The sequence below is a fragment of the Ketobacter sp. genome (assembly GCF_003671495.1).
Classification (GTDB): Bacteria; Pseudomonadota; Gammaproteobacteria; order Pseudomonadales; family Ketobacteraceae; genus Ketobacter.
Genome location: NZ_RCHN01000015.1, coordinates 1 through 230686 on the forward strand (window position 1 = coordinate 1; position 230686 = coordinate 230686).

Below are 230686 nucleotides of genomic sequence, written 5' to 3' on the forward strand. Positions count from 1 at the left end.
ACGTCCAAGAAAATGAGTTTTACCGATTCATTCCTCTTTGAGCATGGGTTTTTTGATCTATTAAAAGACCTTGCAGCTAAAATTGAAAAAGGCATCATCTAGGGGAACAAAGGCATACGTTCAATTTTCCTTTCACACATCGGAAAACAATCTTATCTCGAATGATTCCAATATGAGCTACGTGCAGAACCATTCAGTGCTCCCCCCGCTTGAAAAGATTAATCGGCATGACCAATTACCAAACAATTGTCAGATCATAGCCCAACTACAAGAAAGCAACACTCAAGACGATGTGCTCATGATCCTAGCAAAAAGAGGAAACCACTTATCCATACTGGAAACATACACAACAGAATGGAAGAGCGGTCCAGTTTATTCTTGCGATCAATATGACTTTCCACTAAAAGTCGTTTCCTAGTTTCCAAAAGCTTTGGAAGAGTTCATAAAGCCACCCGCTAACGGCGGCCTGCATGCTGGCGCAATGACCAGTGGAGATCAGGAAACAGATGGCGAGATGCTTTCTATAGGGAGCACCACAACAGGCTACGAAATAACAAACTGGTCCAGAGACGCAAATGGTGTAGATGCAAATCCAGATTACTACGAACCAACCAGCCTAAGCCTTGACTATGAGCTATTGTACGATTATGGGTTGCTGGACCTGTGGAAAACGTTAGGAGAGAAATACGAACGAGGTGAAATCTAATAAAGAATCCAGCCCAGCGGATAGAGCAAACATTGGAATTATTCATGGAATTAATCGACACTCGAAACCTAAGCTCCGATTCTGAGCAGTTAGGAAAGACTCATTAACGGTCAACAATGACAGCCACCTTCGACCACTTCCTAAAACAATACAACTCTACTGGAAGTCAAAAAGCAGATGGATACAACGAATCGCATTTTGACAGCCTTAACGACGCTGAAAAAGCTAAAGCTTTCGATTTGCTCGAGCAAGAATTAATTGCTCCAGGTGTCACTGAATGGCTAATGTACCTTGACCAGACAAAAGCAATAGACGCGTTTAAACAATACATCAGCAGTGCAACACCTGGAACAAGCGCAGGAACCCATCGAGTATACAACGCGCTCTACAAAGCGACCGGAGACCAAGAGTATTTAGATAAAATGATAGAAAATTACAGCCATTATTTAGACTGGGAAAGAGAAGAAGCTCTGTGGCTAATACGTAATAATTCCCCAAAACCCAAAGCGGCAAACACCTTTTACAGAAATTTATTAGAAGCTGAATACGACCCAAAAGTAAAATCCCTTGCGGCAGACTTTTATCTTCGTAACAACGGTTACACATGCAACTCAAAGAATGAAAGCAAAGCGTTCTTTGAGTTGAAGAACAAATTAACGTCCCTTGGCATTGATGACAGGGATACTCTATTTAGTGATCTGGAATCATTTCAGGCATAAACACTACCTGGGATTTCACTTGCTTGTGAATTTAGTGATGGCAAATATGCATTCACATGTAACCGATTAGTATTTTAGCTAAAGATAGAAGACACGCAGATCAAACCCGCCGACAAATTGCGGCCGCCCTGCAGGAAATCGTCGCCGCCGAAGAGCAGGAAAAGGCAGCCATTGAAGCAGAGCTGAGAAAACAAGCATTTTAGTGGAAGCAGAGAGCTGGGCAGACCGACGGGATTCCGGAGCAGCCGAGGAAGACTAGCCAAGTCTCCGCCGACATACCACAAGACAAAATAGAAATCATGAGTATTTAATGAAACAGCCTTACCAAGGAAATTTATTCAAGTTCCAACAACGAGTTTGGAACTGTAGAAACCCTTAACTTTGAGCGCAACGAAATAAACCTCAAACAGCCACACAATGCCGGAGCAATCAACATCACAACAGGACTGACTCCACTATGGGCCATATAAAACCGCCATATGCCGTTTTGAAATCTCTTTCAGCAATCGAACGACACAACCAGCTTCCTGCTGGGACAATTAAGCTGGGTGAATGTCTCGATAACACTTCAGGCCGAGACAAGCTTTTCACTTTTGTTAAACATCGAGGTCATTTGGCTATACTGACATCCTATCACGCGGGTCCACACGATCAGTATTTTTGTGACCAGTACGACTATCCAGTCCGCGCTCTCAGCTGGTTTCCGAAAGCGTTAGATGAGTTCCGCAAGCCTCCCGCTGATGGCAGACTTCATGCTGGAGCCATGGTCAGCAACGACGAAAATGTCGATGGCGAAATGCAAGCTGTAGGCAGCACAACTGATGGTTACTGTTTTATTAATCGGTCCCGCAATGATCATTCGAATGATAATTATAACCCCGAAGAATACTACAGCTCTATTGAGATATCGCTGAACTACGACTTTCTGTACCGACTCGGCTTTCTAGATCTCTGGAAATCACTGGGTGATACGTATGAAGGCGGAGACATCTGAAGACCGTTAACCGAATATCCATGTTTAAAAATTCTCGCCCTGTCAATGGATTGCAATGAGCTACATACAAAATCACCCTCTTTTAGCTCCCTTGCCGGAGATCACACGCCATGATCAGTTACCGCCTGAATCAGAGTGCATTGCTGAGTTACGCAAAGGAAATAAAAAAAACAACCCCGCTTACATGTTCATCAAACGAGGCGACAGTCTTTCTATTCTAATCACATATACAACAGTGATCTCAGGACAGGAAAAATATATTTGCCGCCAAAAAGACTTTCCACTAAAAGTCCTTTCCTGGTTTCCAAAAGCTTTGGAAGAGTTCATAAAGTCACCCGCTAACGGTGGCCTGCATGCCGGGGCAATGACCAGTGGAGATCAGGACGTAGATGGAGAGATGCTCTCTGTAGGTAGCACAACAAAAGGCTATGAAATTACAAATTGGTCTAGAGACGCAAGCGGGGCAAACGCAGATCCTGATTATTACGAACCTACCAACCTCAACCTTGACTACGATCTCTTGTACGATTATGGGTTACTGGAACTCTGGAAAACGTTAGGAGAGAAATACGAGCGAGGCGAGATATAATAGGGCCTTTGACTGTTATATTCCTCAACCCGCAAATAGCAAAATTGACATACTCATAAAATCTTTAAGGGACCTGGATGATTAGGAGATCTCAGAAGAGATCGCGCATCTTCAACCAACTTTTAACCAGCGACCAGGAATCTGAAGCATGCATTATTTCAATGAAATAAACCCACTCACAATCAGCCAAAACCCTGACGTTATAGCCGCTCTAATTGATCCCTACAACCAAGAACGAACACTCTATATATTGATTGAGGGTAATTACTCCATTATTGCTTCAACAAAAAAACACACCTATCCCAAAACAGGTAAAAGCGAGTGGCTAACTCACCAAATAGAATTACCTAAATCTGGTATTAGTTGGACTGTAAACACAATCGAAAAAAAGTTTCTCAAACTCTCCCATGAAGGAGGATTACCAGCTGATGTTCGGCACTACGAAGGGATAGTAGATGGAGAGGAACTGGGCATCAGCAGGGCAATGGGTTTAGGCACCGATGACAACAGGGAATCCAGCTACACGATATACACTCACTCACGCAAAAGCGAATGGGACACGTCCAAGAAAATGAGTTTTACCGATTCATTCCTCTTTGAGCATGGGTTTTTTGATCTATTAAAAGACCTTGCAGCTAAAATTGAAAAAGGCATCATCTAGGGGAACAAAGGCATACCCTCAATCAGGTTTCCTTGCGGGAGCACAACCACATCGGATTTAGCTCGAACGTAATACGGCGTTCCAATCCCGCGAAAACCCCGCCGTTCCAATCTCATCGTCCACCCTTATCACCCATCCATCCTCTTGGGAGGTAAAGCCCTCCCTTTCTGCAAGTTGCCTTTCCATCACGGTCACATCCGCCTCCGATGGATCGTTTTTCTTCTGTTGCCGCAGGGCAAGGCGCTCCCGCAACAGGGCTGCGGGAACATCCAGAAACAGAATATGAAACGGGATATTCACCGACTGCGCCAACTGGTGGAATGGTTGCCTCGCCACGCGTTTAAGGAAGGTAGCATCCACTATAACGGGGTAATGAAGTCCGATGCTTTGCTGCGCCAACTGCTGCAGGCGTTGAAAGGTTCGCACAGTATAAAAATGTGCGTACAAGGCCTCTGGGTCGTCCGGATCAATGGCGGCACTGCTCTGCAATGGTTTGAGCCCTGCAATCTGCTTTCTGACCACATCGGATCTAAGATGAATTGCCCCGGTCTGAGCCGCCACCCGGCGGGCCAGTGTGCTTTTTCCTGATCCGGAAACGCCACAGGTGATGGCCAGATAAGCATTGCGCGGCTGAATCAGGGTTTCCGCATAATCCAGGTGACGACGGAACTGCTGCAGCAAATCCTCAGCCTGCTCTTGTGTTGCCTGTTCCATCCGCAACACTGCCACCTTGGCCCGCACCATGGCCCGGTATACCTGATAAAAGGTCAGAACGCTCAGCAAATCATAATCCGCAGAATAATCCAGATAACGGTTGAGAACCCAGTTTGCCTGCTCGGGATAACCGTGAATCTCCAGATCCATAAGGAGAAAGGCCAGGTCGCTGGCTACGTCAATCCAACGAAACCGCTCATTGAATTCTATGCAATCGAACAGGACCGGCTTCTGCTCAATCAAGGCGATATTGGCCAGGTGCAGATCCCCGTGGCACTCACGAATCCGGCCCTCTTGTTTACGCCGAGTGAACACAGCACTCAATGCCTTGCACTGCGCCTGGCTCCAGTCCTGTATCCGTTCTAAACGAGCCATGTCTTCCTGCTGCTGCAATCGGGGAAGAATCTGTCGAAAATTCTCTTCCACCGGAAAGAGGACAGATTCCGCATCTCCATATGCCTGCTCATCCGCACAGCACTGCGCTCCATCATGAAATGCCGCCAGGTCAAAGGCCAGCACCTGAAAAACATCATGGTTCTCTGCCAACTCCGGCAGAGCATTCAAAAGCAACGCATCGGGATCAAACTGCTTCATCTTAACGGCGTAATCGATCACCTCGCCTTTACCACAAAAATTGTACTCATCTCCTTCCTGGCAAAGTGGCACAACGGATTCGTACAAATGCGGCGCCGAGCGTCGGTTCAAGCGCAGCTCTTCTTCACAATAATGCTTGCGTTGCGCCAGGGTGGAGAAATCCAGAAACCCGAAATTCACCGGCTTCTTGATTTTATAAACCCACTGACCGGTCAACAGAATCTGGGAGATGTGGGTTTCGCGCCATTCCACCCGTGAAGCCTCATGGGGAAACTGCATTGCGCTGATCCAGGCCTTCTGCATTCCTCGCTCTCCTGTTATTTGCCTGCTACCTGTTACTGCCTGCTTGCTGTTTGATGCACGTCAACGCCCATCATCAAACGTTGGAGCATTATCTATCTGTCTATAGGAAGAGGTTACACAAGCACATGACCAATACAACCCAAACCCGTCAATCCATTTCCCTGAATCGGAACGGGCAGGATGCTCTGGCTGCCCGGGATGTCATGAGCACTTCGCTGTTAGCCGCCCAGGATAGCTGGTCAGTGGCTGAGCTGGCGCAGTTTCTGGTGAGCAACGGTATCACCGGTGCCCCGGTTCTGGATGAAGATGAACATCTTGTGGGTGTGGTTTCAGTGACCGATGTCGCACGCTTTGCCAGTCGGGGGGATGATCTGCGGGAGGAACGGGGTCGGCACGGATACTATACCGACAGTCTGGACAGCTGGTCGTCTCTGGATTATCTGGAAGATTCCGGGGACAACGATCTGGAGATCACCACGGTGAAAGACATTATGACTCCCAGCATTTTTGCCGTTGACACCCATGCCAGTGTCAACGAGGTTGCTCGGGAAATGGTTTCCAACGGGATTCACCGGGTGTTTGTTCGCCAACAGGAGCGCATCGTGGGCGTGGTCAGCGCGCTGGATATTTTGAAGCTCGCAACGCCCTGATCGACTTTGAGCGCCTTATCGGGCGCGCATCAGGGTCCGCACGAAATGGGTCCTGATGCAGCAACACATCCGCTGCGGGGAATGCCTCCCGGATCTCCCGCTCCACTTCATCACAAATATCGTGGGCCTGCCATAGTGGCATGTTGCCATCCAATTCCAGATGCAGCTGAATGATTTTGACCCGACCGGATTGGCGGGTACGCAGCTCATGCACCCCCAGCACCTCCACATGACTCAACGCAATATTCACAATTTTCTGCTGTTCGTCCTCAGGTAACTCCCGATCCAGCAAGTGCTGAATGGATTCGTTCCAGATCATAATGGCGGTATAGAATATATAGACGGAAATCGCGATCGCCAGCAGCGGATCAAACTGATTCCAACCCAACTGGCTCAGTATCAATGCCACAACAATTCCCAGGTTGGTCAGCAGGTCGGACACATAATGCAGTGAGTCCGCTTTGATGGCCACCGAATGGGTTTTGCTGACCACCCAACGCTGGTACAGCACCAGGCACAGGGTCGCCACAATGGAAAACCCCATGACGCCCACTGCCACATCCAATTGCTGCAACGGCTGTGGATGCAGCATACGATCTATCGCCTGAACCAGGAGGTAAATGGCAGAGCCCATGATCAGCAGCGATTGCCCCAACCCTGCCAGCGACTCTGCTTTGCCGTGTCCAAAGCGGTGTTCCGCATCTGCCGGTTGCAGCGCATACCGAACCGCCAGGAAGTTCACGCAGGAGGCCAGCGCGTCGATGGTGGAATCCGCTAACGAGGCCAACACACTGACAGATCCGGATACCCACCAGGCATAGGCTTTCACCACCAACAGGATCACCGCCGTGAGCACAGACGCGCTGGCTGCCAGTTTTAGCAGTCGCTGTTCAGAAGCCTGGGTGGAATACGCTGATGTCATAACGGCTCAGAGAGGTTGAAATTCGGGTTGCATCCCCCATTATAAAACAAGACGCAGTGGGCCTGAACCGATATGAAGGCAAAGATGATGACATCGATACGAAATCCAGCGGTTGCCGGGTTATTTTATCCAGGTAATGAAAAAGCGCTGGCGAACGCCATTGAGAAATATTTATCGAGCGCGACTGTAAACAAGAATGATTCCGCACTGCATTTAACGGCGCCGCAGCAAAAGACACCCAAAGCCATCATCGTCCCCCATGCGGGTTATCAGTACTCCGGCGCAACCGCTGCACAGGCTTTCCATGCATTGCTGTTACCCAACCAACACATTCGGCGGGTGGTTCTGCTGGGCCCATCACACAGGGTCGGTTTCAAAGGCATCGCGTTCTGCAGTTCAGATTATTTTCGCACGCCTCTAGGGGACGTACCGGTGGATCATTCCGCGTTGGTGGCCATTTCCGATCTGCCGGACGTGGGGTTGCTGGATCGCGCTCACGAACAGGAACACAGCCTGGAAGTTCAACTGCCGTTCCTGCAAAAGACCCTCGCTGATTTCAAGCTGGTGCCGTTGGTGGTGGGGGATGCCGATACCACGACCGTGGCACGGGTGATCGAACGCCTGTGGGGCGACGAGTCGACCCTGTTCGTGATCAGTTCTGACCTCAGTCACTATCATGATTACCAGACTGCACAACGGCTGGACACGGCTACCTGCGACGCGATTGAACGGCTGCTGCCGGACGCCATCGGGTTTGAACAAGCCTGCGGCCGCAATCCGGTCAAAGGGCTGTTGGAGGTTGCCGCTCAAAAAAGGTTGCAGGTGCACACCCTGGCCCTGTGCAATTCAGGCGACACCTCCGGCGACCATGAGCGGGTGGTGGGTTACGGCGCCTGGGGATTCTGGGAAAGCGAATGACGTTGTCAGCAGCAGACCGGCAAAGGCTCATCGAACTGGCCTGGGCTTCCGTCCGGCACGGTTTGGCACAGGGTGGACCGCTCACAATGCTTGAACCCCTGAGTCCGGCGCTGCGGGAGCCGGGGGCCAGTTTTGTCACGCTGGAACTGGACGGCGCGTTACGGGGTTGCATCGGCAGCCTGCAGGCGCATCGCCCCCTGGCAGAAGATGTGGCCCATAACGCCTATGCCGCCGCCTTCCACGACAGCCGATTTACCCCGCTCCAGCAACAGGAACTGACCGCCTTGGGCCTGCAGTTGTCCGTGCTGTCACCCGCGGAGGAGATTCAATGCAAGGATGAGGCGGATCTGTTGCGGCAGCTCAAACCCGGCGAAGACGGAATCATTCTGGAGGAAGGTGTTCACCGCGCCACGTTCCTGCCCCAGGTGTGGGATCAACTCCCCTCCCCCGCGGCGTTTCTGGCACACCTGAAAAACAAGGCCGGGCTGCCCCAGGACTATTGGAGCAACCGACTTCGAATCCAACGTTACCGGGTGGAAAAATTCGGCTGACCCACTGACAGTATTCTTTTCCCTTTATATACTGGCATTTTTCCCAAGAGCCAGTACATGTCCAACGATTTACGCAGGGGGGCCATCCTCCTGTTAACGGCCGAATTCATGCTTGCCGTGATGGCCGCCTTGATCAAGCTTATCTCCCCCGAGGTTTCCCATGGCATGCTGGTGTTCGCCCGCAATCTGTTTGGCCTGTTCTTCCTCCTGCCCATCATTACGCACCAGGGTTGGCACAACCTGAAAACCGATCAACTGGGCCTGCATGTGATCCGCTCCATTGTAGGGGTGGCCGCCATGTACGGTTATTTCTATGTGATCACTCATCTGCCCCTGGCAGAAGCGGCCCTGGTGAAGCTGTCGTCACCCTTCTTCCTGCCCATCATCACGCTAATCTGGTTAGGGGAGCGCATCAATCACAAGACCCTGTGGGCCATTGCCATTGGCTTTGTTGGCGTGGTGTTCGTGCTACGCCCGGGCAGCGACACCTTTCAGCCGGTAGCGCTGATCGGGGTGGCCGCAGCCGCCCTGGCCAGTGTGGCCAAAGTCGCCATTCGCAAAATGACCGTCACCGAACCCGGCTATCGGGTAGTGTTCTATTTTGGTTTGCTGGCGACCCTGGTGTCCGGCGTGCCATTGATCTGGGATTGGCAAACCCCGGCGTTATCCACCCTGCCCTGGCTGGCCGCCATCGGTCTTACCGGAACCGTGGGCCAGCTGCTGATGACTCGGGCGTACCAAGTGGCCAACCCCGGGCAGGTGGGACCTTTCACCTATTCCACGGTAATCTACGCCGCGGTATTTGGCTGGATGTTCTGGGATGAAGTGCTGGTGATCACCACTCTGATTGGCAGTGCCCTTATTATCGGTGCCGGTATTCTGAATATGAAATCACGCTGAACGCTGGCTTGCCAGGTTGCGCAGCTGCTCTGCGCGGGTGGCCCGCACTTTGGGGGCCCAGCTCCACACCGCCTCGCATTGAGCAGGGGCCAGTCCTTTGTCGTCGGTAAGCTGAACCACGACCACCACCTCACCCCGTTCCTGAGTCTGGATCTGATCGATCTGCGCCTGCGCCAGGCTGGCGGTGGCTTTAAGGTTGCCACTGACCCGTTTCAGGAAATCCAGATGTAGGGTTTTTAAGACCACCACCCGGGAATCGGGCACATGCATACCCACCACCAGGCCGCTGGCCGATTCCGCCAACAGCCCAACAGCCGCCGCATGGATGGTCCCCAGGTGGTTCTGCACCCGCTTGCGATTGCGCAAACTGAGAACCGCCCGGGAATGGGATAGAAACTCCACCTTGACCCCTGCCATACCGGCAAATCGCACCGCCCTGCCGTAAATCAGGGTGAGCGCCCGGGGTCGGACCTGCTCCGGGGAGCGGTTGATCCGACTGACCACTCGGCTGAGAAAACTGCGGTTTGCCATAACACGATCCGTTTAGGGGTAAGGCCAGGATTTTACATAAATTTCTTACAAATAATGAGTCGTGTTGCAGGAACGGCCATCAGACCGGGCTTCATCGCCAGATTGACTAAATTGCCCCTCAACCGCCGTTACAATGCCAATGCTTTACTACTCTGATATGAGCATCATCAGATCATTATCCATAACAATGACACACCCAGCAGGACATTAATGAGGAGAAGCCAATGAGTCGCGATCCAATCGGATTAGCCATGGCCACCATGAGTCGCATCGCCAGTTCATCCCTGGTGGAAAGGATGGGTCTGCGCCCCACCATCGAAAAACTAACGTATCAGGGCACCAAATCCGGTTTTCAGGCCTTGGGGGCCGCTTCGCGCCAGTTCAAGAGCGTGACCCAGTTGCTGCGCCCAGAGCGTCTGGAAGCACCCTCCCAACCCAAGAGCCAGTTCGATCTCACCATCAGCGAAGAACAGCAGATGATGCGCGACAGCGTACGTGCTTTTGCCACAGAAGTGCTGCGGCCGGCCGCCTCCCAAAGTGACGTGGATTGCAACCTCTCGCCGGAACTGCTGGCCCAGGCCAACGAGCTGGGTCTGGCGTATTTTGCGGTGCCTGAGAACCTGGGCGGAGCGGCCACGGAACGTTCCCCGGTCACCAGCATGCTGATCGCCGAGGATCTGGCCTACGGCGATATGGGCCTGGCCGTGGCGATTCTGTCCAGCATCGGTGTGGCCAATGCCCTCACCCAGTGGGGAACCGCAGCCCAGCAATCCCGATACCTACCCGCCTTCCTGGAAGAGAACACCCTGCAGGCCGCCATCGCCGTGAACGAGAAACGCCCCCTGTTCAATGCCAATGAGCTGGCCACCGTCGCCGTGGAACAAGCGGACGGCTACCAGTTGGATGGTGCCAAAACCATGGTGCCGCTGATCGACAAAGCGGAGTTGTTCCTGGTGGCAGCCAGCCTGAATGGCAAACCCCGACTGTTCCTGGTGGAAAGTGGCACGGAGGGCGTCAGCATCGCCCGCAAGCCCAATATGGGTGTCCGGGCTGCCGGCATGGGAGACCTGGCGCTGGCGCAGGTGCGCGTGGGCAAAGACGCCTTGCTGGGTGACGATGACTTCGACTACGAGGCGTTCATCAACATGGCCCGCCTGGGGTGGTGTTCCCTGGCCCTGGGCACCGCCCAGGCCGTGCTGGATTACGCCATTCCCTATTGCAACGAGCGGATAGCGTTCGGCGAGCCCATCAGCCACCGCCAATCCGTGGCCTTTATGATTGCCAACATCGGCATTGAACTGAATGCCATGCGCCTGATGACCCAGCGTGCCGTGGCCCTGGCGGAACGGGGCAAGCCCTTCGCCCGGGAAGCCTACCTGGCGCGGGTGATCTGCGCCGACAAGGCCATGGAGATCGGCACCAACGGGGTCCAGCTGCTGGGCGGGCACGGATTCACCAAAGAGCACCCGGTTGAACTCTGGTATCGCGACCTGCGCGCGATTGCCGTGATGAACGGCGGCCTCCACCTCTGACCGAACTGAACCTTGCCACAGACGATATCTGCCACAACAGATAAAGGGTGAACTGATTATGTATCTTGAATTACCGAAGAAACTGAAAGTCCTGGGTGACATGGCCACCAACCTGTCAGTGGAAATGCTGCGCCCGATTTCGCGTAAGTACGATCTGGCGGAACATGAGTATCCCAAGGAACTGGACCTGGTGGCGTCCATGCTGGACGGTATGAACGACGGCGAAGGCGGTGCCGGCGTGGGTGCCGACCAGTCCAAGCAGAAAAAGGATGAGAACGCCGGTGTGCGCAATGGGGCCAATATGGCCGCCTGTGTGGGCATTCAGGGATTCTGCTGGGGCGATGTGGGGCTGTTGCTGACCCTACCCCGCCAGGGCCTGGGCAACGCTGCCATCGGGGCAGTGGCCAACGCGGAACAATCGAAGCGTTTTCAGGGCAAGTGGGCCGCCATGGCCATCACTGAGCCGGGCACCGGGTCCGACTCCGCCAACATCAGTACCACCGCCAAACAGGACGGGGACTATTATGTGCTGAATGGGGAGAAGATCTACGTGACGGCCGGTTCCCGTGCCGACATCATCGTCGTGTGGGCCACTCTGGATAAAAGCATCGGCCGCGCAGCCATCAAATCCTTTGCAGTGGAACGGGGTACGCCCGGCATGGAGGTAACGCGCCTGGAACACAAGCTGGGCATCAAGGCATCCGACACGGCCGCCATCTCGTTTACGGATTGCCGCGTTCATAAAAGCAATCTGTTGGGCAATCCCGAGATCGACACCAAAAAAGGTTTCGGCGGTGTCATGCAGACCTTCGACAACACCCGGCCGCTGGTGGCTGCCATGGCGGTGGGTGTGGCCAAGGCTGCTCTGGATCGAACCAAGGAGCTGCTGCAGGAGCACACCCTGCTCGATTACTCTGCCCCCATTAATTCCGTTTCCTCCGCTGCAGCGGAAATCTATCGTATGGAAGCGGATTGGGAAGCGGCCCGCCTGTTGACCCTGCAAGCGGCCTGGATGGCGGATAACGGCAAGCCCAACTCCATGGAAGCCTCCATGGCCAAGGCCAAGGCCGGGCGAAGCTGCAACGCCATCACCCTGAAGTGCGTCGAGCTCTGTGCCGGTCTGGGGTATGGGGAAGATGAGTTGTTGGAAAAATGGTGCCGTGATTCCAAGATCCTGGACATCTTTGAAGGTACCCAACAAATTCAGCAACTGATCGTCGCCCGACGTCTGCTGAACCTTTCTTCCGCTGAACTGAAATAAGCCAGGCTGTCACAACACAGGTAGCGCTTAAATGCTACCTGTGTTCATTCAAGCGGACCGTTTCAGATCTTACGCATCTCTGGTAATGCCGTGTTTTCCCGGGCGAAGTAGATCACTCCGCCGTGAGGGAGTGCATCATGATGCACCCAGGCATCCAGCCCCACCAGATTTCCTATATTGGACAGGAAGGGTTCAATGTCTTGATAGTTTTTGATGTACTGGCCGTAATCCACCTGCAGCGCACATACACTTTCGCGGCAATCGGCATTCAACAGCGTCACCCCTTTCATTTGGGGGGCCAGAGTTTCCGAGAGCGTAAAGTATTGCAGCATCTCATCTTTCCATTCCGGGTTTTCATCCTCATCCCGCATCATGGCTTGAATCGTTTCAGCGCGCTCTTTGCGGGCCAGGGCGAAAAACTCCATGATTTTTTCCGGCTGGGCGTTGGCGATGTAACTCATCAGCTCCGGTGACATTTCCGGAATATCCTCTACCGCGGCCCCATTGGCCTCATCCACCTGCGGCTCTCTGGCGATGCCGCCATCCTGTTTCGATGCCGCAAAACTGTCACGCACCTGCTGCTTTTGCTCCTCGGTCAGGAACGTCATGTAAGGGTTGGATTCCAGCGCTGCCTGCGCCAGGGGCTGCTCGGCATCCGGCGATGGCATCAGGCTGTACAGTGCACCGAACGTAACCGCCGCGGCCGCACCCACCAGGGCGATGGACAATGACTTTTTCATCAGAATTCTCCTTTCTGCGTAGTTCCCTTCTGCGTACTTCCCTTGTTTGGTTCGGAGAGCACCTGGGCGCTCTCCGATATCAGGTTTTAGGGGCAATTTCGATAATCGACCCAGACATCATTGATGGCGTTGTGCCAGAGGAAGAACAAGGGGTTGGCCGGCGAATCAAATGTACCGAAGTGGCCACCGGTATTGACATGGCCTGAACTGTGCCAGCTGTTGGAGGCACTGGCCACCGCCGCTGTAGAGGCAAAGGCGCAGACGTTGCCGGGCAGCACCGAGTTGGGTTTCAGAGCATTGGGCGTGGAATCGGTGATGGGGTCTGAGCGCCAGCCATCACAGGTCCAGCTGTTGCAGCTGCCGTTGGGTGAGACTTCTGCGTTTTGGAACTGGGTCGGAATCCAGGTGCTGCCATTCCAGGCAGGAATTTTACCTTCCGGCATCCAGGGATAGTCATACACCATGACGTGACGTTCCATCCGGCGGATGTAGCGTTCATGTCCACCGAAAAAGCCCCCCAGCTCACAGGTACCATCAGAGCCGGGCTGCCGGCTGCAGGTGCCACTGGCGTCATTGGGCAAGGCATTTTTGGAGGCCGCGGTGGAGGTGTTGTGATTGATTTCGTAGTGCAGCAGGATGTTGTTTTCATCGATTTTTTCCCGCATGTGATTGCTGACGATGGTGCGGGCGCAGCTCGGAATCTGGTTCACCATGTAGTGTCCGTTGGTCTTGGCCAGGGCGGCAGCCGGTGCCGGGCAACTGGCCGGCCCTTCCCGGTAATTGCTGGTGTAAACGTACGCTTCACCACGATGGGAAAAGCAGTTGGAGGACATGTAAGAGGTGGTGTTGCCTTCGCCGTTGAAGTTCTCGGTGAAGCATTCAAACGCATCCTTGCGTGACACCAACGTGTTGATCCAACTGGAACCGTTCGTGGTCCACTGGGTGCGGATACGGGCAAAATAGCCACCGGTTCCGGCAGTCCAGTAAACTCCGGGAATGACGATATTACCCGCATTCCAGTTGTACAACTTGGTGCCGTCGGCTGTGGTCCAGGCGACGCTGGCGCTGATGCCGACATTGTTTTTGATCGTAACCCAGCTGCCGGTGGTGGGATGGCGTGCCTGAACACGCATTTTCGACGCTGAGGTCGGGGCCGATGTCACGTAGCCCCAGGGGTTGATGGTGGACGCGGTATTGCTGACGCGCAATCCGTCATAGACTCCGACTGAACAGCCGGATAAAAGTGCGAGCACAATTGAAAGAACAGCTAATTTTATCCTGAATAGGTATTTCATTTCGGTATCTCCATTACACGAAAGTGAAGCATGTGGCGAGCAATACTACTGAGCCTGAAACAGCCCCAAATGGCTCACCACAAATTGGAACCCGAAATGAAATTCTTCCCAATCAGATATGACACCCCCATTGCGTGACATTTTCTACTAAATAAAACGCTAAAATAGCCATCATGCGGGAACCGCCAAGGGAGAGTCAGCACTTGACGGCGCTGACACAGGCGTCTCTTCTGCCAACCAAAGATAGACCGAAGGCAGAATAAAGAGCGTGAACAACGTGCCCACTGCCATGCCCGCCACCAGAATTATACCAATGCTGTTGCGGGCTTCCGCTCCCGGCCCGGTCACCAACACCAGGGGAAAATGCCCCAGTACCGTGGCGGCGGTGGTCATCAGCACTGGCCTCAAACGCAGTGCGGCAGCGGCGGTAATCGCTTCCACCCTGGCCTGGCCCAGCCGTTGCTGTTCGTGGGCAAATTCGGTGATCAGAATGCCGTTCTTGGCGATCAGGCCCACCAGGGTGATAAAGCCTATCTGTGAATAGATATTGATGGTGGTAAAACTCAGAAAGGTGAACAGCATGGCGCCGGACAACGCCAGGGGCACCGACCCCACCATGACAACCAGGGGCAATCGAAAACTGTTGAACTGTATTGCCAGGGCCAGATACACCACGATGATGGCGATCACCAACACCGACACCATGCTGTTGCCTTCTTTTTTCAATTGACGGGAAATACCGGCATAGTCGATGGTGTAGTTGGCCGGCAGAACGTCTGCGGCAGCTTGCTCCAAGGTTGCCAGGGCCTGGCCGTTGGTGGTACCGGGCAATACCCCGCCATAAATCCGGAATGAGCGTTGCTGATTGAACTTGCCCAGGGAGCGGGGACCGGTAATGGATTCCAGTTCGGCAATGGTGCGCAGGGGCACCAGCTCCCCAGCAGGCGTGCGCACCGGCACATCCAGAATGGCATCCGGATTGTCCCGGGCCTGATGTTCCACCATGGGGATCACCCGATAGGCTTTGCCATCCGCATTGAAACGATTGGCATCCATTTCCGCCAGCAAGGAGGCCAGCTGGTTACTCACATACTGGATGTCCATGCCCAGGTCAGCGATCCGGTCATGATCGAAGCGCAGTCGCCCCTGCGGCAGATTCACGTTCAAGTCCGTGTCCACAAACATGAACTGACCGCTCTGGTACGCGGCCTGGATCAGCTGGCCGGCGTACTGTTCCATGGTTTGGTAGTCGTCAGGAGACTGCACCACCAATTCCACATCAAACTGACCCGCAGTGGGTAAACTGGGGAACAGAATAGGAAACACCTTCACCCCGGTGATGCCGTTCAACCGCTGGAATACCGTTGGCAACAGGGATTGCACGGATTGCTCCCGCTGAGCAAAATCGACGAATTCAATTCCACCAAAGCCGCCATCCGGCGAAATGATCTGCCATACCATTTTCAAACCCGGTGTGGTCTTTTGCACCAGATCGATCACATCATGCATGTAGTGGTCGGTGTATTCCAAGGAGGCATTGGGGGGCGATTCGATGATGATATTGATGCTGTTCTGATCTTCGATGGGTGCCAGTTCCTTGGCAGAAAACAGATAGAATGGCACCGCCAGCAAGGTAATAAACAGCGCGGTAAACAGTATCTGGTTGCGCCAGGCGAAACTGGCACTCAAGAGTGTGATATAGCGATCACGAAGCCGATCAAACCAGCCGTTCACCCGTTGCGTCATCCTGCTTTCCCGGCCATTATCCGCACACACCCAGGCGCTCATAATGGGCGACAGCGTGATGGCGACCACGCCGGAAATGATGACCGCCGTGGCCAGGGTGAACGCAAACTCTTTGAACAAGCTGCCGGTAAAGCCCGAGACAAAGCCGATCGGAGTGTACACCGCTGCCAGCGTGAAGGTCATGGCGATGATCGGCGACAGCAGCTCACGGGAACTCACCAAAGCGGCTTCCATCCGGGAACGCCCCTCCCGCAGGTGGCGGGCCACGTTTTCCACCACCACAATGGCGTCATCCACCACCAACCCCACCGACAACACCACCGCCAGAATGGTCAGCAGATTGAGAGCAAAGCCCATGCTGTAGATCACGGCAATACTGCCCAGGATGGAAATGGGAATGGTGACCAGCGGCACCAGGGCCGTGCGGAACGATCCCATCAGCACCAACACCACAATGCCCACCAGAATGATGGTTTCAAACAGGGTGGTGAAAATTTCCCGCAGGGATTCCCGCATGTAGATCGTGCCGTCGTAGCCGGTATTGATCACCAGACCCCGGGGCAAGGCGGCATTGATGGTGGCCAGCCGGGTGTAAACTTCATCGCCGATGGCAATTTCATTGGCACCCGGTAACGGCCAGATGGATATGTAGACCGTAGTTTTCTGATCGTAGCGGGCTTTGATGGTACCGCGGGTTTCACCCAGCTCCACTCGGGCAATATCCCCCAGGCGGATCATGGCGCCTTCCTGTTGACTCACCACCAACTGTTCAAAGTCGGCCACGGTTTGCAGGGTCGCATTGCTCAGCAAATGAATCTGGCGTTGATCGTTTTCGGTTTTCCCCATGGTGGCGATCACGTTATTGGCCCGGATGGCGCCCAGCACATCGTCTGCCCCCATGTTCAGAGCCGCGATTTTGAGGGGATCAATCCACACCCGCATGGCCGGGGAGCGCCCCCCTTCCAGCCCCACCCGTTGCACCCCATCGATGGCGGCAAACAGCGGATTCACCTCCCGCTCCAGATAATCCGTCAATTCCGAACGGGTCCACTGATCACCCTGCACATCCAGGTAGAACAAGGCCGCCGGGCGATCCGCCCGCACCACCGACACCGCCGGGTCCTCGGCTCCCTCCGGCAATTCGTAGCGTATTTGTGCCAGTCGGGCCGACAGCTCGGCCAGGGCACGGGTGCTGTCCTCATTCAACTCCAGCCAGGCGGTGACCTTGCTTTGCCCGGCGGTGGTGGTGGCATCCACATAATCCACACCGGGAATGGTCATGGCTGCCCGCTCGATGGGCTCGGTGATAAAACCCTGCACCACTTCTGCAGATGACCCAGGATAGGATGTATTGATTTCCAGGGATGAACTCTCGATCTGGGGAAACTGGATGACCGGAATCTGCAATGCAGCAAAACCACCGGCCAGCAACAACACCAGCGAGATGACCACGGCCAGCACCGGGCGACGCACGAAAATATCCATCACAATGCTTCCTGTTGCGGTGCACCGGTGGTGCCTTCGGCGGCCATGTTCTCCGCGTCTGTGGCCGCGGCGGGTTGAGGTTCAGGTACGAACACCAGAATGCCCTCATACAATTTGAACGCGCCGGCAGCGGCGATGCGGGCGCCGACGCTGAGGCTGTCCGCGGTGGAAGCAGGCTCCAGCAACGCGGCATCGCCAATGGTGGTTTTGACCCGGACCTGATGGCGATGGGCGCGAAAACCCTGCCCGTCTTCTGCTTTCTGCAGGCGAAACACATAAGCACCCAAAGCGTCATACTGAATGGAGACAGCCGGCACCTTCAACAAGGGCACGGCATCACCAATCGGCACCTGCACGCTGACCATGGTATTGGCCATGAACGCCTTGTTACCGGCTTGAATGGCGGCGCGATACAGGCGGCTGCGGTTGGCGGTTTGCACTACGGTATTCTCGGCAATGACGGTGCCGGTCACCGCACTGCTGCCCGCCTGTTGACCGATGGTTTCCACCGTCACCGCTGAGCCGGTAGACAGGGGGCGATAAAACTGCGGGACTTTGAAATCCACCCAGACTTCGTCACTGTCGCCGATCAAGGTGGTAACGAGGGTGTTCTCCGGCAGATACTGACCCACCTCGAATTGATGCAGGCCAGCGGTGGCGGCAAACGGTGCCCGCAGGGTTTTCTTGTCGATGGTGCGTTGCAGCACCTTGACCGCCGCCTGGGAGGCAGCAAGATCGGACTGGGCCTGATCCAACTGTTCCTTGCTGACCGCGTTGCGGCCAAACAGCTCCCGGGCCCGCTCATAGGTGGACTTCGCCAGATCAGCCCGGGCCAGGGCGGCACCGAGATTGGCCTGCTCAATGGCAACATCCAACTGCAGCAGAATCTGGCCCGCCTGCACGTGATCACCGGAGCGGAAATTCACCTGGACAATTTCCCCCGCCAACTCGTTATGCAAATCCAGGCGTTTGGCCGCCACCACCGTGCCCATGACCTTGATAGTCGGGGTGAATCCGGTCTCTTCAACCCGCGCCTCCTCCACCGTTTCCGAGTGTTCGGGAAACGATTCACCAAAAGCGATAGCGGCCCGGATCTCCATGACCTTGAACAGCGCCAGGGCGGCAAACACAGCGAAACAAATAACGACGGTCAGACTCCAGCGGCGGATGCTCATAACACTTACTCTCTCAACGTGACTGGGCTAAAAACGTTACCGGCGGCAATTTAACGTAGATGACGCTCTTCCAGCAGGGAGATCGCCTGCATAATGAGCTCGTCCGTCACCGGTGTTTTCCAGGGATAACTGTTTAAAACGGTTTTGACACTGCGAATAATGGGTGAATCACTCTGCAGGCGCGAGGGTGGCTGCACACCCCGCCCAATTACATTGCGGGCACTGCGCTGCATGATCACCTGTGTATGCCCAACGCACAGTGACCACAGGCCGATCACCATCTCATGGGCCATGGCCTCCTGGCCGTCGGCACTCACACTCAGCTCACCGGCATCGCAGGCATCGAAAATGGTGCGGCGAAACAGGGCTTCGATGGCGATGTGCTCTTCGATGAAGCGCTGTAACCACCGCTCCGAGGCCCGCTGCAGGATCGCCTCATTGGCCAGCAGCGTATCCAGGTGCTGGCTGAATGAATATAGAGCCACTTTCTCGTGACAAAACAACTGCACCGCGATCAGCCGCACCGCAACCGGTAACGGCAGCGCCAGCACTTCGCTGAACACATTCTTCAGGCGCACATTGGATCGATAACCCAAGGCCACCAGTACATCCTCCTTGCTTTGCATGTGCTTATAAATGGAGCCCATGGAAAGACCGGCGGATTTGGATATGGCGGACATGGTGAAATCCAGCAGGGAAGACTCCTCGATGCAGTGCACCGCGGATGCCAATATCCTGTCTTCCTGTTCCTGGGGTGAGTATCTTGGGGCTGGCGGCATAGCGATTCCTTGGATTTTTACGAACTCTATTCGAATATCATTCAAATAGCAATGGCGGCACCTCCCTCAGCGGCCGGTTGATCTGAGTTTCGTTTCAGTTCATCCTGTTCGGGCACTGCAGACTGTGCGGTCAGTGGAACAACACAACAACGAAAAGAAGGAACTTCCATGCGTGCGTTCATCAGTCTCGGCCTGGTTTTACTGGCCCTGATTGCGATCTGGTTTTTTCAATCCAACCTGCGCGATCCTGTTACTCCTCCACACACGGCCGATGGCCAACCCCCGGCAACCCCGGACCACATTTACGCTGAGGCCATCAGGCAGGCCACCGCCTCGGTCGACGGCGAGAGAATTCTGAACGCCGACAGCGAGCCCAATAATTGGCTGGCCCACGGTCGTACCTATGATGAATCCCGCTTCAGCCCGTTAGACCAGATCAACACCGACAACGTCCACCAGTTGGGACTGGCCTGGTCCTTTGATTTCAACAGCAACCGCGGCCTGGAAGCCACTCCCATTGTGGTGGACGGCATCATGTTCAGTACCGCCGCCTGGAGCAAGGTGTACGCCCACGATGCGCGCAATGGCACTCTGCTGTGGGAGTACGATCCCCAGGTGCCCAAAGCCTGGGGTGCCAAAGCCTGTTGCGACGCCGTGAACCGCGGCGCGGCCCTGTGGGAAGGCAAGGTGTATGTGGGCACGCTGGATGGCTATCTGGTGGCGTTGGAAGCGGCCACCGGCAAGGAACTCTGGAAAGTGAACACCATCGACCGCAGCAAGCCCTACACCATCACCGGTGCACCCAGGGTGGTGAAAGGCAAGGTCATCATCGGCAACGGGGGCGCCGAGTACGGCGTGCGGGGCTATGTCACCGCCTATGATGCCAGCACCGGCAAGCAGGCCTGGCGTTTTTATACGGTACCCGGCAATCCCGCCGACGGTTTTGAATCCGACGCCATGGCCCGGGCTGCCCAAACCTGGACCGGGGAATGGTGGCAATATGGCGGCGGTGGCACCGCCTGGGATTCCATGGCCTATGATCCGGAACTGGATCTGTTGTACGTGGGCACCGGCAACGGGTCCGTTTGGAATCGGTCTGTGCGCAGTCCAGAGGGCGGCGACAATCTGTACCTGTCCTCCATTGTGGCCCTGAAGCCCGACAGCGGCGAATACGTGTGGCATTACCAGACCACCCCCGGGGACAGTTGGGATTACACCGCCACTCAACATATGATCCTGGCGGATCTCAACATCAACGGCAGCCTGCGCAAAGTGATTATGCAGGCTCCCAAGAACGGCTTTTTCTATGTTTTGGATCGCCGCAACGGCCAGTTCATCTCCGCCAACAACTATGTGCCGGTGACCTGGGCCACCCACATTGATCCGGAAACCGGGCGCCCGGTGGAGACCGCCAATGCCCGCTACCAGGCCGTGAATCCACTGGCCACCTTGCCGCCGGATCAACTGGTGGCGGCGTTGAAACCCATGAGCCCCCAGGCTCTGGAGAGCGCCTTTCACAAGCCCTCGCCCTTTGGTGGCCACAACTGGCACCCCATGTCCTATAACCCCCAAACCGGTCTGGTGTACATTCCGGCACTGGACATACCCTATGCCTACGGTAATGAGCCGGCGTTTGAATATCAGGACGGCCGCTGGAACATCGCCATCAACTGGCAATTGAATGCCCCCACCGGCGACGCCGAACTGGATCAGATCATCGCCGGCACGGTGCGCGGGCATATTGCCGCGTGGGACCCGGTGGCACAGGAAGAAAAGTGGCGGGTACAACACGCCGGTTCCTGGAATGGGGGCATTCTGTCCACCGCCGGCAACCTGATTTTCCAGGGCACCAGTCACGGCCAGTTTGCCGCCTATAATGCCGAAACCGGTGCCCCCCTGTGGAGCAGCGAAGCCCAGACCGGTGTGGTGGCACCGCCCATCACCTACAGCATCGACGGTGAACAGTACGTCAGCGTCGTGGCCGGCTGGGGCGGTGTGTTTGCCCTGGCGGCCGGTGAAGCCGCCAGCGCCATGAACCAGCGGCATCGGGGTCGGATTCTGACCTACAAACTGGGTGGCACGGCCACATTACCGCCGCTGCTGGAAGACACCGCACCGCTGCCCGCGCTGCCTGCATCCAGCGCCGATGCCGAGCAGATACTGCAGGGCAAAGTCACCTATCACCGCTACTGCGGAGTGTGTCACGGGCCGGGCGTTCAGGGGGGTGGCGTGATACCGGATCTGCGCTTTATGGGTGAAGCCAAGCACAGCTTATTTAACGACATTGTTCTGGGCGGCATTCTGAAGGATGCCGGCATGGTGAGTTTCGCCGACGTCATCGACGCAGCCGACGCCGCCAACCTCCAGGCCTACATCATTGCGGAAGGCAAGCGCCTGCGAGAATCCCGCGCCAAAAACTAAGGCAGCCTCATGCAGACGATACCCGCAGAATCGTCTGCATGGGTTTATGCTTCAACAGGTCTGCCAGGGTGTATTCACTGAGGGCGTCATAGAAGGCTTTTTCGGCCCGCCCCAGCATGGCTTTGAGGGAACAGGCCGCGGTCAGAATACAGGGTTGCGTATCACAGTCGATCACCGGTGCCCGCGGCTCCGTCACTGCCACCAACTGGCCAATGTTGATCTCCGCCGGCGATTGCTTCAACACGAAACCACCATTCTTACCGCGGAAAGTTTCGATGATGTCCAGCTGCGCCAGCAGGTGTACCACCTTCCTGAGATGCTCCTTTGAAATTCCATAGCGCTCGGCAATCTCGGTCATAGTCACCCGTCGGCCCGGATTGGAGCCGAGAAACAAAAGGACTCGAAGGGAATAGTCAGTGTAGAGGCTGAGCTGCATGGAATTGGGTCCGGATGGGCATCAACCCATGATATTGGAGTTGCATTTCGAATACAATTCTATAAGATGTATTTGCGCTACATTTTTAAGATTGTATTACCACGACCTATCTGCAACCAACCTCTGGAGGGGGGGACTATGAGCCTGTATGAAGACCTGGGTGGCGCCAAAGCGCTGGACGCTGTAGTCGATGCGTTCTACCAAAAAGTACTTGCCGATGACCGCGTCAACGGCTTTTTTGACAGCACGGACATGGAACGCCAGGCCAAGAAGCAAAAGGCCTTTCTGGCCTTCGCCTTCGGCGGCCCCAACAACTACACCGGAAAAAAGATGAGCGATGCCCACGCCCACCTGGTGGCACGGGGGCTGAATGACTCCCACGTGGACGCCATCGTTGAAATCCTCGGGGCCACCCTGGTGGAGTTCGACGTGCCCGAGGCAAAAATCAAAGAAGTGGCTGCGGTGGCGGAAAGTGTACGGGATCAGGTCCTGGGGCGTGCCCAGTAATACCCACCGGACCCTGCTTTGATCGCCCTCCGGGCCGGCTGCGGTCGGCCCGGCTTCTGTATCACGGTTTCTGAGTGACACCTCGCCCGGTTACCCCCACCTTTTTCAGTATCCTCGTTTCTGTCTGGCTCTATTTGCTCAAACCTTGCCCTATTTCATTTCATCAACCTTAGCCCGCTAAGCCACAGCATGAGCGCTTATCCAGGAGCAGTGGTCACCACCGGGATTCAACTGGCATAATGCCCCACTCACAGCCATTACAACCATCACAACCAGCCAGCTCCATGACCAGCGAGGAATGCAATGCGTCCCCAAGTTAAACCCGCCAATCCGAATTTCTCTTCCGGCCCCTGCTCCAAACGCCCGGGGTACAATGTTGCTGCCCTGGAGCTCGACACCCTGGGCCGCTCCCACCGTTCCGCCCTGGGCAAAGCCGCCCTGCAGCGTTGCTGCGACGAAAGCGCGGAACTCCTGGGCTTGCCCGAGGGCTATCGCGTGGGCGTGGTGCCTGCCTCCGACACCGGTGCAGTGGAAATGGCCCTGTGGTCGCTGTTGGGGCCGCGGCCGGTGGATGTGCTGCATTGGGAATCCTTCGGTTCCGGTTGGCACACTGACATCGTGAAGCAATTGAAACTGGAATCCGTACGCTCCATGCAGGCGGATTACGGCACCCTGCCCCCCCTGGCCGAGGTCAATTTTGATCACGATGTGGTGTTCACCTGGAACGGCACCACTTCCGGCGTGCGCATTCCCAACGGTGACTGGATTCCGGAGCAACGCCAGGGGCTCACCATCTGCGACGCCACTTCCGCCGTATTTGCCATGGAGCTGCCCTGGGAGAAGCTGGACGTGGTCACCTATTCCTGGCAGAAAGTGCTGGGGGGAGAAGGCGCCCACGGCATGCTGATCCTGAGCCCACGAGCGGTGGCGCGACTGGAAAGCTACACACCACCCTGGCCCATGCCCAAGATTTTCCGCATGACCAAGGGCGGCAAATTGATTGAAGGCATCTTCCGCGGTGAAACCATCAACACGCCGTCCATGCTCTGTGTGGCGGATTATCTGGATGCCCTCAATTGGGTGCGGGAAATCGGCGGCGTGGCAGCGGCCATCGAGCGTTCCCAGGCCAATCTTGCTGTGCTGGAGAACTTCGTGGAACAGCATGACTGGATCGATTTTCTGGCACAGATTCCGGAGCAACGTTCCAACACCAGTATCTGTCTAACCCTGAAGGCCGACAAAGATCAGACCAAACAGTTCATCAAACTGCTGGAAGCCGAAGGGGTGGCCTATGATATCGGGGCTTATCGGGATGCTCCGGACGGCATTCGCATCTGGGGCGGCGCCACCGTGGAAACCGGTGATCTGGAAGCCCTGCTGCCCTGGCTGGAATGGGCTTACGCGCAAGTCGCACAATAAATACTAACGACTGAATTCAACTAGTGTTCGATAGAACACAGATTCGATTACAAAGGGAATAACCGATGTTCAAAGTCAGAACCTACAACCAGATCTCAGTGAAAGGCCTGGATCGCTTTCCCCGCGCCCATTACGAAGTGGGCAGTGACATCAGCCATCCGGACGGCATTCTGTTGCGCAGTCACAAACTGCACGATGAAGTGTTGCCCGAGAGCGTGGTCTGTGTGGCCCGGGCCGGAGCCGGCGTCAACAACATTCCCCTGCAAGACTACAGTCACCGGGGCATTGTGGTGTTCAACACCCCCGGCGCCAACGCCAACGCAGTGAAAGAACTGGTGCTCGCCGGGCTGTTGCTGGGCTCCCGCGGCGTGCTCACCGGCATTGAATATGTGCAAAGCCTCACCCACATGAACGACGCTGCCGCCATGAGCAAGTTGCTGGAAGCGGAGAAGAAACGCTTTGCCGGACGCGAACTGTACGGCAGCACACTGGGCGTGGTGGGACTGGGCGCCATCGGCTCCATGGTGGCGGAGATGGCCCTGGCACTGGGCATGAAGGTGGTGGGTTACGATCCTGCATTATCGGTGGAAGCGGCCTGGCGCCTGCCCAACCGGGTGGAACGGATGGAGAACCTGCATTCCCTGCTGGCCCGCGCCGATTACATCACCCTGCATGTACCGGCCCTGGAAGCCACCCGCGGCCTCATCAACCAGGATGTCCTCAAGTCGGTGAAGCCCGGCGCCCGTCTGTTGAACTTCGCCCGCGACGCCATTGTGGACTCCGCTGCCGTGGTGGAAAGCCTGGATGCGGACCAGGGCCTGGGCATGTACATTTGCGATTTCCCTGAACCCCGCTTACTGGAACGGGAAGACGTGATTGCCATGCCGCACATCGGTGCCAGCACGGCAGAAGCCGAAGAGAACTGTGCAGTGATGGCGGCGGATCAATTGATGGAATTCCTGCAGCACGGCAACATCAAAAACTCCGTCAACTTCCCCGCCGTGAATATGCCACGGGCAGAAGGTTGCTGCCGCATCACCTTCAGCAACGACAACGTCTCGGGTGTGTTGGGAAATGTGCTGTCCATCTTCACCGCCAACAACGTGAACGTCATCGACATGATGAACAAAAGCCGCGGTGATGTGGCTTACAACATTCTGGACGTGGAAACCCCGCCCAGCGACACCATCATCGATCAGTTACGTCAGGTCGAGCACGTGATCAATGTGCGGGTACTGGGCGCGGAGTAATAGCAGAACAAGAAACGTCAGGAAGCCACGGGAGAGCGCGTATGCAAACCGCATTCGCGGTCTCCCAGCACCTTGGTGGGATCGTAGTAGTCTTCTTCATTGGGCAGGCTGTGCTCGTACAGATACCCTTCCATATCCACTTCAGACCAATAAAACAGCGGTGCCACTTTCAACAGGCCGGTCTCATCCTGGGTCACAATATCCAGGTTCTGGCGAAACGCCGTCTGGTCTTTGCGAATGGCGGTTAACCAGACTTCCGGTTGAAACTGTTTCATGGCCCGGCTGAAAGGTTCCAGTTTCACCTGACGTGTGAATTCCTCGTGCAGGGGAGAATCGATATCGGGGATGCCGTCCATCAGCGCATCCCGCCGCGCTGCCGTCATCAGCGGATTGAACACATGCAGGTTCAACGCCAGCTGCTGAATGATTTTTTCAGCGCACAGATAAGTGGCTTTGGTGTTGTAGCCGGAATCAATCCACAACACATCCATGTGCGGGTCAGCCTGCTGGCACAGATGCAGAATCACGGCTTCGAACGGGCGAAAATTGGTAGTAACCACGGTTTTCTTGTTGAGGGCCACAGCCCATTTCACGATGTCGGCCGGATGTTGGTGGCGCAACTGCTGATTGATCGCGGCCAGGTCTAGGGCACCGGGATTGTCCATAGGAGTACTCTCTTTCCAAATCAGAATGAATGACACCGGCTACGGGGTTGCAGCCGGTTGTTTGAATTCAGTTGAACAGGTTTCTCAGAATGACTTCGGTCTCCGCCGCGGCGGCGATACGCTGCAGACGCCGGATGCTGACATTGGTGCAGGGCACGTCGTTGTCCAGATAGTCCACCCGAAGCTTGTCGGCTTCCAGTATGGCCCGCTGCGCAAGTCCCTTGAGGGCACTCACCGTTTTGTCAGTTTCGTAGCGGGTTGCCGGAATGAAACGGTTCGAATCCCCTGTAATGTACTTTTTCATAACCTGAGCCTTCTCCAGATTAACCATCTCCTGAGCGTACCTGAACGCTCCTGAACGTTCCGTATTTCCATCTGTGTATCAGTCAGGGGCCGTGCGATGGGAGTTCCACCCGATGGCCAACTGATCACAGATTTGAGAACAGTTTCCATAGAGTAATGATTATCATCCGCAATATCCAGTTTTGTTTTAAAGCCATGATGGCGCCGCAGAGTTGTATTTTTTCTGTACTACACCATATAATGCGAGTGATTATCATTTGCTGTTCAGCCGATCTGCCGTTTTGCAGGAGTGCATCGTGTCTGGTACCCCATCCGCCGAGTCTGTCGTTCTACATACGTGGTACAACAACCACCATTACTGGCTGCTGAATGTAATCCGTCGCCGTGTCGGCTGTGTCACCACCGCCGAGGACCTTGCCCACGACGTGTTCGTGCGCCTGATGGGGAAAACCCTGCCGGCCCCGCTGCTGGAGCCGCGGGCCTACCTGGCGCGGGTAGCCCATGGCCTGGTGGTGGACCGGCAACGGCGCCAGAGGGTGGAACAGGCCTGGTTGGCGTCCCTCTCGGTGCTGAGCGAACAAGAGGCGCCCTCCCCGGAATCCCAGGTAATCATTATCGACACCCTGACCCGCATCGACGCCCTGCTCCACCAGCTTGCCCCCCGACCCCGGCAGGTATTTCTGATGTCCCGCTTGGAGGGCATTGCCTATCAGGACATTGCCCAGACGCTGGATGTATCCCTCAGCACCGTACAGAAAGACATGGCTCAGGCTCTGCGCCATTGCTACCAAGTATTGATGGGGTGATGCAGTGAGCCTGAATGGAGAATCTTCACTGGCCAAGCCGCTGACGGCCGAGGACTTGCCGGAAGCCGTACTGGAGCAGGCGTTTCACTGGGCGGTGATCATGGGGGACACCCAGGTCACCAGCACTGACCGCAAGGGGTTCCAGGATTGGCTCCACGCGCACCCTCAACACCAGGCGGCCTGGCAACGTATCCAGGTGATTGAACAGGATTTCGCCCTGGTGCGACGTTCTGCCAAACGCAGCAGCGTCACGTTAAAGCGATTGAAACACCTGCGTCGAGAACGCCGCCGCCTGAAATTGGGGGCGACCCTGGCCCTTCTGCTGACCATCGGTCTGGGCAGCTGGCTTGGTGGCAAATCCTGGCGTCATGACTACGCGACAGGTGTTGCGGAACAGGCGCTGCTGCGGCTGCCCGGCGGCGCCCTGGTGCACCTGAACGCCAATACCACCCTGGATATCGATCTCACGGCACAGGGACCCCAGCTGTACCTGCACAACGGTGAGATTCTGGTGGAATCCGCCTCTGCAGCGCCTGCGGACAAACCCCGGGTGCATACACGAGAGGCGGTGTTCACACCGGTCGGCACCCGCTTTCTGGTGGATCATGCGCCCGGCAGCAGTGAGCTGGCCGTCACCGACGGTAAGGTGAACATCGAAGCCCAAGGCCACCGCCAGCTCAGCGTGGCCGGAGAACGCTGGCGCGTGGATGAGTCCGGAGTTCACCTGCAAACCGGTGCTGGACTGACCCCCGGAGCCTGGACCGACAACCTGATTGAAGCCAACGACGCCAGGTTGGCGGAAGTGCTGGAGGCATTGGGCCAACACCGGCACGGTTGGATTCACTATCACCAGGACGTGGCAGATCTGCGCATCACTGGCGTCTTTCGGGTGGATGACACGGATTCTGCCCTGGCGTCCCTGGAGCATACGTTACCGATACAGGTGCAGATGGTGACCGACTGGCTGGTGCTCATCCGGCAAAAATAAATTCAATTTTTTTACCGGTTTTCCGGTCTCGTTCGGCATAGAGATAAAACACACCGATTTTCTTTTCCTTGGGGATTCTCTATGCCGCAGTACACTCGTTCCGAACTGGCCCTGCTGGTGCTGGCTTCCGCCCTGACGTTGGGCGGCACCCAGTCCGCTTTGGCCGATACTTCCGCTTCCAGCTCATCCAATTCCAGGTCATCGAGTCCCAGTTCATCCAATCCTGGCCCCGGCCTGCAGGAGATCAATCTGCCGGCAGGGCCACTGGCCACTGCACTGAATACGCTGGCCCGTCAGTCCGGCCTGACGCTGGCGGCCGACCCCAGCCTGTTGGCAGGCCATTCCGTGGCGGCCCTGAGCGGCCATTTCAGTGTACAGCAGGCACTGAACACACTGCTGGCAGGGACCGGATTGCAGGCCCGACAAACTGCGGCCAACAGTTACTCCATTGTGCAGGGAGACCCCGACTCCCTGCCACCGGTGGAGGTCAGTGCCAGCTACATTCCCACTGACCAGTTGCCCGCACCCTATGCCGGTGGCCAGGTGGCCCGGGGCGGCCGTCTGGGTTTGCTGGGTGAAACCGATATCATGGACGCGCCGTTCAGCATCACCAGCTACACCGAACAAACCATCGAAGATCAACAAGCCCGCAGCATCGCGGACGTGCTGGCCAACGAGCCGTCGGTACGCGCCGCCAGCGCCCGCACCAACATCAACGAAGACTTCACCATACGCGGCTTGGCGGTGCCCAGCCAGGATGTGGCCCTGAACGGCATGTACGGGTTGATGCCGTACTTTCGCGTGCCCATTGAAATGGCGGAACGTATCGAAGTACTGAAAGGCCCCAGCGCCCTGCTCAACGGCATGCCCCCCAGCGGGAGTATTGGCGGCAGCGTGAATGTGGTGCCTAAACGGGCCACGGACACGCCGCTCACCCGGCTTACGTTGGAATACCTCTCTGACTCCATCGCTGGCGCCCATGTGGATGTAGGGCGACGCTTTGGCGACAACAATGCCTTCGGCGTGCGCTTCAATGGCATGCTGCGGGGAGGCGACTCCACCGTGGATTATCAGGAGGAGGATGACGAACTCTTCACCTTGGGCCTGGACTATCAGGGTGAACGGCTGCGGGCCAGCGCCGATTTTATCTACCAGCAGCAAGAGACCCAGGGCATGGTGCGACAATTCACCTTAGGCCCCGGTGTCACCGATTTGCCGGATGCCGCCGACGGCAACGTCAACTACCCGGGCAGCTGGACCGACCTGGAGATGGAAGACAGTTCAGGGGTACTGCGCATTGAATACGACATCAACGATAGGGTGACTGTGTATGCCGGTGGCGGCACCCGCAGCAGCAGCATGGATGCCCTGGCCGGTAACCCGATGCTGATTAATAATGACGGCGACTATATGTATGGTCCCGCCTGGCAAATCTTCAATGTGGATTCGGTCTCCTATGAAGCCGGCTTCAACATGGTGTTCAATACCGGCTCGATCAGCCATCAACTGAACCTGGGGGCAACCCGCGTGGACCAGGATGAGGAGATCTTCTTCGACTTCACCAGCTTTGCCCCCGGCACCGGCAACCTGTATGAATCCGATAACAGCCGCAGCGTCAGCACCGCTGGCATGCAAAGCAATACGGTGCCCTGGGAAGACACCACGCTCACCAGTTATGCCCTGGCCGACACGCTGGGCTTTTTTGAAGACCGCCTCAAAGTCACCCTGGGTCTGCGCCACCAACAAGTTGAGCTGCAGAATTACAGCTTTGTCACCGGCGACCCCACCACCGAGCCCTACGACGAATCCGAAGTCACCCCGGTGGTGGGCGTGGTCTACAAGCCCCAGGAAGAGATCTCCCTGTACGCCAATTACATCGAAGGGCTGAGCCCGGGCCCCAGAGCGCCAGTGGGCGTACCTACCGCCAACATTCCGCCATTTGAATCCAAGCAGACGGAAATCGGTGCCAAGGCGGATTGGGGACAGTTCGGCGGCTCCATCGCCCTGTACGAAATCAAGCAGCCCGGCGGAGAACTGGTCGGCACCCTGTTCGTCAGCAACGAGCAGCGCTTACGCGGTACCGAGCTGAGCGTGTTCGGCAATCCGGTGGACAACGTCCGTCTGCTTGGCGGGCTGTCGTGGATCGATTCCGAGTTGACCGAAACCAGCAACGCGGACAACCGTGGCAACCACGCCGTCGGCGTGCCGGAGCTGCAGCTGAATCTGGGCGGCGAATGGGACACGCCGTTCTTCAGCGGATTCACCCTGACAGCGCGGGCCATTTACACCGGCGAACAATATGTAGACCCGGCCAATAACCTGGAAGTGGACCCGTGGACCCGACTGGATCTGGGCGCACGCTATCGCACCCGAATGATGGACAAACCGCTGGTACTGCGCCTGAACCTGGAGAACGCGCTCAACGAAAACTATTGGGGCGTAGCCACCGCAGGTTACCTGCACACCGGCGACGCCCGTACCTTGCTGATGTCCGCCAGCGTGGATTTATGATCACCCAGACCGTAGGAGTTTGAGCATGAACGTCAAGCTGTGGTTTCTGGTCCATAAGTGGACCAGCATTATCTGTACTGCGTTTCTTCTGTTGCTCTGTATCACCGGCCTGCCGCTGATTTTCAGCGAGGAAATCGAGCATGAGCTGGGGGATCAGGTGACAGCCCCACCCATGCCCGAGGACACCCCGCACACCAGTCTGGATCGCGTGGCGGAGGCCGCCAGGGCACAACGCCCGGGGGAGCATATCCGCTTCATGTTCTGGGATAACGACCATCATCCCAATCAAGTGCTGGTGCTGATGGCGGAATCCATGGATGCGCCCCCGGACGCCAATTCCGGGGTGGTGGTGGACTCGCGCACCGCCCTGGTACTGGATGAACCCAAGCTGGATGAAGGCCTGATGTACATACTCTTCAAACTGCATGTGGACCTGTTCGCCGGTTTGCCGGGAATGCTATTTCTGGGCTTTATGGGGTTGTTGTTTGCGGTTGCCGTCATCTCCGGCGTGGTGCTTTATACCCCGTTCATGCGCAAACTGGACTTCGGCACCGTGCGCAAACATCGCAGCACACGGCTGAAGTGGCTGGATCTGCATAATCTGCTGGGCGTGGTGACGCTGGTGTGGGCGCTGGTGGTGGGCGTCACCGGCACCATCAATACCCTGAGCCAGATTGTGGTGGCGATCTGGCAGCAGGATCAGATGGCGGAAATGACCGCCGCCTATCAGGACCTGCCGCCGCCGCAACAGATCGGCTCTGTACAACGGGCCCGGGAAGCCGCCCTGGCTGCGGTACCGGACATGAACCTGAGCCTGATCGCCTGGCCCGGCTCACAGTTCTCCAGCCCCCATCATTACACCGTGTTCCTGCACGGCAACACCCCGGTCACCTCGCGCCTGCTGCAGCCCGCCCTGGTGGACGCCGTAACCGGTGAACTGACCGACACCCGGGAAATGCCCTGGTATGTCAAAACCCTGTTCCTGTCGCAACCGCTGCATTTCGGGGACTACGGCGGCATGCCGTTGAAAATCATCTGGGCCCTGCTCGATATCATCACCATCATTGTCCTCGGCAGTGGACTGTATCTCTGGTTGGGGCGAGGCAGTACCGTCTCCCGTCCCGTGGACGAAATTGAATCCGGTGGTCTGGCAGAAGGAAACATCACATGAACAATACCGTTGGCAGCTCGTCCCAGCGCCGCAGCCTGTGGCAGATTTTCCGCACGCCGTTCTGGGTGGGTGTACTCAGCGCCGTGGGACTGGTGTCGGCGCTCCTGGGAGACGGCTGGATGGACGCCGTCTCCTGGATTGGCCTGGCCATTCCGGTGGTGCTGTGTGCCCGCTATACCTGGGGCAGAACAGACAGCTGAGCTGCTGTCTGCCCCGCGTCCTCCTCTCCATCTGTAACCCCCATTCACCCGCTCGTCGCTCCGCCTAAAAATCGTAATGATTATCATTTGCACAAAGATCTTTAATTCTGTATTGTTGCTAATAATTCTCATTTGCATATAAATCTTCTCGCCTATGTGGACATTTCGACTCACGCTGCGCCCGGTGCGCGGCGCACTGCTGATGTTGTTAATCACCCCCGTTGCCCGGCTGCAGGGGGCAGAGCTGGACCTGATGCTGGATCGGGTCGTGGTGACCGGCACCCGCACTGAACAGATGATGGTGGATTCTCCGGTGCGCACGGAAGTGATCGACCGCCAGGACATTGAGCGTCAACACGCCCGCAATCTGCAGGAAGCCCTGCAGGTGTTGCCGGGGGCCCTGCTCAACAAAATCCACGGCAAAACCGGCTACGAAGTCTGGCTGCAGGGTATCGACAGCAACCGGGTACTGGTGCTGATAGACGGCGAGCCGGTCTCCGCCAGCACCGGTTCCTCGGTGGACCTGTCCCAGATCGGCAGCGTCAACATTGAACGCATTGAAGTGGTCAAGGGTGCCACCTCAGCCCTGTACGGCAGCAACGCCATGGGCGGTGTCATCAACATCATCACTCGCCAATCCGATCAGCCTCTGAGTTATGCCCTGCGCGGCGACCTGGGCAGCTACGGGGATCAGAACATCAACGGCGATCCCTCCAGCCATGCCCAGCGCAGCGCCGCCGGTTATCTGGCAGCCCGGCACGACCTGTGGTACGGCAACCTGAATTTCGACGGCGTGGACAGCGACGGCTTCCAGCCCTACCCCTCCAGCTGGGATCAGCTGGGCCCCACCAGTCAGAAAGGCACCGTTCGGGGCAAACTGGGATTCACCCCAAGCCAGGGCCAGGACCTGTTCCTCGCCGCCGAGCTGTACGACGAGGATACGGAATACCGCTATACCGAACCCAACCCCGGCAATCCGGATTACCGCACCAAGCGGGAACAGGCCACCCGCACCACCTACCGCGCGGGCGGCACCTGGCAGGGGCAGGCGTTCGGGGAGCTGAGTATCAAGCTGTTTTCGGAAACCTTCGAAGACACCACCGAGCAGGACAGCGCCGCCACTGCATTCCTGGAACAACAGCGCGAGGCGGAGCTGGAAACCAACAAGCTGATGTCCCAGTGGACGCTGAACTTAGGCCACAACCATCGCCTTACCAGCGGGCTCGACTATGCTGAAGAATCCCTCAGCCAGTCACGCCTGAAGCGCAGCAGCGCCACCGAGGTCGAGATTGATTCCGAACTGGCTGGCCAGCAACCGCAACGGGATAACCTGGAGCTGTTCCTGCAGGATGAAATCTTCATCGGTGAACGCCTGCGGGTATTGCCCGGCGTACGTTACCAGTCCGACAGCGACTTTGGTGACCACGTCACCCCCAAGATCAACGGCAGCTATGACCTGGGTGCCCTAAACTCGGATCACACCAACATGTTGCGGGTCGGCATCGGCCAGGGTTACCGGGTTCCCAATCTGAAAGAACGCTACTATCTGTTTGATCATTCCGAGCACGGTTATGTGGTCAACGGCAATCCGGAACTGCAGCCGGAATCCTCCGACAGTGTGCAACTGGGTTGGGTCTACGCCACGCCCAACCTGTTCCAGTTTGAGATCAATTTCTACTACAACAAACTCACCGACCTGATCGAAACCGGGTTGGTGGAGCCGGCGTCGGCGGACAATGACTGGATCACCCAATTTGCCTACGTGAATGTGGCGGAAGCGGAGACCCGGGGCGGCGAATTCAGTACCCGCATCACCCCCACGGCCAACACCCGCTTCAATCTGGCCTACACCTATCTGGAAGCCAAGGACCTCACCACCGGCAACGATCTTGGCAAGCGCCCCCGGCATCAGGTGAAGGGCGGCATCGACTACAACCCATGGTCACCCCTCACCCTGAGCCTGTTGGGCCAGTGGCAAAGCGATGCCTGGTATGACCTGGAGAACCAGCACAAATCTCCCGCCTGGAGTCGGTTCGATTTCAAGCTGAACTACCAAATCACCCGCCAGCTGAAACTGTATGGCGGCGTCGACAACCTCACCGACACCCAGCGGGATTTCACCAACAGCTTTGATCTGCGTCCGGATGAAGGGCGTTTTATGTATCTGGGCTTACAACTTGGCAATGACTGACAGGAGCCATCACATGCACAGCGTTTTGCAACCCATTACCCGATATTGTTCCATTCCCCTACTCTGTGCCGGGCTGCTTGGCCTGGGCGGTTGCGGCGGCAGTTCCAGCGGTTCTGACGATGGCGAAACCGAACGGGGCAGCAGCGACCCCGGGGCTCAATACGAAAGCGCCAGCCTGGACGCCAGCGTGGCAACCGCATACACCTATTTCAACCTGGACAGCGGCACCGTCATGGCGCTGACCGACTCCGAAGCAGCGGCCTCCACCGACTGGCACATCGCGTTCAGCCGTTACAACGTAATCCTGAACGGGGGTGACTCCGGCCCCGGCAACGTCAGCGGTGCACTGGCAGCGGCACAAGACGATTTCTACAGCTCAGCGACGGAGCCCAACGCCAGTGTGTTCCTGAATGCCACACCCGACAGCGAGCTGGAACATCTGCTGGCCAGCTATGATCTGGACGCGCTGAGTTTCGCCAGCGATGAAAAGGCCTCCGCCATTCAGGCCAGCGGCGCCCTGTCCGGCACCCAGCTGGATATGGGCTGGTACCTGTACGACTTCACCACTCACGTCATCAGCCTCAACGCGGACAACTGGTGGCTGCTGCGTTCCGCCGAAGGCAACAGTTATGGGCTGTTTCATGCCACCGCCCTCAGTTACGACAGCGTCAACGGTCTGGACGTCACTTTCGAGTTTGATGTGCAGCCCTCGGGCACCGTGCAATTCACCAGCGGCGCCAGCTTCAGCGCCCATATCCCCAGTGCCGGCGGTGAGGCCTGTTTCGATTTTGACAGCGACAGCAGCGTCGACTGTGCCACCGCCAACTGGGATCTGAAACTGGAAATCGCCGGCCGTAACTGGAACCTGTGGACCCACAGCGGCATCACCGCCAACGGCAATGGTGGTGCATTTGGCCCCTTGGCCACCGCCGACGCGGATCTTTACACCTCGGCCACCACCTCCCCGGACGGGCAGGACATCCGCTTCCTGTACAGTGTTGATCGCAGCGCCGGCGTGTTCACCGACAACAGCTGGTATGAGTACAACCTGTCCGGTGCGCACAAGTTGTGGCCCAACTACCGCGTGTACATGATCGACACCGACAACACCTCCGACACCGCCCCAGTCTACGCCCTGCAGATCACCAGCTATTACTCCAACGCGGGCGCCAGCGGTTTCCCCAATATCCGATATCGACAGCAATGAGGGAGCCAGCAATGACCAACACACCCACTACGGTTGCCCAGGCAACCTTGCTCAACCCCGAACAACGTCAACAGCTCAAGGCCCGCTGGGCTAACCTGAAAGCGGAAGCCCCGACCCTGCGCATTCGCAACGCAGCGGAACGTCTGCAGGTGAGCGAAGCGGAATTACTGTGCACGGATCTGGGCAGGAACGTGTTCCGACTGAACCAGAGCTTGCCTTCCCTGCTGGTGGAGTTGGAGGCCGTGGGCCCGGTGCTGGCCCTGTCCCGCAATGAATTGATGGTGCATGAGAAACACGGCCAGTACACGGATTTCAAAATCCGTGGCAACGGGGCCATGGGCATTTGCCTGGGTGCCATTGATCTGCGGGTGTTCCTGAACGAATGGCGTTACGGTTTTTCGGTCACCGAAGCCACCGATTCCGGCACCCGCCAGAGCCTGCAGTTCTTTGATCAGGAAGGCGCTGCCATCCACAAGATTTATAAGACCGCAGCCACCGACAGTGACGCCTGGGACCGGCTGATTGCACGCCACATCAGCAACAATCAGGACTACCAGGTCGCGCCGGAACCCTACCCCACACCGGTGTTTCCGAATTCAGGCAATACCACCACCCAACAGGTGTTGTCGAAGTGGGAAGCACTCAAGGATGTACACCAGTTCCACGGCATGCTGCAACAACTGGGTATCTCCCGCGTTGAAGCCTTACGCCTGGTGGGCCGCCATTACGCACAGCCGCTGCCAGTGGACAGCTTCGAGCAGGCGCTCTGTTACGGCGCTGAACATCAGGTTCCGCTGATGGTGTTCGTCAACAACCGGGGCATCGTGCAGATTCATACCGGTATTCTCAACAAACTGCTGCGCACCGGTCCCTGGTTCAACGTACTGGACCCGGATTTCAATCTGCACGCCAACACGGATGCCATCGACCAGGTGTGGTTGGTGCAGCGGCCCAGCGTGGACGGCATCATCACCTCTCTGGAAGTCTATGATCGCAACGCCCACCTGGTGCTGACCCTGTTTGGTGAACGCAAGCCCGGCCATGGGGAACGGGACGATTGGCGGGCACTGACGGAACAGCTGCGCGCAGCACACACGGGAGCAGCATGATGAAGGTGTGGATGCTGCCACTTTGCCTGTGGGCACTCAGTGTTTTGAGCACAGCGGGCTCAGTCTATGCAGGCGATGAGACCCGGGTCATCAGCATCGACGGTTCCATAACGGAAATTGTCTATGCACTGGGTGCAGCGGATCACCTGGTGGGTGTGGATACCACCAGCCGCTATCCCGCCGCGGCGCAAGCGTTGCCCAATGTGGGCTACATGCGCCAGTTGACGGCGGAAGGCATTCTTTCCCTGCAGCCCTCCCTGGTGATCACCACTGCCGAGGCGGGCCCGGTTGCCGTACTGGAACAACTGGACCAGGCCGGGCTCAGGGTTGAGACCATCACCACCGACAGCAGCATCGCGGGCGTCTATGCAAAGATCCGGCGGGTGGCCCAGTTGTTGGTAGTGCAAGAGCGAGGGGAAGAACTGATCGGTAGGTTGCAGAGCAACATTCAAACCCTGCAGGCGCAGCTGCACGACCGACGCGGGCAGGCACCGCCCAAGGTGATGTTCCTGTTGGCAGCGGGCAATCACGGCGTCATGCTGGCCGGCAAGAACACTCATGCTGACGCCATGATCCAGGTGATGGGCGGCGTCAACGTGGTCAGCGACTTCAACAGTTACAAGCCGCTGACACCGGAAGGCGGTCTGCAGACTTTGCCGGACATCATCGTGGTGGCGGACACCGGCAGCGGCGGCCAGGCTCCCGCCAGCGAGCGCGTGCTGGAGCAATTCCAGTTGCTGCAACACACACCGGCGGCCCGTCAGAAACGGGTGATCACCGCCGACAGCATGTTGTTGCTGGGCTTCGGCCCCCGCATCGACCAGGCCATCGAAGCTATGGCACCGGCGTTTTATGTATCGCGTTAATCCGATCGCCCTCTGGGGAATATTCGCCGTAGCACTGGTGGTGGCCTGTGCCTGGTCGCTGGTGACCGGCGCCCTGCACATTCCCAGCCGCGAGCTGGTTGCCGTGCTCAAGCAAGGGTTGGGATTCAGTGCCGCTGAACCGGTGCCCCTGCACCTGGAGATTACCCTGCTGCAGATCCGCCTGCCCCGCCTGGTGATGGCGCTGCTGGTGGGCGCGGCCCTGGCCCTCTCCGGGGCGGCTATTCAAGGCCTGTTCCGCAACCCACTGGCGGACCCGGGCCTGATCGGGGTGTCCAGTGGTGCGGCGTTGGGCGCCGTGTCCATCATAGTTCTGGGCGACACCTTGTTCAGCAGTTGGGTCTGGTTGAGCGGGCGCTGGGCGCTGCCGATCGCAGCTTTCGTCGCCAGCCTGATCACCACTCTGGTGATTTACCGCATCGCCACCCGCAGCGGTTACACCCAGGTCGCCACCCTGTTGCTGGCCGGCATAGCCATCAACGCCATCGCCGGTGCCGCCACCGGTTTGCTCACCTTCATCGCCGACGACAGCGAGCTGCGCAGCATCACGTTCTGGTCCATGGGCAGCCTGACCCAATCCAGCTGGCAGGACGTGGCTGCCATGCTGCCGTTCATCCTGATACCGCTGTTGTTATTGCCGCTGTTTGCACCGGCCCTGAATGGATTCCTGATGGGGGAAGCGGTGGCCGAACACCTGGGCTTTCCCATTCGCTGGGTGAAGCGCTGTATCATTTTGCTCACCGCCATGGCCGTGGGCGCCGCCGTTGCGTTCTCCGGCGTGATCGGTTTTCTGGGATTGGTGGTGCCCCATCTGCTGCGGCTGGTGATCGGCCCGGATCATCGTCTGCTGCTGCCGGCGTCTGCACTCTGTGGCGCCTTGCTGTTGACCGTGGCGGACATGTTTGCCCGCACCGTGGTGGCGCCGGCGGAACTGCCCATCGGTTTGATCATGGCCATCATTGGCGGTCCATTCTTTTTGGCCCTGTTGCTGAGCCCGGCACTGAAACCCGGAGGGGTCGCCTGATGCTGCGCACGGAAAACCTGCGAATTTCCCTCACCAACAAACGCATCACCGATAAACGAACCACCACGCCCCATCTGGTGGAGAACGTCAGCCTGGCATTCAACCCCGGTGAGCTCACGTTGATTCTGGGGGCCAATGGCGCGGGCAAAAGTACCTTACTGAACGCGCTGGCCGGCACCCGGGTGCGCCACCCCGCCTTGCAGCAACAGGGGCGCGTTACCCTGGATAACCAGGACCTGGCACAGTTCCCCGCCAAAGCGCTGGCCCGGCGACGGGCCGTCATGCCGCAACAGGTGCAACTGGATTTTCCCTTCAAGGTCCACGAGGTGATCGCCATGGGCCGTTCCCCTTACGGCATGGATAGCCAGAGCCAACGCATCACTGACCAGGCCATGGCGCTGCTGGAAGTCGACCACCTTCAGCACCGCGACTACCCCAGCCTGTCCGGCGGCGAACAACAACGGGTGCAACTGGCCCGGGTACTGGCGCAGATCTGGCCTCACGGGGACAAGCCACGACCGCAGGCGGATCATGAAGCCGGGCACACCAAACGCCATCGCGTGCTACTGCTGGACGAGTGTACCTCCGCGTTGGACCCGGCCCACCAGCACCAGGTGTTGGACATCATCAAGCAATTCACCACCCCCGATGTCATCAGTTGCGCGGTGTTGCACGATCTGCCCCTGGCGGCCCGTTACGGTGATCGTGTGATCCTGATGAAACAGGGCAGGGTCATTGCCGACGGTACGCCCCGTCAGGTCCTTACCGCTGACAATCTGGCCGCCACGTACGACCTGCGTACCCGGATACTGCAACACCAGGAGGTGGATCACCCGATCATCGTCGGGCTTGGGCGAGCAACCCATCGCGGGCTTCCGTAATCTCCACAAATCGTTGCTGACTGCCGCCCACATCCGGATGGGCCTTCTGCGCGAGCCGACGATACGCCAGCTTGATCTGGGTAATGGCCAGCTCCCCCTCCACTGGTAAGCCCAGCAACGCCCGGTGCTGTTTGTCGCGACTCAGTGACGAGTGCTTCTGTTGCGGCTGTCCCGTTTGCTGCTGATGGCCGCGGCGCGTGTTAAAACGGGCAAACGCCTCGGCGACCCGTTCCTGATATTCGTGGCGATTAATACGCGCCTGGCGCCGCAGCTCCGCCTGTTCCCGTTGCCAGCGTTGTAACGACATCACCACACAGGCCTCGAACCGGATACAGCCGCTGGCTTCCAGATCATCCAGGCTGAACGGTCCCACCATGTCATAGGGCTCCTCCAGCCAGGCCTGGCGACCGCAAGCGCGGGTCTCAACCTCACCGATGAACACAATATCGCGCAACCCCAGGGTCAGGTTCCAGATAACCCACGATGGTTCGGCAGCAGCCCGGTTGTCGTGCATGTCAAAACTCATATTGCAGTGGCAGATCATTACGTGGGAGCAAAATATATACCAGCCATCGAGTTCGACGACTGCTCGCCTGACCAGCCCATGGGCCGGCATCGAAGGAGCAGCACAGGAGCATTGAAACGACAACTCAGCAACCACACGGCGTCGAGGAAGGCACCGTTCTGTCGGGTTTCCGACAGGGTGTTGTCCCGGCGATAGACTTTGGTAGGGTGTCTCCACGCCGCGGATCAATGCTATTCTGCAACGGACTCCGGGTTTGAAAAAACACCATACAAAGCCCTTTAACGAATCCTTTTTTGACAGGTACACAGGCCACGCACTATGACCCAGGCGACCCCCACCTACCAGCAGGAATACCATGCATCCATTGACCAGCCGGAAGCCTTCTGGCGCAGCAAAGCCGCCCAGTTGAATTGGTTCAAAGCCCCGGAGTGTATACTGTCCACCGACGACAACGGCATTCAGCGCTGGTTTGCCGACGGTGAAATGAACACCGCCTTCATGGCCCTGGACCACCACCTGTCCCAGGGCCGCGGCCAGCAGACCGCGTTAATTTATGATTCCCCGGTTACCGGCAGCAAACGCACCTATACCTATCAACAACTCACCGACGCCGTGGCCCTGTTTGCCGGTGCACTGCAAAACCAAGGGGTGACCAAAGGTGACCGGGTGGTGATTTACATGCCCATGGTGCCGGAAGCCGCCATTGCCATGCTGGCCTGCGCCCGCCTGGGGGCCATTCATTCGGTGGTATTCGGTGGCTTTGCGCCTCACGAACTGGCCGTGCGCATTGACGATGCCACCCCCAAAGTGATTGTCAGCGCCTCCTGCGGCATTGAGGTGGGCAAAGTCATCGCATACAAACCCATGCTGGATGAAGCCATCCGCCAGGCCCAACACAAACCCGAGCGCTGCATCGTACTGCAACGGCCCCAGGCCCAGGCCCCGTTAAGCGCAGGTCGCGACCTGGACTGGCAGGAGGCGGTGTCGGCCGCCACCCGCGCCGACTGTGTGCCGGTAAAGGGCACCGACCCGCTCTACATCCTCTACACCTCGGGCACCACTGGCAAACCCAAAGGCGTGGTGCGGGACAACGGCGGCCACGCGGTGGCCCTCCACTATTCCATGAAAGCGGTGTACAACATGAACCCGGGCGACGTGTTCTGGGCGGCATCGGACGTGGGCTGGGTGGTGGGTCACTCTTATATTGTTTACGGCCCACTGCTGGCAGGCTGCACCACCATCATGTACGAAGGCAAACCGGTGAAAACGCCGGACGCCGGCGCCTTCTGGCGGGTGGCCAGTGAATACAAAGCCAAGGCCCTCTTTGCCGCGCCCACGGCATTCCGAGCCATCAAGAAAGAAGATCCGGATGCCCGCCTGCTGGGGGACTACGACCTGTCGTCCCTGGAAACCATCTTCATGGCCGGGGAACGGCTGGACCCACCCACCTACGACTGGACCCGCTCGAAAACCGGCAAACCGGTGATCGACCACTGGTGGCAAACGGAAACCGGCTGGGCCATCTGCGGCAACCTGATGGGGATCGAAGCCAAACCCACCAAACCGGGCTCGTCCACCCTGCCCTCCCCCGGCTTTGACGTGCAGATTCTGGACGATGCCGGCCATCCACTGCCGCCGGGACAACAGGGTGCCATCGCCATCAAATTGCCCCTGCCCCCCAGCTGCCTGCCTACCATCTGGAACAACTTTCCGCGCTTTCAGGCGGGCTACCTGAACAGCTTCCCCGGCTATTACTGCTCCGGCGACGGCGGCTACAAAGATGAGGACGGCTACGTGTTCATCATGGGCCGCACCGACGATGTGATCAATGTGGCCGGCCACCGCCTCTCCACCGGAGAGATGGAGGAAATCATCGCCGCCCACACCGCTGTAGCCGAGTGCGCGGTGATTGGCATCCAAGACGAATTAAAGGGCCAGGTGCCGGTGGGTCTGGTGCTGTTGAAAGACGGCGCCGACATCGACGAGGCCCAACTGCAAACGGAACTGGTGGCCATGGTGCGCCAGGAGATCGGCCCCATCGCCTGTTTCCAGAAAGCCATGATTGCCCAACGCTTGCCGAAAACCCGTTCCGGAAAAATCCTGCGCAAACTGCTGCGACAAATTGCCGATGGTGAGGAATATTCCATACCCTCCACCATTGATGATCCCGGCAGTGTGGAGGAGATGGTGGCGCTACTGCGGTAGTAGGCAGTTGGGTGACCAAGAGCCGGGTGACCACGAGTTGGGTAATCTAGGCAATCACCCGCAAACCGTCACCGGAATAACATATTCCCGCTTTAGGATTGGTGGCCAATTGACCAACCACTAGGCATCAATCCCATGAACAATACAAAAATGATTCTCGCCGGCGCCCTGCTGGCGTCCTGTTCCGCGGTTTCCAATGTTCAGGCTGATAACATCGTGCTCACCAACGATGACGGCCTCACCAGCAACATCAAAGCCCTCTACACGGCATTGAAAGCGGCCGGACATGACGTCATTGTCTCCGCCCCCTGTTCCGGTCAGAGCGGAATGGGCGCTGCAGTGAAATATCTGCGCCCAATCACACCACTCACGCAACCCTGCCTGAATAACGCCGCCGCCCCCGGTGCTCCCGGTGCCGGCCCCGTCACCAAAACCGAAGCGGATTTCGACTACAGCGATTTTTATTATGTAGAAGGCACCCCGGTAATGGCGCTGGCCTATGGACTGGATGTCCTGGCCCAGGAACGCTGGGGCAGCGCGCCGGATCTAGTGCTTTCCGGCCCTAACGAAGGCCAGAACGTGGGCAAAATCGTCAACGGCTCCGGCACCGTCAGCAACGCACAGTTCGCTGCAGGACGCGGCATTCCCGCCATCGCGCTCAGCGCCGGTTCCAATACCGCCGGAGCAGAGGACGAAGCAGGCAACCACAGTGATAACCCGCTGTCCGTCACCGTCGCCGAACTGTCGCTGCATCTGATCGAACAATTGCAGGCGAAGGCCGACCGCAAGTCATTGCTGCCCGAAGGTGTTGCCCTGAATGTGAATTTCCCGGACACCTTCAGTGCAGAGACCCGCTGGGAGTTTTCGCGCCATGGCAGCTACGACCGCTACGACGTGAAGTTTGTGGCCGACCTGTCCCAGGACCCGGTGGCACAAAGTTACGGCCTGGGCGGCGTACCCTATCCAGGCATCACCATTGGCTTCAATGCCGAAGAGCCCACCCGCAAGCAATTGAAAGACGAATCCGTGGTGATCAGTGATGGCAACATCGCCGTCACACCCATGCAAGTGGGATTCGACGCCAGCTTCATCGAGCGCGCCGTAACCCATCAACGGCTGCGGGGTCTGTTAAGCCGTTAGTCCGCCATTGCACCATTTGCCACTTCTCCGTCCGCTGCAGCATCCGTTGGCTGCAGCGGCAGGTTTCACACTCCATTAACCATTCTGCCATACGCCTGTTGCATTAATCGCCAATCCTAAAGCCCAACCCCATCACACACCAGACAACAATCGGGAGTTAACCATGACCTCTGCCATCAAAGCATGGGCGGTATGCGGGCTGTTAGCCGCTGCTGTGCCAGTGGCGGCCTCCGCCAAGCATGACCATGAACCGAAAGCGAAAGCGCGTCCCCTGACCGTGAACATCCTGCACATGAACGACCACCACTCCCATCTGGCGGCGGACGCGTTCTCTTACGATGCATCGGCCCTGCGCCTGCGCACCACCTTGAGCGACGGTACTGCGCTGAATGAAGTGGAGGTCACCTACGGCGGTTTCCCCATGCTGGTGGATACCTTTCAGCGGCTGGAAACCGTGCTCCGCAACCCCATTAAAATTCACGCGGGCGACGCCGTGACCGGCACCCTGTATTACAGCCTGTTCAAGGGTGAAGCCGACGCCGCGGTGATGAACGAAATCTGTTTCGACGCCTTTGCCCTGGGCAACCACGAGTTTGACGACGGCGATAGCGGCCTGGCGGGTTTTCTGGATCACCTGAACGCCGGTCCGTGCCAGACGCCGGTGCTGGCCGCCAACGTGGTGCCGGCTGCCACCTCCGCCGTGCGTGAAGGCTACCTTCAGCCCTATACGCTCATGCAGGTGGAAGGCCAGCCGGTGGGCATCATCGGCATCGACATCGCGGGCAAGACCAAACATTCCTCGCAGCCGGACGCGGGCACCGAATTCCTCGATGAGCTGACCACCGCCCAGTATTACATTGATGAGCTGACCGCCCAGGGCGTGAACAAGATCATTCTGGTGACCCATTACCAGTACCAGAACGACATTGCCCTGGCGCAAAAGCTGCGCGGGGTGGATGTGATCGTGGGTGGCGACTCCCACAGCCTGCTGGGGGACAACACTTTGGCAGACCTGGGCTTTCCGGTGGTGGGTGAGTACCCCACCCGGGTCACCGACCTGGATGGCAATCCGGTGTGCATCGTGCAAGCCTGGGAATACGCCCATGTCATGGGTCGCCTGCAGGTCAACTTCGATCGCAAGGGCAAGGTATCCAGCTGTCACGGCAACCCGCTAATGCCCATCAAGAACGAGTATGTGTACGCAGACAGCGATGGCAGCGAGAAGACCCTGGGCGGGTTCGACAAGTGGAAAGTGGCGCTGTCCCTGGCCCTGAATCCGGAAATCACCTTGAGCCGCGAAGACGCCAATACCCTGGCGCTGCTGGACGGCTTCAATGAGCAGGTGTCGGTACTGGAGCAAACCGAAATCGGTACGGTAACCGACGATCTGTGCCTGGTGCGCTGGCCCGGTGAAGCCCGCTCTGCCATTTGCTCCCCTGCGGACACCTACGCCAACGGCAGCGACATCTCCAACATCGTGGCCAAGGCTTTCCTCACGGTAACCCCCACTGCGGACTTCGCCATCCAGAACGCGGGCGGTGTGCGGGTGGATGTGGCTGCCGGCCCATACACCATCGCCGATGCCTTCACCCTGTTGCCGTTCTCCAACACCCTGGTGACCCTGGAGATGACCGGCCAGCAGATCAAGAGCGTGCTGGAAGACGCGCTGTCGAACACACTGGATGACGGCGGCTCCACCGGCTCCTACCCTTATGCCTCCGGCCTGCGTTATCACGTGGACGCCTCCCAGAGTGAAGGCAATCGCATCAGCAATGTGGAAATCAATGCCCGCCTGGCAGGCAGCTGGAGCGCCATTGATCCGGCCGCCACCTACACCGTGGTCACCAACGATTTCATCGCCTCCGGTCAGGATGGATACGACACCTTCGGCGTGATCTTCGATGCGGGCCTGTTTGAAGACACCTTCACCGAGTACGCCCAGGGCTTCATCAAGTATGCAGAAGCACTCACCGATGCCGGCGCCAGCATCAGCAAGTTGCCGTTGGAAGAATACAGCACCCAGAAGTACATCGGGCGCGACGGCTGTGATCACTCAGCCCAAACGGATTGCGTTGGCTTTTAAGCCGACAACACAGAGGAGAGCATCATGACCCAGCAACATGATCCCAAACGTCGGCAGTTTATTCGCCGCAGCTCCACCGGCATGGCGGCACTGGCCATCGGCAGCAGCCTGGTCAGCATGTCACGTCCGTTGCAGGCCCAGTCCCTGGCCCAACTGGGAGAGCTGCAATCCGCCAACAGTCTGGGCATTCGTCTGCCGGCCGGCTTTTCGGCGCGCATTGTCGCCAGTGCCGGCCAACGCCTGGCCAAAGACCGCTGGTGGCGCCGCACCCAGTATCGCTGGCACACCTATCCGGACGGCGGTGCCACCTTCGCCACACCGGACGGTGGCTGGATTTACGTTTCCAACAGCGAAACCATCAGCCTGCTGGGCGGTGGCACCTCCGCTGTGCGCTTTGATGCCAACGGTGTGGTGGTGGATGCCTACCGCATCCTGGGCGGCACCAACGTCAACTGCGCCGGTGGCCTCACTCACTGGAACACCTGGTTATCCTGCGAAGAGATCGACTTCGGCCGGGTCTTTGAGTGTGATCCCTATGGCCAGCACAGCGCGGTGGTGCGCCCTGCCCTGGGCTACTTCAAACACGAAGCGGTGGCGGTGGACCCCAATCTGGGATTCCTCTACCTGACCGAAGATGAAGGGGATGGTCGCCTGTATCGCTTTGTGCCGGACGGCCTGAACGCCCAAGGCAACCTGAATCTGGATGCGGGCACCTTGCAGGTGGCAGCGGTGGAAGACAACGGTATGCCCGGGGGCTATGTCAGCTGGATCGACCTGCCCAACCCCACCCCCAACCTGTTGCAAACGCCCACCCGCGAGCAGGTTCCGGAGAGTACCGCATTCCGTGGCGGCGAAGGCATCTGGTACAGCGACGGTGCCGTGTACTTCACCACCAAAGGCGACAACCGGGTCTGGAAACTGGATACCCACCTCAATCACCTGGAAGTGGTGTATGATGCCGCCACCGCCGCCAATCCGATCCTCACCGGGGTGGACAACATCACGGTCTCCTCCGGAGGCGACCTGCTGGTGGCCGAAGACGGGGGTGACATGCAGATCGTGGTGATCGACAGTGACGGCAATGTTGCACCGCTGATGCAGATCGAAGGCCAGGACGGCTCCGAAATCACCGGGCCGGCCTTCAGCCCGGACGGCAGCCGTTTGTATTTCAGTTCCCAGCGGGGTTGTGCCCTGTTCGGCGGCGGCAATGGGTTCGGCATCACCTACGAAATCAGCGGTCCATTTGGCGATTACATGTCGCTCTGATCTCGCTCACCGGGACCGCTCTGCCGCAATCCGCCTAACAACATGCTGCCTACCGGCACCCTAACCGGTAGGCAGCATGCCCGCCAACAGGGTGGCAATCCCCAGGAACGACATAAAGCCCGCAATATCGGTGACCGTGGTCAACACAATGGATGAGGACTGGGCCGGGTCCAGGCCGAACTTCTTCAGCACCATGGGCACCAGGGCGCCGGAGCCACAGGCAATGGTCAGGGACGAAATCATCGCCAGGGTCATCACCAGCGCCAACCCCATGGAGCCACTCCAGACCCAAACACCGATGGAACAGGTCACCGCAATGGCAATGCCGTTCAGAAATCCCACCATGCTTTCCTTGCGAAACACCTGCCACCAGTGGCGGGTGGTGATCTCCTTCAGGGTCAGCCCACGCATGGTCACCGCCAGCGCCTGCGCCCCGGCATTCCCGCTCTGACCGGCGGCCACCGGCAACAGGATCGCCAGGGCAGTGAACTGCGAAATAATACCCTCAAACGCGCCCACCACCGCCGCCGCGGCAAACGCGGTCAGCAGATTGATCTGCAGCCAGGGCATGCGCTTGCGCACGGCAAACCAGCTGCTGGACAGCGCCCGCTCATCCTTGCTGGCACCCACCATCACTGCCATGTCTGCCGCCAGTTCTTCCTTCGCCTGTTGATAGACGTCCTCATCCCGGATGATGCCCACCACCCGGTCATTGACATTCAGTACCGGCAACATGGTGACCTTTGCACCTTCAAATTTCTCGATGACGTCTTCCTTGGAATCCAGGGTATTCAGGTAATGGGCAATGGGACGCGCCAGTTTGGACACCTTGCTTTTCGGGTCCGCCAGAATCAGGTCCCCCAGGTCCAGGGTGCCCACCACCTGATCCTCATGATTGGCCAGGAACAGGGCATCCATTTTTTTGGGATGGCGGATCTTGATTTGATGCAGCACCTCTTCAACCGTCAGCGTGCTGTAGAACATGTGAATGCGAGGGTCCATCAGGCGCCCGGCGGAGCCATCCGGATACGCCAGCAAATCCTGAAATTCCTTGGCCAGGGATTTGTGTGCCTGCGCCATCGTTGCCAACAGTTGTTCCCGGGTGTCGGTATCCAGGCGGGACAACAGGGAAGTCGCCAGATGCACATCCAGTTTGGCCAGCAGATCCATAACCTTGTGGTCAGGCCAGTGTTCCAGTAACTGCTCACTGAGCCCGGCGGGAATGTGATTGAACAACGCCACCAGCACATGCAACGGCTGTTGAGCCAGCACCGTGGCGGCGTGCTGAATGGGTAACTTGGCGATCTCCCGGGCGGCCTTGGCCGGGTACTGAATCAGGTAAGCATTGGTGAGCCGTTGGGCGGTATCTTTTAAATGCTCGGTTGTTGCTGTCATGGTTTCACCACTGGTTCATTGTTCTTCGATCCGCGGCCGGCTTCAGCCAATGCCCTTGCCCACCACATCCAGCAGACCGCGCATGCTGTCACTGTAGGCCTGTATCAGATCCTGGGCGGCACCGGCAGCCGGAGCATGGGCGGGTTCCAGCAGCTGGGCATGGGTGGATAACAGGCGGCGGATGTCGCTATACCAGATCACACCGATCAGTTCCCGGCGCCGATTCACCACCGCCGCCACATCCTGCTGCTGCCAGACAGGAAGGCTGATGGCCGTGGATAAGGTCATTGCACCGTTGATCAGTTCCGGCTTGGGCCCGGCTATGCTTTCCAGGGTGATGGTTTTGGTGCTGCGCAACAGTACCGTAAAGGACAGGGTCGCCACTGGCCGCCGCTCATCATCCACCACCAGGATCACCCGATCCTCCGCAAAGGATTTGCGTTTCAGCCGTTTCAGCGCGTCCTCCACCGACATATCAACCGGGAACACCGGCACGTCGGTTTCCACCCAGGCCCCCAGCATGTCGTCTTTGTAGGTGAGCAGCAGTTGGCAGGCAGTGCGGCGCTTGAGAGGGAGCTGGTTCAGAAGTTCCTGCTGGCGGTTTTTGTCCAGATGGCGCAATACCGCGCACACATGGTTGTTGGACAGCTCAGCCAACCACAGAATGGTGGCGCTGATCTCGGCGTGCAACAGCACCGCGGCACAGGCCGAGGGCGCCATTTCCCGCAGCACCTCCTGGGCCAGCGGATGCGGGGCGTTGGACAGGAACTCTGCCACTTCAGCCGGCTCCATCTCCTCCAGCAACCGGGCCGCCGCCTTGGATTCCTGTTTGATAAAACTGAACGCCATTCGATAAATCTGATCAGTCATATATGAAGCCCTATTTGCCGCTGCCGGAGCTGGATTTAATGCAGCCGACGTTTTCCATGAACAGGTTGGCCGGCACCGTGACCCGCCCCTGATGGGATTCGATCACCAGCATGGTGCCGCTGATTTCCACCACCACACCGTCGATACCCGCGATACTGACCTCATCCCCCAGCTGCAGGAACTTGGCCGCCTGCTGGGCCCCAATGATGTTGGCCACCAGGGTTCTGGCCCCCAGGGCAAAGCTGAGGGAAAAGCCCCCCAGCAGAATCGCGGACATCACAATAAAGAACTGGGTGAAAAAGTGAATATTGATGCCAAATTGTTCGATACCGATGACAATGGCCGTGAAGAAGACCGCAAACTGCGTCACCTTGCCGATCCACTTGGCCTGCTTGGAGCCCGCGGATTCCACCGCCGACACCACCATCAACTCGACGATGTTGCTGATCAGATAGCCACCGATCATGATCAGCAGACCCACCGCCAGTTTGGGCAAATACAGCAACAGGTCTGACATCCATCTGGACACCATTTCCAGACCCAGGCTGTTGGCGGCGGCCGCCACAAATAACAGGAACACCAGCCAGAAAATCATCTTGCTGACGGCATTGATATTGATGGGCCTGAATTTGAGATCCGGTTTGACGAACAGCGACGGAAACAGGCGCACCAACAGGCGCTCAAAAAAATGCATGCCCGTACGCGTGGCCCTGGAGATCAGGAACGCCACCAGGCCGCCGATCACCAGCAACAGAAACGCTCCCAGCAATTTGGGTGCAAATACAATCAGTTGCTGTAACATTTGTTCATAGGTCAGCGCCAACACTTCCTGCCAACCCCGAGCCTGGTCGGGCGCCATATTTGCTTCCCCTTCTGCATCCGCTGTGGTGAACCTGATTCCTCCATATTGTGTATAAATACCCTATAAGTTACTACCGCATTCTGCGTCATGGTCCGGACGGTCTTGGGCGGCAGTGGGCAAAAAGCATTCGCGGGATGTGACTATTACCTTGATCCAGTGAGCCGCCCGCCCTTACTTTAGGCAGAGTGTGATTGAATCGGGCTGAGGTTTAGGGGGAATAGAATGTGGACAAGACACCGTCGAATCGACTTTTCTGATGTGGACTATCCGGGGACCCTGTTTCGCGCCGACGCGGCCAATTTCCGCATTCCACCCACGCCGCGCCAGATCAAATACATCATCATCCACATCACCGGCGGCCCGGCCCAGGATGAAGGCCCGGCCATCAACACGTTTCGCCATGGCCCGGCCAGTGCGCACTACATTGTGAATCGTCAGGGGCACGTCACGCAGTTTGTACGGGATGCCCACATCGCCAACCATGTGGACAACATCAACTCCGCCACCAACCGCGACAGCATCGGCATTGAGCATGTGAACCAGTGGAGCCACGGCATTCACATGCGCCCCACTCACCGTCAGTATGAGGCCTCGGCCCGTCTGGTGGCGTGGCTGTGCCAGCGTTACAACATTCCCATTGTGCACGATACCCGGCGCCATGCTCCGGGCATCCGCGGCCACATTGAGGAACAACCCCATTCCGGCCACACTGCCTGCCCCAACCCGGCCTGGGATTGGCACAGTTATATTTCGTTGGTGCAGAATATTCAGGTCCCGAACCTGGATGCGTTCATCGCCAGCCTGGCGCGGGACCCGTTTCCAATGGAGTGAGCAGCGTGAGCGCGGCCCCGGGCTCAGAACTCCGGGGTTGAAGCGGCGTTGGCCTTACGCTGGCGAATCACGTAGTCTGAATTGTACTGATTGATGGCGTTGAACGCGGTGCCCGAGGTCAAACGGAACACAGACATCACCGAAAGCCCCTTGTTGCAGGTGATCTCGAACAGCATTTGCGAGCCATCCCCGAGATTGTCTGTCTTGCCCACCAGGCGGGTGCCGGATGACTCGAACATCTTGTTCATCTTTTTAATGAAGTTCTTCTGTTTCTTTTCCACATTGCGGACCCCTTTCAGGTCCACCTTGGAGCCACCCCAGGTATAGCGCTTCGAACCGCTGGCAACGTCCAGGCGGGAATAGGGCTCATTGGAATATTTTTTAATGGCTTTTTTGGCCACGTCTTTACACACCATGTCTTCGCGCATCAGCACACTGAAATCCCACAGCGCAAACAGCTCTTTCCCCATCACATCACGCCCCTGCGTGCTCACGGTGTACTTGGGGTTATTGGCGAATTTCGCCAACTGAGGGGAACTCAAAGTGGCTTCAAGCTGGGGCTTGGTGTAGTACCCCAGATCAACGCCGAAGATGTCCAGTCCGGTGGCCAGATCCGGCAAGCCGGAAGGCGCCATGGAGGAATTGCCGCTGGTGCCGAACACCCGCTTGTTCACTTCACTTTCAAGCATGTCGGAGGCGTTTTCCATAGTGGCGGTCTGCTTCACAGTGGCTGAGGTTTGCTGCGCAGAGTCCACCGTTTCCTGGGCGGATGTGCTGGTTTCCGTGACCTTGCCCTGCATTTCATCCACTTTTTTATTAAGCTCCTCCAGCTGGTCAAAAAATCCTGCCTGCGCGGTAGCAGACAATCCCAACGACAACACGGCAGCAATGGTAAAACGGTTTTTCATCTGAAGCCCCCCAAAGGCGTTATGGTGACACCGCTGCGCCGATAACCCAGTCGATGTGCGGTCACAAAACAGAAATACAGTGGTTACATTGAATTCAACAAAGACAGCGGGCAACGCTGCTGCAACCGCCCCTGACTGCACCCCACACGGTGCAGAACCCCACAGAGGACAGTGGCGACAAACCCGATGCTTCAGGTCGGAAACACACTCTCAAACCTGAAAGTCATAGTGCGACAGCCAACCACCCCCGTCAAGACCATTGTCCATCTGCGGGCGCAGGGCCCCAGCCAGGGCTGTTGCGCCCCTGCCGAATGCCATTAACTGACTGAATATTGGGAATTTTTGATCTGGTCCGAGGAAACCGGGAAAAGCACTGCGCTTCTGCTACTGTTATAATCAACACTGTTTTCCACTGCAGGCCGCAGCGCTTGCCGGCATTATCCGTATAAAATCCAAGAGGTCGTAATGATTAAGCTGTTTCGGATCGTAAGCTGCGCGGAGGGTTTGTCCTACCTGATTATCCTCAGCGTCACCCTGGGCTTCATCAGCCGGGATTATGTATTTGTTCTGGGCATGACCCACGGTGTGTTGTTTATGGTGTATCTGGTGTTATCCCTGCTGGTGAGCAATCAGCGAGGCTGGTCCGTCATCAAATGGCTGGGGTTGTTCGTGGCCGCCGTGGTGCCCTTTGCGTTTATTCCGGTTGAATGGTGGATGCGCAAGGAAGCGACCAATGCCCAACCGCCTGCCCTGCAAACCAATCCTTCGTAATCAGCAAGGGCCGAATTCAGTTCAATCCTGCGACGAACCGGACTCGGCCTTCTCCACCGCATCCTCAATCACCGCCCGCGCTTCATCGCAATGATCTGCTGCTGCCGTGGCGCGATCCATGATTCCGGTATAGAGGAACGACATGCCCCCGGTGAGAACGGCGGCGCCCCCGCTGAGCAGAACGCCTTTTCGATTCAATCCGACGCTGGGCCGCCCCAAGGTGCCACCCAGTTTCACAAACGGCGTCACGAACATATCGGCGCTCACCCCCACGCCGGTGCGGGGCTTGGTATTGAATTCGATGTTGAGGGCTTCACTGTTGAGATCGATGCTGCCGCCACCCACCACCATCAATTGATCGCTTTGCAACAGAAAACCTTTGATCTCGCCAAACCCGGAGGTAAATCGCAGCGCAAACATGCTGCACTCCCAATGGGTAAATTTCTGCTTGTGCATGAACGGATTCAACGCCGTGATCAACTGCGACAGAATGTCGCCGGAGAAGCGGCGGACCAGATCATTGTTCACCTTGCCGGCTCCCTGATTCAGGGCAATACCGCCGTCCAGCTTGCCCGCCAGAGCGCGGATGGTGTTGCCGGAGCTCTGTACCAGAATGTTGAGGTTGGTAATGGGCACCTCCTCTTTCGGAACGCCGGGACCGGTCAGCATCCCCAAACGAATATCACGAACCTTGCTGTCCACAGCAATTTTGGCCTCACTGCCGCTGGCATCAAGCTCGACCGTGCTGGTGAAGCTCCCCCCTAAATAGCCGGAGAACTGATTGGTGAGACTCACTTTCCCGTGGCGGGCGTCTGCATTCAGTTTGAATTGCTCGAGTTCCGTATTACGTAGCATCAGCCGCTCGACATCCGCATCCAGTTTCAGGTTTAACGACCGCAACAGATCCATGGGCAGCGGCGTATCGTCGAACACAAAAGGCGAGATGGAAGCAGGCTTGGTTGCGGATTCTGATTCAGGTTCATCGTTCAACGGCATAAAGGGAGTCAGGTCCAACACCTTTGACCTGGCCTGAGCGTCAAACCGCAGCGGTTCCCCCAGGTTAATCTGCACCGAGCCCCGCACATCACTGTTCCCCAGCGTTGCCTGGTAAAGGCCCACCGAAATCCGGTCTTCGCCCAGCGTGATGTGGCCTTTCAATGCCACCGCCTGATCCGGCAGCCCCTCTACCTGCAACAAGCTGCCCAGCTTGGCCAGCGAGTTCACCGCCAGATCAACATCGAAACCCTGTGCCGGAAAATCAATCCGCGCCTTCAGTGCTACCGGTTCAGCGGGGTTCTGTGCTTCTGGCTCGGCCTCAATCCGGGCTTGAACGCTGTGCTGTGCTACCTCAGCGGTCACCTGCAGGGGCAGATCCCCATACCGCAGTTTGCCTTGCAGCCGGGTCGTTTGCTCCCCCGTCGCCGCAATGGATTCCAACACCATCACCTGATCCTGGCTTTGCGGTTGCCGATAGGTAATCCGCACGCCCTGAATGTCCGCGGCATGCACCACCACGGGTATACTCATCCCGCCAGTCTCTTGGTTTAATGGGGGCTCCGGATCGCTTTGCATAACCCCGTCGCTTTGCATAACCCCGTCGCTTTGCATAACCCCGTCGCTTTGCATAAAGGGGAACGACCAATTCATCTGCTGCTGGGGCCCGGTTTCCAGTAACAGCGTAGCCTGCTGCAGTTCGATGCGATTGATCACGATGGGATGCGCACGCCAGGCCAACAGCCCCATGCGCACATAGGCTCTGTCCGCCTGCAGCATAACGGGTTCAGACCCCCACTCCGCATTAGCAAGGCTGACGTTGGTAAGTTCCAGGGTCGGCACGGGGAGCAGATGTACCGACAATGCGCCATCGATTCGAAACTCGCGGCCGGTTAAATCACTGATCGTGGATTCAACCTTCGGCTTCAGAAAACCAAAATCCACGAACCAGAGCACCAACACCAACAGGACACACACCGACAGCAGGGTTGCAGCGGTGATTTTGAACATTCTGACTGCCAGCATTAGGCTACATCACCACATCAAGTCGTCCGGAATCTGGTAATCGGCGTAGGGATCATCCTCGGCCGGCTGGTCAGCAGGGGCCTGGTTCAACACCACCACACACCCCTCATCCCGCTGGGCAATCTTTGCCGCGACTTTGAGCGGCACCAATTCGTACTGTTCGTTCAGGGTTACAATCGCCAGTTGCCCTGCCACCAGACGCCGTTGCTGCTCATCGGTCACATAGATTTTCTTGATCTTCTTGTTATGGGCAAACTGGTAGGGCTGCTCCGCGCCTTCCCGCTTCAGGCGGGAGGTTTCCACCAATTGCCGGATCTGGGCCTGGATCGCCTTGCGCTCCGCCTCCTCCTGATTCTGCTGGTTGATCAGCCGATCCTTTTCCTGCTTCTCTGCCCGTGCCTTGGCAGCCAGGAGCTTGGCTTCATCCTGCTGCACCTGCCCCTTGGGGACCTGCCGCTGCTGTTTGTGTTTTTCCTTTTTGACCTTCTGATTTTTGGCTTTGTCGATGATGCCGGCTTTCAGCAACTGATCCTGTAGCGATGCCATGATGTGTGCTTCCTGAGTGAAAAATCAAACGGTGGAATTCTAACCCAGGAGTCCCGCTGGGCAAAAACAATCGCACCAGCCGGCAACCCTGCGCCCATAAGCGCTTGAATTAACGGAGCAATTCAACCTGACCCCGTGGCGGCAAAAGGCTGCCATCCCACCGTAAACTCACCCTTTGGGGTGAGTCTTCCCTATCGTCAGACCGGTAAACTGATAGAATCCCGATCCGGAGCCCCCCTTGAATCCACAGGAGACCGACGCAACATGGATGACCGCAGAACCCCTCCCCGCAAGTCCAACACCATCAAAACAGGACTGATCAGCCGCACCTTCACCACCGCCAAAATGTCCGCCCGCCTGGGCATGGGGGCCACCAAAAAGCTGTTGAACGTGAGTGCCGACAATCCTGAAAAGGCCATCGAAGTGGCCGCCAAACTGGTGAACGAGTTTGATGGTATGAAGGGGCTGATGATGAAGTTCGGCCAGATGGCCAGTTACCTGGGCACGCATCTGCCGGCGGAAGCGCGGGACATTCTGGCCACACTGCAGGCCAGCAGTACCGCCATGGCCTTCGAAGACGTACGCGAACTGATTGAAGCCGAACTGCACGCCCCCATCGAGTCCTGCTTTGATCAGTTCGAGGAAACCGCCTTCGCCGCAGCCTCCATTGGCCAGGTGCACAAGGCGGTGGTAAACGGCAAACCGGTGGCGGTAAAAGTGCAGTATCCGGAGATCGAGAAACTGCTGTCCATGGACCTGAAGCTGGTGGGTAACCTGTTCACGGTGTTCATGGCGGGGACCTCGCTGCCCGGGCGCGCCATGGCCCAGGAGCTAAAGGCCCGCCTGTTGGAAGAATGCGACTACGATCTGGAAGCCCGCAACCAGATGAAGATCCGGGCCCTGAGTGAAAACACGCCTGGCGAGCACGTCCCTGCCGTCATCGCCCGCCTTTCCAGCCGCCGTGTACTCACCACGGAATTCTGCAGTGGCATGAACTTTCAGGATTTTTGTAGCAGCGCATCACCGGAGCAGAAAAACCAGGCCGGCCTAACCATATTCACCCACACCATGAATGCCATCTTCCGCCATTGTTATTTCAATGGTGATCCGCACCCCGGCAACTATCTGTTTCAGCCGGACGGCCGGGTCACCTTCCTGGATTTCGGCTGTATCAAAAAGTTCGAACCGGCCTACATCAACAACTGGAAAGCCATGGCGAAATCCATTCTGGAGCAACGCAAATCAGACAACCTGAAGGCCACCGACGCCATGGGGCTGATCGGGCGAATGAAGGCGTTTGATCATGACCATCACTGGGAAATGATGAACCACGTCTACACCCCGTTCACCACCGAGACGCCTTTCACCTTCACCCATGAGTTCAATTCAAAAACCACGCGTCTGATGATCTGGGAAAACAAAAACAAATTCAGCGGCGCCATGCCCGCCGACTTTCTGTTTATCAATCGCCTGCAGTGGGGCCTGGCGGCCATTCTGGCGGACATGGGCGCTACCGCGGTGTTCGCAACCCCGTTTCGGGCGGCCGTATATGCCGATGCAGTACCCCTGTTTGAGCCCAATTGAGGAATGGGCTCACCCCCACACGGATGAAGCGGCGACGACGCCTGTGTGACACTTGCATGACACGCATCCGCCAATCATCGCCGCCTGGTCAGTCCACTTAAACAACCCCGTTTTAACAAAAGCGTCACCGGAATTATTTATGGTTCCGTAGCGCTATTTCACATGCTGAAGATTTCGGGACAACCGGGGGATCATAAAATGGACTTCAAGCCTTTCACCACCGCCGTGGTGTTCTCGACTATTGCTTTGGTATCCACTCCCGCCTTTGCCGCCGCACTGCAGAACGGTGCCGCGCCCACCGGTACGCTGTCCTCCCCATTGGACGTGGACAGTTGGACCTTCTCCGCCAACGCCGGGCAAAGCATTCATCTGCAGGTTGCCGAACTCAGTGGCACTGACCTGCAGCCGCTGTTGCGCTTGTACGACCCCGGCCACGTGGAGGTGACGTCGAACTGGGGCCAGGATTCCACCGACCTCAAATATGTGGCCAGCCAAACCGGAACCTATACCGTAGAGGTGCTGGACGCCACCTCCACCCCGGATGGCACCGGCACCTATCAAATGTTCCTTGCCCTTTCCAGCGGCAGCTTCCAGATCCCCGCCGGTGATGAAGGTGGCAGCCTGATCAGCGGCAACAAGCACAGCGGAACCATTTCACTGGCAGATCTGGATATCTGGACATTTTCCGTGGACGCCATGGAAACCGTGTTTCTGCAAATCGGCGAAACCGCCACAAGCTCCAGTGGCTTTCAGCCGGAGATCACCGTGTACGACCCCTTCGGCAGGGAAGTGGGCAGTAATTGGGGCAATACCTCCGCCGACCTGACGTTCCAAAGCCCTCTGGCCGGCCAATACACGGTGGTGGTGAAAGAGTCCACGGCGGATGTGGTCGACAGCGGCTCCTATGATTTGTACTTTACCAGCGCCGGGCAATCGTACATTACGCCCCCCGGTGATCACGGTGGTCCCCTGACCAATGGAGGTGTGCATTCCGGCTACATTGATCTGGCAGACATCGACGCCTGGAGTTTCAGCGCAGAAGCCAATGATACGGTCCTAATTCAGGTGGCGGACATCAACGGCAATGCCGGTTTTCAACCCCAGGTTTTCCTGTTTGATGCCTTTGGCAACGAAGTGCAAACCAACTGGGGCAACAGCGCCGCGGACCTGAAGGTGCAGTTAACCAAAGGCGGCCAATACACGGTGATCGTCAAAGAATCCACTGCCGACGTACCGGACACTGGTGCCTATCAACTGTATTTCACCAACACCAGTGAAAACCTGGTGGTCCCGGCGGGAGACCAGGGTGGTGTGGTCACCAATGGCGGCGTCTACGATGGGGAGATCGAGCTGGCCGATATAGATGCCTGGACCTTCACAGGGGAAAAGGGCAACACCGTGGTCATTCAGGTGGGGGAAGTGGCGGATCACACCAGCGGATTCCAGCCGGAAGTCAGCCTTTACGATCCCCTGGGTAACCAGCTGGATCTCAACTGGGGCAACACAGCCGCTGACCTGACCGTGGCACTCCCCATGGCGGGCGAGTACACCATTGTGGTGAAAGAATCCTCCGTCGACGTGCCCGATTCCGGCACCTATAGACTCTACTTCAACAGCGTTACCGAGGCGTCACTGATGGTACCCACCGGCGACGAAGGTGGCGTGCTTGACAACGGCAGTGTTCATGAAGGGGACATTGATCTGGGCGACGTGGACGCCTGGACCTTCATCGGCGAAGTCTACCAAACGGTACACCTGCAGATCGCCGAAGTCACCGATGACACCAGCGGTTTCCAACCGGAGATCCGCCTGTACGACCCCATGGGCAACCTGGTCACCAGCAACTGGGGTAACGTCTCCGCGGACATCAGCACCACCCTGGAGCGCAATGGCCAGTACACGGTGATCGTCCGTGAATCCAGTGCCGATGTACCAGACACCGGCAGCTATAAACTCTACTTCCAGCAACTCGCCGAAAGTTTCACTGTTGCCGGCAATGATGACGGGGGCACCCTCTTCAGCGGTACGCCCCAGGCGGGCACCATTGAGCGGGCCGATCTCGACGCCTGGACTTTCTATGTGGACGCAGAAGACCAGATCGACCTGACCCTGACGGAGCTGACCGATAACGGCGGCTTCTACCCGCAAATCACCCTCTATGATCCCCTGGGCCGACCGCTGGTCTCCGGCCAGGGCACTACGGGCGGCAGCATCAGCACACCGGCGATTCTGTCCGGCCTGTACACCGCCGTGGTGGCGGACGGTACTGGTGACGTCCCCAACAGCGGCACTTACGAGCTGGCCTATACCCGCACCAATGTGGCCTCTCCGGTACCCGCCGGTGCCAGCATCGCCACCATCGACAACGGTGAGTTGATCTCCGGTACCTTCAACGGCTCCACCGACATCGACAAATACCAACTCAACGTGGTGGCCGGCGAAACGGTTTACCTGCGCTTGGGGGACACCAGCAACAGTTACCTCAACCCGCGGTTGCGCGTGTTCAGCAGCAGCGGTGCCATTCTGTGGTCTTCGGTAAGCAGCACCTGGACCGAGGCAGAATTCAAAGCCCCCGCCAATGATACCCTGACGGTCGCGGTCTCCAACGACTACACCACCACCGCCAGCTATGACTACCGGCTCACGGCAGCACTGGCTTCACAACCCATCAACACGGTAGCGGGTGACATCGGCGGAGTGATCAGCAGCGGTCAACTGATCAGTGGCACCCTGGCCGGGGGGGACGCCGATGTGTTCAACCTGACGGTCAGTGCCGGTGAGGCGGTCTATGTGCGCCTGGGTGACACCAGCAATTCTTATGTCAGCCCAAAATTGAGGGTCTATCGCAGCAATGGGGACATCCTGTGGTCCTCCTCAGCGTCGCAATGGACTGACGCCCTGTTCCACGCCCCCGCCTCCGAAACCCTCACCATCGTGGTCTCCAACCATTACGCCATATCCAGTATTTATGACTACAAACTCAGTGCGGTGGTGGCGTCCCAAAGCGTCACCTCCAGCAGCGGGGATGAAGGTGGCCTGATCCACTCCGGTGAATTGATCAGTGGGTCCTTCGAAGGCGGCGATGCGGACGTGTTCAACCTGGCCGTCAGCGCCGGAGAAGCCGTCTACATTCGGGTGGGTGATACCAACAACTCATACGTCAGTCCCCAGCTTATGGTGTTGGGCGCCAATGGCAACCTGCTGTGGGCATCGAGCGCCTCCCACTGGACCGAAGCACTGTTTGAAGCGCCCCATACGGAAACCCTCACCATCGTGACGGCCAACGGTTACGCCATCTCATCGCCTTACGCCTACGAACTCACCGCAGTGGTGGCTTCACAAACTATTACCACCAGTGCGGGTGACGAGAGCGGCACCATCGTCAGCGGCGAAGAGGTTGCCGGGTTGTTTGCAGGTGGCGACGCAGATGTATTCAACCTGGCGGTGCAGGCCGGTGAGAGCGTATACGTGCGTGTGGGTGACACCAACAACAGCTATGCCAACCCGAGCCTGAGGATCTTCAGCAGCAGCGGACAACTGCTTTGGACCTCAAACCAGTCCCATTGGACAGAAGCGCTGCTGAAAGCACCTGCCACCGAAACCCTCACCATCGTGGCCTCAAACGGTTACGCTAACTCATCAGATGAGAGCTATCGTCTCACCGCCATGGCAGCCTCCCAGACCATCACCACCCTGGTGGGCGATGAGGGTGGCGACATCGACAGTGGGGCGCTGGTGAGTGGATATCTGTCCGGTGGCGATACTGACCTGTTCAGCCTGTCGGTGGTGGCCGGGGAACCGGTGTACCTGCGCTTCGGTGACACCAACAATTCCTACTTCAGTCCACAGCTGCGCATTTTCAGCAGCAGCGGCGCGGTGCTCTGGTCTTCCGCTAACAGCCATTGGACTGAAGCGCTGTTCCAGGCGCCGGCTACTGAGAACATCCGCGTACTGGTTTCCAACGGATATCCGATTTCCTCTGAATACGAATATGAACTTACTGGCGTCGTCGCATCGCAGGCCGTGACCACGCTCGCCGGGGACGAAGGCGGCACCCTCACCAACGGCATGACCCTCTCGGGAAGTTTCGCCGGTGGTGATGCCGACGTCTACAAAGTCATCGTGCAGAACGGCGTACCGGTGCAGATCCATCTAGATGACGGCGGCACCAGCTATACCACTCCGACCCTGTATATTATCAACAGCAACCGGGAACTGGTGGCCTATGGCAGCACCAACTCCTCCACCATTCTGGACTGGGTGCCTACCCACAACGAAGTCGTGACGATCATCGTCGCCAACGCCTACCCATCCTCTGCAAACTACGGCTACAACCTCACCGGCACCGGCATCAGCCCCTTCACTCCACCGCTTTCCAGCGGGCCCGGTGAAGACGTGCCACTGCCCCTGTGGGCGCTACTGATGCTGGGCGGTGTGGTCACCTGGCTGTCGAAGCGATATGGTTCACACAATGCGTAAACCACTCACCAAAGCCTGGCACCAACCGCCGTTTCCGGTGCTGTTCCTGCTGCTGGCGGTGGGGTTGATGGCAGGCTACTACGCCCTGCCCCAAACCCTGATCGATCAGGTGATCGTGCGCTATTTTGCGGTGGTGCCCGGCGCCCACATTCTGGACTGGCTAACGCCCTCTTACACGGTGACCAGTGAGAACACCCGCATTCTGTCACCCTTGGCCAACCTGAACGTACTGAAGGGTTGTGAAGGCACCGAGGTGCTGCTGATCCTGTACGCCGCGATGATCGCCATGCGCCGCCCCTGGCGTGCCACCCTGATCGGATTGCTGGTGGGCAGCGCCGTGGTGTTTGTGCTGAACCAGTTCCGCATTGTCGCCCTGTATTTTGTGGTGGCCTGGCAGCGTGACTGGTTTGAAGCCGTACACGGGTTTGCGGCCCCCATTCTGATTGTGGCGTTGTGCGGCATCGGATTCATGGGCTGGTTGCGGCTTACCGCGCCGACAACCGCGCCCGCACCCACGCCAGCGGAGGCGTAACATGCCCTGGCGCACGACCTTGCTTGGGCTGGGCTGGCTGTTGTCCGCTACCCTGTTGGGGGTTGTGCTGTTTCATTGGCGCACGGAGCTGGTGAGCCTGCTGACGCCCCTGCTGCACGGGGTGGCGGCCCTGGTGGAAACCCGCATGGACGTGGCGGGCATGAATGTGTTGCAACGGGGCAGCGAACAACTGCTGGAGCTGCGCCTGGTGAGCCAACAACCCATTCAACTGTATGGGCGGGAATTTCCGGGGATGGATGTCAGCGCCACCACACTGGTCACCCACGCCATGTTGCATTTTTTTATTTTCGGAATGGCGTTGATCAGCGGCCTGATGCTGGCGCTCCCCGACTGGAAACGCGGACTGGGCCTGCTGGGGCTGTTGGCCGGTGGGTTGCTATTGTCGTTAGTCCTGGATCTGCCCTTCACCTTGCTGGGCAGCATTGAAGGGTTGCTGCTGCAACACCTGGCTCCGGATCAATTGAACCACCACCCACTGGTGTTCTGGGAGCGTTTTATGACCCAGGGTGGACGAATGGTAACGGCATTGGCGCTAAGCCTGTTGTGCTTGAATCTGGCGGGTGTGCGTTGGCCCTGGCTGTCTCGGCCAACTGCATAAAGTATTGCCTCGGGGTTTCCAACCAGGGGCTGTCATCCTCCGGCAGCCAGGGTAAGCCGCAGAACGCCAGCGCCTCCGATGGGCGGCAAACGCCTTCCAGGCAACGGTGCAGACGCCAGGTATCCAGATCCACATGCTCGGGGTTAAAACCGATTTTATTGTTGGACTGAACAATGCACTCGCTGCCCAGCATTTTCCGCAACCGATGTACGCTGGTATAAAACTTGTTGAGGGCCGCATCCCCATCGTCTGCTTCCCACAGGGCATCACAGATTTTGTTGACCGGCACCTGAACCCCGCCCAGCGCCACCATCAACTTGATCATGGACAGCAAACGATGGGGCGGCTTTTTCGGAAACACCCGTTCGGCTTCCCCCAGAAAGATCCGCAGGCCGCCAAAGCTTCGAATAAAAACAGAGGGGTGCGTATTGCGGCGCTGCTGAATCGCAGCCAGGCAGTCGTACAACCGCTCCAGATCCACCGGCTTGCTGAGAAAATAACTGATGCCCAGCTGCGCCAACCGGAACGCCTCCTCGGCGCTGGTCTCTGCACTCATCACAATCACGTCAGACTGGTTCGGCAGCAGGGCTTTGAGCTCCGCCACCGTGCCGCCAGGAAAGCGGCATTCCGCTACAACGCTGTCCGGCACTATGTCACACAAGTAAGCCTGTACCGCCGTCAGGGAGGAACAGGTTTCCACCCGGGGCGACAGCTCCCGCAGAAACGTCGTGAGATGTCGGCGCTGGCAGGATTCCTCCGCCACCACCAGAATGTCCTGCATCCTTACTCTGTTCCGGGCATCCATGCTGTTCCTTATCCTGACTTGCCAAACCAACCCATACAGTCCAATACAAAGCCAATCCGTCCTGGACCAGCCCATACTAACAGCGCCCAACATTCAATTAAGTAAATTTCAGAGGTTGTACCTGTGTAAAAGTGCCCGCAGAAACGTGCATCCCACCCGCGTTATAACAAAGCTATTTGTAAGGCGCCTGCCGCTATAGTTCCCCTGCGCCTGCGATCATTCTGATCCGGGTGAATTAGCTTCACTACCCACAACACCCATTCGAGTGTGAAAAGGAGTTCAACATGTTCCAATTACTGAAAACCACCGTTCTGGCATCTGCCTGCGCTCTGGCCGCCGCCTCCGCCCTGGCAGCGGATGCCAAAAACTACCCCGGTTCCATGGGGGTCAAGTACAGCGGCGCCACCCCCAGCTATTCCTCATCCGCCATCGTGAATCCATCCTCCAGTTCCTGGATGTACGTGGATCTGCCGGCCATCAACGATGAAGACAATGACATTCTGATTTCCTATGTGCGGGTGCTGGATCGTCATTACTCATCGGACGTGCGCTGCAGCATCAACCAGGCTTACTGGAATAATTCAGCCGACACCATGTACGGCTGGTGGGGCACCAACGTGTACAGCACCGGCTCCTCCAGCAACTCCCAAACCCTGTCCACCGGCCCGCTGGGTGGCACCGGCATGAACGTGCACACGTACTTCAGTTGCGCCGTGCCGCCCACGTATTCCGGCAATCAGTCGCGCATCATTTCCTATTACGTTTATGAAGGCTGATCAACCACCGGATTGAACCGTACCTTCGCGGTGACACAGGGCACCTTAAACATTGCGCTCCCTGTGTGACCGCGCCTTTTGGGAGAACAACATGACTCACTCTAAAATGGCACTGGGCGCAGGCCTGGTTTTGGTGGTGGCGGCAACGGCGGCCACCCTGATATGGACACGCCCGGCACCGGCGCCCGTGGATGCAGTGGTTAAAACCACAGACACCAGCGAGAACGTTTTTGCCGAACCCCGGCGCGACCAAGGTCAAAGCCAACAGAATGCAGAAACGCTGGAAAACCTGAAGGCGGACCTGCTGCAGCTGGAGGCGCAACTGGCCGCACTGCAGTATGCGCAGGAGCAACAGGCCCAGAACATCCACAGGCCGCGCCAGAACCGGTTGGCCCAGGCCAAGGAACGCCCCACGCCGGAGCAAGCGGACAGGCAGGTGGAACAACAGGTGCAACGACAGCAATCCCTCTATGAGGCGCAGCTGATGTCAGAGGCGGTGGATATGGAGTGGGCCGATGCCACCCTGGCCAAAGTGGAAACCGCCCTCATCAGCGATGAGTTCAAGGGCTTGGATTTTGTGGAAGGTAACTGCGGTGCAACCCTGTGTCGGGTAAAACTCAGCGCCAACCAGAATGTGCCCATGGAAGAAAGCCTGCAGAAACTGTCGGTGGATCGGCCCTGGAACGGGCCGACCTTTGTGTCCATGGACAGTATGGGGAACGTCAGCTTGTTCTTTGCCCGCGATGGGCACCAACTGCCGACAGAAGAACTGCTGTAAGGGGTTTAGAACGGCACCGTAAACCGCTTGACCACCTCAGACACCTCGGCTTTCAACTCATCGTTGAACTCGATGTCAAAGGCCGCGATGTCCTCCTGCAACTGGTCCATGGTGGTGGCACCAATGATGGTGGAGGTGACACCGTCCACCTGATCACACCAGGCGATGGCCAGTTGCGAGGGGGTGATGTCGTGTTTGCGGGCGATGGCCACATAGGCTTCGATGGCCGCGTTGGATGCTTCCGTCTCACGGAACAGGCCGTTACGCTGGGTTAAGGTCCAGCGGCTGCCTTCCGGCCGCGCACCGCCCAGGTACTTGCCGCTGAGCATGCCACCGGCCAGTGGCGACCAGGGCAGAAAGGCCACCTGCTCCATCACGCAATGCTCCACCAGATACGGCCAATCCTTACTGTGCAGCAGATTGAACTCGTTCTGGATTGACACCATGCGCGGCAGGTTGTGCTGCTCGCTCAGCTTCAGATACGTGGCGATGCCCCAGGGCGTGTCATCGGACAAACCACAATGGCGGATCTTGCCCGCTTTCACACAGACGTCCAGCCCTTCCAGAATGTCCAGCATGCCGGCGGTTTCGGCTTCAGCATTGAACGCGGTAACGGCGTAACGGTTGGGAAAATGCTTGCCGAAATGGGGACTGATGCGATTGGGCCAATGCAACTGGTACAAATCGATGTAGTCCGTTTGCAGGCGCTGCAGGGAGTGGTCCACCGCCTCGATCACGGCAGACCTGGACAGGGGCCGGCCTTCGCGCACCCAGCGCAGGCCCGGGGCAATCTTGCTGGCCAGCACAAACTCACTGCGGCGGCTCGGGTTGCGGGCCAGCCAGTTACCGATGATGGTTTCGGTCTTGCCATAGGATTCCGGCGTGGGGGGAATGGAGTACATCTCCGCCGTATCAATAAAATTGATCCCCTGATCCAGGGCATAGGCAATCTGTTCGTCGGCGTCCTGCTGGGTGTTCTGGGTGCCCCAGGTCATGGTGCCCAGGCAGGCCCGGGAGACTTCAAGGCCGCTGGTGCCCAATGGTGAATAGCGCATGGTGGGTTCCTTGTTACATTTTTAGCGTTGGGGTGGTAAGCCATGGGTTTGGTGAACAGTGTACTAAAGGAATAGAATGATGAAAGTCTGAATTGCCCGGATTGGCGGGCGCAGGGTAGACAGAAGACTTTACATGTATTCGGATTATGATCGCTAAACCCGCCCGCACACTTTTCAAATACAGCCTGCTGACTCTGCTGGTGTTTGTGGTCATCAGCTTTGCCCTGGTGGGCGCCCTGCGCTTTCTCAATCCCCCCACCACGGCCTTCATCATCGCCTGGCAATGGGAGAACGGGCGCCGGGCCCACCAGAACTGGCAACCACTGGAGCAGATCTCACCCCACCTGCAACTGGCCGTGATCACCTCCGAAGACCAGAAGTTTCCCCACCATTTCGGCTTTGATTTTGACTCCATCAAAAAAGCCCTGAGTGAAAGCAAGGGGCGACCACGGGGGGCCAGCACCATCACCCAACAGGTGGCCAAGAACCTGTTTTTGTGGAACGGGCGCAGCTATGTGCGCAAACTGCTGGAGGCCTGGCTCACCTTCGTCATCGAATGCCTGTGGCCCAAGCAGCGCATTCTGGAACACTACCTGAATATCGCCGAATTCGGCAACGGTGTGTACGGTGCCCAGGCAGCGGCCCAGACCTTCTATGGCCGCCCGGCCCGCCAGCTCACGCCCTGGCAAGCGGGCCTGCTGGCGGCAGTGCTGCCCAACCCCAAGGTGATGTCCGCCGCCCAGCCATCGGACTACGTGCAAACCCGTGCGCGGGCGATCATCACAGCGGGTCAGAAACTGGGGGGCACGGGCTATCTGCGGCAGCTGAACCCCTAAGCCCCGGTGCGCAAACCGGCCAGACCACATACAACTCACCGGTCAGACCTGCTAGACTCACCGGCCGGACCAGCGGGTCAGACCAATTAGTCAGACCCATTAGTCACAGTCTTCAAACATTTCAACCAGTTGAAGGAAACAGGATACTTCGCGTTTACCCAGCACGTAATTAACTTGTTGATCTGTAAATGAAATTAATATTTTAGTACAATGCGCGGTCTACAAATTTGGGTGAACTACAGATAAGAGTCAAACAACCACAGTTTTGTATACCTTGGCTCAGGAAAATACAGGTGTAACCGAGATGTCAGAAAACAAATCAAAAATCATATATACGCTAACCGACGAAGCGCCCGCTCTGGCGACCTACTCTCTGCTTCCCATCGTCAACCATTTTGCCAGCCTGGCGGATATCGAAGTGGAGACCAGTGACCTATCACTGGCGGGGCGTATTCTGGCGAATTTCCCTGAGCGCCTGACCGAAGAGCAAAAGGTCACAGACACTCTCAAGGAACTGGGTGACCTGACCCTGGAACCCACGGCCAACATCATCAAATTGCCGAACATCAGTGCCTCCATCCCCCAGCTGGCCGCCGCCATCACCGAATTGCAGGAAAAGGGTTACGACGTTCCCAACTACCCCAGCGATCCACAAACCCCCGAAGAAGTTGAAATCAAGGCAAGCTACGCCAAGGTGCTGGGCAGTGCCGTAAACCCCGTGCTGCGGGAAGGCAACTCCGATCGACGGGCACCGCCGGCGGTAAAAAACTACGCGCGCAAAAATCCCCACTGGATGGGCAAATGGAGCCAGGCCTCGCGCACCCACGTGGCCCACATGCGCTCCGGTGATTTCTATCACAGCGACATCTCCACCACCCTGGAAAAAGGCGATACCGTGCGCATCGAACTGGTGGACGCAGCGGGCAAAGTCACCGTACTGAAAGAAGTCGAAGTTCAGGATAAGGAAATCATCAGCGCCCAGTACATGAGCGCCAAAGCCCTGCGCACATTCCTGGACGAGGAAATGGAAGGTGCCCGCAATGCCGGCCTGCTGTTCTCCTTGCACCTGAAAGCCACCATGATGAAAGTGTCCGACCCCATCATCTTTGGCCATGCGGTGCGGGTGTACTTCAAGGATGCCTTCAAAAAACACGCCGACACCCTGGAAGAACTGGGTGTTGAACCCAACGAAGGTTTGGGCAGCGTGCTGCGGGCCATCGACAAACTGCCCTACTCCAAGCGTTCTGACATCGAATACGACTTCCGCAAGTGCTACGAAAAGCGCCCCATGATGGCCATGGTGGATTCCGATAAAGGCATTACCAACCTGCACGTGCCCAGCGACATCATCGTGGATGCCTCCATGCCCGCCATGATCCGCAACGGTGGCAAAATGTGGAGCGCCGACGGCAAACTGCAGGACACCAAAGCCATCATCCCCGACACCTGCTACGCCACCATCTATCAGGAAGTCATCAACTTCTGCAAACACCACGACAAGTTCGATCCCAGCACCATGGGCACCGTGCCCAACGTGGGCCTGATGGCGCAAAAGGCCGAGGAATACGGCTCCCACGATAAAACCTTTGAACTGCCCTGCAACGGCACCATGCGGGTGGTCAGCTCCGCCGGCAAGGTGCTGCTGCAACACGAAAACCTGGAAACCGGCGACGTATGGCGCATGTTCCAGGCCAAAGACGGCCCGATCCAGGATTGGGTAAAACTGGCCGTCACCCGTGCCCGCGCCACCAAAAAACCCGCCGTGTTCTGGCTGGATGAATACCGCGGCCACGACCGCGAGATGATCAAAAAAGTCGAGCACTACCTGCAGTACCATGACACCGAAGGCTTGAAGATCCGCATCCTCAACCCCGACATGGCCATGCGCTACACCCTGGAACGCCTGCTGCGCGGCAAAGACACCATCTCGGTTACCGGCAACGTGCTGCGGGATTACCTGACCGACCTGTTCCCCATTCTGGAATTGGGCACCAGCGCCAAAATGCTCTCCATCGTGCCGCTGATGAACGGTGGCGGCCTGTTCGAAACCGGTGCCGGCGGCTCTGCACCCAAGCATGTGCAGCAGTTCGTAGAAGAAAACCACCTGCGCTGGGATTCCCTGGGTGAATTCCTGGCCCTGGCGGTATCCATCGAAGACGTTGCCATCAAATCCAACAACCCGAAAGCGCAGATACTGGCGAAGACGCTGGATGAAGCCATCGAGAAATTGCTGGAAAACGACAAATCCCCCTCACGCACCGTCAACGAATTGGATAACCGCGGCAGCCACTACTATCTGGCCAAGTACTGGGCAGAAGCCCTGGCCGCCCAATCCCATAACGCCGAGCTGAAAAACTACTTCAGCAACCTGGCGAAAGCGTTGGCAGAAAACGAAGAGACCATCGTGGCGGAGCTGAACAACTGCCAGGGGCAATCCGTGGATATGGGAGGTTACTATATGCCGGATTCCGACAAGGTGGAAAAACTGATGCGCCCCAGTGGCACGTTGAATGCGTTGATTAATAAGTAATACCTGGAACCGCGTTAGCCACCAGCCCGGTTGGGCTGGTGGTGCTTCGCCGAAGGCGATGGGCGCCATGAGTTACGCCATATTGGTGGAACAGGCACCCAGCTCAAATAACACCTGACAACTTCATTTGCTCTATTTCATCATCGCTGTAACCCAGCTGACTCAGAACAACCTGGTTGTGCTCGCCCAATTCCGGCCCCAACCATTCCGTGCTGCCGGGCGTTGCCGACAGCTTCGGCATTATCCCCGGTACTTTAAACGCTTTTCCATCCGGCAGACGCGCAGATTGAATCATATCGCGGGCCAGGAACTGTGGGTCTTTGAACATGTCTGCAACGGAATAGATGCGACTGGCGGGCACTTCCGCTTTATTCAAGATCGCCAGCACCGTTTCCAGAGAATGCCCGGCCACCCATTCATCAATCACCCCATACACTTCATCACGGCGTTGATCACGCCCGGCGTTATCCACCAAAGCGGGATCAGCAGCCAGATCACCCCGATCAATGGCCTGCATGAAGCGCTTGAAAATAGCATCACCGTTGGCACCAATCTGCACATGCTTGCCGTCTGCAGTGGTGTGAATGGAAGAAGGCGTGATGCCGGGCATAATATTGCCGGTGCGCTCACGAATAAAGCCAAAGACATCGAACTCCGGCACCATGCTCTCCATCATGGCAAACACCGCTTCATACAGGGCGACGTCCACCACCTGCCCTTTACCACCCTGCATTTCCCGATGTCGCAGCGCCATCAGGCCGCCAATCACACCCCACAACGCCGCAATGGAATCGCCGATGGAGATACCCGTGCGCACCGGCGGCCTATCGTCAAAGCCGGTAATATATCGCAGCCCACCCATGGATTCCCCCACCGCACCGAACCCGGGCTGGTCTTTATAGGGCCCGGTCTGGCCAAAGCCTGACAAGCGCACCATCACCAGGCGCGGGTTAATCTCGGACAGAACATCCCAACCCAGGCCCAACTTTTCCAACACTCCAGGTCGGAAATTCTCAATCACCACATCGGCATCCGCCACCAAGCGCTTTAGTATCTCTTTGCCGGCGTCGGATTTCAGGTTCAAGGTCAGGGATTGCTTATTGCGTGACTGCACATACCACCACAGCGACGTGCCTTCGTACAACTTGCGCCATTTTCGCAACGGATCACCGCCATCCGGCGACTCCACCTTGATCACCTCAGCACCGAATTCCGCCATGATCCGGCTGGCGAACGGCCCGGCGATCAACGTGCCCAACTCGATCACCTTGACCCCGGTTAAGGGCTTTTGCGCTGACATATGAAGATTCCTTTTGATGGTTCTTTTATGATTTATTTACGAATATGAAGTTTACAAGAATCAGTCTATTTGACCGGATGGGCCAGAGTAGCAGTTGTCACTCTACATCGTCGACCTACAAACGACTGATCCTGCCCGGAAGTGGCGGGAATCCTGTCCGTAAGTGCGCCGCAGCGAAGATAGTAGCTTAACTTGTCAAAACGTTAACACTCAGTACAACTGTATGTCCTGAAAATGCAAAATCCCAATTTCCCCCATCAAGGTGCATCTGCAGGATCGACGCGGGTCAGTTTGTGTTCTGCGATTACGAGGCGCGTTGGAGGGGTATTACGGCAAGTATTTCCTGGCATTCTATGTGGCTTCCTGTTAATCAGTTGGGGGGCCCGATGAGGAAGTTGGTAATCCGGAAACCCACGCTCTCAAAACGCTTTGAACTTCATCAACAGGCAGAAATTCTTGTTCCAATCGTCCCCGATCCTGCTTCAACAGATAACGATAAAAAGAGGCTTCTGAATCCGTCAATCCCTTAGGGGGCTCAGAACCTGCAGTCGAGGCCTCCGACACAGCAGATCCATCCCTATGTCTTTCGAAAAGTGCCCGATTCATGAGCAAAGGAACTAGACCCGGGGCAAACTGCCTCGCACGTGCAAGCATTAACAACCCCCAGGTATCCATATCTCCCCAATAACCTATGGACTTTCCTTCGAAAGTCCTGGAACCAAGCCAATTCAGATCCAAACCCGCCCCTATTACCGCAATAGTATCCGGAAGCTCAGGTAAGTGATGGAAGCATTGTTCATTCTCCACAATCAGAATATTTTTTGCTGGTAACGGTGATTCAGACAAAGCCGACGTGGTAACGCGCAGGCGCCGAAAAGGCAATAAGTTGCGTTCCAGGGGGACAACGAGAACCCAATGATCATTTTCTTCGTAAGCATCCAAAAAGCTCAAAAGGCCCTGTTCGCTAGCTTCACCCTGATAGCGCTCATCCAAAAGCTTAGTGAGCAACAATCCATGGCGCTCAAAAAACTTGGTATCGACACCATGGCCAGCCATAAGACGCAACGGTCTTCCTTGTGCCACGCCCGGACAAAACGCATCCGCCAACTCTGCCGTAACCACAATTTCATCCAGATCTTTGTTGCGCCATAAGCTTCGCTCACGTATGAGTAACTCACGATATATTTCATTGACATTTTCAACAATAAATTCAAGGGAATAAAACTCATCCTCTATAGCACTGTCCCCGCATGCTCGTGCCCATTCTGATGGACTTGGTATGCACCATTTCATTGGAACATCAATAGGTGTATCACCGGCCCTATATTTGACAGGCTGCCAAACGACCTCGCCGATACTGACATTTTTCCAGCATTGGATATGTTTCTGAACTTCCGCAGGTTGATGTACAAATTGCGCCGGGGTTGGCTTTCCAATTAAAGGCTCAAGTGGCCAAGCATCTTTAGAAAGAAGGCGTTCCACACGCACATCAGAACGATGCCATTGTTTAACCAATTTGGCCGCCAGATCAGATGGGGATTTCATCCGAGTTCCTTAAACGCTGCTGATTCAATTCGTCCAGCGCCTGCCAGCTAAGCGGAGTCAACGTAGAATTCATTGCCTTCCGATGAACAACTATCGCGGAGCGCGTGTGCTTTCTGAGCAAGCGCATTTCTTTATTAGGGGTTATAAACAGCGCATGCAGACCGAATTCCTTCAAGGCAGCAATAATGCGTCCCGCCACCGCATGAGAGCTTCGAGAGAAGGCTTCATCAAGGACGATGGTTCCGAACAATGGCCGACTGCTTCCATCCGGACATAGCGCGTAACTCAAAGATGCCGTCAACACATACGATGCAATGATTTCCTTTTCTCCACCACTGCGGCTTTGCGAACCACTGAACTGATTAATCACCTTACCTGTAGCCCGATCTATTACAGAAACCTTGAATTCGATCCGAAAACGAGGATCTAACAACGCCTTGGACGCTGCAATGCGATTCCTTTCACATGCATCCCGAAGCAAAGCGACGATTTCCTGTAACACTTTATATTGGCTCTCTCCTTCATCTTCCACAAAACGCGCAGAGGCCAATTTAGTTCTTGTCTTATTGAAACTACGAAGACTCTCATGAATCACTTTGTTAGAGACCAATTGCATATACTGATTGGCTTGAAAGTCCACACGACGTAGGGTGCTGTTAAGATCTTCAAGCTTTTCTTCGATGCGATCTACTTCGCTATCAATAGTGGTTAACAATTGCGTGACACCTTCGTCAGAAGAGCGATTCAGGTACTCTTGGAAACGCTGGCGTTTTTCTGGCAATGCCTCCTCAATCAATATAGTCAGGCGTTCTAGATATTTAGGCACATCCTCTAGCTCGCGCCCGACCTCAGACAGCGCGCCGCGATCTTCCTTCTTCGCATCCGACATATATCTGACTAAATCCTTTTCTATTTGAGCTCGCTTTCTTTGCAATATATCCAGTTGCGAGTTCAGCTTATCGAAGGTACTTTTTTCAATATCGGAAATATCATTAATTTGATCAGGCTGGACTACCGGGAAATAGCTGCGAGCCAAATCCCGCTGATTGTCATTCATCCCGACTTCCGCCTTAGTGAAGGCCCTAGTCTTTTGAAGCTTGGCCTGCTGCAAATCCTTTTTTGCACCTTCGCTTTGCGTAAGACACAGATCTCGCTCGCCCTTGCAACCTTTCAGCACTTGCTCAGCCTGCTCAAGCTTCATTTTAGCTGCTGCAACATCGGAGTCTGGGGAGCTTAACGCAGATAACCTATCTTTCTGGGTATCCAATTCCAGTTGCGCATTATCAATATTGATTTGATCAAACTCCAATCCTTGTAGTTGTTCCAGTAACATTTTTCTTTGGGAAATCAACGAAGCTTGGCTTTTGGCTTTCTCAAGGAGCGACTCCATTTCTTTTAGGGCAGTTTCTGCTTCATAAACCTCTTGTTTTAGCATTGCTAATCGGTCTTTATTATCAAACCCGGTTGACCAGTCTTGATCCAGTCGTTTTTGATCCTGTTTGTCGAAAAAGCGTGCTTTACCCGACATCAAACCCTGCTGGGTCATTGCGTGTGGGGTTCGCTGAAGTTCTTCGATAGAGGAGACACAATGCCGGTCGATTCCTGCCAGAAAATCCTTGACCGTTTCTCGATAGGGGTGTGGCTTATATTCTAATTTTCGGGTAAACCCATCTTCCCAAAATACCGGTTGATCTTTCGCCTCCTTAACCTCCATAACACGAACATGTAACGCATTATGGCGGTTATTGATCCAGCGCAAAGCCTCTTTTGTAGATTCAGGCGGAACCAGGATTCGGAGACGATGATTACCTATCGCCCTCTCAATAGCACCACGCCATGCTGCCTGATCCTCCCTGACTTGAACAAGCTCAGCAACAAAGGGTAGATCATCTTCTGCCAAATTCAGCTCGGCAGCCAGTGCGGCACGAAAAGCGTGAAACTCGGGTTTAATATTAGAACCTGGGCGCAATTCAACTTCAGACAACTCCTCCTTGATAGAAGTTAACTGTTGATTCGCATGGTGTTGCTTACTTCCTTGCTCAAACACCGCGTTCTCAGCAGCCGCCCACTGCTCAGCCACTTGATCCATTAGAATCTTTGCTGCAGATTGATTGTCTATAAAGGATTGCCTATCAATCGCGTCGGAAAGCCCTAGTTTTTGTGACAATAATTGATACTGGCATACATCCCTCTGACAACGATCCAGATTCTTCTGCTTCTCATCGATCAACGCTTCCAAAACCTGAATATCTGATCCACCTAATTGCAGATAACTTTCTTTCAGGTTGTCCCGAACGCTTTCCTGAACACGTAAGCGTTCAGAGGCATCTTCCAGGTTGGCTTCAGCATGCTGACATTCCAGCACCAATCGTTCGCATTCCGTCTTCCACAACTGGTAGGCTTGCTCACCAAACCACACTGGCAAAATTTGGCTGAGCAAGGACTTCTCCTCAAATTCAGTACTATTGACCGTAAACTTTTCCCAAGCCAATCTTACCGGTTCCAATGAACGTTGTTGCCGCCGCGCGATTTCAAGCTCCTCGTGAATGGCTGTTAAGTCATCAAAGCTGTCCGCAACTTCCTTGGCTCGATCGAACTGCGATGTATCATCAAGCACCAATTCCCGAAAAATATCATCAATGCTGTTGAGCTGCTTCAAGCCAGCGGCCCGGTTCAGCAAATTGAAGGCATTCTCCCGGACCTCAAAAAAATCACGAATACGGGACAGATAAGCCTTTTTACTGGGGTAGGTCCATATTCCGGTTTCCGTCTTATCGAGCTGACGTAATGCACGCATTCCACCTTCGTGCTGCACGGTAATCCAATGTTCCAATGATTGCTCGTTTGATGTGGTAAAGAACCATAGCCTCTTCATATCAGTGGGGGAAGAACTGGAGTCATCAAACCATAAGACGGCCCCAAGCCTTGCGATATTCTCTCCGTTGAACAAGGTGGCAGCAATTCCTGTGACGGTTTTTCCAGGACGCGCAATATGCGACTGCCCATCACCGCCATCACCGGCACCGGAAACACCACGCACATAGGACACCAGATCACGATCACTTTCATGACCGCCGGTAGATGCCAGGTTGTACTTTGGATTCGCGCAGATCAATGTCATCAATGCGTCAACCAGTGTGGTTTTACCACTACCAGTTGGTCCAATAACAGCTGTTCCCATGGGATCGATTGCAGCATGATGAGCGCCATCGAAGCCACCCCAATTGAACAACTTGATCTCCTTCAGGATATAAGTCGGCTCCATAGACCACATATCTTGCTGGCTCATGCGTCACCCTCGTTTTTGTCCTGCGGATCATCACTCCCTTTCACTCGCGTATGCATCCACTGCAACAACACCTCAAGGTTTTCGGGATTGGCCAAATGGGCAATCATGGGGCGAATGGTAATACGGTCGTGGGTGTCAGGGGCCGAAACCAAGCCATGCCCTTTTAGCTGATCCAGCAGTTGCAACATCCTGTTGCGTTCTTTCGCTTCGCTACCTGTGTCGCCAAGATACACCTGTAACTGTGGAATCAACTCGTCAACAGCCACTACGGCTTGGGAGGCACCCGTCCCAGCTTCTTGTTCATAGACAATAAAATACTGACGCAGTATGGCGACTAACAAAGACTGCTCAAGGGTTAATCGCTGTTTACGCACCAATGGATGAGACCACTCGTCAAACTCCGCAGAATCGTCCGGCTTTTTTACCACCAAGAATATAAGCCCACGAATCTCGTCTACCTGTGCCGAAAAATCGAAGGGTTCAAGCACGCCGTTCAACAGCTCTAACTGAGATATCGACACACGATAAAGATTAGGCTTCTGACTTTCTTCAAGCAGGCCATAACGGAGCAACTCCTGTGCGGCCTCACGCAATCTTTTATCTGTTCGCGCCGCGCCTTCAATAGTTTGATCAACACTGAGTTGTGAGTCCGTATTCGATAGCTCATCCAGATGTTCATCCAATTCCTTCTGGTCAGACTGACTATCACCGCCTGGCTGACCCGTAATCTGATCGAATATGCCTGCCATTTAAAATTCCCACTCGATATCATCCAAGGCCTCGGTACTCAGCGCCACCCAAGGCACCCGAAACAACCAATGCTGCTCATCCTCATCTACCAACGTGACCTCTTGCATATTGATATCCTGAATATCGATACCGGCTTCCCGAGCCATCCCCAACCATAACGCCAGCGTTTCCAAATCATGAACCGGTGGCAGTTTTTCCACCAGATCGGCGATGGTCATAGGTTTACCTTCAGCAGCCAGTACTGCCAGTGTATCCGCAACCATCGCTTCGCGATCCAATCCTTCAAGCGCGTCCCAAAACTCCGGGGCCAAATCACTGAAATCCGTGCTTTTTGCTGACAGATCCAGTTCACCCTCGGCATCATCTTCCAGAGATTTAAACCGCAGCCTCTCAGCGACCGGAACATAACCCAGGGTAATCCCAACGGGAGGCAAAGGCGTATCGGTGCGCCGCACCTTCTGGCTGGACCAATCCATCTCCAGCGCAACATTCATTATCTCTGTCAACAAATTCCCAACTCGATGGTGCTCAGCCGCGAGGCCGGTTTTTAAAAATCCCTTCACATCCCTTTCGCTGCGGGCTCTGGCCTGCAGCACCGAATGACTTTCTCTTACCAACCGCAAAGTGATCCAGCGCAGATCAGCCTGCTGGGTCCTACTGAGTGCTTTCTCAGCAGCAGGGTTGGATAATATGGCCCGCAATCGCATGCGCATATTATCCAACTCCACGCTTTGCCTGAGCTGTTGCTGAAAACTGTCAAAGACGCGCCCTTCCGGCGTATTTAATAAATCAGACTGCCCATCCAACAACCGATCGACAATATCACCTCGGTGATACTTTTCCGACATAATGGACTGCCGCAGCAACCGATCTGCCTCACGCCAGGAATCCTCAACACGGCGGAAATCGGCCCGCAGCCCCGCAGCCAAACCGTATACTTCACGAATCCGCTCTATTGCCTGATCGTGAGACAGAACCGGTATATGCCCGGCTTCTACATCGGCCAGCTCGGCTTCCAATTGTTTTATCTTACGGTGAATAGCATCCTTACGACTGGCTGGATTCGGGTTTAAACCCACTTCAAGTTCTTCGATTTCCCGTTGAACCACCAACAACCGCGACGACGTGGAGGTCATGATTCGCTCATCAAGCAACTCCACAAACTGAATGGCGGATGACAAGGCATCCGTCGCATAGATTCTCTGGCCCCGCTCAATCACCAACCCTCGTTTTATCCATTGGCGTAGTTCCTTCCCTGCCAATAGTCGCGTACTCCCCGGATCAATATCGTATTCATCCTGGGAAGCATAGTCGGCCAGCATTTCGGACAACGACTGGAGAGCGTCTTCCTCTGCTATCCCATCCTCAGTATTCTCAAATAACGAGGTTAAGCAGCCCAAGACCAAAGGTGCACGTGGCGATGCCAGCAACAACCATGCAGGATTCTGCTTTCTGGCAGAGACAAATTTCTGTGTTCGCTCGTGGGCGCTAGTGTCCACAATAATCATCCTTTAAAGCGGCTTCAGACAACCATTTTTATTGCATCAATACCAATGAAACATAATTTTGATTGACACTCAACCAATAACATGAGATTTTTCGCATCATCACCAATGAATATGGCTAAAATGTGAAACTCAAGCAAATCGCCAACATCAACGCAGGCTATCCGTTCCGGGGCAAGATCCCTGAGCAACCCGGTTCACCTGTGGTAGCGGTTCAGATGAAGGACGCCTCCCCAACGGAAGGGGTTCACTGGCCATCCTGCGTGCCCACCGAACTCACCGGAAAACGTACCCCTCAATACCTGCAGCCCGGGGACATTCTGGTAGCCGCCCGCGGCAGCCGTAACTACGCTACCCAGATCGACCACGCCCTGCCCCCAGGCACGCAAGCCGTGGCCGCCCCCCACTTTTTCGTAGTGAGCCTGCAGCAACCAGACATTCTGCCGGACTACCTGGCCTGGCTACTGAACCAGGGCCCGCTCCAGCGTTACTTTGACCAGAACGCAGAGGGCACCCTCACCAAGAGCATCCGCCGCAGCGTACTGGAAGACGCACCCGTGGTGATCCCCGCCCTCCCCCGGCAACAGGCCATCATCCAGCTGGCCAACACCCTGCGGGCAGAGCAGCAACTGATTCAGCAATTGCTGCACAACGGTGAACGCATGATGAGCAGCATTGCCAATGATTTATTCGACCACAAGGATGTTATGGAATGAACGAACAACACAAACCCTTCGAGCAGATCAAACTGATTGACGAAAACGGCATGGAATACTGGTCAGCCCGCGCCCTATCCAAATTGCTCGGTTACTCCGAATATCGCCATTTCCAGCCCGTAGTGACCAAATCCAAAGAAGCCTGCGTCAACAGCGGACATCAAGTGCCGGACCATTTCGAGGATATCCTCGCAATGGTCACCATTGGTTCTGGCGCCCAACGTGAATTGCCCGATGTTAAGCTCTCCCGCTACGCCTGCTACCTCGTCGTCCAGAACGGCGACCCCAGCAAACCCGTGATCGCCGCCGGGCAAACCTACTTTGCGGTGCAGACCCGGCGCCAGGAGCTGGCGGATGACGCCGCCTTCTCCCAGCTCAAGGAAGATCAAAAACGCCTGTTCTTGCGCAACGAACTGAAAGAACACAACAAACACCTGGTGGAAGCCGCACAACAAGCCGGCGTTGAAACCGGCCTCGACTTCGCCATATTCCAGAATCACGGCTACAAAGGCCTGTATGGGGGGCTGGACCAAAAAGCCATCCACGCCCGCAAAGCCCTCAAGAAAAGCCAGAAGATCCTCGACCACATGGACTCCACCGAACTGGCCGCAAACCTGTTCCGCGCCACCCAGGCCGAAGAAAAGCTGCGCCGGGACAACATCCAGAACAAACAGCACGCCAACCAGACCCACTTTGAAGTGGGCCAGAAAGTGCGCCAAACCATCGCAGAGCTGGGAGGCACCATGCCCGAAGACCTGCCCACCCCTGACAAAAGCATCAAACAATTACAAACCGCCGCCAACAAACTCGGCCACCAGAACAAACCGGAATCAAAAGAGTGAACGACACCACCATGAGCCAAGACAAAATCAGCCAGGACAGCATCAACAAAGCCCTGTGGGCCGCCTGCGACACCTTTCGCGGCACCATCAGCGCCGACACCTACAAAGACTTCATCCTCACCATGCTGTTCCTCAAGTACATCTCCGATGTCTGGCAGGATCACTACGACGGCTATAAAGCCGAATACGGAGACGAGCCGGAACTGATCGACGAAATGATGAAGAACGAACGCTTCGTGCTACCGAAACAGGCCAGCTTCTATGCCCTGTGGGAACGCCGCCACGAACCCGGCAATGGGGAGCGCATCGACCAGGCCCTGCACGCCATCGAAGAAGCCAACGGCACCAAACTCAAGGACGCCGGTAAAAGCGTGTTTCAGGACATCTCCTTCAACACCGACAAACTGGGGGAAGAAAAGCAGAAAAACACCATCCTGCGCCACCTACTGGAAGACTTCGCCAAACCCGAACTCAACCTTAAACCCAGCCGCGTGGGCACCCTGGACGTGATCGGCAACGCCTACGAATACCTGATCAAAAACTTTGCCGCCAGCGGCGGCCAGAAAGCCGGTGAATTCTATACGCCGCCCGAAGTCAGCGACCTGATCTCGGAACTGCTGGACCCGCAACCGGGCGACAGCATCTGCGACCCGGCCTGTGGTTCCGCCTCCCTCCTGATGAAATGCGGCGCCAAAGTGCGCAAGAACCACGACAGCAAGCAATACGCCCTCTACGGGCAGGAAGCCATCGGCTCCACCTGGTCACTTGCCAAAATGAACATGTTCCTGCACGGCGAAGACAACCACAAAATCGAATGGGGCGACACCATCCGCAACCCCAAACTGCTGGATCAAAACGGCAACCTGATGCTGTTCGACATCGTGACCGCCAACCCACCCTTCAGCCTGGACAAATGGGGTCACGATGAAGCCGAACACGACAAATTCAGCCGCTTCCGCCGCGGCATACCCCCCAAAACCAAAGGCGACTACGCTTTTATCCTGCACATGATCGAAATCCTCAAACCAAAAACCGGACGAATGGGCGTCGTCGTCCCCCACGGCGTACTGTTCCGGGGTTCCAGCGAAGGCAAAATCCGCCAGCAGCTGATTGACGAAAACCTGCTGGCCGCCGTGATCGGCCTGCCGGAAAAACTGTTTTACGGCACCGGCATCCCGGCGGCCATTCTGATCTTCAAAAAGGAAAAGGCTGACAATAACGTGATGTTTATCGATGCCTCTCGCGAATTCAAAGCCGGTAAGAACCAAAACCTGCTGACCGAAGACAATATCCGCAAGATCGTCGGGACCTACCAGAATGGCGAGAACGTCGACAAATACGCCTACGTGGCCAGCCTGAATGAGATCAAGGAGAACGATTACAACCTGAATATCCCGCGCTATGTGGACACCTTTGAGGAAGAGGAAGAAATTGATCTGATGGCAGTGCGGGCTGAACGGGAACAGTTGAAAGCACAGCTGACTGAGCTGGAAGGTGAAATGGCCAAGTATTTAGAGGAGCTTGGTTATGGTGCCTGATGGGTGGGAAAAACGAGACCTCCAAGGTTTGGTTGCTATCAAGCACGGCTTTGCATTCAAAAGTGAATTCTTCACGAGTAATGGAGATTTAATACTACTCACACCAGGGAGTTTCTACGAATCAGGAGGCTTTAGAGATCAAGGTGAAAAGACCAAATACTACTATGGTGAAGTTCCTGATGGATATTTGCTTAACAAGGGCGACATGCTGCTCGCCATGACAGAACAAGCAGAGGGTCTACTAGGGAGCGCATTGTTTGTGCCAGAAAATGACCGGTATTTACACAACCAGCGACTCGGCTTGGTTCAGATTATCCAGCCTAACCGGGTATGCTTGGAGTTTCTGTACCTGTTCTTCAATGCTCCTTTCAGTCGAAAGCAAATTACTGAACAGTCAACTGGAACAAAAGTTAAACATACTTCTCCAGATCGATTATGCTCAGTAGTAGGTCTCATCCCCCCACTGCCCGAACAAAAGAAAATCGCCCAAATCCTCTCCACCTGGGATAAGGCCATCACCACCACCGAACAACTCCTCGCCAACAGCCAGCAGCAGAAAAAAGCCCTAATGCAACAACTGCTCACCGGCAAAAAGCGCCTGCTGGACGAGAATGGGGTTAGGTTTAGCGGGGAGTGGATGCACTACAAATTTGGCAACGTATTCAAGGAACGAGTAGAAGTCGGCCGAGTTGACCTACCATTGCTTTCAATTACAGCTGACGAAGGCGTTGTATACCAGGAAGACACTGGAAGAAAAAATACATCCAACGAAGATAAGTCCAAATACCGCCGAATTTGTGTGGATGATATCGGCTACAACACCATGCGAATGTGGCAAGGACGATCCAGCTTGTCAGATAAGGAAGGGATAGTTAGTCCTGCTTATACTATTGTCACACCTACAGACAATATATGTCCGACATTTGCAGCATACCTGTTCAAGCTTCCTGCACTGATACATGTTTTCTATAGGCACTCTCAAGGGCTTGTTTCAGACACATGGAATTTGAAGTTCAATCACTTCAAGAAAATTAGCTGGCAGCTTCCCGGTATCGAAGAACAGCGAAAAATCGCTGCGGTTCTTTCAATTACCGATCGAGAAATAACCGCGCTCCAACAAAAGCTAGATGGTCTAAAGCAAGAAAAGAAAGCTCTGATGCAGCAGCTCTTAACTGGCAAGCGCCGCGTAACGATTTAGGTTCTACCATTGCGCTGCATTCAAATAGATAACAGGACGACACATGGATAAATCGGTAGCAGAGCGGCAGTCCATATGGGATGAATTCTTGCAGCGCTGGCCTCTAAAGAAGCTTCGCACGATGACACTAACAGAATACACATCTGTGGATACCGGGGAAAGCTTCTGTAACTGGCTGGAAAAGCACACTGAAGACATCGGTTCCATCTGGGGTGGGTCGTCATTTAAGTTCGGCGTTTACGCCCGCAGGAATACCGATTCGAAAGAAAGCGGTCGAGGCAGGATATTTACCGATAAATTTGCCTGGATGGACAAGTATGGAGGCTCCGCCGAAGAGGCGTTTAAAGCTGTACGGGCAGAAATAGTAAAAGTGGCCGAGGCTGCAGCCAAAGGCAATCTGGCTGAGGTAGATGCTGCGGATTTGGGCGAAGCAGTTCGTTGGAAAATTGCGTTTCTCTATCAGGATCGAAGCTCCCCAACTGTTCTACCGTTTTTCAAAGGGGAATATCTAAATCTTCTATTGGAAGAACCAGAGTCAAACCTATCGAATGCTCACGTCAAACTGATGAAGGGCCTCGGTAGAAAGCGGTTGTTGGACTACGCTGATGTGCTTTGGGACAAGTTGAAGCCCATCCTCGATGAAATGGTTACGCCTCAGAAAGCCCGTGCCTTTCTGGAATCATCGGCACAGTATCATTCTATGCACAGTGCATCCGATAAAGTCTTTGGTTACCAATCTGGAAATGGTAATCCAATGGTGCTTGCCTCCAAAGGCAAGCGCACTGTTCTCTATATGAGCCCCTTTCATCGAGAGAGGCGCCTTACTCGGGATGGAATGAACGTAGAGCGTTGTGAGGCTGACCAGATTAAAAATAGAGAGATCTTTGCCTATTCCTCGATGTTTGATTTGAATAAACCTTTTCTGGAATTTACTCCGAACACGATGAGTGAGCTAGTAAAGGCCTGTGAGATGTATGCGGATTCACGACTATTAGAGCAGCACCAGATTAATCAGAGTGATAAGAGAATGGCAAATACTGGCCCAAAACAGCAGGCAGCGTTGAACACGATCCTCTATGGCCCACCGGGAACAGGGAAAACCTATGCCACCACGGAGCTGGCAGTCAAGATTGCTGAGCCTGAGGAGTATGAGCGTATTGATCGCACCAAATCCGGCACAGATAGGCGCCAAGCTATCAAGAATATATATGAACAGTTAGTGTCAGATAAGCGCGTGGCATTTACTACCTTTCATCAAAGTTTCTCTTACGAGGACTTTATTGAAGGCATTCGCGCTAAACCCACTAGTGACAATGGGGGGCTTCTGTATGAGGTTGAAGACGGAATTTTCAAAAGTATGGCCTACCGTACCGATAAAACGGTTAGTACTGAGCAAGGCCTAGGCCTATCTGCCGCTCCCACGATATGGAAGATATCAATTGGTCGGAGGAGTGAAACTGAGTTGCGTCAACGCTACATTGATGCAGGGGAGGCGAGAATCGGATGGAATAGCACCGGCGATCTTAAGCTGGATCTTGATGATCGTAGCGATGAAGAGCGGAGTTACTGGAATTCATTGTCATATAAGAATCACGCCACCATTAACAACTTTGCTGAAGATATGCAGGTAGGAGATGTCTTACTGTGCCTGAAAGATGCGACAAAAGTGCAGGCTATAGGGATTGTTGCGTCAGATTACTTTTTTGATAACACGGTTGACGCTCTGAATGGGGCTGCCTACGCCCATGGGAGGAAAGTAAACTGGCTCTTGACGGATATTGAGTTCGATATTTTGCCTATCAACGATCAGACAAGAATGGTTCAACAGACGGTTTATCCACTGACGCGTATAAGTTGGGATGATCTAGTAAACGAACTAGGAAGGCAGGGTTTTTCCCTCACATCTACCCATAGTCCGCTCGCAGAAAGTAAAACCAAGCCGAATTATGTGTTGATTATTGATGAGATTAATCGGGGAAACATCTCACGAATTTTCGGCGAGTTAATCACGTTGCTTGAGCCGGACAAAAGAAAAGGTGGTGCTGATGAAAAATCAGTGATTTTGCCTTATTCCAAGGAGCCATTCTCCGTTCCTGCTAATCTTTATGTGATTGGCACCATGAATACAGCTGACAAATCACTGGTGCAATTGGACTTGGCGCTACGGCGCAGGTTTGAGTTCACCGAAGTCATGCCGGAAAGTCAGCTATTAGATGATGTTGAGGTGCATGGCGTCTCTATCGGTCAGCTGTTGGAGGTGATTAATGGGCGTATTGAGGTGCTGCTGGATCGAGATTACTTGATTGGACACAGTTACTTCCTGCCATTAAAACAACCGGGTATTCATCTAGAAGCCACACTGGCGTCGATTTTCAGGAACAAACTTATCCCAATGCTACAGGAATACTTCTTTTCAGATTGGGAAAAGATTGGCTGGGTGCTCAATGACATTGATAAAGCCTGGGAGCACCGCTTTATTCAGCTGCAACAGGAAAAAACACAGCTCAATAGCCTGTTTAGCACCAAGATAGCTGAGGATCTGCAGGATCGTCGCTATCGGATCAACCCGGATGCCTTCCTGAAACCGGAATCGTATCAGGGCATTATGATTAAGGCTGTGTAATGACCGTGTTGGTCCGAGAGTACGCCCGGATAACCACAGATACCAGTGCAGCAGCATCACTGGATAGTGGTGTTGTTTCCGAGGCTACATTCAACTGGCTGCATGGGCTGGCTTCGGGTTGGAAAGGCGCTGAACCAGTAGCACTGATCAATAATCGCCGATCGCTAAAGTTGGGCAGCTATGTGGGTTACCTGCAGAGCCCGTGCGGAGAATCCATCGAGATTCTACCGAAAACCGGTATGGGAAGTGAGAATCCGGAAGAGGCCCGATCGATCTTGCAACGCATGTTGCGCAGTGCCTTGGGTATCAAGCCCAGACAGTCCGGCCGGGCTGAACTCATGTGCATGCGTATGCCCCTGCATGAATGGATCTTTTGGCAGTTTTTACAGGAACTGAAAGCCCTTGTGCACCGCGGGTTGCGCTTTGACTATGAACGCGTTGAAGAAGAAAGCCGGTATATTCGCGGGCAGTTGCAGTTGGATAAACAGCAGCGTCAACCACCTGGAAAAGGCCATCTGTTCCATATCTGTCATGATGTGTTCACCCCAAACCGAATTGAGAACCGTCTTCTGAAAGCCGCTCTGGAATGGGTTAAAGGTTTATGTAAAAGCCCAGAGAATTGGCGCCTAGCCAACGAATTATCTCATCTAATGAGCGATATCCCCATGGAGAGTAACCCTTTACAAGGGTTCTCCCAATGGAGAAGCAGCAAGTTGATGCACAGCTACAGCGCTGTGAGACCTTGGTGCGAATTGATATTGGAAAAGTTGAATCCCAACTTCCAGAAAGGAGGGCGTCAGGGTATTTCGCTCCTGTTCCCTATGGAAAAACTCTTTGAAGCCTATGTGGATGCCTCGCTGAGGAAAATGATGATGGCCGGGGCAAAATTGACATCCCAGGCAAGTTCCGAGTATTTGGTACGTCATTATCCTGACGGAGTAGATATTTCACAAAGATGGTTTCAACTAAAGCCCGATTTTTTACTGAGGTATAAAGGTGGAGTGCAGGTATTGGATGCCAAGTGGAAATTGTTGGATCAATCCGCTGTACAGACAGATACCAAGTACGGCATTAGCCAGAACGACATGTATCAATTGTTCGCCTATGGGCAGAAGTACCAATCGGGTACTGGCCATATGATGTTGATATATCCCAAGCATGAAGGTTTTGATCAGCCGCTGGCTCCGTTCTATTTCAGCTCCGATTTGGTGCTTTGGGCTGTACCATTCTGTTTGGAGTCGAGTCGGTTGGTTCTCGGTGAGTGGTTGGGGTATTTCCCTTCGCTAAATTCAGGTGAGGTCGATGTTTATGCCAAAATCTCTAATTGGGACGGAATCGCCGGAGCAGAATATCGCTAATGTAACGATAAAAATTCACCCGTGGAAAAAAAACGAAGAGTTAAATGCATGACTTTTAGAATACTAAGTATCGACGGTGGTGGCATAAGGGGTGTTTATCCAGCACACATACTGAAATGCATAGAAGAGCGGTTAGAAATCAATCTTCTAGAAACAGTCGACATGATAGCTGGAACAAGCACAGGATCTATTGTTGCTGCTGGAGTTGCATGTGATGTCCGTGCAAAAGAAATCGAAGAAATGTATCAGCAGCATGGAAAGGCAATATTCAAAAAGAAACGATCATACATACCTGGGAAGAAGCTCCGAAATGCTTTTCAACCAATGCAGGAAAGCATCTATGATAGCGAAAATCTATATGCAGTTCTTTCAGGTGTATTTGGTGACGTCACTCTAGGTGAAATTGATAAGCCACTTCTTTTGCCCGCTACAGATATTGGGAATGGTAATGTTCATGTGTTCAAATCACGTTATAGCGCTGAGTTCACACGTGATCCCAAAGTAAAATTGAAAGATGCTGTTCTAGCCTCCTGCTCTGCACCAACCTTTTTTGATCCGCATAGGGTCGATGCGTACTTACTATCAGATGGCGGGTTGTGGGCTAACAATCCTGCTTTAGCAGCTGTTATAGACGCACAGAAACGCCTAGAGATCCCTCTGAATGAAATTCGTGTACTTTCACTTGGTACAGGCCACGCAAAAACTGCCTATGGGCTTAAGCAAGGTAGAAGATGGGGTTTTGCGACAGGTTGGAAGCACAAAGAATTTATAAATTTTTTACTGTCGCTTCAAAGCCAAAGCGCTATGAATTACCTCAACCAACAACTCGAGCCACAACAAATACTCAGAATCGATTTTGAGTCTGATTCGAGCTTGCCGCTGGATGATGTGGATGCGATTGATGATCTAATCAGTCGAGCAGACAAACATTTTACATATCGATCATCCGAAATTCGACAGTTTCTTTGTTCGGACCAAGCAGGAGGGGGATGAATGAGCGAACTGATTTCAAGAGAGGAAGCCTTAAAGGAAGCAGCGAAAAAACTTGATATTTCTCCTAGCAAGTATCGACAAGCAATGGAGCGCTTCTCATCTATGAAGGGCTTTCTTGAAGACGGTAACTATGAGGGGGCTAACTCAGTTCCGGATGTTTATCTTCAGGGTTCCTTTAAGCTTGGAACTGAGATAAGGCCTTTCCGTAATAGTAAAGATGCTGACTATGATATCGATCTAGTTTGCCGTCTGGGGCATGAGAAAGATCTTGTCCAAGTAAGCACAGTGAAGAATCAGGTTGGAGACCATCTAAAGGGTAACGGAACCTATGGGCCGATGCTTGACGATGAAGGTAAGCGTTGTTGGACCCTAAATTACGCTGAACAGGATGGAATTGGCTTTCACATGGATATCCTTCCATCTGTTCAAGAAACTGCACTTTTGCTTCAACAAGACTCAATTGCAGCTACAAATAAAGATCAAGGTGGTCATTATACGTGGACCACGAGCAACCCAAAGGGCTTTTCACAATGGTTTTATGAAAAAAATAGAGAAGCATTTGATAGAGATAAATTGATCCAAAAGCAATCTATTTATGCCAGTCAAAGAAACCTATTTAATTCCACGGATGAAGTACCAAATATACATGTTAAAACACCTCTGCAAAGGTCTATCCAGCTCCTTAAAAGGCATCGAGACATTCGCTTCTCTGAGTCTGATATTGAGAAGTATAAACCCATCTCAATGATCATCACTGTCTTGTCTTCGCTATGCTATCGTAACGAAACTAGCATTTATGACACTTTGAGTAGTCTTATAAGGAATCTAGACCAACAAGCCCAGCAGTTGAACACCAATTTCGTATTCGACGCTTATCGAGCACAATCGACTTACAACCTTATAACCAGGACTGCTGATGGGAAATGGCTTATACCGAACCCTACGAATCCTGGTGAGAACTTTGCTGATCGTTGGCATGAGGACAATCATGCGAGAGCTAAAGCATTTTTCCAATGGGTAGCGTGGTTAAAGGATGATTTTCTAAATATCAACGAATTTGTGGCGAACGACCGTTTTACGAAGTCGTTGGTAGACGTTTATCAGCCTGCGAATTTGCCAGCACTAAATTTCAATGTACCCCACAGAAAGCCTTTGCGGTGGCCTGTTGCTCGGGCCAGCGGCTATACTGCTGAAATTAAAGCAACCTATATGTCTCATGTCTATTGGAAAAGCTTTCAATCGGGCCAACCGCTGCTAAAGGGTAAAGATCTTAAGTTTAAATTAAAAACCAACGTTCCAAAGCCGTATCAAGTTTACTGGCAGGTCGTTAATACTGGTCCTGAGGCAACAAACAAAGGCCAGTTGAGAGGTGAAATTATCGAACATATCCAAACTGGTTCGGGAGATATATACCGAACAGAGTCAACATCCTATATTGGTGATCATTGGGTAGAGGGCTTCGTCGTGAAAGATGGAGTCTGTGTAGCAAAGACGGGTGAGTTTATAGTCGCCATCAGGAATAGGTTCTGAGCAAGGGAAGAGCTTTCTCTGCATCAAAAGGCTAAATATGAGTAAGAATAACCTTCCAAAGTTCCAGGAAGAATACAGCGCTAAGCTCCCGGCATTGACGCTGTTAACCAATCTGGGTTGGTCTTTCCTACCCCCTGAACAGACGTTATCTGCCCGAGGCGGTAAAACCGACGAAGTGTTGCTGCGCCAGATTCTACGTTCCGAATTGAGAAAGCGCACTTTCACCTTCGCTGGTAACAGCTACCCGCTATCTGAGAAAGCTATTGACAACCTGATTGCCGAGGTATGTAGCCCAGCATTGAACGAAGGCTTGCTTACTGCAAATCAGCAACTCTATAACCACTTGCAGTATGGAATATCCGTCACCGAATTCGTGGACGGCAAAAAGGCCAACCCTACTGTTGCCCTGATTGACTGGAACAATCCCGCCAATAACAGCTTTGTATTTACCGAGGAGTTTGTAGTAACTCGCTCTGGTGGTATAGAGACACGCCGCCCGGATATTGTCTGTTTTGTAAATGGTATCCCACTGGTGGTGATCGAGGCCAAGCGGCCCGATGGCTATTCCGGGGCAGGGTCCAAAAAGGGACCCACCATTGATGAAGGGATTTCGCAAAGTCTGCGCAACCAGCGTCACGACGAAATACCGCTACTGTTTGCCTATAGCCAGTTACTGCTGTCCATTAACGGTAATGAGGGCCGCTACGGCACCTGTGGTACCCCAGCCAAGTTCTGGGCCGCCTGGCGGGAAGAAGACATTACCGATGCGGAAATGTATGCCATCAAAAATACCCCGCTGGCGGCTGATCAGGTTTCGGGACTGTTTAACCACCGCCCCGCTGGCGATCTGCAGTGGTATCAAAGCCTGATTGGCGCCGGTGAACTGGCAGTGACCGGTCAGGACCAGCTTTTAATCAGCCTGCTAAGCCCCGACCGGCTGCTGGAAATGACCCGCTTTTATACCCTGTTCGATAAGAAGGTGGGCAAAATCGTGGCCCGTTATCAGCAGGTGTTTGGCATTAAGCGGTTGATTGAGCGCATCAATACCACCAACGCCAGTGGTGGCCGTGAAGGCGGGGTGATCTGGCATACCACTGGTTCCGGAAAGTCGTTCACCATGGTGTTTTTAAGCAAGGCTCTGGTCCTACACGATAGCCTGAAGCAGTGCCGTATTGTGGTGGTAACCGACCGGGTGGATCTGGAATCCCAGCTTAGCCGAACCTTTTCCTCTGGCGGGGTACTGGAGAGCGATAAGGACAAGAACGCTGCCATGGCCACCTCCGGCAAGCGGCTGGCGGAGCAGATTGGTAAAGGAACTGAGCGCATTATCTTCTCGCTAATCCAGAAGTTTAATACCGCTACCAAGCTGCCGGAATGTGTGAACAAAAGTTCCGACATCATTGTGTTGATCGACGAGGGCCACCGAGGTCAGGGTGGTGAAAACCATATCCGCATGAAGCAGGCCCTGCCCAATGCCGCTTTTGTGGCCTTTACTGGCACACCGCTGCTGAAAGAGGATAAGACCACCAACAAATTCGGCCCCATTGTGCACGCCTACACCATGCAGCGCGCTGTGGAAGACAAGACGGTCACGCCACTGCTGTACGAGGAGCGTATACCGGATCTGGATGTGAATGAGCGTGCCATTGATAGCTGGTTTGAACGTATTACCGAAGGGCTTTCCGATGAGCAGAAAGCCGACCTGAAGCGTAAGTTTGCCAAAAAGGGACAAGTGTACGAAGCAGATGATCGGATTCGATTGATTGCCCTGGATGTCGCCAATCACTTCGTAAAGAACATCGATGAAGGCCTGAAGGGCCAGCTGGCCTGTGACAGTAAAGCCTCTGCCATCAAATATAAGAAGTACCTGGATGAAGCTGGCCTGTTTGAATCTGCGGTGGTAATCAGCCCCCCGGATACACGGGAAGGAAATACCGAGGTGGATGAAGCGACCGCCCCCGAGGTGACTAAATGGTGGAAGGATAACGTAGGCAGCCAGGATGATCAGGCTTATACCAAACATTTGATCGAGCGCTTCGACAAGGATGATGATCTAAAGATGCTGATTGTAGTGGATAAGCTGCTGACCGGCTTTGATGAACCGAAGAACACCGTGCTCTATATCGACAAGCCCCTGAAAGAACACAACCTGATCCAAGCCATCGCGCGGGTAAACCGCCTGCATCCCAAGAAGAAATTCGGCTTGCTGATCGACTATCGCGGCATTCTTGCGGAATTGGATACCACCATTCAGAAATATCAGGATCTGGCTGCCCGCACTCAGGGTGGTTACGACATCAATGATATTGCTGGCCTCTACAGTCAGATGAGCACCGAGTACAAGCGCCTGCCGCAGCTCTACAAGCAGCTGTGGGCAATCTTTGATGGCGTGAAAAACAAGAACGACATTGAACAGTTACGACAGGTGTTGGTTCCCAAGATCGAAGACCGCAATGGCGAATTGGTGGATACTCACCTGAAGATACGTGAGGACTTCTATGAGGCGCTGACCGCCTTTGCCAGTTGCCTGAAGGTGGCACTGCAATCCGCCACCTTCTATGACGACAAGAGTTTCAGCGACGACAATCGCCGTCACTACAAGGAAACAGTGAAGCAGTTTTCCAGTTTGCGAAAATTGGTGCAGAAAGATGCTGGCGAGAGGGTCAACTACGACGAGTATGCAGAGCAGGTTAAGAAACTACTGGATAAGCACGTTGTGGGTGTTGAGGTAAGGGAACCCGGCGGCGTGTACGAAGTGGGTAAGATGGGGCAGAAACGAGAGCCGAAGGATTGGAGCGAAGAAAAGACCCGCAACGAAACCGATATTATCAAAACCCGCGTTACCCGCATGATCGAGCAAGAATTGCGTGATGATCCCTACGCGCAGGAAGCTTTCTCAAAACTACTGCGCCAGGCGATTGAAGAGGCTGAAAAGCTCTTCGATCATCCGCTGAAGCAGTACATGCTGTTTCGCGAATTCGAAGAACAGGTTCAGGAACGCCGCCTGAATGAGATCCCAGATGCCTTTGCCGGTAATCGTCACGCCCAGGCATACTTTGGAGTATTCAAAAAGCAGTTGCCAGAAGCATTGGCGATTATGGATCAGCAAGTACAGGACAAGTGGGTGAAGCTGGCCTTTGAGGTCGATGAGTCAGTTACCACTTCAGTAGCCGAAAATTCTATCAATCCGCAGAATATCGAAGCGGATATCCGCAAGAAGCTGTTACCGCTTATGTTCAAGGAATGTAAATCTGTAGGAAGCGGTATGGATCAGGCCAAGAAGATTGTGGAAATGGTAGTGCAGATTACCCGGGTTGGATTAAACAGCGGTGTGACTGGAGTTTGAGCGGGATGAATGTTCCGATTAAGGTCAAAGGCACGCCCATGAGCTTTCTGTACGGTGACGAGAGAATCACCTTTGAACGGGTGCTGCGGCCACAGGCCTCTAGCAAGGTACTAATAAAGGTCCATCCGGATTGTCGTGTAATTGTCTCTGCGCCAGCAGACGCCGGTAAGGACGCAGTGCTTTCTGCGGTCAAGAAGCGCGGCCGCTGGATCTACGAACAACTACGCGATTTCCGCAAACAGCTGGAACACATTACTCCACGTCAGTATATCAGCGGGGAGAGCCACTACTACTTAGGTAAACAGTATTTGCTGAAAGTGATAGAGGCACAGAATGAGGTGCAGGGAGTAAAGCTGTTGCGCGGTAAGTTGGAAGTATCCGTACCGAGGAAAAGTGCTGATCGGGTGAAGGAATTGATGTCCGAATGGTACAAGGTTCGCGCCAGGGAAGTTTTCTCGAATCGACTGAATGCGATGTTGGAAGAAGCCCTATGGGTAACAGGTCGCCCTCCCCTACGAATTCTGTCCATGCAGACTCAATGGGGTAGTTGTTCTCCTAATGGCAGGATTACCTTGAACCCGTATCTGGTTAAGGCGCCCAGGGAATGTATTGATTACGTGATCCTGCATGAGCTTTGTCATATTGCTGAACATAATCATAGCGAACGATTTTATCGGTTGATGAATCAGGTTATGCCGAAGTGGGAGAAAATAAAAGAAAGGCTGGACGGGATGGCCTATCAGATTCTGGTTGAGTAAAGGAACCTCACCTACTTGCAAATGAGAACGCCACCACCATCACCCCAGCCGCCACCAGCCACGACCCCGCCACCCGCACGCCGATACGCTGCCACTCCTGTTGGTTAAAGCGGTCGGCCAGGGCCATGGGGAAGATCAGCAGCAAGGTCATTCCGATATAGCACCCAAACAGTGCCACCAGCCTGGTGAGCCCGGTCAGGGATGCCTGGGCAGAATCCAGCCCCAGCAGCAATCCGGCCAGCAGCCCCAGTGCCATTCGGCCAAAGCGCCCCCATTGCCAATCGGCGGCCACCAGAGCGCCGACAACAATGGTGGTGGCCAGCACCGGCAGCTGCAGATCCACAACGGGGGTGAATCCGGTCACCATCAGGCCAAGGGCCGCGGCTACTAAAAAGCTGGCGATGGGGGCCTGATTCTGCGCCACATCCCGTTGCCCCAGGTACAGGCCCAGGGCGATCAGCAACATCAGTTGTGAGGGGACCAGTGCGGGGTGAAGCACGCCGTTGTAGAAATCATTCATGCCCTCGATGGGGCTGTGGGCGAACGCCCGCGCTGGCGCCGCCAGAACGACGCCAACGCCCAGTTTGAAGCGATGAATCATAACCAATGAATCACAGTGCGCCGCTTAAGAACCCCACGCCAGCTAACGCGATGATGCCTCCGCTGGCTTGCACCGCCACTTTACCCATTGGCCAGCGCACCAGCAGGCCAAAGCCGATGCCCAGCAGGTGCAGCAGGCCGGTTGCGATCACAAATCCCAGGCTGTAGCTGAGGGCGTTGGCGGATTGTGGCAGTTCGGTGCCATGGGCATGGCCATGAAATACGGCAAAGGCTCCGACGATCACCGCCGCCACCCAGATGCTGGGGCGGGCCGCGATGGCCACCATGGCACCCAGCACCACGGCGGACGCTGCGATGCCGGTTTCCACTGCCGGAATGGGCACCCCGGCCACACCCAGGGCGCCCCCGACGGCCATCACCATGGGGAAGACGATGGGCAACACAAAGATGGCAGGCCGGCCCAGAAAGGCGCCCCACAACCCGACGGCCACCATGGCCGCCACGTGATCCCAGCCCAGGATGGGGTGCATAAAGCCGCTGGCAAAGCCCCCGGCCAGGCCAGCCCCTTCATGGGCAAATGCGACTCCGGCTACGGTCAAAAAAAGGCTCCCCAAGGCCAAACGGTAAAGAAGGTTCATGTGGTTGTTTGCTCCTGTGATTTATCTTTTTAAGAGTGTAAGTATCAAGTGCTCATGACAGCGGGCTCGCCAGAATCATCACCCCCAAACCCGCGGTGACGACGCCGATGGTCAGTTGCATGGCGGTGTGAATGCCGGTGAGTTTTTTGGCGGTGAATCCAAGCGGTATCGAAATCACCAGCGAGAACAGCGCCATACCCAGGATCGAGCCCAAACCAAAGGTGAGAATATACATCAACCCAGTCACCATGGAATTCACCTGATCCACAAACAGCAGGATCAAGGCGGCGGAGCCGGCCAAACCGTGGATCACACCGATGAACAATGCCCGTATCGGCCAATCCTGTCGACGCGCATGGGAATGATTATGATGGCCATGGGGTTGCGGTTGTATGAACGGGGCCAGGCGAAAGTTCTGGGGTTGATGCCGGTGGCTGTGGGCGTGAAAGTGTTGGGTGCCGTCGTTGTGTGAATGCACATGAAAATGTATTTTCTCGCGCCGAGCCCGCCGCAGTACGTCCGCCCCCAGCAGCACCATCAGCGCCCCCACGGCCATTTGTAACGCGTAAGCGATCTGTTCCGGAATCAGTGTATCGCTCCACAGCACCACGGCCCCCACCGCCAGCAACATCAGGCTGTGCCCCAAACCCCAGGCCACTCCCTGTTTTAGCACCTGCCAGCGATTGGTGTGCACACTGGCAAGGGACGCCACGGTGGCAATGTGGTCTGCGTCCAGCGCGTGCCGCATGCCCAACAGAAAGCCTACAATCAAGAGGCTGGTCATCAACAAATCCTCGGTAAGGGCTCCCCTACGAGCCGGTCTATCATGCGTTGGCTGCCGAATCCGGTGGTCATCAGCACCCTGGGTTTTGATACTGTTCTTGCTACCACTTCTGATGTTGCTTTTACCCGCCCGATGATGGCGCTGTGGCGCCCCGCCGGGTGGCTTTGCATCACCTGTAACAGCTTTTCGGCAGCGTGAGCGGGGGCCACGCAGGCCAGTTTGCCTTCATTGGCCAGGTAGAGCGGGTCCAGGCCCAGGATCTCACACATGCCCCGCACTTCGGTGCGGATGGGCAGCCGGGTTTCTTCAATTTCAATACAGCAATCACTGGCCTGGGCGAACTCGTTCAGCACGCCGGCCAACCCGCCGCGGGTTACATCGCGCAGGCAGTGGATGTCCGGGCACGCTGCCAGCATGGCCTGCACCAGATCCCCCAACGGTTGGCAATCGGATTCAATGGTGTTGTGCAGGGCCAGCTCACCACGGGCATCCAACACGGCGGCGCCGTGATCCCCCAGGTAGCCGTTGATAAGGATGGCATCTCCCGGTTGGGCGGCGGCGGCGCTGATGTTGACCCCGGCGGCAATCACCCCCACCCCGGCCGTGTTGATGAAGAGTTTGTCGCAACTGCCTTTGGGCACCACTTTGGTGTCACCAGTGACGATGCTCACCCCCGCTGCCTCTGCAGTTTGCTGCATGGAGCATACCACTTTTTTCAGGGTGTCGATGGGCAGGCCTTCTTCCAGGATGAAGCCGCAACTGAGGTAAAGAGGTTTGGCACCCCCCACCGCCAGGTCGTTGACGGTGCCGGTCACAGCCAGTTTGCCGATGTCGCCACCGGGGAAGAATAACGGGTGCACCACGTAGCAATCGGTGGTGAAGGCCAGGCGATTGCCCTGTTGCTGCAGGGCGGCCAGATCCAGGCGGGCCTGGTCTTCCAGTGTGATGCTATTAAGACCGGTTGTATGAAGAGCAGCACTATGAGGACCAAACGCACGGATAAACACATCGCGAATCAAATCATCCATGGCTTTGCCACCGCTGCCGTGGGCCAGGGTGATTTTTTGCAAGGGGCCGTCTGCGTTCATGTCACCACATCCGGGGTTGGCTTCTGCTTGAATGACTGTTCCTGTTTGATCTTGAGCGCCTGCACATCGCTGTACTGGTAATAGGCGGCGCAGGCCCCTTCGGAGGACACCATCAAGGCGCCCAAGGGGGTTTGCGGTGTGCACAGTTCGCCAAAATGGCGGCATTGCCAGGGCCGCACCAGGCCTTTGAGCACGTCTTCGCAACGGCAGTCCGTAGGGCTGTTGAAGGCAGGCTTGTCAAAATTCAATGCCGTATCTGCGGCGGCATCCGTAACGGAAAATTTCCGCTCGGCGTCATAGTGTGCCCAATCCGCGCGGATGCGCACCCGGTGGGGATCGTGGCAATCAAACACGGTGGCGATGGCCTGTTGCCCCGGGCGGTTGCCCTGCTTTTGCACTACCCGTTGGTATTGGTTTTCCACCTCGCGGCGGCCTGCCTGCAACTGCAGCAACAGCATGGTGAGGGATTGCAGGATGTCCAGGGGCTCAAAGCCGCTGATCACCAGGGGTTTGTGGTATTGCCGGGCCACAAACTGAAAGGGGGCCTCGCCGATCACCATGCTCACGTGCCCCGGGGCCAGCAAGCCGTCCAGCGCCAGGCCCGGTTCATTCAGGATGAGGTCCAGCGTTGGCACGGTGGTGACGTGATGGCAGAACAGGGTGAAGTTGGTGATGCCTGCTTTGTGCGCCTGCAGCAGGGTGAGCGCGGTGCTGGGCATGGTGGTTTCAAACCCCAGGGCAAAAAAGATCACCTCGCGATCCGGGTTCTGCTGCGCCAGCGTCAGGCCGTCCAGGGGGGAATACACCATGCGAATGTCGGCGCCATCGGCTTTGGCCTGCAACAGGCTTTGCTGCGATCCGGGCACCCGCATGGCATCCCCAAAGGTGGTGAAGATCACCTGCGGATGTTTGGCCAGGGCGATGGCATCGTCCACCCGCTCCCGGGGCAGCACGCACACCGGGCAACCGGGGCCATGCACCAGTTCGATGCCTTCCGGCAACAGTTGCTCGATTCCGTAGCGAAAAATGGTGTGGGTATGGCCGCCGCAGAATTCCATTATTTGCAGGGGCATGGGGTTGCCGGCGGCACTGCGCCGGGCCAGTACACGGTCGGTGAGGTGATGGATCTGTTTGACCAGCTTGCGGGCGCTGTCCGGATCACGAAATTCGTCGATGTATTTCACGGTGCGCTGCCCTCTTCAAACTCGCCTTTATTCGCCCCTGTATTAGGCCCTGCATCTTCTTCATCCTTTTGCAGCTCCCCCAATTCCGCCAACAGCGTCAGGGTGCGTTGGGCTTCCGCTTCATCCAGGTGGCTCATGGCAAAGCCCACGTGCACCAGCACCCATTCCCCCACATAATCCTGCACACGGGTGTTGGGTTCAACGATGCAGATGATGTTCACCTCCCGCTGCACGCCAGACACCTCCACCATGGCCAGGTGGTTGTCTGCATCGCAGATGGCAACAATCTGCCCGGGTATACCTAAGCACATGGAGCGTTCCTCATGTTGGCGGCGGCAATCAGGGCCTGCCCAAAGGCGATGCCCCCGTCGTTGGCCGGCACCTGGGAATGGGTGAGTACCGTCAGTTGATGTTGCTGCAACAGGCCGCTGAGTGCAACGGTCAGGTGCCGGTTCTGGAACACCCCGCCGCTCAGTACCACATGATCCACCTGATGGCGCCGCGCCAATTGTTGTGCGCACTGGGCCAAGGCCCGGGCCAGCCCCTGGTGAAAACGGGCGGCCATCAACCCGCTGGGTGCTGCCGCTTTCAAATCCTGCAATAGGCAGTGCCACATGGGGGCGGGATCAATCTGCCACAGGCCGCTTTCCTGCTGCTGTAATGCGAAGGGATACGCTTGTGAAGGACAGGCATGTGAAGGAAAGGCTTGTGTGTGCTGCCAATCCTGTTCACCTATGGCGGCTTCCAATGCCATGGCGGCCTGACCTTCAAAGCTCATGCCGGTGGTGGAGAACCCCAGCAACCCAGCCACTGCATCGAACAAGCGGCCACAAGAAGAGGACAACGGCGAATTCAATGACTGTTCCATCATGGCCACGAGGGTGGCCACCGGTTGTTGGGCGATGGCGTGGATAGCGGCAAGCTCGCCGTAATGTTCGATGACGGTGTGCCAGCCCATGGCGCCGTGTAACTGGGCCACTGTGTTACGCCAGGGTTGCACAGAGGCTGCGTTGCCGCCGGGTAACGGCACCGGCTTCAAGCAGGCCAACTGTTTCGCACTGGCATAATCGCCCAGCAGGATCTCACCCCCCCACAGGGTTGAGCGTTGGTCCAGGGGGGCATAGCCCAAGCCGTCCAGGGTGATGGCCAGCACCGGTTTACCTTCGTCGCACAGGGGCCAACCGTGCTCACCCAAACAGGCCGCCATATGAGCGTGATGATGCTGGATTTCCACTAAAGGCAGATTCTGTTGCTGCGCCAGTTGCCGCCCCACCTGGCTGGCGTGATATTGAGGGTGGGCGTCCACCGCAATGCAGTGGGGCTGATGCCGATACAGTTGTTGATACAACGCCAGGCTGTTTGCAAAATCCGCCAGTGTTGCGGGTTCCTGCAGATCGCCCATGTGCTGGGACAGCACCGCGCCGTTCTGCCCCAACAGGCAAAAGGTGTTTTTAAGATCGGCCCCCAGGGCCAGCACCGGCGCTGCGGTGTCAAACCCCGGCGGCAGCGGCAGCGGCAGCGGCGCATCGCCCCGCCCCCGCCGCAGGATTTGGGGCTGCCCCCCGATCACCTGAACCACCGAATCGTCCACCCGGTTGAGAATGTCACGATCGTGGAGCAGAAACAGATCGGCAATGCCGGCAAGTTTTTCAAATGCGCTGTGGTTGCTGATGCACTGCGGCTCACCAACCGAATTGCCCGAGGTCATCACCAAGGGCGTATCAAAGGTTTCCAATAACAAATGATGCAGGGGTGAACTTGGCAACATGACCCCCAAGCGCCGTTGCATGGGGGCAATATTAGGGGCGATATGAGGCGCAATGCTAGGGGCGATAGTGGGCTCACAATTGGAGACAGCAAACTGCTTGGCGTCAAGCAGCACCAACGGGGCCGCCGCACTCTGCAACAGAGCCTGTTCCTGCTCGGACACCCGGCAAAATCGTTTCACCGCATCCAGATCCCGCGCCATCAACGCCAACGGTTTATGCGGCCGGTGTTTGCGTTGCCGCAACCTGGCCACCGCGGATTCATTGCATGCATCCACTGCAAGCTGAAACCCGCCCACCGCCTTTATCGCCACAATCTTACCGGCCCGCAGTGCAGCCTGCGCCACGGCAATCGGATCATGATCCGCTTGATCGAACTCAACACTCAACTCAACACTCAACACCGCCCCGGTGTGGTCCGTCACCCACAACATCGGGCCACACTTAGGACACGCATTGGGCTGGGCGTGAAAGCGGCGATCCTGTGGGTCATCGAATTCCCGTTGGCAGTGGGCACAAAGTTCAAACGCCGCCATGCTGGTGTTGGCGCGATCATAGGGAAGGCTGCCCACGATGCTGAGGCGGGGGCCGCAGTGGGTGCAATTGATAAACGGATAACGATAACGGCGGTTGTCCGGGTCAAACAGTTCCTGCAGGCAATCGGGGCAGGTGGCCATATCCGCCGCCACCCCGGTTTTGAATGGCAACGGATGTGCACCGGCGTGCGAATCCAGGATCACAAACCCGTCGCTGAATCGGGCTTCGTCATTGCCCTCCCAGGGCCAATGCTCGATACCACTGATACGGGCCTGTGGCGGTGGTGAGGTTTGCAGTTGGCTGATCAGGCGTTCAACCGCCCCCAGGGAACCGCGACAACAGATCAACACGCCGTCGGCATCATTGCGCACATAACCCGCCAGGCCCAATTGCTGCGCCAGATGCCACACCGCCGGCCGCATGCCCACCCCCTGCACCACTCCGCGGATGTGAATGGTCCTTTGCACAACCGGTTGGGCGCTGTCTTCAATGATCCCCGGGGTCATGGTCAAACCGGCATCAGCGGGCAGGCGATTCTGGTTCTGGACGATGTGCCCGCAACCATTGATACCACTGCTCCATTCCTGCACCGGTTTTGGCCGACACCTGCAGAATCTCAATATCCGGGTGAATACGGCGGGCGTATTCCATACAAAGCGCCACATCAAAATCCAGATGGGGCAACAGATCGGTTTTATTCAGCAACATCAGGTCGGCGGCGGCAAACATATCGGGGTACTTGATGGGTTTGTCCTCCCCTTCTGTCACGGAGAGGATCGCCACTTTGTGGGCCTCCCCCAGATCAAAGGCCGCCGGGCACACCAGATTGCCCACGTTCTCAATAAACAGCAATGCGCCCGGGTCCGGGTTGAGGGTCTCCAGGGCATGGCCAACCATATGCCCATCCAGGTGGCAGCCCTTTCCGGTATTGATTTGCACCGCACTCACCCCAGTGGCGCGGATGCGGTCCGCATCCTGAGAGGTTTCCTGATCCCCTTCGATCACTGCCAATGGGTACTGCCCTTTCAGGTCGGTGAGGGTTCGGGTAAGCAGGGACGTTTTGCCAGAGCCGGGGCTGGATACCAGGTTCAGCGCCAGGATGCCCTGTTCCCGGAAGCGGGCCCGGTTGCGCTGGGCGTATTCCGCGTTCTTGCCCAGGATATCCTGTTCGATCTTCACCATCCGGGCCTGGGACAATCCCGGCGCATGGGCCCGGGCCACCCCTTGGCCGTAGTGATGGTGTGCATCCCCGCAACCACAGACTGTGCACATCACTCCACCTCCATCGCTTTGATTCGCATTTGATCCCCACCGGTTACCTGCAGCCCATACGCGCCGCAATGGGGGCAACAGCTGTATCGATCCGTCAACAATACGGTTTTGTCGCAGGGTACGCAGCGGGCCTCGCCGGGGGGCTCCACTATGTCCAACTCCGCCCCGGCCAAAATCGTGTTGGGTGCCACCGCCTCAAAACAGAAACGCAGGGCATCGATCTCGACTCCGGCCAGGGCGCCGATCTCCAGCTGCAGCCAGGTCACCCGCATGAACGGCTCCCGGGCCGCCTCGGCTTCCACAATCTGCAGAATAGATTCGCATAAGGACATTTCATGCATAAGGCAGAGCCGTCATCTGTATATCGCTAACCTGTATACACTCAAACAGTAATGCTCTGATGTTACCCGATCTGCCAATCCAAGACTAACCCGATCCGGATACAGGGGAAGTGACTTAATGGTGGAAGTGACTTATTGGGGGAAGTGACTAGTCGGAGAGATGAATGGTCAACAGCACAGATAACCCGCCCAGATCCTGGCTGTCGCCCAGTTCAATATCGATTCCCAGCAGATCCACGATCCGCTTGACGATGGCAAGCCCAAGCCCGGCACCGGGTTCCACGGCATCGGGCATGCGATAAAAGCGATCAAAGATCAACGCCCGTTGCGCCATCGGCACCCCTTGCCCGCTGTCTTCCACCGACAGCCGGATCTGCTGGTTCTGCAGCTCAACCCGCACCTGCACCGTGCCCTCGGCCGGCGCATACTTGATGGCGTTTTCGATCAGGTTTTTCAGCACCACCGACAGCAACTGCGGAACCGTGTTCAATGGCAGGGATTCCTGCTCCGTGGCCAGTTCAAACTGGATACGCTTGGCGTTGGCCAGGGGATACAGGGCGGCCATTTCCTCCCGCAACAGGGCGATCAGATCCACCGTCTGTGGCTGGTAGGAAAGGTCCGTTTGCTCCAGTTTGCTCAGGGTCAACAGCTGCTCCATCAAGCGGCTGGCCCGGTCCACCCCCTGGTTCAGCTCTTGCAGATACTGCTCCCGCTCCGTCTCGTCGCTGGCATTCAGTGCATTCTGTACATTGAGTTTCAGCACCGCCACCGGGGTACGCATTTCATGGGAGGCCAACGCCGTAAAACGTCGCTCCAATTCAATGGAGTGTTTCACCTGATCAAACAGGTGATTCAGCGCCTGCACCACCGGACGAATCTCCTCCGGGGTGGCCTCCATCTGGATGGGAGTCAGATTATCCTGCCCCCGGCGGCGGATGTTGCTGGCCAACTCCCGCAGCGGCTGCAGGCCCTTTTTCAGCACCCACAGTAACAACAGCAACAGCAAGGGCAGGATGATCAGCAACGGCACCATATAACTGGCCAGAATTTCCTCCGCCAGTTCATCCCGAATGTCGGCGCGCTCCCCGGCGGTAAAGCTGTAGTCACCATCCTTGAGGGTGAACAGATACCATAGATAGCCGTCCACCATTACCTCAGAAAACCCTTGCATGGGAATGGCGTCCAGTCGCAGCATGGACTCCTCAGACTCGAACAGGACCTGATCCTGCTTGCGCACCTGGAACAACACTTTGCGTTCGTAACGGTGGCCAAAACGGGTGCGCTCTTCATTGGAATCCACCGTCGGAGGATCATCACCATCGAGCGGAATGCCAATGAGAGGGGAACCTTTGACAGGGGAAAAGGTTTTGAATTCTTCTTCCAGTGAGGTATGGCGGCTGCCGACCCGTTCAAAGGAGGATTTCAATAAGCGGGCCGTCTGTGCCAGTTCCGCATCAAACAACTCCCCCACTTCATGGCGGGCCTCAAAATAACTCGCCGTCATGGCCAGCAGAAACGCAGTGATCAACACCACTGACACCATCACCATGAGAAAACGACGAATGGACTGCATCAGGCTTTCTCAACCAGATAGCCAACACCACGGATGGTTCGAATCAGGTCGTTGTAGAATTTTTTACGCAGGTGATGGACATGGACTTCGATGGCATTGCTGGCCACATCCTGCCCCATCTCATACACCGCGGACTCCAGCTGATCCCGGGTGAGCACCCGGCCGGTATTGGACAGCAGCTCCTGCAGCAGCAGATACTCCCGCCGCGGCAGGGTGACGTCCGCCCCGTGGTAAGTCACACCCATGGAATCCGGGTGCAGGGTGATGTCCCGGTATTGAATGGTTTTTTCCGCCCGCCCGGAACGGCGACGCAACAGAGCGCGGATACGTGCCATCAACTCATTGGCATCAAAGGGCTTGGACAGGTAATCGTCCGCCCCCAGATCCAGCCCCCCCACCCGGTCAGCAATGCTGTCGCGGGCGGTGAGAATGATGACCGGGGTGGTGGAACCGGAACGACGCATCAACTGCAGCACATCGGTGCCGTCCATGTCCGGCAGGCCCAGGTCCAATACCACAATGTCATATTCCTCTTCTTCCAGACACTGGAGGGCACTCTGACCGGCGGACATCCAATCCACGGAGTAGCCCTCCTTTTTCAAGCCTGCCAGGATTGCGCGTCCCAGCATGGCATCATCCTCTACCAGCAGTAGCCGCATTGAATCGCCTTACCTTAACCTTACTTGAATTAACCTTACTTGAATTAACCTTACTTTAATTTTTTCTCTACCTGTTGCAGCTTGACCATGATCTCGTGACGACGGCCTTCGTCCGCCACCAGTCGATGGGCCCGGGGAGCCGCCTGCATCGCCTTCTCGAAGTATACTTTAGCTTGCCGGTAGTCGCCCTCTTCCATCAGGTAGTCGGCGTAAAAATAGTTGCTGTCAATACCGTCCGGATTGATCTGAATCGCCTGTTCCAGTAACGCGCGGGCTTTTTTGTCATCACCAAACGCGATGGGCCATCCCGGCACCTGATAATACAGGCTGCCCAACGAAGTGTAGGCAGATCCCGATAACGCGGCGGGATCGATGTTCAGGGCATGCTCGAACAGTGCTTTGGCTTCTTTCACCAGGCCCAGCGCCCCCAGGCCACCACGGGCACCGGCCCAGGTGGATACGATAATCCCCTTCCAGATAAGCGGTTCCGGCCGTTGCGGATACGCCTGCACCATGCGCTCCGCCGTCACCGCCAGCGCTTCAAAGGCCTTCTCGCGATCGGCGGGGGGCATCTCATAGTGAATGTGGGCCCACTCAGTCTGTAATGACAGAAGTTGTTCATCAAAGCCGGTGGTAGCCGCCATGGCCTGTGAACCCAACCACAACATAAATGTCGAACACAGCAGTACTTGTTTGAGGTTCATGTCTCTATCCTCTTGCGTTAGATACCATTTTTGCAGTTACGTTTCATATAGCGCTGCACGGTGGGAAGCTGTTTGATCAGCGCCTTGTCCACCAGGCTGGAAAACACGCCATTGATGATCACAAACCATTTCTCCGGCCAGCCCAAAAACAGCTTGAAACGGTTATTGGCAATCGCCTGCACCAATTGATCCGCCACCCATTGCGGCTCATCCATGGCCACCCCCAATTCCTGATTCATGTCCGTTACCGCCTGCTCATTCATGGCCGTACGCGTGGCCCGGGGGGCCACATAGAAGACGCGGACCCGGGTATCCGCCAGCTCCCGGCGCAAAGCCTCGCTATAGCCACGCACTCCGAATTTACTGGCGCAGTAAGCCGCAAAGCCGGGGTAGCCGATGCTGCCGAAGGTGGAGCCGATGATCACCACTGCCGCTTCCGGGCGTTGTTTCAGGGCGGGCAACAACGCCGTGGTCAACAGCAGGGTGCCTTTCAGGTTAATGTCGATCAGACTGGCCAATTGTTCTGTGCTCTGGGTATCGCAGGCGGAAAACTGATTCACACCGGCACCGTTGATCAGCACGTCGATATCGGGATGCCGGGCCAGCAAGGCCCTGGCCTGCTCCGTTAACTGGGGCGACCCCAAATCCAGAGGCCCTACATCAATGTGCACACCCTCTTTTGCCAGTACGGTTTTGAGCTGGTTCAACGCCGCGATATCGCGGCCTGCCAACACCAAGGACGCGCCCTGCTGCAGCAACGCTTCGGCGATGGCCTTACCAATCCCGCCGCTGGCGCCGGTCAACAGGACTTTCTTATCACGCAGCTGCATGGCTGGACTCCTGTGATTGCTGTTCCGGTTGAGTGCTAGCAAGCGGAATGCTGCGCAACATGTCCCCATAGAGTCGATACACCACATTGGCGCTGTGAACGATCGCCTGCTGATCCTTGAGGTCCGTCACCTTATCCATCAGATTGCGGAAGAAATCGAAGTGACTCTGATCCAGTTCACCGTGGGAGTACAGATAACTGAACGCCTGATTGGGCAAATCCAGCTTCTGCTGCACGATCTTGCCCATCTGGGTGGCCAGCTTGATGCTGGTGCCCTCCAACACCATCACCATGCCAAAAAAGGCCATGGGGTTCTGGCGCTGAATCTGGTCATACAGGAATGCCACCATCAGTTCGATCGCCATGTCCGGTTGGTCGTTACGCACCTTCTCCTTGTCACCACCACAGGCGGCGATGTCATTCAGAATCCATTCCTGGTGGCCGTACTCATCCTCGATGTATTCCGCCAATGCCTCACGCACCCACTCTTTCTCCTGGGGCAGGCGCCCTCCACAGGCCATCATCAAGGGCACTGTGTGCTTGACATGGTGGTAAGCCTGCTCCAGAAAAAACTGATACCCCGCCAACTGAAAGCGGCCCTCGGGCACCGCCTGGATGACCGGAGCCGACAACAGGTATTCGCGGGCGGCCGTTGTGAGTGTGGTGAGTTGTTCAAAAAAGCTCATGGAGTGTTCTCCCTGTGACCTGAGATAGTGTTGTTCAATGACGTTGCGACAATTGCGGCCGTTGGCGGTGGCCATGCCGTTGTTGACAGAAAACGGTTCAACAGTGGGTATTAAAATGCTGACGCGGGCATAGTCCGGCAGCTGTTGATTGGCCTCTGCCACAGCACTTTCCACAGCTTGCCAGTCGAATCCCGACCGGGGCGTGAGGATGGCAACGTTCTCCGCCATGGCCTCCCCAAACACAGCAGCCTGGGCAATGGCCGGGCGGGCGGTGAGTTCCGCTTCCACCCATTCCGGATTGACGTTGCGGCCAAAGGCGGTGATGAACAGGTGCTTCTTACGCCCGGATATATGGACAAATCCGTCTGCATCCATCCAGCCCAGATCGCCGGTGGCGATGGGGCCGCAAACTTCTTCCTCACCCAGATAACCCAGCATGCCGTTGCCACGCACCAGTAACTCGCCGGCATCGGTAAACGTCAGCGACACGTGGGACAAGTGTTTGCCCACTGATCCAATGCGTCGGGCGCTGGGCCGGTTCAGGCACACCACCGAGCCACACTCTGACAACCCGTAGCCTTCGTATACGGGCAGCTGCAGCGCCAGAGCCCGCTGCAACAGGTCGGCCGAGACCTTGCCACCGCCCACCGCGATAAATTTGAAATGCTGCGGTACCGGCAGGCCGTGCTCACAGGCGGACACCAGCGCCATCAATAACTGGGGCACCAGGATACAGGCGTCCGGGCGCAGGCTTTGGAGCTGCTGAAAAAAGGCAAACACATTGAATTGGTTGGCACCGTTGAAGCCCAGATCAGCCAGGTTTCGAACCTGCACCGTCACCTGTTGCAACAGGGGCGCATAGAGTCCGGCCACATTTTCCAACAAAGTGGCATAGGGCAGCACACCCAGATGACAAGTCACCTGCACCTCGGCCATGGCTTCGGCGATGGCCACTGCAGTGGCCTCCAGGCTCGCGAGTGAGAGCCGCACACCTTTGGGTGTACCGGTACTGCCGGATGTAAACGTCACCTTCTCATAGTGTTCGACCACCGGCCTGGGATTCCGCAACACAGCCAGCGCCACGCCGCTCTCCGGGATACGCTGCGGCCCATGATGAAACGCTCTCACTGCGTCTTCGTCGCCGATCACCAGATCAATTGCCGCCTGTTCAAACACATGATCGATCTGCTGCCGGGAGAAGAACGGGGGAATCGGTACCACCCGAACCTTCAGCCCCATCAACGCCAGATCACAGACAATCCATTGCAGCCGGTTATCGCCCACCAGCGCGATCGCTGCTCCCTCGAACTGAGTTAACGCGCCCCGCACGGCCTGTACCCGATCCTGAAGTTCTCGCCAGGTGAGTCGACTGTCCGCATCCTGCAACGCAAAGGCGTCAGCGCGCTGATGAGCCAACCAATCCAACTGCTCAAGCAATAAGGACATCGCGCACCTCCACTGTTTTGAAGTGACAGCGCTGTAACAACCCGGTTTGTGCCACCCGGCGCAATCCGGCCACAATCTCACCCACCATCACCGTCGGTTGGTGCTCGTAATAGCGCCCCCACTCCGCCCCGCCACCGGGCAAACGCTCCGGCTGCGCTAACATGATTTCAAACGGTTGGATGCCCAGCCGGTGAAACACATTGGCCACGTCCGCGGTTCCGGTACAGGCCAGCCAGCGGGCACCCCACTCCTGCAGCACCGCCGCCAACACCGCAAAAAAACAGCGACTGATACCGCGCTGCCCTCCGGCCAGGTTGCCCACTTCGATCACATCCCGGCGCGCACAGGGCATGCGACTCAGGCGGCTGATCTCCAGCTCGATGGATTGGTTCAGGTAGTGCTCCAGGAACAGCTTTTCTGTTTGGGCACTGCGCACTCCGATGGCCGCCAGGATCTCACCACCGGCCGCCTCCAAACTGATTAAGGTGGGCAAAAAACTGTGCACCAGGGCGCCATGCACCTTGCGAAACCGGGCCGCAATAAACCGCTCCACACGACTGCGGCCTTCATGCCAGGGAAGATAGCCCACCACTTTCAGCGACCGGCCGCCTAACGAAATCTCAGCAAATACCTGGTTGGGAACAACAATCGCCACAACAGCACCCTCGGTAAGATTGGATGCTGTCAGGTTAGAGGGGATGACTTAAAGGAATCTTAAGAAAGCTTAAGGAAAGCTTAAGGCCGATAAAAAAGAGGAAAAAACCCGGACTCGATCACCGTTACGGTCACTTATCCGGGGGTTGTTTCATACGATTGAGTACCCGGCTTACAACTCCGCCGCCAACTGGGAACCCTGGCGGATGGCGCGTTTGGCATCCAGCTCCGCGGCCACGTCCGCCCCGCCAATCAGGTGAACCGGCTTACCCTGGGCTTGCAGGGCGCGGGCCAGTTCCCGCTGCGGTTCCTGCCCGGCACAGATGATGATGTTGTCCACCGGCAAAACCCGTGACTGACCTTGCACGGTAATGTGCAGGCCGCTCTCATCAATGCGGTCGTAGGACACACCGGCAATCATCTCCACGTTCTTCTTTTTCAGCTGAGCCCGATGCACCCAGCCGCTGGTTTTACCCAGGTTCTTACCCAGGGCGGATTCCTTACGTTGCAGCAGATACACCTGCCGCGGGCTGGGCGCCACTTTCGGCTCCACCATGGCAGAGCGATGAGCCAGTTGCGTATCCACGCCCCATTCTTGATACCACTGTTGCAGTTCATCCGCAGCCGGGCTGTGGGTGAGATATTCCCCCACATCAAAACCGATGCCCCCGGCGCCGATGATGGCAACGGATTTGCCCACCGGCTTTTTAAGGGCGATCACATCCAGGTAGGAAAGCACTTTGTCGCTTTCCACGCCGGGAATGGCCGGCGTGCGCGGCACAATGCCGGTGGCCACGATGACTTCGTCAAACTCGCTGAGGTCATCCGCCTTCACATAGGTATTTAGGCGCAGGTTCACATTGAACTTCTCCAGCATGGCACCGAAGTAACGCAGGGTTTCTTCAAAATCCTCTTTGCCGGGGATCTGCTTGGCGATATTGAACTGGCCGCCAATTTTATCCGCCGCATCGAACAGGGTCACATCGTGGCCCCGCTCTGCCGCCACCGTGGCCGCAGCCAACCCCGCCGGACCGGCCCCCACCACCGCCAGTTTCTTTTTGTTGAGGGTGGGCAGATAACGCAACTCGGTTTCATGGCAGGCGCGGGGATTCACCAGGCAACTGGCGCGCTTGTTTTTGAAGGTGTGATCCAGACAGGCCTGATTACAGGCGATGCAGGTATTGATTTCATCGGCTTTGCCCGCTTCCGCCTTGGCGACAAAATAGGGGTCCGCCAACATGGGGCGCGCCAGGGACACCATGTCCGCCTGACCACTGGCGATGATGTCTTCTGCCAGTTCCGGCGTGTTGATGCGGTTACTGGCACACACCGGCAGGTTCACAGCCTGCTTCAATTTGGCGGTGGCGAAACTGAACGCACCCCGCGGCACAGAGGTGACGATGGTGGGAATGCGGGCCTCATGCCAGCCGATACCGGTGTTCAGAATATTCACGCCCTCGGCCTCCAGGGATTTGGCCAGGGCTTCCACCTCATCCCAGGTTTGACCGCCTTCCACCAGATCCATCAGGGAGATGCGATAGATGATGATGAAGTTATGCCCCACCGCCTTGCGCACGGCACGCACCACTTCCAAAGGAAAGCGCATGCGGTTTTCCACGCTGCCGCCCCATTTATCGGTACGCTGATTGGTGCGTTGCGCCAGGAACTGATTGATCAGGTAGCCCTCGGAGCCCATGATCTCGATGCCGTCATAACCGGCAAACCGGGCCAGCTCGGCGGCACGGGCATAATCATCGATGGTGCCCTGTACTTGCTTGGCGCTCATTTTGGCGGGCTTGAAGGGTGTGATGGGGGATTTGATCCCGGACGGCGAAACGCTGTAAGGGGTATAGCCATAGCGACCGGCATGCAGCAGTTGCAGGGCGATCTTGCCGCCTTCGTTATGCACCTTGGCGGTGACGTGTTTGTGCAAGGTGGCGGTGACTTTGGAATTCATACTCGACCCATAGGGCAACAGGTCACCACGGCGGTTGGGGGAGTAGCCACCGGTAACGATGATGCCCACACCGCCCCGGGCCCGCTCTGCAAAGTAGTTCGCCAACTTATCAATGTGGTAAAACCGGTCTTCCAGCCCTGTGTGCATGGAGCCCATCAGCACCCGGTTGCGCAGGGTGGTAAACCCCAGGTCCAATGGCTGGAGCATATGAGGATAATGTTGGTTCATGTTCTCTCCCTAACAGAACGTGATCTGAATGCGTGGAACAAAATGGCCGTGGTTACTGCAGCAATCCTAGCGCACCCGGCGGTATTCGGCAGCCTGGAATAGTAACCCGACTGCACAGTCTGATTGCTGCGACACCTGCGTCAACGGCACGAACGAGTCAGAGGGTGGGAATCCGCTGTTTCGAACGTCAGCGGCCAAGGACGGCCGCTGCCGAGCGCACAGGGATGTGCTTGTAGCGTTTCGAAACAGCGGATTCCCACCCTCTGACGTACTACGAAGCACCATCCCAAACAAAAAAAGGCGGCCAAAAGCCGCCTTCTTCCCATTCCGAGAGAAACTTACTTCTCCAGAATCGCCGTTACGCCCTGACCGCCTGCCGCGCAGATGGAAATCAAACCACGGCCGGAGCCTTTCTCGTTCAACAGCTTGGCCAGCGTGTGAATGATTCGACCGCCGGTGGCCGCAAACGGGTGGCCTGCCGCCAGTGAAGAACCCTTGATGTTCAGCTTGCTGCGGTCAATGCTGCCCAGCACACCGTCACGGCCCAAGCGCTCTTTACAGAACGTCTCGTCTTCCCAGGCTTTCAGGGTATAGAGCACCTGGGCGGCAAAGGCTTCGTGAATCTCATAGAAATCAAAATCCTGCAGAGTGATGCCGGCACGATCCAGCATGCGGGGCACCGCATAGGCCGGTGCAATCAGCAGGCCCTCTTTCTTGCCCACAAAATCAATTGCGGCCGTTTCGCAATACGTCATGTAGGCCAGGATCGGCAAACCGCGCGCTTTGGCCCACTCTTCACTGGCCAGTAGCACGGACGACGCACCGTCTGTCAACGGCGTGGAGTTGGCCGCGGTCATGGTGCCGTTTTCCCGGTCGAAGCAGGGCTTCAGGGACGCCAGTTTTTCCAACGTGGTATCGCCGCGCATGTTGTTGTCGCGATCCAGGCCCATGAACGGGGTGATCATGTCATCCATAAAGCCTTCGTCATAGGCCTTCGCCATGTTCTTATGGCTGTTGAACGCCAGCACGTCCTGCTCATCCCGGGGAATGCTCCATTCTTTGGCGGTGATCTGGCAGTGATCCCCCATGGCCAAACCGGTGCGGGGTTCCGCGTTGGCGGGAATCAACGGCATCAGATGCTTGGGGCGCAGCTTGCCCAGCAGCTTCAAGCGATCCTGATTGGTCTTGGCCCGGTTCAGCTCCAGCAGGATTTTACGCAAACCTTCGCTCACGCCGATGGGCGCATCCGAGGTGGTGTCCACACCGCAGGCAATGCCCACGTCGATCTGCCCCAGGGCAATTTTGTTGGCCACCAGAATCGCCGCTTCCAACCCGGTGCCACAGGCCTGCTGAATGTCATAACAGGGGGTTTCCGGCGCCAATTGAGTGCTCAACACGGATTCGCGCACCAGGTTGAAATCGCGGGAGTGCTTCATTACGGCACCGCCCACCACTTCGCCCATCAGCTCGCCCGCCAGGTTGTAGCGATCCACCAGACCGTTCAGGGCCGCGGTCAGCATGTCCTGGTTGCTGGCATAGGAATACGCGGTGTTGGAGCGGGCGAAAGGAATTCGGTTACCGCCAATGATGGCTACTTTACGAACACTATCTACTTTCATGGAATGGCTTCCTGTTGAATGCGCTCCACAGTAGGGAGCATAACGTATTGAGTTGCTTACAATTTAAGAAATTGCATTGGGCTGCAAGTGGCATAGTGCCAGCGTCAACGTACGCGAACTTCCACAAACTTTATTGCTAACTTTATTACCAACGATTATTACCAATGATAAGGGAGGCTAGTCTAACGCGATGGAATCGTCTCGCATTGGCACAACTGACCTGCGGGCACTTAACCCGGGTCAATTCAAATTTCAATGCAACTCCTTTAATATACGTGCCGACTACCGCACCGTGTGCGGCGCGCATTGAAATGCACTCAATCGCGCAACACAACGGGCCAAAACTATACCACACAACGCACAAACACACAGGATCTGACTGATGGCCGATGTTTACGAATCCATGCTCAACAGCAACGTTGGACGTTCTCTGCTCTCTTCTCTGAGCCTCCCTGTTCCCACCCAATTGGAACGGCATTCACAGGCTCAAACCTCTTTCGTAACCGGCAACGTTCTGGTGGGCGCCGCTCCCGGCGGCCGCATGGTGGAAGCCATTGCCAGCACCCTGAAAGCCAGCAACGCCACCATCCAGACCCCCAACAACAGCGCGGCCCTGGAAGAAATCAAAGCCGCCGGTGAAAAAGCCGAACTGACCCTGACCGCGGTGGACGCCTCTGCCGAAGCCGCCAGATTCAAAGCCCTGGTGTTTGACGCCACCGGCATCGAAAACAGCGAGCAGACCCGTGAACTGTACAACTTTTTCCACCCGGTAATTCGCAAACTCAACGACTGCGCACGCGTCGTGGTGATCGGACTGCCGCCGGAATCCTGCAAAGCCAATCCCCGCCAGCAAATCGCCCAACGGGCCCTGGAAGGATTTGTACGCTCCGTCGGCAAGGAAATCGGCAAGAAAGGTGCCACCTGCAACCTGGTGTACGTCGCCAAACAAGCAGAAAAAGCCGCTGAATCCGCGCTGCGATTCTTCCTGTCACCCAAATCCGCGTTTGTGGATGCCCAGGTTGTGCGCGTCAGCAAAGCCAAAGCCGTCGACGCAGGATTCAACTGGAGCCAACCGCTGAAAGATAAAGTGGTACTGGTGACCGGTGCGTCACGGGGTATCGGTGAAGCCATCGCCGGCGTGATGGCCCGCGACGGCGCCAAAGTGGTGTGTCTGGACGTACCCCAGGCCAAAGAAGATCTGCAGAAAGTAGCGGATCGCCTGAACGGCGGCATGATCGCCATCGACATCACCGATCCCAAGGCGCCGGAAACCATTGCCGACACCCTGAAAGCCGAATACGGCGGCGTGGATGTGGTGGTGCACAATGCCGGTGTGACCCGAGACAAAACCCTGGGCGGCATGCCCGATAAATTCTGGGACATGGTGATCGACATCAACCTGTCTTCTGAAGAACGCATCAACGAGGCGCTGCTGGAAAAAGAAGTGTTGAAGGAAGGCGGCCGCATCGTTTGTGTGTCCTCCATGAGCGGCATTGCCGGTAACTTCGGCCAGTCCAACTACGCGGTGTCCAAAGCCGGTGTCATCGGCATGGTGGATGCTTATGCCCCCATCCTGGCCAAGAAAGACATCACCATCAACGCGGTGGCCCCCGGCTTCATCGAAACCCAGATGACCGCTGCCATTCCGTTCGCCACCCGGGAAGCAGGCCGTCGCCTGAACTCCCTGAAACAAGGCGGTCAACCGGTGGACGTGGCGGAAACCATCGCCTTCTTCGCCAGCCCGGCCTCCAACGGCATCAACGGCAACACCGTGCGGGTATGTGGCCAGAACCTGTTGGGAGCCTGATCGGGTTCCGCCTGTGGGCGACAACAAAACAGGCACAAAAAAGCCGGCTCTTGTGATGCCGGCTTTTTTTATAAGCTACTTTTCTTAACGCTGTTTGGCTTTGCGATATTCCACCGGGGTCTGCCCCACCCAACGTTTGAACGCCCGGTAAAAAGTGCTGGGTTCGGAAAACCCCGTCAGATAAACAATCTCATCAATGGATTCATCGGTGCGGGCCAGCAGCTTCTTGGCCAGATTGCAGCGGTAATCCGCCAACAGCTGATTGAAATTGGTGTCCACCTCCGCCAGTTTGGTGCGCAGGCTGCGGGGTTTGATGTGCAGGCGCTCCGCCACCGTTTCCAGATTGGCATTGCCCGATTCCAACAGCTCGCCGATCAGGCGGTTCACCTTGGCGATGAAATCCTGTTTCTCCAGCTTCGCCACATGCTCGTTGGCCAGTTGCTCGTGCAGCTTGAGCAACTCCGGTTCAGCGTGGCTGGAGGGGATATTCATGCTTGCCGCGGTAAAATAAATCCGGTTACCGGCTTGCTCGAATTTCACCGGGCACGGGAATACCCGTTCATACTCCGCCGGATTGGTGCCCATGGCATGCTCGAAGTGGATTTCCAGCGGCTGAAAGGCTCCCTCGGTGACGTAATTGAAAAACTTCAGCACGGCAATCACCACGCACTCGGTAAGATGCCGAAAGCCACCGGTGAAACTGATGTTCCCCACGTACAGGCCGATCTCATCCTCATCCAGGGTGGCATTCACCGCGTCGCTCAACAGCCGCTGGTAATTCAATGCCCGCTTCAGGCCTTCGCCAAAGGTCTCGCTGCTCAGGAACAGATATTCCAGCACCTGGCCTTTGAATACCGGGATTTTTTCCCCCAGGTGCAGGCCGATATCCGGGTCATTGCTGACTTCTTCGATGACAGTCCAGAACAGGTTTTGGGCGGAATGGGGGGTGCGCAGGTCCTTCTCGTCCAGCTGCTCATGGCGCAAACCAATGCGTTGCAATACCACTGCCGCGTCAATGCCAAGATCCTGCATGGCTTGGTAGGCGAGCCGAACCAGCACTCCAGAATCGGTGAAATCGCCCATGGATTACCTTCTATATGCCGTCTGATTGGGAGAAAACAGAGAAATTAACTGTATGAAAATCCGAATAAAACCGGAAAAGTGTCAGTAATAATAGTCAGCACGGCCCCCAAACACAATAGCGTCGCTACGGCCAATTGGCAGGAACGCCCCCACACAGTGCCTGCCAGGGCAATTACCCTGTACAATCAGACGACTACAATCCCCCATTGACTCCGCTGGCTTTGCAAAACAGGACTATCTGATGATGGCAACCATAGAACTTGAAAAATCGCCCTCAACCATGAGCCTTTACTACCGGGCTGTGACCTCCAAGAAGCCCGGCAAACTGCAGGGTGACGCCCTCCCCACCATCAAGGCCCACCTGCGCAATGTCACCGCCGATCTGGGCAAACTGGCGGAATACCGCAAAGTCTGCGGTTTCCCGGTATCCGGCAGCCTGCCGGTGACCTACCCTCATATCCTGGCGTTCCCCCTGCACATGGAAATCCTGGTGAATCCGCTGTTCCCCTTCCCCTTACTGGGTTTGGTGCATGTACGCAACGAGATCACCCAGTACCGCGCCATCGGCAATCAGGAAGCCATGGACATCGAATGTGAGCTGACAGGGCCGGATACCGTCGCCAAAGGCCTGGAATTCAGCATCATTACCCGGGTCAGCGTGGAAGGGAAACTGGTGTGGGAAAGCGTCAGTACCAACCTGTTCCGCACCAAAACCAATGTGCCAGACAGCAAAGAGAAGAAGGAAGACCACTTCTCGGCGGACAACATGGATTACTGGAGCGCCCCCGACAACATCGGTCGCCGCTACGCCAAGGTGTCCGGCGATTCCAACCTGATCCACCTTTACGCCATGACCGCCAAATTGTTCGGCTTCAAACGTCATATTGCCCACGGCATGTGGAGTAAGGCCCACGCCCTGGGCGCCCTGGATGACCAACTGCCAAAAGGCCCGTTCAAGGTATCGGTGGCCTTCAAACTGCCGGTATTCCTGCCCGCCAAGGTGCAGTTCCAATACGCCAACACCGGCGACACCATCGAATTCCGGGTCAAAGACCAGAACGGCGAAAAGCCCCACCTGGCCGGATCGATTCAGGCCCTGTAATCGCCTGTGGCCCGAGCCGCAACCGGTTCGGGCCTTTTCAGTCTGCGACACCGGCGCTACCATAGGTTCGTCCTTAGCCATTGAACCGGCAGTACCGGTCACCCTGTTGCATGAGCGCCCCGGAAAAGCCACCTGAACTGCCAATCGGCTATCACGTCGAGAACCTCACCACCCTGTTGCACGGGGTTATGGCACAGTACGCCGATCTGCTCACGGCGGACGAACATGCCCTGGTGCAGCAGTTTGATACCCTGAATCACAGCGCCAAGAGCCTGTTCTACCGCCTGCTCACCCGCCAGGGCACCCTGCTGCGCCAGGACAAACTGAATTACGGGGATGTGCCGGATCTGGAGGCCACCCTGTTGGAACTGGAGCAAGCCGGCCTGTGCCGCCGCAATCCCCCCGCCGCGGTACCGGAGCTTTTACACCTGCTGACCCGGCCCGAGTTGATCTGCAGCTTTTCCCCCACGGGCCACAGCAAGCTGAAGAAACCGGAACTGGTGCAACGGATTCTGGAGCAGCAACCCGAAGAGGACCTTCGCCGCCACATCCAGACCCGGTTCCCCTATGTAGAAGCCCGCTATCAAGAGGCCTTCACCACTTTTCTGGTGTGCTTCTTCGGCAACAGCCACCAGGACCTGACGGAGTTTGTGATCAGCGAGCTGGGCCACGTGCGCTATGAATCCTATTCCCTGTGCCGGGACACCCGCTATTTTCAGACCCGGGAGCAGATAGAACACCAGATTCTGTATGCCCAAACCCGGCAACAACTGGAGGACAAAACCTGTTTGCAGGATGCCGACCGGTTGCTGGCTCTGGCCCAGGGTCTACCCGCTCCGGACCAACACCCTCACCTGCAGCGTCGTTACCAAAGCACCCTGATCCCCATCGCGCGACAACTGGAACGCTTGCAGCAGTGGCAACCGGCCCTGGGGCTGTTCCGCCTGTGCGATCGCCACCCCAGCCTGGAACGACAGGCCCGCATCCTGAAAAAACTGGGGCAGCTGGAAGCATCCCTCGCGTTGTGCCAGCAGATTCGACAGCACAGTCAGCACCCGGAAGCACTGGAGTTTGTGGACCGGTTTCTACCCCAGTTACACAAAGCCCTGGGGCAACCATCACCACCGCGCCCCACCCCTACCTGGCCCGAAACCCACCTTAACCTGACCAGGCCCGCAGACACACTCACGTCCGAGACGCCAGGCGAAGCGGTGGAATGGCTCGCCGCTGCCGCGCTTTCGGACCAGCACCACCAATGTTGCTATGTGGAAAACACCCTGTTCAACGGACTGTTTGGCTTACTGTTCTGGGATATTGTTTTTGCGGCCGTGCCCGGTGCGTTTATCAATCCCTTTCAACGGGGGCCGCTGGATCTTCACAGTGAGGATTTTTATCCACGCCGCCAACCGCAGATAGAGGCACGGTTGCAACAACTCACAACCCAGCAATGGCAGGACACCATGCGCCAGCATTTTGCCGCCAAAGCCGGCATCGCCAACCCCTTCGTATTCTGGGAAGCACTCTCCCCCGAGCTGTTGGAACGGGCTCTGCAACGGATTCCGCCACACCATCTGCACGCAGTGTTCCGGCGCATGCTGCAGCACCCGGGGCTGTACCGTAACGGTTTTCCTGACCTGATCCGCTTCGCAGTGGACCACCAGACCCATCCTTCCTATGAACTCATCGAGATCAAGGGCCCCGGCGATAAACTGCAAGCCAATCAGATCCGCTGGCTCAACGCCTTTGTCGAAGCCGGCATTCCGGCGTCAGTATGCTGGGTGCACTGGGAACCCACATGAGCCTGGATCAATCCCGCGCGTTCCGCATTTCGGTCACGGAACTGGCCCATTTCTGCTGCCGCCAGGGCGACGTGGTGCTGGGTAATGACCGCAGCCCCACCCTGCAGCAGGGGCAGGAAGGTCACCAGCGCCTGCAATCCCAACGGCCGGAAGCGTATCAACGGGAGGTGGCCGTCAAAGCCCATTTCAGCGGGCAGTTCTGCCACTGGACCCTGGCCGGCCGCATCGACGGCCTGATGCTGGACGGGGGGCCCCTGGTGGAAGAAATCAAAACCACCTACTGCTCCGCACAGGATCTGCCCGCTGCCCAACATCGCCTCCATCTGGCCCAGGCCAAACTCTACAGTGCCTTGTTATGCCAACAGCACGACCTGGACGTCATCCTGGTACGAATCACCTACCTGAAACTGGATGACGACAGCGAATACCAACGGGAAAGTCGACACACCGGTGCGGAATTGCTCGATTTTCTACAAGGTTGCGTGGTGGAGTACAGCCGCTGGTTGGATCAATACTGCTGCTATCTGGAGCGGCGAGACGCCAGCCTGGCCGCACTGGAATTTCCGTTTCAGCAGTACCGGGCGGGGCAGCGTGCTCTGTCCGTGGCCCTCTATCGTGATATGCGGGATCAGCAACGGGGGCTGTACCATGCCCCCACCGGTCTGGGCAAAACCATGGCCACCCTGTTCCCCGCCCTCAAACAACTGGGGGAAGGCCACGTTAAACAGCTGTGGTACCTGACCGCCAAAAACAGCGGCCACCGCAGCGTGCAGCAGGCCCTGGCTCAGTTCCCGCAGCGGCCTGATCTGAGAGTGCTGTTCCTGCAGGCCAAAGATAAAGTCTGCGCTGGCTGTGATCGCACTCAGCTCAACTGCAGCCCACAGACCGGCTACTATGACCGCCTGCCGGTGGCTCGGGAGCAGTTCCAGGCCTCGCCTTCCTGGCAGGAAAGCGACTTGCAAGCGCTGGCGGCAGAACACCGGCTTTGCCCCCATCAGCTGGCGCGGGACCTGCTGCCCTGGGTGGATCTGGTGGTGGCAGACTACAACTATGTATTCGATCCCCAGGCCCGGCTCCACGACGCCCTGGCCGACAGCAAGCACATCGGTTTGCTGGTGGATGAAGCCCACAACCTGCCGGACCGGGCCCGGGCCATGTTCAGTGCCGAGCTGCATCGGAAATCCCTCATTCACCTGCAGCAACAGGTCACCGAACCGGCATTGCAGAAACGCATACGGGCCCTGCGTCGCCACTACGAGGCAACCCACAAGAACGCCGCCCCCCGGGCCCTGCCCCCGGCATTCACCCAGCTATTGCAGGCCACGGTGGAACCCCTCAATGACTGGTTCTCGCAACAGAACTGGCTGCTGTTTCCCGAGGAACTGTTCGAGCATCTGATGGCATTGTGGCGCTTCGCCCAACGCGCCCAATCCATCGCCGATGAGGACGTCCTCCTCTACAGTGACCAGCCGCACCGGATTCAGATCTTCTGCACCGATCCAGCCCCGAATCTGCAGCCTCTCACCGACAGTTTCCATTCCTGCCATTTTTTCTCCGGCAGCCTGTTGCCCATGGATTACTTCCAGCGCTGTATCCAGCAACTGCCCGGCATGTCACAACTGGCACTGGCCAACCCCTTTCCCCCCGAGCATCAATGCACCCTGGTGGCCCCGGTCAATACCCGCTTCCAGCAGCGCAACCAGTCCATGGCTGAGATCGCCGGCTACATTGGCCAGCTGTGGCAGACCCGGCCCGGCCGCTACCTGATGGCAGTGCCCTCCTATGAGTATCTTGCCGCGCTCATGCAACAACTGTCCGGGCAACCACAGCTGCCGCTGATCTGCCAACCCAACAGCAACGAGCCCGTCGCCCGGGCAGAGTTTCTGCAACACCTGCTGTCACCCCGCTACCTGGCTGGGGTGATTGCCGGGGGCGTGTTTGCCGAGGGCATCGACCTGCAGGACAACAAGTTGGACGGAGTCATCATTGTCAGCACCTGCCTGCCGCCGCCGTCGCCGGAACGGGAACACATCAAGCAACACTTTGAACACAGCGACGGTCGCGGCTTTGACTTCGCCTACCGCTACCCGGCCATCAACCGCGTCATTCAGACCGCCGGCCGCCTCATCCGCAGCGAACAGGACACAGGCGTGCTGCTGTTGATGGACGATCGCTTCAGCCAGGCCGCTTATCGGGCGTTGCTGCCACCGCACTGGCGCCCCCGGCTCTTGAAAAACAGCGCTGAACTGCCTTCTGTATTGAGCGCTTTTTTTGGAACTGACGTATAATCGCCCCATGCAAAATCCAAACTTTCTGATCATTGATTCCGGTGTGGGTGGACTCTCCATCTGGCAGGAAATCCAACGGCTGATTCCCAACAGTCACACCTGTTATGTGGCGGATAACGGCGGTTACCCCTATGGCACCATGGAAGAAAACGCATTGGTGCAACGCTTACTCACCCTGCTGCCGGAGCTGGAGCGCCAATACCGGCCGGACATCATCGTGATCGCCTGTAACACCGCCAGCACCATTGTGCTGGAGCCGCTGCGGGCACAAACCCAAACGCCGGTGATCGGGGTGGTTCCCGCCATCAAACCGGCTGCCGCTCTGAGCCAGTCCCGCCACATTCTGTTGCTGGCCACACCCGGCACGGTCAGGCGCCAATACATCGACCGCCTGATTGAGGATTTCGGCCAAGGCTGCACTTTCAAACGCATCGGCTCCCATGAGCTGGTGCACGAAGCGGAACAGAAAATCCGGGAGCGCCCGGTCAACCAGGACATCATCAACAAGGTTCTGGAACCGCTGCGCCAGATAGATACCGATATTGATGTGGTGATCCTCGGCTGCACCCACTTTCCGTTTCTGGCCGACGAAATTCGCCACGCGCTCCCCACCCCCATCCGGATTCTCGACAGCGGCCAGGCCATTGCCCGTCGCGCCCAACAACTGCTGGTAGATCTGAAGCCCCGCAATCAGGATCACATTCCACTGCCGGGCAACCTGTTTTTATTCACCGAGGAAACAGAACAGACCCACCAACTGGAAGCTGGCATCCAGCATTTTGGCTTCGATAAAATCGGCTTTTTTCGCCTGACAGCAACACAAAACGCACAAAAATCTGGTGCAACCTAAGTGCCTTTGATATAAGTTTGTACCTACAACGATAACAAAGATTCGAGCAGTCGTTCATGTCCAACAAGCTGGCTCTGGTAGTCGACGATTCACGCATGGCCCGCCACGTTCTCAGCAAAATGCTGACTGAACAGGGCATTGACGTGGACTCCGTCGAGTCCGGAGAAGAAGCCCTCGGCTATCTCTGTGGCAAAAAGCCCAGCATGATTTTCATGGATCACACCATGCCCGGCATGGACGGTTTCCAGTGCCTGCGCGCCATCAAGAACGACCCGCTCACCGCAGCGATTCCCATCATCATGTACACCTCAAAAGAAGGTGAAGTCTACGAAAGCCAGGCCCGGGCCCTGGGCGCGGTGGATGTATTGCCCAAGACCCTCAAACCCCTGATGCTGGCCCAGGTGCTGGAACGTCAGAATCTGCTGCCCAATCAGGTAGGCGCGAGCCGCGCTGCCCCGCAGGTGGGTCAGGCTGCCAATGATGTGGTCATCGTGGATAACGAGCCCAAGCCCGAACCGGTGCCCGCGCCCCGCCCTGCCCCCAAGAAGCCGGAAGAACACCCCGAGCTGGACGCACTGGAACAACGGATTGAACAACTCACCAGCCAGCTGCAGGGCATGTCACAGCAAAGTGAAGCCAGCCGCAACCGCGGATTCCGCTTTCAGTATCTGGGCCTGGCCCTGTGCGTGGTCCTGATCGGCTGGCTGTTGTTAAGCAACAACCGACTGATGCAGGAACTCACCGTACTGCAATCGGACAACCGTAGCCTGGAAGACACCGTGCGCCTGCAGACCCAGCAGAATGAGGCCATGCGCGCAGAGCTGAATACCCAGCTGGATGCCCAGGTTAAAATCAACGACAACCACAACCGCCAGTTCTACGAAAGCATTGAGTGGGCCTTGAATGAGGACGGCCAATTCGCCTGGGATGAAAAACCCTTCAACGACCGCCTGGCCATGACCCTGTCCCAATTGGCGCAGAATCTCAGCAGTGTCGGGTTTGTGGGTGAGATCGCCATCCGCAGTCACCTGGGCCGCTTTTGCCTGGTGACCGCCCCCAACGGAGAAACCCAATTACCGGAAGCCGATGCCACCCTCAGCACCTGCGAGATCCTGCAGTTTACCCCGGCATTGGCGGAATCCACCGGTACCGAGCAGACTCCAGGGTTCGAGCGCTTCCTGGCCGCCTTCCAGTCTGAATACGGTGACGACATCGAGCTGAACCTGTCCACTGCCGGGGATCGCCGGCCAGTGGCCCGCTATGCCAGCCAGGATCCGGATGCCAGCGCAGAACGCTGGAACAAAACGGCCGCGCGCAACCAGCGGATTGAAATCTCCATCAACCCATACTGAACCCAGCCCAGGGAGCCATGAGTCAAGCCATCTCCGACCGTGAAACCGCCCTGCAACATGCCCGGGAATTACTGCAAACCTGTGACAAAATAGTCTGCTTCTCGGGTGCGGGTTTGAGCGCCGAATCCGGCATTTCCACCTTTCGTGACAGCGATGAAAACGCCCTCTGGAGCCGGTACGACCCGACCCAATTGGCCTCCCCGGAAGGCTTTGCAGCGGACCCCAAGCTGGTGATCGACTGGTATAACTGGCGTCGCCGTATCATCGCAGACGCCGCACCCAATGCCGCCCACCAGGCTTTGGCAGCACGATCCGACATCGTCCAGGTCACCCAGAACGTGGACGACCTGTTGGAGCGGGCCGGGTGCAAACCGGAAGCGGTATTTCATCTGCATGGCCACATCACCCACGACCGCTGCCACCAACGTTGCGGCTTCCAGCAAAAAGTCGACCTCGCCAATCCTCCCGACCTGCGTAGCTGCCCCATGTGCGATGCTCCCCTACGCCCTGCGGTGGTCTGGTTTGGGGAATCCCTCCCGCAATGGGCCTGGCAGCAGTCTGAACAACATTGCCTGGCGGCGGACTGCCTGTTGGTCATCGGCACCAGTGCCAGTGTGTATCCTGCCGCGGGGCTGATTCAGTTGACCAAAGCCCAGGGCGGCAAAGTGCTGGTCATCAATACCCAAGCCAGTGGCGCCAGCGCCTTGGCGGATATGGAGTTGATCGGGCCTTGTGGCGAATGGCTGCCGGCGCTATTGAGTTAATTTGGTAAAGCGTCTAAATTGTCACAAATACTGATTAAACTCAGTAACTGTCTGGAAAATCTGAGTATTCTGACTCAGAATGAATAAAACTGGAGAGTTTGGTGAGCGCGCAGTGGCCACAAGCAGCAAGCGTTCACCAGGGTAAGCATTCCAAAAGTATGCGTTGATAAGAACAGGTTGTGTACTATGCAGATGAACACCCGGGTCCTGCGACTCAACAAAGCCGGTGTCCCCCTGCAATGGCTTGATCGGGAGCAAGCCGCCACATTACTGGTGAAAGGTCTGGTACTGTGGTCATTGGGCGACACTACTATCACCATCCGCGGTGGCTACAACCGCCACGGACTGCGTTCGATCCTGAATATCCCCACCATCATCGCCACCAACGGCGACATTCACTATAACGATCACCATGTGCCTGCGGTCTGCAATCGGTTGCTGTTTCGTCGCGATCGCAATACCTGCATGTACTGTGGCGAGCAGTTCGCCCAGGACAAACTGACCCGGGATCACATTATTCCCCGTTCCCGCGGCGGCGGTGAAAGCTGGACCAACCTGGTGGCCGCCTGCCGCCGTTGCAACCAGCGCAAAAGCGACAAGACTCCGGAAGAGGCCAACATGCCCCTGATGGCAGTACCGTTCAAACCCAACAAGATGGAATACCTGGCGTTGGCAAACCGCAGCATCCTGGCGGACCAGATGGATTTCCTGCGTTCCGGGTTTTCCAAGCACATGCGCTTCCATTAGCGCCACCCGCGCTAAAGCGTCAGAGTATCAAGCCGGTGAGCCTTGGCGGTGCAGGAAGGTCAGGGTGTCGTCGATGGAGTAGGACATGGACTTTTTGTGCACCGCCTCTTCCAGGTAGTGGAAAGACTCTTCGATATAATCCACGTCGTATTTTTCAGTCAGGTGAGAGATCGCATAACCAAAATGCAAGTCGTACTGCTCACCCAACGCAATGTTCCAATGCTCTACCCGCTCAATCACGTCTTCCGCTTCAAACTTATTGTGCAGGGGGAATAACAGCACGGTGACTTCACCGGGCAGACCTTCAGTGGAGGTCTTGAAGGGAAACACCGTGATCCGGCTCTTGAACAGGCTGCGCAGGCAATCGCCAAGGGCAATGTAATCCGGTCGGCGCGTGGTTTTATCAATGACCATCACCGACACCACCAGTACCCGCCCCAACTCGGAATGAATTCGCCGATCCAGGTCACGGATGTCTTTCAAGTGCTTTTCCAGAGGCGGAATTTCCAGAAACCCGCTCTTGTTGTTCACAATATTAATACGCTTTTGCAGGCGCTGTTTCATCATATCCAGGGTGATGTTGATGCGGCTCAGCTCTGCTTTCTCCTGCCGGTAGATAGCCGACATGGCAAGGGAGAACACAATGATCTCAAACACCGAGCCGATTTCCTTGCTGTGATAGATCAGGATATTGGATGGCAGGTATCCCAGGATATTCAACGCAAAAATACCGATGGACAGTAACAACGCAGACCAGCCCACCATGAAATACCAACCGAGGAAATAACCGTCCAATACGGATTTGACGCCCAGTGCCATCATCAACAGGGCAAAGGCCAACGCCAGATAGGTGGCCAGATGTGCGTAGTCCTCCAGCGTCACGATGGACGCCACCCCCAGCGCCATGCCGCCGGCAATCACCACCTGTCCCAGGCGGTACAGCTTGGGGTTGAAGCGGCGGGCATTCAACAACGTCATGGCAAAGGCGGTGCCGAAGCCACTGTAAAAACAGAAGAACAACGTGATCGACGCATCGTTGAAGGCCGGCACCTCAGGCCACAGGTAGGCAAAACCGTGACCATTAAGGGAGCTGACAAACAACGCTGTGGACAACACATACACCGAATAAAAGAAATACATGCGATCCCGAATAATAAACCCGTTCATAAGGCTATACAGCGCCATCACCAACATGGTGCCGTAATACGCACCCCACAGGATCAGGTTCCACTCTTCCTTTTCATAGAAGGTGGACTCGTCATACAGCCGCACAGGCATCTGCAGCGAATTGGAGGTCTTGGCATGGATGAAAACACGGCGACCCTGCAGGGCGGGATTGACCAGAAAACTGTAGTCGTCATCCCAGATGGGCCGGGTATCAAACGGAAAATCGGTGCCGGTAATGTGCTCCTGTTGCACCTGGCCGTCCTCATCCACGACATAGAACGCCAGGTAATCTACGGTGGGATAGTGGATCTCAATGATGACATTCTCACCCTCGGCCATCTGGACCAATGGGATCTCAAAAAAGAACCAGTGACCAAAAGGTGAGGAGCCGTAGTTAACCTTGGAGGGTTCGGCGTTACCCCAGTCATAGGCCATAGCGTCCTGAATCGTGGCTAACTGGTCAGAGTCCTCGGCATGGCGAATATCAACGGAAAACGAGGCGTCGGTGCTGCCCTGATGGCTGGCAACCACCACCGGAAAGACAATGGAAAACGATAGCAGCGCCATTAGCCAACGCATGATGCTGTTCCCTGCCCTGTCCGAATTGAGGGTGGTGCTACCCGCTCTCTGTTGGTCATAGGTCAAATATTTTTCAAAGTAGAGTATTAAGTTATATACCCGATATTCACTTTCTACAACAATTACAAAGAATTAACAGGATTTCATGACAACCAAATTAATTTAGGGGCACTGAGTCTCACCCCCGGCATGAACCAGTCGACAAGTTGGGGTCACAAAAAAAGGCCACCCCGTCTACCGGTCGGTGGCCTTTTGCAGGAACGCAGGCTGATCAGAAGGTGTAGTTCACACCCACCATGAACTTGCGATCCGAGTTTTTCACGCCTTCAGGCACTTCATCTGTGTGCTTGATTTCATAGGCAACAAAGCCGTGCAGGCTGCCATTGATCTTGACCTTGACGCGGGTGTAGGACTTGGTGACCGTTTTCTCTTCACCGATTTCCGTGCTGAAGTCTTCATCGAACGTGGCGTTTTCACTGATGCGCCACAGATAAAGCGCTCCCAGACGCAATACCGCCTCTTCAACTACATCTCCGGTTTCGGTTTCCTTGGATTCACGATAACCAATACCGGCGTCGGCGCTGAGTTCGTGTTTCTTGCTCATCAGGATGTCGCGACCATAACCGAAGGTGGCGGAAGCCTCGTAATCGTATCCGCTGAAGCGGTCATCGGTGTACTCAAGCAAACCGAACAGATAGGAGCTGTCACCGAACTTGTACTCGGCCTTGGCAGAACCAAAGTATTTTTCTGCGGTACGCACCTCTTCCTTGTCGCCGTTGTCATCAACCTGCTCAGCGGTTTCGTTACTGGCTTCCAGCTTGTAAATGTTGCGCCAGACTTCCCCATTCCGGGTTGCGGTGCTCCGAAAATCCAGATTGGTGCTTTCGGTGTTGCCGGAGCTGTCGATGTAACTCAGGCTGGCTTCGCCTTTCCACAGCTTGTCTTCTTCTGCTTCCTCCGCAACCACCGCGGTGAAAGGTGCAATGGCCAACGCCAAAAGAGTGATTTTTGCTTTCATATTTGTGTATCCCCTAAAATGCAAATGCCGGCGCGGGGCGCCGGCATGAAACCAGACTGCTTTACTGCATCACTTCCTTCTGCATCACCGCCACTACTCGACGGTTTTGCTTGCGGCCATCCGCTGTATCGTTGGTCGCGATTGGGTTTTCCTCACCATAACCCACTGCAGTGATACGCTCTTCCGCTACACCGAAGCGCTTGACCAGAGCACGCTTCACAGAGTCCGCCCGCTTCTGGGACAGTGTTTTGTTGTAAGCTGCGGCGCCCTGGCTATCGGTATGACCTTCGATTTCCACTTCCAGGTCAGTGTGCTTGTTGAGGAAGTCCGCCACTTTCTTCAGCTCAGGATCGTACTGGCTCTGAATCACATCAGAGTTGGTGGGGAAGTTGATTTTCAGCTCAATGCTTTCCACGGTTACGGTTTGTACCTTGCCGACACAGCCTTTTTCGTCCACGGTGGCACCGGCTTCGGTGTTAGGGCACTGATCTTTGTCATCGGTCACGCCATCGCCATCGGAATCCAGCGGGCAACCGGTTGCATCCACCTTGACGCCCGCTGCTGTACCGGGGCACTGATCTTTGTCATCAGTCACGCCATCACCGTCGGAATCAACCGGTGCGGCTACAACGACTTCTTTCTTGGGCTCCGGTTTGCTTTCACCACCGAAGGCGTAGCTGATGCCCAGGGTCGTCATCAGATCGGTGTCGTTATCATCAACCCCGTAAATGCCACGCAGGTCCCAGCGCGCAGACCAGGCTTCAGAGAAATTGAAACGCAGACCACCGCCCAGATTCACTTGGGTTTCGCCTTCGTCCGCATCACCTCTTTCAAAATCGGCGTGGCCAATTCCGGCGCCCAGATACGGCTGTACGGTACCGTCTTTGCTGAAGTAATACAGTCCGTCCAGTTTGTACTGAGTCAGGTCAACACCTTGATCTGCGTCGTTGCGGAATGCCGCCACTTCCGCCGCCCAGTTGGGGCCAAAACGGTATTCCAGGCCCAGACCAAAACCATCCGCTTCGTCAGGCAGGCGGTCGTTATCGAATTTGATGTACGAAACCGCTGGGTTGATTACGATTTGCCCTTCCTTGTTTTCCGCCAGCGCGTGGCCAGCCAGCAGGCAGAGTGACACAGGCAGTATGATTCGCTTCATGATCTTTCCCCTTTATCCTATTGATGAAGCGCATACTATCGGGGTTTTTTTCAATTCTCCAGTGTGTACAAACAAAAAAGGCCGCGATTCACACCGCAGCCCTTCAGGGTGAACGTTATTTAACTAAAAGTTAATCAACCTGCTTAATACCCGCCAGTTTTTTCGCATGCCATTTCTTTTTCTCCACATCCATACCCCGCAGGATCTGGATTCTCTGGGCCTGGGGCGAGCCGGCACCATGCAATGATTCGGTGAGATATCCCACGGCATTGCGGCCCAGCGTCATGTTTTCAATCAGGCGCAGAATCTTCACCCGGTCGGCGGTGGGGATGTCTTCACGGCCTTTGAAGTACTTGTCCAACAGTGCCCCGGTGTCCTTGGATTCGAAATCCTGTTGGGAAGGCAGGGTCACCATCAAACCTCCGGCCAGATCCTGCGCCAGACGCGAAATTTCATAAGGGAAGCGCGTGACATTGTGCTTGCAGACGTTGGCCAGCATGGAGTCGTTGATCCAGGCACCGGAGGGCAACGGTTTTGACTCATGGGCTGACGCAATACTGGAGGAATAGATGGTCTCATTCAGGTGAGTCATTTCCACCAGTTTGTCACGAATGTGGGAGACCTTCTCCAGGCCGTTGTATTCTGCGATGGTGGCCGCGGCCCCCACCATGACATCACCCAGGCCGGTTTTGCACACGTAGCTGGCGCGATGGTAGGACGTGAAGCGTTCCACCATGGGCGCTGCGAATTCGTATTCACCATCCATGAAAATGTGATCCCAGGGAATGAACACGTTATCAAACACTGCCAAGACTTCCTGGCCGGCGTACTGGGCATTGCCCTTGTCCACATCCCCCAGCTCCATGGCCCGGGTGTCGCAGGACTGGCGACCATAAATGTAGGTGATTCCCTCCGCCTGCAGGGGAATGGCACCGATGATGGCGAAATCCCGATCCTGGTCACTCAGGCGCATGGTGGGCAGCACCATGATCCAGTGGGAATTGAGGCCGCCCGTCATATGGGCCTTGGCACCGCTGACGAAAACGCCGTTTTCATTGCGCCCGGTGACGCGCATGAACAGATCCTGATCTGCCTGTTCATGAGGCGCTTTACTGCGATCCCCTTTGGGGTCGGTCATGCCGGCAGCGATGATCTGATTATGTTTTTGCAGGCGTTCCAGGAACTTCAGGAAGCGCTGGTGATATTGGGTACCGTGGGCTTCATCTATATCATAGGTGATGGAGTGCATGACACTGATGGAATCCAGGCCGGCACAACGCTGGAAACAGGTGCCGGTGATCTGGCCCATCTTGCGCTGCATCCGGTTCTTCAACACCAGGTCTTGAGCGCTGTGGGGAATGTGCAGAAAGCGGTTGATCTGCTCACCACTGAGGTGGCTTTTGGCACTGGCCAGCTCAGGTTCCGCCGTGGCCAGGTCGTAGGTGGCTTTCAGTGCGTTGATCGAGGGCCAGATCATGGGGTGGTCTACGGGCTCGGCGATCTCTTCCCCGAACAGATACACCTTCAGATTACGACCCCGCAGACTGGCTACGTAATCGTCCCCGGTCACGATGGGAGTGAACTGCTGCCACACATCATCCGCCGAGTACTGTGACCGTAATTTTTGCTGCACCATATCATTCATGGCTACATCCCTCTCTCAAAGAACTAACGTATACAAATACCGAAATTATTGTAGAGTCACTGCCGGACTTATGGGCCAATCAATGACTGCGTGGTCAGCGATATTAACACCGGAGCGGAGGGATGTCGCCCCATTTGCTGAACAGGGTAGGTGGGATTGAAAGCGGTTCACCGGAGCCCGTCCGGCACACCGCTTTCCGGGGGGATGGAGGCTAGCCTAGTTAGGCTCTCCAACCGTTTCCGCTTCGAGGGTCGTGCGATACTTCTGCGCCAGCCGAATGAACTTGGGCGTCAACCCGGCATCCTCGTATATGGGATCGCCATACTCATCCTGGGTGACTTCTTTACCCGCTTCATAGGGGAAAGATTGGCTCAACTCACCCAATGCAAAACACAACAGATCCGTGAGAATTTGTTCCTCGGAACAATCCGGATACATCTCCTTGAGTGCAAGCACCTGAGCGGCTTCTTTCAGTGGAAGGTTGATGGAAAACTGCTGACGAGTGCGCTCACCTTTGTTGGCTTTTTCCCAGTGCGCGACCAATTCCTGAATTTGCATGATTGTCTCCCGAACCTTACTTCGACAATTTCAGTTTAGCCCGAAAAACAAAGACCTTTCAGGTAATTTTGCCATTAATTGTTAAAGAATTTTAAAATGCCATGAGTTTGTGCAGAACTGCCGGGCAATTCGTGAGCCTGCCCACAATTAATGCACTTTCCCCTTACGGCTCACGTTATAACGAGACAACGTTCATGACGATCAGAATAGAAAAGCAGGATGCCATCACCACCATCGTTCTGGATCGCACCCAGGTACGCAACGCCGTGGATCGCACCACTGCCCAGGCACTGGCGGACGCCTTCCGCGCGTTTGAAAACGATGCGGACGCCAGTGTCGCTGTGTTGGTGGGGGAACACACTTTTTGTGCCGGAGCGGATTTGAAAGCGGTCTCGTCCGGCAGTGGCAGTAACCGCCTGGAACCCGACGGCGATGGCCCCATGGGCCCAAGCCGCATGCTGCTGTCAAAACCGGTGATCGCCGCCATCGAAGGCCATGCGGTGGCCGGTGGCCTGGAGCTGGCGTTGTGGTGTGATATGCGGGTGGCCGCCGACAATGCCACCCTGGGGGTGTTCTGTCGCCGTTTTGGGGTGCCATTGATTGACGGCGGCACCGTACGCCTGCCCCGCCTGATTGGCATGAGCCGCGCACTGGACCTGATTCTCACCGGTCGAGCCGTGAGCGCGCAGGAGGCGTTGGCGATGGGGCTGGTCAACCGCATCTGCGCCCCCGGAGCCGCCCGCGCCACCGCTGAGCAGCTGGCACACGAGATCAGCCGCTTTCCCCAATTGTGTATGCGCCATGATCGCCTGAGCGCCTACCAGCAATGGGATCTGGATCTGCCCGCTGCCCTGCGCAACGAGTTCGAACTGGGCCTGCAGACCATCGCCAGCGGAGAAACCGTGGCCGGTGCCACCCGCTTCCGGGAGGGCAAGGGGCGCCACGGTGAATTTGACGGGGAATCCTGATCCAGCTGGCCTCCCCCCACCCACCCCGGAACGGCTCAGACTGCGGCTGGTCATTGGATATTGCCATTGAAGCGGATACCATAGCCAGATCAACGACTTGCTTGGGAATGAGATATGGCATTAACCACGGCTCTGGTGACCGGCGCTTCCAGTGGGATTGGCTACGAGATCAGTAAACTGCTGGCTGAGCAGGGACACGATCTGGTATTGGTGGCGCGGCGGGAAGACCGCCTGAAGCAATTGGCACGCTACCTGGAAAAAGAGTTTGATATCACTGCCCATGTGATTCCGGTGGACCTCACGGACCTGGAAGACATCGACCGGCTCTATATCACTTTGGAACAGGAAAACATTCCGGTGGACATTCTGGTGAACAACGCGGGCCTCGGCCACTGGGGACCATTCACCGCCAACGACACCCAAAAGGAACTGGAAATGATTCAGGTGAACGTGATGGCGCTCACCTATCTCAGCAAGCTGTTTGCCACAGATATGGTGAAGCGGGGGTTGGGTAAAATTCTCAACATCGCGTCTATTTCGGGTTTTACGCCGGGCCCGTACATGGCCACCTATAACGCCAGTAAAGCGTTTGTGGTTTCCTTCAGTGAGGCCCTTAACGCGGAACTTAAGGGCACCGGGGTGAGCGTCACCGTCAGCTGCCCGGGACCGGCGGCATCGGAATTCCACCAGCAGGCCGGCACCTCGGGATCGTTTTTCCTCAAGCTGATGCCAATGATGAGCTCCGGTCAGGTGGCGCGGGCGTCACTGGCTGCCATGAACAAACGCAAGACACTGGTGGTGCCGGGCACCATCAACTGGTTAATCAGCGTGGCCCCGCGGGTGGTTCCAATTCGGGTGATGTTGTTTGTGTTGAAACATCTGATGCGGCCCAGAGGCCAGCACTGAGTCAGAGACGGGCATTAAACCAAAGGCAGGCGTTGACTGGATGACGGGGTCTGACCGGCTCAGGTACGGACTTCAATGCGGTTGCGGCCGTTGTGCTTGGCCAGGTAGAGCGCCTCATCCGCGGCTTCGATTACCTGTTCCAACGACTGGTTTTCCGTCAGGGGTGACACGCCCACCGAAATGGTGACAGCGGGCAATTCCACGCCCTGCTCTGCTGAAACCCGGCAGTTGGCCACAGCCTTGCGCAAACGCTCAGCCACCGCTTTGGCCTGGGCGATCGGCGTGCACGGCAACAGGACCATGAATTCCTCGCCGCCATAACGGGCCAGCATATCGCTGGGCCGCAGGCTTTTGCGCATGATACGGGCCACCATCTGCAACACCAGATCACCGGATTTGTGGCCATAGGTGTCGTTGAACTTTTTAAAGTGGTCCACGTCCAGCATCAACACCGCCAACGGCATTCGCTCTGCCAACTCATGGCCTTTCAGATTGTCCAGCATGCCCTGCAACCAACGCCGATTATGCACTCCGGTGAGCGCATCCACATTGGCCGCCTGTTCCTGTTCTTTCTCCCGCGATTTGGACACCGCCACAATATCGTTGCCGGTACGCAATCGGTTGGAAAGAAAGTACAGCAGGTTTCGACATAAGCTATGGGAGGAATCGATCAACTGCCAAAGGGTGTCTTTCTCGATCACCACCACTTCACAGGGTTCAGTGGCCTGCACATAGGCGGAGGGATTGCGGCCATCGAATACCGACATCTCCCCAATGCACTCACCACTCCCCAGCTCCACCAGGGGCGTTGCATCCAGACTTTCCAGCGTCACTGCGACCCGGCCAGACAACAACAGATACATATTGTCATTGCGATACTCAGGGCGCAGCAGCACTTCGCCGGTGGTAAGCAGTTCTTTGCGACATTGATTCAACAATGGCCGGATACGCTTGAGGTCCACCTCATCGAAGATTCTGAATAATCTGAACTGGGCATCAGAAACCATTTCGCCCGTCTGTACTGTATTTGACGTTAATGCCATAACGACCACATTCAATCTGGAACACTAAAATAGTTGTCCCCAATTACCGTTCGCGCAACCTAAATTCCGCTCTTATGGTCAATTTTACGCGGAAGTGAGCATTCTGTTTGATAACCAGATCAATTTATAAACAACCGATCCAGTTCCTGAGTCAATTGTTGCAGCCTAACCGGTTTTCCCACCACCCCCTGCATGCCGGCATCCAGAATGCGCTGACGGTCTTCATCCAGCACACTGGCGGTCATGGCGATGATGGGCGTGGCGCAGTTCGGCCCACTCCCCTGCAGGATCGACCGTGACGCCTCCAAACCGTTAAGACCGGGCATTTCGATGTCCATCACGATCAGGTCATAGTGTTGGGCATTGGCGGCAGCCACCGCCGCTTCGCCATCAAACACAATGTCCACGTCCAGCCCGATTTTGCTGAACATCTTCTGCGCCACCCGCTGATTGACGACGTTGTCTTCCGCCACCAGGACTTTTTTCTGGTAGTTTTTATTCAACAGTTCCTGTTCGGATTCTTCCTTGATGGGATCAGTCTCCCGCAGCGGCAACGTAATAATGAAGGAGGCACCCTTGTCCTTCTCACTTTCTACCTCCAGGTAGCCATCCATCAAATCAATCAGGTTTTTACAGATGGTCAACCCCAACCCGGTTCCGCCGTAATTGCGGCCAATACTCACATCCGCCTGCTCGAAGGATTCAAAAATCTTGTCGATACGATCTTTGGGAATGCCGATTCCGGTATCGTGAACTTCGATAATAATGTTGAAACGATTACCTTCGATATGGTCGTAACCGACTTCGATATCCACACGGCCTTCGCGGGTGAACTTGATGGCATTGGTAACCAGGTTCATCAGCACCTGCCGAATGCGCATGGCATCGCCCATGAGGTACTTGGGTGTATCCGGCTCCAGCGCTGCATGTATCGCAACGGACTTGTCCATACCAAACGCCCGGTTCAGGTCGCACACATCGTGGATCATCTGGTGGAAGTTAAACGGCTCTTTCTGCAGCTCCAGGTGGCCGGCCTCTATCTTCGACAAATCCAGGATGTCGTTGATGATGCTGAGCAGGGAATTGGAGGAACGGTTGATGAGGGTCACCAACTCATGCTGCTCAGGATTAAGGGGGGTATCCTGCAACAACTGAACACTGGCGATCACACCGTTCATGGGCGTGCGGATTTCGTGGCTCATGTTGGCCAGGAAAACCGATTTGGCCCGGGAGGCGATTTCCGCCGAATCTTTTGCCTGCTGCAGGTGCCGGTTCAGGTTTTCCAACTTTTTGGTGAGTCGTGCCTGTTCTTCCAGCTTGAGGGCAAGATCCTGGTCCAGCTCAGCGTTGACGGACTGCTCCTGCCACCCGGATTCCAGAATATTGTTGAAGATCTCCTCGGCGCGATCCCGGTACAGCACACCCAGGTAGTTTTCCAGCGTGTCCAGGTAGCGACTCAGGTCGCCCAGGGAATCCACTTTGACCAGGCCGGCGCTGTCACGCTGCAACCCGCTCTCCATCAGCATGAAATCGATGACTTCATCGCTGCAGGTTTCCTTCAGTTTGCGGATATGGGCACTGACCAGCCGGGACCAAATTGACATAGGGACAAAAACTCTTGTACTTCACTTCCTAAGCATAATAACGGATCGCAGATCCGGCAAATCAGCGGGACCAGCGGCACGATACTTGATGGCATTTCTCTGCTAAAGTGTACGGCCCCGCGCGAGCCGGCGCGCCCATGCCAAGCATGCCAAACAGAGGAAGCGAGACCAAACCCTTGAAACACCAAGCTGTTCCCATTCAACCCGCCGCCACCATCGTCCTGCTGAGGGACTCGGACCAGGGTCCACAGATCCTCATGCAGCAACGCAATCCGGAAGCGATTTTTGTGGGCGGCGCCTGGGTTTTCCCAGGGGGCAAACTGGACCCCCATGATGAGGCATCCGCCTGGCTGGAATACTGTGACCTGCCCCCGGACGCCGCCAATCGGTTGCTGGAACTGGAAGCGCACGGTCACGCCTATTGGATTGCGGCGATTCGGGAGCTGGTGGAAGAGGCCGGCATCCTGCTGGCGGAAGGCGCCACCCCGCAACTGGCCGCCAGGGCGCAACAGTTCCTGCAGCAGGAGCCCTCTGGATTTCTCGATTTCTGCTCCCGCAACGGATTGCAGCTGCAAACCGGCAAACTGCGGTACCTGAGTCGCTGGATCACCCCACCGGGCACCCCCAGGCGCTATGACACCCGCTTCTTCCTGTGCCCGTGGCCGGAAGGCCAGCCGCCGCGCCAGGATGACCACGAAGCGGTCAACACCGGATGGTTCACCGCAACGCAGGCGCTGACCCGCTATGAGAAGGGCGACTGGGATCTGGTGCTGCCCACCATCATGACCCTGCGCCACCTGTCACGCTACAACAACGTGCAGGAGCTGCTGCAACAGGAAGGGCAGGCAGCCCACAACAAAACAGGTTAACATGGTTCGAGCATTCAAAAAGGCGACACTATGAGCAAGCTGGTACACGGTGAAACCATCGTGCTGTCACCATTGATTCGACGTATTACGGCCCCCAATCCGGGCATCATGACCGGACCGGGCACCAACACCTACCTCGTGGGCACCGACGCCTGGGCCGTAATCGATCCGGGCCCGGCCATACCCGAGCACGTGAACGCCATTGTGCAGGCCGCTGCAGATGCCCACGCCACTATTCAGTGGATTCTCTGCACCCATACCCATATGGACCACTCCCCCGCCGCAGTGGCCCTGCAGCAAGCCACCGATGCGCTGGTGATCGGCATGCCAGCCAACAACCCGCAATCCCAGGACCCCAGCTTCAGCCCCGACCAATGCTGGCAGGAAGGAGATTACATCCAGTCCGATGACTTCACCCTGCGGGCCGTGCATACCCCCGGGCACGCCAGCAATCATCTGTGTTTCTATCTGGAACAGGAGCAGGTGTTGTTCACCGGTGACCACATCATGGAGGGCTCCACCGTGGTGATCGCACCGCCGGATGGCGATATGAAAGCCTATCTGGATTCCCTGGCCAAATTGAAAAACCTGTCACTACGGCATTTGGCGCCGGCGCACGGCAACCGCATGGAGCATCCCCTGGACGTGATTGAGGGCTTGATCCAGCACCGCCTGATGCGGGAACACAAGGTATTGGAAGGGATGGCGAAAACCGGGCCCGCGAATCTGGATACCCTGACCCCCGCGGTGTATGACGATGTGCCGGAGTTCCTCCACCCGATTGCCCGCTTTTCCCTGCAGGCACACTTGGACAAGCTGCTAAAAGAGAAGATCGTCAGCGAATCTGACGGCATCTGGCAGAAAATTTAACGCTTCTTGCCTTTTTTGGGTTTGGGGCCTTTGCTGCCGGACGGCTTTTTGGTTTTGGGCCAGCTATTCCACCCCATCGCTTTCTGGAACTGCTTGCGCAGGTCTTTGGCCGCCTGTTCTTTGCGCTCATGCACCACCCGTTCCCGGGCGCTGCCGAACTCCACCACGTTTTCTGAATCCTTATCTTCCGCCACGCCTGGCCATCTCCTCTGTGCTTGCCCGCTGACTCTTGAGATATAGCACAATTTAACCGCTCACTCAGCCACGGGCAAGAATGGCAATGACATGGTGGATCAGCCCGGGCTGTACACTATGGCAAATGTAATCAATGCCGATTTGCGTTAATATCGTCCGCCATTGCGAATCCGCCCACATGGGTGGATCAAGACCATTCAGGGGGTTGGTTGCCGTCTCCGGCAGCCACAACAGTAAGGTGTTCAATGTCCGAAAAACCCAAAACCACGCTCAAGCGAGTGAAAACCGGCGCATTTGAGCGGCGCTTCAGTATGGCCAAAGCGGGCTTTGTGGCCGGAACCATGCTGGCGGCACAGTCCGCCGGGAACATGTTCACCCGCAAGGAAGAGCGGGCCGACCGCCAGAAGGCCATCCTCTCCAAACAGGCCCACTACCTGGCAGAGGAAATCGGCAAACTGAAAGGCAGCATCGTCAAGATCGGCCAAATGATGGCGCTGTACGGCGAGCACTTCCTGCCGGTGGAAGTCACCGAAGCTCTGCATACGCTGGAAGACAATACCGCCGCGCTGGAATGGACCACCATCTATGAAGAACTGGAAGATGAGCTGGGGGCAGAGAAGTTGGCACTGCTGGAAATTGAGGAGTCGCCCCTGGGGGCGGCCTCCATTGGCCAGGTGCACAAAGCCGTCATCAAAGCGACCGGGGAACAGATCTGCCTGAAAATTCAGTACCCTGGCGTGGCGGAAGCGGTGGACAGCGACCTCGGCGCGGTGGAAAGCCTGATCCGCATGCTGAAGATTGTTCCTATCACCGAGGAATTCGAATCCTGGTTCCAGGAAATCCGGGAAATGATGTACCGGGAAGTGGACTACAACCACGAGCGGGAGAAAACCAAGCTGTTCCGCGAGCGCCTGCAGGATGATCCCCGCTTTATCGTGCCCAAGATCTACGAGGAGTTCTGCAGCAATCGGGTCATCGCGACCTCTTTCGAACCGGGCCTGGATATTGACGCTCCGGAGACCAAAGCCCTGCCCCAGGCACGGCGCAATGCCATCTGCCGCACCGCGCTGGATCTGTGCTGGAAAGAGGTATTTTTGTGGGGCGAAATGCAGACTGACCCCAATTTCGGTAATTACTTTGTGCGCCTGGGTGACGGAGCAGAGCAACCGGATCAGGTGGTATTACTGGATTTTGGTGCGGTCAGGGAGTTCTCCGACAAGACCCTGGAGCCGGGCCGCAAGATCGTGAAGGCCGCCTTTCTGCACGATGAAGCCCTGTTGCTGGAAGGCTTGAGCGCCCTCCACCTGTTCGGGCCCGACACCCCCATGGACGCCAAGCGCGGCCTGGCACAACTGTGTTTTATGGCCATTGAACCCTTTGCCGATCCGGAGCGTTTCCCGCCGCCGTCCTATCTGCTGAACGACCAGCTTGAGTACAAATGGGGTGAAAGCAACCTGCCGGCCCGCCTCAGCATGAAAGCCGGGCTGTCCGCTGCGGGAGCCAACCGTCATTTCACCATCCCGCCCCGGGAGCTGATGTTCCTGGTGCGCAAGATCATGGGGGCCTATACCTTCATGTCGGTCCTGAAAGCGGAGATCCGCGGCTACGATGTGCTCTCCCCTTACATCCTGAGCAACTGACCGAACGGGCTCCGGGTTCACGCAGGCCCGGAGCCGCCTAACCGGATTCGCCCACCGGCGGAATTCCGTCACAAAGTTTCAGCAGATCCCCCCACCCCGGCCATTCCGTTTCTATACTGAATAGATACCCGACAGCCGACGACAGACCATCATGGACACGGAACAACTGAAGCAATTTGAATTACTGCGCCATCTCAGCGACGAGCAGCTTATCGTCCTGATCCATAACAGTGAAACGCTGCGTCTTGGACCCGGTGATTCGATTGTGGAAGCGGGCTCATCCGATCCGTTTGAATATTTTTTACTGGCGGGGGAGCTGGATCTGCAGGATCCGGCAACCCAAAGCATCAAAACCATTGTGGCAGGCAGCCCCGACGCCCAGGGGCCAGTGGCCCATAAACGCCCGCGCGCTTTTCACGTCCGTGCCCATTCCAACGCCCAGGTTCTGCAGGTGGAACGGGAAGCCCTGAAAGCCCTGCTGCAGGAAGCGCCCGGGGACAGCTTCGAAGTGCGGCGAGTACTGCGAGAGGAACAGCCGGAAGACAAGCAGCTGCTGCTGGACATCTATGCCGACCTGCGCAACAACAAACTGGTGTTGCCCAGTCTGCCGGAAGTGGCCGTGCGCATTCGGCGCATGATTGACGAAGGCACCAACAGTGCCAAGAAGATTTCCCAGGCGGTGAACACCGATCCCTCCATCGCCGCCAAACTGATTAAGGCCGCCAACAGCCCGCTGTTCCGCGGCACCAAAGAGTTTGAAACCAGCGCCCAGGCCATCGTACGTTTGGGCATGCAGACCACCAAGCAACTGGTGACCACGTTTACGGTGAAAGAACTGTTCAAAGCCAACGCCCCGCTCTTGAAACAGCGCATGGACAGCCTGTGGCAGCACAGCATCGAGATCGCAGCCATCTGTTATGTTCTGGCTAAAAATGTACGGGGCCTGGACCCGGATCAGGGCCTGTTGGCCGGACTGCTCCATGACATTGGCGTGGTGCCGATTCTGATGTACGCCGACCAGTACCCGACCCTGGCAGAAGACGCCCAGCAACTGGAGAAGACCCTCCGCGAACTCAAGCCGGAGCTGGGTTCGGTGATCCTCAAACGCTGGGGTTTCAATGAGGAGATGGTGGCCACCGCCACCCATTCCGAGAACTGGCGCTACCAGCATGAGGGTGAGGCGGACTTTGCCGATCTGGTGATCGTGGCCCACCTGCACCATTTGATGCTGGACGAGGAGCGCATGAAGAAGCTCAGCAAAGTGCCCGCCTTCCGGCGCCTGTTCCCCGGTGAAAACGACCCTTCAATTCTCAACGGCATCATGGAACAGGCCAAATCCCAGCTGGAGGACACCCGTCAACTGCTGGTGGCCTGAGCGCCCACGAAGGTTAAACCCATACCACCCACCCATAAAAAAAGCGCTCCGAGGAGCGCTTTTTCTGTCCGAACCGGACCTTGGTTTACTTCAAAGGAATGGCAAACTCGCCTTCGGTCACCACCTGCTTATCCGCACCGACATTCCCGTAAGGGTAACCGGTGAAAGAAAACAGGCCGATTAACATGCCCTTCCCATCCTGCAGCACGGTGAGCTTGCCTGGCTCAGCACTGGACGTACGGTAGGATTTACTCTCCCCATTCTTTTGAATGGCAGCCTTGAAGTATTTCAGCTCATAGCTGCCTTCGCCCACATACTCATCAATGGTGAAGCTGACTTCGAATTCGCCACCGCTGGCCGAAATCTGCATGGCACCGAATTCATTGATGTTTTTCTCCACCTTTAGATTAGGAATGTTGTCACTGACACCACCATTGTGTTTGAAGAAAAACTGGCTGCCATCTGCCCGAACCCCACGCTTGGTACGGGGATCCTTGGGTTTTGGAGGCGGTGCCGGTTTGGCCTCCGGAGCCGCTGCAACGGCAGCAGCACCCACTGCTGCACCACCGGCCGCCACATCAGAGAACGGAATCACGGTGGGCTTGGCGGCGGGCTCAGGCGTCACTGGTTTGGGTGCCGGTTTGGGGGCGGGCTTGGGTGCCGGTTTCGGTGCTGCCACCACGGCCACTTCCAGTTTCTCGCCGGATTTGAATTCACAGGCAGTTGGTTTGCCTTCGATGGTACAAGACCCCTTGCCGTTAGGCAGGTATCCGCCCCGCACGGGACCGGAGTAAAGATCGCCGCCTTTCAGGACCACGGTAGCCCGGGTCGGTGGCTTGTCTGCTTTCCACACACCACGGGCCACATTGCCATTCTTCATGGTGACGGTGAATTCCCCTTCTTTCAGATCATCAATCCAGGTGCCTTCATACTTGACGCCGGTATCGGCTTTGGTGAACACGCCTTTGCCCTGCTTCTGGTCGGCGATGAAACCGCCGGTGTACACGTCACCGTTGGCCCAGGTAAAGGTACCTTCACCGCTCATCTTGCCCTGCAGCCACTCCCCCTTGTAGGAGTCACCATTGGGCCAGGTTTTGGTGCCGTTGCCATGTTCACGGTTGTTGCTCCAGCCTCCCACGTATTTCTCGCCGTTGGTCCAGACCTGAGTGCCTTCACCACTCTTGCGGCCATCGACCCAATCGCCTTCGTATACGTTGCCGTTGGTATACGTATAGGTGCCTTTGCCGTGGAACCGGTTGAAGGCATTACGCTCCCCCTCATAGACACCTGCCGCCAGGACAGTCGAGCACAACAGAACAGAGGCAAACCCTGAGATCAGAAGCTGTCGAAATTTCATCGTGTTAATATCCAATCAGGCTGAATAATTTGAATTTAAAAGAGAAAATCGCAAATCAGTAAATAAAAAAAGACATCTAAGTATATAGCAGAGGACGCCGGTTTTTTGAAATTTATCAAAGCAAATTCAGGTAGTTTTATTGTTGTGTTCATGTAAATCCGTCAACACCGCCAGGGCTTCTTCAGCCCATTGAACACTGCTCTCTTCAAACAGAATTCCGCGACGCAAGGTCAGGTACATCATGCGGAATTCCGGTGTCAGCTCCGGGTCGGCGAAGTATTGGGACTCCACCTGACGGTAGGCTGCCAGCAATTCCTTATGCTTAATAAGCCTTTGTTTCGCCTCATCCATCAGAGGTTGAAGGTAGCGAGTATCCGCAGCAAACAGTTTCACCAGGAAGGACTCGTTGACTTTGGGCAGGGGCAGCGGCTTGCGCATCCACTGATCCAGGGCCTGCTCCCCCAGCTCGGTGATTTGGTAAACCTTCTTGTCTGGTTTGCCTTGCTGCGGCACCACCTCGAAACGCACCCAACCGTCTTCATCCAGTTTGGCCAACGCCCGGTACACCCGCTGATGGCTGGTATCCCAAAAGTAGCCCAGGGGGCCATCAAACCATTTATTGATACCGTAGCCGGTGGCACTCTGCTTTTTCAAAACCATCAATAAAACGTGCTTCAGGGACATGCTCTACCTCAGTCATCAAGTGGCACATTATGACTCATGTTGCATATGCGTACCAGGGGTGATAGCCTCTATGCCACATGATGCATATCCTGGAGATCAGTATGACGCACCCCCACTACGACGCCATCGTGATTGGATCCGGCCTGGGCGGGCTCACCGCCGGAGCCCTGTACGCCCAACAGGGCAAACGTGTACTGGTGATTGAGCGCCATGACAAGTTCGGCGGTGCCGCCACCGTATACAACCGCAAGCACCTGAACATCGAAGTGGGTTTACACGAGCTGTGCGGCTTTGGTCACCTGGATCTCCTGCCCCAGGTGTGGCACCAGCTGAAACTGGACGATCGCGTTGAGCGCCTGCCGGTCCCCACCTTTTTCGCAGTCAAAAAAAGCGGTGGGCCACAGCAGGTGATGCCGGAGGGCTGGAACGAGGCCAAAGCGGCCGCCCTGCGCCTGTTCCCCCAACACAAACGCGGCATCCTGCGTTATTTCCAGATTCTGCACGAAGTCCGCAGCAACATTTTCCACTTCGTCAACGCCAATAAAACCCGCTGGTGGTGGCTGCGCAACGGACCCATCATGCCGCTGAAGTTCCGCGCCATGTTCAAATACAACAAAATGACCGTGTCACAACTGTTTGACGACCTGTTTGGAAACGACGAAGACATCAAGTTCTACCTGGCTGCCAATATCGGCTATTACAGCGACCGCCCCCAGGAGCTGTCGGCCCTGTTCTACGCCATTGCCCAGGGCTCCTACCACGAAGGCGGTGGCTATTACATCAAGGGTGGCTCCCAGCAGCTGAGCGATGCCCTGGTGGACATCATCAAGGAAAACGGCGGCGAGGCGCTGATCCGCCGCACGGTCACCGACATCCTGCTGGACGCGCAGGGCCAGGTGAAAGGCGTAACCCATGAGAAGAACCTCACCATTGGCAAACGCCGGGACCCCAAGGACAAACTGCCACGCAGTGACTTTGCGCCCCTGATTTTCGGCAATGCCGCGCCCAATATTCTGCAGGCCATGCTGCCAGACTCAAAACAGGCTGCCTTTATGCAACCCTATGAGGGGCGCCCCCTCTCCCCGGCTTTGTGGGTGTTGTTCGTTGGAATGGACCGCGATCCCCGGGAATTCGGCGTCACCGACTACGCCACCTTCGTGGTGCCGGAGCATTGCCGAAACTTCAATGATTACGCCAATTTCAAAACCGCGTTCGCGGAGATGCCGGGTAAGGACATGCCCGGTTATGTGTTCACCGATTACAGCAAGCTGGACACCGGCATGAACGAGAAGGGGCGCCACTTTGCCGTGCTGTGCGGAATTGACGACATGAATAACTGGGAGTCATTGTCAGAAGAGGATTATTACTCCAAGAAGGACGCCTGGGAAAAAGCCCTGCTCAAGGACCTGGACCGCCAGTTCCCCGGGCTGGGTCAGCACATTGTGTTCCATGAAATGGGCACCGCCCGCACCATGAACGAATACCTCAACACCCCCATGGGGGCCACTTACGGTTTCGCCCAGAACGCGCCGTTCATTCAATCCAAGCCGCCCACCACCCGAACCGCAATACCCGGACTGTTCCTGGCATCCGCCTTTGGCAGTCATGGTGGTGGTTTTGTGGGGGCCATTCTGTCCGGTGCCAATGCCGCCAAGCAGGCGAAGAAGTGGGACGCCCGCCAGGCGGAGGACGGCAGCACGTCACTGGGTGCAGCGCAAACCATTTGATCTGTTACAGGTCAGGGAGTTGGTTGTTGGGCTACAGCCCGATCCACCTGTTGTCCGTTTGGGTCATCTTTTGCGTAGTGAAGTCGGTGCAGGGTGCCCGATCCGGCAACCTGCGGCGTCATAAGGCCTTTGCCGTAGGCGCCTATCTGGGCGCCGTCGGTGCCGCACTGGGGGCGCTGGCACCGGGGCGCATGCTGAATCAGATGTTGTTCGGCTGATCAATACAGCTTCGCCACCGACTCCTTGACGAAATCTTCCAGCTCGTTGAAACGGCCCTGCTCCACCTTGGTCACCCATTCAGGGTCCTGCAGCAGGGCGCGCCCCACCGCAATCATGTCGAACTCGTCGATCTCCATACGCTCGAGCAGGTCATCAATGCCGCGCTGCCCAATATTGTCCATGGGCTTGGGGGCCAGGGTGCCGTCCAGAAAATCTACGTTCAGCCCGACACTACCTACGGAAATGGTGGGTTTGCCGGTGATTTTTTTGGTCCAGCCGGCCAGATTCAGGTTGGAGCCTTCAAATTCGGGCTCCCAAAAACGTCGCTGGCTGGCATGGAAAATATCCACCCCGGCTTCCGACAAAGGCAACAGGAACTGCTCCAACTGCTCAGGGGTAGTCGCCAGACGCGCGGAATAATCCTGCTGTTTCCACTGGGAGAAGCGGAAGATCACCGGGAAATCCGGGCTCACCCGTTTGCGCACTGCCTGCAAGATATCGATGGCGAACTGGCTGCGTTTTGCAAAGGAGCCACCCCAGCGATCGGTACGCTCGTTGGTCACCTCCCAAAAGAACTGATCAATCAGGTAGCCATGGGCGCCGTGCAATTCGATGGCATCAAACCCGATACGCTCGGCGTCCGCCGCCGCCTGGGCAAAGGCATCAATACAATCCTTCACCTCCTGCTCGGTCATGGCGTGAGCTTTACGCTTGCCCGCTGAAGAAATGCCCGACGGCCCCATACCCGGTACGTCCGGATCAGGCCCAACCCCCGGTCGACGCACCGCACCCACATGCCACAGCTGGGGGGCAATCTTGCCCCCGGCAGCATGCACCGCCTCCACCACCCGTTGCCAGCCGGCCAGGGCCTCTTCACCGTGAAACGCCGGCACCCCCTCATAGCCGTTGGACGCTACTTGGCCAACGGTGGTGCCTTCGGTAATAATGAGCCCTACGTTGTTCTCAGCACGGCGACGGTAGTAAGCTACCACTTTGTCATTGGGCACATAGCCCGGGGACATGTTACGGGTCATCGGGGCCATTACGATGCGGTTGCGTAATTGCAGTGTTTTGCACTGGATAGGCCGGAACAAAGTGGAAACAGACCGGGTCGGTGCCAGTTGGCTCATGCTTGTCTCTCTATTGCAATGGAGTGGAGCCAGTATTTTAGGAGGGAACCCCATTCAAGCTGAAAGGGGATAAACGTCAATTACAGGGCAAATATTGCCGAAACCACCCTGTTATGGCGATTAAGGAAAACCACAGATTATTCACACTCAATAACAGGAAACTCTATGTCGGTCAGCGTGCACGCGCCCTGCGGCGAAATCATCGGGCTTCAGCGGGAAGGTTATCAGGAATTTCGAGGCATCCCCTACGCCGAACAGCCCATCGGGGTTTCCCGATTCAAAGCGCCGGAGCCCCTGCTCCCCTTCGATGAACCCTTCAAAGCCGATCGTTTCGGCGACTCCGCCCCTCAGGATCATATTCCCCTTTTCGGCATTACCCAAACCAGCGAAGACTGCCTGCACCTGAACATCTGGACCCCTGCCTGCGATGACAAAAAGCGCCCGGTGATGGTGTGGATTCACGGCGGCGGCTTTCTCACCGGCTCCGGCTCCCAGCTGCTCTACAACGGTCGCAATCTGGCAGTGAACGGCGACGTGGTGGTGGTTTCCATCAATTATCGCCTGGGGGCATTGGGCTATTTATACCTGAACGACCTGATCAGCGCCGAGCACAACATCAGCGCCAACAACGGGTTACTGGATCAGATTGAAGCCCTGCGCTGGGTGAAAGACAACATTGCGGCCTTTGGGGGCAACCCAGAGGACGTGACCCTGTTCGGTGAATCCGCCGGCGGAATGTCCATCGCCACCCTGCTGGCCACGCCCGCCGCCTGTGGTCTCTTCAAGCGGGCCATTATCCAGAGTGGGGCCGCCGATCAGGTGCTGACCCGCCGCGAAGCCACCGAAATCGGCCGCAAGTTCCTGGAGATCACCGATATCGACCCGGCCAACCCGGGGCGGCTGTGGCAACTGAGCCCGGACCAGATCATCAAGGCCCAGCGCAAGTTGACCCGCATGTCCTTCAACCGTGGGCCGTTCAGCCAGGAGGTTCGCCAGACCGGGATGGTCCTGCTGCCGGTGGTGGAAGGCAGCATCCTGCCGCAGACTCCGCTGTCCGCCATCCAGCAAGGAATCGCCAAGGACATCCCCATCATGGTGGGCTGCACCCGGGATGAATGGAACCTGTTCCTGAGCTTACCCGGCACGGAAGGCCTGTTTGCCCCCGGCAATGTGCATGAGGTGGAAAAATCGGACCTGATCGCGCTGCTGGAGAAAAGCGTGCCGGGCATGGGTGAGCGGGCCGCCAACCTGTATGAAAAAGTGGTGCAGGGCGCAAAGGATTCCAGCACCCTGGCCGACATCTACAGCGCTTTTGAAGGGGATCGCATGTTCCGCATTCCCACCCTGCGGATCGCCGAGGCCCATAGTGAGCACAGCCGCAACGCCTTCGTGTTCCAGTTCAATTGGGACAAGGGCGGCTTTGGGGCCTGCCACGCCAGCGACATTCCCCTGGTATTCGGCTGCACGGATACCCCCGCTGCCCAGTTCCTGTGCGGCGCTGACCCCGGTGCAGCCAAACTCAGCACCATTGTGCAAAATTGCTGGATCGCCTTTGCCCGCTCTTCGGACCCCAGTACCGACGGCGTAGGCAAGTGGCACGCCTTTGACGACGAAAACCGCCATGTCATGTGCTTTGGCGAAACCCCGCAACTGCATACTGACCCCTTTGCAGCTTCGGCCCCCTTGTGGGAAGGGGTGCTATAGCCCACGGAGCTTCAGGCCTTCGAGTGATGGCCTGAAGCTCACACCGGATGCAACGGCATATCCTTCTGAAATCCCACCCCGACTTTGTTAGAATACCGCGCAGCATTTTTCCGGAGACAGTCAGTACCATGAGCGAACAGGTATTTCACGTCGGCCAGCGCTGGTCCAACACCGCGGAGACCGACCTGGGAATTGGCATTGTGACCCAGGTGAACGAACGTATCGTCACCCTTTTCTTCCCCAACACCGAAGAACTGCGCAACTATGCCCAGGCCAATGCGCCCCTCACCCGCCTGGAGTTCCATCCCCGGGACATGATTGAAACCGACGACGGCACCAACTACCGGGTGCTGACCCGTCACGAAGAGGAAGGGCTGTATTTTTACGAGGCGGAAAGCGACAACGGTGAGGTAAAAATCCTCTGCGAAAGCCAGGTGCAGGGCAGCAGCAGCATGCCGGAACCGCTGAAACGGCTGTTGCAGGGGCATTTTGAGCACTACAAGACCTTCGGCATGCGGGTGAAGAGCTGGGAATTGCTGTCCCGCTATGACCAGCACCCGGCCAAAGGCTTTATGGGCCCCCGGGTGGACCCCATTCCCCACCAGTTCCACATTGCACAAACGGTCGCCCGTCATGCCCAGGCCAGGGTCATGCTGGCGGACGAAGTGGGTCTGGGAAAAACCATCGAAGCCGGCCTGATTGCCCATCAACTGCTGATCAGTGGCCGCATCAACCGGGTGCTGATCCTGGTGCCAGATTCCCTGGTACACCAGTGGCTGGTGGAGATGCGACGCCGATTCAACATGCCGGTGCGAGTGCTGGACGAAGACCAGTGCGACGCCCTCTGCGAGCAGGAAGATACCGACAACCCTTTCATGTACGAACAGCTGGTGCTGTGTTCGATCCAGTTCCTGCTCAATCACCCGCGCTGGGCCGAAGCTGCGCTGGACTCCCCCTGGGATTTGCTGATCGTGGACGAAGCCCACCACCTGGCCTGGCAACCAGAGAACGCCAGCCCGGCCTATGGCCTGGTGGAAGCGTTCAGTCTCAAGGCCAAGGGCCTGCTGCTGCTGACGGCCACGCCGGAGAAAGAGGGCCCCGAAAGCCACTTCGCTCAATTGCATCTGTTGGACCCGCTGCGTTACCAGGACCTGCCCCGATTTATGGAGCAACAGGCCCGCTTCAATGACATTGCCCTTATTGCGGAACAGCTCATTGATCACCAGCCCCTGTCCACCGCGCAATTGGACCAACTCAAGCAATTGCTGAGCGATGACTCCAGCCTCAAACTCATCGACCAACTGGAGCACAACCAGGAAGACAGTCATGGCCCCACCACCCTGGCCCAACGACTGCTGGACCAGCACGGCACCGGCCGCGCCCTGTTCCGCAACACCCGGGCCAGCATCAGCGGCTTTCCCCAGCGTCAGCTGACCCGGGTCCGCCTCAAGAACCCCGCTGCCTATACCACCCTGCAGCTGGAGAGCTTTCTGGACCAGCTCTATCCGGAAATGCACCTGCCGGAGCCAGAGTGGATCGCCCAGGACCCCCGGGTCGAATGGCTGCTGGATACCCTGAAGAAAAACCGCAGTGACAAGTTCCTGGTGATCTGTCACCACAAGGACACAGCCTGCGCCCTGCAGGCCCACCTGCATTTCAAGGGCGGCATTCAGTGCAGCGCCTTCCACGAGGACCTGAGCCTGATCGAACGGGATCGCAGCGCCGCCTGGTTCGCCTCGGAAGAAGACGGCGCCCAAGCCCTGATCTGTTCCGAAATCGGCAGCGAAGGCCGCAACTTCCAGTTCTGCCATCACCTGGTGATGTTCGACCTGCCCGCCAGCATCGATCTGCTGGAACAACGCATCGGCCGGCTGGACCGTATCGGGCAGCAGCAGGATATCCAGATCTACACACCCTACCTGGGAGGCACCCATCAGGAAAACCTGCTGACCTGGTACGACGAGGGTTTCACCGCCTTCACCAAAACCGAGGCCTCCCACAGCGTGGTGTTCGAGAACCTGAGCCAGGACTTCCAGGCCGCCATCGCCAGTCCGGATGAAGATGCCCTGGAACCCTTGCTGGAGGCGACCCGCCAACGCATCGCCGATCTGCACGAGCGCTTTGTGCACGGCCGCAACCGCCTGCTGGAGATCCACTCCCGCGGAGATGACCGTGTGGAACCCCTCATTGATGCCGTAAAAGACAGCGACAACGACCCCGAGCTGCGGGAATTCATGGAGCGAGTGTTCAGCGTCTACGGTGTGGAAGAGGAAGACCTGTCCGATGACATCATCCTGATCCGTCCCGGCACCTCCCTCGAACACAGCGGCTTCCCCAACCTGCCCGAAGATGGCTTCAGCGCCACTTACGACCGGGCCGTAGCCCTGGGCCGGGAAGACATCGAATTCCTGAGTTGGGATCATCCCATGGTGCGTAACGCCATGGACATGATCATCACCAGCGGCAAAGGCAGCTCCGTGATGAGCCTGCTGAAAAACAAGCAGATCAAGGAAGGCACCATTCTGCTGGAGGCCCTGTTCATTGTGGAATGCCCGGCCCCCGCAGAGCTGCAACTGGGCCAGCTGCTGCCCGCCACCCCGGTGCGCCTGCTGCTGGACCAACAGGGTCGAGACATCAGCAAGGCCGTTACCACCGATGCCCTGGACAAACAGCTGAAACGGGTGAAAGGCGACCTGATCACCCCCATGCTCAAGGAAATCCAGGATCCGGTGCTGGACATGCTTAACAAAGGCAACAGCCTCATGGAATCCCGCAAGCAGGAACTGGTGGAGCAGGCCCAGCAACGCTTCCGCGCCTATTGGGACAACGAGCGCCAACGCCTGCAGGCCCTGGCGCAAGCCGATGACCAGAGCAAAGCCCTGCAGGCTGCGGATCAACGCCTGGAAAAGGGACTGGAGCTGCTGGCCCGAAACAGCCAGTATCGCCTGGACGGCCTGCGCATCATGGTCACCATTTCCTGACCCATGGCCGCCCCCACGCTGGACATTCTGTTCGAGGATGACCACCTGCTGATCGTCAATAAGCCCGCCGACCTGCTGTCGGTAGCCGGTCGCGGGCCCGACAACCAGGATTCCATCCACACCCGGGCTCAGGCACTCTACCCCCAGGCCCTGGTGGTACACCGGCTGGATTGTGCCACCTCCGGTGTCATGCTGCTGGCCAAAACCAAAGTCGCGCAAAGTGAACTCAGCCGCCAGTTCCGTGAGCGGGAAACGCACAAGGAATATCAGGCCATCACCTACGGGGAATGCGCGGCTGACCAGGGTGAAATCCAGTTCCCCTTGATCACGGACTGGCCAAACCGCCCCAAGCAGAAAATCTGCCATGAACAGGGTAAACCCTCCCTCACCCGTTATCGGGTGCTGGAACAGGATGGCCGGCGCCGGCGAGTGTTGCTGATCCCGGTGACCGGCCGCTCCCATCAATTACGGGTTCACACCATGGCCCTGGGTATGCCGATCCTGGGGGACCGCTTCTACGCCCCGGCGCCGGTCATCGCCATGGCGGACAGACTGCTGCTGCACGCCCAAAGCCTGTACTTTCGCCATCCCGCCAGCGGCGCCCCGTTCACCTGCACTGCGCCACTGCCCTTTTGACTCCCACTGTGTATACCCTGTAGCATCGGATGAACTGGTTGCATTCACCGGTGAACAGGAACCCTGCATGAGTCAGAACGACCTTTTTATTTTTGGCGATGTACCGCTGCAAAGCGTGGAGCTGATCGAGCTGGAGGACGGCGAGATTCTCTGGGCCCGCCGTTTTTACGATGAGGATACCGCGCGTCAGCTTTATTCCCGCCTGCAAGAGGAAATCCCCTGGCGTCAGGACAACATCAGGATCGCCGGCAAAGAGATGCCCATTCCCCGCCTGCAAGCCTGGTTCGGCGATCCGGGCATGAATTACACCTATTCCGGCATGACGCTCGAGCCCACGCCCTGGAGCGACACGCTGCTGACCATTAAAGAGCAGATTGAGGACTACGGTGATCACCGCTTCAACAGCCTGCTGGCCAACCTCTACCGGGATGAGCAGGACAGCGTGGGCTGGCATGCTGACAATGAGCCGGAGCTGGGTGCCAACCCGGTGATTGCCTCCCTCTCGCTGGGGGCGGAACGCACTTTCCAGCTGAAACACCGCAAGCACCCCGAGCGTAAACTCGCCCTGGAGCTGGCATCGGGAGACCTGCTGATCATGAAAGGGTCCCTGCAGCATTTCTGGCTACACCAGATCCCCAAAAACCGGCACCCCACCGAACCCCGTATCAATCTCACATTCAGACGAATTATTGAGGCCGGCACGGGTAAATTGTGATGCAGAGCATGCTGCCAGACATTACAATCGGGAACTCTGTTTGCCCGGCAAACTTTTTTGAAGACCGAACACCTTTATACTATGAAGTATCTGAACAGGATCACCATCCAAATATTGACGGGGTATTGGCTTTTGACAACCTTGGCAGCCTCCCACGCGGCGCAGGCCGGGGAGCACGAAAGCGAGATCACAGAAAAGCTCATCCTGGGCTGGATTGAGAACGTTCACCTGCAACCCTCAGGCCTGAAAGCCAAGGCCAAGCTGGATACCGGCGCCAAAACCAGTTCCATTCATGCCAAAAACATTGAGCACTTTGAGAAGGATGGTGAGCCCTGGGTACGCTTTCAGTTTTCCAGCAACACCAAGCTGAAAGAAGCCAAATACACCAACGGTAAAAGTAAAAAGGTCATCACGCTGGAAGCCCCCATAACCCGCCGCGCCCTGATCAAGCGTCACAAGCACACCAGTCTGGAGCGGCCGGTGGTGGCGCTGCCATTCACCCTGGCCGGCATGGAATACACGGCCGAGTTCACCCTGACCGATCGCAGCAAGTTCCTGTACCCGGTATTGCTGGGGCGACGCTTCCTCAAGCACGTTGCCATCGTCGATCCTGGCAACACCTTCCTGCGAACCCGCAGCATGGAGCCGGAAGCCCCCAAAGCCGAAGCCCCCGAATCCGACACCGCAGACCACTCCACCGACAAGGCTGAGCACGATCAATGAAGTCCAGTAAAATCAACATTACCGCGCTGGTCCTGATCCTGATCGCCCTGAGCGCGGTCTACTACAAACATGAGAAGCTGGGCCTACCCCTGAAGCCGGCGGAACAATCCGACGTCTGGACGGTGGAAGCCAAAATCCAGTTCAAGGCCAACGGCGGTCCGGCCAAGGCCCAGTTCTACATTCCCCGGGACCCACCGGGCTTTATCAAACTCAACGAGGATTTCATCTCCAGCAATTACGGCCTGGCCACCGAGCAGAATGCCCTCAACCGGGAAGCCCTGTGGGCAGTGCGACGAGCCAAGGGCAAGCAGGTTCTTTATTACCGCATGGAACTGACCCGGAATGGCAGTGAATTCAAACCGCGCACCCAACCGCGCCCGGCCTACCCACCGGTTCCGGATTACGATGAACCACTGGGCGCGGCCATCCGAGCCCTGCTGTCGGACGTGCGCTCCCATTCGGCGGACATTGCCACCTTCACCCGGGAATTGTTGTCCCGCCTCAACACCCCCAAACCCGACCAGAATATTTCGCTGATCAATAAAGCCGGCCACGGCTCGGTGGAGTGGGTGCGGCAGCTTATCGACATCCTCGCAGGCGCGCGGATTCCGGCCCGTATTGTCTACGTGCTGCCGTTGCAGGACCTGGTCAAACACGGCACCCTGGTGCCCTGGATCGAGGTGCACAACGACTTTGAATGGGTAGCCTTTGACCCGGTCAGCGGGCGCCAGGGCTTCCGTGAAGATGTCCTGGTGTGGCGCACCGGGGATGACCCCCTGATCACCGTATCCGGCGGCGAACCCGGTGAAGTGGACTTTTCCATTTCCCGCCATGCCCTGTCCCAGGTATCCATCGCCGAACAGTGGGCGCGTCAAACGGATTCCCGGCTGATGGATTTTTCCCTCTTTGCCCTGCCGGTTCAAACCCAGAACGTGTACCGCATCATTCTGATGGTACCCTTGGGCGCCCTGGTCATCGTGGTGTTGCGCAACCTGATCGGCCTGTCCACGTTCGGTACCTTTATGCCGGTGCTGATTGCCCTCGCCTTCCGCGAAACCTCCCTGCTCTGGGGTGTCATCATGTTCACCATGCTGGTGGTGGTGGGCCTCGCCCTGCGCCTGTATCTGGAAAAGCTTAAACTGCTGTTGGTGCCCCGCTTGGCGGCAGTGCTCACCATCGTGATCATGATGATTGCCCTGTTCAGCATCGTCAGCGTGCAACTGGACCTGGAGCGGGGCCTGTCGGTCGCCCTGTTCCCGGTGGTGATACTGGCCATGACCATCGAGCGCATGTCCATCGTGCTGGAGGAGAACGGTTCCCAGGAAGCATTCAAACTGGGCACAGGCAGCCTGATCGCCGCCATCATCGGTTATCTGGTGATGACCCATGAATGGTTGGGGCACATCATTTTCGTGTTCCCGGAAACCCTGCTGATCGTGCTGGCCCTGACCTTGATCCTGGGCCGTTACACCGGTTATCGACTGTTGGAGCTGTGGCGCTTCCGGGGCCTGATCAAAGAGGCGGACAAACCATGAAGATGCCCTGGACCCGGTTGCGGGAACTGGGCATCGTCGGCATGAACCAGCGCAACGCTGAGTTCATCATGCCGTACAATCAACGCCGGTATTACCCGCTGGTGGACAACAAGATCATCACCAAACAGCGCGCCATCGAGAAGAACATCCCGGTGCCGCAACTGTATGGCCACATTGAGCTGGAGCATCAGGCCGCCCACCTGCCAGCGCTGCTTTCCCAGTACACGGAGTTCGTCATCAAACCTGCCAACGGCAGCGGCGGCAACGGCATCATGGTGATCGCCGGCAAAACCGCCAGTGGCCATTTCCGCAAATCCAATGACAGCGTCGTCCACATCGACGAGATCAAACACCATGTCTCCAACATTCTCAGCGGCATGTACAGCCTGGGTGGTGAGACGGATACGGCCATCATCGAGTACCGGGTCAAGTTCGACCCCTGCTTCGAGAACGTCTCCTTCAAAGGGGTTCCGGATATCCGCCTCATCGTATTCCGGGGCATTCCCCTGTTTGCCATGATCCGGCTGCCCACCCGACAATCCGACGGCCGCGCCAACCTGCACCAGGGCGCCGTGGGTGTGGGCATCGACCTGGGCACCGGGCTTACCCATCACGGGGTAATGCAGTCCCGTCCCATACTGGAACATCCGGATACAGGCTTTCCCCTGACCGGCATCCAGATTCCCCAGTGGGACCGGATTCTGGAAATGGCAGCCACCTGCTATGAGCTGGCCCCCCTCGGCTACCTGGGGGTGGATCTGGTGATGGACCGTGAGTTGGGGCCCATGATGCTGGAGCTGAACGCCCGCCCCGGGCTGGCCATTCAAATCGCCAATCAACAGGGGTTGGAGCCCATTCTGAAATACGCCCAGACCCTGGGTACCATCCCGGCCTCCGCCAAGCGCCGGGTCAAAGTGGGCAAACTGATCCGTCAAAAGTTCGCCAGGGAATCCACATGATCGACCAGAAGCCCGAACGCCGCCAACGCATCCTGCTGGCGGCCCGGGAAGTGTTTGCCAAAGAGGGCTTTCGCACCGCTGAAGTCAAAACCATCGCCACCCGGGCCGGGGTGGGCAAAGCCACGATTTACAAACATTTCGACAGCAAGGAAGACTTGCTGCTGTCGGTGGTGAAAGCCGACCTGCAGGCCATCCGCGACATCGCCCTCACCCACCTGGTGGGTGCAGGACATCCCCTGGAGCGCCTGAAGAGCACCAGCCTGGCCATTGCCGACTACCTGGACCGGAACCGTAATTTCTCCATGGTACTGATCCGCGAGGCCGGTGAATTCATGCCCGAAATCCAGCGCCTGCACGAGGAAGTGGTCAGCGCCAACCAGGCCTTTGCCGACGCCTTTTTTGACGCCCTGAAAAGTGAAGGTGTGCTGCCGGACATCCCCAACCAGATCCTGCTGAACCTGCTGATGAACCTCACCATCGGCACCGTCTACTCCTGGACCCTCAACAAAGAACAGGATTTACGCTCCCAGGTGCAACAGTTGTTTGATCTTTGGAGAAAAGGCACAACCAAAATGTAAACTACGTCGGATATAACGGATTTGTCGCATCTTGTTACGTATAGTTAATTGCCTATCCCTGCCCGTTGAGCGATATTAACTGAAGCATTTCGCACTCAAGCAGTATGCAACGGCTTCACACACAAGCTTTGATCAACGGGCGAGCACCAAGAGCAACAACCGGCAAGTAACAGAAAGCAAAGCGAGAACAAGCGATGAGCGAAGTAAAATCCGACACCAACAGCAAACGATCAACGTCACAGGAAAGCACCAACCCGGCGCAGAAGCGTCGCAGCTACGGCTACGGCCTGGGACATTTTTTCAAATCCAAACAGCGTTACAGCCCGGTGGCAGAAAAAGACGTCACCCACGCCTTTGAGCGCGGCTACAACTGATTGTCAATTCAGGTTGGCGGCCGGCAGGGGTGTCTGGGTCCGATTGCGACCGGCTGACTTTGCCAGATACAGAGATTCGTCCGCTACCGCAATCAGCGTTTGTTGTTCCTGGTTCGGCAGCGGAATCAGCGCTGCCGCACCGATACTGACGGTAACGTGCAACATTACACCGTCCACGTCGACCCCCTTCTGCTCCACCGCCCGCCGGATGCTTTCTGCCACGTGCACCGCACCGTCAATGTCCGTGCCCGGCAGAATCACGGCGAACTCCTCACCACCATAACGGGACACGGAATCCGAGGGCCGCGTCAGGGTACGGGCGATCACTTGCGCCACGGCCTTCAGGCATTCGTCCCCTGCCAGGTGACCATGCTTGTCGTTGAACGCCTTGAAGAAGTCGATGTCGATCAGCAGCAACCCCAGGGATTCCTGATTGCGCAAACTGCGGTGCCATTCCTGTTCCAGCTTCTCATCAAAATAACGGCGATTGCGAATCCCGGTGAGTCCGTCCTGCGTGCTCAGGGCCTGTAAGCGCTGATTGGCGTTGGCCAGTTCTTCCATGGCCGCCTGCAACGCCTGAGTCCGCTCCGCCACACTGGCCTCGAGCCGCTCATTCGCCTCTTTCTGCAGTTCCAGAGCCTTGGCCTGGGCCTTTTCGAAGGCTTTGCGATGGGTGTTCATACGGTCAGCCAGGGCAAACGCGAACAGCACGGCCTCTGCCACGGCCCCCAGCTGCACCGCATACTCGCTGATCCCGCTGCGGGAAAACAGCCCGAATTTCGACAACGCGTAAAAGGTGATCGCTCCCAGGAATGCCGTCCAGGCGATCACAAAATAGCGCGCCGGCTTATACCCTGACAGCCACCGGGAAATCCCCACCACGATCCCCCCGGTGCAGATGGGAATCACCATAGCGGCATTGAGCCGGATCAGAACCGAATAACTGGTAAACGGTGCCGCTACCGCCAACACCAGACACAAAGAGCCCAGCCCGATGATCATTTGGTTGAGGCGGGGATAGGAGCGCTCCAACTGCAGAAAATGGCGGGAAAACATGAGTGAGAAAAACAACGTCAGTGGAATCACAATGACCAGCGCGTTCTCCCGCAACCAACTGGTTTCCGCCCACACGTACTGGGCAGTAAAACCATGCATGGTGGACAAAAACAGCATCAGGCCAATGGAAAACGCCGCGTAATACACCATGCTCTCATCACGGAACAGGGTATAGATGAAGAAATTGTAGAGCCCCATGACCACCAAAATCCCGAACAGGGCTCCGAAGAACAGCAACTTGACCTGATCCCGCTCCTGAAACGATTCCGGCGACCACATTTCCAGGGGGAACTCCAGCGATCCCGAAGTGGTCACGCGAAAATACAGATACTGGGTCACCCCCGCCTGGATGGTGAAGGGCAATACCAGGTTATGGTGAAAGAATGGGCGGTTGGTGGACGGGTTCCGATCACCGGTCTGGGCAACATTGACGATATAGCCATCGTCATCCACCTGATAGAACAGCACTTCATCGAGTACCGGGTTCTCAATTTCCAACAGTCGCTGCAACGGCACCTGGGCACTGTTGCTCACTACCAGGCGGAACCAGAACGTATTGGTATCAAAACCAAAGCCAGGGGAATCGGCTCGATTGCCTATCCACGGGATGTCCCCCGCCTGCTGATCAGCGAGTAGATCCTCGATGGTGTACACCCGTTGGGTTTGCTCCACATAGTCCAGCGAGCTGGAAACCGTGATGCGGTCACTGAGTTCGGCCACATCGATAATACGAGCACCGTGTTGCGTCGCCGCAGCCCGAATCGGCACCGACAACAGTAGCAACACCCCACACAATGCAAGCCACCGGTAGCAGCTCACGTGATTAATCAAACCGGATAACTCCCCAAAAGCGATAAGCGGATGGCCGTTACAGGGAAACCATGAAATGTATACACTCCAACCTCTCGTGACAAGCGCGAACCCATTTGACCCGGCCTCAACATCAGGCTATTTTTAAACCAGCCTCAGATCACCCGTGATGACGGTCATTAGTCAGTAAGGAGAGCGCACCATGGACGACCAACGCAAAGAAACCCGAACCCACCTGATCTACTACCTGCGCGTGTTCGAACCCGGGACCAAATCCCTGTTTGGACATGTGGTTGATATTTCCCCCAACGGGCTGCTGATCACCAGCGACAAACCCATGCACGAAAACAGTCAGTACGTGCTGGAAATCGAAGATGCCTCCAGTCTGGATGACACCTCCACCGTCGATGTCCAGGTAGAATGCCGTTGGTGCCAGGGTGACGGCTCCAATGAGCTGTACGACGCCGGGTTTCGCCTGATCAACCCCTCCAGCCGTGTCCATGATATGGTAGAAGCCTACCAATAATCGACTACTTTTTGTACAAATTCTATTGAGCGAACGCACACACCGTAAAACCCGCCCTGCGGGTTTCGTGTGTGCTTATTAACAACCGGTCCCGCGCCCTGCAGGGAACACTGCCCGCACAGTCAAAAACCCGGCGAAATTATTTTTAAAACAATTAACTTTTTATAAGTTATTGTTTTATATGGATTTAACAACTTTTTGAGCAATTATCACCCAAACTGTAGCCAACCGCGGTTTCATGCCCTCTCAGCAAACTTTTAAAGCGTTTATTCACAAAGTTATCCACAATAATTGTGGAAAACCAAAAAACTTGAACAATGGAAATCTTGTGCTATAAGCCAATCATGGATAGGCTCTGGACCCAAGACACCCAGCAACAACCCATAAGAACCATAAGTAGGTGACCATGCGCTCCAGTTTGCCCCATGTGGGCTTTCCCCTTAGCCCAAAACTCCAGGCCCTCTCCAATACCTTCCTGGAGGCAGCCGCCGCCAACCACCCCAAGTCCGGTGAGCACTTTTACAACGTGATCATCCAGCTGACCGAAGAGGTCATCGACTACCTGCTGATCCAGACCGTATCCATTGCCCAGGTCAATTCTGTGGGACAAAAGGTGTTCAGTGTCTGTGCCACTACCAGCAACAAAGCCTCCGCCATGCTGTCGGCAAAAATCTACAAGAAAGCCAAGCCGGCAGAAATGCAACAGGTGGCCGCCTTGTGGCAGGGCATGATCAAGAACACTCAGGAGGATCAAGGGGGCGTCTGGTACCTGGCCCAACCCATCGATGCCGCCCTGGCCGGGGACCTGGATGCCATCCTCAACGAGAAAGGGGATCAGCCGCATTTCTCCCCCAATGATGTGGAATTGGTGATGGCCCGTTACGAAAAACTCTTTGATGTCATCATCGAGGGCTTCTTTCTACGCCCCTCGGATCCGGTGAATATGGGCACCATCACCCGCAAGCTACTGAAAGTGGGCGTGGAAGGGGTCAAACAGGCTGCCAGCGCAGTCATTCATAAAGTGGTGAAGCATCTGGAGCCCCAGCACCTGGGGAACTATGTGGATTTCACCGCGCAATTTTACATACGCTCCCCACTCAATTAGTCACTCCCGAATCAGCGGGAACGGCGGCAGGCTCTGCAACAGGAGCTTGCCGTAGCGCTTATCGATGATGCGACGATCGAAAATCACAATCTCACCCCGATCGGTTTCCGTGCGCAGCAATCGACCCACCGCCTGTTTCAGGCGAATGGCCGCATCCGGCACCGAAATCTGCATAAACGGATTGCCGCCCCGTTTCTGGATCCATTCCGCCAGGGTGGCATCCACCGGGTCCTCCGGCACCGAAAACGGCAAGCGCGCGATCACCACACAACTGCAATATTCACCCGGCAGGTCCACCCCTTCGGCAAAGCTGGCCAGGCCGAACAGCACGCTGTGATGACCGGCATCCACCGCCTCCCGATGCCGCCGCACCATCTCCGCCTTACCCTGGTGCCCCTGGGCCAACACCGCCGCCTGCACGGGATCAGGCAATTGCTCGAACACCTCATCCATCTGCCGCCGGGAACTGAACAGCACCAGGGTTCCCAGTTGGTTTTGCCAGATGCGCTCTATATACGCCACCAACTGCTCGGTGTGTTTGGCACCCTGGGTGGGATCGCAGGCCAGATCCGGCACCCGTATCCGACCGCAGCTTTGATAGTCAAACGGGCTGGGCACCACGCTGTAGTGACTGCTAGCGGGCACCCCGGAACGAAAACGGAAACGTTCAAAGTTTCCCAGCGCGGTTAACGTGGCGCTGGTGACCACCGCAGCAAATACCCGCGACCACAGGTAGCGGGCCAACACATCACTGGCCAGAACCGGGCAGGCCGACAGCTCTACATCCAGCCCCTGGGCGCTTTGGGAGAAGTTCAGCCAACGGGCCACCGGCGCCCTATTCTCCTCGTCCGACAACTCGTAACGCATCCACACGGTCATCAAGGCCTCCGCCCGCGCCAACTGGGTGGACATCAGCGGCATCCAGGCCTCGGCGTCTGGCTTGGTGATGTCCGAGCGCTTGCCCTCCATGCCTTCCTGCAGCCAGTCCACCACCAGCTGCAATTGCTTCACCAGTTCCCGGGAAGGGGTCAACAACAGTGACGCCTGTTCCCGCAGGGCATCCGGCACCGCACCGTTGGCAAAACGGTACACCAGGCGCCCCTGCTCCGACTCCACCTGGTCGGTTTGTTCCGCCAATGGCGTCAGAGTGGCCAGCAGAAGATTGAGGTTTTCATTGAGAGAGTCATTCACATCCCGCACCACGCCGACCACGCCCGCCGCCATTCCCTGGGCATCGGAACTCTCCACCAGGGAATCCAGCATTTTCACCAGATCCTGTAACCAGGACAGCGTACTGCGTACCTGCGAGGAGCAGGCAAAATGATTGAGTGCCTTGTCGGGCAGGTGGTGGCCTTCGTCAAAGATGTAGATGGTGTCTTCGGGTGCCGGCAGCACCATGCCACCGCCCATGGCCAGGTCCGCCAACACCAGATCGTGATTGGCCACGATCAGGTCCGCCCGGTAAATATCGTTGCGCGCCATATAAAAAGGGCAATCGTCGTAGAAGCCACAGCTGCGGCCGGTACAGCCCCGATGATCATTGGTCACCCGACGCCAGGTGAGGTCATCCACGGAGTCAGCCCAACTGTCCCGATCCCCATCCCAGGCGCGGGACTCCACGGCCTGATCCATGGCCCGGTACAATTCCGCTTCATGCTTGTCCACCGCATATTGCTGGAAGTCTTCCCACAGGGCCAAGGTACTGCCCACATCCTGACCCGGTGTCATCAGTCGATCCAGTTTGCTCAGACACAGGTAGCGACCGCGGCCCTTGGCCAGGGCATAACTAAAACTGCAGCCACTGTTACGCAGAATCTCGGGAATATCCTTATTCACCACCTGATCCTGCAGCGCCACCGTCGCCGTGGCCAGCACCACTTTTTTGCCCATGGCCTTCGCCACCGGCATCACCCCCAACAGGTAAGCCAGGGTCTTGCCGGTCCCGGTACCAGCCTCCACCACCACCACATGCCCCTCTCCATTGCGCTTGCCATCCGCGTCCTGGGGTACCGCCGCCAACCCCTTGGCAATCTCGGCGATCATCAGGCGCTGCCCGTAACGTGGCTTGAGGCCTTTTTTCTCCAGGAAGGTGCTGTAAGCCTGCTGAATCTGCTGTTTAAGTTCGTCTGATAACATGCCGGCGGTATCAATCAATGGATTGGAAAAGCCGCCTATTCTACACTAGCCGATCCCGATTACCGATCACAAAAACCAACCACAAATACCAGAAGGTGACACGCATGAGGTCAATTAAGTATCTGATTCTAGGGCTTTTCATTGGCGGAGTACTGGGCACCGCCGCGGGAGTCAACATCGGCCGCGACCAGCCGATCCTCAGCAACCCCTTCTCTGACCAGCGGGTAAGCACAAAAATGAAAGACACCGGAAACCAGTTACTGAGGCAGAGCGGTGAGGCCATTGAAGACGCCGGCAAAGCCCTGAAAGACAGCTTTGAATGACGGGATTTTGCCCTGAGACGATTTTTTGATTTTGTCTAATTCACAAAGATTAACACCGCAACAAATTTATTGTTTTTTTCTGTTAATTTAAAAGTTTATTTATTGCATGGAACTTGCCTATACGGTAGCCGCGATGTACCGTATGGGCGTTTCAGACTCTTATTAAAGATTCAAAAATCCAACAAAAACGTAATAACCAAAATAATAAAGTGTAGGGAGCCACCACATGCTTTTTAGTATCAAAAGCCGCTTGGCGAGCAAGCTTGCCACTGCGGTGACTACATTTGGGATCATTCTGTTAAGCGGCTGTTCATCTGTCGTGTATAAAGTAACTGGGGACACCATGACCAACATCGGTGAGGATGTAATGGTTCCCTACTTGCTGACCACTGACGACTCCAAGATAGCCTGTGCCTCCGGCGAGGCGCTCACCCCCATGCTGATGTCATTCTCAACCGTGTCCACACCTCCGGATCAACTGGAAGTGTTGTTGGGCCTGGTGGGAGGCGCCTGTGCGTCACAGCGTGCGGTGGAGCTGGAGCTGGAATACACCCGCTTCTCCGGCGAAAAGCGCATCACCCAGGCACAGGATGCCCGCATTCGTGCCAAGCGCTGGTATGCCCTGGCAGCGGCCCGCTACTACGCCAGCTATAAAGCGCTGACCCGGGCTCTGGGTGAACCCGGGGATCACTGCCCGCTGTTCGACAACGATTTCGAACAGTTGATTTGGATGATCGGTTCCGTGGCCGGTCTGCAGGCCGCGTTGTCTGACGTGCAGGCCAACATGGCCGTGGGCGTTCCGTTCAACGTCGCCCCCAAGGCAGAGCGCGGCATGGCCTGCCTGGATGACGACAAGCACAACCGCAAATGGTGGGGCCTGCCCAAGGCGATCCGCTCCGCCCTGTGGACCATCGTACCGGGTGTTACCCCGGAAGGCGTTGACCCCTGGAACGAGCTGACCAAAGCCCGCCGTATGGGTATGGAAGAAGGCGTACGCCTGCCCTCCGCCCTGGACGCACTGGTTTCCTATAACGACAGCAACATGGTCCGGGTTCGCGAAATCCTGCGCGAGCACGCCAAATCGGTTCAATCCACGGCATCCAACCGCGAATACCGCATGTTGGATATCATGGCAGGTGATCTGCTGCTTGAGGTTTCAGACCGCTTGTGGACAGAAAACACCGGTCATCGCACTCCCATTGGTGAGTACGGTACCTTCTGGGACGACAAAAAAGACGACATAAAACTGGACCAGAACCTGCTGGACGAACTGCTTTAATCCAGCACCATAGCTGCCCGGGGCAGGCTTTGCTCCGGGCCACAACAACTATTACAACCATGACTTCCGGATGAGGCTATGAACACACTTCTTAAAACTTTTTTAACCCCAATCGCCGCCGGCGCCATGGCGCTGAGCACCACAGCATTCTCCGCCGACCTGCCCAAGCGCACCCTATGCGTGTGGGACATAGTTGGTAAATCCGGCCCCGTCGCCAGCCAGATGGAAGACTACCGTCTGAACGCGATCAAATGGGGCGTGGACCTTGAACTCAAAGTCTATACCGATGAGAAAATCGCCGCGGAAGACCTGAAGTCCGGCGCCTGTGACGCCGCCGGCATCACCGGTTTGCGCGCCCGGGAATTCAACAGTTTCACCGGCACCCTGGACTCCATCGGCTCCATCCCCGATGGGGATCACATGAAAGTCGTGTTGCAGTACCTGGCTGACCCCAAACTCGCCAAGCTGATGGTCTCCGGCGAATACGAAATCGCCGGTATTTTGCCAGGTGGTTCCGGCTATCTGTTTTCCAACGATCGCACCATCGACACCGTGGCGGAACTGGCCGGCAAAAAGATGGCTGCCATGGACTTCGACAAAGCCCAGGCCATCATGATCGAATCCGTTGGTGCGTCTCCGGTATCGGTGTCGCTGACCAACTTCGGCTCCATGTTCAACAACGGCAGCGTGGACATCATTGCCGCTCCGGCAGTGGCCTACAACGCGCTGGAACTGTACAAGGGTCTGGGTGACAACGGCGCAGTGGTGAACTTTGCCATCATCCAGCTCACCGCGCAGATCGTTGCCCGCCACAACCGTTTCCCGGAAGGTTTTGGCCAGAACTCCCGAGCCTATGCCTGGAGCCAGTACAGCAAGGCGATGGAAGTGGTCAACGCGGCCGAGAAAAGCATCAAACCCAGCTACTGGCTGGATTTGCCGGAAAAGGATAAGGAAGGCTATATGGAAATGTTCCGCCAGTCTCGCCTGACCTTGCGGGACCAGGGCCTTTATGACGGAAAGATGCTGTCGTTCCTGAGCAAAGTGCGCTGCCAGAAAGACCCCGCGTTGGCAGAATGTACCGCCAAAGACCGCGAATAAACACTCGCGGTATACAAAAGAAGCAGGCTTGGCTAACCAGTCAGCCTGCTTTTTTTTAGCCTGCTGCCATACAGGCTTACATTACAAAACGAGTTAGTGTAAAAGTTTCGGAAATCATTGTGTGATCTATGGCACACAATGCCTGACACTCTTATAATTTGTTCCTTTATTTTTTCGACGTTATTTGTAGTGCTTGTACTGCTGTGATTTGACTTTCTGACATTCGAGGGATTGGACGGTTTTACCCTGTATTAGCCCCATACTTTTCAGGGACACGGTCCGACTAACCAGCACAGCATAATCACAACAAGTGTTTAATCACAAAAATTAGATGTGGTGGGAAATGAACATACACTTTTTGGGACGAAATCTGCGCGAGTGGTTGTCCTCATTACCGGTTTTCATCATTCTTCTCGGCGTGCTTGTGCTCAGCATCGGAGAAAACCTGAATGCACAGTTGAATAAACTGGGCAATCATATTTGGCCCGACTACCACATTTTACGGCTGGACGTTCCCGTCCCCTCCTGTGATCCCGATGTGGATATTCAATCTGAGGTCCAGAAAATCGTTGCGCAAAAGCAGAAAGAGGCAGCGGACGACCCCTTCGGCGGGATGTTTGGAGCAGAGGAAATCAACGAGGACGCCATTCGGGAATCCCTTGGCAAACAGGTTGAACTGTGTCGCATGAAACACGCGGCCGCCCAAAAAACTCTCGAGCAGAAAACACCCAACGTCGAACGCTTTGTCTCCCTGGATTTGGGCCTGTCGGCGCTTTCCCAGTTCCGCCGTGACAACAATCAGGTGTTCCTGGCCATTGTATTTTTTGTCTGCGCCCTGACTGCGGCCCTGACTCACCACCACATCGGCCTGCGCCCTATGCAGACTGTAATGGACTATCGATTTGGCATTACCGCCCAACTGATCGCCCATGTTTCGCTCACCTATTCCTCCTACAGCTATCTGACCAATGGCTGGGCATCCGGCACCCTGATCCAGAACGAGCATATACGCTGGTTCTACCTGTTCGGCTTTGGTGCCCTGAGTCTGGTGTCCCTGGTACAGCTGTTCAATATTCCCAAAACCGCCAAACCTGGTGGCGGCATCGGCAAAGCATTACTCTCGGTGCCCCTGTTCGCCTACATGGCCATCAGTTCTGCCCGCTTCTTCATCTTTGAAACGGGCAACCCCCAGGGCATGGTGCTCTTCGTTGATAAAATCATGGACCAGGCGTCGCTGTTTCTGAACATCGGCCTCTACATCTGGGTGGGTATGCTGCTGAAGCAAACGTATCTGGGCGAGTATGTGTTCCGCATTTTCAAACCCTGGAAACTGCCACCGGAACTGCTGGCGTTCGTGGCCGTGGTCATTATGGCGGTACCCACAGCTTATACCGGCGCCTCCGGCATCATCATCATTGCCATGGGCGCCGTGGTGTACGCAGAGCTGCGCCGGGTTGGCGCCCGTCGCAACCTGGCCCTGGCAGCCACCGCCATGAGCGGCAGCCTGGGGGTTGTGCTGCGACCCTGCCTGCTGGTGTTACTGATCGCCATGCTGAACAAGGAAGTCACCACCGACATGATGTATGGCTGGGGGGTGAAAGTCTTCATGCTCACGTCCTTCCTGTTCTTCCTGGTGTCGCTGATCGCCAAGCAAGGCCCCATGAAAATCGCTCCGGTGTCGGAAGCCTTGTCGCCCAGCCTGCAGGCCTTCCGCCCGTTGATTCCCTATGTGTTGATCTTTGTCGTGACCGCGGCCGCTTACGCCTTCCTGCTGGATGCGCACCTGGACGAACACACCGCCCCCGTGGTGCTGCCCATGATTATCCTGTTGTTGCTGGTGTACGAATACAGCATCAAGAAGCCTGGGAATGAGACCCACGAAACCTACGAAGGCGAAGATCGCGCTACCAACCTGGAAGACTCCATTCGCCGGGCCACCACCGACACCACCGTTCACATCGGTGCCCTGCTGTCCATCATGGCACTGAGCCTGACCGTGGGCGGCGTGATCGAGGATTCCGGCATCTTCGAGGAAGTAGCCGCCCAGAGCGACTTCTTCGGCAGCACCTGGACCGCGATGATCGCCCTGGTCATTGTGCTGGTGATCATCGGCATGATCATGGACCCCTTCGGCGCGATTGTGTTGGTATCCGGCACGGTAGCCCAGGCCGCTTACAGCCAGGGAATCGATCCCCTGCACTTCTGGATGATCACCCTGGTGGCCTTCGAACTCGGTTATCTCAGCCCACCGGTGGCGGTGAACCACCTGCTGACCCGCCAGGTGGTGGGCGAAGAGGAGATCGAGAAAGCCAGGGAGGAAACCCGGGGCAAAAGTTTCTGGATTCGCCATGAACGCTATGTGCTGCCGCTGACGGTCATGGGCATCGCCCTGGTGCTGGTGGCATTCGGCCCCCTGGTGGTCCAGCAATATTTCTGATAATGCTGATGGGGCCAGCGCTGCACGCGTCGTGCCCCTATACTGACGTGTCCTGTGATGACGTGTCCTATAATGAGAAGGCGACCCCGGTCGCCTTTTTTGTTTCAAGTTCGTTTGACGAGCCACTCTCCGGAGCGAAGTAGATGACTAACCTGGTAGATGAACTGATCAACCTGCTGGATCTGGAAACCATCGAGCTGAATCTGTTTCGTGGGGTCAGCCGGGATGTGGTGGGGCGCAACGTGTTTGGCGGCCAGGTCATCAGCCAATCCCTGGTGGCGGCTTACCGAACCCTGGAAGAGCAACGTCAGTGTCATTCCCTGCATGCCTATTTCCTGCGTCCCGGGGACATGAACACCCCCATCATTTTTGAAGTGGACCGGATTCGCGACGGCGGCAGCTTCACCACCCGCCGGGTGGTAGCCATCCAGCACGGCGAGGCCATCTTCAACATGTCCGCCTCGTTCCATATTGTGGAGCGGGGTTTCGAACACCAGGAGACCGATATTCCCAATGTGCCCCCTCCGGATAATCTGGTGACCGAACATGAGCTGCGGCTGAAAATCGCAGACCAGCTGGATGAGCGCATCCGCCCGGTGTTGATGCAGAAGCGCCCCATCGAAATCCGCCCGGTGGACCCGTTGGACTTTCTGAATCCGGAACCGAAATCCCCCCGCAAGCAGGCCTGGTTTCGGGCACCGGGTTTCCTGAATGACGATCTGAGCCTGCACCAGGCACTGCTGGCCTATGCCTCAGACTTTGGCTTGCTGGGTGCCGGCATGATGCCCCACGGGATTTCGTTCCTGGACCCCAAGCTGCACGCCGCCAGCCTGGACCACACCCTGTGGTTCCATCACCCATTCCGCATGGATCAATGGCTGCTGTATGACATGGAAAGCCCCTGCGCCATGAACGCCCGCAGTTTTAACCAGGGCAAGATCTACCAGAACGGCAAGCTGGTGGCGTCCGTCTGCCAGGAAGCCTTGATGCGTGTGATCAAGAGCTGAGGCAGCGTTAAAACAAGCTCATCTGGGAGCGCAGAATGGCTTCCAGTGAGCGCCCCTCACACTGCAGAATACCGTCCACTGCCGGCGCCAGTTGGCGACTGACATAGTGCTCATAATCCAGGGCCGACGGATGACACTCCATGGGCTCCGGGCCATTCACCGTAATCACATAACTGATCCAGCCTCCTCTGGCATAACGGCTGGCTTTGCCCTGACGTTGCAGCCAGTGATCCGCTTTTTTTGCTGCCTGCGCGTGCGGCGGCACATTCTTCTGGTAGTCCGAGAGACGCCGGCGAATGCGTTTGCGATAGACCAATTCCTGATCCAGTTTGCCGGCGTATAAATCGATGATGATCTGCTGCAGGAATCCCTCCGGGTCCTCATCATGAAACAGCATCCAGAACACTTCATGCTGGACCCGGCGCGCCAGGGGCGTCCAGTCAGTACGGACGTTTTCCAGGCCTTTGAACACCAGTTTTTCCATCACACCACCCTGCGGGTTGGGCTGGCTGATCATGCCGCAATAACGTTTTTTGCTGCCGGCTTCCGAGCCCCGCATGGTGGGCATAAAAAAGCGCTGGTAGTGGGTTTCGAACTCCAGCTCTAAATAGGAGGCAAGGCCAAAGGTGGCTTCCAGGTGTTGCTGCCACCACTGGTTTAAAAATGCCGCCAACTGCCGCCCTGTTGCCTCCGCCTCAGCATCGCCGGAGGCGGATTCCAACCACACGAAAACGGAATCCGTATCCCCGTAAATCACCTTATGCCCCTGCTCTTCAATCAGTAACCGGGTCTGGCGCATGATGTCGTGACCGCGCAGGGTGATGGAGCTGGACAACCGGGTATCAAAGAACCTGCACAACGGCGTACCCAGCACGCCATAGAACGAATTCATGATGATTTTGATGGCCTGGGACAGTGGCCCATTGTGTGCGCGCTTGGCTTGATCCCGGGCATCCCACAGGGTTTTGATGATGTCGGGCAACAGGTGGTGCCGCTTGCTGAACACCGCACCGTTGAAGCCGGGTATCCAGTCACTGTCCCGGGTGGTGGGTGCGCCTGCAGGCCGCTGAAACACGTCCGGAACAATCCACTCCAGGTCGGACTCATAGCGCCCTTTCAACAACGACAGGGGGTCAATGCAAAAGGTCCGGATGATGCTGGGGTACAGGCTCTTGAAATCCAGCACCAACACATGGCGATACAGACCGGGCTGAGATTGCATCACATAGCCCCCTGGAGCAGCAGTGTCACTCTCAATGTCACCGATGTTCGGGGCCACATAGCCTTCACGGTGCAGGCGGGGCAGGAACAGATTTTCAAACGCTGCCACCGAGCCCCCCACTTTGTCCATGGGCAAGCCGGTGAGGCGACTGCGTTCCAGGGCAAAGTTGAGCAGGTCTGCCTTGGCCACAATCGCCGATACCAGACAACAGTCTTCCAGGTTGTAGCGGGCCAGGGCGGGCTTGTCCTGCCGGAACAGCTCGGTGATCGCCTCGCCCCGGTTGTCCACATCGTGGATCAGCTTGCCCCGGTCCAGCAATTTCTGCGACACAAATTCCAGCGAGAACGATTCGAAATTCCAGGTGGCTGCTTTCAGGGTATCAATTCCATCCAGCACCACGCGCCCCGGCACCAGCACGAAAAAATGCTGGTTCTCATCACGGGCCTGGCGCCACTCCGGCACATCCCCTTCACCCTCGGGGCTGCGGCCCAGGGCAAACCGGATTCCCAGCCGGTCGCAACAGGACTGCAGAAAACGCAGGTCGAAATTCACCACATTCCAACCCAGGATCACATCCGCGTCATCGCGCCGGAACCAGTCCAGAAACGCCGACAACAAGCTGCGCTCATGGTCGAACCAGACCACGTCCAGATCCCCGCAGGGCTCAGGCGCCCCCAACATAAACACCCGCTTGATCTCCGGCGCAGCAACGCCGGACCTCTGTCCGCCAAAACAATGTACCGCGATGGAATATAACTGCGAGCCATCCAGCGCGGTTTCAATATCCAGGGAGGCGCAGCGTAAATGCACTGCTACCGGCTCACCCCGACGCAGAGGCGGATTGAGCACCACCGATTGAGTGGGCGGTGATGCCAGCAGCAGCTCCAAATCACCGGCGATAAAACGTTCGCTGAGGAAGCGATCCACCTGACGGATATCCGACTCCCACAGTGAAATACCCTGGGCCTCAAGCCGCTCGCGGCACTGCGCCAGGGTACGCTGACCATTACAATACAGTCCGTGCACCGGTTCGTTGAAAAACGACCTGAGTTGCAACGGGCGCACGCGCCAGCCACCAAGCCCCCGCAATGCCCCTTCTACCTGGGGCAAGGCGCGGGAGGGAAAAAAGCAAACCGCTTCCTGGCCGGTGATCTCCACCTGCAGAGGTCCGGAGCGGGTATGCAACCAGTAAATCAGGCGCAACCCCGTGTTGTGCTCGCGCCATTGCCGGGTGAGCACAAACCCGGGCAGTCTGTGGACGGATTCGTGGGTGGCCGTGGTCACCGTCAATCAGCCAAAGGTTGCCCACACCGGGCAGTGGTCACTGGGCTTTTCCAGGCCTCGAATGTCATAATCAATACCTGTGCCCTGCAAACGCTGCAACAGCGGTTGGGTGGCCAGAATCAAGTCGATGCGCAAACCCCGCTTGGGCTCCCGCTCAAACCCCTTGCTACGATAATCAAACCACGAAAACAGATCATCCACGTGCGGTTGTTGCTCACGAAACGTATCGCTCAAGCCCCAGGCCTGCAACCGCTGCAACCACTCCCGCTCTTCCGGCAGAAAACAGCACTTGCCCGTCCGCAACCAACGCTTGGCGTTATCGGGGCCGATGCCGATGTCTTCATCCACCGGTGCCACATTCATATCCCCCATGACGATCAGATTGTCATCCGGTGAATACTCCGTCTGTAACTGCTCCAGCAGTCGGGCGTAAAAGCGCTGTTTGTTGGGAAACTTCTGCGGATGATCCCGACTCTCCCCCTGGGGAAAATAACCGTTGATGACCGTCACGTCCTGCCCCTCAATCTGATAGCAGGCCCGGATCAGCCGCTTTTGCTCCGCCTCATCATCCCCGGCAAAGCCTTTTTTCACCCAGACAGGCGGCTGGCGGGATAACAGCGCCACCCCGTAATGCCCCTTTTGCCCGAACCACTCCGCATGCAGCCCCATTGCCGCCAGGTCGGCCTGGGGAAACAGCGCGTCCTCCACTTTGGTTTCCTGGATACCGATCACATCCGGGTTGTGTTTTTGGATCAGTGCATCGATCTGGTGCATACGGGCACGAATGCCATTGGTGTTAAAGGAGACAAACTTCATTTTTTCCTCGCCGGGGGATTTTCAATGAGGGCAACAGTTTACCAGCATCGCCCCGGCCTTTCTTTAACCATACGAAGGCACTACAATGTCCAACGTCACATGGGCGTAGACACGCTCAACGAGTCGCACACCAAGAAAAATTGATTAAAAAATCGCCGACAGGGTGCTCTGAATGACTGACCTTAGCCACATCTCGATTTTCGAAGGCCTACCTGAAGCGGAATTATCCGCCCTGCAAGAACTCTGCATCACTCGCACTTATCCCAAAAACACGGTCATCATCAACGAAGGTGACCAAGCCAACGCCATGTTCATCTGTACCAGCGGCAAAGTAAAAGTCTACGTCAGCGATGAAAACGGTAAGGAGTTTGTGCTCAACTCCATGGGCCCGGGGGAATACTTCGGGGAGCTGTCATTGCTGGATGATGAAACCCGCTCGGCGTCGGTCATCACCACCGACAAATCCACCTTTTCCATTCTCTACAAAGAGGATTTCAGCAAGGTGGTTCTGAACCACCCGGATATCGCCCTGGTGTTGTTACGTAACCTGGCATCGCGAATTCGAAAACTGACGGAGAACGTGAAAACCCTGGCATTGCAAGACGTCTACGGTCGCATTCGCAAAACCCTGCTGGATCTGTCCATTGAGAAAGAAGGCGAAACCGTCATCGAAGAGAAGCTCACCCAGCAGGACATCGCCAATCGCATTGGCTCCTCCCGGGAAATGGTTGCCCGCATTCTGAAGGATCTGGCCACCGGCGGTTATATCGAAATTGAACGCAAGCAGTTCCGCATTCTGAAAAAACTGCCGGAAAGTTACTGATCCGGTTCAGCTCATGATGTCCACCAACGGCTGGTGAAGTCCATCAGCCGTGCATCAAAGCCTGTTCAGGGCCTGCCCGCTCGGCAACCGCCCAATGGCGCTATCCTGCACCACCCCCATTCCCCCAGCGGGCTGCCCCGCTTGAACCTGACACTTGCAGAGCACTCACATTCTGATGGCCCTCATCATTTCATGCAGGGCGCACTTTTGTGGTATGGTGACTGGGTTGCCTGGGGAGCAACAGATTCTGACTACGAGTACGGCTTTGAGTACGACGCTTGTCTGAATGCAACGCGAGTAAAAAAAGAAGGACATTCACAGGGAAAGGTTGGGGACGATACATGCTTTCGGCGAACCAAGGATTTCGCATCACCGCGGCCGTGGGACTGCTGGTCCTGGCATTGGGAATATTGGTGAGTTTCTATTATCCACCTCTGCCGGGGGCAGCGGATGCCGGGTTTTCACTGTCCATCATTGCCCTGGAATTCACCACCTCCCTGGCCAGCTCCACCGCCCTCTTTAACGGTAACAGCACCCTCATCTACACCTATCAAACCGGGCACCTGCTGGACATGTTCTACCTGGCGGCCTATGGCGCTTTCCTCGGCCTGGCCAATCTCAGCGCCTGGTATTGTCAGCGCCGCGCCCTCAGCCTGATTGGCATCATCGCCGCCGGTATTGCCGCCAGTGCGGACTTTGCTGAAAACCTGCAATTGATGCAGTTGACCCAGGGCTTGCTGGGCAACGGCAGCGCGCCGGACTTCTGGCTGTTACGGCTCTTTGTCACAACCAAGTTTCTGATGATCACCGTATCCCTGCTGTGCCTGCTGCCGCTGATGTGGCATCGGGGCCGACTGGGCAAGGCGTTCTGCCTGTCCACCCTGTTGCTGGTGCCGTCCACCCTACTGACGTTGCTGGGGTATTTCGCCTTCAGCAGTGCCATGTGCGGATTGATTATGGTGGCCTGGCTGTGCCTTTTAATCTGGATGGTCCGGCAACGCAACAGCGCAACCAGCACAGCAACCCCCAACAAACCGTTGACCAAACAACCTGCGTTGTAATTAACAACTGCCGCCGCGCCGAACCAATGGTGCCCGACCCAGTGCACAAACATGCTCCAGGTTATCGGATTCGATCCAGGCACCACTGCCAAAAGGGATGCCGATGCCAGGCTCCGCTACCAACGATGGCCAGCCGGTGGATTCCTCATGCACCGCCACGTGATAGGGCAACCAACCCAAGAACGACTGGCTGCCCAGGCCGGGCTGCTCCGGATCCACACCATTGGCCAGATGAATCGCTCCCGCCGAGATGCCGATCACGAGGCTTCCGCTCAGGTCGCGGCAGCGCTGCAGCCAGGCTCGCACCGGGGGCTGGCTGATCAGGTGCCAACCCTGTGCCACACTGCCCCCGGCCAACAGCACCAGAGCACAGGGAGGCGGTAATGCGTTGGAATCCCGGACCCAATGGGTTGGGCAGGGACGCTGCGATGGAAGCCGCAACAGCCGGTTAATCCCCGCACAGGCCAACTCGAAAAACACCGGATCGTTCCCGTTGGCTGCACCGAGGTACGCTGCTTCAAGCCCGCGGGGAAAACGGGCGCTGATCCACTGCTGCAGTTGTGGTGCAGCATCCCCGCGAAACAAGAGCTGGCTGTCTGCCAACAGCAACAGCGCCCCAGGCATGGCATCCGACCGCACCGCTGACATGCGTCCACCTACACCACAAAGCCCGTGTCATCCCGCCACACGCACAGGGGCTCCACCGCCTCATGGGCCACATGGCCCCGCTGGCGTTCTTTGGGGTAGCCCATACAATGGGACAGGTAAGTCACCCCATCCAGATGGCGCCGTCGGTTACGGTGCTGGTGACCATAGATGTGCAGGGTGCTGCCCAGGCGGCGGATCTGCTCATCAATACGGCGTGAACCCGCCACCCGGCTGAAGTTGAATTCCGGCAATGGATCGTATTTGCTGGCCAGTGCCAACGCCTCCACCACCGGCTTGTGGAAGATGAGATCCTGACGCGGCAGAAAATGGCTGAAACTGATGACCGGATGCTGGAACGGCTGCGCCAAATGGGGCTCATTGGCGGCCGCAAAAAACTGCGCCAGGGGTTGGGTCATGTGCTGGGGCCAGCGGGCGTGGACGAAGTCACCCCACATCTCATCGGTGCGATCCTCCGCGTAATCTTTTTCCACAAAGAGGGAGTGTGCCGGCTGATCCTTGTCGTCGTACCAGGACAGCATCGGCACCAGCCACACCTTCTGGTACTGGCCCACCAGTACCGGCTCCATGAGCACGCCGGTGTTGGCACACAGCGCCCGAATCGCTTGCAGTTTCTGCAAAGAATCCTCATGGCCGGAACGTCGCACCCACAATTCGTGATTGCCCGGCACAAACAGTACCTGGCGAAAGTGACTCACCAGTTCCCGAAACAGCTCTCCTAAGCGGTCTAAGCGGTCGGTGGCATCACCGGCCACAATCAATGCATCCGCACGGTGACCACGGCGGGCAAACTCCAGCATACGATCAAAATTCTCTTGATAATCAATATGAATGTCGGAAATAGCCCAAACCCGGGTTGGAATCATGTACAACGGCCCTGATCTCGTTTGCATTGAAGGGGGTGGGTGAAATACTATCATTTCTAATACGGAATACCGAGATGGCGTGCCCCTCGCTCCGCGCCCGACGTTCATTCGCGCCCATTTGCCATCGAGAGACATCATGAGCAGTTATCAAGACATCAGCCGACAACAGCAATGCCACGACAGCTTTGAGTGGCTGCGCAGCGAACCCATTGAATCCCTGAACGTGGTGATGTCGGAATACCGCCACAAAGCCACCGGGGCCATGCACTACCATATCGCCGCCGACAACGATGAGAACGTGTTTATGGTGGCCTTGCGCACCGTGCCCACGGACTCCACCGGTGTCGCCCATATCCTGGAGCACACGGCGCTCTGCGGCAGTCAGAACTACCCGGTGCGGGACCCGTTCTTCATGATGATACGGCGCTCCCTCAACACCTTCATGAATGCATTCACGTCCAGTGACTGGACCGCCTACCCCTTCGCCAGCAAGAACCGCAAGGATTTCGACAACCTGCTGTCAGTGTACCTGGACGCGGTGTTTTTCTCCCGCCTGGACCCGCTGGATTTTGCCCAGGAAGGCCATCGCCTGGACTTCGCCGAAAGCGGCAATCCGGAATCCGAGCTGGTCTATAAAGGCGTGGTGTACAACGAAATGAAAGGGGCCATGAGCTCCCCCACCAGTGAACTTTGGGATCAGCTCGGTCGCTATCTGTTCCCCACCACCACCTATCACTACAACAGTGGTGGCGATCCGGACACCATTCCTGACCTCAGCTACGAACAACTGAAAGCGTTCTATCAAACCCATTATCACCCCAGTAACGCCGTCTTCATGACCTTCGGCGATATGCCTGCCCAGGAATTGCAGGCGGCCTTTGAAGAGCGGGCGCTCAAGCAGTTTCAGGCGTTGGATCGCACCATTGCGGTGGCGGATGAAAAACGATATGGCGCTCCCCTCAATGTGGAAACGGCCTACCCCACCGACCTGGAGGAAGGCGAATCCGTCGATAACAAGACCCATATTGTGATGGCCTGGCTGCTGGGCCACAGCACCGACCTGGAAAACCAACTCAAGGCCGAGCTGATGTCCGATGTGTTGCTGGACAACAGTGCGGCGCCCCTGCGCAAACTGCTGGAAACCAGCGGCCTGGGTTCGTCCCCCTCCCCCCTGTGTGGACTGGAGGATTCCAACCGGGAAATGGCCTTCATGTGCGGGTTGGAAGGCAGCTCGCCAGAGAAAGCAGACGAGCTGGAACAGAAAATTCTGGCGGTGCTGGAGGACGTGGTCAAACACGGCGTCAGTCAGTCCCGTCTGGAAGCGGCCCTGCACCAACTGGAGTTGAGCCAGCGGGAGATCGGCGGCGATCACTACCCCTATGGCCTGCAGTTGATGATGGGGGCCATTTCCACCGCCATGCACCGGGGCGACCCCATTGCCCTGCTCAATCTGGACCCGGTGCTGGACAAGATGCGGGAAGAGATCAAGCAACCGGACTTCGTGCAGAAACTGGTGCAGGAGTGGCTGCTGGACAACCCCCACCGGGTGCGCCTGGTGATGAAACCGGACACCAGCCTGGAAGAAGTCCGCGAAGCCTTCACCAAAGCCAAACTGGCGACGTTGAAGGCATCCCTCAGCGATGCGGAAAAGCAATCCATCATTGAACAGGCAAAAGCCCTGGAATCCCGCCAGCAACTGGAAGAAGACGAATCCGTTCTGCCGAAAGTGGGACTGGAGGATGTGCCCGCGGCCATTCCCATGCCCAGCTACCAGGAGCAGCCCCTGTCCAGCGGCAAGCACACGCAATATGCCCAGGGCACCAACGGCCTGGTGTACCAGCAGGTGATCTATAATCTGCCCCCCCTGAGCCCGGATCAACTGCAACTGCTGCCACTCTACACGCGCTTCGTGGGGGAACTCGGGGCCGGCGAACAGGACTATCTGCAGATTCAGGAACGCCTCACGGAAGTGACCGGCGGCATCTTTGGATTCAGCGTGCTGCGCGGGGCCATCGCAGACGAGCAACAGGTGAAAGGCGTGCTGGCGTTTTCCGGCAAGGCCCTGAAGCGCAACAGTGCTGCTCTGGCGGAGCTGATGTACAACATCGTGGAGCAACCCCGTTACGATGAGCTGGAACACCTGCGGGAGCTGGTGGCGCAACAACGGGCTCGCCTGGACCAGAGCATCACCGGCCAGGGGCATGCCCTGGCCATGATCGCCGCCAGCAGTGGCATGAACCCCGCTGCCCGTCTCTCCCACCAGGTGGGTGGTCTGGCCGGAATTCGTGCCATCAAGGATCTGGATCACCATTTGAACTCAGACGCCCAATTGCAGCATCTGGGGGAGCAACTCTCCGCCCTTTCCACACTGCTGCGCAGCGGCGAACGTCAGTTTCTGGTGGTGGCGGAGCAGGATGCCACCGCTGCCGCCAGCCAGCACCTGGACCAGTTCTGGGCCAAACAACCGGCAGGACAGGCAGACAGCATCAGCCTGGAGGCGGTGCGCCAGCAGGTGCAGCAATGCTGGCTCACCAGTACCCAGGTGAACTTCTGCGCCAAAGCCTACCCCACGGTGCCCTCCGACCACCCCGATTCCCCGATACTGTCGGTTCTGGGTGGCTTTCTGCGCAACGGCTATCTGCATCGCGCCATCCGCGAACAGGGCGGTGCCTACGGTGGTGGTGCCTCCCAGGAATCCAACATTGCGGCTTTTCGCTTCTACTCCTATCGCGACCCCCGCCTGGCAGATACCTTGCGAGACTTTGATGACTCCATTGAGTGGCTGCTGAGCAAAGCCCATGGTTATCAGGCGTTAGAGGAAGCCATTCTTGGGGTCATCAGCGCGCTGGACAAACCCAGCTCCCCCGCCGGTGAAGCCAAGCAGGCCTTTCAGAATCGTTTGTTCGGACGGGATGAAGCCTTCCAGCAACGCTTCCGCGAGCGGGTGCTGGCCACCACAGTGGACGACCTGAAACGGGTGGCGGGAACCTACTTGGTGCCGGATCAGGCCAGTACGGCGGTGATCACCCATAAACCCGCCTGGGAGGCATCCGCTCTCAGTGGATTCGAGCTGCATCACGTTTGATGCAGCCGATTAGCCATCCAGCGGCGGCTATCTGGTTTTTTTGTGGGTAATGATGCGGTCGTTATCCGCCAGCTTGGTCGCCGGCTCTTTGAGATGAATGAACGTTTTTTGGATCACCAGAGCATCGGTGCCGGCGCGATGGGGCACCATGCCCGTGAGCTCCAGCACTTCATCCCGCTGCTCACTCCAGCGCTCCCACTCTGACTCTCCCAGCAATCCGTAGATGGAGTCCAGTTTAAAACCCTGCAGCACGTGAGCCTCGTAAAACAGCAAAGCCAGCCAGGTGCGATCCACGCCCCAGCCATCACTGTACGCGATTTTTCCGGCCAACAGCTCGTTCAGTTCGTCGGCCACCTGGCGGGGCTCCCAGCCTTCTTCCAACAGTTGCTGACGGGAAATGCCGTGCACCTGTTCTGCAGAATCCTGCCAATGGGTCCAGTCCTCCATGGGCTTGATCAGCCATACATGCAGGGAGCCGTCCGGCATGGCAACACCGATCTCGATCGGGTAGCTGCCGGAACCGAAGCCCGAAGCCTCAATGTCTAAAATGATGGGTATGTCCACAAACGCCTTGCCTTGATTCTGCCACCCATGAAGGGGGTAGCAATAGACCTCACCTCTTTGGAGAAGATCCCGAAAACCATGGTTATTTAGTAGGCGTAGGAGTATATCGGTTTTTCAACAAAATTGTTTGTCGGGTTTTCCACAAATTCTGTGGATAACTTTGGGGATTGATTTGGGTTAAATCGCTGGGATCCCCATCATACGTCGACAACCTGCACTTTGATTAATATTTGACCAAGTCTTTACCGATTATTTTTCAGCAAGTTAGGGGCGCCAACCCATTCATCCACAGAAGATGTCAAATTAATGACTGACGCTCCCTTTATATTCGAAACTGTTGATGAATCACTTCCGGAAATCCGTGCATTAGCGCGTGAGTAACTGCTGACCCACCCATTGCCGGGCAAATTGGTAGGCGGTGCGACCGCTGCGGGTACCCCGGTTATCGGCCCAGCGAACGCACAACACCTGCAGCTCATCGGTCCAGGGAATCTCAAGACCATGGGGCTCAGACAGGCGCTGCAACCAATGGCGGGCAATGTCCAGGTACATGGGTTGATTGATGGGATAAAACGATACCCAGAGGCCAAAGCGATCCGACAGGGACACCTTCTCTTCCACCACCTCACCATGATGGATTTCCGTTTCGTGGTTGCTGGCAGCGGCATTATCCGACCGATACTCGGGAATCAGGTGACGGCGATTGGAGGTGGCGTAGATCAGCACGTGCTCGGGGGCAGCGTACATGCCGCCGTCCAAGGCACTCTTCAGGGCCTTGTAACCCTCATCCTGGGCCTCAAAGGAAAGGTCGTCGCAGAACAGCAGAAAGCGGTAAGGCTCCCCTTCCAATGCCGCCACAATGCTCATCAGGTCCGCCAGGTCACTTTTATCCACCTGGATTACCCGCAGGCCATCGCCACCGTATTCATTCAACAACGCCTGCACCAGCGAGGACTTGCCGGTACCCCGGGAGCCGGTCAGCAACACATTGTTTGCCGGCAGGCCCCGCACAAATTGCTCCGTATTGCGAACCACCTGTTCCTTTTGCCGGTCCACGCCCAACACATCGTCCAGGCTGATACTGCCAACAACAGGTACCGCCTGCAGGTGGCCACTGAAACTCTGCCGCACCCAAAGGGCGGCGCGGGTCTGCGACCAGTCTACGGGTTTACTGCGCTGGGGTAGCAGCGGCTCCACCCGCTCCAGCACTGTATCGAGCTTTTCCACCAGACGGGGCAACAATAACAACGGTTTCACATGATCACCTGATCTGTTTCAACAAGGATTCAAATTCACTGACCCGGGACCCGACTTCGCCAGCCATGCCACCCAGCGCATCCACCTCTCCCCCCACCGGCGCCATCTGTTGCTGCAGGGTCTGGTCCAGCTCGGTGCTGAGTTTACCCCGCAGCTTGCTGGCCTGCTGCTTGATTTCCCCGGCCAGGGCCTGCTTCAGGATGCCGTTGAGGTTAGTGGAAACCTTCAGTTCCGGGTTTTGCAACGGGCCTTTGGCGGTGCCGTTGAGGGTCAGTTCCTTGAGTGTAGAAAGATTCTGGCTCAGGGTGTTCTGCCAGCCACCCTGGGGCTGCTCGGTCAACGCCAGATCCAACTGGGAAAACACCCCATTCAGGTTGAGGTTCAATTCATTCAGCGCCTTGACGCTGGCTTTGGCGTCAAAATTCAGCAGCGCCTGATTCACCATCATACCCAGGCTGCCCCCTTGCGCCAGCGCCAGGCCCTGCAACCGGCTGTTTTTAACCGTCAAGGCCAGGCTGTCCTCTTCCGCGCCGGGCTTTTGGTGCGCCAGCAATCCCGTGATTTTGATCGAGCCCAGGCTTTCGCCCAGCGCATTGATGTTGATGGTCACCGGATCAGCCCAGAGTGCAGGCGCGTCAGACAGGTTGCGGATCTCCCCGTCGATGGTGCCCGTTCGGCCGCCCTGCACAAAAGGGCCGGACAGGCGGATCAGCTTCACCAGGAAATCCGGTGCGGTTTGCGGCGCAGCTTGATCCGCGCCACCCTCTGCCTGCTGTTCATTGGCGCTGGCAGCCGCGCCACCCCCGGCCAGCAGGTCGTAGTAGCCTTTCCCCATCTGCAGCCATTCCTGCACCTTGCCACTCAGCAATTGATTGCCCAGGTTAGCCACAATGGATTCCGACAGCCCCAGCTCCTTGATAATCTGCTCCACGGACTGGCCAGACAACTGACCCAAGCGACGGTAGTCCTGCTGCAATTGGGCATACTCGTCTTTCAGCTGTTTTTCGCCGGACTTCAGGGTATCGATATCCCGCTTCAGGTCTTTAACGATGTCCTTACCCTTGGCCAGCTTGTCCAGCACGCTGCCCTGCTTGGCCTGATCCCAGCGCGCCTGGTATTGATCCAGTTTCTGCTCGTCGGGTAATTGTTTGAGAAGCCCGTCCCAGCGCTGCTGGCGCTGGTCCAGTTCCTGATTGAAAGCATCGATCCGCTGTTGATAGAGCGCTTTTTCCCGAGCCACCAGATCCGCTGTATCCGGCAACCCCAGATCCGGCAGGGCAAACCCGGAACCCTCATCCACCGGGGCATCCCGGCCCGGTAATGCGCCAGACACCGTGCGCGGGGTGTCCAGGGCAATGCCCTCCACCAACACCTGCTCCAGGTACACTTTGCCACTCAGCAATTCCATCACATCCACCGCCGTCGCAATGGTCTGAAACTCCACCGCATTGGTCATGGGTTGGCGCGGATTGGTGACGGCAAGTCCTTGCAGTGTCAGGCTGGTGGGAAACCAGGAAAAATCCACAGCCGCCACATCCACTTTGGCCCCCACCGCAGCGGAGCCGGGATGTTCGATGGCCCACTTGATCAGCGGGGCGGGCAACCACCAGAGGGCGCCAATCACAAGCAGAACGAGAACGAGAAGAAAGAGAAAAAGGCGTTTGATTAATTTCATGGAATCCCTGCCCTGGCAAAAGCGTTGCGCTATGTTAACAGGCAGGGATTTGAATGACGATGGATTTGCTTTAGCGCTGCGCGACCTGTTCCGCTTTCAAACCACACAGCGGCACCAGTGTATTCATCACGGATTCCATACCCTGAACAAACGCGATATCGGTGATGGCTTCATCCTGCAGCCGGATCAGGGAAACATGATCCTCGCGCACCGGCAGCGCCTCGGTTGCCTCACCCTCATAATCCAGCCAGACCGGGAATCCATAACCCCGCATTTTGGGAAGTGCAATCAGGCGGGTAATCAGGGTTGGCATGCCGCTGACGTCAGCGATGAACACCAGCTTGCCATCGTTATAGCAGGCCGGGTCGATTCGCTGCAGGGCATCCCGCACATCCCGACTGGCGGTCATATCATTGGTAAACACCAGCATCTCCATGTGCTCAGCGTGGGGGAACGGGTTCGCAAACTGATCCTGCAACAGGGCGAACTCCACTTTATTGCCAATCTTCATGGGGGTGGGCGCCGGTTGCGTGGAACAGGCCGCCAGGACACAGGCAATCATTAACAAGGCCAGTGGACGCATCAATCAAACTCTCTCTAAGGGGACAGGTTCATACATGTTAAAAACAGGGGCGCAGGTCACGCAAGCACATCCACCCCAAAGCTTGATCTGCCTCAGGCTTATTCGGCGGAAAGCGCTTCCACCAATACCGGCTTCACCGGCCGCCCGTTGCTCCAGTGGCCCGGATCAAAAGGCAGCTGCTGCTGCCACCCGGCCATCACGGCGTCCAAACCGGCAAAGTAAAAACGCCAGTCCAGGCTATCCAGTTCTCCAGAAACCGAGAACAATTTAAGGTGGGCCGGCAGCCCCTGAATCTTGTCCAGGGGCCCACCATGATTGGGAGACACGCAGGGATAGCCAAAGCAGTCCCGCTGGGCGATATAGAGTTCCGCGCTGGGCACGGCACTCAGCAGAGACAAAATCTCACGACTTTGCTCCACGGTGGCGATGGTGTCTTCATCGCCATTCAGGATCACCACCGGGAAATCAATGTCCGGGGCGTAGTCGCGCCAGGGAATCTCAATGATGCGGAGAAAGGCGCGCACAAACGCCGGTATACCCTCCTGCGCATTCACCTGGGGATGACTCAGCACCGCAGCCCGGGGTGCAACACCCCCTTCCGCCTGCCAGGCCAGCGCAATCAATCCACCCAGGGAGTGTCCGTACAGATACACTTCATCCGCCTGCACCTGCTCACCCAACTCGTCCAGGGCCTGATTCACCGTGGCCACGGCCCTGGCTGCCCAGAGCGATTGATCCGCGGGCGCAAACAGGCCGGCCTCGGATAAAAAGCCGGTCAGCGTGGCCTTCTGGAACTGCGGAAAAATAACAATGTTGCCCTGCTTCAGCAGGTGCTCGATGTGGGTCTGATAGAGCTTGGGGATCAGGGCAGCAAAGCCGTGCAGAAACACCACCACCGGTGCCGTTGTGTCGTATTTGAGTTGCGCTGGCACATAGTACCAGGTTTGGTCACCTTCTGCGGCAGAGCCAAACTGGTACTCAAAGTAAGTGTCCGTGATGTCGTTTTCCCGTGAGCCAAAACCTTGCTCCGGCGCACCGGGAGGCTTGTGCCAAAACGCCCCCTGCGACACACCGGCCATGGCCATCAACATCAGCCCCCCCAACATTTTCCACCCCAACATCCCATTTCCTCCCATGACGTCACAACATTTCAGACATCGGCAATTTGACTGCATAACCCCATACAGTATCCTGTGGCCCATTATCCTTAGCCAGACCACCAGCCCATGCCGTCAAACTCACACTCTATCACAACCAACCTGAGCCGCGGGCTCGCTGGTTTACTGTTAACCCTGAGCAGCCTCATAACGGCTTTCTGGATCAGCTGGCATGGCCTGGCGCAGGCCAATTTTGGCTACTCTCTGGGTTACGAGCTACTGGAGATCGAACACCATATCCAGCGTTTTGGCCCCACCAACCAGTATCGCAAGGATTTCGAGTTCACCTCGACGGAGCAGCATATGCGGCTGTTTGCCGAGATCGTTACCGCTATCCAGGATGGCGGCCATGGATTGGACCAGATTCAGTATTCTCGGCCCAACGGTGTCAGCGAGACCCTGTTACGGCCGCCGGAAGTGGTGCACCTGCAGGACGTGGCCAACCTGATCAGGCTGTTTAACCAGGTGGCGATCGTGTGTGTGATTCTGATGATCGGATTGGCAGTGGTGTATCGTCGGCTGGGCTGGTCGGCGCCGGGTGCCAGACAGATTCTGGTGGGCACGCTGTTGGCCCTGCTGGTGGTGGGCTTGATGCTGATGTTGGTGGGTCCCACCCAGAGCTTTTACTGGCTGCACACCCAGGTATTCCCCAAGGATCACCAGTGGTTCTTCTACTATCAGGAATCGTTGATGACCACCCTGATGAAGGCGCCGGACCTGTTCGGTTTCATCGCCGCCCTCTGGGCCGTACCCGGGCTCACCTTGTTCGGCCTCAGCCAATGGGCACTGAACAAAGGGCTGCAGAGCCGCTAGACCGTTGCCTTGTCAGCCTTCTCGGTAACCGCAACGGCAAACCCCGGATGCAACAACTCAAACAGTGCCACAAACTCTTCGGTGAGTTTGTGTTTGGGGGCCATATGGATGAGGGGTAAGCCGGTGTCGTGGGATTCCCGCATTTTCACCGAAGAGGAAATATAGGTATCCAGAATCGGCAATCCTTCCTCTTTCAGCTCGTCCACGATCCGCGTCGGCAGACTGGCCCGGGGCTGGAATTGATTGACCACGATGCCTTCCACTTCCAGATCTTCATTGTGATCCTGGCGGGTTTCCTCCACGTTTTCGATCAGGTTATAGAGCGCCTGGCGGGAGAACTCATCACAATCGAATGGGATCAGGCAGCTGTCCGCTGCGATCAGGGCCGACAGGGTGTAAAAATTAAACGCCGGCGGCGTGTCGATATAGATCGCATCGTAGCCATTGAGTTTTGCCAGGGCATCCCGCAGTTTGAAAATTTTATGCTTGGATTCCAGCTGTGACATGATTTCCCCCAGCTCGGGATTGGCGGCGATCACATGCAGGTTTTCAAACTGGGAGGGCGTGACAAAATCGTCGAGGTTTTTCTTATGACGGTGACGGAACGACAGAGCCTGGGCGAAGAATACACCGATGTCCGTCTCACCGGTCTGGAAATCCCGCCCCAGCAAATACTGGGTGGAATTGCATTGCGGGTCCAGGTCAATCAGCAGGGTTTTCAATCCCCGGTGTGCACTGATTGCAGCCAGGTTGGACGCAATACTGGATTTTCCCACACCACCTTTCTGATTGAACACGACTCGGCGCATTTTCCTTCCCCGTTGTATTGTTGTACCCGATACATTGTGTTGAGAGCTGCGCCCATTTTATAGAACGCTTCACACTATGTCTTGCTCTCGGGCAAATTTTCCAGGGGCAGCTCCACATCACCACCAAACCACTCCTGCAACTTCAGCAGCACTTTTGCCCGGATTTCAGGACTGACGTACCCGCTGAGTCCGGCCAGTGCCGAGGTCAGCACCGCCAGGTCATCCACAAACCCCAGCACCGGCGTGATGTCCGGGACGGCATCAGGAGTCACCACCAGATAACCAAGGGCGGCAAAGATGCTGGCCTTGGCCCAGGCGGGAATGTCCGGAGAGCGTGCCAGGTAATACAGCTGCAGGGCACGGGAAACCAGATCCAGCCCGGCTTTGGAACACACCCGCTGCAACATGGGCAGCACCAGCGCCGCCCGGTAGGCATTACTGTATTGCGTTGAATCCGTCGCCATAGGAAATTCCTCTCACTCCAGTTGCAGTTCAGTTGCGGTTGATCCGGTGCCGTCACGCGAATAGCGGTTGACCTAAGTGACTTTTGCCAATAATTTATACAATCGCAGAAAGCCTATTTTATAGGGCAAATATACCAACAAGAACCAATATAACAACAATAATGCCTAATCACCTTAATGGCTAACTTAGCGCCATTCCGATTCCGGTGTTAACATTAACGTTGCCCTGAAAAAAAGAATTCACACCAGAGCACTCTCCGCCGGGAGCAAAGGACTATTCCATGAGTAAAGCCGACGATATCAAACGCAACTCCACCAAAATTTGGCTGGCAGGGCTGGGAGCCTATTCCATGGTGGAGGCGCAAGGTAGCGAGGCCTTTGAAGAACTGGTGAATAAAGGGCAAAACTTTGAGCGCATTAACCACACAAAAGAGATCGAAGTGGCACCGGATTCCCGTCTGGATGAACTGAAAGTCCGCGCCAACCAGACGATGGACCGGATCGAGCGTGCCTTTGACATGCGGGTTTCTTCCACCCTGGGGCGATTGGGCATCAGCCGCAAATCCGACCTGGACCTGCTCAACGATAAAATAGACCGCCTGGCCGCTGCCCTGGACAAGGTCACCGAAGCACTGCAGAACCAAGACCGCCAATCATGACCACCACCCTGCTGACCATCCTCGCCACCGCCCTGCTGAGCAGCCTGCTCACTCTCGGCATTGCCCATTATGTGTTTCAGAAGCGCTTCAAAAAACGCTATGAGGCCGGCCTGCAGGCGGCCATCGAACAGTTCAAGGCAGAAGTGGGACCGGAGATTGAGGCCCGGGTGAAGAAGGGTGTCATGGAAGGCATCAAATCCCTGCCTTCCCGCGAGATGCTGCGGGACACCACCCGCTCCATCGCCAAAACCGGCCTGGACATCATGGGCGACAGCCTGAAAATGGCCACCCGCCCGGCCCGCCCCCGCGGCACCGGTCGCCGGCCTCCGGGCACACCACTGGACGAGGATTAAGTCGGTTTCAACGCCCGCTGATCATGCGGGGAATCAGAATCACCATGGATAAAATCACCAGTACCAGGGTATCCATGGAAATGCCCTCCAGCTGAGGCACCTTCAAATACCCGTTATGGGCCAGGAAGGCCACCACCAGCAGACAAAAACCGATTACCGTACTAATGCGGTTGGCACGCCGATCCGCCGCCAGCTGGCGCTTGATGGATTCAATTTCGCGGATCTGTTGTTGTTGCAGCTCGCCCTGGGCCCGCACGGCCATCAATGTCTCATTGGCCAGTTGCGGCAGGTGTTCCAGGCGTACAATCCAGGCCGGGTCATTGTGCTTGAACGCATCAATCAACCCTGTCAGCCCCTCAAATTCCGGCAACCAGCTCTGCAGAACCTTCCTGGCCAGGCTCCAGATGCTGAATTCCAGGGCCACCTGCATCACGTCCTCCAGGAAATCCTGGTCACCACTGACCCTGACCCCTTCGGCCGCCATGAGATCTTCGGCGTAACTGCCCAGCACATACTGGCTCAGCAATGAAGTGGGCAGTGTGATGCGGGCATCCACCACCTCCTCATACTCCAAAAACAGCTGGATACCGTCTTCACAGACCGCCAGGTAAAACATCCAGTCCGGCGCGGTGGTTTTGATCCTCAGCACCCGCCCCACATGCTCCTGCAGGCGGGCCTGAGCCGCGGGTTCGTAGGACAGGGCCAGATTCACGGCCGCTTCCAGCACTTCCATCACCAGATAGCGAACCATGGATTCATCGTTTTCAGGGGCTAGGGACAAAGCAAATACCGACTATGGAGTTATTCTTCTATCGTACATCTGACCGACTGTACCACCTTCCCGAAGCACTGTGAATTTATCTCAAAATTCTCAAGATTTATTCAGTTAGCAAGGTATAATGGGCCGGTTTTTTTGGCCATTATGCCATTTATTTGACTTTTTTATATGGGCCGTTTGTTGCCAGTTTGTTGTCGGCTTAACAATAACTACAGAATGGGATTTCAGGCATAATCCGGGGCACTTTTCGATCCGATGCCTGTTTACACACAGTTAGGAACACCACTCGATGCTTGAGCTTTACAACGAGTTTGTAAATCACCCCGATTTCTGGAAGTACATCAGCATTCCCTTCGTGGCGGCGATCGTGGGCTGGTCTACCAACTGGCTGGCAATTCAGCTGACCTTCTACCCGGTCAATTTTTTCGGCATTCCCCCCTGGCTGGGGTGGCAGGGCATCATCCCCAAGCGGGGCAAGAAGATGGCCGGAATCGTGGTGGATAACACCCTCGACAAGATCAGCACCATGCAGGAGATCTTCGACGAGTTCGAGCCGGAAAAAATTGCGCACCACATCATCAAGGTAGCGGACTCCCGCATCGAAGAGCTCACCGACGACATCATGACCGAACGCAACGCGGTGCTCTGGGAGAACCTGCCCAATGTCCTGAAAAACCGGGCCTATGCCCGCGCCCGCCGCCAGATTCCCCAGATGATGGACAGCCTCATGGAGGACATGCACGCCAACATCGAAGATCTGGTGGACCCAAAAGCCCTGATCATCAAGAAACTTTCCGAAGACAAGAACATGCTGAACCGGGTGTTCTGGGAGTGCGGCGAAACGGAATTCAAGTTCGTCATCAACTCCGGTGCTTTCTTCGGCTTTCTGTTTGGCGTGATCCAGATGTTCGTCTGGTGGTACAACAAGGACTGGTACATTCTGCCCGCCTTCGGCCTGCTGGTGGGGCTGGCCACCAACTGGCTGGCGTTGAACCTGATCTTCCGCCCGCTCAACCCCACCAAGCTCACCCCCATCGGGCCCACGGTACAGGGGCTGTTCCTCAGCCGTCAGAATGCCGTTTCCGAGGTGTTCTGCCGCATTGTGACTGCTGAGATTCTCACCATCGGCCACATCATGAACGAGATCTTCCGCGGCCCCAAAGGGGATCGGGCCAAAGCCATGCTGAAGCGGCACATGCGTCCCATCATCGACGGCGGCATGGTGAAAACCGTGGCCCAACTCACCGTGGGGCCGGAAGGCTTTGTGGACCTGAAGCGCACCATCGAGGAAAAGACCATCGAAATGTCCCTGGCATCCTTCGACGATCCCATGTTCACCAAGGAGCGGGGCAAGGTGGTGGAAAAGATGTTCCGCACCCGGATGCAGGCCATGTCCTCGGAAGAGTTCCAGGACCTGCTGCGTCCCGCCTTTCAGGAGGATGAGTGGATTTTGATCACCATGGGTGGGGTGCTCGGCCTGATGGCGGGCTTTGCCCAGCTGTTCTTTATGTTCGCCTCCACCACCTGAAGGCCATTGTTCTTTTTGACATAAAAAAACTACAATGCAGCCAACGCAGACACTGAGAAATTTGTCCTACAATGCGTCGGCTTTTTCAGTATGATAAAAGCCCGGCTTGACCAGGCTATCAGCCTGCCTGCTGAGCCCAATACAATAACAATAGATAACAACAGGCATCCGATGCGCCGCGCCAGTCTACGCTGAAGGTACTTTGGTTTCATCACAGGTCAGGTCCCCTATGCAGTTGGCTCTCTCAATCCACCGTGCGCACACATTAGGAGAAGAGTCCATGACCCCTGGAGGTTTTGCGCCAGCATGAGTGCGCCATCTTCGGAAAACTTGATCAGCTACATCCCGGTTGTGCTGCCGTTGCTGATGGCCGCCGCAGGCTGGGGCGTGGTCAAGATGGCTCGATTTCTGGCGTTGTGGCCCCGTTTTTTCGTCGGCGTCCGCCCCATGCTGGGCTGGCAGGGTTATTTTCACGCCAACAGCCAGATGTATGTCAGCCACTGGTCCAAGGAGCTGTTCGAGAAAGTCTCCGGCCTGCAACAGATCTTCGAATTCCTGGGCCCCGAAAAGATCATCACCCACCAACTGAGCAACCTGCGGCCGCAGATCGACGGCATCATCGACGATGTGATGAATGAGGATAACGCCGTGATGTGGGAAAACCTGCCGGTGCTGGTCAAGAACCGGTTTTACCTGCGGGCCCACCGCCTGCTGCCACGCATCATCGACGACATTATTGAGGAGCTGGGAGACGGCCTGACCCGCATCCTGTCCTATCAACGCCTGCTGGAGCACGCAGAGAAGCAGAAACCGGGAACCCTGCGCCGGATCTATGACATCCTGAGCCGACGCACCTTCAATGGCATGGCCCATTTTTGCGCCCTGCTGGGATTCAGTCTGGGCTGCATTCAGTTACTGGTGGCCATGGTGCTGCAGATCAGCCACCTGGAGTACTGGGTCATCAGCAGCGCACTGACGGTGTTCTTTTTCTTCTGGATCTGTCAGCACTGGATACAGTACCCCTATCACCCGATCACACTGGGGCGCTGGGAAATCCGCAGCCCGGTTGCCAAGTTTCGCCCGCAGCAGGATCAGGAACTGGCCCAGTTACTGGCACAGGATGTGTTGTCGATCCAGAACCTGTTCAACACCCTGCTGAACGGCAGCCGCTCCCGCCGCACCCACAGCATCATCCGCAAACGGGTGGCCATTCTGGTGGAAGACATCAACGTCCGCACCTTCGTCCAGCTCACCGTGGGCCCCATTGGCTATCTGGAGCTGAAAAACACACTGACCGACAAACTCACTGACGCCATCATTGAACCGCTGGAAGATGATGCCTTCAACCGGGAACGAGCCACCCTGGTGCAACACCACTTACACCAGCAGCTGGGACTGATGCCGGACAGCCGCGTCTATACCCAGCTGAAACGCATCCTGGAGCCGCTGTCGATTATCGGCGGTATCGGCGGCTTTCTGCTGGGGGCGTTGTCTGGCTTGCTCCAGTGGCTGCTGCTGTACTTCTGAATACAACCCCACCCACGAGTGCACACTGTATGCCCAGGGCCTGTATAAGGGTCAAGGTGAACACCCTGACCGGTAAGCTCATGTCCCGCGCCTGATCAACCCAGGCACGAGTACAGCGCATCGATCAGCGCCCTGGGGCGGGGATCAATCAACACATAGGGCCCCATCTGGTTCATGGCATAGGCAAAACCCAGCTCTTGATCGGGGTCGCCAAATGCCAGGGAACCACCGGCCCCCGGGTGACCAAAGGCGTTGGGCCCGGGCCCGAACTCCGCTTCCAGGCTGCCTGGTTGTTGCAACATAAAGCCCGGACCAAAGCGGGTGTTGGTGAGCAAAACCGGATCGGGGCCCTGGCTTTCCTCTTGATAACAACGCTGCAGGGCCGCATCCTGCAGCACCCCTTCCCGGCAGCATAACTTGCCAAACAACGTCGCCAGAGCGGCGGCGGTGGAGTGCAAATTCGCCGAAGGGATTTCCGATCGGCGCCAGCCCTCGGTGTTCGCCCCGTTCATCACGCTCAAGGGATTCATCAACGCCCGGGCGGTCATTCCGGTAGGATTCTCCAGTACATGGTTGAACAGGCTCACCCGACCCGGTGCCGGCGGCTGGTTGGTTGCAATCAGATCCGCCAGGCGGGGCAACTCGGCGTCAGACATACCGAACCCCATATCCAGCCCTAAGGGGCCGGCTATCTCCTGCTGCAGGAAGCTTCCCACCGAGACACCCACAGCCCGCCGGAACACCTCGCCCACCAGCCAGCCGTAACTGATCATGTGATAACCATGACGGGTGCCCGGTTCCCACCAGGGCTCCTCCCGCGCCAGGGTGTCCGTCATGCGCTCCCAGTCGTAGAGCGCCTCGTCCGGTAACGGGGTTTTCATGGCCGGCTGGCCGGATTTATGATTCAGCAACCAACTCACCCGGGTGCGTTTCTTGCCGTTCACCCCATATTCCGGCCAGTAGTCCACCACAGGGCGCTCCAGCTCCAGCGCGCCCAGCTCCACTGCTTTCTGCACACAAATGGCGGTTACCGCCTTGCTCACGGAAAACACGTTGACCAGGGTGTCCTGCTGCCAGGGTTCCTCATTCTTGTTGCGACGGCCGGCCCAAAGGTCGACCACCAGCTCCCCTTGCCGGTAAACGGCGCAGGATGCCCCGATTTCACCGAACTGTTCGAACAGCCCGGAAAATGCCGCCCGCACGGGTTCATAGGAGGGGTTACAGTGGCCTTGTATCTCGATGGTTGTCATAAGGTTTCCGTTGCTGCCCGTGTTCTCAATTATGGTAGGATGGATAATTCAACAAAACCAAGAGGTTATTCAATGCAGAATCCACCGACCGGCCTCTTTTCCATTGCCTCCCTGCAACGCATTGCCTACTTGCTGGACGACCAGTTTCGAGTGCCCTTCACCCGCTATCGGCTGGGCTGGGACTTCATCCTGGGCCTGATTCCGGTGGCGGGGGACCTGCTAACCGCGGTTATGTCCCTTTTCATTCTCATTGCGGCCAGAAAATACCACATTAAAGGTAGCGTGATGTGGAAAATGCTGGGTAATATAGTGGTGGATTTTCTCATCGGATTGATCCCCGTGGTGGGGGACGTGCTGGATGCGGGCTATAAGTCCAATGCCATGAACGTCAAGCTGCTGCTGGCCGCCATCGAAGAGCAAAATCCAGGGCTGTTTCAACGCTAAACGTTGTGTATCAGCACCGCCCTCCGTAGTAACCGGGCAGACTGCCTTAATAACAAGAACAACGCAGAACAATAAAATAAACAGGCACGCAGGTTATGAAATCACCAAAACCATCATCCGCCATGGCCCCCGGCGGGGCAACGGGTCAGGTGCCACTGGAGACGGATGACGACGGGCTGTCTTCCCTGAAGGATCACCTGGCCAGCGACATGGAACGGCAAATCCAGACGCTGCATCACGAACTGCTGCTGGAGCTGGAGGACATAGTCAGGAAGCATGACAACCTACCCCAACAACAGAGCCTCAACACCCTGGGCAGCCTGATTCATACCATCACCGACAGCAAACTGCACAAGCTGAACCTGGAATTGCGCCAGCACATGACCGCGCGTCTGGACGCCCTGTTGCAGGATATGAAAGATGAGCAGAAGGCCTTTGAGGCCGGGATTCGTGAAGAGCTGGAACAACGGCTTAGGCCTGCGAACCTCTCACCGCGCAGAAACCCTACACTGGGTGCTGTTATTCGGGCCAACCTTCCAGCGCTGATGGTGGGCCTGGCCCTGGTGGTGATGCTGATTTCCTGGCCAGGCTGAGCAATTTAGAAGCCCTTCTCATCCCCACCACAAAACATTGGCGGCGGCTGCAAAGCTTTGTCATAGTTTACAATAATTTATATGAATGCCATGACGGGCAGAAACCGGATTTCCGTATATACTGGAAGGTATGCCCTTTTCCTCAATGCGTCTTTAAGAAGAAGTGCCCATGTCAATCAAACATGCATTGGTGGTAGATGATTCGAAGTCTGCCCGATTTTCCCTGAAAAAGTTATTGCAACAGCAGGACATCAAAACGGATTTTGCGGAATCTGCCGGCGACGCGCTGAATTACCTCTCCAGCAACACCCCGGATATTATTTTTATGGACCACCTGATGCCGGGGATGGACGGCTTCGAGGCCACCAAGGCCATCAAGTCCAACCCGGACACCCGGGACATACCGGTCATCATGTGCACCTCGAAAGAAGGCAGCGATTATGCCCAGCAGGCCATCGCCATCGGAGCCTACGCCATTTTACCGAAGCCTGCGCCCGCCGCGACCCTGACGGCCATTCTGAACCGGCTGGACCCCAACACGGCTGCCAAAGAGGAAGCCAAGGCAGCAGAAGCGAAGCCAACCCAATCCCAAAGCGTGGGGGTCAGCACGCGGGTGGTGGAGAACATGGTTCGCAAAGTGCTGGAGGACAAATTCGAAGCCTTCCAGAAATCATTGTCCGACACCATTCGCACCACCCTGCTGGAAGAAATGAAGCACGAGCTGGATCGCGCCAAATCGGATCTGCGTTCCGAATTCAACAACCGACTCGACAGCCAGTTGCGCGAGCAAGGCACCAGTATCAGTCAGCGGGTAGCCGGCGAACTTCTGGATAAGCGGTTTGAAGACGTCAGTGAGCGCCTGAATCAATTGGTAGACAGCAGCAAGAACACCATTGACCATGCTCTGGAAGCCACCCGTCGCCCCTCCGCAGAATTGATTGAAGAAGTGAAAAAGATCGCTCAGTTCACCTCGGCCGCCACCGCAGGAGAAGCTGCCAAAGAAGCTGCCGAAGACATCAGTCGGACAGTGGCACAGGATGTGGCTCAACAGGAACTGGGGGACTTGAAGTCCAGCATCAGTGAGCAGATGAGCGACGAGCTGAACGCCAAAATCACCACCGGAAAAATGTTGGGCCTGGCGGGCCTTCTGTGCGGCATTGTCGCGATCGTGTTGAGCCTGGTCTGAGGTTCCTTCTCACGCCACTGGAACCCAGGTTCGATATCACACAAAAAAAAGGCTGCAGTGGGCTGCAGCCTGTAACGAGGCAGTAAAAATTGATGGGTGTCGATTTTACTGCGCGAGAAAAAGATCAATGCAGGTGATTGCGGTCCCGGATAACCCCCACAAACAAACCTTCCACCACCAGCTCCTCTGGGGCCACCATGATTGGCTGGTAATCCGGGTTCTCCGGCATCAATGCCACCTGACCCGCTTCCAGTTTTAAGCGCTTCACAGTCACTTCGTTGTCCACCCGGGCCACGATAATTTTGCCCTCGCCAACGTTATCCGTTTTGCGCACGGCAATCAGGTCGCCATCCAGAATGCCAGCATCCTTCATGCTGTCACCGCGCACCCGCAACAGATAGGTGGGCCGCTCACGAAACAGGTTGAGGGGTAACGACAACTGACCCTGGTGATTTTCAATCGCTTCAATGGGCACGCCCGCTGCCACCGAACCCACCACCGGCAGGGTCACCCACTGCTCCATGGCCACCAGCCGCTCATCACCATCCCAGGCCACCAGGCTCCAGCGCTGCAGGTCATTCAGCAACGCCGCATCAAACAGGGGTGCGCCTTCCAACTCATCGCGATCTGGCCAGCGCCCCCGGGTTTCATTGAACTCCGCAATCCAATGCATCAGCTGCGCGTGGGAGAGAGACACATCAGAGAGCTGGACAACCGGAGCAGAGCGAGCATCAGTGCGGGAACGGGAACTGACCTGTGAAGCGGGTGTACCTGCAGATTTCATGTTGCTTTCTCCTCGACCCAGCGGGAACGTGTTTTAGGACTTTTCATGAATCATTTTTACTGTATACTTTTACAGTATAGCAACCCGGGTCATTTGGCAAAGATTTTTTTAGAAAAATACCCACGCCATGAATCGAAAAATCATACACATTGACTGCGACTGTTTTTACGCTGCAGTGGAAATGCGGGACGATCCCACCTTGCGGCACAGACCGTTGGCGGTGGGAGGTGACCCCGGCCGACGCGGTGTCATCTCCACCTGTAACTACGAAGCCCGGGAATACGGGGTGCATTCAGCCATGGCCTCTGCCCACGCCCGTCGCCTGTGTCCGGAGCTGGTGATACTGCCGCCGCGAATCAGCTATTACAAAGAGGTCTCCCAACAGATTCACCGCATTTTCCGCCTGTTCACAGAGACCATTGAGCCCCTCTCCCTGGATGAGGCCTACCTGGATGTCACGGATCAACCTCATTACCAGGGCAGTGCCACCCGCATGGCGGAAGCCATTCGCAAGCAGATCCGCGCTCAGGTCGGCATTACCGTGTCAGCCGGTGTGGCGCCCAATAAATTCCTGGCCAAAATCGCCAGCGACTGGAACAAACCGGATGGGCTCTGTGTTATTCCACCCCATAAAACCGACGATTTTATTCGCCAGTTACCCATCGAGAAACTGCACGGGGTGGGCAAAGTGACTGCACAGAAACTGCATAATCTGGGAATTCGCACCTGCGCCGACATTCGCGGCTACGATCGTTTTGGCTTCATCGACAAGGTGGGCAGTTTCGGCGAGCATCTGTACCGGCTGGCACACGGCATTGATGAGCGCCCGGTGCAGGCACGCTCCCTGCGCAAATCCCTGAGCGTGGAGCACACCTATCCTGACGACCTGCCGGATCTGGCCTCCTGCCAGGAGAAATTACCGGGATTGAAACAGCAGCTGGAGCAACGATTGGAGCGCAAACCCCAGCGCCAGGCCATCAAGAAGGCCTTTGTGAAATTAAAGTTCTCAGACTTCACCAGCACCACCATGGAATGCTGTGATGACAACCCGACTCTGGATACGTACCGAGGGCTGTTTGATCAGGCCTTCAAACGCAAGGACCTGGCGGTGCGCCTGCTGGGTGTTGGAGTGCGGTTCCAGGAACAGGATACCGCCCCCCACAATCAGATTGCCTTTGAATTCTAGGGGGGCTTGGGGCTACCCCTGATGCCGGTTCTCACTCAACCAGTTGCACAACAGCCTGTACATACGTGGGTCCTGCAGCAGGGTGATATGACCTACATCGTCCAGCATTTCCCGCCGCACCTGTGTATGTGAAAGTGGAAAATGCTCCCCCCCCATGGCACTGGCCTCGGGCACCAGGCCATCCCCCAGCCAACGCTGACCAGGCTCGTAAAATTTGCGTGCACCCAACAGCAGATGCTGACAGCCTTCGTAGATGGGCAACGGTTGTTGACGCTGGCTCGCATCCTGCGGCGGCGTCACGTTGGCGTAGCGCAAACTGCGAATCCCCAGACTGCGAATGTTGCCCAACGCCATCAACGGTCGCGCATAGGGCGTGACGCCCAGCAGTGAATTGGCCAGGTTGCCGATTTTTTCCATGGGGGCGCCATCGTGGGGAGACGCAAGATAGGCCGCATGAGTCAGCGCGGACAACCAGGTGCCCCGGGATTGGCTTGCCGCGTGGCAGGCGCTGCGGATAACCAGCCCCCCCATGCTGTGGCCAATCATGACCAACCGCTTGTCATGGGCAGGATTCCATTGCTGTGACAACAGTCGATCGAGCCGGTAACCGTTTTCCCAGATGGGCAAACCGGTGTTGTATCGCAACCAGGCCACCCCATAGCCCTGCTGGCGCAAGCCTGTTACAAAAGCTTGATGATCAGGCCCCTGCCAATCCCCTTCACTCAAGCATAAACCGTGTATGAACAGCACCACACCCTGCGCACTCTCCGCCTGGAGCCTGGACAGTTCCACGGCGCGCCCCTGCTCGTCCACGGTCTCCATGGGCAGCGCCAGGGGATGCTCCCACTCATTGAGTTTGTCGCCGAATACGCCGTTCATGGCACTGCGCACGCGATGCAACGGCTGCGATACCCTCTCTGTCGCCGGAACCCGGTCCAGTACCCGATGCAGTTGAGTGGCACTGCTCTCGAACAACATCTTGATCAACAGATAGGTCTTGGGTGCCCGCTGAATATCCGCCTGATGGGTATTATCCCAAGGCATGGGCGCATCACTCCAGGTATGGTGCATTTCACCCACTACCCTGGTGAGCTCGCCTCCGGAGCGCAATGCCAATGACAGCAATCCAAATAACCAATGCACAGGCGACAAGTGCGCACGGGCCTGGTCCCTGCTGGAATCCCCGATAGCCTCGAACTCAGACATGACACCACCTCAATTTAAGTTTACATGTGTACACTGTAATTGAGATTTTCAAGCCCCGCAAGAATATAAATCCCTGCCAAACCCCATTATGACTGGTGTAAAAAGCGTTTTATGAAGCTATTCAATCAGATACCCAATCAAAAAAATCGTGAACACATGAACACACAAAAGCCCATTTCAGGGCAGGCGGACGTTCTCTGCGCTTTTCACATTCCAAAAATAGGTTAAAGATGGCCGCCGCCCGAAAGTCACTTTCCCAATCCAACCGAAAGCCCTTTATGAATATATAAAATTAGAGCCAAATTGACCGCGAAGCTTAAAAACAGCCGCATAATCCCTATAATGTTCGAACGGGGAGCACAGCAGTTTTGTCCTGATCATGCCGGACTGTGGCGGGAATGAACCCTATCCGGGTTCGTTTGTAACGACTCAGCGACAGAGCATGACCAAGAAGATACATTTAAGCAGTAATAATTAACTCCCCTTCTCTCATATACTTATTGTTGAAATCCAAAAAACAAGAACAAGACCATGGATAGAGACACACCCATAATAGTGCCAGAATATATTTCGGCTTATCTGGAGTTTCCGGAACAACTCGGCCTGAAGCGCACGGAGCTGGCGCGGAAAGCCGGAGTGGACCTCGTCGCTCTGGCGGAAAATCCCAGACCTTTCACGCTGAACGAAATCCTGAAGTTGGTGGATGTGGGCATCCGCGAGCTGCAAATGCCCTACGGAGGCCTGGCCATCGGCCAGCAAATGCGGCTTACCTGTCACGGCATGGCCGGCGTGTCCGCCATGGCACAACAGACTTATGCGGACTGTCTGCAGGCGGCCTGCCGACTCTGTGAAAAAGCCTTTCCTCCTTTCTCCATGCAGTATTTTGAGACCGAGGACACGGTGGGCATTCGGGTGATCGAATGCATTTCGCTGGCGCCGTTCTCCCATTTTTTCATTGAATCCATCATGGTGAACTTCAAGAACATTCTGAAGTTCCTGTTGGGTAAAGAGTACGAACCTGAATACATCGCCTTTCCCTATCCCGCACCGGAATACGAAAAAATCTACAAGCGCTATTTCAATTGCAAGATCCGCTTCAATGCCGAGCACTGTGAGTTTGTTGTGGCAAAATCGCTGGCACGACGGGAACTGCTGTTGGCGAACCAGGGTATTGCGCGGATGGCAGAGCAGGATTTTCTGAAAACCGTGCCCCCCATCAATCTGAATTACCTGCCCAAGAAACTGCGACTGGTGCTGATTCAGAGCGTTGGGGCTTTTCCCTCCCTGGAAACGGCCGCCCGCAAACTGGGCATGAGCGGTCGCACCCTGCGCCGTCAATTGAACAGCCTGGGCACCAATTTCCAGAATGAACTGGATCTGCTGCGCCGGGAATTTGCCATTAACTATCTGACCAAAAGCGACAAGTGCATCACCGAAATCGCACTGATGCTGGGTTTTTGTGATTCATCCGCATTCAGCAAAGCATTCAAGAAATGGACTGGGGAATCGCCGCGGGAATTCAAAAAGAACTATGGCCAGATGGACAAGTTCCGCAAGCAGGCGTTTGAAAAAGAATGGAAGACAATGGAGCTGGACACGGAAGCCTGACGCCAGGCACCGGTGTCCAGCTTGCGCGTTAACGCCAGTTCTGCATCGCCAGCTCAGTGAACTCGGACTGGCGCAGGCCGGAGTTCATTTTCAGTGACAGCGACAACATCTTGGTGCTTTTGCCGGTCTGGATGTTCGCCATCACCACTTCTTTTGGGTTCCAGTATTGACCTTCAAACAACTCGTAGCCACTGGTTTGCATGGTTTTCAGGAGTTTGTTATCCCGGTCATAAAATTCCGCTTTGATCAGGCGGTAAAACTCGGTATCGATCCACATCCGGGTTTTACTGTAACTGGACTCGTCGGATTTGGGAAAGCGGTCCACCACATAACAACGTTGTGTTGCGCAGGGTTCCTCCTGCACCAGGTCAAACCGGTAGTCTCCGGTTTTCTGATCAGACAGATCTTCGAAGGTGAATTCACTGCCCCGGAAGGATGAGCCTTTGTTGGAGCTGGTGATCCGCTTGACCCGGCGCGAAGACGGCAGGTACAGGTATTGTTTGTCGCTGCTTCCCTGTGCCGAGACCGTCAGCAGAGAGATGCCTTTTTCCCGCTGTGGTGCCGTAAAAATCAACATGCTGTAACTGTCACCGCCGGCTTCTGTCATGGCTTTCATCAGCATCTCGCGCTCGGTGCTGTCGCCCGACTCATCCACCAGTAGCATCTTGACTTCGTGCACCAGATCCTTGAAGCCTTTGCCGTTCTGCTTGGCTTTTTCGATAATCTGTAGTCCCGTCATGGGTTCCGCCAGCAAGACATTGGCCAGACACAAACCAAGCACCAAGGAAATCGCTCTTAACATAAATCGCACCCTAGAAATGATAGAAAACATCAACCTGTATATAGCCATCCCGCTCAATCAGGTTCATTTTTTGGGAATTATCTGAAATCCTTAACAGATCAAACAGGATTTGAGGCACGTCGGTATAATCCTCCACATTGGTGAAATAGTCACCCTGCCCCGCCTGTATTTCTTCCAGTCGCTCCAGCATGATTTCATACTGCTTTTGACTGATGGTGGTGTTCTCAAACGCCTCGAGAACGGAGTCGATGAGTGCCTGTGGCAATGGGTAGTTACCCGCCTCCACATCATCTGCCAGCGCCTGGAACTGCGCGTAGTCCCGTGGGTCCAGCCTCGGCTCGTTGGCCATGAAGTACTGCCCTGTAATATTCATCGTCCAGCTGGCGCCAAAATTGTTGGTCCAGAACAGGTAGCCAAAGGCTTCACTGTACTTATAGTCGGCCACCACCCCAAGAATCAGGTTACTGTCACGGGCATCATTGAAGGCCAACCGGGCAGCCACCCCCACGTCATGATCGAACAGGGTAGCATAGATCTGGTCACGACTGTCCCAGATGGCCTCCACATACCAGCTCAGGTCAAAGTCGGACTGAAATACACCACCGAACGTGTATTCAAATCCCGCTACCACGGATTCAAACTGTTCGATGGAGCCGGTTTGATAGGTGGCTTCCAGTTTGAGCAGCACATCCTGCCACGGATAGACCATTTCCAAAGAGGTCTGGTTCACTTTCTCGTACACCGGAATCAGATAGGGGTCCGCGAAGTCATAATTAAAAATGAAATAGGGATCACGGGTCACCCCATAGAAATGGGATAACGCAATGTCCACGTCCGCCAGCCGGGTTTTCCACCGCGCTGCAAAATCCCAGCGCCCGGACTTGCCGCGATCGTACTCCTGGTGATCCGGGTCCACCAGTATGGGGTAGCGCATGCGGCCATCCTCACCGGGGAACCAGGCTGGGCGCACATCATACAAGCTGTACAATTCGATCAGGTCATCGCCCAGATAGAACGAGACCGCGGCCATTGGCTGTCCCAGTTTGCGCTGCAAGGGCAGCTCGGCACGGTCTTTCTGGTTGATCACATCGGTGATCTTGAACAACTCACTGACACCCCAGCTGGCCTGCCCAACCCCGGCCCGGAACTGAAAGTTGTCACCGTAGTGCAACCACAGAAACTCACGGGCATCCACGTAATTGCGCTCGTCGTCCACCGTATCACCCCGAGCGAACAAGCCAATCACCAGCTGGTCGTCATCGGTGAGGTTCTGGCTGTAGTTCAACTGCAACGCGGCGGCAGGATAAAGCTGCTCATCCACGTTCTCGCCAGTGTCGGGATAGTAGCGGGTTTGCCCATTGACCCAGCCGGAGAACTCGCCCATTTCGGCATGCAGATCGGAGCTGAAGGCCAACATCAGGATACCGCAACGAATCAACGCACGCGTGGGGGGGACTTTTATGAAAACCGAGCTAACCGAGTTAAGGGACTGCCACTTCTTCTGCTTCATATTTTGTTTTTATTTTATTCAAACCAACAACGTAGGAGGTGCAATAGATCAGCACCACCGTATAGACAGGTAACACGGTCAACAGCACATTGGGGGTAGCCGCCAGCCAATGGGCCACCAGCATCAGACAGAGGGAACCGGAGCTCACCAACAGGATGGCACCTGCCTGGCCTTTGGCACTGTCACCAAAGCGCAGGAACAGGGCTTCCAGCAACGCACTGCCAAACGCCGTGGTCAGCAGGTTAACTCCGCCCTGGAACAAGCCGGACACCAGCGCCTGCTCGGGTAGCTCCCGGTTGGCCCAATACGCCCAGCAAAACCAGGTGATTGCAGAAGCCAATGCAGCCGTGATGACCCTCGCCCTGGGGGAGCGGATCAGAGGCAGCAGGCGGGTGCGGAATAAGGAACCCGGACTACCCGTCATGGGTTCGCCGGCAGCGGATTGGCAGCAATCTGCCCCGCTGTTTGTGCCCACCCAAAGCGATCAGCAGCATCGCCAACAACAACCACTCGACCGCACCGGCGCTGCCTTCACTGACCGTGACATTACTCAGACCTTCTTCAATCAGATCGGTAATATCGTCATCGGTATCGGTGCCTCCTGGTATGAGATCGTCCAGTCCGCCGCTGTTTTCCGCGTCTTCCACCGCCAATTGCTTGGCATTGGCACAGCGCGCCGCATCCAGACCCAACAATTCACAACGCCACTCGATGGCGTGCTGCACCGCCTGTACCCCGCCCCGGTTGAAGTGGGTGAGGAAGTCCTCCGCATCGCCGGCATAGATTGCATCCACAATGGCGTCGATTTGATTGGCATCGTTGGTGCCCAGCAAACCGGACAGGTAATCCGCAAACGGCACACCGTCGGGAATCTCCGTCCCGATTCCCGCCAGGCCGCCCAACACAGCGATATCCCCCAATCCCAGGGAATCCTCGATATCGAATTCCTTCAACGCGTTCAACGCTTCTTCCGCCTGTTCCAAACCATAGCCACTCTGCACCAGGCCATAGCCGTTCTCAAACCCAGCCAGCCCGTCTGTGCCAAAGCGCAGGTTGGCTTCCGGTTCGATCACTTCTTTCAACAGCGGCAAGTCCACCAGTTCCGCAGAGGCCCGGGTGGCATCGTTGCTCATGCTGCCATCACCAAGGGAATAATGCATTCCCATCGGGCGCGGTGACCGGCCGGCGGGCGGTGAACGATACCAGTGCGCAAAATTGTTACCGTCAGCAATATCCACGTAGTGTTGCATCATGGCCAGCACAAACAGCATTTCCGCGCCATTCATATTCTGGGGAATCACATTGCTGGTGAAGTCATCCCAGAAGGTTGATTCGGAAAACACCTGCATCAGGCTGCCGGCACCGTTCACCAGATATGCCCCCTGCAATTCCGGCGCCGTTGCACCAATGGTCACCCCCAGCATCGCCCCCAGAGACATTCCATCAAACATCACCCGGGAGCCATCCAGTGCCGGCAAATTGGGATAGTCACTGTGTTCCCAGTTGGCCAGGTACTGCGGCAGGATATGACTGGCACTGCTGATCAGTACATTGTGATCCACGGTGGCCTGCACAAACATGCCCAGCAACTGCATGATGGTCAGCGGCGAGGTTACCGCCAGGGCGATATGGGGTTCCTTGAGGGAGTCAAAATCGGTGACGCGGGAGCCATGATTGGGGTGATCAATGGCAATGGTGGCCATGCCCAATCGATCCCCCATGATGAAACCACTGCGGGTCAGTTCTTTGAAGTTACCCAAGCCATGGCCCCATACCGAAATCGGCACCGGCTCGGCCTTGTCCCACTTGGGCAAGGTCAGCACAAAATCGGTGATGCGGCGGGATGGGTCGGAAATAGACTCGTAAGGAGGATACACACCGCCATCCGGGCTGCGGAAGTTCACCAGGGACACATCCCCTTTCAGGGTCACCAGGCCAAAGTTCGGATCCCCCAAAGGCTCACTGACCTTCAGGTTACGCAGGTAGTTGGGGTACGCCAACGCGGAGGCCACCATCTGCTGGATGGGTTCCACCACTTCGGCTTCCCGCCGTACCGTGAACCAGGTAAACGACAGCACATCAGAGCGGTCAATGCCCAGGTCATCCATGGCGTTCAGTGGTGTGTTGTAGACATAGTTCAGCAACCAACCGGCATTGCGGTTCAATGCCTTTTGCACCCCTTCTGAGGCGGTGAACAACTCCACGTTGGAAGAGCTGTAGAAACCATCGTTCAACGCGGATTTGAACAACACTGCAATGTACTTTTCACCAAATTCAAAACGGGTGCGGGGCCAACCGATAATAACCGGGCGGGATTCCCGCAGATCCCGTTCCGGCTGCGCTGCGCCACTTAATGACACGACCATGGGCACCCGTTCACCGGTGGCCAGGTTGTAGACATGAAGATAGCCTTCACCGTCTTTGGGAATATCGGAGAGCGGCCAGTCATTCAGCTCGAACAACACAGGCCCCAGCGCAGAAAAACCGGTGCTGTCGTTGAAAATCCGGGTGGGTCGAAAGGCGGCCGGGAACTGGGCCTGCGCCGGCAATAGCGTACGTACCAAGCCGGAGGTGCGCCGATCCAGGATGGAGTCGGCGAAGTTATAGCGCCCAACGGTATTGCGGAACAGGTCACTGGGAAACGGCAGGCCGCAGGTTTCCACTGCCAACGGATTGCAGGTGCTTGCCGGCGATAAACCGGCAGCCGATAGGTTGACTGATGAGACCAACAAGCCTGCAGCCACCATCAGGAATCCGGCGGCGGCACGTGGACGCCGGAGCTGTCTGCACAACAAGACCTGTTTGAGTACGCCGCTAAGCAGTGAGATGGTTCCCATTGATCTTCTCTCTTATGCCAACAGTTCCTGAATCCTGCGGAACGTTTCAGGCTGTTTCACAATGCCCTGGTGATCAGCCTGAATCAACGTCCATTTGATTCGGTTATTATTATCATTCCAGCCTAAATCGCTGCGCCCATGGGTATGCAAGTCCGCTTTGAACAAGTGTATGTCCCCATCCGCCAACTCCCCTTCTATCTTATAAGTGAGTAAGCTTTTCAGGCGCTTATGATAGGCTCTCCACCACTCTATCAACATTTCTTCAGACACTTCAATGCCAATCGTGGGGAGATATTGTTTCAACCATTGTAACTTTGTGTTGTCGTCCGGCTGCTGATTAAAATCAGCAAAATGTTGCGGCGTTAGGCCTAATTCCACTGCAAACATCAGGCGCTGAAAAGCAGGGTCAAAGGTGATCTCATGCAGGCCATCCGCAAATCCACTGTCCAGCATCACCAGGCGCGGCAGCGGCTTGCGTTGCACATGCAGTTGCGCCAGGATTTCATACCCCAGCACCCCTGCCATAGACCAGCCGACCAGCATGGTTTGCGGGTGCAGTAAGCCGTTCTCTTCCAGTAATCCGATCAGGCCCCGCGCCATGGCGGAAATCTCGGTGTGCCCCTTATCAAGCATGGGCACGGTGGCGGCAAACGCCTGGAATCCCCCCAAGGCTCCCGCCATCTGACCATAAGCACTGGGGATGCCCAATGCCGTGGGCAGAAACACCAGGCGCTGCGCACTCTCGACATCCGGGTTGATGGCATCCAGGCGATAATCATCCCCTCGCGCGATGCAATCCGGCAGGGTCAGAGACAAACGCTGGGTATGTACCCGGGCATCATCCCCGGAAGCCAATTGTGCCAGTTCCCGAATGGTGGGGAACTGAAACAGGTTAGCCACCGTGATCGGCAATCCCAGCCGGTTGTTGATGGCGGACACCACCTGGGTGGCATTGATGGAGTGGCCACCGTACTCAAAGAACGTGCGCGTGACATCGGTTACCGGCCGCCCCAAAACATCACTCCAGATGGCAGCCAGTTGTTGTTCCGTTGCGGTGGCAGGGGCTTCGCCCTGGTCTTCCGCTTGTACCCGCAGGACGTGCAGCTGGTCCGGGCGAATCATCCCCTGTGCATTCCGGGCCAGAGGCTCTGAACTGATCTGAATATTCCACTGCGGTGTGTGGGCGTGGGCCATGAGGGCCGGTGTCAACGCTTGCAGTTTTGTCTGCAGTTGCGCCCGCTGCGGCGCAGACCTGTCCTGAGCAGGACTGTTCAGAGCATGGCTGTCCAGAGCAGGACCGTCCACCAGCACGTCGATGAGCTCCCGGCTTCGCTCCCAGGACACCACCTGTTTGTGGATCTCAGCATTACGGGCATCGAGCCCAATGCAATAGTTGTCAGGGGGCAGCTGCAACGCCCGGGCAATCAGTCCGGCATCCTGTGCAAGGGACAGCGGCAGAAAGCCCTTGTTGCGGGCCATCTGCAGATCGGCGGTGGAGAACTGGCGGGCCATGCCTGCGCCCTGCCAGACACTCCAGTTCAAACACCAACTGCGGATGGATGTGGTTCGATTCAAGGTCTCGGTTATCTGGCTTTGCAGAGCATTGGCCGCACTGTAGGCCGCTGCTGACTGACCACCGAAAAAACCATTGACGGAGCCGAACTGCACCAGAATGCTATCAGGCCAATGCGCTTTCAGGTATTCAGCCAGGGCCCGGGTGCCTTCAGCCTTGGGCTGCATCACGGTATGCCAATGAGCATCCGTCAGTCCGTCAAGGGGCGCCATGCCCATGACACCGGCCAAATGGAACACACCGTCCAGGCGCTTGCTGTCGATGGCGGCCAACGCGGCATTCAGGTTATTCGTCAGGGTTTGCGGCTGCCAATCCGGCAAGCAGACATAGTGGATCTGCTCGCCATAGCGGGCCCGGAGCTGATTGAAGCGGGACAACCGCCGGCTGTCACCCGCCAATGGCTGCCGTCCGGACAGAATTACCTGAGCTTTGCGCTCCCGGATCAGGTAGTCGCACAGGCTTTGCGCCAAGCCACCCAGGCCACCGCTGATCAGGTAGGTGCCCCGACGCGCGATGGGCTCATTGGGAACCGGATTTTGCGCCACGTTCACCAGGCCGATGGAGACTTCTTGCGCGTCCTGCTGCCAGACGATGCTGCCCGGTTGTGGGTACGTTGGACGATCCAAGCCCGGCGTCAGCACACAAGCCAGTTGCTCAAGCCCTGTTTCCTGGCGCAGGGTTTCGAGCAACGGCTTGATCAGGGACAGTGCTTCCTGGTGAGGTGTCTGCAGCCAGATGGCCAATGCTGTGTGGGCACGCAACGCCATCAGCTGCGGCAGCGATTCCGCCAATAGCCGGGCACATGCCAACAGCCCGCGCTCAGGCTGCTGTAAATCCAGATCCAGATCCAGATCCAAAGCGCCGAGGTTCAACAGCAGAGGGGCTGCGTGTTGATCTGCGGTTTCATTTGCCTCCAACCGTTTCACCTCCAACCTCTCCGCCTCTGACAAGGTCAGGCACTCATATTCCTGTTGAACGGTTTGGATTTTGCGTACGCGACGCTGGAACGCAAACAACGTGTCCACCCTGGATGGGTCAGTACGATGCCGCTCCACGTAATCCTGCACTGCCGCCTGATAATGATCGGCTTCAAATAGTTTCTTGAACTGGCCACGCTGAATCTTACCACTGGTGGTTTTGTGGAAATGGTCCTGGCTGACCTCGATGACATAGCGGGGTACCACACTGAAACTTTCCCCAACCCGGGCGGCGATTTGCCGCTCCAGGGCGGTACGATCCGCTTCCGGCTCTGCCACATAGAACAGCACCAGCACATCACTGTTGGCACCCTGCTCCAGGCTGACACCGGTGGCGGCAACAAAGGTGGGTTTCACACCACTGACCCTGGCAGCCACCTGTTCCAATTCAAAACAGTAGTAATTGGCCCCGTTCACCACGATCATTTCTTTTTCGCGACCGGTGAGAATCAGGTGCCCGTTCCAGATGAAGCCAAGGTCACCGGAGTTGAACCAGCCGTCCCCCACAAAGGCCTCCGCGTTGGCCTCTGGATTGTTCAGATACCCCGGCGTCACCACCGGGCCCCGAATCTGCATGCGGCCGATGACGCCTTCTTTCAACAGCTGATTGTTCTGGTCAGTGATGCGCACTTCCACACCGGGAATCACCGGCCCCAGATCCACAAAACCCTGTCCCAGGGTGGGATCGGACACCACGTCCACCACGGAGGGATCATCGGTGGGTCGAAAATGCACGGACAGGGATTGTGATGCGTGATTATTGTAGGTCATGCAGGTGCAGGCTTCCGCCATACCAAACGCCGGTTGTACAGCATCCTCATGCAAGCCATAGGGTGCCAACGCCGCCTGGAAGCCCTGCACCACCGGGGCCAATACCTGCTCCCCGGCGTTCATCAGAATCTTCACGCAACGTAAATCCAGCGCCAGGGATTCCTCGCTGAGTGCCAATGCATCCAGCACCCGCTGATACGCAAAATTCGGCGCCCAACTGAAGTTCACCCGATAACGGGACAGGGCTTTCAGCCACAACAGCGGATCGGACAACACGGCCGCAGTGGGCAATTGTATCTGCTGAATGCCCAGCACCACGTCTTTCAAATGGGTGGTGAGGATGGGCACCACATGGTCGAACGGAAGCCAGTTAAGGCTCACATCCTCAGCACTGTAACCATTGAACCGGGCAGACGAGACCACATGATGCAGCACACCCTGATGAGTGATCTGGATGGCTTTGGGGGTACCGGTGCTGCCGGAGGTCAACTGCAGGAAGGCCACAGGATCGGCTTGAAACGCCGGGGTGGGCATGGGTTCGCCGTGCTCCAGCAGGCGGTCGGCATCGATCACTGTTTTGCCGTCACCCAGCCAGCCTTGCGTGTCCGCCACCCGCGCCCGATCAGCCGCCACGATCAACCCGGTGTAGTTGTGGGCCACGTTATACAGTTTCTGTGCCACCCCGTTGCGCTCATGATAGTGTTCCGGTGTTGCCACCACCAGAGGGCGAATGCCCAGTAGCACCGCGCCCCACCAGACCGCAAAAAAGCGCTGGTCAAACCGCATTTGCAACAGCAGGATATCGCCAGCGTGCAGACCCGACTGCAGCAGACCGGTGGCGGCCACATGGGCATCCTGTTCCAGCTGGGCATAGGTGTAGAGTTGCTCGGCGCCGTTCTCAGCAACAAAGACAAAACCTTTTTGCGGGAACGCAGCGGCAGTCTGTTGCAGGGCGGCAAACAGATGTGTGGGTGCATCAGGGGACTCGCCTTGCCCCGCGTCGGCTTGTGGCGCAAATGCCTGGCCCTGCATCCAGGCATCCGGACGGGCGTCGAGGTTTACCTGGGATAGCGGCGTAACCAAGGCCTTCGGCGCAGCCGTCTGTTTCAATTGCCCTTGGGAAAACGTGGGCAACAGCTCCCGCTGGCGCCCAATCAACAGATCCGCCGCCGATCCTCCGGCCTGCTCCAGCAATGTTGCCAGGTAACGCTGGTCCAGGGCAGTCTGTTGCCGCAATGCCCAGGTATCGACGGCACCACTGACGGTATAAGGTAACGCAGGCAGGCAGACCACGTCGTCCACTAACTGCAGCAGGTCCGGCAACATCGACTGCGCTGTTTCCGCTGAGCTCACCAGCATAAGCCGACGGAACCATTCTCCCGCCGGCGTTCGATCCACCAGCACCTGATAATCATACTGTGCCAGTTGCGGCAGTTGCTGCGCCAGTGTCTGTTGCACTTGCTCGACAAGCACTTGCTCCGCTGCATTGGCAGGACTTTCCAGAAACTGTTGTATGCTGGTTTCTGCCGGGGTTTCCAGGCTACGGGCCATCAATTCCAGTACCTGCCGGGCAAATCCCTCCACGGTTTCTGCCTGGTACAAACTGGTCTGGTAGGTCCAGTTCATTTCAAAGTGATCACCCAGGTCACTCACTGCCAACATGACATCATAGGGCGCACCGCGGGGCCCGCTCATGGGCAGGATGTCTTTGATGAAGCCGTCTTTGGGCATCATATCGGCGTTGCCCTGATGCCAGACGAACATCAGCTGGAACAGCGGCGTGCGGCTGCTGTCCCGGGGTGGATTGCAATCCTGTACCACAATGGGGAAGGGGCATTCCTGGTATTCCATCGCCGCCAACAGGGTTTTCTTCACCTGGCTGAACAGACTCTGCAGCGAGGCCTCCGGTCGCACCCGTGCGCGCAACACCACCGGGTTGGCAAAATCCCCCACCACCTGGTCCATGCCCTTGCGGGAGCGCCCCATGGTGGGTGTACCTACCAGAAAATCCTGCGCACTGGTGCGTTGATGTACCAGCAACTGGAATGCGGCCTGCACGAACACAAACGGCGTAATACTGTTGTGTTTGCAGAATTGCTTGATCAGCCGATATTGTTCCGGGGCTACCCGCTGGGTGAAGGTTTTGGCTTGCAGTTGCAACAGCGGTGGCCGCGGTTTGTCTTCGGGTAACGAGATGGCCAACGGCGCGCCGGTCAACTGCTGTTGCCAGTAAAACCGCTCCTGTTTGCCACGGGCGCTCTCCAGAAAGTGTTGTTGCCACTCCACATGTTCACGGTAGCGGGCGCTCACCGGTTGTACAGACAGCGCCTGGCCGCGGGCGGCTTCCTGGTAATACTGTTTGATGTCCTGGGCCACGATCAGCAGCGCCCACAGGTCCGCACCCACGTGCTGGATGGTGGCCATCAGGATATCCCCCTGCACGGTATTGCGGAACAGCTTCACCCGCAGGCAGGACTCATGGTGCAGGTCGAACGGCGCGTCTGCTTCCTGCTCCAGTTGTTGTTGTAATTCCTGCTGGCTCCATTGACGGCCATCCACAAATTGCAGTGGCATGGGCAGGTGGCTCCACACCCGCTGACGCGGCCCCAGATCGGTGTCCGTAAAGGTGCTGCGCAGCACCGGATGCCGCACCATCAGGGCGTGGAATGCCTGTTTCACCGCCGCTTCATCAATGCCCTCCGCCAGGGTGCAAGCGAAGGTGGTGTTGTAGGCCGGGCTGTTGGGCGCAAACTTGTAGAGCATCCAGATGGCGCCCTGGGTATACGCCAGGGGGTACTCATCCTGCAGCTCCGGCGCGTGGTCAGCATTGCTGTCTTCTGCCTGCGCTTTCAACCAGGCGAGAATGGCCGGCTTGTTGGCCTTCAGCACCGCTACCAGATCCTGGGTCATCAATTCCTTGGGCGCTTTGAAACGCAGGGCCTCGCCCTCCAGCCACAACTCCAGGCCGCGCTCCAGGTGCGGCTGCAGCAGGTGCTCAATGCCCGCGGTCATAGTACACCTTCGACAACATCATCAACCCTGTCATCGGTTTCAGCGGCCGCCTCTTCACCGTTCAACTGGGCGTCACCGTTCAACTGGGCGTCACCGTTCAACTGGGCGTCACCGTTCAACTGGGCGTTATAGGCTTCCGCCATCCATTGGGCCACATCCCGTAAACTGGCGCCACCCAGCATTCGCACCACGGGCAACTCCACTTCCGTCACCTTGGTGACGCGGTTTTTAAACTCCACCGCCAGCAGGGAATCGATCCCCATGTCAATCAGGGGCTGACTGTCATCCACTTCATCAGGCATCAACTGCAGCGCTTTGGCCAACTGTTGCTTGAGGTAGACCAGCAGGCGTTCGCCACGCTCGTCTTCGGGGCACTCTGCCAGTTCCTCTTTGAAGGCGATGTCCTCAGCGTTGAGTTCCACATCACCGTTCAAAAGCGCAGCCGGATCTTCCGGGTCTGAAACCGATTTCAGCAGCCCCCCAGCGGCAGTGATCTCCATCAGCGGTTTGAAACGCTGCCAACGGATGTCGGCCACAATCACCTGGGGCTCATCACAGTTGAGCAGACGCCCGAAGGTTTGCGTGCCGATGGACTGGTTCATCTGCAACAGGCCCCGTTTTTCCGCCTGATCACCGGACTCGTCGGTGACCATACCGGATTCTGCCCAGGGGCCCCAGTTCAGGACGATGCCTGGTTTACCCCGTTGCCGGCGGCGCTGGATCACGGCATCCACCACCTGATTGGCGGCGCTGTAATGGAAGTTACCCGCAGAGCCCCAAACAGAGGCAATGGAGGAATAGGCGGCAAAGAAATCCAGAGCATCCTGCTCCGTGAGTTCATCCAGCCATTGGATGCCAAGGACTTTGTTGGCCATCAGGTTGTGGCAGCGCTCAACGTAGAGTTCCTGCAGCGGGCACAGCTCAAACACGCCGGCGGCATGCACCACCCCTTTGATCGGGCGGTCCAGACGCAAGCGATTCAAGACCGGCTCCAAGGCAGAGCGGTCCGTGAGATCCACCGGCGGGATCTCCACCTGGGCGCCCAGTTTGCGCAGCCCCTCCACCCGCTCAACGGCGGTCCCGCTCACCCCGGATCGGCTCAGTAACGCCAGGTGGCGGGCGCCCATGCGCACCATCCATTCAGCAATGGACAGGCCCAGGGAGCCGGTGCCACCGGCAATAACATAAAAGCCCTCGTCGGTCAGTTTGCGATTGCGGTTGGCCAGGCCATCGGCGTTTACGCGGGCCACGGCAGGCGCCCACCAGCTTTGCTGTCGCAACGCCACCCAGGGGCGATCCACTCCGTTGGTCATGGCCCTGGCCACCTGTAATGCGTTGGCTTTTGAGAAGCTTTCCACGTCCACAGCGGCTTTCATTTTATCCGCCAGTTCCAGGCTCAGGTTCTTGGCAAAGCCCAGCACCATGGCTTGTTCCGGTTTGACTTCCGCCAACTGATTTGGGGTTGCCGTGGCCGACTCGGTTAACAGCCACAGTTCCACATGGGGTGTTTGCTGCACGGTTTTGGCCACACTCAATACCAGGCGGGTCAGAGCTGAAGACACATCCGCTGCATTGGCGTGTTCCAATCCCGCGGTGGACAAGACCAGGCGCAAGGGCTGCCCCGCCGATGCAGAGGACAGCAGCTGCTGCAATAAATGGCTGGCATCGCCTTCCCGGGTCAGGGTCTCCCGCTCCGCCGCCGACTCGATGGTGACCGTATCGTGTTCAAACTGATAACAGGCGGTGGTCACCGCCGTGGCCTGCTCCCCCAGTTGTGAGGCAAACTCATCGGCAATGGAATACGTTGGGAACAGCAACACCCAGGAACCCTGTCCGACGGGCAGGTCGTGCAGGGGCTCGGTGGGTTCCCAACGTAACTGGTACAGCCAGTTTCTGGCTTTCTCTGGCAGCTCCTGGCGCTGCATATAGGCACGCAGGGTTTCGTTCCAGAAACTTTTGCGCTGGTAACAATAGGTGGGCAGGGAAAGCGGCGCCACCTGTTTCACCGGCACCACGGCCGCCCAGTTCAGGTCCAGCCCCGCCACATAGAGCTGGGCCAGACTGCGGGTAATGGTGTCCAGACTACTGTGATTTTTCTGCAGGCTCGCCACCGTCACCAGCTTTTCATCACTGTGGTGTTGCTGATGATGTTGCGCCAATGCGTCCTGCACCATGGACGCCAGGGCGGCACCGGGACCCACTTCCAACGCCACGTCCACCTGCGCCTCCAGCAAGCCCTGGGCACAGGCCAGGAAGTTCACCGGATTGCGAATCTGCTGCACCCAGTAGTCTGCTTCGGCCATCTGTTTGCCCACATGCTGCCCGTTGAGGTTGGACAGCACCCGCATGCGGGGCACGGTGAATTTGATGTCGCTGATGGCGGCCCGGAACTGATCCAGAATGGGCTCCATGGCTTGGGTGTGAAACGCATGCTGCACCGGCAACAGTCGACACTCCACCGACTGCGCCTGCAGTGCGGCCTGCAACGCCTGCACCGCTTGCGGCGGCCCGCCCACCACGGTGTTCTGGGGGCCATTCAGGGCGCAGATTTCCAGATCGGGATGATCCTCCAACCGGCTTTGGGTTTGTGCCTGGTCGGCAAACACCACCAGCATGCTGCCCGGCTGCGTTTGCCCCATAAGGCGGGCCCGGGCCGTCACCAGCTTGCCGGCGTCGACCAGATTAAAGACCCCGGCGATGGCGGCAGCGGTGATTTCCCCCACGCTGTGACCCGCCACACAATCCGCTTTGATACCCCATTGCATCCAGGTTTTGGCCAAGGCGTATTCCAGTGCGAACAATGCCGGTTGCGTATACCGGGTCTGGTTTAACAAGGCACTTTGTTCGCCCCACATAATGTCCTGCAACGGCTGATCCAGCTGTGGATTCAATTGTTCGAACACCAGGTCCAGCTGCTGGCGGAAGGCAGGCACCTCGGCATAAAGCTCCTTACCCATGCCAGCAAACTGGGCGCCCTGCCCGGAAAACAACAACGCGACCTTGTAAGTGGGTTTGGCCTTGACGCCACGCAGAATGCCTTCAGCCTGGCCTCGTTTTTCCTTCAGTAACGCACTCAGCTGTTCCACCGATTTGGGCAGGAACGCGGTACGGAATTTGTAGTGATCGCGCCCGGCGGCACAGGTACGTGCTATCTGCGACAAGCTCAATGCGGGGTTCACGTCCATGTGATGCCCCATTGCGTCCTGCCACTGGGCGACCGCCTGAGGCTGTTTGGCCGAGGCGAGCACCAGCGGCGGCACCCAGGGCTGCGCCACCGGCGCGGAATCTTCCGCGCTGGATGCGTCGGTTTTGTGCGGCGGAGAATATTCCTCCAGAATCACATGCACGTTGGTGCCGGTGAAGGCAAACGCGCTGAGCCCGGCCCGCAGTTTACCGTCTTCCGCAGCGTACTGATCCCATTGCGTGAGTTTGTCTGTAACCTGGATCGCCATTTTGCTCCAGGGAATATAGGGGTTCGGTGTGGAGTAGTTGATGTGTGGCGGGATGGTTCGGTGCTGCAGGGACTGAATCAGCTTGATGAGCCCGGCCGCGCCGGCAGCGGCTTCGCTGTGACCGATGTTGGTTTTCGCTGAGCCCACCAACAAGGGATGGCGACGACTCTGCCCGGCACAATACACCGAGTTCAATGCACCCAGTTCGATGGGATCACCCAATGGCGTTCCGGTGCCGTGGGCTTCGATGTAGCTCACATCCTTGGCTTCCAGCTGCGCCTGTTTCAAGGCGGCCCGAATCACGTCTTCCTGGGCAGATTCATTGGGAGCGGTAAAGCCCTGGGATTTGCCATCCTGATTCAGCGCCGTGCCTTTGACCAGAGCCAGAATGTTGTCGCCATCGGCGATGGCGTCCGACAACCGCTTCAGCATCACCACACCACAGCCTTCGGAACGCACATAACCGTCCGCGGCCGCATCAAAGGTTTTGCAGTGGCCATCTTCCGACAACATCCGGGCCTTGGCGAACACGATCGAGATCGCCGGGTTCAGCACCAGGTGCACACCACCGGTCAACGCCGTGTCACATTCGCCTTGTCTCAAGGACTGGCAGGCGTAGTGCAATGCTGTAAGTGATGAGGAGCAGGCGGTGTCCAGGGCCAAGGCCGGGCCTTTGAAATTGTACAGATAGGAGATACGACAGGGAGCCGCGCTCATGGCGTTACCGATGCCCTGCCAGGGCGTCAGTTCTTCGGCTTTGCCCAGGATGCTGCCCAGATGGGCGTAATCGGCCGAGGCGATTCCCATGAAGACACCGGTGCGGCTGCCGTTCAGGCGACCGGGTGCGTAACCGGCCGCTTCCATGGTTTCGTGGCAGACTTCCAGCAACAGGCGATGCTGGGGATCGATGTCCTCCGCCTCACGGGGAGAGATACCAAAGAACTCCGCATCAAACTGGTCCGGATCGTCAATGATACCCAAGCCTTTGGTGTAGATTTTTCCAGGCGCATCCGGGTTGGGATCATAGAGTTCGTCCATGTTCCAACGTTCGCTGTTGTCCTGCTGGGTGATGCAGTCGACGCCGTTGTAGAGACGCTCCCAGAATTGGTCCGGGTTGGTGGAGCCGCCCGGATAGCGGCACCCCATGCCGATGATGGCGATGGGTTCGTGGGCGGCCTTTTGGTATCCGGCCAGCTGGCGCTTCAGCGTTTTGATTTCTTTTAACGCATTCAGCATCAATTCTTGTGTTGATTTGCTCATGTCTGCCCCCGGAGCATTTAGATTGGTTCTTCTAAGATTCCGAACCGTGCCACGGAGCAGCCAGGCAGATCGGTTGAAACACGCCATGAACCCATCCCTGGGGGCTTCACAGCGGCGTCCCTGCCGCTGAGAGTTTCAACCGATCTGCCTGACTGCTCCTCAAGAGTACGGTGTCAATTTCTTCAAACTAAACCAATCCACTTTTTATGATCAGTCTTCATCGTCCTCGCCCAATTCCGCCGCCAGCATCGCTGCCAGCTCGTCATCGGACAGGTCATCCAACTGATCCTCTTCTTCCTGCTGTTCTTGTTGTGCAGAGGCCTCCGTGTTCTCTGTTTCTTGCGCGGCGTCGTCCGCATCCGCCATTTCGTCCGCAAACATATCCTGAATCAGGAACGTACTCAGACTGGCCACGGTGGGATACTTGAACATCAACGTGGCCGGCAGCTGCTTGCCAATCAGCGCACACAGGATATTACGCAGCTCCACCGCCATCAACGAATCCAGACCCAATTCCTGCAACGGCTGGTTCGGGTTGATGGTATCCGATTCGTCCAGCCCCATGACCCGCTTGATCTGCTCACAGATTTTCTCGATCAGCATGGGTGTACGTTCGTCAATGGGTGCATCCGCCAGGCCGGCACGGAACTCGTCGGCCATCTTCTGCAGATCCGCATCCACGCCCACGCTGGCTTTCACATCCAGCTCAGAGAGGAAAGCAGGAATCGAGCCGGACATATTGGCCAGGGCGGCCCAGTCGATCACCATCAGGCCACGCTGGACGGGATTGCCTGCCAGCACCTGGGCAAACCAGCTCAACCCCACCTGTGGATCGATCAAGTGTACACCGGAGGCTTTGGCGTTGGCTTCCACCTGGCTGTTGGCCGCCATGCCCACCTCGCCCCAGGGGCCCCAGTTGATGGCCGTAGCCGGCATCCCAAGGCCGCGGCGGTAAAACGCCAGGCCATCCAGGAAGGCGTTGGCGGCAGCGTAGTTGGCCTGCCCCGGTGCCCCCAACAGGGAAGACAGGGACGAGAACAACACAAACATATCCAACGGCATGGCTTTGGTTTCTTCATGCAGATACCAGGCACCCGCCAGTTTCGGAGCCATGACTTTCTCGAAGCTGGCCATATCCTGGTTCACCACAAAGGCGTCTGCCAGAATACCCGCTGCGTGGATCACGCCGGCCAATGGCAGACTGTGCTCACGCACGGTACTCATCATGGCCGCCACCTGCTCCCGATCACCGGAGTCGGCTTTCACCGTGGTGACGCGGGTGCCCTTGGCTTCGATGGCTTTCACACCTTCGGGGTCCACGTCACGCACATCACGACGGGCTGCCAGAATCACCTCACCGGCGCCCTGATCTGCAAACCAGTTGGCGAACAGCATACCCAGGCCACCGCTGGCACCCGTGATCAGGTAAGAACGATCCGCTTTCACCTCAATGGACGGGTCATCGCGGTTAATCAGGATCTTGCCGATGTGCTTGCCTTGCGCCATATAACGGAAGGCGTCCATGGCCTCTTTGTGTTTGAACACGGTGTACGGCAGCGGCTGGTAATGACCGGCTTCCACGTTCTCCACGATCTCTTCCATCAACTCACGCAGGGCATTGGGGTTCTGCATGGTGACGATGACGAGGTCGAAGGCTTCGTAGTAAATGTCCTCGCGGAATGCTTTCACCCGATCCTGGGTCCAGATGTCCGCTTTACCGATTTCGATGAAACGGCCATTGGGATTCAGCAACTGCATGCTGGTGGTAATGAATTCCCCGGCCAGGGAGTTCAGCACCACATCCACGCCTTCACCACCGGTGACATTGCGGATCTGCTGGGCAAAATCCAGGGAGCGGGAATCAAACACATGCTCCACACCGATCTTGCGCAGGTAATCCCGCTTCTTCTCACTGGCGGTGGCAAACACTTCCGCACCGATGTGCTTGGCGATGTAGATCGCCGCCAGGCCGACACCACCGGCCCCGGCGTGAATCAAGACCCGCTCGCCTTTCTTCAATTTCGCCAGGTTCTTCAGGCCATGCAACGCGGTGGAATACACCACTGGAATGGTGGAGGCCTGGTTGATGGACAGGTTGCTGGGCACACGGCAGGTGAGCAGCTCCTCGGTGATGGTCTGGGTACTCATGCAGGATTCCGTGAGCGGAACCATCACCACGTCACCCACTTTAAAGTCTTTCACGGCTGCGCCCAGCTCAGTCACCTGGCCGATACATTCACCGCCCAGAGGACCGGCCTCACCGGGATACACATCCAGCACACCCATGACATCACGGAAGTTCAGGCCGGCACTCAATACTTTAACTGCCATTTGGGTGGAACCCAGGGTGCGGGGTTCAAAGGGCACGAACTTCAGATCTTCAAAAGTGCCCTTCTTCTCGATGATGAGGCGATAGGGCGCCTCCGGGATGGGCATACCGGCTGCTTCCACGGTGGTGCGCGCCAGGCGTGCGATCATGCGCGTACCGCGGCGATAGGCCACCAGTTTCTCAGCGCCGGCTTGCAGCATTTCCTGGGCCAGCGACTTCGCGGCCCGGGCAGCACTCTCGGCATCCACGTCCACCAGCACCGCGTTGTATTCGGAGTGCTCCATATCCAGCACTTTTCCGAAACCGATCAGTGCAGAGTGCGCTGGATTCACATGGGTGTCGCTGCGCTGCGCTGCCACACCAGCTTCGGTCACACACCACAGGCGGGGCGCACCGGCACCGGACATCAGCTGCAGGGCTTTCAGCATGTTCAGAATGGGTGAGAAGATGCGTTTCTGCAGTCCCATCACATCCCCATCCGGGCCACCTTCCGGGGCCACATACACCATGCCCGCCACCTTATCCAGGCCACCCACGGCCCCGATGGCCTGCATCCACTGACCACCGTCTGCCGGGTTCAAGGTAATGCGATTACCCTCCGCAGCGAAGGTGGCACTGTCATCACAGGCAATCTGCCATACGGTCACGCCCTCCTGGCCCGACAGCTCGGTGCAGATCGCAGTAGCCAGGCCACTGGCCTCGCCCACCACCATAAAGGTGCCGGCCAGCGGTTTGAGCTCCTGGTCCGCCGGAATGTTCTGGGTTTTCCAGTGCACTTCATAGTGACCATCAAAGGGGTCCTTGCTGATGGCACGCAGCAAAGCTTCCTTGGGAGCGCGCTTGCTGTGGAGGGTATCCACGTCGATCAGGATATTGCCCTGGTCGTCGTACACCTGGATGGTGTGGGAGTAACTCTCCATCACCTCATTGGGATCTTCCGGCGGGTTCTTGATCTTCACATGACACCACAATTCCGTGGTGGGCTTGCGGAAGAAGCACAGGTTCTCGATGGCGAACGGAATATAGATGGCATCCACTTTCGAGGCATCGAAATCATCGTGCATGGCCGCCAGCGCAGAGCTCTGGAAGCAGGAGTCCATCAATCCGGGGTGGATCATGTACTTGCCCTGCTCGATGGCGGATTCCGGCAGACGCAGGCGGGTCAGAGTCTCACCCGGTCGACGCCAGAACTCAGAGATCCATTGGAACTGGGAACCCAGTTGATAACCCACTTTCCACATTTCGCCATAGAACATGTCGCCGCTGTAGCTGTGAGTGGCGCGGCCCTTGATCTGCTCGATGTCGGCCGGCGTCAGTACCTGGGTTGAATCCGGACTGTTGCAGGCGGACACGTTCATGCTGGCGTGCATGGTCCATTCGGTTTCACCGGCCTTGTCATCCCGGCTGAAGCCTTTCACCTCGAAGTCATCGTTCGCGGTGGCCGGCAGTTTTTTAAAGCCATAATGAATGCGCCGCTTCTGCCCCTCTTCCAGAATGAAAGGTTCGGGGAACACCACGTCGTCCAGCTTCACCGGCTTTTCGCCGTATACATCCCGCGCGCAGAGAATGGCATTGGCCACATGGAAGGCTCCAGGGGCCACCACAACCTCGTACAAACGGTGATCGTCCAGGTTGAACGGATGGCTGACGCCGAAGTTATTCTCGAAGAAATAATCCTCGCTCATGGGCGGGCGCAACATGGTCAGCAGGTTCTCAGTCACCTCACCCATGGCACCACCGCCGGTGGCAATACCGTTATCATTGTCACCCAACCAGTAGCGTTTGCGATCAAAGGCGTAACTGGGCGTGGCCACCCGTTGCCGGGCAAAAGGTGCATCAAATGCAGCCCACTTGATGTCGACACCGCAGGCGTACATCTGGGCCACGGCCATATTGAACTGGCGCTCGGCATTCTGCTTGGCACGCAGGGTATGCACAAACCGGCACTTATCCGTACCCAGAATCTGAGTGGCTAATCCGGTGAGGGTGGAACCCGGGCCGATCTCCAGGCACAGGTTGACTTTCTGATCCTGCAGCTTGGTCACCGCATCCACAAACAGCACCGGACGCTTTACGTGATCCACCCAGTAGGCGGACTTGGACATCTCGCCCTGGTTAATCTGCCCGTTCACCGTGGACAGAATATCCAGTTTGGCCGGGTGGTATTCGATGCTTTCGGCAACGGCTTTGAATTCCGCCAGCATGGGTTCCATCATGTTGGAATGGAACGCGTGGGACACCGTCAGCAGGCGCGCATCAATGTCCTGAGCCTTGGCTTTTTCGATGATGGCGGCAATGCCATCGGCGGTGCCGGACACCACGGTATTGGCGGGTGCATTGCAGGCCGCCACCTGCACATCGTTCACACCTGCCAGCAACGCATCCACCTGATCACGGGTGGTCAGAATCGCTGCCATATCGCCGGTTTCACATTGTTCCACCATCAGGCGACCCCGGGCCACGATCAGTTTCATGGCATCTTCCAGGCTCATGATGCCAGCCACCACGGCGGCGGCATACTCACCCACACTGTGCCCCACCATCACATTGGGCTTAACCCCCAAAGCCAGCCAGTGTTGGGCCAGTGCATATTCCAGGGCAAAGATGGCCGGTTGAGTGTATTGGGTGTTGTCGATCTCAGCGGAACGGTCACCCCACAGCAATTCCAGCAAGGAGGCACCGGTTTCCTGCTCGAACAGCTTTTCACAGGCATCCAGGTGGGCTTTGAAGGCAGGATTGGTGTCGTACAGTTCCTGCGCCATACCGGCATACTGCGAGCCCTGGCCGGTGAACAACCAGGCTTGTGCGGTCACCGGGGCACTACCATCTCCAGTGAAACTGGCGGCCACGGACACCCCTTCCGCCACCTGCTTGAGTTTATCCACCATGGCCGCTTTGTCCGGCGCCACCACGGCAACGCGATGCTCAAAGTGCTGGCGAGCGGTGTTCGCAGTAAACGCAATATCCGCCAGCGCCGCTTCCTGGGCATTGAGGTTATCGTTCTGCAGGAACTCGGCGTAACGCTTGGCCAGCCCCATCACTGCGCCTTCGGTTTTACCGGACAGGCTCAACACATGGCTGGTACGCTCGGTGGCGTTGATCACTTCTTTACGTTGTGGTGCTTCTTCGAGAATCATGTGCACATTGGTGCCGGAGAAACCGAAGGAACTGATGCCCACCCGACGCTTGCGCTCACCGGTTTTCCATTCACGGCTCTCGGTAGGAATGGTGAACTTGCTGGCATCCACCGCAATGTGCGGATTGAACTTGTTGAAATGCAGATGCGGCGGAATCTCAGCATGCTGCAGCGACAGCGCCGCTTTCATCACGCTGGAGACACCGGCGGCGGATTCCAGGTGACCGATGTTGGTTTTCACCGAACTGATGATCAGCGGATTCTCACTGCTGCGGTTGGTGCAATAGACGGCTTCCAGGGACTGCACTTCGATGGGATCACCCAAAGGCGTCGCCGTACCGTGGGTTTCCACCCAGTCCACGTCGTCCACGGTCAAACCGGCATTGGCCAGCGCCGCACGAATCACGTTCTCCTGAGAAGGGCCGTTGGGTGCCGTCAAACTGCTGGAGCGACCGTCCTGGTTCACCGCGGAGCCTTTGATCACCGCCACAATATTGTCGCCATCCCGTTCGGCATCCGACAGGCGTTTCAGGGCCAGTACACCCACACCCTCCCCACGCACGTAACCGTCAGCGCTTTCATCGAAGGTCTTACAACGGCCTTCTTTTGACAGCATGTGCGCCTTGGACAGGGCGACAAAGGTTTCCGGCATGACCATAGCATTTACACCACCGGCCAGGGCCATATCACATTCGCCATTGCGCAGGCTTTGGGAAGCCAGGTGGATCGCCACCGCGGAAGAGGAACAGGCCGTGTCCACCGTCATGGTGGGGCCCTGCAGGCCCAGGTTGAAGGCCACCCGACCGGCGATCACGTTCAACGCATTACCGGTGGGGATGAACATGATGTCCTCTTCCCGCGCGCCAGTGGCACAGGCGCGAATGTATTCGTTGGCACCCACGCCCACGAACACACCGGTGCGGGTTCCGTTCAAGGCATTGGGCGCGTAGCCGGCGTTCTCCAGAGAACTCCAGGACGCTTCCAGCACCAGACGCTGTTGCGGCTCCATGCTTTCGATTTCACGGGGCGCAATGCCGAACAGTTTGCCATCGAAGGATTCGATGTCGTCCACCAGACCCGCGGACAAAGTGTAGGTTTTGCCCGGGGCATCCTCATTCTTGTCCAGATACTGCTTGATGTCCCAACGCTCACTGGGTTCATCGTTAATGCCGCATTGGCCGTTTTTCAACAGGTTCCAGAAATCCCCGGGGCCATTGGGGGCCATGGGCATCTTACAGCCGATGCCCACGATGGCGATGGGTTCGCCGTGGAAGGAACCCGCTGTAAAGTGCGCAGCTTCCGCCTCCTCGCCATACAGGTTCACCGCGAAATATTCAGCGATCTTGTTAATGGTGGGGTAATCAAAAATCAGGGTGGCCTTCATGGCCTGGCCGGTATCCCCTTCCACCTGCTTCTTGATTTCCAGCGCCATGATGGAGTCAATGCCCAGATCCATCAGCGGCATTTCCGGGTCCACATCGCTGCCTTTGCCGGTGACGCGGCCGAACAGCTCCTGCAGATAACCCACGATCTTGGCTTGCCTTTCTTCGGTTTCCAGCGGGATCAGGGATTTGAAGAAAGCGGACTTCTCCCCGGTGACGCCGGAAGTGGCGGCCAGGCTTCGACCCAGGGTGCCGAACATGGGATGAGGCCGACGCATTTCCAGAATTTCACGGAACCGACTCCAGTCGATGTCCACCACCGTTTGATGGGCGTTGCCACCGGTCCAGGCCTTGGTCATCAGCTCAATGGCGGATTCCGGATCAAAGGGTTTCAGGCCGCGACGTTCTGCCTCTTCCGCGGCATCGCCGGTGGCCATGCCCGCACCACCCCATGGGCCCCAGTTGAAACCGGTGGCGGGCAAGCCCTGGGCACGACGGTAATCCACCAGGCCATCAAGGAAATGGTTGGCCGCTGCGTAATGCGCCATACCGCCGGAGCCCCATACCGAGGCGATGGATGAAAACACTACGAACAGGTCCAGCTTCACATCAGCAGAAGCTGTGTGCAGGTTCAGGGCGCCTTCCAGTTTGGAGCGGGTCACCTCCTGCCATTGCTCGAACGTCATCTCGTGGGCCAGGGCAATGTCGCTGATCCCAGCTGCGTGCACGATGCCCTTCAACGGGTGGCTGGACTGAGCCAGTTCACCCACCAGGTCCGCCACGGCAGCGGCATCCGCCACATCCACATTGGCCACAGAGAAGCTCACACCCTGTTGCTGCAGCTGCGCAATGCGCTCGGCTCGCTCGCCTTCCAGATTGTCCAGACTGCCGCGGCGACTCATCAGCACCAGATGTCGGGCACCGGAACGGGCCAGGGCATCGGCCACATACAGACCCAGGCCACCCAAGCCGCCGGTCACCAGATAGGACGCGTCAGCATCCAGTTTCACCAGAGTATGGGAAGGCAGACGATCCTGCCCCAGACGCAGCACCTCTCGCTGCTCCCCTGCGATCCGCACCACATCTTCCAGCGCGTTGGCACACAGCTCTGTTAACAACGCTGCGCCCATTTGCTCGGCACTGCCACTCAGGTCAACGATACCCCCCCACAGCTCACCGGCTTCCAGGGCGAAACCTTTGGCGAAGCCCAACATGGGATAAGCCGCCAGGTTGACATTATCCTGGCCATAGGCGTTCTCACTGACACACCAGATGCGGGCAGGATTGCTGGCATCACTGCCGGCGATAATGCCTTTGGCTAAAGCCATGGCAGCATGGATCTGGTGGTGCACCACACCACTGATGTCATCCAGGCTGGCTGGCATCTTGGGCGCCAATACCAGCACCGGCAGCACCTGCCCGGCTTCCTGGGCCTTGGCCTGCAATGGAGCCACCGCAGCTTTAATGGCTGCAGCATCCAAATCCAGAGCCAGCTGCAGAACCTGGGTCTTGGCCTGCAGCGCTGCCAGCCAGGTCGGCGCTGCGCCAATCACCACCACGTCACTGAAATTCGGCTCAGCGGTTTCCGGCAACGCCGCCGCAAACCAGTCAGTGTTATAGAGTAGGCGACCAAAGGACATACCGGCCGCCTTGCTGTAATTACCGATACGGATCTTATCCACCCAGAAACTCTGTTTCTGGTAGGGGTAAGTGGGCAGGTCCACCCGGGTACGCTCACCACCGATGAACAGGTTTTTCCAGTTGAGGTTGGCACCGGCGCAATGCAGGGACGCGACCACCGCTGTCAGGTGCGCGCTTTCGTTACCGTCTCGATCCACACTGTACAGATAGGTAATGGGCTGCGCCGATTCAATGCACTGGGGCGCCAGTTTCACCAGGTTGGCACCCGGGCCGATCTCCAGACAGGCCTGGATTTTCTGCTGCCCCAACTCCTTGGCCGCTTCCAGGAACAATACCGCATCGCGCACATGCTCCACCCAGTAGTGGGCGTTTTTCACATCCTGGGTGGCGGTCTTGCCGGTCTTGCTGGAGATAAACCGAATGCGCGGAGCCCTCAGTTTCACCTGCTCCACCACCTGCGCAAACTTATCCAGCATGGGCTGCATCATGGGGGAATGGAAGGCATGGGAAACGGTGAGCAATTTGGCTTTGATGTTTTCATCACTCAACAGAGCCACCGCCTGCTCCACCGCCGGCTTCTCACCGGAAATCACACAATTGCGCGGACCATTCACCGCAGCGATGTCGATGACACTGTCCAGGGTTTCAATCACATTGCGGGTTTCTTCCGCACTGGCGAACACCGCCGCCATGGCACCACGGGAACACTCGCTGGCCATCAGACGGCCGCGGGCACAGATCATCTTGACCGCGTCTTCCAACGACATCACCCCGGCGTACACGGCGGCGGCATACTCACCGATGCTGTGGCCGGTGACGCAGGCCGCCTGCACACCCAACGATGTCCACAGCTGGGTCAGGGCGTATTGCAGAGCGAAAATAGCGGGCTGGGTGTACTGGGTTTCATCCAGCAGCGCGGTGTTGTCACCCCACATGATGGACAACAGGGGTTGCTCCAGCTCAGTGGACATCAACTCTGCTACGGTATCCAGAGCTGTTTTGAAGACAGGGAATTTCTCGTACAGATCCTGGCCCATGCCGGCAAACTGGGCGCCCTGGCCGGTGAACATAAAGGCCATTTTGGCGGGATTGGTACCCACATCATTAATGGCGATGCCAGTGGCATCACCATTTTTCAGCAGGCCATTGAGTTTATCGGCGGCTTCCTGGGCGGAACCGGCCAACACCGTGGCCCGATGACGGAAATGATTACGCCCGGTGGCAGCGGTGAAACACACATCATTCCAGTCATAACCCTGCACCGACGGCAGCGCCAACGCATCTGCATAATTCTGCAGGTAGGCCTGCAGCGCATCCTTGGTTTTGGCGGAAATGGTCAACAATTCCGGCGCAAATTGGGTAGCCGGTTTTTCATCATTGATATCGGCGGGAATCGGCGCCTGTTCCACAATGATGTGGCAGTTGGTGCCGCTGAAGCCGAAGGAACTCAAACCGCCGATCCGTACCGGGGCCTTCCACTGCCGTTGCTCGGTGGGCACCTCGATAGCAATGGTGGACCAGTCGATATACGGATTCGGTTTGGCAAAATGCAGATGGCGGGGAATGGTCTGGTTATGAATGGACAGCACCAGCTTGATAAAGCCTGCCACGCCGGCCGCCGCTTCCAGGTGACCCATATTGGTCTTGATGGAACCCACCACCAGCTTGTCACTGCGTTGCTGGCCGTAAACCGTATTCAAAGCCGCCAGTTCGATGGGATCACCCAGGGGGGTACCGGTACCGTGGGCTTCGATGTAGGACACTTCTTCCGGCTTGACCCGGGCATCTTCCAGCGCGGCGCGCAGCACTTTTTCCTGGGCCAACTCATTGGGTGCGGTAATACCCTGGCTCTTACCATCCTGGTTCACCGCGGAACCCCGCACCACCGCCAGCACATTGTCACCGTCCCGCAGCGCGTCGGACAGGCGCTTCAACACCACCGTGCCGCAACCTTCACCGCGCACATAGCCGTTGGCATCCCCATCAAAGGTTTTACAACGGCCATCCGGCGACAGCATGCCGGCGCGGGCAAAAATCATGGACGTGGTGGGCTCCAGGATCAGGTTCACCCCCGCAGCCAGGGCCATATCGGATTCGCCTTTACGCAGGCTTTGAATCGCCAGGTGAATGGCCACCAAGGAAGAGGAACAGGCCGTGTCCACCGACAGGCTGGGGCCCTGTAAACCCAACAGATAACTCAAGCGACCGGAGGCCACCGAGTGGGAATTACCGGTGCCGTTATACGGGGAAATGTCTTCCAGGCTGCCGTACTGGGCCTGCATGTGGGAATAGCCCATATGACAGATGCCGACGAACACGCCGGTTTTGGAACCCATGAGGGAATCCGGGGCAATGCCCGCATGCTCCAACGAATCCCAGGTGGTTTCCAGCAACAGACGCTGTTGCGGTTCCATCAGGGTCGCTTCCACCGGCGCGATGCCGAAGAACTCCGCGTCGAACTGGTCCACATCGTCCACCAGACCATTGGCCTTGGTGTAGAGCTTGCCCACCGCTTCCGGGTCAGGATCATAAAAATCATCCCCCACCCAACGCTGGTCCACCATGTCCACAATGGCATCCTCGCCGTTCTGCAATAACTCCCACAGACGTTCCGGACTGTTGGCACCCCCCGGCAGCCGGCAGCCAAGGCCGATCACTGCAATGGGTTCGTGGCGTTCTTTTTCGAGCCGCTGCACCGAATCCTTCGATTTTTTCAGCTCTTTCAAAGCCTGTTTGAGTAACTTGGCGGTGTCGGTGTTGTTATTGTTGGACATAGTAACCCCGTGAAGCCCCTGGGCTTCTTCTCATATTGGTCTAATTGTATTTTTGGAATAGCTTAGGAATGCACCGCGCAGGTGCGGGTGCCTCTACGCGGTGTTTTTCGTCAGGTCTTCTTTTTCTTCTTTCTGTTCTTGCTTGAAATCTTTGTCGGTGAGTTCTGCGGCAAAATGGTCAATCAACGCCTTGACGGTGGGATAGCGCATCAATTCAGTGGCGGGAATGGTTCGCTCAATTCGATCCTGCAGGCGGTCAACCAGGTCGATTGCTTCAATGGAATCCACACCCAACTCCGAGAAGGTCACATCCAGGTCAATGTGATGAGGTTCCACATTCAGCTTGTCGCTGACCCAGCTTTGCATTTCGAAATACAACTCGGACTGCCAGTCGGTAAAAGGCCTGTCCTCTGTTTCTGTTTTTGCTTTCCTGGCGGAGGCAGATCCTTTGTTCTCCCAGCTGTGCAGGGGCGCAAAGTTGCCCAGTTCGTAGAGCTTCTTGGCTTCTGAACGCTGGATCTTGCCGCTGGAGGTCTTGGGCAGAGTGCCGGGGGCAATCATGACGATGGACTTGGGTGTAATACCATGGCGTGTCGCCACCGCCCGGGAAGCCGCCAGGGCCAGTTGCTGGAAGTCGGTCTGATCCGCTGCTGCGGTGGCCACTTCCTGCAGAATCACCAGATGCTCCTTGCCCTGTTCGGTCACAGCAAAAGCTGCACCACACCCCTTGCGGAAGGTGGGATTGGAGGACTGCAGAGAGAACTCGATATCCTGCGGATAATGATTGCGCCCGGCGACAATGATCAGCTCCTTGATGCGGCCGGTGACGAACAGCTCGCCGTCATGCAACAACCCCAGGTCTCCGGTGCGCATGTAGGTCGTTCCAGAGCTGTCACCTTTGATCGTGGCACGGAATACGCTGTCGGAAAAACTGGGTTTGTTCCAGTAACCCTGGGCCACCGCGGGGCTGTTGACCCAGATTTCCCCTACGCTGCCGTCGGCACACTCCTGCTGGGTTTTCGGGTCAACAATCCGCACATCGGTCTCGATCGCCAGCACACCGGAACTCACCAACGGCGCAGTATCGGTTTTGGCTTTATCCGCCGGTTTGAGGGCACCTTTACCCAGCTGATCCAGGTCGGCATCCACTACCAATGCACCCCGTTCCGCCGGGGTTCCCGCCACAAACAGGGTGGCCTCAGCCAGGCCGTAACACGGCAGGAAGGCGCTGGCATCAAAGCCACAGGCGCCGAATTTATCGGCAAAGGCTTTCAGGCTATCGGCCTGGATGGGCTCCGCACCGTTGAAGGCAGCACGCCAGGTGGACAAATCCAAATCCGCCAGCTGCTCGTCCTTGATTTTGCGGACGCAATACTGATAGGAAAAGTTGGGGCCGCCACTGACTTTGGCGCCCACATCGGTAATGGCTTTCAGCCAGACGTAGGGGTTCTTCAGGAAGGTGAGCGGCGACATCAGGGTGACGTTGATCCCGGCATACACGGGCGTGAGCACACCCCCGATCAACCCCATGTCGTGGAATGGGGGCAACCAGATGACCATCTTATACTCTGGTGCCACTTTCTCCAGCTCGCTGGTGTGAGCGAAGGTCCAGATGATCTGCTGGAAGTTGGCAATCAGGTTGGCATGGCTGACCATCACCCCTTTGGGATGCCCGGTGGAACCGGACGTATATTGCAGAAACGCCACGTCGCCGGGCTCGGCGTCATGGGCTTCAAAACCCGCGATATCCTGGGTGGACGCCAGGGCATCGGTGGCAACACAGGGCAGATTGATACCGTTATTGGAATTGGCCACCCAGGCTTCGATCATGGGCAGCAACATACTGGAGGACAGGATGGCCCCGGCGTCGCAGTCCTGCACCACCCGTTTCAGGCGGTCGATATCCCGGGCGCCCATAGGCGGATAGGCTGGAACCGGCACGCAACCGGCGTACATACAACCAAAGAAAGCCCGGATGTAATCCAGACCTGGTGTGTACAACAGCATCAGGTTGCGCCCGGACAACCCTTTCGCCACCAGACCGGCAGCGATTTTGCGGGCCGCTTCATCCAGCCCGGCGAACGATTCTGTACCTTCTGGAGCCCCACTGTCACCGAGGAACGTCATAACCCGATCGTCATGTCTTTCTGCGGCGCGATGAGAACTCATTTGGACCAGGTTCTTAAAATCCGGGAACCCTTGCATATCTACCTCCACCCTACTGTCTTTACCCTGTGATTCAAGACGAAGGTGTGCTCATAGGTATAATGGCGTGATCAATACCGGCGATTCGGTGGCAGAAGCGTGCCCTGTTGAATCCCATCGGTTACGTCGTGTATTGCCTTTACTGCCTTTATTATTTTTATCAGCACAACCCATTGGCAAAGTCAGTTTAAGTTCGCGCTCATCGCCAAAACTTGTAAGATGCGGCCAAATAAGTGACATTCTGTAATCGAAGTGTGTACTAATGAACACTTGTACCGCTAGCTTGGCTCAAAGACCGATCGAACCCGTCCCTGGCTATGACAAAGTTTCCTTCCTGTCTCGTATTTTATAAGTCTATTCAGAACGCAATCAGTTCTTCGTCATCGGACTGAGTCAATGTGGCCAGAACGGATCGTAAGGAGGCCATGAACTCGGTAACGCTATCTTGAATAAAGAAGTGGCCACCTTCAAAAACTTTGTGCTCAAAGCGTGAAGTGGTTGCATTTTTCCAGGCGGCCAGCTCATTCGGGTTGGCCACTTTATCTTCGGTCGCCGAATACAGGTAAATAGGTGTGCTGATGGATTGCGCCGGATCACTCAGTGCCTCATCGTTCAAGGCCAGATCCGCTTTGATCACCGGCAGATAAAAATCCATCATTTCCTGATTGCTCCGAATGGCATCCGGCAACCCGCCCAGGCGCTCCAACTCCCGCAAGAATTCCTCTTCCGATAAATCGGCGAGCTTCAACTCCGGTTCCAGGTGGGGCGCACGCCGGGCACTGACGCAAATACCAAGATCCCGGATGCCAGCTTGTTGCAGCGTCGCCGCGAGCTGATACGCCACCACGGCACCAAAACTGTGGCCATACAACACGAACGGCTTGCCGGCAAAAAAATCCGACTGTGCAGTGAATAAGGCCAGAATATCCGCCACCGATTCCGAAAACGGCATGCCATGCAAGCTTTCGCGGCCGGGATAATTGGCAGCCCAGACTTCTGCATCCGGCAAAAAATCACTCCACTTTCGATACATGGAAGCGCCACCACCGGCACAGGGAAAGCAGATCACACGGTACTGTGCCGCCGGGTTTGCACTGAAACAGGCCAGTGACTTATTTTTACCAAAAATCATTGCAGACCTCGAAGCAAGATGATTAGATGCCTTGAATCAAGGCGCCATGTTAACGTGCCCCATGCCAGAAGCAAACGCAGAATAACAATAATGAAACCCTTCAGCTTTGTTCAGCTAAAACTGATCGCCCTATTGATTGTGCTGGCGGCCGGCGCCCTTTCAATTTGCATTCCCGGCATTCAATATCGCAGTGAAATCACCGACTATTTCCAGCAGGATAATCCTGACGTTATCAACTTTCACAAACTGGAAGCAAACTTTGGATTGCAACAAAGTTTATTAGTATTGCTCCACAGCCCGGGGCAGAGCTTTGTTTCCGGGAACGGCATCAACACACTGTATGGCCTGGTGCAGTCACTGGAAGCACTGGCGGGCATCAACCGCTCCCAGTCCCTGCTGAATACCGCCATCAGCAGCCAGCAGGATACCCGCTCGGTGTACCGCCATCTGAAACACCAGGGACCGCTTTACGACTCGGTTCTGGGTCAGGTGGCAGACAACGTCAGTCGTGGTACGTTCGTATCAGAAGACGGCTCTGTGGCCAGCATTCAATTGTATTTTTCCAGCGAGGATTACATCACCGAACTCTATCCGGTGATTCAGGACCTACTGCAACAGCAATTCGTGCAAGCGGGCCTGGGTGAGGTAAAACTGCTGGGGCCGGTGGAAATCAAGCACGCGTTGCACCAGGCCCTGCTGCACGATGGCTTTTATCTGATGCCGTTGGTGCTACTGGCGGGATTGGGTGTACTCTGGTATTTCCTGCGTTCCTGGTGGCTGGTGGTGTCCGGCGCTGCTTCCATTATCGTTGCGCTGTGGCTTACCGCCGGCATGGTGGGCTGGCTCAAACTCTCCATCAACCAGACATCCGCGCTGGCATTCTGCATTGCGTTTATCATCGCCCTGGCAGACATCATTCACCTGCTGATGAGTTTCACTCACCAGGACCCGGCGTTGCCGCGACAACAGGCCATGCTGCAGGCCTTGCGTTCCAACTTCGTATCCCTGTTCCTCACCAGTCTCACCACCGGCATCGGTTTCCTGAGCCTGAATGGCAGCAGCTCGCCCGTGTTTGCCACCTTCGGCAATATTGCCGCCATCGGTGTTGCCTGCGCTTTTGTGGCGGCGATTTCCATTACCCCGGTGCTGGCGGTATTGCGCAGCACCCAGGCCCGCAGCCTGGAGCCGGATATGTTCCAACGCTGGAGCGGCAACCTCAACCGGTTCCGCAATCAGTTGCAAACCCGGCATTACGCACTGTTTTATCTTGGCAGTATCGGTCTGTCCGCCTGTGTGCTGCTGAACACCTACCACAACGACCCACTGGATTATTTTGAAGCGGATTCCAGCATCCTGCAGGCCACCCGCTTATCGGAACAGGCGTTTGGCATTCATCACCCGGTTTCCATTGTGGTGGACTCCAAACAAAAAGACGGCATCTATCAGGCCGATTTTCTGCGTGTACTCCGGCAGTTTGAAACCTGGCTCGACGCCCATCCACAGGTTTCCCATCACAACAGTTACCTGGCGGTGCTGACTCAACTGAAACGTCATCTACACCAGAATAATGTGAAGTGGAACGCCACCCCCACCAGCGCCGCAGAAGTGGCCGACCTGTGGAACCTGTATGAAATGTCCTCCCCCGGGAATACACCGCAGACGCTGGGGTTGGATAAATCCTTCCAATCCGCGGTGGTCTCCGTGGGCGTACCCAAGCTGAGAAGCACTCAACTGCTGCAACTGGAGCAGGACATCCAGTTGTGGTTTCAAACCAACGCTCCGGAGTACCCCGTTTCTGTAACCGGGCACGCCATTCTTTTCGCCGGCATCGGCAAGGCGCTCACCAGCAACATGTTCATTGGCGGCCTGCTCTCGGCCATGGTGATCTCCCTGTTGATCGGGCTGTTTTTACGCAACCTTCGGGTTGGCCTGCTCTGCCTGATCCCCAACCTGTTCCCCGCTGGCATCATTTATGGGGTGTGGGGTGCAACGGTGGGTGTGATTGATATTGCTGCGGCCGGCACCCTGAGCATCAGCCTGGGCATTGTGGTGGATGACACCATCCATATCCTGAAACGCTATCTCGGCCATCGGGAAGCGGGGTTACCCCCGCAAATCAGTATGGAACGCACCTTTGAGGAAGTGGGCTCGGCCTTGATGTTGACTACCCTGATCCTGTGCCTGGGCATGCTGGTGTTGACCCTCTCCATTTTCGGACCCAACCAAACCACCGCCATCCTCATGGCCAGCATCATTCTGGTGGCACTGATCTATGACCTGATCATGTTGCCGCACCTGCTGGAGAAACTGGACGGCTGGCTGTTCGCCGGTTACCGCTCCAGTTCCTCCGCTGCCGAACTGAGTGCGGGCTAGCGCCGGCGCCACAGTAAAGTCGGCAATAGCAACAACAACCCAGCCATGCCACCGCCAAATTTCCTGGTGACATAATTGTCGGCTGTGTTCGGGTCGGTGTCTGCTCCGTCAATGGCTGCGGCAAAATCCATTTTGTCTTCGTTGCTGGTGCGGACCCGAATGGTGAAGGTGCGCGATTCCCCGGCCGGCTGCTCCGCCCAACTGCAGGCGTAGGTGGAGATATTGCAGATAGCACCCACCGCCGGTTGCAGGTAGTCCAGGGTCACCTGGCTGGGGAAGATATTGCTGACAGTGAGATCGCTCGCCAGATCCGGGCCGTTGTTGGTCACGATCACCTTGTACTGGATGGTGCCGGTGCCGTCTCCCGCATCGATGAACTTACCGTTATCCCCCTGCAACACTACCTTCAGGTCCGCCACCGCGTTGGGCACGGTTAATCCCAACACCCGCTTTACCGCCTCTTCGGCATCCAGTCGCCCACTGCCACATCCAACGCACGGCGAGGTAAAATCCGCGGCCGTGTCTTTGATTGCGACCTCCATGGCCTCTGGCGTGGCATCCGGAACCACACTGCGCATCAACGCCACCGTTGCCGCCACCTGGGGTGCCGCCATACTGGTACCTTGATAGGCAACGTAATTATGCTCCCCCGGTGCAAACTGACCCGCATTCAGGGTGGACCAGATTCCACTGATGATGTCGCCGGCGACGATACGGCCACCGGCGGCCGCCACATCCACCACGGCTCCGGTATTGGTATAAGGTGCCTGGTAACCATAGCGGTCCACTGCGGCCACGTTGATGACCCCGGCGCAATTGCCGGGGGCGTAATCTGCAGCGTTGGCGGCTTTGTTGCCGGCGGAGGTCACGACGGTGACGCCGGCATTGACGGCGGCGGTGATGGCATCGGAATAGGCCTGTCCGCAGGCGCCGGTGGCGGTGCTGCTCAGGCTGAGGTTGATGGCATCCACCGCTGTGCTGTTATTGGCCACGCCGGCTACGCTGTAGCCGGCTGCCCAGTAAATCGCATCGACAATGTCTGAGGTGTAGCCACCACAGCGCCCCAGCACCCGCAGCGGTAGCACTTTGGCCTGGTGGGCAACCCCCACCACCCCAATGCCATTCATGGGTGCCACGGCGATGCCGGCCACATGGGTGCCGTGCCAGGTGCTCTTGCGATCCTCCTCCGGCTGGCCACCACCGCAGGCACCTGCGATCACCCCGTCACCGGGGTCCGCCGCATTGTTGTCCCGGCCACCACCATCATTGGCGGTAAAGCTGTCGGAGATAAAGTCATAACCCGGTAGCGTGTTCGAAAGCAGATCCGGATGCGGCAGAATGCCGGTGTCGAGCACCGCCACCACGGCCCCCAGACCGGTACTGTACTGCCAGGCCCGTTCCGCATTGACGCCACGATTGGGATAGTTGAGATACCATTGGTGGCCAAAATAGGGATCGGCGTCCGGCATCATTTTGAGATCCGGCTCCACGTAGGCGATGTCGGATTCAAAGCTCAACTGATGCATCACATCCAGCCAGCCGTTTTGGCGGCGGGACTCCGACATTTCAACCACATAGGCACCGTTTGGCAGGCGTCGCCCCATGCGGGCCGCCACGCCCAGCTGCGCCAGGCGTTGCAATGCTCTGGGGTTGGCTCTTTCCAGCGCCGGCAGCGTGTCCTTGAATTTGATGATGAGCCGGTCGGTGGGCATTTGTGTGTCGGCCCCCAAGGCGCCCCAGCTGGCCAGCAGAATGCTGACCTCCAGCATGAACCTGCTACGTAACCCCATGATTTTACTCCCTGTCTTTATTGTTATG

176 protein-coding genes are annotated in these 230686 nt (G+C 56.7%); 95 read left to right on the forward strand and 81 right to left on the reverse strand.

The window, feature by feature from the left end; translation table 11 throughout:
* The first annotated feature begins 822 nt into the window (after positions 1-822).
* The 4 genes from D9N14_RS06495 to D9N14_RS06510 all read left to right on the forward strand — a co-directional run bounded on the left by D9N14_RS06495 (position 823) and on the right by D9N14_RS06510 (position 3669).
* Positions 823-1425 (forward strand): hypothetical protein, encoded by a 603-nt coding sequence (locus tag D9N14_RS06495; RefSeq protein WP_290578192.1) that lies wholly within the window; start codon positions 823-825, stop codon positions 1423-1425.
* Positions 1426-1882: 457 nt separating this feature from the next.
* Positions 1883-2419, forward strand: coding sequence for a hypothetical protein (locus tag D9N14_RS06500; RefSeq protein ID WP_290578194.1), 537 nt, complete (start codon positions 1883-1885; stop codon positions 2417-2419).
* Between the two features lie 55 nt (positions 2420-2474).
* Entirely contained in the window at positions 2475-3008 is a 534-nt protein-coding gene (locus tag D9N14_RS06505) for a hypothetical protein (protein WP_290578196.1), read from the forward strand.
* Between the two features lie 148 nt (positions 3009-3156).
* On the forward strand, positions 3157-3669 hold the full coding sequence (locus tag D9N14_RS06510) for a hypothetical protein (protein ID WP_290578198.1): 513 nt from the start codon (positions 3157-3159) through the stop codon (positions 3667-3669).
* A gap of 57 nt (positions 3670-3726) precedes the next feature.
* Here the strand turns inward: D9N14_RS06510 and D9N14_RS06515 are convergent, their stop codons facing one another.
* Complete coding sequence (locus tag D9N14_RS06515; RefSeq protein WP_290578200.1) at positions 3727-5280, reverse strand: AAA family ATPase; 1554 nt, start codon at positions 5278-5280, stop codon at positions 3727-3729.
* A gap of 125 nt (positions 5281-5405) precedes the next feature.
* Here D9N14_RS06515 and D9N14_RS06520 point away from each other — a divergent pair, with 125 nt between their 5' ends.
* Positions 5406-5930: a CBS domain-containing protein gene (locus D9N14_RS06520; RefSeq protein WP_290578202.1), complete on the forward strand. Its 525-nt coding sequence runs from the start codon at positions 5406-5408 to the stop codon at positions 5928-5930.
* On the opposite strand, the gene D9N14_RS06525 is transcribed toward D9N14_RS06520, so the two are convergent.
* Positions 5893-6852 carry a cation diffusion facilitator family transporter gene (locus tag D9N14_RS06525; RefSeq protein WP_290578204.1) on the reverse strand — a complete coding sequence of 320 codons (960 nt, stop codon included), beginning with the start codon at positions 6850-6852 and terminating at the stop codon, positions 5893-5895. The two genes, D9N14_RS06520 and D9N14_RS06525, sit on opposite strands and share 38 nt — an antisense overlap.
* 87 nt (positions 6853-6939) lie before the next feature.
* On the opposite strand from D9N14_RS06525, the gene amrB reads away from it, so the two are divergent.
* Genes amrB through D9N14_RS06540 form a run of 3 tightly spaced genes read left to right on the forward strand, consistent with a single transcriptional unit; the run spans position 6940 to position 9221 of the window.
* A complete protein-coding gene (gene amrB / locus D9N14_RS06530) occupies positions 6940-7770 on the forward strand; it encodes an AmmeMemoRadiSam system protein B (protein WP_290578206.1) in 831 nt (276 codons plus the stop codon).
* The gene (gene amrA / locus D9N14_RS06535; RefSeq protein ID WP_290578208.1) at positions 7767-8321 is read left to right on the forward strand and encodes an AmmeMemoRadiSam system protein A; all 555 of its coding nucleotides are present in this window, start codon (positions 7767-7769) and stop codon (positions 8319-8321) included. The genes amrB and amrA overlap by 4 nt, the downstream gene beginning before the upstream one ends.
* Before the next feature lie 57 nt (positions 8322-8378).
* A complete protein-coding gene (locus tag D9N14_RS06540) occupies positions 8379-9221 on the forward strand; it encodes a DMT family transporter (protein WP_290578210.1) in 843 nt (280 codons plus the stop codon).
* On the opposite strand, the gene D9N14_RS06545 is transcribed toward D9N14_RS06540, so the two are convergent.
* Positions 9213-9752 (reverse strand): DUF4442 domain-containing protein, encoded by a 540-nt coding sequence (locus D9N14_RS06545; RefSeq protein WP_290578212.1) that lies wholly within the window; start codon positions 9750-9752, stop codon positions 9213-9215. The genes D9N14_RS06540 and D9N14_RS06545 overlap by 9 nt on opposite strands.
* 224 nt (positions 9753-9976) lie before the next feature.
* Here D9N14_RS06545 and D9N14_RS06550 point away from each other — a divergent pair, with 224 nt between their 5' ends.
* Positions 9977-11284 (forward strand): acyl-CoA dehydrogenase family protein, encoded by a 1308-nt coding sequence (locus D9N14_RS06550; protein ID WP_290578214.1) that lies wholly within the window; start codon positions 9977-9979, stop codon positions 11282-11284.
* 58 nt (positions 11285-11342) lie between these two features.
* Positions 11343-12545 (forward strand): acyl-CoA dehydrogenase family protein, encoded by a 1203-nt coding sequence (locus D9N14_RS06555; protein ID WP_290578216.1) that lies wholly within the window; start codon positions 11343-11345, stop codon positions 12543-12545.
* 62 nt (positions 12546-12607) lie between these two features.
* Here the strand turns inward: D9N14_RS06555 and D9N14_RS06560 are convergent, their stop codons facing one another.
* The 5 genes from D9N14_RS06560 to D9N14_RS06580 all read right to left on the reverse strand — a co-directional run bounded on the left by D9N14_RS06560 (position 12608) and on the right by D9N14_RS06580 (position 19765).
* Positions 12608-13285, reverse strand: a complete 678-nt coding sequence (locus tag D9N14_RS06560) for a hypothetical protein (RefSeq protein WP_290578218.1) — start codon at positions 13283-13285, stop codon at positions 12608-12610.
* An 86-nt stretch (positions 13286-13371) separates the two neighbouring features.
* A complete protein-coding gene (locus tag D9N14_RS06565; protein WP_290578220.1) occupies positions 13372-14493 on the reverse strand; it encodes a tyrosinase family protein in 1122 nt (373 codons plus the stop codon).
* A gap of 258 nt (positions 14494-14751) precedes the next feature.
* Positions 14752-17811, reverse strand: a complete 3060-nt coding sequence (locus D9N14_RS06570; RefSeq protein WP_290578222.1) for an efflux RND transporter permease subunit — start codon at positions 17809-17811, stop codon at positions 14752-14754.
* Complete coding sequence (locus tag D9N14_RS06575; RefSeq protein WP_290578224.1) at positions 17811-18986, reverse strand: efflux RND transporter periplasmic adaptor subunit; 1176 nt, start codon at positions 18984-18986, stop codon at positions 17811-17813. Before D9N14_RS06575 ends, D9N14_RS06570 begins: the two co-directional genes overlap by 1 nt.
* 50 nt (positions 18987-19036) lie before the next feature.
* Positions 19037-19765 carry a TetR/AcrR family transcriptional regulator gene (locus D9N14_RS06580; protein ID WP_290578226.1) on the reverse strand — a complete coding sequence of 243 codons (729 nt, stop codon included), beginning with the start codon at positions 19763-19765 and terminating at the stop codon, positions 19037-19039.
* A 168-nt stretch (positions 19766-19933) separates the two neighbouring features.
* Between D9N14_RS06580 and D9N14_RS06585 the strand changes: the two genes are divergently transcribed.
* On the forward strand, positions 19934-22186 hold the full coding sequence (locus D9N14_RS06585; RefSeq protein WP_290578231.1) for a PQQ-dependent dehydrogenase, methanol/ethanol family: 2253 nt from the start codon (positions 19934-19936) through the stop codon (positions 22184-22186).
* A gap of 7 nt (positions 22187-22193) precedes the next feature.
* Here D9N14_RS06585 and D9N14_RS06590 read toward each other — a convergent pair whose 3' ends face one another.
* On the reverse strand, positions 22194-22622 hold the full coding sequence (locus D9N14_RS06590; protein WP_290578233.1) for an RrF2 family transcriptional regulator: 429 nt from the start codon (positions 22620-22622) through the stop codon (positions 22194-22196).
* Positions 22623-22760: 138 nt separating this feature from the next.
* On the opposite strand from D9N14_RS06590, the gene D9N14_RS06595 reads away from it, so the two are divergent.
* The 3 genes from D9N14_RS06595 to D9N14_RS06605 all read left to right on the forward strand — a co-directional run bounded on the left by D9N14_RS06595 (position 22761) and on the right by D9N14_RS06605 (position 25798).
* Positions 22761-23129, forward strand: a complete 369-nt coding sequence (locus D9N14_RS06595; RefSeq protein WP_290578235.1) for a group I truncated hemoglobin — start codon at positions 22761-22763, stop codon at positions 23127-23129.
* Positions 23130-23432: 303 nt separating this feature from the next.
* Entirely contained in the window at positions 23433-24548 is a 1116-nt protein-coding gene (locus D9N14_RS06600; protein WP_290578237.1) for a phosphoserine transaminase, read from the forward strand.
* Between the two features lie 65 nt (positions 24549-24613).
* Complete coding sequence (locus tag D9N14_RS06605) at positions 24614-25798, forward strand: phosphoglycerate dehydrogenase (protein ID WP_290578239.1); 1185 nt, start codon at positions 24614-24616, stop codon at positions 25796-25798.
* 17 nt (positions 25799-25815) lie between these two features.
* Here the strand turns inward: D9N14_RS06605 and D9N14_RS06610 are convergent, their stop codons facing one another.
* Both D9N14_RS06610 and D9N14_RS06615 read right to left on the reverse strand, forming a co-directional pair.
* A complete protein-coding gene (locus D9N14_RS06610) occupies positions 25816-26463 on the reverse strand; it encodes a phosphoadenosine phosphosulfate reductase family protein (protein WP_290578241.1) in 648 nt (215 codons plus the stop codon).
* Between the two features lie 67 nt (positions 26464-26530).
* Positions 26531-26767 carry a hypothetical protein gene (locus tag D9N14_RS06615; RefSeq protein WP_290578243.1) on the reverse strand — a complete coding sequence of 79 codons (237 nt, stop codon included), beginning with the start codon at positions 26765-26767 and terminating at the stop codon, positions 26531-26533.
* A 295-nt stretch (positions 26768-27062) separates the two neighbouring features.
* On the opposite strand from D9N14_RS06615, the gene D9N14_RS06620 reads away from it, so the two are divergent.
* The 11 genes from D9N14_RS06620 (at position 27063) to D9N14_RS06670 (ending at position 39738) form a co-directional block, all read left to right on the forward strand.
* Positions 27063-27572: a sigma-70 family RNA polymerase sigma factor gene (locus tag D9N14_RS06620; protein ID WP_290578245.1), complete on the forward strand. Its 510-nt coding sequence runs from the start codon at positions 27063-27065 to the stop codon at positions 27570-27572.
* A gap of 4 nt (positions 27573-27576) precedes the next feature.
* A complete protein-coding gene (locus tag D9N14_RS06625; RefSeq protein WP_290578247.1) occupies positions 27577-28560 on the forward strand; it encodes a FecR family protein in 984 nt (327 codons plus the stop codon).
* Positions 28561-28641: 81 nt separating this feature from the next.
* Positions 28642-31071 carry a TonB-dependent receptor gene (locus tag D9N14_RS06630; RefSeq protein ID WP_290578249.1) on the forward strand — a complete coding sequence of 810 codons (2430 nt, stop codon included), beginning with the start codon at positions 28642-28644 and terminating at the stop codon, positions 31069-31071.
* A 25-nt stretch (positions 31072-31096) separates the two neighbouring features.
* Positions 31097-32242, forward strand: coding sequence for a PepSY-associated TM helix domain-containing protein (locus tag D9N14_RS06635; protein WP_290578251.1), 1146 nt, complete (start codon positions 31097-31099; stop codon positions 32240-32242).
* Positions 32239-32442 (forward strand): hypothetical protein, encoded by a 204-nt coding sequence (locus D9N14_RS06640; RefSeq protein ID WP_290578253.1) that lies wholly within the window; start codon positions 32239-32241, stop codon positions 32440-32442. Before D9N14_RS06635 ends, D9N14_RS06640 begins: the two co-directional genes overlap by 4 nt.
* A gap of 154 nt (positions 32443-32596) precedes the next feature.
* A complete protein-coding gene (locus D9N14_RS06645; RefSeq protein ID WP_290578255.1) occupies positions 32597-34633 on the forward strand; it encodes a TonB-dependent receptor plug domain-containing protein in 2037 nt (678 codons plus the stop codon).
* A gap of 13 nt (positions 34634-34646) precedes the next feature.
* Positions 34647-35840: an HmuY family protein gene (locus D9N14_RS06650; protein ID WP_290578257.1), complete on the forward strand. Its 1194-nt coding sequence runs from the start codon at positions 34647-34649 to the stop codon at positions 35838-35840.
* 11 nt (positions 35841-35851) lie between these two features.
* Positions 35852-36949 (forward strand): hemin-degrading factor, encoded by a 1098-nt coding sequence (locus D9N14_RS06655; RefSeq protein ID WP_290578259.1) that lies wholly within the window; start codon positions 35852-35854, stop codon positions 36947-36949.
* Positions 36946-37815 carry a hemin ABC transporter substrate-binding protein gene (locus tag D9N14_RS06660; RefSeq protein WP_290578261.1) on the forward strand — a complete coding sequence of 290 codons (870 nt, stop codon included), beginning with the start codon at positions 36946-36948 and terminating at the stop codon, positions 37813-37815. The genes D9N14_RS06655 and D9N14_RS06660 overlap by 4 nt, the downstream gene beginning before the upstream one ends.
* A complete protein-coding gene (locus D9N14_RS06665; RefSeq protein ID WP_290578263.1) occupies positions 37802-38857 on the forward strand; it encodes a FecCD family ABC transporter permease in 1056 nt (351 codons plus the stop codon). Before D9N14_RS06660 ends, D9N14_RS06665 begins: the two co-directional genes overlap by 14 nt.
* Positions 38857-39738: a heme ABC transporter ATP-binding protein gene (locus D9N14_RS06670; RefSeq protein WP_290578265.1), complete on the forward strand. Its 882-nt coding sequence runs from the start codon at positions 38857-38859 to the stop codon at positions 39736-39738. Before D9N14_RS06665 ends, D9N14_RS06670 begins: the two co-directional genes overlap by 1 nt.
* Here D9N14_RS06670 and D9N14_RS06675 read toward each other — a convergent pair.
* A complete protein-coding gene (locus D9N14_RS06675) occupies positions 39695-40252 on the reverse strand; it encodes a J domain-containing protein (protein ID WP_290578267.1) in 558 nt (185 codons plus the stop codon). The genes D9N14_RS06670 and D9N14_RS06675 overlap by 44 nt on opposite strands.
* A 330-nt stretch (positions 40253-40582) precedes the next feature.
* Between D9N14_RS06675 and D9N14_RS06680 the strand changes: the two genes are divergently transcribed.
* From D9N14_RS06680 to D9N14_RS06695, 4 genes are all read left to right on the forward strand, one after another.
* Complete coding sequence (locus D9N14_RS06680; protein ID WP_290578269.1) at positions 40583-42469, forward strand: propionyl-CoA synthetase; 1887 nt, start codon at positions 40583-40585, stop codon at positions 42467-42469.
* 135 nt (positions 42470-42604) lie between these two features.
* Positions 42605-43609: a 5'/3'-nucleotidase SurE gene (surE, locus tag D9N14_RS06685; protein ID WP_290578271.1), complete on the forward strand. Its 1005-nt coding sequence runs from the start codon at positions 42605-42607 to the stop codon at positions 43607-43609.
* A 163-nt stretch (positions 43610-43772) separates the two neighbouring features.
* Positions 43773-45692, forward strand: a complete 1920-nt coding sequence (gene nadN, locus D9N14_RS06690) for an NAD nucleotidase (RefSeq protein ID WP_290578273.1) — start codon at positions 43773-43775, stop codon at positions 45690-45692.
* Positions 45693-45716: 24 nt separating this feature from the next.
* Complete coding sequence (locus D9N14_RS06695; protein ID WP_290578275.1) at positions 45717-46958, forward strand: alkaline phosphatase PhoX; 1242 nt, start codon at positions 45717-45719, stop codon at positions 46956-46958.
* A 60-nt stretch (positions 46959-47018) separates the two neighbouring features.
* On the opposite strand, the gene D9N14_RS06700 is transcribed toward D9N14_RS06695, so the two are convergent.
* The 3 genes from D9N14_RS06700 to D9N14_RS06710 are packed head-to-tail and all read right to left on the reverse strand — an operon-like array spanning position 47019 to position 50082.
* Positions 47019-48353: a magnesium transporter gene (locus tag D9N14_RS06700; protein WP_290578277.1), complete on the reverse strand. Its 1335-nt coding sequence runs from the start codon at positions 48351-48353 to the stop codon at positions 47019-47021.
* Positions 48354-48395: 42 nt separating this feature from the next.
* Positions 48396-49223, reverse strand: a complete 828-nt coding sequence (locus tag D9N14_RS06705) for a magnesium transporter MgtE N-terminal domain-containing protein (RefSeq protein ID WP_290578278.1) — start codon at positions 49221-49223, stop codon at positions 48396-48398.
* Positions 49224-49233: 10 nt separating this feature from the next.
* Positions 49234-50082 (reverse strand): mechanosensitive ion channel family protein, encoded by an 849-nt coding sequence (locus D9N14_RS06710; protein WP_290578280.1) that lies wholly within the window; start codon positions 50080-50082, stop codon positions 49234-49236.
* Positions 50083-50307: 225 nt separating this feature from the next.
* On the opposite strand from D9N14_RS06710, the gene D9N14_RS06715 reads away from it, so the two are divergent.
* On the forward strand, positions 50308-50916 hold the full coding sequence (locus tag D9N14_RS06715; protein WP_290578285.1) for an N-acetylmuramoyl-L-alanine amidase: 609 nt from the start codon (positions 50308-50310) through the stop codon (positions 50914-50916).
* Positions 50917-50939: 23 nt separating this feature from the next.
* Here D9N14_RS06715 and D9N14_RS06720 read toward each other — a convergent pair whose 3' ends face one another.
* The gene (locus D9N14_RS06720; protein ID WP_290578287.1) at positions 50940-51824 is read right to left on the reverse strand and encodes a hypothetical protein; all 885 of its coding nucleotides are present in this window, start codon (positions 51822-51824) and stop codon (positions 50940-50942) included.
* Positions 51825-52289: 465 nt separating this feature from the next.
* Between D9N14_RS06720 and D9N14_RS06725 the strand changes: the two genes are divergently transcribed.
* Complete coding sequence (locus tag D9N14_RS06725; protein ID WP_290578289.1) at positions 52290-52595, forward strand: DUF3817 domain-containing protein; 306 nt, start codon at positions 52290-52292, stop codon at positions 52593-52595.
* A 21-nt stretch (positions 52596-52616) separates the two neighbouring features.
* Here D9N14_RS06725 and D9N14_RS06730 read toward each other — a convergent pair whose 3' ends face one another.
* Positions 52617-54599: an AsmA family protein gene (locus tag D9N14_RS06730; protein WP_290578291.1), complete on the reverse strand. Its 1983-nt coding sequence runs from the start codon at positions 54597-54599 to the stop codon at positions 52617-52619.
* A gap of 24 nt (positions 54600-54623) precedes the next feature.
* Positions 54624-55160, reverse strand: coding sequence for a DUF2058 domain-containing protein (locus tag D9N14_RS06735; protein ID WP_290578293.1), 537 nt, complete (start codon positions 55158-55160; stop codon positions 54624-54626).
* Between the two features lie 264 nt (positions 55161-55424).
* On the opposite strand from D9N14_RS06735, the gene D9N14_RS06740 reads away from it, so the two are divergent.
* From D9N14_RS06740 to D9N14_RS06755, 4 genes are all read left to right on the forward strand, one after another.
* Positions 55425-56744, forward strand: a complete 1320-nt coding sequence (locus D9N14_RS06740) for an ABC1 kinase family protein (protein WP_290578295.1) — start codon at positions 55425-55427, stop codon at positions 56742-56744.
* Between the two features lie 198 nt (positions 56745-56942).
* Positions 56943-61223 (forward strand): pre-peptidase C-terminal domain-containing protein, encoded by a 4281-nt coding sequence (locus D9N14_RS06745; RefSeq protein WP_290578297.1) that lies wholly within the window; start codon positions 56943-56945, stop codon positions 61221-61223.
* Positions 61216-61755, forward strand: coding sequence for an archaeosortase/exosortase family protein (locus D9N14_RS06750; RefSeq protein ID WP_290578299.1), 540 nt, complete (start codon positions 61216-61218; stop codon positions 61753-61755). The genes D9N14_RS06745 and D9N14_RS06750 overlap by 8 nt, the downstream gene beginning before the upstream one ends.
* Before the next feature lies 1 nt (position 61756).
* The gene (locus tag D9N14_RS06755; protein WP_290578301.1) at positions 61757-62374 is read left to right on the forward strand and encodes a hypothetical protein; all 618 of its coding nucleotides are present in this window, start codon (positions 61757-61759) and stop codon (positions 62372-62374) included.
* Here D9N14_RS06755 and D9N14_RS06760 read toward each other — a convergent pair.
* Positions 62271-63179 (reverse strand): response regulator, encoded by a 909-nt coding sequence (locus D9N14_RS06760; protein ID WP_290578306.1) that lies wholly within the window; start codon positions 63177-63179, stop codon positions 62271-62273. The genes D9N14_RS06755 and D9N14_RS06760 overlap by 104 nt on opposite strands.
* Positions 63180-63463: 284 nt before the next feature.
* On the opposite strand from D9N14_RS06760, the gene D9N14_RS06765 reads away from it, so the two are divergent.
* Both D9N14_RS06765 and D9N14_RS06770 read left to right on the forward strand, forming a co-directional pair.
* Complete coding sequence (locus D9N14_RS06765; protein ID WP_290578308.1) at positions 63464-63955, forward strand: hypothetical protein; 492 nt, start codon at positions 63464-63466, stop codon at positions 63953-63955.
* A gap of 91 nt (positions 63956-64046) precedes the next feature.
* Entirely contained in the window at positions 64047-64733 is a 687-nt protein-coding gene (locus D9N14_RS06770) for a hypothetical protein (RefSeq protein WP_290578310.1), read from the forward strand.
* 5 nt (positions 64734-64738) lie between these two features.
* Here the strand turns inward: D9N14_RS06770 and D9N14_RS06775 are convergent, their stop codons facing one another.
* The gene (locus tag D9N14_RS06775; protein WP_290578312.1) at positions 64739-65788 is read right to left on the reverse strand and encodes an aldo/keto reductase; all 1050 of its coding nucleotides are present in this window, start codon (positions 65786-65788) and stop codon (positions 64739-64741) included.
* 146 nt (positions 65789-65934) lie between these two features.
* Here D9N14_RS06775 and mtgA point away from each other — a divergent pair, with 146 nt between their 5' ends.
* Complete coding sequence (gene mtgA, locus D9N14_RS06780) at positions 65935-66624, forward strand: monofunctional biosynthetic peptidoglycan transglycosylase (protein ID WP_290578314.1); 690 nt, start codon at positions 65935-65937, stop codon at positions 66622-66624.
* Between the two features lie 304 nt (positions 66625-66928).
* Positions 66929-69154 carry an NADP-dependent isocitrate dehydrogenase gene (locus tag D9N14_RS06785; protein ID WP_290578316.1) on the forward strand — a complete coding sequence of 742 codons (2226 nt, stop codon included), beginning with the start codon at positions 66929-66931 and terminating at the stop codon, positions 69152-69154.
* 103 nt (positions 69155-69257) lie between these two features.
* Here D9N14_RS06785 and D9N14_RS06790 read toward each other — a convergent pair whose 3' ends face one another.
* The 5 genes from D9N14_RS06790 to D9N14_RS06810 form a co-directional block, all read right to left on the reverse strand.
* Positions 69258-70454: a CaiB/BaiF CoA transferase family protein gene (locus D9N14_RS06790; protein WP_290578318.1), complete on the reverse strand. Its 1197-nt coding sequence runs from the start codon at positions 70452-70454 to the stop codon at positions 69258-69260.
* 366 nt (positions 70455-70820) lie between these two features.
* Complete coding sequence (locus D9N14_RS06795) at positions 70821-71999, reverse strand: Wadjet anti-phage system protein JetD domain-containing protein (RefSeq protein WP_290578320.1); 1179 nt, start codon at positions 71997-71999, stop codon at positions 70821-70823.
* Positions 71983-75288 carry an ATP-binding protein gene (locus tag D9N14_RS06800; RefSeq protein WP_290578322.1) on the reverse strand — a complete coding sequence of 1102 codons (3306 nt, stop codon included), beginning with the start codon at positions 75286-75288 and terminating at the stop codon, positions 71983-71985. The genes D9N14_RS06795 and D9N14_RS06800 overlap by 17 nt, the downstream gene beginning before the upstream one ends.
* A complete protein-coding gene (locus tag D9N14_RS06805; protein WP_290578324.1) occupies positions 75285-76037 on the reverse strand; it encodes a DUF4194 domain-containing protein in 753 nt (250 codons plus the stop codon). Before D9N14_RS06805 ends, D9N14_RS06800 begins: the two co-directional genes overlap by 4 nt.
* Entirely contained in the window at positions 76038-77537 is a 1500-nt protein-coding gene (locus D9N14_RS06810) for a DUF3375 domain-containing protein (protein ID WP_290578326.1), read from the reverse strand. It lies immediately after the preceding gene.
* Positions 77538-77668: 131 nt separating this feature from the next.
* On the opposite strand from D9N14_RS06810, the gene D9N14_RS06815 reads away from it, so the two are divergent.
* Genes D9N14_RS06815 through D9N14_RS06860 form a run of 10 tightly spaced genes read left to right on the forward strand, consistent with a single transcriptional unit; the run spans position 77669 to position 92445 of the window.
* Positions 77669-78259: a restriction endonuclease subunit S gene (locus D9N14_RS06815; protein WP_290578328.1), complete on the forward strand. Its 591-nt coding sequence runs from the start codon at positions 77669-77671 to the stop codon at positions 78257-78259.
* A complete protein-coding gene (gene dinD, locus D9N14_RS06820) occupies positions 78256-79101 on the forward strand; it encodes a DNA damage-inducible protein D (RefSeq protein ID WP_290578330.1) in 846 nt (281 codons plus the stop codon). The genes D9N14_RS06815 and dinD overlap by 4 nt, the downstream gene beginning before the upstream one ends.
* 11 nt (positions 79102-79112) lie before the next feature.
* Positions 79113-80639 (forward strand): type I restriction-modification system subunit M, encoded by a 1527-nt coding sequence (locus tag D9N14_RS06825; protein ID WP_290578332.1) that lies wholly within the window; start codon positions 79113-79115, stop codon positions 80637-80639.
* Positions 80629-81837, forward strand: coding sequence for a restriction endonuclease subunit S (locus tag D9N14_RS06830; protein WP_290578334.1), 1209 nt, complete (start codon positions 80629-80631; stop codon positions 81835-81837). Before D9N14_RS06825 ends, D9N14_RS06830 begins: the two co-directional genes overlap by 11 nt.
* A gap of 43 nt (positions 81838-81880) precedes the next feature.
* Positions 81881-84460, forward strand: a complete 2580-nt coding sequence (locus D9N14_RS06835; RefSeq protein ID WP_290578336.1) for an AAA family ATPase — start codon at positions 81881-81883, stop codon at positions 84458-84460.
* A complete protein-coding gene (locus D9N14_RS06840) occupies positions 84460-85818 on the forward strand; it encodes an McrC family protein (protein WP_290578338.1) in 1359 nt (452 codons plus the stop codon). The genes D9N14_RS06835 and D9N14_RS06840 overlap by 1 nt, the downstream gene beginning before the upstream one ends.
* Positions 85819-85866: 48 nt before the next feature.
* Complete coding sequence (locus D9N14_RS06845) at positions 85867-86811, forward strand: CBASS cGAMP-activated phospholipase (RefSeq protein WP_290578340.1); 945 nt, start codon at positions 85867-85869, stop codon at positions 86809-86811.
* A complete protein-coding gene (locus tag D9N14_RS06850; protein WP_290578342.1) occupies positions 86812-88341 on the forward strand; it encodes a nucleotidyltransferase in 1530 nt (509 codons plus the stop codon).
* 37 nt (positions 88342-88378) lie between these two features.
* Positions 88379-91687, forward strand: a complete 3309-nt coding sequence (locus tag D9N14_RS06855) for a type I restriction endonuclease subunit R (RefSeq protein ID WP_290578344.1) — start codon at positions 88379-88381, stop codon at positions 91685-91687.
* Between the two features lie 38 nt (positions 91688-91725).
* Positions 91726-92445 (forward strand): M48 family metallopeptidase, encoded by a 720-nt coding sequence (locus D9N14_RS06860; protein WP_290578346.1) that lies wholly within the window; start codon positions 91726-91728, stop codon positions 92443-92445.
* Between the two features lie 7 nt (positions 92446-92452).
* On the opposite strand, the gene D9N14_RS06865 is transcribed toward D9N14_RS06860, so the two are convergent.
* The 17 genes from D9N14_RS06865 to D9N14_RS06945 all read right to left on the reverse strand — a co-directional run bounded on the left by D9N14_RS06865 (position 92453) and on the right by D9N14_RS06945 (position 110971).
* The gene (locus D9N14_RS06865; RefSeq protein ID WP_290578348.1) at positions 92453-93046 is read right to left on the reverse strand and encodes a HupE/UreJ family protein; all 594 of its coding nucleotides are present in this window, start codon (positions 93044-93046) and stop codon (positions 92453-92455) included.
* 10 nt (positions 93047-93056) lie between these two features.
* Positions 93057-93605: a HupE/UreJ family protein gene (locus D9N14_RS06870; RefSeq protein ID WP_290578350.1), complete on the reverse strand. Its 549-nt coding sequence runs from the start codon at positions 93603-93605 to the stop codon at positions 93057-93059.
* 91 nt (positions 93606-93696) lie between these two features.
* Positions 93697-94428 carry a hypothetical protein gene (locus D9N14_RS06875; protein ID WP_290578352.1) on the reverse strand — a complete coding sequence of 244 codons (732 nt, stop codon included), beginning with the start codon at positions 94426-94428 and terminating at the stop codon, positions 93697-93699.
* Entirely contained in the window at positions 94428-95516 is a 1089-nt protein-coding gene (hypE, locus tag D9N14_RS06880; protein WP_290578354.1) for a hydrogenase expression/formation protein HypE, read from the reverse strand. The genes D9N14_RS06875 and hypE overlap by 1 nt, the downstream gene beginning before the upstream one ends.
* On the reverse strand, positions 95513-96700 hold the full coding sequence (gene hypD, locus D9N14_RS06885; protein WP_290578356.1) for a hydrogenase formation protein HypD: 1188 nt from the start codon (positions 96698-96700) through the stop codon (positions 95513-95515). Before hypD ends, hypE begins: the two co-directional genes overlap by 4 nt.
* A complete protein-coding gene (locus tag D9N14_RS06890; protein WP_290578358.1) occupies positions 96697-97011 on the reverse strand; it encodes a HypC/HybG/HupF family hydrogenase formation chaperone in 315 nt (104 codons plus the stop codon). Before D9N14_RS06890 ends, hypD begins: the two co-directional genes overlap by 4 nt.
* Positions 97002-99593, reverse strand: a complete 2592-nt coding sequence (hypF, locus tag D9N14_RS06895) for a carbamoyltransferase HypF (protein WP_290578360.1) — start codon at positions 99591-99593, stop codon at positions 97002-97004. Before hypF ends, D9N14_RS06890 begins: the two co-directional genes overlap by 10 nt.
* Positions 99523-100275: a hydrogenase nickel incorporation protein HypB gene (gene hypB / locus D9N14_RS06900; RefSeq protein WP_290578362.1), complete on the reverse strand. Its 753-nt coding sequence runs from the start codon at positions 100273-100275 to the stop codon at positions 99523-99525. Before hypB ends, hypF begins: the two co-directional genes overlap by 71 nt.
* Entirely contained in the window at positions 100275-100607 is a 333-nt protein-coding gene (gene hypA / locus D9N14_RS06905; RefSeq protein WP_290578364.1) for a hydrogenase maturation nickel metallochaperone HypA, read from the reverse strand. The genes hypB and hypA overlap by 1 nt, the downstream gene beginning before the upstream one ends.
* 157 nt (positions 100608-100764) lie before the next feature.
* Entirely contained in the window at positions 100765-102189 is a 1425-nt protein-coding gene (locus D9N14_RS06910) for an ATP-binding protein (RefSeq protein ID WP_290578367.1), read from the reverse strand.
* Positions 102189-102848 carry a response regulator transcription factor gene (locus D9N14_RS06915; RefSeq protein WP_290578369.1) on the reverse strand — a complete coding sequence of 220 codons (660 nt, stop codon included), beginning with the start codon at positions 102846-102848 and terminating at the stop codon, positions 102189-102191. The genes D9N14_RS06910 and D9N14_RS06915 overlap by 1 nt, the downstream gene beginning before the upstream one ends.
* A 50-nt stretch (positions 102849-102898) precedes the next feature.
* Positions 102899-103552 (reverse strand): tetratricopeptide repeat protein, encoded by a 654-nt coding sequence (locus D9N14_RS06920; protein WP_290578371.1) that lies wholly within the window; start codon positions 103550-103552, stop codon positions 102899-102901.
* A 17-nt stretch (positions 103553-103569) separates the two neighbouring features.
* Positions 103570-104382 (reverse strand): SDR family oxidoreductase, encoded by an 813-nt coding sequence (locus D9N14_RS06925; RefSeq protein ID WP_290578373.1) that lies wholly within the window; start codon positions 104380-104382, stop codon positions 103570-103572.
* Positions 104369-106513, reverse strand: a complete 2145-nt coding sequence (locus D9N14_RS06930) for an AMP-binding protein (protein ID WP_290578375.1) — start codon at positions 106511-106513, stop codon at positions 104369-104371. The genes D9N14_RS06925 and D9N14_RS06930 overlap by 14 nt, the downstream gene beginning before the upstream one ends.
* Positions 106497-107168 (reverse strand): thermostable hemolysin, encoded by a 672-nt coding sequence (locus D9N14_RS06935; RefSeq protein WP_290578377.1) that lies wholly within the window; start codon positions 107166-107168, stop codon positions 106497-106499. The genes D9N14_RS06930 and D9N14_RS06935 overlap by 17 nt, the downstream gene beginning before the upstream one ends.
* Before the next feature lie 171 nt (positions 107169-107339).
* A complete protein-coding gene (locus D9N14_RS06940) occupies positions 107340-109352 on the reverse strand; it encodes an NADPH-dependent 2,4-dienoyl-CoA reductase (RefSeq protein ID WP_290578379.1) in 2013 nt (670 codons plus the stop codon).
* Between the two features lie 338 nt (positions 109353-109690).
* The gene (locus D9N14_RS06945) at positions 109691-110971 is read right to left on the reverse strand and encodes an acetyl-CoA C-acetyltransferase (protein WP_290578381.1); all 1281 of its coding nucleotides are present in this window, start codon (positions 110969-110971) and stop codon (positions 109691-109693) included.
* Between the two features lie 382 nt (positions 110972-111353).
* On the opposite strand from D9N14_RS06945, the gene D9N14_RS06950 reads away from it, so the two are divergent.
* Positions 111354-112778 carry a 3-oxoacyl-ACP reductase gene (locus tag D9N14_RS06950; protein ID WP_290578383.1) on the forward strand — a complete coding sequence of 475 codons (1425 nt, stop codon included), beginning with the start codon at positions 111354-111356 and terminating at the stop codon, positions 112776-112778.
* Positions 112779-112862: 84 nt separating this feature from the next.
* Here D9N14_RS06950 and D9N14_RS06955 read toward each other — a convergent pair whose 3' ends face one another.
* Positions 112863-113861, reverse strand: a complete 999-nt coding sequence (locus D9N14_RS06955) for an AraC family transcriptional regulator (protein WP_290578385.1) — start codon at positions 113859-113861, stop codon at positions 112863-112865.
* 241 nt (positions 113862-114102) lie between these two features.
* Here D9N14_RS06955 and D9N14_RS06960 point away from each other — a divergent pair, with 241 nt between their 5' ends.
* The 7 genes from D9N14_RS06960 to D9N14_RS06990 all read left to right on the forward strand — a co-directional run bounded on the left by D9N14_RS06960 (position 114103) and on the right by D9N14_RS06990 (position 122763).
* Positions 114103-114963, forward strand: a complete 861-nt coding sequence (locus D9N14_RS06960; protein WP_290578387.1) for a MaoC family dehydratase — start codon at positions 114103-114105, stop codon at positions 114961-114963.
* 110 nt (positions 114964-115073) lie between these two features.
* Positions 115074-116762, forward strand: coding sequence for a VRR-NUC domain-containing protein (locus D9N14_RS06965; RefSeq protein WP_290578389.1), 1689 nt, complete (start codon positions 115074-115076; stop codon positions 116760-116762).
* On the forward strand, positions 116759-119050 hold the full coding sequence (locus D9N14_RS06970) for an ATP-dependent DNA helicase (RefSeq protein WP_290578391.1): 2292 nt from the start codon (positions 116759-116761) through the stop codon (positions 119048-119050). The genes D9N14_RS06965 and D9N14_RS06970 overlap by 4 nt, the downstream gene beginning before the upstream one ends.
* Before the next feature lie 7 nt (positions 119051-119057).
* On the forward strand, positions 119058-119900 hold the full coding sequence (gene murI / locus D9N14_RS06975; RefSeq protein WP_290578392.1) for a glutamate racemase: 843 nt from the start codon (positions 119058-119060) through the stop codon (positions 119898-119900).
* A 56-nt stretch (positions 119901-119956) separates the two neighbouring features.
* Positions 119957-121252: a response regulator gene (locus D9N14_RS06980; protein ID WP_290578395.1), complete on the forward strand. Its 1296-nt coding sequence runs from the start codon at positions 119957-119959 to the stop codon at positions 121250-121252.
* Positions 121253-121269: 17 nt separating this feature from the next.
* Positions 121270-122016 carry an SIR2 family NAD-dependent protein deacylase gene (locus D9N14_RS06985; protein WP_290578397.1) on the forward strand — a complete coding sequence of 249 codons (747 nt, stop codon included), beginning with the start codon at positions 121270-121272 and terminating at the stop codon, positions 122014-122016.
* 186 nt (positions 122017-122202) lie between these two features.
* On the forward strand, positions 122203-122763 hold the full coding sequence (locus tag D9N14_RS06990; RefSeq protein ID WP_290578399.1) for an HNH endonuclease: 561 nt from the start codon (positions 122203-122205) through the stop codon (positions 122761-122763).
* Between the two features lie 27 nt (positions 122764-122790).
* On the opposite strand, the gene D9N14_RS06995 is transcribed toward D9N14_RS06990, so the two are convergent.
* From D9N14_RS06995 to D9N14_RS07015, 5 genes are all read right to left on the reverse strand, one after another.
* Positions 122791-124509 (reverse strand): 7TM diverse intracellular signaling domain-containing protein, encoded by a 1719-nt coding sequence (locus tag D9N14_RS06995; protein WP_290578401.1) that lies wholly within the window; start codon positions 124507-124509, stop codon positions 122791-122793.
* Positions 124510-124780: 271 nt separating this feature from the next.
* Complete coding sequence (locus D9N14_RS07000) at positions 124781-125527, reverse strand: YdiY family protein (RefSeq protein WP_290578403.1); 747 nt, start codon at positions 125525-125527, stop codon at positions 124781-124783.
* A gap of 61 nt (positions 125528-125588) precedes the next feature.
* Positions 125589-126683, reverse strand: a complete 1095-nt coding sequence (locus tag D9N14_RS07005) for an OmpA family protein (protein ID WP_290578405.1) — start codon at positions 126681-126683, stop codon at positions 125589-125591.
* 130 nt (positions 126684-126813) lie between these two features.
* Positions 126814-128328, reverse strand: coding sequence for a 4-hydroxyphenylacetate 3-hydroxylase family protein (locus tag D9N14_RS07010; protein ID WP_290578407.1), 1515 nt, complete (start codon positions 128326-128328; stop codon positions 126814-126816).
* Positions 128329-128544: 216 nt separating this feature from the next.
* Positions 128545-128886 carry a hypothetical protein gene (locus D9N14_RS07015; RefSeq protein ID WP_290578410.1) on the reverse strand — a complete coding sequence of 114 codons (342 nt, stop codon included), beginning with the start codon at positions 128884-128886 and terminating at the stop codon, positions 128545-128547.
* Between the two features lie 194 nt (positions 128887-129080).
* On the opposite strand from D9N14_RS07015, the gene D9N14_RS07020 reads away from it, so the two are divergent.
* Together D9N14_RS07020 and D9N14_RS07025 are read left to right on the forward strand one after the other, a co-directional pair.
* Positions 129081-129854: a crotonase/enoyl-CoA hydratase family protein gene (locus D9N14_RS07020; protein ID WP_290578412.1), complete on the forward strand. Its 774-nt coding sequence runs from the start codon at positions 129081-129083 to the stop codon at positions 129852-129854.
* A 114-nt stretch (positions 129855-129968) separates the two neighbouring features.
* A complete protein-coding gene (locus tag D9N14_RS07025; RefSeq protein WP_290578414.1) occupies positions 129969-130760 on the forward strand; it encodes an SDR family NAD(P)-dependent oxidoreductase in 792 nt (263 codons plus the stop codon).
* Between the two features lie 59 nt (positions 130761-130819).
* Here D9N14_RS07025 and D9N14_RS07030 read toward each other — a convergent pair whose 3' ends face one another.
* The gene (locus tag D9N14_RS07030; RefSeq protein WP_290578416.1) at positions 130820-131803 is read right to left on the reverse strand and encodes a GGDEF domain-containing protein; all 984 of its coding nucleotides are present in this window, start codon (positions 131801-131803) and stop codon (positions 130820-130822) included.
* Positions 131804-131922: 119 nt separating this feature from the next.
* Entirely contained in the window at positions 131923-133407 is a 1485-nt protein-coding gene (locus tag D9N14_RS07035; protein ID WP_290578418.1) for an ATP-binding protein, read from the reverse strand.
* Between the two features lie 176 nt (positions 133408-133583).
* Between D9N14_RS07035 and D9N14_RS07040 the strand changes: the two genes are divergently transcribed.
* Both D9N14_RS07040 and D9N14_RS07045 read left to right on the forward strand, forming a co-directional pair.
* A complete protein-coding gene (locus D9N14_RS07040) occupies positions 133584-134276 on the forward strand; it encodes an NUDIX hydrolase (protein WP_290578420.1) in 693 nt (230 codons plus the stop codon).
* A gap of 30 nt (positions 134277-134306) precedes the next feature.
* Complete coding sequence (locus D9N14_RS07045) at positions 134307-135146, forward strand: MBL fold metallo-hydrolase (RefSeq protein ID WP_290578422.1); 840 nt, start codon at positions 134307-134309, stop codon at positions 135144-135146.
* Here the strand turns inward: D9N14_RS07045 and D9N14_RS07050 are convergent.
* The gene (locus D9N14_RS07050; protein ID WP_290578439.1) at positions 135143-135340 is read right to left on the reverse strand and encodes a hypothetical protein; all 198 of its coding nucleotides are present in this window, start codon (positions 135338-135340) and stop codon (positions 135143-135145) included. The genes D9N14_RS07045 and D9N14_RS07050 overlap by 4 nt on opposite strands.
* 246 nt (positions 135341-135586) lie before the next feature.
* Here D9N14_RS07050 and D9N14_RS07055 point away from each other — a divergent pair, with 246 nt between their 5' ends.
* Positions 135587-136981: an ABC1 kinase family protein gene (locus tag D9N14_RS07055; protein WP_290578441.1), complete on the forward strand. Its 1395-nt coding sequence runs from the start codon at positions 135587-135589 to the stop codon at positions 136979-136981.
* 151 nt (positions 136982-137132) lie between these two features.
* Complete coding sequence (locus D9N14_RS07060) at positions 137133-138356, forward strand: HDOD domain-containing protein (protein WP_290578448.1); 1224 nt, start codon at positions 137133-137135, stop codon at positions 138354-138356.
* A gap of 85 nt (positions 138357-138441) precedes the next feature.
* On the opposite strand, the gene D9N14_RS07065 is transcribed toward D9N14_RS07060, so the two are convergent.
* On the reverse strand, positions 138442-139713 hold the full coding sequence (locus tag D9N14_RS07065) for an MORN repeat-containing protein (protein ID WP_290578452.1): 1272 nt from the start codon (positions 139711-139713) through the stop codon (positions 138442-138444).
* Between the two features lie 126 nt (positions 139714-139839).
* The gene (locus tag D9N14_RS07070) at positions 139840-140397 is read right to left on the reverse strand and encodes a PadR family transcriptional regulator (protein ID WP_290578454.1); all 558 of its coding nucleotides are present in this window, start codon (positions 140395-140397) and stop codon (positions 139840-139842) included.
* A 101-nt stretch (positions 140398-140498) separates the two neighbouring features.
* Here D9N14_RS07070 and D9N14_RS07075 point away from each other — a divergent pair, with 101 nt between their 5' ends.
* Together D9N14_RS07075 and D9N14_RS07080 are read left to right on the forward strand one after the other, a co-directional pair.
* Positions 140499-142124: a phytoene desaturase family protein gene (locus D9N14_RS07075; RefSeq protein WP_290578456.1), complete on the forward strand. Its 1626-nt coding sequence runs from the start codon at positions 140499-140501 to the stop codon at positions 142122-142124.
* A gap of 26 nt (positions 142125-142150) precedes the next feature.
* Positions 142151-142342 carry a hypothetical protein gene (locus D9N14_RS07080; RefSeq protein ID WP_290578458.1) on the forward strand — a complete coding sequence of 64 codons (192 nt, stop codon included), beginning with the start codon at positions 142151-142153 and terminating at the stop codon, positions 142340-142342.
* Here the strand turns inward: D9N14_RS07080 and D9N14_RS07085 are convergent, their stop codons facing one another.
* Positions 142343-143473: an NADH:flavin oxidoreductase gene (locus tag D9N14_RS07085; RefSeq protein WP_290578460.1), complete on the reverse strand. Its 1131-nt coding sequence runs from the start codon at positions 143471-143473 to the stop codon at positions 142343-142345.
* 165 nt (positions 143474-143638) lie between these two features.
* On the opposite strand from D9N14_RS07085, the gene D9N14_RS07090 reads away from it, so the two are divergent.
* The 9 genes from D9N14_RS07090 (at position 143639) to D9N14_RS07130 (ending at position 153678) form a co-directional block, all read left to right on the forward strand.
* The gene (locus D9N14_RS07090) at positions 143639-145177 is read left to right on the forward strand and encodes a carboxylesterase/lipase family protein (RefSeq protein WP_290578462.1); all 1539 of its coding nucleotides are present in this window, start codon (positions 143639-143641) and stop codon (positions 145175-145177) included.
* Positions 145178-145305: 128 nt separating this feature from the next.
* A complete protein-coding gene (gene rapA / locus D9N14_RS07095; RefSeq protein ID WP_290578464.1) occupies positions 145306-148158 on the forward strand; it encodes an RNA polymerase-associated protein RapA in 2853 nt (950 codons plus the stop codon).
* 3 nt (positions 148159-148161) lie between these two features.
* Positions 148162-148794 (forward strand): RluA family pseudouridine synthase, encoded by a 633-nt coding sequence (locus tag D9N14_RS07100; RefSeq protein WP_290578466.1) that lies wholly within the window; start codon positions 148162-148164, stop codon positions 148792-148794.
* A gap of 67 nt (positions 148795-148861) precedes the next feature.
* Entirely contained in the window at positions 148862-149509 is a 648-nt protein-coding gene (locus D9N14_RS07105; RefSeq protein ID WP_290578468.1) for an alpha-ketoglutarate-dependent dioxygenase AlkB family protein, read from the forward strand.
* Between the two features lie 132 nt (positions 149510-149641).
* Positions 149642-150232, forward strand: a complete 591-nt coding sequence (locus tag D9N14_RS07110; protein ID WP_290578470.1) for an ATP-dependent zinc protease — start codon at positions 149642-149644, stop codon at positions 150230-150232.
* Positions 150229-151767 (forward strand): inactive transglutaminase family protein, encoded by a 1539-nt coding sequence (locus tag D9N14_RS07115; protein WP_290578472.1) that lies wholly within the window; start codon positions 150229-150231, stop codon positions 151765-151767. The genes D9N14_RS07110 and D9N14_RS07115 overlap by 4 nt, the downstream gene beginning before the upstream one ends.
* A complete protein-coding gene (locus D9N14_RS07120) occupies positions 151764-152726 on the forward strand; it encodes an alpha-L-glutamate ligase-like protein (protein WP_290578474.1) in 963 nt (320 codons plus the stop codon). The genes D9N14_RS07115 and D9N14_RS07120 overlap by 4 nt, the downstream gene beginning before the upstream one ends.
* Entirely contained in the window at positions 152723-153304 is a 582-nt protein-coding gene (locus D9N14_RS07125; protein ID WP_290578476.1) for a TetR/AcrR family transcriptional regulator, read from the forward strand. Before D9N14_RS07120 ends, D9N14_RS07125 begins: the two co-directional genes overlap by 4 nt.
* A 194-nt stretch (positions 153305-153498) precedes the next feature.
* Positions 153499-153678 carry a hypothetical protein gene (locus tag D9N14_RS07130; RefSeq protein WP_290578478.1) on the forward strand — a complete coding sequence of 60 codons (180 nt, stop codon included), beginning with the start codon at positions 153499-153501 and terminating at the stop codon, positions 153676-153678.
* 3 nt (positions 153679-153681) lie between these two features.
* On the opposite strand, the gene D9N14_RS07135 is transcribed toward D9N14_RS07130, so the two are convergent.
* Positions 153682-155565, reverse strand: coding sequence for a diguanylate cyclase (locus D9N14_RS07135; protein WP_290578480.1), 1884 nt, complete (start codon positions 155563-155565; stop codon positions 153682-153684).
* 181 nt (positions 155566-155746) lie between these two features.
* Here D9N14_RS07135 and D9N14_RS07140 point away from each other — a divergent pair, with 181 nt between their 5' ends.
* Together D9N14_RS07140 and D9N14_RS07145 are read left to right on the forward strand one after the other, a co-directional pair.
* Positions 155747-156070, forward strand: coding sequence for a PilZ domain-containing protein (locus D9N14_RS07140; protein WP_290578482.1), 324 nt, complete (start codon positions 155747-155749; stop codon positions 156068-156070).
* Positions 156071-156476: 406 nt separating this feature from the next.
* Positions 156477-157175 (forward strand): hypothetical protein, encoded by a 699-nt coding sequence (locus tag D9N14_RS07145; protein ID WP_290578484.1) that lies wholly within the window; start codon positions 156477-156479, stop codon positions 157173-157175.
* Here D9N14_RS07145 and dinG read toward each other — a convergent pair whose 3' ends face one another.
* A complete protein-coding gene (dinG, locus tag D9N14_RS07150; RefSeq protein ID WP_290578486.1) occupies positions 157176-159311 on the reverse strand; it encodes an ATP-dependent DNA helicase DinG in 2136 nt (711 codons plus the stop codon).
* A gap of 104 nt (positions 159312-159415) precedes the next feature.
* Between dinG and D9N14_RS07155 the strand changes: the two genes are divergently transcribed.
* The 5 genes from D9N14_RS07155 (at position 159416) to D9N14_RS07175 (ending at position 165455) form a co-directional block, all read left to right on the forward strand.
* Positions 159416-159634, forward strand: coding sequence for a hypothetical protein (locus tag D9N14_RS07155; protein ID WP_290578488.1), 219 nt, complete (start codon positions 159416-159418; stop codon positions 159632-159634).
* A 343-nt stretch (positions 159635-159977) separates the two neighbouring features.
* Positions 159978-160913 carry a hypothetical protein gene (locus D9N14_RS07160; RefSeq protein ID WP_290578490.1) on the forward strand — a complete coding sequence of 312 codons (936 nt, stop codon included), beginning with the start codon at positions 159978-159980 and terminating at the stop codon, positions 160911-160913.
* Positions 160914-160991: 78 nt separating this feature from the next.
* On the forward strand, positions 160992-162011 hold the full coding sequence (locus tag D9N14_RS07165) for a putative solute-binding protein (RefSeq protein WP_290578492.1): 1020 nt from the start codon (positions 160992-160994) through the stop codon (positions 162009-162011).
* 343 nt (positions 162012-162354) lie between these two features.
* The gene (locus tag D9N14_RS07170; RefSeq protein ID WP_290578497.1) at positions 162355-164448 is read left to right on the forward strand and encodes a TRAP transporter large permease subunit; all 2094 of its coding nucleotides are present in this window, start codon (positions 162355-162357) and stop codon (positions 164446-164448) included.
* A 143-nt stretch (positions 164449-164591) separates the two neighbouring features.
* The gene (locus D9N14_RS07175) at positions 164592-165455 is read left to right on the forward strand and encodes an acyl-CoA thioesterase (protein ID WP_290578499.1); all 864 of its coding nucleotides are present in this window, start codon (positions 164592-164594) and stop codon (positions 165453-165455) included.
* Positions 165456-165462: 7 nt separating this feature from the next.
* Here D9N14_RS07175 and D9N14_RS07180 read toward each other — a convergent pair whose 3' ends face one another.
* A complete protein-coding gene (locus tag D9N14_RS07180; RefSeq protein WP_290578885.1) occupies positions 165463-167961 on the reverse strand; it encodes a DNA polymerase II in 2499 nt (832 codons plus the stop codon).
* A 6-nt stretch (positions 167962-167967) separates the two neighbouring features.
* Entirely contained in the window at positions 167968-168777 is an 810-nt protein-coding gene (gene xthA / locus D9N14_RS07185) for an exodeoxyribonuclease III (RefSeq protein WP_290578501.1), read from the reverse strand.
* A 172-nt stretch (positions 168778-168949) separates the two neighbouring features.
* Between xthA and D9N14_RS07190 the strand changes: the two genes are divergently transcribed.
* A complete protein-coding gene (locus tag D9N14_RS07190; protein WP_290578503.1) occupies positions 168950-169600 on the forward strand; it encodes a Crp/Fnr family transcriptional regulator in 651 nt (216 codons plus the stop codon).
* A gap of 341 nt (positions 169601-169941) precedes the next feature.
* Complete coding sequence (locus D9N14_RS07195) at positions 169942-170661, forward strand: hypothetical protein (RefSeq protein WP_290578505.1); 720 nt, start codon at positions 169942-169944, stop codon at positions 170659-170661.
* Here the strand turns inward: D9N14_RS07195 and D9N14_RS07200 are convergent, their stop codons facing one another.
* A complete protein-coding gene (locus D9N14_RS07200) occupies positions 170662-171309 on the reverse strand; it encodes a hypothetical protein (protein ID WP_290578507.1) in 648 nt (215 codons plus the stop codon). It abuts the gene before it with no gap.
* An 8-nt stretch (positions 171310-171317) separates the two neighbouring features.
* Positions 171318-172193 (reverse strand): metallophosphoesterase, encoded by an 876-nt coding sequence (locus tag D9N14_RS07205; RefSeq protein WP_290578509.1) that lies wholly within the window; start codon positions 172191-172193, stop codon positions 171318-171320.
* A 136-nt stretch (positions 172194-172329) separates the two neighbouring features.
* Between D9N14_RS07205 and D9N14_RS07210 the strand changes: the two genes are divergently transcribed.
* Complete coding sequence (locus D9N14_RS07210) at positions 172330-175278, forward strand: insulinase family protein (RefSeq protein WP_290578511.1); 2949 nt, start codon at positions 172330-172332, stop codon at positions 175276-175278.
* Positions 175279-175305: 27 nt separating this feature from the next.
* Here D9N14_RS07210 and D9N14_RS07215 read toward each other — a convergent pair whose 3' ends face one another.
* The 5 genes from D9N14_RS07215 to D9N14_RS07235 all read right to left on the reverse strand — a co-directional run bounded on the left by D9N14_RS07215 (position 175306) and on the right by D9N14_RS07235 (position 180478).
* Positions 175306-175842 carry a hypothetical protein gene (locus D9N14_RS07215; protein ID WP_290578513.1) on the reverse strand — a complete coding sequence of 179 codons (537 nt, stop codon included), beginning with the start codon at positions 175840-175842 and terminating at the stop codon, positions 175306-175308.
* Between the two features lie 366 nt (positions 175843-176208).
* The gene (locus D9N14_RS07220) at positions 176209-177090 is read right to left on the reverse strand and encodes an ATP-binding protein (protein ID WP_317622588.1); all 882 of its coding nucleotides are present in this window, start codon (positions 177088-177090) and stop codon (positions 176209-176211) included.
* A 13-nt stretch (positions 177091-177103) separates the two neighbouring features.
* Positions 177104-178774 (reverse strand): TIGR03545 family protein, encoded by a 1671-nt coding sequence (locus D9N14_RS07225; RefSeq protein ID WP_290578517.1) that lies wholly within the window; start codon positions 178772-178774, stop codon positions 177104-177106.
* Positions 178775-178844: 70 nt separating this feature from the next.
* Positions 178845-179357 carry a hypothetical protein gene (locus D9N14_RS07230; RefSeq protein ID WP_290578519.1) on the reverse strand — a complete coding sequence of 171 codons (513 nt, stop codon included), beginning with the start codon at positions 179355-179357 and terminating at the stop codon, positions 178845-178847.
* Positions 179358-179455: 98 nt separating this feature from the next.
* Positions 179456-180478: an alpha/beta hydrolase gene (locus D9N14_RS07235; protein WP_290578521.1), complete on the reverse strand. Its 1023-nt coding sequence runs from the start codon at positions 180476-180478 to the stop codon at positions 179456-179458.
* Positions 180479-180583: 105 nt separating this feature from the next.
* Here D9N14_RS07235 and D9N14_RS07240 point away from each other — a divergent pair, with 105 nt between their 5' ends.
* Entirely contained in the window at positions 180584-181327 is a 744-nt protein-coding gene (locus tag D9N14_RS07240) for a DUF1461 domain-containing protein (protein ID WP_290578523.1), read from the forward strand.
* Here the strand turns inward: D9N14_RS07240 and D9N14_RS07245 are convergent.
* Both D9N14_RS07245 and D9N14_RS07250 read right to left on the reverse strand, forming a co-directional pair.
* The gene (locus D9N14_RS07245) at positions 181324-182136 is read right to left on the reverse strand and encodes a ParA family protein (RefSeq protein WP_290578525.1); all 813 of its coding nucleotides are present in this window, start codon (positions 182134-182136) and stop codon (positions 181324-181326) included. The two genes, D9N14_RS07240 and D9N14_RS07245, sit on opposite strands and share 4 nt — an antisense overlap.
* A 74-nt stretch (positions 182137-182210) precedes the next feature.
* Positions 182211-182600, reverse strand: coding sequence for a YkvA family protein (locus D9N14_RS07250; RefSeq protein ID WP_290578527.1), 390 nt, complete (start codon positions 182598-182600; stop codon positions 182211-182213).
* A gap of 281 nt (positions 182601-182881) precedes the next feature.
* Between D9N14_RS07250 and D9N14_RS07255 the strand changes: the two genes are divergently transcribed.
* Entirely contained in the window at positions 182882-183259 is a 378-nt protein-coding gene (locus D9N14_RS07255) for a phasin family protein (RefSeq protein WP_290578529.1), read from the forward strand.
* Positions 183256-183612, forward strand: a complete 357-nt coding sequence (locus D9N14_RS07260; protein WP_290578531.1) for a hypothetical protein — start codon at positions 183256-183258, stop codon at positions 183610-183612. The genes D9N14_RS07255 and D9N14_RS07260 overlap by 4 nt, the downstream gene beginning before the upstream one ends.
* Before the next feature lie 7 nt (positions 183613-183619).
* Here D9N14_RS07260 and D9N14_RS07265 read toward each other — a convergent pair whose 3' ends face one another.
* A complete protein-coding gene (locus D9N14_RS07265) occupies positions 183620-184393 on the reverse strand; it encodes a DUF1418 family protein (RefSeq protein ID WP_290578534.1) in 774 nt (257 codons plus the stop codon).
* Between the two features lie 286 nt (positions 184394-184679).
* Here D9N14_RS07265 and D9N14_RS07270 point away from each other — a divergent pair, with 286 nt between their 5' ends.
* Together D9N14_RS07270 and D9N14_RS07275 are read left to right on the forward strand one after the other, a co-directional pair.
* Positions 184680-185918: a DUF445 domain-containing protein gene (locus D9N14_RS07270; protein ID WP_290578536.1), complete on the forward strand. Its 1239-nt coding sequence runs from the start codon at positions 184680-184682 to the stop codon at positions 185916-185918.
* A 306-nt stretch (positions 185919-186224) separates the two neighbouring features.
* The gene (locus D9N14_RS07275) at positions 186225-187445 is read left to right on the forward strand and encodes a hypothetical protein (protein WP_290578538.1); all 1221 of its coding nucleotides are present in this window, start codon (positions 186225-186227) and stop codon (positions 187443-187445) included.
* Between the two features lie 95 nt (positions 187446-187540).
* Here the strand turns inward: D9N14_RS07275 and D9N14_RS07280 are convergent, their stop codons facing one another.
* Positions 187541-188695, reverse strand: coding sequence for a serine hydrolase domain-containing protein (locus tag D9N14_RS07280; RefSeq protein WP_290578540.1), 1155 nt, complete (start codon positions 188693-188695; stop codon positions 187541-187543).
* Between the two features lie 72 nt (positions 188696-188767).
* Here D9N14_RS07280 and D9N14_RS07285 point away from each other — a divergent pair, with 72 nt between their 5' ends.
* The 3 genes from D9N14_RS07285 to D9N14_RS07295 all read left to right on the forward strand — a co-directional run bounded on the left by D9N14_RS07285 (position 188768) and on the right by D9N14_RS07295 (position 190918).
* On the forward strand, positions 188768-189139 hold the full coding sequence (locus D9N14_RS07285) for a DUF4112 domain-containing protein (protein ID WP_290578542.1): 372 nt from the start codon (positions 188768-188770) through the stop codon (positions 189137-189139).
* A gap of 95 nt (positions 189140-189234) precedes the next feature.
* Positions 189235-189732, forward strand: a complete 498-nt coding sequence (locus D9N14_RS07290) for a hypothetical protein (RefSeq protein ID WP_290578544.1) — start codon at positions 189235-189237, stop codon at positions 189730-189732.
* A 169-nt stretch (positions 189733-189901) separates the two neighbouring features.
* Positions 189902-190918 carry a response regulator gene (locus tag D9N14_RS07295; RefSeq protein WP_290578546.1) on the forward strand — a complete coding sequence of 339 codons (1017 nt, stop codon included), beginning with the start codon at positions 189902-189904 and terminating at the stop codon, positions 190916-190918.
* Between the two features lie 124 nt (positions 190919-191042).
* Here the strand turns inward: D9N14_RS07295 and lexA are convergent, their stop codons facing one another.
* A complete protein-coding gene (gene lexA / locus D9N14_RS22675; RefSeq protein WP_317622585.1) occupies positions 191043-191702 on the reverse strand; it encodes a transcriptional repressor LexA in 660 nt (219 codons plus the stop codon).
* A 127-nt stretch (positions 191703-191829) separates the two neighbouring features.
* On the opposite strand from lexA, the gene dinB reads away from it, so the two are divergent.
* The gene (gene dinB / locus D9N14_RS07305) at positions 191830-192888 is read left to right on the forward strand and encodes a DNA polymerase IV (protein WP_290578548.1); all 1059 of its coding nucleotides are present in this window, start codon (positions 191830-191832) and stop codon (positions 192886-192888) included.
* A gap of 12 nt (positions 192889-192900) precedes the next feature.
* On the opposite strand, the gene D9N14_RS07310 is transcribed toward dinB, so the two are convergent.
* Positions 192901-194094: an esterase/lipase family protein gene (locus tag D9N14_RS07310; protein WP_290578551.1), complete on the reverse strand. Its 1194-nt coding sequence runs from the start codon at positions 194092-194094 to the stop codon at positions 192901-192903.
* A 531-nt stretch (positions 194095-194625) separates the two neighbouring features.
* Here D9N14_RS07310 and D9N14_RS07315 point away from each other — a divergent pair.
* A complete protein-coding gene (locus tag D9N14_RS07315) occupies positions 194626-195702 on the forward strand; it encodes an AraC family transcriptional regulator (protein ID WP_290578553.1) in 1077 nt (358 codons plus the stop codon).
* Positions 195703-195730: 28 nt separating this feature from the next.
* Here the strand turns inward: D9N14_RS07315 and D9N14_RS07320 are convergent, their stop codons facing one another.
* From D9N14_RS07320 to D9N14_RS07360, 9 genes are all read right to left on the reverse strand, one after another.
* Entirely contained in the window at positions 195731-196504 is a 774-nt protein-coding gene (locus tag D9N14_RS07320; RefSeq protein WP_290578555.1) for an outer membrane lipoprotein-sorting protein, read from the reverse strand.
* A gap of 10 nt (positions 196505-196514) precedes the next feature.
* Positions 196515-197921, reverse strand: a complete 1407-nt coding sequence (locus D9N14_RS07325; RefSeq protein ID WP_290578556.1) for a hypothetical protein — start codon at positions 197919-197921, stop codon at positions 196515-196517.
* Positions 197922-197985: 64 nt separating this feature from the next.
* Positions 197986-198438, reverse strand: a complete 453-nt coding sequence (locus tag D9N14_RS07330) for a hypothetical protein (protein WP_290578558.1) — start codon at positions 198436-198438, stop codon at positions 197986-197988.
* Positions 198428-200851, reverse strand: a complete 2424-nt coding sequence (locus D9N14_RS07335) for a hypothetical protein (RefSeq protein ID WP_290578560.1) — start codon at positions 200849-200851, stop codon at positions 198428-198430. Before D9N14_RS07335 ends, D9N14_RS07330 begins: the two co-directional genes overlap by 11 nt.
* 12 nt (positions 200852-200863) lie before the next feature.
* Positions 200864-207184: an SDR family NAD(P)-dependent oxidoreductase gene (locus tag D9N14_RS07340; RefSeq protein ID WP_290578562.1), complete on the reverse strand. Its 6321-nt coding sequence runs from the start codon at positions 207182-207184 to the stop codon at positions 200864-200866.
* Entirely contained in the window at positions 207181-211896 is a 4716-nt protein-coding gene (locus tag D9N14_RS07345) for a type I polyketide synthase (RefSeq protein ID WP_290578564.1), read from the reverse strand. Before D9N14_RS07345 ends, D9N14_RS07340 begins: the two co-directional genes overlap by 4 nt.
* 210 nt (positions 211897-212106) lie before the next feature.
* Positions 212107-223158: a type I polyketide synthase gene (locus D9N14_RS07350; protein ID WP_290578566.1), complete on the reverse strand. Its 11052-nt coding sequence runs from the start codon at positions 223156-223158 to the stop codon at positions 212107-212109.
* A gap of 93 nt (positions 223159-223251) precedes the next feature.
* Positions 223252-225327 carry an AMP-binding protein gene (locus D9N14_RS07355; protein WP_290578567.1) on the reverse strand — a complete coding sequence of 692 codons (2076 nt, stop codon included), beginning with the start codon at positions 225325-225327 and terminating at the stop codon, positions 223252-223254.
* A gap of 394 nt (positions 225328-225721) precedes the next feature.
* Positions 225722-226495: a thioesterase II family protein gene (locus tag D9N14_RS07360; protein WP_290578568.1), complete on the reverse strand. Its 774-nt coding sequence runs from the start codon at positions 226493-226495 to the stop codon at positions 225722-225724.
* Between the two features lie 90 nt (positions 226496-226585).
* On the opposite strand from D9N14_RS07360, the gene D9N14_RS07365 reads away from it, so the two are divergent.
* A complete protein-coding gene (locus D9N14_RS07365; RefSeq protein WP_290578569.1) occupies positions 226586-228868 on the forward strand; it encodes an efflux RND transporter permease subunit in 2283 nt (760 codons plus the stop codon).
* Here the strand turns inward: D9N14_RS07365 and D9N14_RS07370 are convergent.
* Entirely contained in the window at positions 228865-230658 is a 1794-nt protein-coding gene (locus D9N14_RS07370) for a S8 family serine peptidase (protein WP_290578570.1), read from the reverse strand. The genes D9N14_RS07365 and D9N14_RS07370 overlap by 4 nt on opposite strands.
* Positions 230659-230686: the final 28 nt, after the last annotated feature.

Excerpts from the sequence above, each read along its gene's own strand:
- D9N14_RS06495 (WP_290578192.1), top strand. The coding sequence starts at position 823 with ATGACAGCCACCTTCGACCACTTCCTAAAACAATACAACTCTACTGGA.
- D9N14_RS06500 (WP_290578194.1), top strand. The coding sequence starts at position 1,883 with ATGGGCCATATAAAACCGCCATATGCCGTTTTGAAATCTCTTTCAGCA.
- D9N14_RS06505 (WP_290578196.1), top strand. The coding sequence starts at position 2,475 with ATGAGCTACATACAAAATCACCCTCTTTTAGCTCCCTTGCCGGAGATC.
- D9N14_RS06510 (WP_290578198.1), top strand. The coding sequence starts at position 3,157 with ATGCATTATTTCAATGAAATAAACCCACTCACAATCAGCCAAAACCCT.
- D9N14_RS06515 (WP_290578200.1), bottom strand. The coding sequence starts at position 5,280 with ATGCAGAAGGCCTGGATCAGCGCAATGCAGTTTCCCCATGAGGCTTCA.
- D9N14_RS06520 (WP_290578202.1), top strand. The coding sequence starts at position 5,406 with ATGACCAATACAACCCAAACCCGTCAATCCATTTCCCTGAATCGGAAC.
- D9N14_RS06525 (WP_290578204.1), bottom strand. The coding sequence starts at position 6,852 with ATGACATCAGCGTATTCCACCCAGGCTTCTGAACAGCGACTGCTAAAA.
- amrB (WP_290578206.1), top strand. The coding sequence starts at position 6,940 with ATGACATCGATACGAAATCCAGCGGTTGCCGGGTTATTTTATCCAGGT.
- amrA (WP_290578208.1), top strand. The coding sequence starts at position 7,767 with ATGACGTTGTCAGCAGCAGACCGGCAAAGGCTCATCGAACTGGCCTGG.
- D9N14_RS06540 (WP_290578210.1), top strand. The coding sequence starts at position 8,379 with ATGTCCAACGATTTACGCAGGGGGGCCATCCTCCTGTTAACGGCCGAA.
- D9N14_RS06545 (WP_290578212.1), bottom strand. The coding sequence starts at position 9,752 with ATGGCAAACCGCAGTTTTCTCAGCCGAGTGGTCAGTCGGATCAACCGC.
- D9N14_RS06550 (WP_290578214.1), top strand. The coding sequence starts at position 9,977 with ATGAGTCGCGATCCAATCGGATTAGCCATGGCCACCATGAGTCGCATC.
- D9N14_RS06555 (WP_290578216.1), top strand. The coding sequence starts at position 11,343 with ATGTATCTTGAATTACCGAAGAAACTGAAAGTCCTGGGTGACATGGCC.
- D9N14_RS06560 (WP_290578218.1), bottom strand. The coding sequence starts at position 13,285 with ATGAAAAAGTCATTGTCCATCGCCCTGGTGGGTGCGGCCGCGGCGGTT.
- D9N14_RS06570 (WP_290578222.1), bottom strand. The coding sequence starts at position 17,811 with ATGGATATTTTCGTGCGTCGCCCGGTGCTGGCCGTGGTCATCTCGCTG.
- D9N14_RS06575 (WP_290578224.1), bottom strand. The coding sequence starts at position 18,986 with ATGAGCATCCGCCGCTGGAGTCTGACCGTCGTTATTTGTTTCGCTGTG.
- D9N14_RS06580 (WP_290578226.1), bottom strand. The coding sequence starts at position 19,765 with ATGCCGCCAGCCCCAAGATACTCACCCCAGGAACAGGAAGACAGGATA.
- D9N14_RS06585 (WP_290578231.1), top strand. The coding sequence starts at position 19,934 with ATGCGTGCGTTCATCAGTCTCGGCCTGGTTTTACTGGCCCTGATTGCG.
- D9N14_RS06590 (WP_290578233.1), bottom strand. The coding sequence starts at position 22,622 with ATGCAGCTCAGCCTCTACACTGACTATTCCCTTCGAGTCCTTTTGTTT.
- D9N14_RS06595 (WP_290578235.1), top strand. The coding sequence starts at position 22,761 with ATGAGCCTGTATGAAGACCTGGGTGGCGCCAAAGCGCTGGACGCTGTA.
- D9N14_RS06600 (WP_290578237.1), top strand. The coding sequence starts at position 23,433 with ATGCGTCCCCAAGTTAAACCCGCCAATCCGAATTTCTCTTCCGGCCCC.
- D9N14_RS06605 (WP_290578239.1), top strand. The coding sequence starts at position 24,614 with ATGTTCAAAGTCAGAACCTACAACCAGATCTCAGTGAAAGGCCTGGAT.
- D9N14_RS06610 (WP_290578241.1), bottom strand. The coding sequence starts at position 26,463 with ATGGACAATCCCGGTGCCCTAGACCTGGCCGCGATCAATCAGCAGTTG.
- D9N14_RS06615 (WP_290578243.1), bottom strand. The coding sequence starts at position 26,767 with ATGAAAAAGTACATTACAGGGGATTCGAACCGTTTCATTCCGGCAACC.
- D9N14_RS06630 (WP_290578249.1), top strand. The coding sequence starts at position 28,642 with ATGCCGCAGTACACTCGTTCCGAACTGGCCCTGCTGGTGCTGGCTTCC.
- D9N14_RS06635 (WP_290578251.1), top strand. The coding sequence starts at position 31,097 with ATGAACGTCAAGCTGTGGTTTCTGGTCCATAAGTGGACCAGCATTATC.
- D9N14_RS06640 (WP_290578253.1), top strand. The coding sequence starts at position 32,239 with ATGAACAATACCGTTGGCAGCTCGTCCCAGCGCCGCAGCCTGTGGCAG.
- D9N14_RS06645 (WP_290578255.1), top strand. The coding sequence starts at position 32,597 with ATGTGGACATTTCGACTCACGCTGCGCCCGGTGCGCGGCGCACTGCTG.
- D9N14_RS06650 (WP_290578257.1), top strand. The coding sequence starts at position 34,647 with ATGCACAGCGTTTTGCAACCCATTACCCGATATTGTTCCATTCCCCTA.
- D9N14_RS06655 (WP_290578259.1), top strand. The coding sequence starts at position 35,852 with ATGACCAACACACCCACTACGGTTGCCCAGGCAACCTTGCTCAACCCC.
- D9N14_RS06660 (WP_290578261.1), top strand. The coding sequence starts at position 36,946 with ATGATGAAGGTGTGGATGCTGCCACTTTGCCTGTGGGCACTCAGTGTT.
- D9N14_RS06665 (WP_290578263.1), top strand. The coding sequence starts at position 37,802 with ATGTATCGCGTTAATCCGATCGCCCTCTGGGGAATATTCGCCGTAGCA.
- D9N14_RS06670 (WP_290578265.1), top strand. The coding sequence starts at position 38,857 with ATGCTGCGCACGGAAAACCTGCGAATTTCCCTCACCAACAAACGCATC.
- D9N14_RS06675 (WP_290578267.1), bottom strand. The coding sequence starts at position 40,252 with ATGCACGACAACCGGGCTGCTGCCGAACCATCGTGGGTTATCTGGAAC.
- D9N14_RS06680 (WP_290578269.1), top strand. The coding sequence starts at position 40,583 with ATGACCCAGGCGACCCCCACCTACCAGCAGGAATACCATGCATCCATT.
- surE (WP_290578271.1), top strand. The coding sequence starts at position 42,605 with ATGAACAATACAAAAATGATTCTCGCCGGCGCCCTGCTGGCGTCCTGT.
- nadN (WP_290578273.1), top strand. The coding sequence starts at position 43,773 with ATGACCTCTGCCATCAAAGCATGGGCGGTATGCGGGCTGTTAGCCGCT.
- D9N14_RS06695 (WP_290578275.1), top strand. The coding sequence starts at position 45,717 with ATGACCCAGCAACATGATCCCAAACGTCGGCAGTTTATTCGCCGCAGC.
- D9N14_RS06700 (WP_290578277.1), bottom strand. The coding sequence starts at position 48,353 with ATGACAGCAACAACCGAGCATTTAAAAGATACCGCCCAACGGCTCACC.
- D9N14_RS06705 (WP_290578278.1), bottom strand. The coding sequence starts at position 49,223 with ATGACTGATCAGATTTATCGAATGGCGTTCAGTTTTATCAAACAGGAA.
- D9N14_RS06710 (WP_290578280.1), bottom strand. The coding sequence starts at position 50,082 with ATGGCGCCCGACCAGGCTCGGGGTTGGCAGGAAGTGTTGGCGCTGACC.
- D9N14_RS06715 (WP_290578285.1), top strand. The coding sequence starts at position 50,308 with ATGTGGACAAGACACCGTCGAATCGACTTTTCTGATGTGGACTATCCG.
- D9N14_RS06720 (WP_290578287.1), bottom strand. The coding sequence starts at position 51,824 with ATGAAAAACCGTTTTACCATTGCTGCCGTGTTGTCGTTGGGATTGTCT.
- D9N14_RS06725 (WP_290578289.1), top strand. The coding sequence starts at position 52,290 with ATGATTAAGCTGTTTCGGATCGTAAGCTGCGCGGAGGGTTTGTCCTAC.
- D9N14_RS06730 (WP_290578291.1), bottom strand. The coding sequence starts at position 54,599 with ATGTTCAAAATCACCGCTGCAACCCTGCTGTCGGTGTGTGTCCTGTTG.
- D9N14_RS06735 (WP_290578293.1), bottom strand. The coding sequence starts at position 55,160 with ATGGCATCGCTACAGGATCAGTTGCTGAAAGCCGGCATCATCGACAAA.
- D9N14_RS06740 (WP_290578295.1), top strand. The coding sequence starts at position 55,425 with ATGGATGACCGCAGAACCCCTCCCCGCAAGTCCAACACCATCAAAACA.
- D9N14_RS06745 (WP_290578297.1), top strand. The coding sequence starts at position 56,943 with ATGGACTTCAAGCCTTTCACCACCGCCGTGGTGTTCTCGACTATTGCT.
- D9N14_RS06750 (WP_290578299.1), top strand. The coding sequence starts at position 61,216 with ATGCGTAAACCACTCACCAAAGCCTGGCACCAACCGCCGTTTCCGGTG.
- D9N14_RS06755 (WP_290578301.1), top strand. The coding sequence starts at position 61,757 with ATGCCCTGGCGCACGACCTTGCTTGGGCTGGGCTGGCTGTTGTCCGCT.
- D9N14_RS06760 (WP_290578306.1), bottom strand. The coding sequence starts at position 63,179 with ATGGATGCCCGGAACAGAGTAAGGATGCAGGACATTCTGGTGGTGGCG.
- D9N14_RS06765 (WP_290578308.1), top strand. The coding sequence starts at position 63,464 with ATGTTCCAATTACTGAAAACCACCGTTCTGGCATCTGCCTGCGCTCTG.
- D9N14_RS06770 (WP_290578310.1), top strand. The coding sequence starts at position 64,047 with ATGACTCACTCTAAAATGGCACTGGGCGCAGGCCTGGTTTTGGTGGTG.
- D9N14_RS06775 (WP_290578312.1), bottom strand. The coding sequence starts at position 65,788 with ATGCGCTATTCACCATTGGGCACCAGCGGCCTTGAAGTCTCCCGGGCC.
- mtgA (WP_290578314.1), top strand. The coding sequence starts at position 65,935 with ATGATCGCTAAACCCGCCCGCACACTTTTCAAATACAGCCTGCTGACT.
- D9N14_RS06785 (WP_290578316.1), top strand. The coding sequence starts at position 66,929 with ATGTCAGAAAACAAATCAAAAATCATATATACGCTAACCGACGAAGCG.
- D9N14_RS06790 (WP_290578318.1), bottom strand. The coding sequence starts at position 70,454 with ATGTCAGCGCAAAAGCCCTTAACCGGGGTCAAGGTGATCGAGTTGGGC.
- D9N14_RS06795 (WP_290578320.1), bottom strand. The coding sequence starts at position 71,999 with ATGAAATCCCCATCTGATCTGGCGGCCAAATTGGTTAAACAATGGCAT.
- D9N14_RS06800 (WP_290578322.1), bottom strand. The coding sequence starts at position 75,288 with ATGAGCCAGCAAGATATGTGGTCTATGGAGCCGACTTATATCCTGAAG.
- D9N14_RS06805 (WP_290578324.1), bottom strand. The coding sequence starts at position 76,037 with ATGGCAGGCATATTCGATCAGATTACGGGTCAGCCAGGCGGTGATAGT.
- dinD (WP_290578330.1), top strand. The coding sequence starts at position 78,256 with ATGAACGAACAACACAAACCCTTCGAGCAGATCAAACTGATTGACGAA.
- D9N14_RS06825 (WP_290578332.1), top strand. The coding sequence starts at position 79,113 with ATGAGCCAAGACAAAATCAGCCAGGACAGCATCAACAAAGCCCTGTGG.
- D9N14_RS06830 (WP_290578334.1), top strand. The coding sequence starts at position 80,629 with ATGGTGCCTGATGGGTGGGAAAAACGAGACCTCCAAGGTTTGGTTGCT.
- D9N14_RS06835 (WP_290578336.1), top strand. The coding sequence starts at position 81,881 with ATGGATAAATCGGTAGCAGAGCGGCAGTCCATATGGGATGAATTCTTG.
- D9N14_RS06840 (WP_290578338.1), top strand. The coding sequence starts at position 84,460 with ATGACCGTGTTGGTCCGAGAGTACGCCCGGATAACCACAGATACCAGT.
- D9N14_RS06845 (WP_290578340.1), top strand. The coding sequence starts at position 85,867 with ATGACTTTTAGAATACTAAGTATCGACGGTGGTGGCATAAGGGGTGTT.
- D9N14_RS06850 (WP_290578342.1), top strand. The coding sequence starts at position 86,812 with ATGAGCGAACTGATTTCAAGAGAGGAAGCCTTAAAGGAAGCAGCGAAA.
- D9N14_RS06855 (WP_290578344.1), top strand. The coding sequence starts at position 88,379 with ATGAGTAAGAATAACCTTCCAAAGTTCCAGGAAGAATACAGCGCTAAG.
- D9N14_RS06860 (WP_290578346.1), top strand. The coding sequence starts at position 91,726 with ATGAGCTTTCTGTACGGTGACGAGAGAATCACCTTTGAACGGGTGCTG.
- D9N14_RS06865 (WP_290578348.1), bottom strand. The coding sequence starts at position 93,046 with ATGATTCATCGCTTCAAACTGGGCGTTGGCGTCGTTCTGGCGGCGCCA.
- D9N14_RS06875 (WP_290578352.1), bottom strand. The coding sequence starts at position 94,428 with ATGACCAGCCTCTTGATTGTAGGCTTTCTGTTGGGCATGCGGCACGCG.
- hypE (WP_290578354.1), bottom strand. The coding sequence starts at position 95,516 with ATGAACGCAGACGGCCCCTTGCAAAAAATCACCCTGGCCCACGGCAGC.
- D9N14_RS06890 (WP_290578358.1), bottom strand. The coding sequence starts at position 97,011 with ATGTGCTTAGGTATACCCGGGCAGATTGTTGCCATCTGCGATGCAGAC.
- hypB (WP_290578362.1), bottom strand. The coding sequence starts at position 100,275 with ATGTGCACAGTCTGTGGTTGCGGGGATGCACACCATCACTACGGCCAA.
- hypA (WP_290578364.1), bottom strand. The coding sequence starts at position 100,607 with ATGTCCTTATGCGAATCTATTCTGCAGATTGTGGAAGCCGAGGCGGCC.
- D9N14_RS06910 (WP_290578367.1), bottom strand. The coding sequence starts at position 102,189 with ATGCAGTCCATTCGTCGTTTTCTCATGGTGATGGTGTCAGTGGTGTTG.
- D9N14_RS06915 (WP_290578369.1), bottom strand. The coding sequence starts at position 102,848 with ATGCGGCTACTGCTGGTAGAGGATGATGCCATGCTGGGACGCGCAATC.
- D9N14_RS06920 (WP_290578371.1), bottom strand. The coding sequence starts at position 103,552 with ATGAACCTCAAACAAGTACTGCTGTGTTCGACATTTATGTTGTGGTTG.
- D9N14_RS06925 (WP_290578373.1), bottom strand. The coding sequence starts at position 104,382 with ATGCAGCTGCGTGATAAGAAAGTCCTGTTGACCGGCGCCAGCGGCGGG.
- D9N14_RS06930 (WP_290578375.1), bottom strand. The coding sequence starts at position 106,513 with ATGTCCTTATTGCTTGAGCAGTTGGATTGGTTGGCTCATCAGCGCGCT.
- D9N14_RS06940 (WP_290578379.1), bottom strand. The coding sequence starts at position 109,352 with ATGAACCAACATTATCCTCATATGCTCCAGCCATTGGACCTGGGGTTT.
- D9N14_RS06945 (WP_290578381.1), bottom strand. The coding sequence starts at position 110,971 with ATGAAAGTAGATAGTGTTCGTAAAGTAGCCATCATTGGCGGTAACCGA.
- D9N14_RS06950 (WP_290578383.1), top strand. The coding sequence starts at position 111,354 with ATGGCCGATGTTTACGAATCCATGCTCAACAGCAACGTTGGACGTTCT.
- D9N14_RS06955 (WP_290578385.1), bottom strand. The coding sequence starts at position 113,861 with ATGGGCGATTTCACCGATTCTGGAGTGCTGGTTCGGCTCGCCTACCAA.
- D9N14_RS06960 (WP_290578387.1), top strand. The coding sequence starts at position 114,103 with ATGATGGCAACCATAGAACTTGAAAAATCGCCCTCAACCATGAGCCTT.
- D9N14_RS06965 (WP_290578389.1), top strand. The coding sequence starts at position 115,074 with ATGAGCGCCCCGGAAAAGCCACCTGAACTGCCAATCGGCTATCACGTC.
- D9N14_RS06970 (WP_290578391.1), top strand. The coding sequence starts at position 116,759 with ATGAGCCTGGATCAATCCCGCGCGTTCCGCATTTCGGTCACGGAACTG.
- murI (WP_290578392.1), top strand. The coding sequence starts at position 119,058 with ATGCAAAATCCAAACTTTCTGATCATTGATTCCGGTGTGGGTGGACTC.
- D9N14_RS06980 (WP_290578395.1), top strand. The coding sequence starts at position 119,957 with ATGTCCAACAAGCTGGCTCTGGTAGTCGACGATTCACGCATGGCCCGC.
- D9N14_RS06985 (WP_290578397.1), top strand. The coding sequence starts at position 121,270 with ATGAGTCAAGCCATCTCCGACCGTGAAACCGCCCTGCAACATGCCCGG.
- D9N14_RS06990 (WP_290578399.1), top strand. The coding sequence starts at position 122,203 with ATGCAGATGAACACCCGGGTCCTGCGACTCAACAAAGCCGGTGTCCCC.
- D9N14_RS06995 (WP_290578401.1), bottom strand. The coding sequence starts at position 124,509 with ATGCGTTGGCTAATGGCGCTGCTATCGTTTTCCATTGTCTTTCCGGTG.
- D9N14_RS07000 (WP_290578403.1), bottom strand. The coding sequence starts at position 125,527 with ATGAAAGCAAAAATCACTCTTTTGGCGTTGGCCATTGCACCTTTCACC.
- D9N14_RS07005 (WP_290578405.1), bottom strand. The coding sequence starts at position 126,683 with ATGAAGCGAATCATACTGCCTGTGTCACTCTGCCTGCTGGCTGGCCAC.
- D9N14_RS07010 (WP_290578407.1), bottom strand. The coding sequence starts at position 128,328 with ATGAATGATATGGTGCAGCAAAAATTACGGTCACAGTACTCGGCGGAT.
- D9N14_RS07015 (WP_290578410.1), bottom strand. The coding sequence starts at position 128,886 with ATGCAAATTCAGGAATTGGTCGCGCACTGGGAAAAAGCCAACAAAGGT.
- D9N14_RS07020 (WP_290578412.1), top strand. The coding sequence starts at position 129,081 with ATGACGATCAGAATAGAAAAGCAGGATGCCATCACCACCATCGTTCTG.
- D9N14_RS07025 (WP_290578414.1), top strand. The coding sequence starts at position 129,969 with ATGGCATTAACCACGGCTCTGGTGACCGGCGCTTCCAGTGGGATTGGC.
- D9N14_RS07030 (WP_290578416.1), bottom strand. The coding sequence starts at position 131,803 with ATGGCATTAACGTCAAATACAGTACAGACGGGCGAAATGGTTTCTGAT.
- D9N14_RS07035 (WP_290578418.1), bottom strand. The coding sequence starts at position 133,407 with ATGTCAATTTGGTCCCGGCTGGTCAGTGCCCATATCCGCAAACTGAAG.
- D9N14_RS07045 (WP_290578422.1), top strand. The coding sequence starts at position 134,307 with ATGAGCAAGCTGGTACACGGTGAAACCATCGTGCTGTCACCATTGATT.
- D9N14_RS07055 (WP_290578441.1), top strand. The coding sequence starts at position 135,587 with ATGTCCGAAAAACCCAAAACCACGCTCAAGCGAGTGAAAACCGGCGCA.
- D9N14_RS07060 (WP_290578448.1), top strand. The coding sequence starts at position 137,133 with ATGGACACGGAACAACTGAAGCAATTTGAATTACTGCGCCATCTCAGC.
- D9N14_RS07065 (WP_290578452.1), bottom strand. The coding sequence starts at position 139,713 with ATGAAATTTCGACAGCTTCTGATCTCAGGGTTTGCCTCTGTTCTGTTG.
- D9N14_RS07070 (WP_290578454.1), bottom strand. The coding sequence starts at position 140,397 with ATGTCCCTGAAGCACGTTTTATTGATGGTTTTGAAAAAGCAGAGTGCC.
- D9N14_RS07075 (WP_290578456.1), top strand. The coding sequence starts at position 140,499 with ATGACGCACCCCCACTACGACGCCATCGTGATTGGATCCGGCCTGGGC.
- D9N14_RS07085 (WP_290578460.1), bottom strand. The coding sequence starts at position 143,473 with ATGAGCCAACTGGCACCGACCCGGTCTGTTTCCACTTTGTTCCGGCCT.
- D9N14_RS07090 (WP_290578462.1), top strand. The coding sequence starts at position 143,639 with ATGTCGGTCAGCGTGCACGCGCCCTGCGGCGAAATCATCGGGCTTCAG.
- rapA (WP_290578464.1), top strand. The coding sequence starts at position 145,306 with ATGAGCGAACAGGTATTTCACGTCGGCCAGCGCTGGTCCAACACCGCG.
- D9N14_RS07100 (WP_290578466.1), top strand. The coding sequence starts at position 148,162 with ATGGCCGCCCCCACGCTGGACATTCTGTTCGAGGATGACCACCTGCTG.
- D9N14_RS07105 (WP_290578468.1), top strand. The coding sequence starts at position 148,862 with ATGAGTCAGAACGACCTTTTTATTTTTGGCGATGTACCGCTGCAAAGC.
- D9N14_RS07115 (WP_290578472.1), top strand. The coding sequence starts at position 150,229 with ATGAAGTCCAGTAAAATCAACATTACCGCGCTGGTCCTGATCCTGATC.
- D9N14_RS07120 (WP_290578474.1), top strand. The coding sequence starts at position 151,764 with ATGAAGATGCCCTGGACCCGGTTGCGGGAACTGGGCATCGTCGGCATG.
- D9N14_RS07125 (WP_290578476.1), top strand. The coding sequence starts at position 152,723 with ATGATCGACCAGAAGCCCGAACGCCGCCAACGCATCCTGCTGGCGGCC.
- D9N14_RS07130 (WP_290578478.1), top strand. The coding sequence starts at position 153,499 with ATGAGCGAAGTAAAATCCGACACCAACAGCAAACGATCAACGTCACAG.
- D9N14_RS07140 (WP_290578482.1), top strand. The coding sequence starts at position 155,747 with ATGGACGACCAACGCAAAGAAACCCGAACCCACCTGATCTACTACCTG.
- D9N14_RS07145 (WP_290578484.1), top strand. The coding sequence starts at position 156,477 with ATGCGCTCCAGTTTGCCCCATGTGGGCTTTCCCCTTAGCCCAAAACTC.
- dinG (WP_290578486.1), bottom strand. The coding sequence starts at position 159,311 with ATGTTATCAGACGAACTTAAACAGCAGATTCAGCAGGCTTACAGCACC.
- D9N14_RS07155 (WP_290578488.1), top strand. The coding sequence starts at position 159,416 with ATGAGGTCAATTAAGTATCTGATTCTAGGGCTTTTCATTGGCGGAGTA.
- D9N14_RS07160 (WP_290578490.1), top strand. The coding sequence starts at position 159,978 with ATGACCAACATCGGTGAGGATGTAATGGTTCCCTACTTGCTGACCACT.
- D9N14_RS07165 (WP_290578492.1), top strand. The coding sequence starts at position 160,992 with ATGAACACACTTCTTAAAACTTTTTTAACCCCAATCGCCGCCGGCGCC.
- D9N14_RS07170 (WP_290578497.1), top strand. The coding sequence starts at position 162,355 with ATGAACATACACTTTTTGGGACGAAATCTGCGCGAGTGGTTGTCCTCA.
- D9N14_RS07175 (WP_290578499.1), top strand. The coding sequence starts at position 164,592 with ATGACTAACCTGGTAGATGAACTGATCAACCTGCTGGATCTGGAAACC.
- xthA (WP_290578501.1), bottom strand. The coding sequence starts at position 168,777 with ATGAAGTTTGTCTCCTTTAACACCAATGGCATTCGTGCCCGTATGCAC.
- D9N14_RS07190 (WP_290578503.1), top strand. The coding sequence starts at position 168,950 with ATGACTGACCTTAGCCACATCTCGATTTTCGAAGGCCTACCTGAAGCG.
- D9N14_RS07195 (WP_290578505.1), top strand. The coding sequence starts at position 169,942 with ATGCTTTCGGCGAACCAAGGATTTCGCATCACCGCGGCCGTGGGACTG.
- D9N14_RS07200 (WP_290578507.1), bottom strand. The coding sequence starts at position 171,309 with ATGTCAGCGGTGCGGTCGGATGCCATGCCTGGGGCGCTGTTGCTGTTG.
- D9N14_RS07205 (WP_290578509.1), bottom strand. The coding sequence starts at position 172,193 with ATGATTCCAACCCGGGTTTGGGCTATTTCCGACATTCATATTGATTAT.
- D9N14_RS07210 (WP_290578511.1), top strand. The coding sequence starts at position 172,330 with ATGAGCAGTTATCAAGACATCAGCCGACAACAGCAATGCCACGACAGC.
- D9N14_RS07225 (WP_290578517.1), bottom strand. The coding sequence starts at position 178,774 with ATGAAATTAATCAAACGCCTTTTTCTCTTTCTTCTCGTTCTCGTTCTG.
- D9N14_RS07230 (WP_290578519.1), bottom strand. The coding sequence starts at position 179,357 with ATGCGTCCACTGGCCTTGTTAATGATTGCCTGTGTCCTGGCGGCCTGT.
- D9N14_RS07235 (WP_290578521.1), bottom strand. The coding sequence starts at position 180,478 with ATGTTGGGGTGGAAAATGTTGGGGGGGCTGATGTTGATGGCCATGGCC.
- D9N14_RS07240 (WP_290578523.1), top strand. The coding sequence starts at position 180,584 with ATGCCGTCAAACTCACACTCTATCACAACCAACCTGAGCCGCGGGCTC.
- D9N14_RS07245 (WP_290578525.1), bottom strand. The coding sequence starts at position 182,136 with ATGCGCCGAGTCGTGTTCAATCAGAAAGGTGGTGTGGGAAAATCCAGT.
- D9N14_RS07250 (WP_290578527.1), bottom strand. The coding sequence starts at position 182,600 with ATGGCGACGGATTCAACGCAATACAGTAATGCCTACCGGGCGGCGCTG.
- D9N14_RS07255 (WP_290578529.1), top strand. The coding sequence starts at position 182,882 with ATGAGTAAAGCCGACGATATCAAACGCAACTCCACCAAAATTTGGCTG.
- D9N14_RS07260 (WP_290578531.1), top strand. The coding sequence starts at position 183,256 with ATGACCACCACCCTGCTGACCATCCTCGCCACCGCCCTGCTGAGCAGC.
- D9N14_RS07270 (WP_290578536.1), top strand. The coding sequence starts at position 184,680 with ATGCTTGAGCTTTACAACGAGTTTGTAAATCACCCCGATTTCTGGAAG.
- D9N14_RS07275 (WP_290578538.1), top strand. The coding sequence starts at position 186,225 with ATGAGTGCGCCATCTTCGGAAAACTTGATCAGCTACATCCCGGTTGTG.
- D9N14_RS07280 (WP_290578540.1), bottom strand. The coding sequence starts at position 188,695 with ATGACAACCATCGAGATACAAGGCCACTGTAACCCCTCCTATGAACCC.
- D9N14_RS07285 (WP_290578542.1), top strand. The coding sequence starts at position 188,768 with ATGCAGAATCCACCGACCGGCCTCTTTTCCATTGCCTCCCTGCAACGC.
- D9N14_RS07290 (WP_290578544.1), top strand. The coding sequence starts at position 189,235 with ATGAAATCACCAAAACCATCATCCGCCATGGCCCCCGGCGGGGCAACG.
- D9N14_RS07295 (WP_290578546.1), top strand. The coding sequence starts at position 189,902 with ATGTCAATCAAACATGCATTGGTGGTAGATGATTCGAAGTCTGCCCGA.
- lexA (WP_317622585.1), bottom strand. The coding sequence starts at position 191,702 with ATGAAATCTGCAGGTACACCCGCTTCACAGGTCAGTTCCCGTTCCCGC.
- dinB (WP_290578548.1), top strand. The coding sequence starts at position 191,830 with ATGAATCGAAAAATCATACACATTGACTGCGACTGTTTTTACGCTGCA.
- D9N14_RS07310 (WP_290578551.1), bottom strand. The coding sequence starts at position 194,094 with ATGTCTGAGTTCGAGGCTATCGGGGATTCCAGCAGGGACCAGGCCCGT.
- D9N14_RS07315 (WP_290578553.1), top strand. The coding sequence starts at position 194,626 with ATGGATAGAGACACACCCATAATAGTGCCAGAATATATTTCGGCTTAT.
- D9N14_RS07320 (WP_290578555.1), bottom strand. The coding sequence starts at position 196,504 with ATGTTAAGAGCGATTTCCTTGGTGCTTGGTTTGTGTCTGGCCAATGTC.
- D9N14_RS07325 (WP_290578556.1), bottom strand. The coding sequence starts at position 197,921 with ATGTTGGCCTTCAGCTCCGATCTGCATGCCGAAATGGGCGAGTTCTCC.
- D9N14_RS07330 (WP_290578558.1), bottom strand. The coding sequence starts at position 198,438 with ATGACGGGTAGTCCGGGTTCCTTATTCCGCACCCGCCTGCTGCCTCTG.
- D9N14_RS07335 (WP_290578560.1), bottom strand. The coding sequence starts at position 200,851 with ATGGGAACCATCTCACTGCTTAGCGGCGTACTCAAACAGGTCTTGTTG.
- D9N14_RS07340 (WP_290578562.1), bottom strand. The coding sequence starts at position 207,184 with ATGACCGCGGGCATTGAGCACCTGCTGCAGCCGCACCTGGAGCGCGGC.
- D9N14_RS07345 (WP_290578564.1), bottom strand. The coding sequence starts at position 211,896 with ATGAGCAAATCAACACAAGAATTGATGCTGAATGCGTTAAAAGAAATC.
- D9N14_RS07350 (WP_290578566.1), bottom strand. The coding sequence starts at position 223,158 with ATGTCCAACAATAACAACACCGACACCGCCAAGTTACTCAAACAGGCT.
- D9N14_RS07355 (WP_290578567.1), bottom strand. The coding sequence starts at position 225,327 with ATGAGTTCTCATCGCGCCGCAGAAAGACATGACGATCGGGTTATGACG.
- D9N14_RS07360 (WP_290578568.1), bottom strand. The coding sequence starts at position 226,495 with ATGATTTTTGGTAAAAATAAGTCACTGGCCTGTTTCAGTGCAAACCCG.
- D9N14_RS07365 (WP_290578569.1), top strand. The coding sequence starts at position 226,586 with ATGAAACCCTTCAGCTTTGTTCAGCTAAAACTGATCGCCCTATTGATT.
- D9N14_RS07370 (WP_290578570.1), bottom strand. The coding sequence starts at position 230,658 with ATGGGGTTACGTAGCAGGTTCATGCTGGAGGTCAGCATTCTGCTGGCC.